General features: G+C 63.7%; 216 protein-coding genes and 2 tRNA genes (2 of these 218 running past the window's edge). 117 read left to right on the top strand and 101 right to left on the bottom strand.

Going from position 1 to position 225973, the window contains the following annotated elements:
• Window positions 1–315, bottom strand: the 5' portion of a protein-coding gene (locus IM701_RS13510) for an EAL domain-containing protein (RefSeq protein ID WP_193827226.1). Its footprint begins 2013 nt before the window's first position; only the first 315 of its 2328 coding nucleotides appear in the window; its start codon is at window positions 313–315; the stop codon falls past the left edge of the window.
• A 160-nt stretch (window positions 316–475) separates the two neighbouring features.
• Entirely contained in the window at window positions 476–967 is a 492-nt protein-coding gene (locus tag IM701_RS13505; RefSeq protein WP_193827225.1) for a hypothetical protein, read from the bottom strand.
• A 123-nt stretch (window positions 968–1090) separates the two neighbouring features.
• On the opposite strand from IM701_RS13505, the gene IM701_RS13500 reads away from it, so the two are divergent.
• Window positions 1091–1963: a DUF3034 family protein gene (locus tag IM701_RS13500; protein ID WP_230487707.1), complete on the top strand. Its 873-nt coding sequence runs from the start codon at window positions 1091–1093 to the stop codon at window positions 1961–1963.
• Between the two features lie 11 nt (window positions 1964–1974).
• A complete protein-coding gene (locus IM701_RS13495; RefSeq protein WP_193827224.1) occupies window positions 1975–2541 on the top strand; it encodes a group 1 truncated hemoglobin in 567 nt (188 codons plus the stop codon).
• A 46-nt stretch (window positions 2542–2587) separates the two neighbouring features.
• Here the strand turns inward: IM701_RS13495 and dut are convergent, their stop codons facing one another.
• Both dut and coaBC read right to left on the bottom strand, forming a co-directional pair.
• Entirely contained in the window at window positions 2588–3055 is a 468-nt protein-coding gene (gene dut / locus IM701_RS13490) for a dUTP diphosphatase (protein ID WP_193827223.1), read from the bottom strand.
• Complete coding sequence (coaBC, locus tag IM701_RS13485; RefSeq protein WP_193827222.1) at window positions 3042–4232, bottom strand: bifunctional phosphopantothenoylcysteine decarboxylase/phosphopantothenate--cysteine ligase CoaBC; 1191 nt, start codon at window positions 4230–4232, stop codon at window positions 3042–3044. The genes dut and coaBC overlap by 14 nt, the downstream gene beginning before the upstream one ends.
• Before the next feature lie 100 nt (window positions 4233–4332).
• On the opposite strand from coaBC, the gene IM701_RS13480 reads away from it, so the two are divergent.
• Both IM701_RS13480 and IM701_RS13475 read left to right on the top strand, forming a co-directional pair.
• On the top strand, window positions 4333–4731 hold the full coding sequence (locus IM701_RS13480; RefSeq protein WP_039338661.1) for a hypothetical protein: 399 nt from the start codon (window positions 4333–4335) through the stop codon (window positions 4729–4731).
• Window positions 4732–4790: 59 nt separating this feature from the next.
• Window positions 4791–5111 carry a cupin domain-containing protein gene (locus IM701_RS13475; protein ID WP_052242789.1) on the top strand — a complete coding sequence of 107 codons (321 nt, stop codon included), beginning with the start codon at window positions 4791–4793 and terminating at the stop codon, window positions 5109–5111.
• A 5-nt stretch (window positions 5112–5116) separates the two neighbouring features.
• On the opposite strand, the gene IM701_RS13470 is transcribed toward IM701_RS13475, so the two are convergent.
• From IM701_RS13470 to IM701_RS13455, 4 genes are read right to left on the bottom strand one after another with little or no spacing between them, the layout of a single operon-like run.
• Complete coding sequence (locus tag IM701_RS13470; RefSeq protein ID WP_193827221.1) at window positions 5117–5680, bottom strand: DUF1993 family protein; 564 nt, start codon at window positions 5678–5680, stop codon at window positions 5117–5119.
• Window positions 5677–6798, bottom strand: coding sequence for an acyltransferase (locus tag IM701_RS13465; RefSeq protein WP_230487706.1), 1122 nt, complete (start codon window positions 6796–6798; stop codon window positions 5677–5679). The genes IM701_RS13470 and IM701_RS13465 overlap by 4 nt, the downstream gene beginning before the upstream one ends.
• Window positions 6799–6811: 13 nt before the next feature.
• The gene (gene ubiB / locus IM701_RS13460; protein ID WP_193827220.1) at window positions 6812–8371 is read right to left on the bottom strand and encodes a 2-polyprenylphenol 6-hydroxylase; all 1560 of its coding nucleotides are present in this window, start codon (window positions 8369–8371) and stop codon (window positions 6812–6814) included.
• 4 nt (window positions 8372–8375) lie between these two features.
• Window positions 8376–9125: a class I SAM-dependent methyltransferase gene (locus tag IM701_RS13455; protein ID WP_193827219.1), complete on the bottom strand. Its 750-nt coding sequence runs from the start codon at window positions 9123–9125 to the stop codon at window positions 8376–8378.
• 60 nt (window positions 9126–9185) lie between these two features.
• Here IM701_RS13455 and mutM point away from each other — a divergent pair, with 60 nt between their 5' ends.
• Both mutM and IM701_RS13445 read left to right on the top strand, forming a co-directional pair.
• The gene (mutM, locus tag IM701_RS13450; protein ID WP_193827218.1) at window positions 9186–9998 is read left to right on the top strand and encodes a bifunctional DNA-formamidopyrimidine glycosylase/DNA-(apurinic or apyrimidinic site) lyase; all 813 of its coding nucleotides are present in this window, start codon (window positions 9186–9188) and stop codon (window positions 9996–9998) included.
• A gap of 894 nt (window positions 9999–10892) precedes the next feature.
• Window positions 10893–11600 (top strand): hypothetical protein, encoded by a 708-nt coding sequence (locus tag IM701_RS13445; RefSeq protein ID WP_193827217.1) that lies wholly within the window; start codon window positions 10893–10895, stop codon window positions 11598–11600.
• Between the two features lie 99 nt (window positions 11601–11699).
• On the opposite strand, the gene IM701_RS13440 is transcribed toward IM701_RS13445, so the two are convergent.
• The 3 genes from IM701_RS13440 to IM701_RS13430 are packed head-to-tail and all read right to left on the bottom strand — an operon-like array spanning window position 11700 to window position 14172.
• A complete protein-coding gene (locus IM701_RS13440) occupies window positions 11700–12272 on the bottom strand; it encodes a Smr/MutS family protein (protein WP_193827216.1) in 573 nt (190 codons plus the stop codon).
• The gene (locus tag IM701_RS13435) at window positions 12269–13486 is read right to left on the bottom strand and encodes a murein transglycosylase A (RefSeq protein WP_230487705.1); all 1218 of its coding nucleotides are present in this window, start codon (window positions 13484–13486) and stop codon (window positions 12269–12271) included. The genes IM701_RS13440 and IM701_RS13435 overlap by 4 nt, the downstream gene beginning before the upstream one ends.
• Before the next feature lie 8 nt (window positions 13487–13494).
• Window positions 13495–14172: a Tim44/TimA family putative adaptor protein gene (locus IM701_RS13430; protein WP_193827215.1), complete on the bottom strand. Its 678-nt coding sequence runs from the start codon at window positions 14170–14172 to the stop codon at window positions 13495–13497.
• Between the two features lie 247 nt (window positions 14173–14419).
• Here IM701_RS13430 and secB point away from each other — a divergent pair, with 247 nt between their 5' ends.
• The 4 genes from secB to IM701_RS13410 all read left to right on the top strand — a co-directional run bounded on the left by secB (window position 14420) and on the right by IM701_RS13410 (window position 18507).
• On the top strand, window positions 14420–14938 hold the full coding sequence (gene secB / locus IM701_RS13425) for a protein-export chaperone SecB (RefSeq protein WP_039331522.1): 519 nt from the start codon (window positions 14420–14422) through the stop codon (window positions 14936–14938).
• Between the two features lie 80 nt (window positions 14939–15018).
• Complete coding sequence (gene murJ, locus IM701_RS13420) at window positions 15019–16590, top strand: murein biosynthesis integral membrane protein MurJ (RefSeq protein WP_193827214.1); 1572 nt, start codon at window positions 15019–15021, stop codon at window positions 16588–16590.
• 10 nt (window positions 16591–16600) lie between these two features.
• The gene (gene trpS / locus IM701_RS13415) at window positions 16601–17620 is read left to right on the top strand and encodes a tryptophan--tRNA ligase (RefSeq protein ID WP_193827213.1); all 1020 of its coding nucleotides are present in this window, start codon (window positions 16601–16603) and stop codon (window positions 17618–17620) included.
• Between the two features lie 155 nt (window positions 17621–17775).
• Window positions 17776–18507 carry a DUF4136 domain-containing protein gene (locus IM701_RS13410; RefSeq protein WP_052241932.1) on the top strand — a complete coding sequence of 244 codons (732 nt, stop codon included), beginning with the start codon at window positions 17776–17778 and terminating at the stop codon, window positions 18505–18507.
• A 264-nt stretch (window positions 18508–18771) separates the two neighbouring features.
• Here the strand turns inward: IM701_RS13410 and IM701_RS13405 are convergent, their stop codons facing one another.
• The 6 genes from IM701_RS13405 to IM701_RS13380 all read right to left on the bottom strand — a co-directional run bounded on the left by IM701_RS13405 (window position 18772) and on the right by IM701_RS13380 (window position 23422).
• Window positions 18772–19245, bottom strand: coding sequence for a DUF2721 domain-containing protein (locus IM701_RS13405; RefSeq protein WP_174544562.1), 474 nt, complete (start codon window positions 19243–19245; stop codon window positions 18772–18774).
• An 81-nt stretch (window positions 19246–19326) separates the two neighbouring features.
• A complete protein-coding gene (locus IM701_RS13400; RefSeq protein WP_230487704.1) occupies window positions 19327–20349 on the bottom strand; it encodes a copper resistance protein B in 1023 nt (340 codons plus the stop codon).
• Window positions 20346–22115, bottom strand: coding sequence for a copper resistance system multicopper oxidase (locus IM701_RS13395; RefSeq protein WP_193827212.1), 1770 nt, complete (start codon window positions 22113–22115; stop codon window positions 20346–20348). Before IM701_RS13395 ends, IM701_RS13400 begins: the two co-directional genes overlap by 4 nt.
• 26 nt (window positions 22116–22141) lie before the next feature.
• A complete protein-coding gene (locus tag IM701_RS13390) occupies window positions 22142–22708 on the bottom strand; it encodes an RNA polymerase sigma factor (RefSeq protein WP_193827211.1) in 567 nt (188 codons plus the stop codon).
• Between the two features lie 4 nt (window positions 22709–22712).
• Complete coding sequence (locus IM701_RS13385) at window positions 22713–23165, bottom strand: Spy/CpxP family protein refolding chaperone (protein ID WP_193827210.1); 453 nt, start codon at window positions 23163–23165, stop codon at window positions 22713–22715.
• Window positions 23165–23422 (bottom strand): hypothetical protein, encoded by a 258-nt coding sequence (locus tag IM701_RS13380; protein ID WP_039331533.1) that lies wholly within the window; start codon window positions 23420–23422, stop codon window positions 23165–23167. The genes IM701_RS13385 and IM701_RS13380 overlap by 1 nt, the downstream gene beginning before the upstream one ends.
• Before the next feature lie 143 nt (window positions 23423–23565).
• On the opposite strand from IM701_RS13380, the gene copC reads away from it, so the two are divergent.
• The 4 genes from copC to fghA all read left to right on the top strand — a co-directional run bounded on the left by copC (window position 23566) and on the right by fghA (window position 26118).
• On the top strand, window positions 23566–23943 hold the full coding sequence (gene copC, locus IM701_RS13375; RefSeq protein WP_062343729.1) for a copper homeostasis periplasmic binding protein CopC: 378 nt from the start codon (window positions 23566–23568) through the stop codon (window positions 23941–23943).
• 14 nt (window positions 23944–23957) lie between these two features.
• On the top strand, window positions 23958–24803 hold the full coding sequence (copD, locus tag IM701_RS13370; RefSeq protein WP_193827209.1) for a copper homeostasis membrane protein CopD: 846 nt from the start codon (window positions 23958–23960) through the stop codon (window positions 24801–24803).
• A 98-nt stretch (window positions 24804–24901) separates the two neighbouring features.
• Window positions 24902–25273, top strand: coding sequence for a VOC family protein (locus IM701_RS13365; RefSeq protein WP_039331537.1), 372 nt, complete (start codon window positions 24902–24904; stop codon window positions 25271–25273).
• Window positions 25273–26118: an S-formylglutathione hydrolase gene (gene fghA / locus IM701_RS13360; protein WP_039331539.1), complete on the top strand. Its 846-nt coding sequence runs from the start codon at window positions 25273–25275 to the stop codon at window positions 26116–26118. Before IM701_RS13365 ends, fghA begins: the two co-directional genes overlap by 1 nt.
• Window positions 26119–26171: 53 nt before the next feature.
• On the opposite strand, the gene nusB is transcribed toward fghA, so the two are convergent.
• The 3 genes from nusB to hisG are packed head-to-tail and all read right to left on the bottom strand — an operon-like array spanning window position 26172 to window position 28575.
• A complete protein-coding gene (gene nusB, locus IM701_RS13355; RefSeq protein ID WP_039331541.1) occupies window positions 26172–26618 on the bottom strand; it encodes a transcription antitermination factor NusB in 447 nt (148 codons plus the stop codon).
• Window positions 26615–27904, bottom strand: coding sequence for a histidinol dehydrogenase (hisD, locus tag IM701_RS13350; protein WP_193827208.1), 1290 nt, complete (start codon window positions 27902–27904; stop codon window positions 26615–26617). Before hisD ends, nusB begins: the two co-directional genes overlap by 4 nt.
• Window positions 27904–28575 carry an ATP phosphoribosyltransferase gene (gene hisG, locus IM701_RS13345; RefSeq protein ID WP_039331545.1) on the bottom strand — a complete coding sequence of 224 codons (672 nt, stop codon included), beginning with the start codon at window positions 28573–28575 and terminating at the stop codon, window positions 27904–27906. The genes hisD and hisG overlap by 1 nt, the downstream gene beginning before the upstream one ends.
• A 42-nt stretch (window positions 28576–28617) precedes the next feature.
• Here hisG and IM701_RS13340 point away from each other — a divergent pair, with 42 nt between their 5' ends.
• The gene (locus IM701_RS13340; RefSeq protein WP_193827207.1) at window positions 28618–29673 is read left to right on the top strand and encodes a DUF2332 domain-containing protein; all 1056 of its coding nucleotides are present in this window, start codon (window positions 28618–28620) and stop codon (window positions 29671–29673) included.
• 45 nt (window positions 29674–29718) lie between these two features.
• Entirely contained in the window at window positions 29719–30438 is a 720-nt protein-coding gene (locus IM701_RS13335) for an extensin family protein (RefSeq protein WP_193827206.1), read from the top strand.
• Window positions 30439–30441: 3 nt separating this feature from the next.
• On the opposite strand, the gene IM701_RS13330 is transcribed toward IM701_RS13335, so the two are convergent.
• The 4 genes from IM701_RS13330 to IM701_RS13315 form a co-directional block, all read right to left on the bottom strand.
• Window positions 30442–31347 carry an alpha/beta fold hydrolase gene (locus tag IM701_RS13330; protein ID WP_230487703.1) on the bottom strand — a complete coding sequence of 302 codons (906 nt, stop codon included), beginning with the start codon at window positions 31345–31347 and terminating at the stop codon, window positions 30442–30444.
• A complete protein-coding gene (locus tag IM701_RS13325) occupies window positions 31344–32162 on the bottom strand; it encodes an SDR family NAD(P)-dependent oxidoreductase (protein WP_193827205.1) in 819 nt (272 codons plus the stop codon). The genes IM701_RS13330 and IM701_RS13325 overlap by 4 nt, the downstream gene beginning before the upstream one ends.
• Window positions 32163–32267: 105 nt before the next feature.
• The gene (locus IM701_RS13320) at window positions 32268–33806 is read right to left on the bottom strand and encodes a methyl-accepting chemotaxis protein (RefSeq protein WP_193827204.1); all 1539 of its coding nucleotides are present in this window, start codon (window positions 33804–33806) and stop codon (window positions 32268–32270) included.
• 6 nt (window positions 33807–33812) lie between these two features.
• Window positions 33813–34133, bottom strand: a complete 321-nt coding sequence (locus IM701_RS13315) for a hypothetical protein (protein ID WP_193827203.1) — start codon at window positions 34131–34133, stop codon at window positions 33813–33815.
• A gap of 240 nt (window positions 34134–34373) precedes the next feature.
• Between IM701_RS13315 and IM701_RS13310 the strand changes: the two genes are divergently transcribed.
• Window positions 34374–35201 (top strand): 23S rRNA (adenine(2030)-N(6))-methyltransferase RlmJ, encoded by an 828-nt coding sequence (locus tag IM701_RS13310; RefSeq protein WP_193827202.1) that lies wholly within the window; start codon window positions 34374–34376, stop codon window positions 35199–35201.
• 3 nt (window positions 35202–35204) lie between these two features.
• Here IM701_RS13310 and IM701_RS13305 read toward each other — a convergent pair whose 3' ends face one another.
• Genes IM701_RS13305 through IM701_RS13295 form a run of 3 tightly spaced genes read right to left on the bottom strand, consistent with a single transcriptional unit; the run spans window position 35205 to window position 36809 of the window.
• A complete protein-coding gene (locus IM701_RS13305; protein WP_193827201.1) occupies window positions 35205–36095 on the bottom strand; it encodes a pirin family protein in 891 nt (296 codons plus the stop codon).
• Window positions 36092–36544, bottom strand: a complete 453-nt coding sequence (locus IM701_RS13300) for an NUDIX hydrolase (protein WP_039331567.1) — start codon at window positions 36542–36544, stop codon at window positions 36092–36094. The genes IM701_RS13305 and IM701_RS13300 overlap by 4 nt, the downstream gene beginning before the upstream one ends.
• A complete protein-coding gene (locus IM701_RS13295) occupies window positions 36537–36809 on the bottom strand; it encodes a BolA family transcriptional regulator (protein ID WP_193827200.1) in 273 nt (90 codons plus the stop codon). The genes IM701_RS13300 and IM701_RS13295 overlap by 8 nt, the downstream gene beginning before the upstream one ends.
• Window positions 36810–36849: 40 nt before the next feature.
• On the opposite strand from IM701_RS13295, the gene IM701_RS13290 reads away from it, so the two are divergent.
• Window positions 36850–37440 (top strand): J domain-containing protein, encoded by a 591-nt coding sequence (locus tag IM701_RS13290; RefSeq protein WP_062343718.1) that lies wholly within the window; start codon window positions 36850–36852, stop codon window positions 37438–37440.
• Window positions 37441–37550: 110 nt separating this feature from the next.
• Window positions 37551–38393 (top strand): N-acetylmuramoyl-L-alanine amidase, encoded by an 843-nt coding sequence (locus IM701_RS13285; protein ID WP_039331572.1) that lies wholly within the window; start codon window positions 37551–37553, stop codon window positions 38391–38393.
• Between the two features lie 81 nt (window positions 38394–38474).
• On the opposite strand, the gene IM701_RS13280 is transcribed toward IM701_RS13285, so the two are convergent.
• Window positions 38475–40079, bottom strand: a complete 1605-nt coding sequence (locus IM701_RS13280) for a phosphoenolpyruvate carboxykinase (protein ID WP_193827199.1) — start codon at window positions 40077–40079, stop codon at window positions 38475–38477.
• A gap of 242 nt (window positions 40080–40321) precedes the next feature.
• Between IM701_RS13280 and IM701_RS13275 the strand changes: the two genes are divergently transcribed.
• From IM701_RS13275 to IM701_RS13240, 8 genes are all read left to right on the top strand, one after another.
• The gene (locus tag IM701_RS13275) at window positions 40322–41077 is read left to right on the top strand and encodes a response regulator transcription factor (protein WP_193827198.1); all 756 of its coding nucleotides are present in this window, start codon (window positions 40322–40324) and stop codon (window positions 41075–41077) included.
• A complete protein-coding gene (locus IM701_RS13270) occupies window positions 41064–42653 on the top strand; it encodes a stimulus-sensing domain-containing protein (protein WP_193827197.1) in 1590 nt (529 codons plus the stop codon). The genes IM701_RS13275 and IM701_RS13270 overlap by 14 nt, the downstream gene beginning before the upstream one ends.
• Entirely contained in the window at window positions 42650–43075 is a 426-nt protein-coding gene (locus IM701_RS13265; RefSeq protein ID WP_193827196.1) for an HPr kinase/phosphorylase, read from the top strand. The genes IM701_RS13270 and IM701_RS13265 overlap by 4 nt, the downstream gene beginning before the upstream one ends.
• 63 nt (window positions 43076–43138) lie before the next feature.
• Complete coding sequence (rapZ, locus tag IM701_RS13260) at window positions 43139–44071, top strand: RNase adapter RapZ (protein WP_193827195.1); 933 nt, start codon at window positions 43139–43141, stop codon at window positions 44069–44071.
• A 151-nt stretch (window positions 44072–44222) separates the two neighbouring features.
• Window positions 44223–44627 carry a PTS sugar transporter subunit IIA gene (locus IM701_RS13255; protein WP_039331580.1) on the top strand — a complete coding sequence of 135 codons (405 nt, stop codon included), beginning with the start codon at window positions 44223–44225 and terminating at the stop codon, window positions 44625–44627.
• Between the two features lies 1 nt (window position 44628).
• Window positions 44629–44925 carry an HPr family phosphocarrier protein gene (locus IM701_RS13250; protein ID WP_039331581.1) on the top strand — a complete coding sequence of 99 codons (297 nt, stop codon included), beginning with the start codon at window positions 44629–44631 and terminating at the stop codon, window positions 44923–44925.
• A gap of 38 nt (window positions 44926–44963) precedes the next feature.
• On the top strand, window positions 44964–45767 hold the full coding sequence (locus IM701_RS13245) for an RNA methyltransferase (protein ID WP_193827194.1): 804 nt from the start codon (window positions 44964–44966) through the stop codon (window positions 45765–45767).
• Window positions 45768–45822: 55 nt separating this feature from the next.
• A complete protein-coding gene (locus IM701_RS13240; protein ID WP_193827193.1) occupies window positions 45823–46227 on the top strand; it encodes an META domain-containing protein in 405 nt (134 codons plus the stop codon).
• On the opposite strand, the gene IM701_RS13235 is transcribed toward IM701_RS13240, so the two are convergent.
• Window positions 46228–46851 carry a hypothetical protein gene (locus IM701_RS13235; protein WP_193827192.1) on the bottom strand — a complete coding sequence of 208 codons (624 nt, stop codon included), beginning with the start codon at window positions 46849–46851 and terminating at the stop codon, window positions 46228–46230.
• Between the two features lie 146 nt (window positions 46852–46997).
• On the bottom strand, window positions 46998–48512 hold the full coding sequence (gene rmuC / locus IM701_RS13230; protein ID WP_193827191.1) for a DNA recombination protein RmuC: 1515 nt from the start codon (window positions 48510–48512) through the stop codon (window positions 46998–47000).
• 148 nt (window positions 48513–48660) lie between these two features.
• Here rmuC and IM701_RS13225 point away from each other — a divergent pair, with 148 nt between their 5' ends.
• Window positions 48661–49071: a four-helix bundle copper-binding protein gene (locus tag IM701_RS13225; protein WP_193827190.1), complete on the top strand. Its 411-nt coding sequence runs from the start codon at window positions 48661–48663 to the stop codon at window positions 49069–49071.
• A gap of 15 nt (window positions 49072–49086) precedes the next feature.
• On the opposite strand, the gene def is transcribed toward IM701_RS13225, so the two are convergent.
• Window positions 49087–49653: a peptide deformylase gene (gene def / locus IM701_RS13220; protein ID WP_062346579.1), complete on the bottom strand. Its 567-nt coding sequence runs from the start codon at window positions 49651–49653 to the stop codon at window positions 49087–49089.
• Between the two features lie 65 nt (window positions 49654–49718).
• Window positions 49719–50315, bottom strand: a complete 597-nt coding sequence (gene recR / locus IM701_RS13215; RefSeq protein ID WP_193827189.1) for a recombination mediator RecR — start codon at window positions 50313–50315, stop codon at window positions 49719–49721.
• Window positions 50316–50367: 52 nt separating this feature from the next.
• Here recR and fmt point away from each other — a divergent pair, with 52 nt between their 5' ends.
• The 4 genes from fmt (at window position 50368) to IM701_RS13195 (ending at window position 55624) form a co-directional block, all read left to right on the top strand.
• A complete protein-coding gene (fmt, locus tag IM701_RS13210; protein WP_193827188.1) occupies window positions 50368–51273 on the top strand; it encodes a methionyl-tRNA formyltransferase in 906 nt (301 codons plus the stop codon).
• The gene (gene truA, locus IM701_RS13205; protein ID WP_062346585.1) at window positions 51270–52022 is read left to right on the top strand and encodes a tRNA pseudouridine(38-40) synthase TruA; all 753 of its coding nucleotides are present in this window, start codon (window positions 51270–51272) and stop codon (window positions 52020–52022) included. Before fmt ends, truA begins: the two co-directional genes overlap by 4 nt.
• 3 nt (window positions 52023–52025) lie before the next feature.
• Entirely contained in the window at window positions 52026–53135 is a 1110-nt protein-coding gene (locus tag IM701_RS13200; RefSeq protein WP_193827187.1) for a zinc-binding dehydrogenase, read from the top strand.
• A 116-nt stretch (window positions 53136–53251) separates the two neighbouring features.
• Window positions 53252–55624: a bifunctional diguanylate cyclase/phosphodiesterase gene (locus tag IM701_RS13195; RefSeq protein ID WP_193827186.1), complete on the top strand. Its 2373-nt coding sequence runs from the start codon at window positions 53252–53254 to the stop codon at window positions 55622–55624.
• A gap of 23 nt (window positions 55625–55647) precedes the next feature.
• Here the strand turns inward: IM701_RS13195 and IM701_RS13190 are convergent, their stop codons facing one another.
• The gene (locus tag IM701_RS13190; protein WP_039331597.1) at window positions 55648–56628 is read right to left on the bottom strand and encodes an AAA family ATPase; all 981 of its coding nucleotides are present in this window, start codon (window positions 56626–56628) and stop codon (window positions 55648–55650) included.
• A 79-nt stretch (window positions 56629–56707) separates the two neighbouring features.
• Here IM701_RS13190 and IM701_RS13185 point away from each other — a divergent pair, with 79 nt between their 5' ends.
• From IM701_RS13185 to IM701_RS13130, 13 genes are all read left to right on the top strand, one after another.
• On the top strand, window positions 56708–57355 hold the full coding sequence (locus tag IM701_RS13185) for a glutathione S-transferase family protein (RefSeq protein WP_193827185.1): 648 nt from the start codon (window positions 56708–56710) through the stop codon (window positions 57353–57355).
• Window positions 57356–57481: 126 nt separating this feature from the next.
• A complete protein-coding gene (locus tag IM701_RS13180; RefSeq protein ID WP_230487702.1) occupies window positions 57482–58087 on the top strand; it encodes a TetR/AcrR family transcriptional regulator in 606 nt (201 codons plus the stop codon).
• Window positions 58088–58093: 6 nt separating this feature from the next.
• Complete coding sequence (locus tag IM701_RS13175) at window positions 58094–58459, top strand: DUF1428 domain-containing protein (RefSeq protein ID WP_193827183.1); 366 nt, start codon at window positions 58094–58096, stop codon at window positions 58457–58459.
• Window positions 58456–58752, top strand: a complete 297-nt coding sequence (locus IM701_RS21920) for a hypothetical protein (RefSeq protein WP_230487701.1) — start codon at window positions 58456–58458, stop codon at window positions 58750–58752. The genes IM701_RS13175 and IM701_RS21920 overlap by 4 nt, the downstream gene beginning before the upstream one ends.
• Window positions 58671–59249, top strand: coding sequence for a VOC family protein (locus IM701_RS13170; protein WP_230487700.1), 579 nt, complete (start codon window positions 58671–58673; stop codon window positions 59247–59249). Before IM701_RS21920 ends, IM701_RS13170 begins: the two co-directional genes overlap by 82 nt.
• A gap of 2 nt (window positions 59250–59251) precedes the next feature.
• Window positions 59252–59881, top strand: a complete 630-nt coding sequence (locus tag IM701_RS13165) for a glutathione S-transferase family protein (RefSeq protein ID WP_193827182.1) — start codon at window positions 59252–59254, stop codon at window positions 59879–59881.
• Window positions 59878–60366 carry a VOC family protein gene (locus tag IM701_RS13160; RefSeq protein WP_193827181.1) on the top strand — a complete coding sequence of 163 codons (489 nt, stop codon included), beginning with the start codon at window positions 59878–59880 and terminating at the stop codon, window positions 60364–60366. The genes IM701_RS13165 and IM701_RS13160 overlap by 4 nt, the downstream gene beginning before the upstream one ends.
• On the top strand, window positions 60366–61022 hold the full coding sequence (locus IM701_RS13155; protein ID WP_370584322.1) for a glutathione S-transferase family protein: 657 nt from the start codon (window positions 60366–60368) through the stop codon (window positions 61020–61022). Before IM701_RS13160 ends, IM701_RS13155 begins: the two co-directional genes overlap by 1 nt.
• 17 nt (window positions 61023–61039) lie before the next feature.
• Entirely contained in the window at window positions 61040–61480 is a 441-nt protein-coding gene (locus IM701_RS13150) for an SRPBCC family protein (RefSeq protein ID WP_062346603.1), read from the top strand.
• Window positions 61481–61511: 31 nt separating this feature from the next.
• Window positions 61512–62474 carry a cyclic nucleotide-binding domain-containing protein gene (locus tag IM701_RS13145; protein ID WP_193827180.1) on the top strand — a complete coding sequence of 321 codons (963 nt, stop codon included), beginning with the start codon at window positions 61512–61514 and terminating at the stop codon, window positions 62472–62474.
• A complete protein-coding gene (locus IM701_RS13140) occupies window positions 62474–63388 on the top strand; it encodes a class II glutamine amidotransferase (RefSeq protein WP_193827179.1) in 915 nt (304 codons plus the stop codon). Before IM701_RS13145 ends, IM701_RS13140 begins: the two co-directional genes overlap by 1 nt.
• 44 nt (window positions 63389–63432) lie before the next feature.
• Complete coding sequence (locus tag IM701_RS13135; protein WP_039331613.1) at window positions 63433–63792, top strand: hypothetical protein; 360 nt, start codon at window positions 63433–63435, stop codon at window positions 63790–63792.
• Window positions 63793–63904: 112 nt separating this feature from the next.
• On the top strand, window positions 63905–64114 hold the full coding sequence (locus IM701_RS13130) for a hypothetical protein (RefSeq protein ID WP_039331616.1): 210 nt from the start codon (window positions 63905–63907) through the stop codon (window positions 64112–64114).
• A 12-nt stretch (window positions 64115–64126) separates the two neighbouring features.
• On the opposite strand, the gene IM701_RS13125 is transcribed toward IM701_RS13130, so the two are convergent.
• From IM701_RS13125 to IM701_RS13115, 3 genes are read right to left on the bottom strand one after another with little or no spacing between them, the layout of a single operon-like run.
• A complete protein-coding gene (locus tag IM701_RS13125; protein WP_193827178.1) occupies window positions 64127–64870 on the bottom strand; it encodes an SDR family oxidoreductase in 744 nt (247 codons plus the stop codon).
• A 1-nt stretch (window position 64871) separates the two neighbouring features.
• Window positions 64872–65324 (bottom strand): nuclear transport factor 2 family protein, encoded by a 453-nt coding sequence (locus tag IM701_RS13120; protein ID WP_039331618.1) that lies wholly within the window; start codon window positions 65322–65324, stop codon window positions 64872–64874.
• A gap of 13 nt (window positions 65325–65337) precedes the next feature.
• A complete protein-coding gene (locus IM701_RS13115; protein ID WP_193827177.1) occupies window positions 65338–65727 on the bottom strand; it encodes a nuclear transport factor 2 family protein in 390 nt (129 codons plus the stop codon).
• An 89-nt stretch (window positions 65728–65816) separates the two neighbouring features.
• Between IM701_RS13115 and IM701_RS13110 the strand changes: the two genes are divergently transcribed.
• The 16 genes from IM701_RS13110 to IM701_RS13035 all read left to right on the top strand — a co-directional run bounded on the left by IM701_RS13110 (window position 65817) and on the right by IM701_RS13035 (window position 82480).
• On the top strand, window positions 65817–66674 hold the full coding sequence (locus tag IM701_RS13110; RefSeq protein ID WP_193827176.1) for a hypothetical protein: 858 nt from the start codon (window positions 65817–65819) through the stop codon (window positions 66672–66674).
• The gene (locus tag IM701_RS13105) at window positions 66674–68854 is read left to right on the top strand and encodes a PQQ-dependent dehydrogenase, methanol/ethanol family (RefSeq protein ID WP_193827175.1); all 2181 of its coding nucleotides are present in this window, start codon (window positions 66674–66676) and stop codon (window positions 68852–68854) included. Before IM701_RS13110 ends, IM701_RS13105 begins: the two co-directional genes overlap by 1 nt.
• Before the next feature lie 8 nt (window positions 68855–68862).
• Entirely contained in the window at window positions 68863–69360 is a 498-nt protein-coding gene (locus IM701_RS13100; protein WP_193827174.1) for a DUF3237 domain-containing protein, read from the top strand.
• Between the two features lie 73 nt (window positions 69361–69433).
• Window positions 69434–71026: an FAD-binding oxidoreductase gene (locus IM701_RS13095; protein WP_193827173.1), complete on the top strand. Its 1593-nt coding sequence runs from the start codon at window positions 69434–69436 to the stop codon at window positions 71024–71026.
• Between the two features lie 100 nt (window positions 71027–71126).
• On the top strand, window positions 71127–71432 hold the full coding sequence (locus IM701_RS13090; RefSeq protein ID WP_193827172.1) for a cytochrome c: 306 nt from the start codon (window positions 71127–71129) through the stop codon (window positions 71430–71432).
• Window positions 71432–71800 carry a twin-arginine translocation signal domain-containing protein gene (locus IM701_RS13085; RefSeq protein ID WP_039331624.1) on the top strand — a complete coding sequence of 123 codons (369 nt, stop codon included), beginning with the start codon at window positions 71432–71434 and terminating at the stop codon, window positions 71798–71800. Before IM701_RS13090 ends, IM701_RS13085 begins: the two co-directional genes overlap by 1 nt.
• A gap of 255 nt (window positions 71801–72055) precedes the next feature.
• Complete coding sequence (locus IM701_RS13080) at window positions 72056–72826, top strand: glutathione S-transferase family protein (protein ID WP_039331625.1); 771 nt, start codon at window positions 72056–72058, stop codon at window positions 72824–72826.
• A complete protein-coding gene (locus IM701_RS13075) occupies window positions 72823–73608 on the top strand; it encodes a glutathione S-transferase family protein (RefSeq protein ID WP_193827171.1) in 786 nt (261 codons plus the stop codon). The genes IM701_RS13080 and IM701_RS13075 overlap by 4 nt, the downstream gene beginning before the upstream one ends.
• 3 nt (window positions 73609–73611) lie before the next feature.
• The gene (locus IM701_RS13070) at window positions 73612–75177 is read left to right on the top strand and encodes an AMP-binding protein (RefSeq protein ID WP_039331627.1); all 1566 of its coding nucleotides are present in this window, start codon (window positions 73612–73614) and stop codon (window positions 75175–75177) included.
• A gap of 35 nt (window positions 75178–75212) precedes the next feature.
• Entirely contained in the window at window positions 75213–77321 is a 2109-nt protein-coding gene (locus tag IM701_RS13065; protein WP_039331629.1) for a PQQ-dependent dehydrogenase, methanol/ethanol family, read from the top strand.
• 45 nt (window positions 77322–77366) lie between these two features.
• Window positions 77367–78791 carry an aldehyde dehydrogenase family protein gene (locus IM701_RS13060; RefSeq protein ID WP_052241953.1) on the top strand — a complete coding sequence of 475 codons (1425 nt, stop codon included), beginning with the start codon at window positions 77367–77369 and terminating at the stop codon, window positions 78789–78791.
• 81 nt (window positions 78792–78872) lie between these two features.
• Window positions 78873–79745: an amidohydrolase family protein gene (locus IM701_RS13055; protein WP_082734701.1), complete on the top strand. Its 873-nt coding sequence runs from the start codon at window positions 78873–78875 to the stop codon at window positions 79743–79745.
• 9 nt (window positions 79746–79754) lie between these two features.
• Entirely contained in the window at window positions 79755–80216 is a 462-nt protein-coding gene (locus IM701_RS13050; RefSeq protein WP_193827170.1) for a beta-lactamase hydrolase domain-containing protein, read from the top strand.
• A complete protein-coding gene (locus IM701_RS13045) occupies window positions 80213–80962 on the top strand; it encodes an SDR family NAD(P)-dependent oxidoreductase (protein WP_193827169.1) in 750 nt (249 codons plus the stop codon). The genes IM701_RS13050 and IM701_RS13045 overlap by 4 nt, the downstream gene beginning before the upstream one ends.
• A 4-nt stretch (window positions 80963–80966) precedes the next feature.
• Window positions 80967–81743 carry a glutathione S-transferase family protein gene (locus tag IM701_RS13040; RefSeq protein ID WP_052241956.1) on the top strand — a complete coding sequence of 259 codons (777 nt, stop codon included), beginning with the start codon at window positions 80967–80969 and terminating at the stop codon, window positions 81741–81743.
• Entirely contained in the window at window positions 81743–82480 is a 738-nt protein-coding gene (locus tag IM701_RS13035) for an alpha/beta fold hydrolase (protein WP_193827168.1), read from the top strand. The genes IM701_RS13040 and IM701_RS13035 overlap by 1 nt, the downstream gene beginning before the upstream one ends.
• On the opposite strand, the gene IM701_RS13030 is transcribed toward IM701_RS13035, so the two are convergent.
• Together IM701_RS13030 and purU are read right to left on the bottom strand one after the other, a co-directional pair.
• Window positions 82477–82878, bottom strand: coding sequence for a glyoxalase/bleomycin resistance/extradiol dioxygenase family protein (locus IM701_RS13030; protein WP_039331632.1), 402 nt, complete (start codon window positions 82876–82878; stop codon window positions 82477–82479). The genes IM701_RS13035 and IM701_RS13030 overlap by 4 nt on opposite strands.
• 76 nt (window positions 82879–82954) lie before the next feature.
• Window positions 82955–83809: a formyltetrahydrofolate deformylase gene (purU, locus tag IM701_RS13025; protein ID WP_062346631.1), complete on the bottom strand. Its 855-nt coding sequence runs from the start codon at window positions 83807–83809 to the stop codon at window positions 82955–82957.
• A 138-nt stretch (window positions 83810–83947) separates the two neighbouring features.
• On the opposite strand from purU, the gene IM701_RS13020 reads away from it, so the two are divergent.
• The 3 genes from IM701_RS13020 to IM701_RS13010 all read left to right on the top strand — a co-directional run bounded on the left by IM701_RS13020 (window position 83948) and on the right by IM701_RS13010 (window position 86983).
• Window positions 83948–85345 carry an aminomethyltransferase family protein gene (locus tag IM701_RS13020; RefSeq protein WP_062346633.1) on the top strand — a complete coding sequence of 466 codons (1398 nt, stop codon included), beginning with the start codon at window positions 83948–83950 and terminating at the stop codon, window positions 85343–85345.
• Window positions 85346–85419: 74 nt separating this feature from the next.
• On the top strand, window positions 85420–86310 hold the full coding sequence (locus tag IM701_RS13015) for a methylenetetrahydrofolate reductase (RefSeq protein WP_062346635.1): 891 nt from the start codon (window positions 85420–85422) through the stop codon (window positions 86308–86310).
• Window positions 86311–86314: 4 nt separating this feature from the next.
• Window positions 86315–86983, top strand: a complete 669-nt coding sequence (locus tag IM701_RS13010) for an alpha/beta fold hydrolase (protein ID WP_193827167.1) — start codon at window positions 86315–86317, stop codon at window positions 86981–86983.
• Between the two features lie 7 nt (window positions 86984–86990).
• On the opposite strand, the gene IM701_RS13005 is transcribed toward IM701_RS13010, so the two are convergent.
• Genes IM701_RS13005 through IM701_RS12980 form a run of 6 tightly spaced genes read right to left on the bottom strand, consistent with a single transcriptional unit; the run spans window position 86991 to window position 90978 of the window.
• Window positions 86991–87614, bottom strand: a complete 624-nt coding sequence (locus IM701_RS13005) for a riboflavin synthase (RefSeq protein ID WP_039331642.1) — start codon at window positions 87612–87614, stop codon at window positions 86991–86993.
• A gap of 12 nt (window positions 87615–87626) precedes the next feature.
• Window positions 87627–88598, bottom strand: coding sequence for a bifunctional diaminohydroxyphosphoribosylaminopyrimidine deaminase/5-amino-6-(5-phosphoribosylamino)uracil reductase RibD (ribD, locus tag IM701_RS13000; RefSeq protein WP_193827166.1), 972 nt, complete (start codon window positions 88596–88598; stop codon window positions 87627–87629).
• Entirely contained in the window at window positions 88595–89086 is a 492-nt protein-coding gene (locus IM701_RS12995; protein WP_052241959.1) for a hypothetical protein, read from the bottom strand. Before IM701_RS12995 ends, ribD begins: the two co-directional genes overlap by 4 nt.
• A 51-nt stretch (window positions 89087–89137) precedes the next feature.
• A complete protein-coding gene (locus tag IM701_RS12990) occupies window positions 89138–89923 on the bottom strand; it encodes a M48 family metallopeptidase (protein WP_193827165.1) in 786 nt (261 codons plus the stop codon).
• Complete coding sequence (locus tag IM701_RS12985; protein ID WP_193827164.1) at window positions 89916–90359, bottom strand: YcgN family cysteine cluster protein; 444 nt, start codon at window positions 90357–90359, stop codon at window positions 89916–89918. Before IM701_RS12985 ends, IM701_RS12990 begins: the two co-directional genes overlap by 8 nt.
• A gap of 7 nt (window positions 90360–90366) precedes the next feature.
• Window positions 90367–90978, bottom strand: a complete 612-nt coding sequence (locus IM701_RS12980; protein ID WP_193827163.1) for an SCO family protein — start codon at window positions 90976–90978, stop codon at window positions 90367–90369.
• A gap of 79 nt (window positions 90979–91057) precedes the next feature.
• On the opposite strand from IM701_RS12980, the gene IM701_RS12975 reads away from it, so the two are divergent.
• The 5 genes from IM701_RS12975 to ssb all read left to right on the top strand — a co-directional run bounded on the left by IM701_RS12975 (window position 91058) and on the right by ssb (window position 95167).
• Window positions 91058–91672, top strand: a complete 615-nt coding sequence (locus IM701_RS12975; RefSeq protein WP_082013254.1) for an ankyrin repeat domain-containing protein — start codon at window positions 91058–91060, stop codon at window positions 91670–91672.
• 11 nt (window positions 91673–91683) lie between these two features.
• The gene (locus IM701_RS12970) at window positions 91684–92334 is read left to right on the top strand and encodes a COQ9 family protein (protein WP_193827162.1); all 651 of its coding nucleotides are present in this window, start codon (window positions 91684–91686) and stop codon (window positions 92332–92334) included.
• Between the two features lie 70 nt (window positions 92335–92404).
• Window positions 92405–92659: a FeoA family protein gene (locus IM701_RS12965; protein ID WP_039331659.1), complete on the top strand. Its 255-nt coding sequence runs from the start codon at window positions 92405–92407 to the stop codon at window positions 92657–92659.
• Window positions 92656–94515 (top strand): ferrous iron transporter B, encoded by a 1860-nt coding sequence (locus IM701_RS12960; protein ID WP_193827161.1) that lies wholly within the window; start codon window positions 92656–92658, stop codon window positions 94513–94515. Before IM701_RS12965 ends, IM701_RS12960 begins: the two co-directional genes overlap by 4 nt.
• A 97-nt stretch (window positions 94516–94612) precedes the next feature.
• Window positions 94613–95167, top strand: coding sequence for a single-stranded DNA-binding protein (gene ssb, locus IM701_RS12955; RefSeq protein ID WP_062346652.1), 555 nt, complete (start codon window positions 94613–94615; stop codon window positions 95165–95167).
• A 119-nt stretch (window positions 95168–95286) separates the two neighbouring features.
• Here the strand turns inward: ssb and IM701_RS12950 are convergent, their stop codons facing one another.
• On the bottom strand, window positions 95287–96030 hold the full coding sequence (locus tag IM701_RS12950; RefSeq protein ID WP_193828446.1) for a 7-carboxy-7-deazaguanine synthase QueE: 744 nt from the start codon (window positions 96028–96030) through the stop codon (window positions 95287–95289).
• A gap of 2 nt (window positions 96031–96032) precedes the next feature.
• Entirely contained in the window at window positions 96033–98735 is a 2703-nt protein-coding gene (locus IM701_RS12945) for a valine--tRNA ligase (protein WP_193827160.1), read from the bottom strand.
• Window positions 98736–98863: 128 nt separating this feature from the next.
• Here IM701_RS12945 and IM701_RS12940 point away from each other — a divergent pair, with 128 nt between their 5' ends.
• From IM701_RS12940 to IM701_RS12925, 4 genes are read left to right on the top strand one after another with little or no spacing between them, the layout of a single operon-like run.
• Entirely contained in the window at window positions 98864–99982 is a 1119-nt protein-coding gene (locus tag IM701_RS12940) for an ABC transporter permease (RefSeq protein WP_039331666.1), read from the top strand.
• The gene (locus IM701_RS12935; RefSeq protein ID WP_062346658.1) at window positions 99982–100887 is read left to right on the top strand and encodes an ABC transporter ATP-binding protein; all 906 of its coding nucleotides are present in this window, start codon (window positions 99982–99984) and stop codon (window positions 100885–100887) included. Before IM701_RS12940 ends, IM701_RS12935 begins: the two co-directional genes overlap by 1 nt.
• Before the next feature lie 10 nt (window positions 100888–100897).
• Window positions 100898–101857, top strand: a complete 960-nt coding sequence (locus IM701_RS12930; RefSeq protein WP_039331668.1) for an MlaD family protein — start codon at window positions 100898–100900, stop codon at window positions 101855–101857.
• 13 nt (window positions 101858–101870) lie between these two features.
• Window positions 101871–102443, top strand: coding sequence for an ABC-type transport auxiliary lipoprotein family protein (locus tag IM701_RS12925; RefSeq protein ID WP_062346692.1), 573 nt, complete (start codon window positions 101871–101873; stop codon window positions 102441–102443).
• A gap of 102 nt (window positions 102444–102545) precedes the next feature.
• Here the strand turns inward: IM701_RS12925 and IM701_RS12920 are convergent, their stop codons facing one another.
• The 6 genes from IM701_RS12920 to crcB are packed head-to-tail and all read right to left on the bottom strand — an operon-like array spanning window position 102546 to window position 106435.
• Window positions 102546–103241 carry an ATP12 family chaperone protein gene (locus tag IM701_RS12920; protein ID WP_193827159.1) on the bottom strand — a complete coding sequence of 232 codons (696 nt, stop codon included), beginning with the start codon at window positions 103239–103241 and terminating at the stop codon, window positions 102546–102548.
• Between the two features lie 3 nt (window positions 103242–103244).
• Complete coding sequence (locus IM701_RS12915; RefSeq protein WP_039331674.1) at window positions 103245–103490, bottom strand: hypothetical protein; 246 nt, start codon at window positions 103488–103490, stop codon at window positions 103245–103247.
• Complete coding sequence (locus IM701_RS12910; RefSeq protein ID WP_193827158.1) at window positions 103487–104143, bottom strand: HAD-IA family hydrolase; 657 nt, start codon at window positions 104141–104143, stop codon at window positions 103487–103489. The genes IM701_RS12915 and IM701_RS12910 overlap by 4 nt, the downstream gene beginning before the upstream one ends.
• Window positions 104140–104742 carry an FMN-binding negative transcriptional regulator gene (locus IM701_RS12905; RefSeq protein ID WP_193827157.1) on the bottom strand — a complete coding sequence of 201 codons (603 nt, stop codon included), beginning with the start codon at window positions 104740–104742 and terminating at the stop codon, window positions 104140–104142. Before IM701_RS12905 ends, IM701_RS12910 begins: the two co-directional genes overlap by 4 nt.
• Window positions 104742–106040, bottom strand: coding sequence for an RluA family pseudouridine synthase (locus IM701_RS12900; RefSeq protein ID WP_039331683.1), 1299 nt, complete (start codon window positions 106038–106040; stop codon window positions 104742–104744). Before IM701_RS12900 ends, IM701_RS12905 begins: the two co-directional genes overlap by 1 nt.
• The gene (crcB, locus tag IM701_RS12895) at window positions 106037–106435 is read right to left on the bottom strand and encodes a fluoride efflux transporter CrcB (protein WP_174544564.1); all 399 of its coding nucleotides are present in this window, start codon (window positions 106433–106435) and stop codon (window positions 106037–106039) included. Before crcB ends, IM701_RS12900 begins: the two co-directional genes overlap by 4 nt.
• A 185-nt stretch (window positions 106436–106620) precedes the next feature.
• Here crcB and rpsU point away from each other — a divergent pair, with 185 nt between their 5' ends.
• The 6 genes from rpsU (at window position 106621) to gatB (ending at window position 112240) form a co-directional block, all read left to right on the top strand.
• Complete coding sequence (gene rpsU, locus IM701_RS12890) at window positions 106621–106827, top strand: 30S ribosomal protein S21 (protein ID WP_039331685.1); 207 nt, start codon at window positions 106621–106623, stop codon at window positions 106825–106827.
• Between the two features lie 157 nt (window positions 106828–106984).
• On the top strand, window positions 106985–107554 hold the full coding sequence (locus IM701_RS12885; RefSeq protein ID WP_039331687.1) for an FKBP-type peptidyl-prolyl cis-trans isomerase: 570 nt from the start codon (window positions 106985–106987) through the stop codon (window positions 107552–107554).
• 101 nt (window positions 107555–107655) lie between these two features.
• Window positions 107656–107958 (top strand): Asp-tRNA(Asn)/Glu-tRNA(Gln) amidotransferase subunit GatC, encoded by a 303-nt coding sequence (gene gatC / locus IM701_RS12880; RefSeq protein WP_039331689.1) that lies wholly within the window; start codon window positions 107656–107658, stop codon window positions 107956–107958.
• A gap of 118 nt (window positions 107959–108076) precedes the next feature.
• Window positions 108077–109561, top strand: a complete 1485-nt coding sequence (gene gatA / locus IM701_RS12875) for an Asp-tRNA(Asn)/Glu-tRNA(Gln) amidotransferase subunit GatA (protein ID WP_193827156.1) — start codon at window positions 108077–108079, stop codon at window positions 109559–109561.
• On the top strand, window positions 109555–110706 hold the full coding sequence (locus IM701_RS12870; protein WP_193827155.1) for an acyltransferase: 1152 nt from the start codon (window positions 109555–109557) through the stop codon (window positions 110704–110706). Before gatA ends, IM701_RS12870 begins: the two co-directional genes overlap by 7 nt.
• Before the next feature lie 40 nt (window positions 110707–110746).
• The gene (gene gatB, locus IM701_RS12865; protein ID WP_193827154.1) at window positions 110747–112240 is read left to right on the top strand and encodes an Asp-tRNA(Asn)/Glu-tRNA(Gln) amidotransferase subunit GatB; all 1494 of its coding nucleotides are present in this window, start codon (window positions 110747–110749) and stop codon (window positions 112238–112240) included.
• A 51-nt stretch (window positions 112241–112291) separates the two neighbouring features.
• Here gatB and IM701_RS12860 read toward each other — a convergent pair whose 3' ends face one another.
• From IM701_RS12860 to IM701_RS12840, 5 genes are all read right to left on the bottom strand, one after another.
• Window positions 112292–113041, bottom strand: coding sequence for a hypothetical protein (locus IM701_RS12860; RefSeq protein WP_193827153.1), 750 nt, complete (start codon window positions 113039–113041; stop codon window positions 112292–112294).
• Window positions 113042–113077: 36 nt separating this feature from the next.
• On the bottom strand, window positions 113078–113779 hold the full coding sequence (locus IM701_RS12855) for a hypothetical protein (RefSeq protein WP_193827152.1): 702 nt from the start codon (window positions 113777–113779) through the stop codon (window positions 113078–113080).
• The gene (locus IM701_RS12850) at window positions 113776–114501 is read right to left on the bottom strand and encodes a hypothetical protein (RefSeq protein WP_193827151.1); all 726 of its coding nucleotides are present in this window, start codon (window positions 114499–114501) and stop codon (window positions 113776–113778) included. Before IM701_RS12850 ends, IM701_RS12855 begins: the two co-directional genes overlap by 4 nt.
• A gap of 163 nt (window positions 114502–114664) precedes the next feature.
• Window positions 114665–114961: a hypothetical protein gene (locus IM701_RS12845; RefSeq protein WP_039331704.1), complete on the bottom strand. Its 297-nt coding sequence runs from the start codon at window positions 114959–114961 to the stop codon at window positions 114665–114667.
• A gap of 154 nt (window positions 114962–115115) precedes the next feature.
• On the bottom strand, window positions 115116–117974 hold the full coding sequence (locus IM701_RS12840) for a pitrilysin family protein (protein WP_193827150.1): 2859 nt from the start codon (window positions 117972–117974) through the stop codon (window positions 115116–115118).
• A gap of 209 nt (window positions 117975–118183) precedes the next feature.
• Here IM701_RS12840 and IM701_RS12835 point away from each other — a divergent pair, with 209 nt between their 5' ends.
• Together IM701_RS12835 and clpB are read left to right on the top strand one after the other, a co-directional pair.
• Entirely contained in the window at window positions 118184–119803 is a 1620-nt protein-coding gene (locus tag IM701_RS12835; RefSeq protein WP_193827149.1) for a M28 family metallopeptidase, read from the top strand.
• 223 nt (window positions 119804–120026) lie between these two features.
• Window positions 120027–122606 carry an ATP-dependent chaperone ClpB gene (gene clpB, locus IM701_RS12830; protein ID WP_193827148.1) on the top strand — a complete coding sequence of 860 codons (2580 nt, stop codon included), beginning with the start codon at window positions 120027–120029 and terminating at the stop codon, window positions 122604–122606.
• Window positions 122607–123428: 822 nt separating this feature from the next.
• Here clpB and IM701_RS12825 read toward each other — a convergent pair.
• Window positions 123429–124037: a hypothetical protein gene (locus tag IM701_RS12825; RefSeq protein WP_193827147.1), complete on the bottom strand. Its 609-nt coding sequence runs from the start codon at window positions 124035–124037 to the stop codon at window positions 123429–123431.
• A gap of 137 nt (window positions 124038–124174) precedes the next feature.
• Window positions 124175–124693 carry a hypothetical protein gene (locus tag IM701_RS12820; RefSeq protein ID WP_156452182.1) on the bottom strand — a complete coding sequence of 173 codons (519 nt, stop codon included), beginning with the start codon at window positions 124691–124693 and terminating at the stop codon, window positions 124175–124177.
• Between the two features lie 186 nt (window positions 124694–124879).
• Between IM701_RS12820 and IM701_RS12815 the strand changes: the two genes are divergently transcribed.
• Both IM701_RS12815 and rpoH read left to right on the top strand, forming a co-directional pair.
• Window positions 124880–125872 (top strand): RluA family pseudouridine synthase, encoded by a 993-nt coding sequence (locus IM701_RS12815; RefSeq protein WP_193827146.1) that lies wholly within the window; start codon window positions 124880–124882, stop codon window positions 125870–125872.
• Window positions 125873–125983: 111 nt separating this feature from the next.
• Window positions 125984–126883: an RNA polymerase sigma factor RpoH gene (gene rpoH, locus IM701_RS12810; RefSeq protein ID WP_039331710.1), complete on the top strand. Its 900-nt coding sequence runs from the start codon at window positions 125984–125986 to the stop codon at window positions 126881–126883.
• 164 nt (window positions 126884–127047) lie between these two features.
• Here the strand turns inward: rpoH and IM701_RS12805 are convergent, their stop codons facing one another.
• The 4 genes from IM701_RS12805 to IM701_RS12790 form a co-directional block, all read right to left on the bottom strand.
• On the bottom strand, window positions 127048–130167 hold the full coding sequence (locus IM701_RS12805; RefSeq protein WP_193827145.1) for a hypothetical protein: 3120 nt from the start codon (window positions 130165–130167) through the stop codon (window positions 127048–127050).
• Between the two features lie 18 nt (window positions 130168–130185).
• Window positions 130186–131547, bottom strand: coding sequence for a cytochrome P450 (locus tag IM701_RS12800; protein ID WP_039331714.1), 1362 nt, complete (start codon window positions 131545–131547; stop codon window positions 130186–130188).
• The gene (locus tag IM701_RS12795; RefSeq protein WP_193827144.1) at window positions 131544–134567 is read right to left on the bottom strand and encodes an adenylate/guanylate cyclase domain-containing protein; all 3024 of its coding nucleotides are present in this window, start codon (window positions 134565–134567) and stop codon (window positions 131544–131546) included. Before IM701_RS12795 ends, IM701_RS12800 begins: the two co-directional genes overlap by 4 nt.
• 115 nt (window positions 134568–134682) lie before the next feature.
• Window positions 134683–135120 (bottom strand): hypothetical protein, encoded by a 438-nt coding sequence (locus tag IM701_RS12790; RefSeq protein ID WP_039331718.1) that lies wholly within the window; start codon window positions 135118–135120, stop codon window positions 134683–134685.
• Window positions 135121–135292: 172 nt separating this feature from the next.
• On the opposite strand from IM701_RS12790, the gene IM701_RS12785 reads away from it, so the two are divergent.
• The 3 genes from IM701_RS12785 (at window position 135293) to IM701_RS12775 (ending at window position 137177) form a co-directional block, all read left to right on the top strand.
• The gene (locus tag IM701_RS12785) at window positions 135293–135961 is read left to right on the top strand and encodes a Crp/Fnr family transcriptional regulator (protein WP_052241965.1); all 669 of its coding nucleotides are present in this window, start codon (window positions 135293–135295) and stop codon (window positions 135959–135961) included.
• A 56-nt stretch (window positions 135962–136017) separates the two neighbouring features.
• Complete coding sequence (gene mtgA, locus IM701_RS12780; protein ID WP_052241967.1) at window positions 136018–136740, top strand: monofunctional biosynthetic peptidoglycan transglycosylase; 723 nt, start codon at window positions 136018–136020, stop codon at window positions 136738–136740.
• 146 nt (window positions 136741–136886) lie between these two features.
• The gene (locus tag IM701_RS12775; RefSeq protein WP_039331719.1) at window positions 136887–137177 is read left to right on the top strand and encodes a hypothetical protein; all 291 of its coding nucleotides are present in this window, start codon (window positions 136887–136889) and stop codon (window positions 137175–137177) included.
• 424 nt (window positions 137178–137601) lie between these two features.
• On the opposite strand, the gene IM701_RS12770 is transcribed toward IM701_RS12775, so the two are convergent.
• The 3 genes from IM701_RS12770 to IM701_RS12760 form a co-directional block, all read right to left on the bottom strand.
• Entirely contained in the window at window positions 137602–140064 is a 2463-nt protein-coding gene (locus IM701_RS12770; protein ID WP_193828445.1) for a TonB-dependent receptor, read from the bottom strand.
• Between the two features lie 354 nt (window positions 140065–140418).
• Window positions 140419–141216, bottom strand: a complete 798-nt coding sequence (locus tag IM701_RS12765; RefSeq protein ID WP_039331720.1) for a metallophosphoesterase family protein — start codon at window positions 141214–141216, stop codon at window positions 140419–140421.
• A gap of 105 nt (window positions 141217–141321) precedes the next feature.
• Window positions 141322–142008 (bottom strand): SIMPL domain-containing protein, encoded by a 687-nt coding sequence (locus IM701_RS12760; RefSeq protein ID WP_039331935.1) that lies wholly within the window; start codon window positions 142006–142008, stop codon window positions 141322–141324.
• A 151-nt stretch (window positions 142009–142159) separates the two neighbouring features.
• Here IM701_RS12760 and IM701_RS12755 point away from each other — a divergent pair, with 151 nt between their 5' ends.
• The gene (locus IM701_RS12755; protein WP_039331721.1) at window positions 142160–142597 is read left to right on the top strand and encodes a VOC family protein; all 438 of its coding nucleotides are present in this window, start codon (window positions 142160–142162) and stop codon (window positions 142595–142597) included.
• Window positions 142598–143028: 431 nt separating this feature from the next.
• Window positions 143029–145704, top strand: coding sequence for a TonB-dependent receptor (locus IM701_RS12750; RefSeq protein WP_230487699.1), 2676 nt, complete (start codon window positions 143029–143031; stop codon window positions 145702–145704).
• A gap of 233 nt (window positions 145705–145937) precedes the next feature.
• Here IM701_RS12750 and IM701_RS12745 read toward each other — a convergent pair whose 3' ends face one another.
• Genes IM701_RS12745 through peaA form a run of 8 tightly spaced genes read right to left on the bottom strand, consistent with a single transcriptional unit; the run spans window position 145938 to window position 156064 of the window.
• A complete protein-coding gene (locus IM701_RS12745; protein ID WP_193827142.1) occupies window positions 145938–147965 on the bottom strand; it encodes a tetratricopeptide repeat-containing sulfotransferase family protein in 2028 nt (675 codons plus the stop codon).
• Window positions 147966–147974: 9 nt separating this feature from the next.
• Window positions 147975–148658 (bottom strand): S8 family serine peptidase, encoded by a 684-nt coding sequence (locus tag IM701_RS12740; protein ID WP_193827141.1) that lies wholly within the window; start codon window positions 148656–148658, stop codon window positions 147975–147977.
• Window positions 148651–150348: an ABC transporter ATP-binding protein gene (locus IM701_RS12735; RefSeq protein ID WP_193827140.1), complete on the bottom strand. Its 1698-nt coding sequence runs from the start codon at window positions 150346–150348 to the stop codon at window positions 148651–148653. The genes IM701_RS12740 and IM701_RS12735 overlap by 8 nt, the downstream gene beginning before the upstream one ends.
• A complete protein-coding gene (locus tag IM701_RS12730) occupies window positions 150345–151349 on the bottom strand; it encodes a hypothetical protein (protein WP_193827139.1) in 1005 nt (334 codons plus the stop codon). Before IM701_RS12730 ends, IM701_RS12735 begins: the two co-directional genes overlap by 4 nt.
• A complete protein-coding gene (locus IM701_RS12725; protein ID WP_039331740.1) occupies window positions 151346–152434 on the bottom strand; it encodes a YncE family protein in 1089 nt (362 codons plus the stop codon). Before IM701_RS12725 ends, IM701_RS12730 begins: the two co-directional genes overlap by 4 nt.
• A 47-nt stretch (window positions 152435–152481) precedes the next feature.
• Entirely contained in the window at window positions 152482–152808 is a 327-nt protein-coding gene (qhpC, locus tag IM701_RS12720) for a quinohemoprotein amine dehydrogenase subunit gamma (protein ID WP_039331741.1), read from the bottom strand.
• Window positions 152805–154259: a quinohemoprotein amine dehydrogenase maturation protein gene (gene peaB, locus IM701_RS12715; RefSeq protein WP_193827138.1), complete on the bottom strand. Its 1455-nt coding sequence runs from the start codon at window positions 154257–154259 to the stop codon at window positions 152805–152807. The genes qhpC and peaB overlap by 4 nt, the downstream gene beginning before the upstream one ends.
• A complete protein-coding gene (gene peaA / locus IM701_RS12710; RefSeq protein WP_193827137.1) occupies window positions 154256–156064 on the bottom strand; it encodes a quinohemoprotein amine dehydrogenase subunit alpha in 1809 nt (602 codons plus the stop codon). The genes peaB and peaA overlap by 4 nt, the downstream gene beginning before the upstream one ends.
• Window positions 156065–156381: 317 nt before the next feature.
• Here peaA and IM701_RS12705 point away from each other — a divergent pair.
• Window positions 156382–156455: transfer RNA gene (locus IM701_RS12705), tRNA-Gly, on the top strand.
• A gap of 308 nt (window positions 156456–156763) precedes the next feature.
• Complete coding sequence (locus tag IM701_RS12700) at window positions 156764–161806, top strand: HAMP domain-containing protein (RefSeq protein WP_230487698.1); 5043 nt, start codon at window positions 156764–156766, stop codon at window positions 161804–161806.
• A 255-nt stretch (window positions 161807–162061) separates the two neighbouring features.
• Here the strand turns inward: IM701_RS12700 and IM701_RS12695 are convergent, their stop codons facing one another.
• The 5 genes from IM701_RS12695 to IM701_RS12675 all read right to left on the bottom strand — a co-directional run bounded on the left by IM701_RS12695 (window position 162062) and on the right by IM701_RS12675 (window position 167229).
• Complete coding sequence (locus tag IM701_RS12695; RefSeq protein ID WP_193827136.1) at window positions 162062–164017, bottom strand: DUF2332 family protein; 1956 nt, start codon at window positions 164015–164017, stop codon at window positions 162062–162064.
• Between the two features lie 18 nt (window positions 164018–164035).
• Window positions 164036–165013, bottom strand: coding sequence for an NAD(P)-dependent oxidoreductase (locus IM701_RS12690; RefSeq protein ID WP_193827135.1), 978 nt, complete (start codon window positions 165011–165013; stop codon window positions 164036–164038).
• Window positions 165006–165305 (bottom strand): HAD family hydrolase, encoded by a 300-nt coding sequence (locus IM701_RS21915; RefSeq protein ID WP_230487861.1) that lies wholly within the window; start codon window positions 165303–165305, stop codon window positions 165006–165008. Before IM701_RS21915 ends, IM701_RS12690 begins: the two co-directional genes overlap by 8 nt.
• On the bottom strand, window positions 165217–166287 hold the full coding sequence (locus IM701_RS12680) for a glycosyltransferase family 39 protein (RefSeq protein WP_193827134.1): 1071 nt from the start codon (window positions 166285–166287) through the stop codon (window positions 165217–165219). The genes IM701_RS21915 and IM701_RS12680 overlap by 89 nt, the downstream gene beginning before the upstream one ends.
• Before the next feature lie 231 nt (window positions 166288–166518).
• Complete coding sequence (locus IM701_RS12675) at window positions 166519–167229, bottom strand: SDR family NAD(P)-dependent oxidoreductase (RefSeq protein WP_370584364.1); 711 nt, start codon at window positions 167227–167229, stop codon at window positions 166519–166521.
• Window positions 167230–167391: 162 nt separating this feature from the next.
• Between IM701_RS12675 and IM701_RS12670 the strand changes: the two genes are divergently transcribed.
• Genes IM701_RS12670 through IM701_RS12660 form a run of 3 tightly spaced genes read left to right on the top strand, consistent with a single transcriptional unit; the run spans window position 167392 to window position 169659 of the window.
• The gene (locus tag IM701_RS12670; RefSeq protein WP_039331967.1) at window positions 167392–168603 is read left to right on the top strand and encodes a toxic anion resistance protein; all 1212 of its coding nucleotides are present in this window, start codon (window positions 167392–167394) and stop codon (window positions 168601–168603) included.
• A 7-nt stretch (window positions 168604–168610) separates the two neighbouring features.
• Window positions 168611–169366 carry a hypothetical protein gene (locus IM701_RS12665; protein WP_039331770.1) on the top strand — a complete coding sequence of 252 codons (756 nt, stop codon included), beginning with the start codon at window positions 168611–168613 and terminating at the stop codon, window positions 169364–169366.
• Complete coding sequence (locus IM701_RS12660) at window positions 169366–169659, top strand: polyhydroxyalkanoic acid system family protein (RefSeq protein ID WP_039331771.1); 294 nt, start codon at window positions 169366–169368, stop codon at window positions 169657–169659. Before IM701_RS12665 ends, IM701_RS12660 begins: the two co-directional genes overlap by 1 nt.
• Window positions 169660–169698: 39 nt before the next feature.
• Here IM701_RS12660 and acs read toward each other — a convergent pair whose 3' ends face one another.
• Complete coding sequence (acs, locus tag IM701_RS12655; protein WP_193827132.1) at window positions 169699–171648, bottom strand: acetate--CoA ligase; 1950 nt, start codon at window positions 171646–171648, stop codon at window positions 169699–169701.
• A 160-nt stretch (window positions 171649–171808) separates the two neighbouring features.
• On the opposite strand from acs, the gene IM701_RS12650 reads away from it, so the two are divergent.
• From IM701_RS12650 to IM701_RS12615, 8 genes are all read left to right on the top strand, one after another.
• Window positions 171809–172174, top strand: coding sequence for a DOPA 4,5-dioxygenase family protein (locus IM701_RS12650; RefSeq protein ID WP_230487697.1), 366 nt, complete (start codon window positions 171809–171811; stop codon window positions 172172–172174).
• A gap of 223 nt (window positions 172175–172397) precedes the next feature.
• Window positions 172398–173120, top strand: a complete 723-nt coding sequence (locus tag IM701_RS12645; protein ID WP_039331775.1) for a response regulator transcription factor — start codon at window positions 172398–172400, stop codon at window positions 173118–173120.
• The gene (locus IM701_RS12640) at window positions 173120–174427 is read left to right on the top strand and encodes an ATP-binding protein (protein ID WP_193827131.1); all 1308 of its coding nucleotides are present in this window, start codon (window positions 173120–173122) and stop codon (window positions 174425–174427) included. Before IM701_RS12645 ends, IM701_RS12640 begins: the two co-directional genes overlap by 1 nt.
• Before the next feature lie 117 nt (window positions 174428–174544).
• The gene (locus IM701_RS12635; RefSeq protein ID WP_193827130.1) at window positions 174545–175240 is read left to right on the top strand and encodes a carbonic anhydrase; all 696 of its coding nucleotides are present in this window, start codon (window positions 174545–174547) and stop codon (window positions 175238–175240) included.
• The gene (locus tag IM701_RS12630) at window positions 175237–176766 is read left to right on the top strand and encodes a SulP family inorganic anion transporter (RefSeq protein WP_193827129.1); all 1530 of its coding nucleotides are present in this window, start codon (window positions 175237–175239) and stop codon (window positions 176764–176766) included. Before IM701_RS12635 ends, IM701_RS12630 begins: the two co-directional genes overlap by 4 nt.
• A 248-nt stretch (window positions 176767–177014) precedes the next feature.
• Window positions 177015–177857, top strand: a complete 843-nt coding sequence (locus tag IM701_RS12625; protein ID WP_193827128.1) for a TorF family putative porin — start codon at window positions 177015–177017, stop codon at window positions 177855–177857.
• A gap of 220 nt (window positions 177858–178077) precedes the next feature.
• The gene (locus IM701_RS12620; protein ID WP_193827127.1) at window positions 178078–179313 is read left to right on the top strand and encodes a serine hydrolase; all 1236 of its coding nucleotides are present in this window, start codon (window positions 178078–178080) and stop codon (window positions 179311–179313) included.
• A gap of 23 nt (window positions 179314–179336) precedes the next feature.
• The gene (locus IM701_RS12615) at window positions 179337–181538 is read left to right on the top strand and encodes a TonB-dependent receptor (protein ID WP_193827126.1); all 2202 of its coding nucleotides are present in this window, start codon (window positions 179337–179339) and stop codon (window positions 181536–181538) included.
• 36 nt (window positions 181539–181574) lie between these two features.
• Here the strand turns inward: IM701_RS12615 and IM701_RS12610 are convergent, their stop codons facing one another.
• From IM701_RS12610 to IM701_RS21910, 10 genes are all read right to left on the bottom strand, one after another.
• Window positions 181575–182669 carry a helix-turn-helix transcriptional regulator gene (locus tag IM701_RS12610; protein ID WP_039331785.1) on the bottom strand — a complete coding sequence of 365 codons (1095 nt, stop codon included), beginning with the start codon at window positions 182667–182669 and terminating at the stop codon, window positions 181575–181577.
• Window positions 182670–182795: 126 nt separating this feature from the next.
• On the bottom strand, window positions 182796–183437 hold the full coding sequence (gene maiA, locus IM701_RS12605) for a maleylacetoacetate isomerase (RefSeq protein WP_230487696.1): 642 nt from the start codon (window positions 183435–183437) through the stop codon (window positions 182796–182798).
• Between the two features lie 290 nt (window positions 183438–183727).
• The gene (locus IM701_RS12600) at window positions 183728–189937 is read right to left on the bottom strand and encodes a DUF4011 domain-containing protein (protein WP_193827125.1); all 6210 of its coding nucleotides are present in this window, start codon (window positions 189935–189937) and stop codon (window positions 183728–183730) included.
• The gene (locus IM701_RS12595) at window positions 189934–192870 is read right to left on the bottom strand and encodes a class I SAM-dependent DNA methyltransferase (RefSeq protein ID WP_193827124.1); all 2937 of its coding nucleotides are present in this window, start codon (window positions 192868–192870) and stop codon (window positions 189934–189936) included. Before IM701_RS12595 ends, IM701_RS12600 begins: the two co-directional genes overlap by 4 nt.
• Window positions 192871–192915: 45 nt before the next feature.
• On the bottom strand, window positions 192916–194757 hold the full coding sequence (locus tag IM701_RS12590) for a DUF262 domain-containing protein (protein WP_230487695.1): 1842 nt from the start codon (window positions 194755–194757) through the stop codon (window positions 192916–192918).
• 138 nt (window positions 194758–194895) lie between these two features.
• Window positions 194896–195471 (bottom strand): recombinase family protein, encoded by a 576-nt coding sequence (locus tag IM701_RS12585; protein ID WP_193827123.1) that lies wholly within the window; start codon window positions 195469–195471, stop codon window positions 194896–194898.
• A 79-nt stretch (window positions 195472–195550) separates the two neighbouring features.
• Window positions 195551–195979: a hypothetical protein gene (locus tag IM701_RS12580; RefSeq protein WP_193827122.1), complete on the bottom strand. Its 429-nt coding sequence runs from the start codon at window positions 195977–195979 to the stop codon at window positions 195551–195553.
• Window positions 195980–196153: 174 nt separating this feature from the next.
• Entirely contained in the window at window positions 196154–197782 is a 1629-nt protein-coding gene (locus IM701_RS12575) for a DUF927 domain-containing protein (RefSeq protein WP_193827121.1), read from the bottom strand.
• A 197-nt stretch (window positions 197783–197979) separates the two neighbouring features.
• A complete protein-coding gene (locus tag IM701_RS12570) occupies window positions 197980–198849 on the bottom strand; it encodes a hypothetical protein (protein ID WP_193827120.1) in 870 nt (289 codons plus the stop codon).
• A complete protein-coding gene (locus IM701_RS21910; RefSeq protein ID WP_230487694.1) occupies window positions 198849–198980 on the bottom strand; it encodes a helix-turn-helix domain-containing protein in 132 nt (43 codons plus the stop codon). The genes IM701_RS12570 and IM701_RS21910 overlap by 1 nt, the downstream gene beginning before the upstream one ends.
• Before the next feature lie 287 nt (window positions 198981–199267).
• Between IM701_RS21910 and IM701_RS12565 the strand changes: the two genes are divergently transcribed.
• On the top strand, window positions 199268–199897 hold the full coding sequence (locus IM701_RS12565; protein WP_193827119.1) for a hypothetical protein: 630 nt from the start codon (window positions 199268–199270) through the stop codon (window positions 199895–199897).
• 206 nt (window positions 199898–200103) lie between these two features.
• Here the strand turns inward: IM701_RS12565 and IM701_RS12560 are convergent, their stop codons facing one another.
• The 3 genes from IM701_RS12560 to IM701_RS12550 form a co-directional block, all read right to left on the bottom strand.
• Window positions 200104–201315, bottom strand: coding sequence for a hypothetical protein (locus tag IM701_RS12560; RefSeq protein ID WP_193827118.1), 1212 nt, complete (start codon window positions 201313–201315; stop codon window positions 200104–200106).
• 236 nt (window positions 201316–201551) lie between these two features.
• Window positions 201552–201905, bottom strand: a complete 354-nt coding sequence (locus IM701_RS12555) for a DUF3768 domain-containing protein (RefSeq protein WP_193827117.1) — start codon at window positions 201903–201905, stop codon at window positions 201552–201554.
• A gap of 122 nt (window positions 201906–202027) precedes the next feature.
• Window positions 202028–202666 (bottom strand): hypothetical protein, encoded by a 639-nt coding sequence (locus IM701_RS12550; protein WP_193827116.1) that lies wholly within the window; start codon window positions 202664–202666, stop codon window positions 202028–202030.
• A gap of 658 nt (window positions 202667–203324) precedes the next feature.
• Here IM701_RS12550 and IM701_RS12545 point away from each other — a divergent pair.
• The 3 genes from IM701_RS12545 to IM701_RS12535 are packed head-to-tail and all read left to right on the top strand — an operon-like array spanning window position 203325 to window position 206553.
• On the top strand, window positions 203325–204485 hold the full coding sequence (locus tag IM701_RS12545) for a DUF262 domain-containing protein (RefSeq protein ID WP_193827115.1): 1161 nt from the start codon (window positions 203325–203327) through the stop codon (window positions 204483–204485).
• Window positions 204478–205593: a DUF3696 domain-containing protein gene (locus IM701_RS12540; protein ID WP_193827114.1), complete on the top strand. Its 1116-nt coding sequence runs from the start codon at window positions 204478–204480 to the stop codon at window positions 205591–205593. Before IM701_RS12545 ends, IM701_RS12540 begins: the two co-directional genes overlap by 8 nt.
• Before the next feature lie 6 nt (window positions 205594–205599).
• Window positions 205600–206553: a hypothetical protein gene (locus tag IM701_RS12535; protein ID WP_193827113.1), complete on the top strand. Its 954-nt coding sequence runs from the start codon at window positions 205600–205602 to the stop codon at window positions 206551–206553.
• Window positions 206554–206637: 84 nt separating this feature from the next.
• Here the strand turns inward: IM701_RS12535 and IM701_RS12530 are convergent, their stop codons facing one another.
• The gene (locus tag IM701_RS12530; RefSeq protein WP_193827112.1) at window positions 206638–207813 is read right to left on the bottom strand and encodes a site-specific integrase; all 1176 of its coding nucleotides are present in this window, start codon (window positions 207811–207813) and stop codon (window positions 206638–206640) included.
• Between the two features lie 183 nt (window positions 207814–207996).
• A tRNA-Ser gene (locus IM701_RS12525) sits at window positions 207997–208089 on the bottom strand.
• 225 nt (window positions 208090–208314) lie between these two features.
• Between IM701_RS12525 and IM701_RS12520 the strand changes: the two genes are divergently transcribed.
• Both IM701_RS12520 and IM701_RS12515 read left to right on the top strand, forming a co-directional pair.
• Window positions 208315–209100: an EipA family protein gene (locus tag IM701_RS12520; RefSeq protein WP_370584318.1), complete on the top strand. Its 786-nt coding sequence runs from the start codon at window positions 208315–208317 to the stop codon at window positions 209098–209100.
• A gap of 124 nt (window positions 209101–209224) precedes the next feature.
• Window positions 209225–210394, top strand: a complete 1170-nt coding sequence (locus IM701_RS12515) for an amino acid aminotransferase (RefSeq protein ID WP_193827110.1) — start codon at window positions 209225–209227, stop codon at window positions 210392–210394.
• A gap of 63 nt (window positions 210395–210457) precedes the next feature.
• Here IM701_RS12515 and IM701_RS12510 read toward each other — a convergent pair whose 3' ends face one another.
• Together IM701_RS12510 and IM701_RS12505 are read right to left on the bottom strand one after the other, a co-directional pair.
• Window positions 210458–211378 (bottom strand): SDR family NAD(P)-dependent oxidoreductase, encoded by a 921-nt coding sequence (locus tag IM701_RS12510; RefSeq protein ID WP_193827109.1) that lies wholly within the window; start codon window positions 211376–211378, stop codon window positions 210458–210460.
• Complete coding sequence (locus IM701_RS12505; protein WP_039331793.1) at window positions 211375–212295, bottom strand: SDR family NAD(P)-dependent oxidoreductase; 921 nt, start codon at window positions 212293–212295, stop codon at window positions 211375–211377. The genes IM701_RS12510 and IM701_RS12505 overlap by 4 nt, the downstream gene beginning before the upstream one ends.
• Window positions 212296–212467: 172 nt before the next feature.
• Between IM701_RS12505 and IM701_RS12500 the strand changes: the two genes are divergently transcribed.
• The 6 genes from IM701_RS12500 to IM701_RS12475 all read left to right on the top strand — a co-directional run bounded on the left by IM701_RS12500 (window position 212468) and on the right by IM701_RS12475 (window position 219610).
• Window positions 212468–213859: an MFS transporter gene (locus IM701_RS12500; protein WP_193827108.1), complete on the top strand. Its 1392-nt coding sequence runs from the start codon at window positions 212468–212470 to the stop codon at window positions 213857–213859.
• 60 nt (window positions 213860–213919) lie between these two features.
• The gene (locus tag IM701_RS12495) at window positions 213920–214660 is read left to right on the top strand and encodes a nuclear transport factor 2 family protein (protein ID WP_193827107.1); all 741 of its coding nucleotides are present in this window, start codon (window positions 213920–213922) and stop codon (window positions 214658–214660) included.
• Window positions 214661–214717: 57 nt separating this feature from the next.
• Window positions 214718–216148, top strand: a complete 1431-nt coding sequence (locus tag IM701_RS12490; RefSeq protein ID WP_193827106.1) for an NAD-dependent succinate-semialdehyde dehydrogenase — start codon at window positions 214718–214720, stop codon at window positions 216146–216148.
• An 88-nt stretch (window positions 216149–216236) separates the two neighbouring features.
• On the top strand, window positions 216237–216911 hold the full coding sequence (locus IM701_RS12485; RefSeq protein WP_193827105.1) for a DUF2490 domain-containing protein: 675 nt from the start codon (window positions 216237–216239) through the stop codon (window positions 216909–216911).
• Window positions 216912–216948: 37 nt separating this feature from the next.
• Entirely contained in the window at window positions 216949–218004 is a 1056-nt protein-coding gene (locus IM701_RS12480) for an amidohydrolase family protein (RefSeq protein ID WP_193827104.1), read from the top strand.
• Between the two features lie 22 nt (window positions 218005–218026).
• The gene (locus IM701_RS12475) at window positions 218027–219610 is read left to right on the top strand and encodes an MFS transporter (RefSeq protein WP_193827103.1); all 1584 of its coding nucleotides are present in this window, start codon (window positions 218027–218029) and stop codon (window positions 219608–219610) included.
• Here the strand turns inward: IM701_RS12475 and IM701_RS12470 are convergent.
• The 3 genes from IM701_RS12470 to IM701_RS12460 form a co-directional block, all read right to left on the bottom strand.
• Window positions 219607–219945, bottom strand: a complete 339-nt coding sequence (locus tag IM701_RS12470; protein ID WP_193827102.1) for a hypothetical protein — start codon at window positions 219943–219945, stop codon at window positions 219607–219609. The two genes, IM701_RS12475 and IM701_RS12470, sit on opposite strands and share 4 nt — an antisense overlap.
• A gap of 215 nt (window positions 219946–220160) precedes the next feature.
• Entirely contained in the window at window positions 220161–220622 is a 462-nt protein-coding gene (locus IM701_RS12465) for a DUF3237 domain-containing protein (RefSeq protein ID WP_039331805.1), read from the bottom strand.
• Window positions 220619–222103, bottom strand: a complete 1485-nt coding sequence (locus tag IM701_RS12460; protein WP_193827101.1) for a carotenoid oxygenase family protein — start codon at window positions 222101–222103, stop codon at window positions 220619–220621. The genes IM701_RS12465 and IM701_RS12460 overlap by 4 nt, the downstream gene beginning before the upstream one ends.
• A gap of 68 nt (window positions 222104–222171) precedes the next feature.
• On the opposite strand from IM701_RS12460, the gene IM701_RS12455 reads away from it, so the two are divergent.
• The 4 genes from IM701_RS12455 (at window position 222172) to IM701_RS12440 (ending at window position 225791) form a co-directional block, all read left to right on the top strand.
• Entirely contained in the window at window positions 222172–222645 is a 474-nt protein-coding gene (locus IM701_RS12455; RefSeq protein ID WP_039331808.1) for a MarR family winged helix-turn-helix transcriptional regulator, read from the top strand.
• 47 nt (window positions 222646–222692) lie between these two features.
• The gene (locus tag IM701_RS12450) at window positions 222693–224030 is read left to right on the top strand and encodes an MFS transporter (RefSeq protein ID WP_193827100.1); all 1338 of its coding nucleotides are present in this window, start codon (window positions 222693–222695) and stop codon (window positions 224028–224030) included.
• Window positions 224031–224171: 141 nt separating this feature from the next.
• Window positions 224172–225320 carry a dipeptidase gene (locus tag IM701_RS12445; protein ID WP_230487693.1) on the top strand — a complete coding sequence of 383 codons (1149 nt, stop codon included), beginning with the start codon at window positions 224172–224174 and terminating at the stop codon, window positions 225318–225320.
• A 93-nt stretch (window positions 225321–225413) separates the two neighbouring features.
• On the top strand, window positions 225414–225791 hold the full coding sequence (locus tag IM701_RS12440; protein ID WP_039331812.1) for a VOC family protein: 378 nt from the start codon (window positions 225414–225416) through the stop codon (window positions 225789–225791).
• Between the two features lie 35 nt (window positions 225792–225826).
• On the opposite strand, the gene IM701_RS12435 is transcribed toward IM701_RS12440, so the two are convergent.
• Window positions 225827–225973, bottom strand: the 3' portion of a protein-coding gene (locus IM701_RS12435) for a short-chain fatty acyl-CoA regulator family protein (protein WP_039331814.1). 1263 nt of this gene lie beyond the right edge of the window; 147 of the gene's 1410 nt are visible here — the last part of the coding sequence; its start codon lies off the right edge, out of view — the gene reads right to left on this strand; its stop codon occupies window positions 225827–225829.

Below are 225973 nucleotides of genomic sequence, written 5' to 3'. Positions count from 1 at the left end.
GAGCGTTGGCGCATCGCCGGTGGCCAAGGCTTCACGGAAACCAAAATCGCGGGCTACCACTTCGCCCGCGTCCGCCATCTGCCTTTGCCTACTGGCAATGATCTGGTCGAACACGCGGGAGTTGGCGGCAAGCTCGCGCTCTGCTGTTTCATAGGCGAAGGTGTTGATGCCCGAACCGGCCGCAAGCAGCGTTGCGGCTACGATCACTGTCAGCAACACGACGTACAATAATGCAATCCGGCTGCCGAGTGAGCGAACGCGCACGCCTACCGCATTGCGCAGGCGGTCAAGCGCCTGCACTACCGACCGTTTCATTTGCCGCTGCCTGGCCGCAGCGCCACCATGATCCGACTGCGGTTGCTGGGTTCCAGCACCAATTTGCCGCGCCATTCGCCACCTGCGCCGCGGATGCGGGGATGCCAGACGACGACGTCATAGGTCCCGCGACCCAAGCCCTCGATGTCAGCCAGCCCGTTCAGGTCGCTGCGTGCTGCAAAGGGCGGTCTGTCACGCGGATATAGCCTTGCATCCTGTCGTGGATGTTGCAGCCCAGCGCGATCGTGCCGGCCACCTTGAATTGCTGGGTCCGCGTCTGATCCTGTCCATAGAGGTCGATCTTGAAGGGGCCGGGCTTGGAAAAGCTGTAGATCGAATGGCGTACGTTATCGAGGTTCGGGAAGGCCACTACCGCGCCCAGGGGCACGATCAGCGTACCAGGCACGAACGCCTGGTTCTTCTGCGCCATCGCATTGCGCCATGCGAAAGTCGGACGACGGGTGTTGCCAGCCGGTGGCCGGATTTCGATCACGGCATCGCGTAATGGGACGCCCGCCTGGTCCACCACCAGCATAGGTAGCGTGCTCGCCGGCGTGGCCGAGATCAGCAGGGGTAGCGTCAGCGCCACGCAGATCGGGCCCGAACGGAGCGATCCGCATCGCGAGACTCGCAAGGAGAGCAGATTTCTCATGCAGCCAGGCTAAGCGGCAATACCTTCGAAATTCAGAATCCTGCCTAGAGGGCACTTTAGGATTTCCCAACAGGTCTTGATTAACCCTCTCGCCTACTCTCTCTCGACAAGGGTGGCAAAAGCGTGATCAAGATTGCCAAGTTGGGCGCGGCCCTGGCAGGCCTTATGCTTGCTTCGCCCGCGCAGGCTGACCCGCTGCTGGATGGCGGAAAGCTGGTGCTGACCAATGGCATATCCTCGATCGAGGGAGCCAGCGGCGGTGGTCTTGCTAGCTGGGCCACGATTGCCGGCATGGAAACGGACCGCGGCCTTGGGCTTTCGGCCCATGTCACCGGCATCGAGCTGGCCGACTATGGCTGGCAGAGCCACGGAATTGCCGTGGGCATCAAGGACCGGGTCGAGCTGTCCTATGCCCGCCAGAACTTCGATACGCGAAAGGTTGGCGAAGCACTTGGTCTCGGCAAGGGTTTCCGCTTCAATCAGGACGTGTTCGGCGCGAAGGTGCGGCTGATTGGCGATGTGGTCTATGGTTCGCCCTTGCTTCCGCAGATCAGCCTGGGGCTGCAGCACAAGCGCAGTCTTGATGGCGCCATCGTCAGGGCGGTGGGGGCAGCGTCGTCGTCCGGCACCGATTTCACGGCCAGCGCCACCAAGCTGTTCCTGTCGAAAAGCATTCTGGTCAACGCCACCGCGAGGTTGACCAATGCCAACCAGTTCGGCCTGCTCGGGTTCGGTGGCCCCAATCAGCCTGCCCGCACGCTGCAGTTCGAAGGCTCGCTCGCCTGGATGCTTACACCGCGCCTTGTCGTCGGTGGGGAATACCGGACGCGGCCCAGCAATCTTGCCATCGCGCGCGAGGACGACGCCCACGACCTGTTCGTGGCCTGGGCCGTCACCCGCAACGCCACGTTGACCGCAGCCTATGCCGATGTCGGCTCGGTGGCCACTTTCGATGGCCAGCGCGGCGGGCTCGTCTCGCTCCAGCTCGCATTCTGAGGAGGCCGTTGATGCCGTTTGCGCTCGCATTTGCCCTGCTCGCCGCCCAGCCTGTCACCCCCGATCCGCAGGAGGTCCCTGCTGCGCAGGGCGATTTCTCCGGCGTCGATTGGGAAAAGGAATTCGGGGTCGAGAAGAAGGTGGCCGATCCCGTAACCGGCGAATTCCCGGTCGAGCCCTACAAGCAAAGCCCCACAAATGCAGGGGCCGACCCATTCACCGGTGAGAGCATGGCCCGGGCCTTCGGCGGTCAGGACGGCATCCACAGGATCGTGGACAGGCTGGTCGTCCTCAGCGAGAGCGACCCGCGCATTTCTGCAATCTTCAAGAGCCGCGATCTGGTTCGCTTGCGCCGCACCCTGTTCGAACAGTTCTGCTTCATACTGAACGCCGGCTGCATCTATAGCGGGCGCGAGATGAATGCGGCGCACAAGGATCTCGGCATCACCCGCGCTGATCTCAATGCCCTGGTGGAAAACCTCCAGCAGGCCATGCGCGAGGGGCAAGTGCCCTTCGCCGCGCAAAACCGCTTCCTGGCAAAGCTAGCCCCGATGGACCGGCAGGTTGTCGAACGGTGAAGGCGCGACGCGCCCTGAGGCGCAGGCGCGATTTCTGGCGACGGCCTCAGCCTTGCAGCGCAGCCAATCCGCCGGTGGACCCGAAACCGCCCTCGCCGCGCGTGGTGTGGTCGAGCGTATCCGCCTCTACCCAGATCCCGCGCGTGACGGGTGCGACGACGAGCTGGGCGACGCGGTCGCCTCGGCGGATCGAGAAGCTGTCGCTGCCGTGGTTGATGAGGATCACCTTCAACTCGCCACGGTAGTCTGAGTCTATCGTGCCGGGGGTGTTGGGCACGGTGACGCCATGCTTGAGCGCGAGGCCGGAGCGGGGACGGACCTGGATTTCGTAGCCCGCCGGAATTGCGACCGAGAGGCCCGTGGCGACGGCGTGACGCGCGCCGGGGGCAAGATCGATGTCCTCTGCCGAGACCACATCCATCCCTGCCGCGCCATCTGTGGCATAGGCCGGCAGCGGCAGATCCAACCCGTGGGGCAGGCGCTTTACGAGCACGGGGATTTCAGGCGAGTGCATCGGCGATTCTTTCGATCAGGAGCGCCGCGGCGGCGTCCTTGGGGAGTTCGGGCAGGCTTTCGACGCCGCTCGCGCTGACGATGTGCAAGGCGTTGATCTCGCCGCCCATCTGGTGCGTGGCGACATCGTTGGCGACGATCCAGTCCGCGCCCTTGCGGGCAAGCTTGGCCTTGGCGTGGTCGAGCACGTCGTTGGTTTCGGCGGCGAAGCCGACAACCAGCGGCGGGCGACGTTCGGACTTGCAAAGCGTGGCGAGGATGTCGGGGTTCTCGACCAGCTGCAGCGGCGGAACCTGGCCCGAACCATCCTTCTTGATCTTTTGCGCCGCCTCGCCGGCGCTGCGCCAGTCGGCCACGGCGGCGACCATGATGGCGACGTCTGCAGGCAGGGCGGCGTCGACGGCAGCGGCCATCTGGCGCGCGGTTTCGACGTCGATGCGGATGACGCCAGGCGGGGTCGGCAGGTTGACCGGGCCGGAGACGAGCGTGACTTTCGCGCCCGCCTTCGCGGCGGCGGCGGCGATGGCATAGCCCTGCTTGCCGCTCGAACGGTTGGCGATGTAGCGCACCGGGTCGATCGGTTCGTGGGTCGGGCCTGCGGTGATCAGGATGTGCCTGCCGGTGAGCGGTTTGCTTTTGCTGCCAAGCTGGCGCGCGATTTCGGCGCAGATCGCCGGTGGTTCGGGCAAGCGGCCGGGGCCGAACTCGCCACAGGCCATCGCGCCTTTGTCGGGTTCCATCACGCTCACGCCATCGCCGCGCAGGGTGGCGACGTTGCGCTGCGTGGCGGGGTGCTGCCACATGCGCACGTTCATGGCGGGGACGGCGAGCACCGGCTTGTCGGTTGCGAGCAAGAGCGTTGTGGCAAGGTCGTTGGCAATGCCGCCAGCCATGCGCGCGAGAAGGTCTGCCGTGGCCGGGCAGACGACAACCAGATCGGCCTGGCGCGAGAGCTGGATGTGGCCCATCTCGACCTCGTTCTTGAGGTCCCACAGCGTGGTGTGGACGGGGTTCTCCGAAAGCGCCGCAAGCGTCATCGCGGTAACGAAATGCGATCCGCCCTCGGTCAACACGCACGTGACGTCGGCGCCTTCCTTGCGCAGCAGGCGGACGAGCTCGCACGACTTGTAGGCGGCGATACCGCCGCCAATGATGAGCAGGATGCGTGTATCCTTCATGGATGGGGCTTGTGCAATGGGCAAGCCTCGCACGCAATCCTTTTGCGCAGGGAGCGCCGTTCAGGCACAGTCTGCCACAAACCATGACGGGGACCGGATGATGAGACTGATACTGACGGCACTGGTGTTTCTGGCGGGACTGTTCGACCTGTTCCTGGCGATCGGCTTCCTGACCGGGCCGGAGCAGGCAGCGATGGGCTTCGGTATCGCAGCCACCGGGGTCGGCGGCGTTTCGACGATCCGGGCAGACTTCACCTCGTTCTTCGGCGTGGCTGCATTCTGCATGATGTGGGGCGCGTGGCGCAGGAACGCCGACCTGATGCTGGTTCCGGCGCTGCTGTTCGGCACATCGTTCGTGGGGCGCGCGATCAATCTGGCGGTGACGGGGGCTTATCCCGGTTGGCCGGTGCCGATGGCGGTCGAGGCGGCGCACGTCGTGCTGATGCTGGCGGCATGGCGCCTGCTGCCGCATCACAAGCTGGGCGAGATTGCGGGGTGACGCCACAAGCCTATCCTCTGGGGCCTTGGTTTGCGCACCTGGCTGGGCCGGAGCGGTGCGTGGCCGTAGAGGTGGACGCGGCGTTCTGGGAAAGCGGTGTGCAAGCTCTGCCGCCGGGCCGGCTGGTCAGCATGTTCGAAAGCGCCGCGGACTGGCAGGTGTGGGAGTGCCATCCCGATGGCGAGGAGATGGTCATCCAGATCGAGGGCGAACTGGTGCTGATTCTCGAGCAGGGCGGCGCGGAAGTTCGCGTGCCGCTTCGCCCAGGGGAATTTGTCGTGGTGCCGAAGGGCGTCTGGCATACCGCTGACGCGCCGGTGCCGGGCAGGGCGATCTATATTACTCCGGGTGATGGAACGCAGAGCCGCGACCGGAAATGATCCCCTTAGGCCGTGGGCAACGTCCCGGGCCTGAGATAGCCGAACATGTGCGCGACGTAGTCCGCCTTGCCCAGACCGACGCCCTTGTGACGCAGGATGGCGTAGGCAATCATGATGTGGAAGTAGAACTGTCCCAGCGCCCAGTCGCGGCCGTACTGGTCCGCGGTCAGGTCGAACACCATGCCATTGGGAAGTTCGTGCGCGATCATCGCGGCGCCGTCGGATCCTTCGCTTTCGGGACGTGCCGAGACAAGCGCAATGGTCTCGGCAATCCTTTTGCGTGCCTCGCTGAGCGAACCCGCCTTATCCCCGGCCTCGCGGCCTTCCTCCAGCAGGATCGCGTGCAGCGGCGGCAGGGCAACTCCCTGCAACCGGTGGACGCCCTCCAGCGCCTGCGCGCAGGCAAAGCGGACCTGAGTAGACAGCGGGAACATGTCGGGCGCAAGCCGCGCTGAAGGCAGCGCAGCCACTTGCGCCTCGGGCAATTCACCTTCGGCCTTGTCCAGCCAATTCGACAAGGCGCCGAGCATCTGCAGATATGTCGGGGCAAGGAGTGAGAACGGTGTCATGGTGCTTCTTTTTCAACCGGATTGCGCCGCGCCTTCCACCGAGCCCAGAGCGCGAAGACGGCGCGTTGGGCGGGGCGTTCGAACTTCGCGTGGCTGATGAATCCCGCGGCGATGGCAAGCGTGACGAAGAGGATCAGGAACCACGGCTGGCGGGCAATGTCGCGCGAAAGGCCCGTGGCATCGATGATCAGCACGAGCGTGAGCTGGATCGGGATGTGCCAGAGGTAGATGCCGTAGGAGGCATCGCCGAGCTTCTGGCCGAACTGCAGGCGGCCCTTCTCATCGTTGAGGTCGATCGCGAGGGTGAGGAACAGGACTGCGAAGGTGCCGGCGATGGTGGCGGCGTCACCGCTGCGGTAGTTGGCCTTGAGCAGGAACGCGCTGGCCAGCAGGGCAAGGCCCAGCGGCAGGAGCGTGGCCGGGCGGAGCCAGCCCTTCAGCGTCGCTCCATAGGCAGCGCAACCGAGCATGAAGTAACCGACGCAGGACAGCACGTCCTTGTTCGGCAGGCCCTTGAGCATGCCGTAGAGCAGCAGCGCGCCCAGTGGCAGGGCCAGCGCCAGCGGCGCGCGGCGCAGCGCCGGGATGGCGAGGAAGAACACGAGGTAGGCGAGGATCTCGGTCGACAGGGACCACGAGGGGCCGTTGAACGACTGGTTATCCTGCCAGCCCCAATACTGCATCAGTGGGATCGACAGCAGGAAGTGCTTGAGGTCGTTGGTGTGATAGATGAACTCGGTGCCGGCGCGGGCGACATAGATGCCTTGCAGGATCGCCATCAGGCCAAGCGTCAGCAGGTGCAGCGGCCAGAGGCGCGCAATGCGGGCGAGCCAGAACCGCGCCCTGTAATTGGCATCGGCGAGATAGACATGCGCAAAGACGAAGCCCGAGACCGCCCAGAAATACTGCACGGCGGTGTGGCCATGGTTGTACAACCACGAGAGCGTTTCGTACCACGGCTGGATCGCGCGATTGACGTGCACATGATAGGGCACCGGCGGCACGAACACGTGCTGGTAATGCCAGAACAACACCATGATCGCCGCGAGCAGGCGCGACAGATCGAGCGCGTGGAAGTGGCGCTTGGGCAGGCGCAGGTGCGATAGGTTATGGCTCAAGGGAGCGGTCTTCTCAGCCCCACCAGCCAAGGGCGTGGGTGCCGATGACCAGCGCGCCGCCCGCCAGGAAGGTGAGGATCTGGCCGAGCACACCGGGCCCCCGCTTGCGGCGCTTGCGCTGCCACATCAGTTCGACCTTTGGCAGCGGCGGCGCCTCGGGTGCGCCGCCCTTGGGCGGGAAGCGGTCTTCGATGCGGCGGATGAGGTCGGGGATGCGCAGCAGAGTCTGCGTATCCTCGCGCACGCGGTCGGCTATCGCGGCTTCGGGGCCGAGCTCGTCGCGCACCCAGGCGCGCACGAACGGCGCCGAGGTTTCCCACATGTTGATCTCGGGATCGAGCTGGGTGGCGATGCCTTCGACCATGACCATGGTTTTCTGCAGCAGCAGCAGGTGCGGCTGCGTTTGCATGTCGAAATCGCGGGTGATGGCAAAGAGGCCATCGAGCATCTGGCCGACCGAGAGTTCGGACACCGGCTTGCCGCGCATCGGTTCACCCACGGCGCGCAGGGCCGTGGCGAATTCGTCGACCGAGTGATAGCTCGGCACGTATTGCGCCTCGAAGTGGATTTCGGCGACGCGGCGATAGTTGCCGGTCGTCAGGCCATAGAGGATTTCGGCGAGCCACTGGCGGGCGCGGCGGTCGATCCGGCCCATGATGCCGAAGTCGATGGCGACGATGGTGCCATCGGGTTCGACGAACAGGTTGCCCTGATGCATGTCGGCGTGGAAGTACCCGCCGTTGATCGCCTGGGTGAGGAAGGCGAGGACGAGGCGCTGGGCCAGCGCCTTGCGATCGTGGCCTGCCGCATCGAGTGCGGCGGTGTCGCTGATCTTGACGCCGTCGATCCAGTCGAGCGTCATGACCCTGCCGTTGGTGCGATCCCAGTCGATGTCGGGCACGCGATACCCGGCGTGCGCGCGCATCGTGTCGGCGAGTTCCGAGGCGGAGGCGGCTTCGCGACGCAGATCAAGCTCGCGCACCGTCCAGCGCTTGAAATTGGCGATGACCATGCGCGGGCGCAGGCGCGATGCTTCGCCGCCCAAGCCTTCGAGATGGGCGGCGGCCCATTCGTAGGTGTCGATATCGCGCGCGAACTTCTCGCGCACGCCGGGGCGCAGGATCTTGACCGCGACCTTGCGGCCTTCGGTCGTCACCGCGCGGTGGACCTGGGCCACCGAGGCCGCGCCCACCGGCACCGGATCGAACGAGGAAAACAGGCTCTCGAGCGGCTTTTCGAACGAGCGTTCGATTTCGGCGCGGATCAGCGCGAAATCGACCGGGGGGAGCTGGTCCTGCAGGGCGAGCAGGTTGTGCGCCGCTTCCTCGCCCACCAGATCGGGGCGGGTGGCGAGCGTTTGGCCGAGCTTGATCGCAGCCGGGCCGATCGCGCGGAAGGCACCGGCGTAGTCGGGCGTCCTGGGCTGGATCGTGCCGAAACGCGCAACCTTGCACAGGGTGCGGACGGGCGAGGGCGTGTTCGGATCACTTTCGATCCCGCGCAGCGCGCCGTGCCGGGCAAGTGTGCGGCCCCAGCCGAGCAGGCGGCGGATATGCGTGGCGGGAAGGGTCAAGCGATCAGACCTTCCAGCCCGAATGGATCGCGACGAGGCCACCGAGGATGGGTTCCACCTTGGTCCGCTTGAATCCGGCGGCGCGGATCATCTTCTCGAATTCCGGCATCGGCGGGAATCGGCGGATCGATTCGATCAGGTAGCGATAGGAATCCTCGTCGCCCGCGATCATCTGCCCGAGCTTGGGCACCAGCTTGTGCGAATAGGCGTCGTAGATTTCCGAGAAGCCGGGCCATTCTGTCGTCGAGAATTCGAGGCAGAAGAAGCGGCCCCCGAACTTCAGCACGCGGTGGGCTTCGGCAAGGGCGCGGTCGATGTGCGTCACGTTGCGGATGCCGAAGGCGATGGTGTAGGCGTCGAACACGCGGGTCGGGAAGGTGAGTTCCTCGGCGTTCTGGCGCGACCATTCCAGGCCTTCCAGCCCGCGCTTGGCGGCGCGTTCGATGCCGACATCGAGCATGTCCTGGTTGATGTCGGACACGGTGATGTTTGCGCCGTGCTTGGCCATGCGGAAGGCAATGTCACCGGTGCCGCCAGCCATGTCGAGAATTGCCTCGCCCGGCTGGGGGCGCACGCGGCGCACGAACTTGTCCTTCCACAGCCGGTGCATGCCGACCGACATGGCATCGTTCATCACGTCATACTTGCGCGCGACGTTCGAGAAGATCGCGCCGACGCGGCCTTCCTTCTCTTCTGCCGGGATGTCTTCGTAGCCGAACGAAGCTGTCTCTTGGGCTGTTTCAGATGCGGTCATGCCTTGGCCCTTTAGTGGGGAATTGCCCGGACGGCAAAGACTGTTAGGGGTGGAGGGGATATGCCAGAGCTACCCGAAGTAGAGACGACCGTTCGCGGCCTTGCAACCGTGCTGGAGGGACAGGTCATCCGCAGCGTGCGGGTTAACCGGGCCGACCTGCGGCGGCCCTTTCCGGTCGATCTGGCGCAGGCGCTGACCGGTGCGCGGGTGACCGGGCTTTCGCGGCGCGCGAAGTATGGCCTGATCCACACCGATCGCGAACGGACGATGGTGTTCCATCTCGGCATGTCGGGGCGCTGGCGAATCGATCCCGACGACATCGGCAAGCACGATCATCTGGTGCTGGAGACGGGCGAGGGGCGGGTGCTTTCGCTCAACGATGCGCGGCGCTTCGGCTCGGTCGATCTGGTTGACAGCGACAGGCTGGAAAGCTGGCCGCCATTTGCCGCTCTGGGGCCGGAGCCGCTGGGACCGGGCCTGACGCCGAAGCTGCTGGCGGCAGCGTTCAAGGGCCGGATCGCGGCGGTGAAGCTGCTGCTGCTCGACCAGCGCATCGTGGCGGGCCTGGGCAATATCTACGTGTGCGAGGCGCTTTATCGCGCGCGGGTGCATCCGGCGCGCGAGGGGGGGCGGGTCAAGCCGGGCGAGCTGAAGCTGCTGGTGCCGGCGATCAAGGCGGTGCTCGAGGAATCGATCCTCGCGGGCGGATCGACCTTGCGCGACTATGCCCGGCCCGATGGCGAACTGGGTTATTTCGCCAAGGACTTTGCCGTCTATGGCCGCGAGGGCGAGCCTTGCGCCTGCGGCGGCACGGTGGAGCGGATCGTGCAGGGCGGGCGGTCGAGCTTCTTCTGCGCGAAGTGCCAGAAGTAGCAGCGATGGCGCGCGGGGTCTGCCCACCCCGCTGCGACTAACTTCACTGCGTTCAGCAAGTCTCGCGGCCCTCCCGCCTGCGGGAGGGGCCGGGGGTGGGCATCGCGGATACGCGATACGAGAGATCATCCGCTGGCGAATGCGGACCATAACGCCGGGGGGAAATCACAGATCGCGCGACCGGTGCGGTGCCGTTGCGGCACGCAAGGGATGGGGCGCGGGACCGGTTGCGAGTGGCCGGGGGGCGGTTCCGAACCCCTGGTCGGCTCAGCCTGAGGGCGGACACTTGTGAAAGGACGAAACCTTGGCAGCGGCTCGCGTACTGCCTGGGCTTCTGGCAAGCGGCTGCGTGAAAAGAACCTGTCGTTTGTGCTGACACAGTCGCACAATCATGGCGGGTTCCGCATCCGCAGCGTCGCTCAGGGTTCGGCGCCGTGCTATCAGCCCTGGGTTGTCCTGTCTGTCCTTGGGTAACGGCAGGGATTGCCCGGTGGGTCTGGGCTTTACGCCCCGCATTGAACCCGCTGCGCACCTGCCGCACCGATCGCGCCGGAAGCATCGGCCACAGCGTCAGCTTCCGAAGGGAGAGGAGCGGGTTGGCCTTGTGCCCTCTCCTGACCTGTGGTGGGGCTTATAACCTATATGGTTCGTTTGTCAAGATGGAACGCAACATTCTCGTCTTTCCCGCGCAGGCGGGAATCCAGATGGCGCAAGGTTTGACGTCGCGCTGCGACGGTGTTGGCTTGTCGCTGGATTCCCGCCTGCGCGGGAAAGACGATGGGAGTGTGCGACTTCAAATTGGCTGTCGTTATAATGCTGCCGATATTTTTTGGGCGCTAAACGGGACCTAAAGCCTGTGGGGTTACGCCGCTGGGGCGAACGGAGAAAAGCAATATGAATGAGGCGTACAATCCTTCGGACTTCAATGTTGGTCACTCAATCTTCCCTGACTTTAACGGTCAAGGTGGCCTTGTCATTTGTGGCTATGAGTGGGGCTATTCAGCAAAAGACGAAGCGCTTGAAAACGACGTGGAGCGATATGCTGCGGTGAAGGAGCATCTGGCTTCCATTCAGACATTCCATTCCAAAGGGTGGGACTCACCCTACGATCGCCGCATTCATAAGTGGTTTGCCATGTTCGGCCACCCTCTCGGAGAAGCGGGTGGTTTCTCTGATTTCGACAAATCCGTCCTACAGACCAACTGGTGCGACGATATGGGCAACCAAGTCTCAGATTATGAGAAGTTCCTGTCTGACGGAAACCGATCAAACTTTCTTGGCCTGATGCATGAGTATCGCCCTGCATTGCTTATCTTCATGGGCATCAAGCAAATCGAATACTTGCAAGATTCGAGGGTCAAGCCGATCATGGAGGAAATATTCGGCCCGGAAGTGGCACCGCTTCGATTTGAGCGGAAAGACGAATTCGACGGGAAGAAGTTCCGGCTTGGCTTTCAGGACTTCACGGACTTGGCGATTGTCGCCTTGCCGCATCCCAGTGGAAGTATGGGCCTGACGGACGCCTACATCGAACTTTTTGCGTCGGAGATCGGTGAAAAGATCGGCACGTTTAAGCGCGCCAAGGGCATCTCTGTGGCCTGATAGGTTGATCCGGGGGAAGATCCCGCTCCGTCATTCGCTGGCGCGAATGACTCCTCCCTGTTTGTGCTTTGCAAAAACAGGGAGGATCTGGGGATAGGATCAACGCCCCTTCCGCAGCACAATGTAAACCGCGCCCGCACCCCCATGCCTCGGCTGCGCGGGCCTTACCGCCGCGATTTGCCCCGCATGCGGGCTATGCGCCAGCCAGTCGAGCAGCTTGGCGCGGATGGCGCCGCGGCGGTTGCCGCGTTGGTCCTGTTCGTCGTGGGGGCGGGGTTTGCCGGCGATGAGGAGCATGACGCGGGCGCCCATGGCGATGGCCTGGGCGATGCTGGCGGTGAGGCGGGCGTGGGCGGCGTCGAGGGTGAGGCCGTGGAGGTCTATGGTCACGTCAGGGGTGATGCTTCCGCGCGCCAGCTTGCGGTCCCAGCTGGAATCGAGGCCGTGGCTTTGTAGTGGTCGGGCAACGGGCGTGGGCGCTGGCGTGGGCAGCGGGGGCGGCACGCGGCCTTTCAACCGCTTTACGGGCACAGGTGTCGGGAGCGAGCTGGCGGGCGTGGCCTCAACCGCTTTCGCCCTGGGGCGCGGCGGGTGGAGCGGGGTGATCGTGGCGGCGACCTTGTTCCACAGGTCGGCCTCCTCGGGCGAGAGGCCTCGGGGAGCCTTCCTCACTGCTGGCCGAGACGCGCCAGCGTCCCCTTGGGCAGGAGGATGAGGGCGCGGCCCCGTGCGCTCATGCCGCCGGCGATCTGGCGGGCTTCGGGGCCTGCGCCCCAGAAGCTGTCAAAGCGGTTGGCGCCCTGGATCGCGCCGCCAGTGTCCTGCGCCACCCACAGCCCGCTGGCTTCCTTGCGGTCCACCTGTAGCCAGACGGGCGCGCCCAAGGGCACGAAGGCGGGATCGGCGGCGACGGTGCTGCGCCCGGCGATGGGGACGTTGAGCGCTCCGACCGGGCCGGGGCCGGTCAATTCGCGGAAGAAGACGTAGCTGCGGTTCTGGCGCATCAGCTGCCGTCCGGCGTCGGGGAAATCGCGCAGGTACTGCTGGATGCCCTGCATCGAGCCGGAATACTGCCCCGGCGAGGAACCGATCAAGCCGCGCTCGCGCATCAGCGAGCCGATGCCGGTGTAGGCATGGCCATTCTGCCCGGCAAAGCCCAAGCGGATCACGCTGCCATCAGGCGCGCGCAGACGGCCCGAGCCCTGAATCTGAAGGAAGAAGAATTCGACCGGATCGGCCGCCCACGCCAGTTCGAGGCCCTTGCCCTGAAGGGCGCCGTCCTCGATCTGGCCGCGATCGTGATAGGCGGTGAAGACGCCGGCATCGTCATAGCGGCCCAATGGCATCTTGCCGTCGGGCAGGGGCTGCGCGTCGCCGGGTTTGGCGCGGACCAAGTCCTTCGGCAGGGCATAGACCGGCACGTCGAAGCCCGGTTGGCGGGTGCGGGATCCGGCTATCTCGGGTTCGAAATAGCCGGTGACGAAGGCCGCGCCATCGCCGACTTCGGCCGTTTCGAAATAGGTGGCGAAGAAGCGCGCGGCTTCGCCCGCGGGCCAGGTGGCGGCGGCGGCGCAGGCGGGAGCCCAGTCCTCTGGGCGGGTGAGGCCGGAATTGTCGGTGCGCTTTGTCAGCCGGGGGCAGGATGTGGCAAAGGCCTGCAGCGCGGCGGCGGTGTTGTCGCGCTTGAAGCCGAGGCCTGCGACGACGGGGCCGCGCACGACGCCGGTGAGCGCGGCGGTGGCGGGTTTTACCGCAGGCGGGGTTGGCGGCGTGACCGGGCGCGGAGCACTGCCTTCGGGCACAAGGCGCACGCAGCCGCCAAGCAGAAAGAGCGCCGCGATGATCGCAGCGCTCTTCGTTTTGCAGAACCCTTGAATGCCCCTCACTTGAAGCCTCAGGCCTCGTCGGTTTCGTCGAGCAGCCAGTCGGGATCGCGCGAGGTGAGGTCGCGGCGGAAGGTCCACAGATCGCGCGCTTCAATCGCATCGTCGAGCGAGCCGGCAATGACGGTGCCTTCTGCGTTCCGGGTGACCGAGGCAATGTCTGCAAGGAAGCGGACGGTGATGCGCGCGGTCTGTCCTTCGATCGAGGCCGCGACGATGCGCGCTTCCTCGATGCGAATCACGCGGGCGTCGATCGTTTCGCCGGCAGCGGCGCGGGCATCGATGGCCGAGCTGAAGCCTTCGTAGACGTCGGCGTCGCAAAGCTGGCGCAGATCGTTCTTGTCCCCGCGCCAGAAGGCTTCGAGGATCATGGTATAGGCGCCCTTCGACCCTGCCAGGAACTGCGCGACATCGAAGCGGCGATCGGCCGAGATGATCGCGCGGACGCCGGCTTCGGCGCTGTTGTCAAACGTGCTGGGGGCAGGTGCGGCAAGTTCGCGCGGGCGAGGAGCGGCGGAACCGCCCTGCTGCTGGACCGGCTGCTGCTGCGATTTAGCCGAGGGATCGGGCTGTTCGATCCGGCGGCGCATCGGCTCCTCGTCATGCTCGGGCCGGCGGCCGAGGACGGAGTAGAGGCGCAGGCCGAGAAAGGCCGCAATCATCGCCAGGATCACAATTTGAACAATCACGCGCAAGATTCCCGAACTGTCCATGGCCCCGGATCGGAAGACCTGAGCTCACGGCGTCATTCCAACGTGCCTCAAATAGGTACGGATTACAAATGAACAACGCGTGCATGACCCTTTGGGCTCATCCCTTGGCAAAGATTCTCGTCAGGTTGTGGCCTCGTTGCGCCAGACAAAGGCGGATTGCGGCCTTTGGGGCATGATGCTAGGCGCGCGGCCAAGGGAAACCCACACAGAAAGCACGTCTGACATGGCCGACGAAGGCAACATCATTTCGAATCTCAATGTCGATGGCCCCGTTCCGAACGGGGAAGACACTTCGCCCGCGATCGGCCTGATCTCGCAGTACGTGAAGGACCTTTCGGTCGAAAACCCCAACGCGCCCGAATCCTACCAGTGGAGCGAAGCGCCCGACATCGCCGTGGACTTCAACATCTCGGCCCGCGTGATCCAGCCGGAAATCCACGAGATCGAGCTGAAGATCAACGTGACGTCGAAGGGCGCGCAGGGCACCGCGTTTATCGTGGAACTGGCTTATTGCGGCCTCATCGGCATGCGCAACGTGCCCGACGACCAGGCCCACCCGTTCCTGTTCGCCGAAGGTCCGCGCATCCTGTTCCCGTTTGCCCGCCGCATCGTCGCCGATGCCGTGCGCGATGCCGGTTACCCGCCGCTGATGCTCGAGCCGATCGACTTCAACGGCCTGTACATGCAGCAGCTCGCGCAGGCACAGGCGACCGCGGAAGCGACTCCGGCTGGCCAGGCCTGATCTGACACCTGATCCGCTCATGCTGAACGTCCTTCGACAGGCTCAGGATGAGCGGAACTTTGGTTTGAGGGAGGATTAGCTTGAACCTCCTGAAGGCCACCGGATCGATTGGCGGACTGACCCTGCTCAGCCGCATTCTGGGGCTGGTGCGCGACAGCCTGTTCGCGCGCTTCGTCGGCGCGGCGTTTGCCTCGGACGCGTTCCTTGTCGCGTTCCGGCTGCCCAACATGTTCCGCGCATTGTTCGCCGAAGGCGCGTTTGCCAGCGCCTTCATCCCGATGTTCAACAAGAAGGTCGCCGATCCGGAAGGCGCAGGCCTGCGCGATGGGCTGGACTTTGCGGAAGCCGCGCTTGCCGTGCTGCTGCCGGTGCTGCTGTTCATGACGGTGGTGCTCGAGGTCTTTGCCTGGCCGGTGACGCTGCTGCTTTCGGGCAAGTTCAACGGGGTGAGTGCGGACCAGTTCGCCTATGCGGTCGAGCTGTCGCGCTGGACGATCCCCTACCTGATGCTGATCAGCATCGTGTCACTGTTTGGCGGCATCCTCAATTCGCTGGGCAAGTTCTGGGTCAACGCAGCGGCGCCGATCCTGCTGAACCTGACGCTGATCGTGGCGCTGCTCGGCTTCCATTCCGACGATCCGCTGGTGACGGCGCGCAACCAGGCGATTGCCGTCTCGGTCTCGGGCGCATTGCAGCTGCTGTGGCTGGCCTGGGCATGCCGCCGGAATGGTGTGCGGCTGCGGCTGCGCCGCCCGCGGCTTTCACCTGAAGTGAAGCAGCTGCTCAAGCTGATCCTGCCGGCGGCGGCAGGGGCAGGCGCGGTGCAGATCAACCTGGTAATCTCGACCGCGCTGGCCGCATCGCTGCTCGATCACGGTTCGGTCACTTACATCTACATGGCCGACCGGCTGAACCAGCTGCCGCTGGGGCTGATCGGCATCGGCCTTGGCACGGTGCTGCTGCCGACGATCTCGCGCCAGTTGGGCGGGGGCGAGGAAGTGGCAGCGATGGAAACGCAGAACCGGGGCATGGAACTGGCGCTGCTGCTGACGCTGCCCGCAACGGTGGCGCTGGTATTGTGCGGCGAGCCGATTGCCGCAGCGCTGTTCGGCTATGGCAAGTTCGATGCGATGGACACGCATTTCACCGCGCAGGCTTTGGCCGCGTTCTCTATCGGGCTGCCGAGCTACATCCTGGTGAAGGTCCTGACGCCGGGATACTACGCGCGGCAGGATACCAAGACTCCGGTGCGCTATGCCACGATCTCGATGGTGGTGAACCTTGTCGGCAACCTGGCGCTGATCGTGCCGCTGAGGCACATGGGGCCGCCGCTGGCGACGGCGATTGCCTCGACTGTCAACGTCTGGCTGCTCTATCACACGCTGGTCAAGCGCGGGCACTTTGCGGCTGATGCACGGCTCAAGCGGCGCACCGTGCGGCTGGCGCTGGCGGCGCTGGCGATGGGTGCGGTGCTGTGGGCAGGGCAGGGGCTGGTGATGCCCCATGTCCATGGCACGTGGACCATTCGCGTGGCGGCCATGGCTGCACTGGTCACGTCCGGGGTCGTCGTCTATGGCCTTGCCGCCGTCCTGACCGGGGCTTTCCGGGTGGACGACCTCAAGCTTCTCCTGCGGCGTCGCCGCTCCAACTGAAGGCACTGAAATGCGTATCGTTTCCGGCATCCAGCCAACCGGCAATCTCCACCTCGGCAATTACCTGGGTGCGATCCGGAACTGGGTGCGCATGCAGGACGAGTGGTCGGCCAAGGGTGGGCAATGCCTCTATTTCCTTGCCGATCTTCACGCGATCTCGATGCCGCATAGCCCCGCGGAACTGGCGGCAAACACGCGCGAAATGGTGGCGGCGCTGGTTTCGTGCGGGATCGATCCCGACAAGTCGATCCTGTTCAACCAGGCGCAGGTGCCCGCCCATGCCGAGCTGCAATGGCTGCTGAACGGCACGGCGCGGATGGGCTGGCTGAACCGCATGACGCAATGGAAGGACAAGGCGGGCAAGAACCGCGAGGGCGCGAGCGTGGCGCTGTTCACCTATCCGGTGCTGCAGGCGGCCGACGTGCTGCTCTATCAGGCAACGCACGTGCCGGTGGGCGAGGACCAGAAGCAGCATCTCGAGCTGGCGCGCGACATCGCGCAGAAGTTCAACAACGACTTCTGTGGTGAAGATGCGCCGCTGTTCACGCTGCCCGATCCGATCATCCCGCCCGAGGCTGCGCGCATCATGTCGTTGCGGGATGGCAGCGCGAAGATGAGCAAGTCCGATCCTTCGGACATGAGCCGGATCAACCTGACCGACGATGCCGATGCGATCATGCAGAAGGTAAAGAAGGCCAAGACTGATCCCGAACCGCTGCCGGGCACGGTCGAAGGGCTGGCCGGGCGTCTGGAAGCGAACAACCTTGTCGGCATTTATGCGGCCATGGCTGGCACTTCGCCTGCCGAGGTTCTGACGCAGTTCGAAGGCAAGGGCTTCGGTCAGTTCAAGCCTGCACTGGGCGAACTGCTGGTCGAGACGCTGTCGCCGATGGCGGCACGTTACCGCCAGCTGCGCGAGGATGGCGAGGCGCTGGACGCGATCCTTGCCAAGGGCGCGCTGAAGGCTCGTGACCTTGCTGCGCCGACCCTCGCCCGGACCTATCAGGCATTGGGCCTTGTAAGAGGCTGATTTTCCGTCAGTTCGTTGCAAAACATTACGTGCCTGCAACATATGTTGCAGGCACCATTCAACGTGCATTCAGCACTTCCCGTCCAAAAAGGCGGCATGCTATGCAGTGCGTGTGTCTGGCAAGGGGCGGCGGACGCATAACAGGAGTCGCAAGGATGAATTCCGTTTCGCAAGTGAAGCCCTCTTCTTCCGGCAAGCGCCGGCTTCTGGGGCTTTCGGCAGTTTCGCTGATGCTCGTCTCGCTCGCCGGGTGCGCCACGCCGTTCAAGGCCGACGTCAAGCGCTTCCAGGCGCAGTTGCCGGCACCCGCTGGCCAGACCTTCGCGGTCGTCGCCGACGATCCCAGGGATGCAGGCGGGCTCGAGTTCGCGCAGTATGCATCGCTGGTGGGCAAGCAGATGGAGAAGCTGGGCTATCAGCCCGCCGCTCCTGAAAATGCCGACCTGCTGGTCAAGTTCGACTACGGCATCGATGGCGGGCGTGACCGCGTCCGTTCCACCGGCTTTGCCGACCCGTTCTGGGGCGGTTGGGGTGGCTGGGGCGGCTGGGGCCCGGGTTATGGTCGAGGCTGGGGCCGCGCAGGCTTCTACGGCCGTGGCTGGGGCTGGGGGTGGAACGATCCGTTCTTCTTCGGCGGTCCCGGCTGGGGTAACAGCGTCGATGTCGTGACCGTCTACACTTCGGGCATGGACCTCAAGATCGATCGCCGCGCTGATGGCCAGCGCCTGTTCGAAGGCAAGGCTGAAGCAGCTTCGTCCTCGAATCGCCTGTCCTATGTCGTGCCGAACCTCGTCGAGGCGATGTTTACCGACTTCCCCGGCAACAACGGGGAAACGGTGAGGATCTCGATCGCGCCGGAAAAGAAGACGGTGAAGAAGGTCAACTGACCTTTCCCGACGGACCGAATGCAAAAAGGCCTCGCAGCGATGCGGGGCCTTTCTGCTTGTGCGGCAGGCAGGGTGTTGTGCGTTTGCATCAGGTTTGCGCCATGCTGCGCGCGATCGCGGATTGTTTGTGACAGCCTTTTCGGGATGCGCTATTCAGCCCGGGTAAACGTTGCCCGACGCGGCCTTGGGAGAGGATGCGACAACGTTCGCGCCGCGTCGGGCTTTACCATTTCGATCATTTTGCAGCGCCAATCGCCCGGCAATTTACTGCTGGTGCGGGATGTCGCGTTCGAGCTCGAGCAGCCCCTGCGGCAGGCGCAGAGAACGTGCCGCAATGCGCGTTTCCAGCAGAAGGTAGACCAGCGCGATCATCAGCAGGGCAATGGCGCCGAAGAAGGTGATCCCGGTGAGGTTGCGCAGTTCGAGGCCGGCCATTTCGCCGATGAACAGCGATCCCACGGTAACGCCGATGGCGAGGCCCGACACCACCAGCAGCAACAGCGCCCTGCCGATGAGGTGGATGCGGCGATCGACGTAACGGATCTCGATCACGACAAGATCGTGCTCCCGGCCCGTGGTCTGGGCGTGCTGGCTTTGCAGCGCGCGTGAGCGGTCGACGATGCGGCCCAGCCGCGTCGTCAGGATGTTCATGATGTTCCCGATCGCCACGAGGACGAACACCGGGGCCAGTGCCAGCTGAATGGTCTGGGCGATCACGCCGCTATGACCCGGATTCATGAAAAGTCTCGCTGCATCACCGCCTTGTCGCACGTTGCGCCGCGGGCGGGCAAGCCGGATACGAATTCGGCCGGGTTTGCGCTAGAACCACATCCTCACGCCGACGACGGCGCTGACCTGCGATGGACTTTCGCCTTCGAGCCGTGCCAGCCGGGCCGTTTCGCCCAGTTTGCGCTCCCAATGGACGCCGACATAGGGGGCGAATTCGCGGGCGAACTCGTAGCGCAGACGGGTGCCCAGTTCGATCTTCTCGATCCCCGCGCCGATGCCGAGTTCGGGCACGTCCTGCGCGGAGGCGTCGATCTCGATCGAAGGTTGCAGAATGAGGCGCTGGGTCAGGCGCATGTCGTGTTCCGCTTCAAGCCGGAAATGCACGTCGCCCTTGTTCGAGACGAAGGCGTGGGCGCCGACCTCGAACCAGTAGGGGGCAAGGCCTTCGAAGCCGATGACGCCGTAGGTGCGGTCCGGTCCGGCACCGAAATCCTGCCGCACGCCGAGTTCGAAGTTCCACCACGGATCAAGGGCGTGGCGCCATGCCGCGCGCACTTCACCGGTTTCGAGCGGTTCGCCGAACGCTCCTTCGCCTTCGGTTTCCACGGCCAGCCGGTCGATATCACCGCCAATCCAGCCCATGGCCTGCCAGGCGTAGCCGTCCGTGCCATTGCGGGGGCGGTATTCGAAGCGGTCGAGGATAAGCGCGTTGCCGAAGAAGCGGCCTTCCTTCGAGAGATCGGCGCGGGCCTGGGCCATGCGCTGCTTGTCCCAGAAGGCATCGGCGGGATGGTCGGTCGGGACGGGCGGCGGGGGCGCGTTGCCGACTTCGCTGTCGGATACCGTTGGCATGGTGTGGCCCATGTGGGCCGAATGATCCATCGGCGTGCCCGCTTGAGGCGCATCGGGCGCGGTTTGCTGGTGCATGGAGTGATCCATGCCCTGCATTGCCGCCCCGTCAGCAGGCTGGTCGTTCATGGCGCCCATGTCGTGTCCGGAATGGTCCATGCCCTGCATCTGGCTCATGTCGTGGCCGGCGTGAGGGTCCTGCGCTTCCTGCGCGAGCGATGGCGTGGCGATCAGGGCTGCACCGGCGAGCAGAAGGCGCTTCATGCTGCGTCTCCCGCAGCGCGTACCGTGACGACGCGCATCATCCCGGCATGCATGTGCAGCAGCATGTGGCAATGGAAGGCCCAGTCGCCCTCGGCATCGGCCGTCAGGTCGAAGCTGGCCTTGCCGCCGGGCAGGACGTTGACGGTGTGCTTGCGCGGACGGTTGCCCGGTTCGCCCGTGACCAGTTCGAAGAAGTGGCCGTGCAGGTGGATCGGGTGCGGCATCATCGTGTGGTTGATGAGATTGACGCGAACCCGCTCGCCCGTGCGGAACGGGATCGGCTTGGCGCCATCGGAGATGGTCTCGCCGTCGATGGACCACATGTAGCGTTCCATGTTGGCCGTCAGGTTCACGTCGATCTGGCGCGAGGGCGTGCGCCGGTCAGGATTGGCATCGCGCGAGCGCAGATCGGCATAGGTCAGCACGCGATGGTCGACATCTTCGAGGCCGGTCGGCTTGTCGGCCAGGCGGTCTGCGGGCATCGGCGAGATCGTGGCGACGCCCGGCCCCGGCTTGACGCCCGGCGCGAGCGATAGATCGCGCATCTTCATCGAATGGCCGGCCATGCTTTCGTTGGCGGGCTGTGACAGGTCGATCTCGCCACCCGTCCCCATGTCCATTCCGCTCATGTCCATGCCCATGTCGCGCATGGTGAGCACCGGGCGGGCGCGGCGGGCAGGGATGGGACCGGCCATGCCGATCTGCGGCGCAAGCGTGGCGCGCACCAGCCCGGAGCGGTCGATCGCCTCGGCAATGATGCCGAAGGGGGCGGAGTCGGTCGGCTGGACGATGACGTCGTAGGTTTCGGCAATCGCGATCTGGAACTCATCCGTCTCGACCGGCTGGACGTTGCAGCCGTCGGCCGCGACGACAGTCATCGGCAGGCCGGGGATGCGGAAGTTGAAGTTGGTCATCGACGAGGCGTTGATGATGCGCAGCTTGACCCGTTCGCCGGGGCGGAACAGCGCGGTCCAGTTGGCGGCGGTATCGTGCCCGTTGATGACGAAGGCGTAGGTCGCGCCGGTGACGTCCGAGATGTCGGTCGCATCCATGCGCATCTTTGCCCATTCGAGCCGCTCCTTCAGGCTCTGGTCCTTGCCTTTCAGCAAGCCGCCGACGGTCTGCCGCTGCCAGTTGAAATAGCCGCCCATGGCCTTCAATTTGCGGAGCTGCTCGTGCGGGTTCATCGGGCTCCAGTCCGCCAGCATCAGCACGTATTCGCGGTCGAACGGGGCGGCGGTGTCAGGCTCGGCCGGGTCGATCACGATCGGGCCATAGAGCCCTTCGGCCTCCTGCATTCCCGAGTGCGAATGATACCAGAAGGTGCCCGAATGCACGATCGGGAACTCGTAGGTGAAAGTCTCGCCCGGATCGATTCCGGGGAACGACAGGCCGGGCACGCCATCCATCTGGAACGGCACGAGCAGCCCGTGCCAGTGGATCGAGCTCTGTTCGGCCAGCGCGTTGCTGACGGCGATGCGCACCTTCTGCCCCTCGCGCAGGCGGATGAGCGGGGCGGGGATCGAGCCGTTGACCGCGATGGCCGGGGCGGAACGGTCCCCCACCGCGAATCTGGCCGCGCCGATCGACAGGGCGATGCTCTCGCCCGAGAGGACGCCGCCGGTGTTGCGCCCGGCCATGGCGCCGGCCTTACGAGAATGACCACCGTGGCCCGATTGCGCCCAGGCAGGGACAAGCGGCGTTGCGGCGAGGGCACCGGCTCCGAGAAGCAGGTTGCGGCGGTTGAGATGGAGCATGTCGGTCATTACCTGCGATTACGCAGGAAGACGGGTTATCCCTCAAGCAGTTCCGACAATTTCTGCCGCGCCCGGTAGATCCGCGTCTCGACGGCCTTCTCGGTCAGGCCGAGCACGTCGGCTGCTTCGGCCATGCTCATCCCTTCGATGCGGCACAGGATCAGCGGGTCCTTGAGATTGGCTGGAAGTGCAGCGATGGCAGCCGAGACGCGGGCCAGTTCGGCCTGCGAGATCGCTTGCGCCTCGGGATCGAGGTTCTGATCGGCAACATCGAAGGCATCTTCCAGGGGCCGCGCCATGCGGAAAAGCCGTCGCACCGCACGACGCCGCGCCCAGTCGCGGCACTTGTTGACGGCAATGCGCATCAGCCAGGCCCGAAACGGGCGTGCGGCGTCGAACTTCGCCAACGAGGCAAAGGCGGCGATGAAGGCTTCCTGCGTTATGTCGAGTGCCTCGCCCTCGTCGCCGGCGTGGTGACGGGCGAGCCGGAACACGGCTTCGCGATGGCGTGCGAGCAGCGTTGCATAGGCGCTCTGCCGGCCCGCAAGCGCGCTTGCGACCAGTTGTGGGTCGCTTTCCCCTGGAGCGTCGCCCCCCGCCATTGGATCAGCGGCGGTCGGGGGAAGGGCGGTCGGGCGAAGTCAGGGCGCGGGCGATCTCGCGGTCGAAGATCGCCTGCTGATCGGGCTTGAGCACTGCACGCATCGCAAAGACATGGGCCAGTGTCGCCTTCTGTAGCTCGCCCATTGCCATGTGCGAGGCATCGACTGCGCCGGTCACCTTCGGGCCGATCTGGTGTTCGCTCTCGATCGCGCGGGCAAGGTCCGCGTTCGAGGCGCGCAGGCGATCGTCCAGCGTGCGACGCGTGTTCGCGAATTCCGCCTCGAGCCGGTCGATCTCCTGGTTCTGCTGCGCGGAGAGATCGAGTCGCTCGTGCATCAGCTGGTGGAGTTCGCTGCCGTGCTGCATCGGCATGAAGCCACGCGCAAAGTGGCTGGCGGCAAGGGCGACGGCGGCCGAGACCACCGCCACCACGACATAGCGCAAGGCCGCGCCCATCAGTCCGCCAGCAGGTGCGAGGGCGCGCCCGAGGGTACGCCGAACAGGGGTTCTGCCTGTGCCGGAGCCGCGGGCGCGACGGAGCCGACGATCCCGACGACAGCGGCTATCGCCACGGCCATCACCATGCCGCGCCGTGCCGTGGCGCTCTCGCGCCTCCGGGTGAGCCCGCGCATCACTTCGTCATCGATGATGGAGAGCGAAGGCGGTGTCGCTTTGGCGGCAAGAGCGCCCAAGAGTTCGTCAATATCGGCCATTGCTGGCTGGTTTCCTTTTTCCACGCGATTCCCATTACGCGCGCCCGGGCCAAATCCCTCAAGACAAAATTTGCGCTATGGCTTGAGGGATGGTCCCACGCTCTGCGTATCACACTGCAGATCCCAACCCGAAAGGACTTTCCATGCGCCGTCTTGCGCTCCTTGCTGCTCCCGCCCTTGCCATGCTGGCCCTGCCCGGCGCAGCCTTTGCCCATCCCAAGCTCCTTTCGTCGAACCCGGCGCCGAACACCGCCGTGGCCAAGCCGACCAAGCTGACCCTGACGTTCTCCGAAGAGCTGGTCGGCCCGCTCTCGGGCATCGAACTGGTGATGACCGGCATGCCCGGCATGGCCAACCACGCGCCGATGCCGATCAAGGGCTTCAAGAGCGTTGCATCGGGCAAGGTCCTGACCGTTACCCTGCCGCGTGCGCTGCCTGCCGGCACCTACAACCTCAAGTGGCATGCCGTTGCCGGTGACCAGCACCGCATCGAGGGCCAGTACGCCTTCACGGTTCGCTGACGGGGCCCGGGGGCGTGGAAACGACTGGCCTTCTGGCCGCACGCGCAGCGGCGTATCTTGCGTTGCTGCTCGTGGCGGGCGTGCCCCTGCATGCGCTGGCAGCGGGGCAGGTGCTGGCTTTCCGCGCCCGCCTCGTGCTGGCCCTGCTGGCCATCGTCGCGGCCTTTGCCTCTGCATGGTGGGCGCTTGAAAGCGTTGCCGCCATGGCCGGCATCACTCTGGCCGAACTCGATCAGGCGACGGCAGAGGTCGTGCTGGCGCAGACGCCGCTGGGCAAGGTCATGGAGTGGCGGCTGACCGCGCTCGCCGCAGTGTTCCTCGCCTGCTTCGTGCCGTTGCGCGTGTTGCGCCTGCCGATCCTGGCGCTGGCGGGGAGCGTTGCGCTCGGCTCGGTGGCGTGGACCGGCCACGCTGGCGCCAGCGAAATGGCGCTTCACCGGGTATCGGACGTGGCGCACGTCATTGCCGCAGCGACATGGATCGGCGCTCTGGCCGTCTTCGTCACTTCGGCTTTCTCGCGCGAGGGGGCAGATACTGGCGCACTCGCACGATTTGCCCGCACCGGGAGCGTGGTGGTGGCGGTCCTCATCCTGACCGGCCTGCTCAACACGCTGGCGATTGCCGGATGGCCGATGATGTTCGAGGCGCGCTGGTTCAGCATACTTGCGGTGAAGCTGGCGCTGTTCGCCGTCATGCTGGCGCTGGCTGCAGGCAACCGCTGGCGGATCGTCCCGGCGCTCGAACGAGGCGAGCCTGGCGCCACTGCGCGCCTGCGCCGTTCCCTTGTGCTGGAATTTGCGGCGGGTCTTGGCGTTGTCGGCGCAGTCGCCTTGCTTGGCGTGCTTGACCCTCTGGCTTGAGGCCAAATGGCAACAAAGAATTCCCGCAGGGACGCTTGACCGTACAAGCCAGTGGCTTAGCTCTCTTGCCGCTGCAACCTGTCAACGGGAGAGAGCCTATGTTCAGCCATGTCATGGTCGGCGCCGACGATATCGACGCTGCCAAGAAGTTCTACGATGCCACCTTCGCCGCGTTCGGTGGGCCAGAGGCGATCACGGACCCCAAGGGACGCCTGATCTACCAGCACAACGGCGGCCTTTTCATCGTGACCAAGCCGATCAATGGCGAGCCGGCTTGCGGCGCCAACGGTGGTACCATCGGCTTCCGCATGAATCCCGAACAGGCCAACGCCTGGCACGCCGCTGGCGTCGCCAATGGCGGAACGGCTTGCGAAGACCCGCCGGGACCGCGTGAAGGCTCGCCCTATTACCTTGCCTATCTGCGTGATCCCGCCGGCAACAAGTTGTGCGCGCTGGACATCATCGCCTGATGACACTCGAAACGGTCTCGACATCGAAGGCGCACGGCGGAACGCTGGGCGTCTACAAGCATGAGTCCGCCTCGACGGGGACGGGGATGACCTTTTCGGTCTTCCTGCCCCCACAGGCGGTGGACGGGGCGAAGCTGCCGGTACTGGTCTACCTTTCCGGGCTGACTTGCACCCACGCCAACGTCACCGACAAGGGCGAATACCGCAAGGCGTGCGCCGAACTCGGCATCGTGTTTGTCGCGCCCGATACCTCGCCGCGTGGCGAAGGCGTGGCCGACGATGCGGATGGGGCCTACGATTTCGGCCTTGGCGCGGGGTTCTATGTGAATGCCACGCAGGAGCCGTTCGCACAGCACTACCGCATGTGGGACTACATCGCCGAGGAACTGCCCGCCCTGCTGGGCGCGAACTTCCCGGTCGATCTGGATCGGATGGGCATCACCGGCCATTCCATGGGTGGGCACGGCGCGTTGACGCTGGGGCTGACCTACCCTGAAAAGTTCAAGTCGCTTTCGGCCTTCGCGCCCATCGTCGCGCCGGGGCAGGTGCCGTGGGGCCACAAGGCACTGGGCGGTTATCTGGGCGATGACCGTGCGGCATGGCGCAGCCATGATGCCGTGGCGCTGATCGAGGATGGCAAGCGGCCCGCAGGCGCGGTGCTGGTCGATCAGGGCGATGCCGACGGGTTTCTTGTGGAGCAGCTACGGCCCGAACTGCTGGACGCGGCGTGCAAGGCGGCCGGCGTTGACCTGACGCTGCGGCTGCAGCCGGGGTACGACCACAGCTACAACTTCATTTCCACGTTCATGGAAGACCACATCCGCTGGCATGCCGAGCGGTTGTAGCGTTTGGAAATCCTCCCCCTTTGTCCTTCGGGAAAACGGGGAGGAGCTTTCTCTTACCGCACGTCCTTGGCCACGGCATCGAGCACGCCGTTGACGAATTTCGCCTCGCGCTCTTCAAAGAAGGCGTGGGCGACATCGACGTATTCGGTGATGACCGTTGCCACCGGCACGTCCTTGCGGGCGAGCAGTTCATAGGAGCCGGCGCGCAGGATCTGCAGCATCGTCTTGTCGAGCCGGGCGAGCGACCAGCCCTTCGCCAGCTTGGACGAGAGCAGCAGGTCGATCTCGTTGCGGCGGGCGTCGACGCCTTTCACCACATCATCGAAGAAGGCGACGTCGGCCTTGAGGTATTCGACGTCCTCGATCTCCGCGCCCAGCCGGTGCTGGTGGAACTCGTCCAGCAGCAGGTGCAGCGCGGTCTTCTCCATGTCGACCTGGTAGAGCGCCTGCACCGCGGCAAGACGCGAGGCGGCGCGGGCCTTGCCCGAGATCGCGTTCACAGGCCCAGCCTCACTTCGATCGAACGGGCGTGGGCGGCAAGGCCCTCGGCTTCGGCAAGGGCGATGGCGGCGGGGCCAACGGCGGCAAGCGCGGCGTCAGTCGCCTCGATAAAGCTGGTGCGTTTCATGAAATCCAGAACGGAAAGGCCCGAGGAAAAGCGCGCGCGGCGCCCGGTGGGCAGGACGTGGTTCGGCCCGGCGACGTAATCGCCGACGGCTTCGGGGGTCATGCGGCCAAGGAAGACCGAGCCGGCATGACGGATCTTGTCGAACAGGGCTTGTGGATCGTGGGTCGCGATCTCGACGTGTTCGGCGGCAAGGGCGTTGGCGAGCGCGGGAGCTTCGTCGAGCGAGTCCACGACGATGATGACGCCGTAATCGTCCCAGCTGGCCTTGGCGACCTTGGCCGTTGGCAGCATGGCGATCTCGACGCCGACCATGTCCGCCACCTGATCGGCAAAGGCGGCATCGTCGGTAATGAGGATCGACTGAGCCACCGGGTCGTGCTCCGCCTGGCTGAGCAGGTCGGCGGCGATCCACTGCGGATCGTTCTTCGCGTCCGCTATCACGAGGATTTCCGAAGGCCCTGCGACCATGTCGATACCGACCACGCCGAACAGCTGGCGCTTGGCTTCGGCTACCCAGGCGTTGCCGGGTCCGGTGATGACATCGACAGGTTTGATCCGGCCGGTGCCATAGGCGAGCGCGGCCACGGCCTGGGCCCCGCCCACGCGCCAGACCTCGTCGGCACCGGCAAGGTGGGCTGCGGCCAGAACCAGCGGGTTGGCCTCCCCCTTGGGCGTCGGCGTGACGACGACGAGCCGCTCGACGCCAGCGACCTTGGCCGGAATGGCGTTCATCAGCAGCGACGAGGGATAGGCTGCGCGGCCGCCGGGGACATAAAGCCCGGCGCCATCTACAGCGCTCCACCGTGCGCCGAGGCGCATGCCGCTGGCGTCGGTATAATCGCGATTCTCCGGCAACTGGGCGCGGTGATAGTCGCGGATGCGCTGTGCGGCGAGTTCGAGCGCGGCGCGAAGATCGGGCTTCAGCGCGTCGAAGGCTTCGCGGCAGGCTTCGGGCGAAATGCGCCAGTCGTCATCTGCCGGAGCGTGGCCATCGAACTTGGCGGTGTATTCGGCGAGCGCTTCGTCGCCGCGAATGCGCACGTCATCGATGATTGTCTGGACATCGCGCGCGACGTTCTCGTCGCTCTCGCGGCGGTCCTTGACGAGGCGGGCGAAGGCCTTGGCGAAGCCGGAATCGCTGGACTTGAGGCGCAGCATCAGGCGGCCTTCCTTGTGGCGACCATCTCGCGGAAAGCATCGACCAGTGCGCCGAGGCGGGCGCTGTCAGTCTTGAGCGCGGCCCGGTTGACGATCAGGCGGGCCGAGACGGGCAGGATCTGGCTGGTTTCGACCAAGCCATTCTCCTTGAGCGTCCGACCGGTCGACACCAGGTCGACAATGCGGCTGGCGAGGCCCAGCGAGGGGGCCAGCTCCATGGCGCCGTTGAGCTTGACGACTTCGGCCTGAACGCCAAGCTTTTCGAAATGCCGCCGCGTCAGGTTGGGGTACTTGGTCGCCACGCGGGCGTGGCTTTCGCGCGCGTTCGCGCCCGATTCCACCATGCTGACCGGCTCGGCCACCGAAAGGCGGCAGTGCCCGATGTCGAGATCAACCGGCGCATAGAGATCGGCATAGTCGAACTCGTCGATCACATCGGATCCCACCACGCCGGCATGCGCCGCGCCATGCGCGACGAAGGTCGCCACGTCGAAAGCGCGGACGCGAATGATCTTCACGTCGTCGCGGTTCGTGGCGAAGGAGAGTGCGCGCGAGGCCTTGTTAAAGAAATCGGCCTCGGGCACGATCCCGGCCTTCTCGAGCAGAGGCAGGGCCTCGTCGAGGATGCGACCCTTGGGCAGGGCGAAAACGAGCGGTGCGGCGGTGGACATAACCCGCCGCCCTTATGGCAGCACGGCGCAAAGGGCAACCGAATGAACCCGATCATGGAGATCGAACAGGTCGCAAAGGCCATAGAATGGCAGGCAGACCACGCCACGAACAATGGTGCACCCTGCACTGGCCGCGTGGTGCGGGCGCAATTGCGGCTGCTGGATCGCGAAACCGAGGTGGGCAGGCGAATCGCTGCGTGGCCGGGAAAGCCGCTGGAAGATGCGCTGCCATTGCGGCTGGCTGGCGGACATCACAATCTGGTGCTGACCGGCAAGGACATGTGGCTGGCGCCGGTCTATCGCGGCGAGGTGACCGATCAGGGGCAAGTCGATGCGCTGGTGCTGGCGGTGACCCAGGAGCATGATGCGGAGCTTTTGCCGTGGCTGGACGGCCCCCCGCAGACCAATGAGGCTGGGCGGTCGGCCTCGATCATGGCGGCGCTGCTGTGGCTTTCGGTCCGCATTGGCCCGCGCTTCGAGCTGAACGAGCTGGGCGCAAGCGCTGGCGTCAACACGATGATGGAGCGCTTCTTCTTCGACCTTGGCGGGATGACCACTGGCCCCGCGGATTCGCCGATGCGGATCGTGCCGGAATGGCGGGGGGCCCCGCCGCCGCGGGCCGGGGTCGAGATCGTCGGCATCAGGGGATGCGATCGCGCGCCGATGAACCTGGCCGATCCGGAACAGGCGCTGCGGCTGAAGTCCTATGTCTGGGCTGAGGTGACCGAGCGGATAGGGCGGATCGATGCGGCGATTGCGCTTGCGGCCCAGCGGGCGCCGGACGTGGTGCAGATGGATGCGGGCGACTTCGTGGCCGAGCGGCTGGCGGCACCGCAGGAGGAAGACACCACGCGCGTGATCTTCCATTCCATCGTCTGGCAATATCTGCCGGCCGAAACCCGGGCGCGGATCGAGGCGCTGATGGCGCAGGCGGGCGCGAAGGCCGATGCCTCGCGGCGGCTGGCATGGGTCATGCTGGAAACCAACCGCCAGACCTTCCGGCATGAATTGACCGTGCGCCATTGGCCCGGCGGAGAGGAGCCTGCCTTGCTCGGCACCGCCCATGCCCATGGCGCCTGGGTGGAGTTTACAGCCTAAGGTCTGTGTCGCGAAACGATCGCTGCGCGCAAGGGTTGAGCGAGGATGCGCCGCTCTTTTCTCCGCACTGTCGTCGTCCTGTTGATCATCGGTTCGGCAGGGCTGGCGGGGCGTGAATGGCTGCAACGGCATCCCGAGCATAACCCATGGGCGCCGCTGGCATTGGCCGATCCACCGGGCTGGGCGACAGCGATGAAGCTGCAGACGTTGCGGGGTGACCGAGCGGTGTGCAGCAGGTTTCTGGAAAGCAGCGGAATCATGGCCGAGGCCCTGCCGCCTGCTGGCGAAGGGCAATGCTTGCGGCATGACCGGCAGGTTCTGCAAGGTCTGGCACAGGCGAAAGTGAAGCTGGCACCGGGCGGAGCGCAGGCGACTTGCGCGATCGATGCGGGGCTGGCCCTTTGGCTGCAGCATGGCATCCAGCCCGCGGCGCAGCGGCTGCTTGGCAGCGCTGTTGCATCGGTCGAGCATTTCGGCACCAGCAACTGCCGCAGGATTGGTGGCGGGCAGCAAGGGACGTGGAGCGAGCACGCGACCGGCAACGCCATCGATGTGAGCGCGTTCGTGCTGGAGGACGGACGCCGCGTTTCAGTGCTCAAGGACTGGGGAGCGGGCGACGAGAAAGCGGCGTTCCTCCGGGCCGTGCGCGATGCGGCGTGCCTCAGCTTCTCGACCGTGCTGTCCCCCGATTACAACGCCGCCCATGCCGACCACCTGCACCTCGACCAGGCGCAGCGCGCTGGCGGCTGGGCGGCTTGCCGTTAGGCTTCAGCCAAGAAACCTGTCGAGCGCGGCGTTCACCGTGTCCGGTGCTTCCCATGGCACGAAATGCCCGCAATCGTGCACCGGCTCTACGGTGAGATTGGTGACGAGCTTGTCCATGCCATCCAGGTTGCACGGCGGCAGGGCCATGTCGTCCATCGCCCAGATCACCAGCGTTGGTATCTGCAGCGGCGGAACGGGAGTGTCCTGATAACCTTCAGGCAGTCCGAACGGAGCGTCCATCGGGGGTACGGCCATTTGGCTGGCGCGATACCAGTTGAGCATGGCGATTGCGGCATCAGGGTTCGACCAGTCCTTGAACAGGGCGGCGCGCTCTTCCTCTTCCATTACCGGTGAGCGGTTCCAGTTGAGCGCCTTCATCAACAGCGCCCCAAGGCCGTGTTCGCGCACCATGGCATCGTTTGCAGTATCACGGAAGGCGCGCATGTACTGGCTGGCCTCGCGCTGCTGGCGGTCGGTCCAGAGCAGGCGCGGGAAGATCACCGGATGCGGGGCATTGGCGATGACCGCGCGGGTGACCCGCGTTCCTTGGCCGAGCAGCGCAACGCCCCAGGCGATCGCACCGCCCCAATCATGGCCGAGGATCGTGAACTGCTGCACGCCCAATGCATCGGCAAGCTGGAAAACGTCTCCGATCAGCTTGTCCGGGGTGTAGTTCTCCACGCCCTCGGGCTTGGACGAGCCGCGATAGCCCCGCTGGTCGGGCGCGATGCAGCGGAAGCGGGAGGAGAGGTGGGCGATCTGGTGGCGCCAGGTGCGGTGGCTTTCGGGGAAGCCGTGAAGAAAGATCAGGGCCGGTGCATCGCGGGGACCCACATCCAGCACATCGAGTTCAATCCCGCTGGCAAGTTTCACGCGCATAAGTGGCGTTGCAGGGGCAAGTGCAGTCATTCCGGCGCTCCTTCGTCCATCTTTTGCGCATAGCCTGCTGCGACAACTGCGGCCATGCGGTCGTGCAGCGCATCAGGTGTGCGGCGCAGTTCGCCGATTTCCTTCTCCATGCCTTCGCCCATGATGATCTCACGCTCGTCCGCAGCAATGGCATCGAGCATCATTCCTGCAGCTACATCCGGGTCGAGCCCGCGCTCAATGACCGCATCGCTGACCCCGCGTCGCGATCCGTCGGCAGTAATTGCGTTGCGCGAAACGTCGGTGCGGATCGAGCCGGGCGCGATCACATGGACCTTGATGCCAAGTCCGGCGACCTCGGCGCGCAGCGCATCGGAATAGCCGAACAGGCCGAACTTGGCGGCGCTGTAACCGGTGCGCAGCGGCGAGCCGACCTTGCCGGCAATGCTCGAGACCATGACGATCCGCCCGGACTTGCGCTCCGCCATGCGCGGCAGGAGGGCCTGCGTCAACGCGATGGGCGCAAGCAGATCAACCGCGATAATGCGTTCATAGACGGGGAAGGCAGTGTCTACAGCCAGTGAGCGCTGCGAGATGCCGGCATTGTTGACCAGCATGTCGACGCGGCCCTTCCAGCCCCATGCCTGATCGGCCGCGCGGGCAGCAGCGGCATAGTCAGTCGCTTCGAATGGCAGGACGAGGGCGCTGCCGCACTGTTCTGCGACTTCGCCAAGCGCGGCTTCATTCCGGCCGGACAGGATCAGATGCGCGCCTTGCGCAGCAAGGGCCCGTGACAATGCTGCGCCAATGCCGGACGACGCCCCGGTAATCCACGTGACCTGCCCTGCGAATGCCATCGGCCTGCTCTCCTTCGTCGGGCCTTAATCGACCCGTTAAAGGCATCGTGTCAGGCTTTTGCAAAGGAGGGAAGGGGGTGAATTCCTTCCGGCCGTGCGTCGTTTTCAAGCCACCCGCAGCATCGGGGCCATGCGATCTGCGGTGGTATCGAATTGGCTGGTTCGGAACCTGCTGACCAGCTGGCGCAGTTCCTCTGCCGCTCTTGCCAGCTGGTGGGCCGCTGCGTTGCTTTCCTCGACCATTGCAGCGTTCTGCTGCGTAAGGGTGTCGAGGTTCGCAAAGGAACCGGTGACGCGCGCGAGCTCTGCCGATTGGCGTACCGCAGAATCGGCAATTTCCGAAACCGAGCCGCTGACCTGCGAGACGCGGCTGACGATATCGTCGAGCACCGTTCCGGTCCGGCCGACAAGGCTGACGCCTTGGGCGACCTGTTCGCTCGACGTCTGGATCAGATTGCGGATGCTGCTCGCCGCTTCGGCGGAGCGCTGCGCCAGCGCGCGGACTTCTGTCGCGACTACTGCGAAACCCTTGCCGGCATCGCCAGCGCGCGCTGCTTCGACACCGGCGTTGAGGGCGAGCAGGTTCGTCTGGAAGGCGATGCCATCGATCAGGGAGATGATCTGTCCGATTTCATTGGAGGACCGTTCGATCTCGTTCATCGCGGCAACCGCACTCGATACGACCGCGCCGCCCGTTTCGGCAAACTGCTGGGCTTCGCCAATGGCTTCCCGGGTGTTGCCTGCGTTTCTGGCGGTCTGATCGATCTCGGCTACGAGTTCGCGCGTGACCGAGGTGTTCTGTTCGAGGGCACTCGCCTGTTGCTCGGTCCGGCGCGCGAGGTCGTCCGACGCCCCGCGGATCTCGGAAGAGCCACGGGCAATGTGGTTGGTGGTGGACGATACGGCGCCGACCAGCCGGTCCAGATCGCTCGTCGCGGCGTTGAAGCTGTTCTTGAGCTTGATGTAGGCTGGCGGAAAATCGACTTCGATCTTGGTGCTGAGATCGCCGCCGGCCAGCTCTTCGAGCCGCTGCTCGACGGCTGCGATTACCAGTCTCTGTTCGTCGGCGATACGCTGCCGCTCGGCGGCGGCAGCCGCCTCCATGGCAAGCTTGTGCGCCTCGGCTTCTGCCTGGGCAATGATCAGGCGCTGCAATTGAACGCTCAGGAACACCAGCGCGGCAGTTTCGGCAACGACGACGACCGCGTGCAGGATTACCCGCAGAATGTCGCCGCCATTGTTGTAGACCAGTTCAGGCGCGACAAGATTGCCAAGCAGGTGGTGGACTGCCGTTAATGCCGCACCGGTGACGATGGGACGCCAGTCTGCGAGAACGACGATGATCGCAAGGCAGGCGAAGAAGACCATGTGCAGGTCGACCATCCAGGCCGATCCGGCCCACTGGTAGAGCAGGATCATCGGGAAAGTCATTATGCCCGCGGCGACAGCACAGCGCTGTGTGGCATCGCCGTCCGGGCTTCTGGCGACGAAAGTGGTGAGGCCTGCCGCGACGGCCGCGACAATCGGGGGGATTATGCCCGATCCAGCCCAGATCGCTCCAACGCATATGATCAGGGCGCCGATCATCGATGTGAAGGCGAGTGCCCGCAGACCGTTTGCGCGAAGTGCCTGCAATTGTTCCATGGCCGTTCAACTTCCTGGTGTGGGACTGCACAGCCCCAGTGGGACCGCAATGGCGATCGTGCCGTGTCGCAATGCTGCGTAGAACGCTCCGTCGGGAGCATGATCGATGATCAACCCGCCAAGCGGTGTCGTGCCGACGATCCGGCCTCCCCGCTCCGTCGCCCATTTAACGTAGGACGCCGACCCGGATGGCAGGAGTGAAAGCACGGCAAGCGCCGAACCCTGCCTTGGTGCAAGTGCGGTGGCGAGGAGAAGGACGCCTGCAAATCCCAGCAGCGCAAGGCTGCCGGACTGGCTGGTTTCTCGCGGATGCGCCTCTGTCCTCATAAGCTTGCGATAACGAAAGATTATTTCTGGTTGCCTAGGACGTGCTCCGGGAAAATGCGTGGGTCGGACGCAGGATTTATGAACGGATTGATGGAACGGAGGGCTTCGCGCGCCTGGGCCATGCCCTCGCGGTAATCGGATCTCTGCCCGGTTGATGTGGCGGCGGCTGGAGCTTACGAGGCTGATCACCTTGGGGCGCTCTGGCGTGTTCAGGGCCGGTCGTCGGGATATCCTAGCACAGTGAACTATCGCCATTCCTTTCATGCGGGCAACAGCGCCGACGTGGTGAAGCACAGCCTGCTGATTGCCTTGGTCCGTGCCCTCCAGCAAAAGCCGGGCGCGTTGACGCTGATCGATACCCATGCCGGTTGCGGGTTGTATGACCTTCGTGGGGATCAAGCGCAGCGCACCGGGGAGGCCGCGCAGGGCGTGGAGCGTGTCTTTGCCGGCGCGAACCCTCTGCTAGACGACTACCGCGCCGCGGTGCGGGCGGTGAATGCCGGGCCTGAGCCGCTGCTCTATCCCGGCTCGCCTCGGATTCTTGCACAGCTTCTCCGTCTGCAAGACCTGTTGATCATCAACGAAAAGCATCCCGAGGACGCCTATGCCCTGCGCGGTGCAATGCGCGGCACGCATGCTGCCGTGCATGAACGCGATGCCTACGAGTTCTGGCTGGCGATGCTGCCGACCCGGACCCCGCGAGGGCTGGTGGTGGTCGACCCGCCCTACGAGCAGACCGACGAACGCGCACGGATCACCAAGACCCTTGCTGCCGCGCATCGCAAATGGGCGCATGGCGTGACGGTGATCTGGTATCCGCTGAAGGACCGGTCTGCGCATGTGCACTGGAAGGACAAGCTGCGCAGGCTGGGCATCCCGAAGCTGCTGAACGTGGAGCACTGGCTTTACGATGCCGACCAGCCCGGCATCTATAACGGCGCAGGGCTGTTCATCGTGAACCCGCCCTATGCCTTTACGCAAGGCCTGGCGCCGATGCTGGAAGCCCTTCGCGCCGCGCTGGCGCCGGAGGGGCATCGGGGCACGCTGGGCGCGGAGTGGTTGAGCTGACGACTACGGATAGCTCACCGTCGTCGCCACCTTGGGCAGGGGTATGAATTCTTCCTCGTCGCCCGGCACCTTGGGGAAGCGGCCATCCTGCCAGTCGGCCTTGGCCTGGTTGATGCGCTCGCGGCTGGAGCTGACGAAGTTCCACCAGACGTGGCGTTTGGTGGCAAAGGCTTCGCCGCCCATCAGCATGACGCGGCCGCCGATTTCGGACTGCAGTCTGAGCACGGCGCCGGGTGCGAGGACGACGAGGTCGTAGAGGGCCAGCGGCAAGCCGTCGACCTGCGCTTCGCCGCCAACGAGCATGACGGCGCGTTCGTCGGCCTCGGCGTCGATCGGCAGGGCGCCGCCCGGCGCCAGCAGGATTTCGGCGTAGATCGTGGCGGCGTGCTGGGTGGTCGGCGCGGTCTGGCCCCAGAGCGTGCCCATGATCACGCGGGCGCTGACGCAGACGTCCTCGACGAGCGGCAGGGCGGTGACCTGTTCGAAGGCGGGGGCGATCTCTTCCTTGCCATCGGGCAGGGCGAGCCAGGTCTGCATGCCATAAAGGTGCGGGCCGCCGGGGCGCTCTGTCTCCGGCGAACGCTCGGAATGAACGATGCCGGTGCCGGCGGTCATCAGGTTGACTTGCCCCGGGCGGATCGTGGCGAAGGAGCCGAGGCTGTCACGATGGTCGATTGCGCCTTCAAACAGCCAGGTGACGGTGGCGAGGTTGATGTGCGGGTGGGGGCGCACGTCCATCGCGGTGCCGGCAGGCAGGTGGGCGGGGCCGAACTGGTCGACGAAGATGAACGGACCCACCATGGTCCGTTGGCGCGAAGGAATGGCGCGGCGGACTTCGAACGCGCCGAGATCATGGGCGACGGGGGTGATGGTCTGGATGATCGGATCAGTCATGCGTCCGCCTCGAGGTCAAGCAGTTCGAGCAGATTCACCGGGAACACCGGTTCATGCCAGTTTGCCAGTTCTTCGCGGGTAAACCAGCGAAATTCCTTGATTAGTTCGCGCTCAATGGCGGTGTGGCCCGAGGTGTCCGGGGTGAAGCCTTGCGTGCGGACGCGGAAGAAGCGTTCGTCCGAAGTGATCGGTTCGCCTTCGAGTGTGAGGTAATCGTCGGCGCGGGCGGCGACTTCGGGGCCGCAGTGGTCAACGACGAGGCCGGTTTCCTCGTAAAGCTCGCGCACCGCCGCAATGGCGAAGTCCTCGCCCGGATCGCATTCGCCCCCGACGCCACACCAGAACGGGCGGCGGTCTGCCGGGGCGAAGCGGATGAGGAGCAGGCGGTCTTGCTCGTCGAGCAGGAGGATGCGGGCAGCGCGGCGGATGCGGCGCGGAGTTTCACTCACCGGGAGCCTTGGCCTTGATGGCGAGAGCATGGACGCGCTGGCCGGGCAAGTCGCCCAGTGCCTTGTTGACCATGCGCTGGCGGTTGAGGCGCGACTGGCCGGTAAAGGCGGCGCTCTCGATCTCTACGGTAAAGTGCGATTCGCCGGTGCCATCGTCGCCCATGTGGCCCGAGTGGCTGGCACTGTCGTTGATGACAGCGAGATGGGTGGGGGAGAGGGCTTCGGTCAGAAGCCGTTCGATTTCCTGTGCGATTGGTCCGGTCATGGCTTTTCTTCTAGCGTCTTCATCGCCATGTGGACAGCACATGCGAAATGACAAGTTCCACGGTCGCGTCCAGGGTACGGGGCGTATCTGCAATGCCCCCGGCTGCGACGAGCCGGGCGAGTTCCGCGCGCCGGGCGTGCGCTCATCCGGGTTCGACGGACCGGGCGATTATCGCTGGTTCTGCCTCGAACACGTGCGGCAGTTCAATTCGGGATATGATTTCTTTGCCGGGATGACCCCGGAGGAGATTCTCAAGGCGCAGTCGCCGCTGGCCGGGTGGGAGCGCGAGACCCGGGCGTTCCGGCCCGACGCTGGTATCGACCAGGCGCCGCGCTGGGCGGACTTTGCCGATCCGCTCGAGGCGATCGCCCAGCGCGCCAAGGCGCGGCGGGCCGATCACCAGAAGGCGGCCGATGCGGCGCGGCGCGGGATCAGTCCGGACGAGCGCAAGGCCTATGACGCGCTGCATCTGGCCTATGACGCCGATCGGCGGCAGTTGCGGCAGAGCTATTCCGAGCTGGTGCGCAAGTATCACCCGGACCGCAACGGCGGCGACCGGACCTTCGAAGGGCGGCTGCAGGAAGTGGTCGAGGCCTACAACCTGCTCAAAGGCAGTGCGCTGTTCGCCTGATTTCCGGGCGCTGAATGACATTTCTCGCGCCAGTCTGGTGACGTCTCGCACAGACTTTTCATAGGAAATTTCCTATGCACTCCATGCCAACAGCGCATGGAGGCACGGACATGGCTTACGTCATCAAGAACGGAATCCTCAACGACAACTCCAATCCCGTAAGACAGATCAGATCGCGCAACACCGGCGGCGCCTTTCCGGCACCGCCCGGAATCGTGGTAATTCACTTTACCGCAGGCGGATCTGCCGCCTCGTCGGCCAACTGGTTCGCTTCGCGGGAAAACACCAATTCATCGGCACACGTGGTCGTCGACCGGGATGGCTCGATCATCCAATGCGTCAACTTCAACGAGGTGGCGTGGCATGCGGGCAAGTCGAGCTGGCGCGGTCTCGCCGGGCTGAACAAGCATTCCATCGGCATAGAGATCGCCAACTGGGGGGCGCTGCGGGGCGGCGCCAATGGCTGGTACAACGCGGCCGGGCAGAAGGTCGACAATGTGGTGATGGCGGTCCACCGCAACGGCAATCCCGATGGATCGCGCACGCCGATCGGCTGGGAGGCCTATCCGGCAGCGCAGTTCGAGGCCGTGGTCGCCCTCGTGCGGGCGCTGCGCGAAGTCTATCCGATTGCGGAGATCGTCGGGCATGACGATATCGCCCCGGTGCGCAAGTCCGATCCCGGCCCGGCGTTCGACATGGTCCGCTTCCGCCAGCGGGCATTGGGCGGGCGCGACCAGAACGGCGCGAACGTGGGCGTGGTCCGCTCGCCCGGCGGGCTCAACCTGCGCAGCGGTCCGGGCACGAACTTCGCCGTGGTCCAGTTGCTGGCTGACGGCAGCAAGGTCATGCCGATGGGCGTGAACGGATCGTGGATCGAGGTCACCACTCTCGATGCGGCGGGCAAGCCCAGCAAGACCGGTTGGGTGCACAGCCACTATCTTGATCTGGACTGAGGCCAGAAAGGAAGCGGGCGCCTGAAACGAAACGGGGCTCCCGAAGGAGCCCCGCAGCGTTTTCAGCAGTGGTACCTGCGATCAGGCGGTTACCGGCGCCGCATCGCGGACCGACTGGTCAACGTGTTCGGCGAACTGCTGGAAGTTGTCGACGAACTTGCGCACGAGTTCCTGTGCGGTCTTGTCGTATTCCTCGGCATCGGCCCATGCCCCGCGCGGATCGAGCAGCTTCGTGTCGACGCCCGGAACCTCGACCGGCACTTCGAAGCCGAAGTTCGGGTCCTTCTTGAAGTTGGCGTTGTTCAGGCTGCCATCGAGCGCGGCGTTGAGCAGGGCGCGGGTGGCCTTGATCGGCATGCGCTTGATGCCTTCCTGCGTGGCCTTGCCGCCCGACCAGCCGGTGTTGACCAGCCAGCACTTCACGCCGCCCTTGGCAATGCGTTCCTTGAGCAGGTTGCCATAGACCGACGGGTGGCGCGGCATGAACGGCGCGCCGAAGCAGGTGCTGAAGGTGGCTTCCGGCTCGGTCACGCCGATCTCGGTGCCGGCGACGCGGGCGGTGTAGCCCGAGAGGAAGTGATACATCGCCTGATCGGGCGTGAGGCGCGCGATCGGAGGCAGGACGCCATAGGCATCGGCGGTGAGGAAGATCAGGTTGGCCGGAACCGGGCCGAGGTTCTTCTCCGAGCAGTTCGGGATGAAGTCGATCGGGTAGGAACCGCGGCTGTTTTCGGCGAGGCGATTGTCGTCGAGGTCGATCGTGCGGGTGACGGGATCGATCACGACGTTTTCGAGCACGGTGCCGAAGCGCTTGGTGGTGGCGAAGATTTCCGGTTCGGCTTCGGCCGAGAGGCGGATCATCTTGGCGTAGCAGCCGCCTTCGAAGTTGAACACGGCGGTGTCGGACCAGCCATGCTCGTCATCGCCGATGAGCGTGCGCGAAGCATCGGCCGACAGCGTGGTCTTGCCGGTGCCGGACAGGCCGAAGAACACGGCAGTCTTGCCATCAGGACCGACGTTGGCCGAGCAGTGCATCGGCATGACGCCCTTGGTCGGCAGCAGGTAATTGAGGATGCCGAACACCGACTTCTTCATTTCACCCGCATAGGCGGTGCCGCCGATCAGGATCAGCTTCTCGGTGAAGTTGACCGCGATCACGGTTTCGCTGCGGCTGCCATGGCGTTCCGGATCAGCACGGAAGCTCGGCAGGTCGATGATGGTGTATTCCGGCACGAACGAGGCCAGCTCGTCAGTGGTCGGGCGGACCTGCAGGGTGCGGATGAAAAGGTTGTGCCAGGCGAATTCGTTGATGACGCGGACGTTGACGCGGTGTTCGGGCTGCGAGCCGCCGAACAGATCGGCCACGTAGAGGCGGTCCTTTTCACCTAGGGCCTTGATGAAATCGGCCTTGAGCGCGGCGAAGTGCTCCGGCGTCATGGGCACGTTGGTCTTGCCCCACCACACGGTGTTCTCGGTCTCGGCGTCGCGGACGATGAACTTGTCCTTGGCGGATCGGCCGGTGTGCTTGCCGGTCTCGACCACGAGCGGACCATCGACGCAGAGCAGGCCTTCACCGTTGCGGACGGCGTGTTCGACCAGAGGCGCGGTGCCGAGGTTGGCGAACAGCTCTGCCGGTTCGGGATAGCCCTGGCTGGCGAGGGACACGTTCAGGCTGGTATCGGACACTTGGGGCCTCCCGTTGGTGGCGCTTTGGACAGAGATTTGCCCGCTTGCGCACGGATTGCGAATACGAATGCGCTGATTCTCGACCTGCGCATAGTCACCTGCGTTTGCTGCGTCAAATGACACGCGGCAACGAAGTTTTTTTGCGCATCAGGTTGCGTTCCATGCAACTGGGAATGCTGCAGTGCAGCGGCATTTGCGCTTGAAGTTGCAAGCTTTGCTTACGCCCGGTATCGCTCGAAACCATGCCCACGCCGCAACCGCCTCGCGCCGAAAGTGCAGACCTGCCGCGCACGATCGCGCTTGTGGACGACGACCGCAATATCCTGACAACTGTTTCGATCGCACTGCAGACCGAGGGCTTCGCAACGCGGCTCTACAATGATGGTGACGCGGCCTTGAAGGCGCTGCTCGACAATCCGCCGGATCTGGCGGTGTGCGACATCAAGATGCCACGCATGGACGGGCTGGAGTTGCTGCGCCGCCTTCGCGAGAAGAGCGATCTGCCTGTCATCTTCCTGACGAGCAAGGACGACGAGGCCGACGAAGCGCTCGGCCTGTCGATGGGGGCCGACGATTATATCGCCAAACCGTTCAGCCAGCGATTGCTCGTAGCCCGGATTAAAGCGATTTTGCGGCGCAGCGAAATCGTGCGGCGCGAGGCGGCCGAACAGGAGGCGGACAGCGAACCCTTGCCCGAGCCGATCCGTCGCGGGCGACTGGTCATGGATCCGGCGCGCCATGCGGTGACCTGGGAGGGTGAGCCCGTTTCGCTTACGGTGACCGAGTTCCTGATCCTTGAAGCGCTGGCAATCAGGCCGGGCGTGGTGAAGACGCGCAACCAGCTCATGGATGCGGCCTATCACGACGATGTGTTCGTCGACGACCGCACGATCGACAGCCATATCAAGCGCCTGAGGCGCAAGTTCCGCGCGGTGGACGGCGAGTTCGGGGCGATCGAGACGCTCTACGGCGCCGGTTACAGTTTTGCCGAAGACTGACGGCAATTTTCAGCCGGGTTTGCGTCGGCGGCGCCTGCGGACGCTGTGGCGCATCCGCGGCGTCTCGCTGACCACCCGTATCCTGTTCGTCAACGTCATTGCCCTGGCGCTGCTTGCGGGCGGGTTCTTCTATCTCGACAGCTATCGGACCCAGCTGATCGAGGAGCGGTTCAAGCTGGCCCGGGCCGAGGCGGAGATCGCCGCCGATGCTCTGGACGGGGCGAAGATGGCGCAGCGCAAGGAATTGCTGGCGCGGATCGGCACGGATCAGGTGTTGCGCTTGCGGCTCTACGATCCTGAAAGCCAGTTGCTGGCCGACAGCTTCGCTCTGGCGCCCCCATCCTTCGCGCTGATCAATCCCGAGACCGAGCCCTGGTACCAGAAGGCGGCGCGACTGCTGGACCGGGGCGTGGACTTCATCGTCAACGCGCCGACGGTGGAGCGTTACAGCGATACCTCCGAGCGGCCGGCCGGGAGCTGGCCCGAGATCCAGGCGGCGCGGCAGTCGGGGCGGACGGAAGTGTACCTGCGCTATGCCCCCGACCGCACCCCCGTGATCACGGCGGCGACCCCGGTGGGTGACAAGGGCGAGGTGCTGCTGACCTTGCGCAATGCGCTCGACGTGACGCAATCGGTGCGTGATGCCCGCCAGACGCTGGTGATCATCATCGGCATCGCGCTGCTGCTGTCGGTCCAGCTCTCGCTGTTTCTCGCACGCACCATCGTCCAGCCATTGCGGGCGCTGGTGCGAGCGGCCGTGCGCGTGCGGCTCGGGCGCGAGCGCGAGGTGGTGGTGCCGCGCCTGCCCGATCGTGGCGACGAGATCGGCCTTCTGGCGCGCGCGGTTTCGGACATGACCACGGCCTTGCGCCAGCGGATCGACGCCGTGGAAAGCTTTGCCGCCGACGTTGCACACGAGCTCAAGAACCCGCTCGCCTCGCTTTCCAGCGCGCTCGAGACGATGGAACGGGTTGAGGAACCGGCACTGCGCCGCCAGCTTTCGGACATTGCCGCGCATGATGTGCAGCGGATCGACCGCCTGATTACCGAGATTGCGGACGCGAGCCGGATCGATGCGGAGCTGAGCCGCGCGACCTTTGTCGCGGTGGACCTCGCCTTGCTGGCCTCTCAGGTGGTGGGCGCGCGCGATGTGCGGGCCAGCGCCACCGTGCCGATCAGGATGGTGCGGCTGGACGGCGAGACGACCGTGCCGGGCGACGCCGCGCGGCTGGAGCGCGTGCTGGAGAACCTGCTCGACAACGCGGTCTCGTTCTCGCCGACGGGTGGCTGCGTCGACGTCAAGGTCTGGGGGGACGGGGACTGGGCGCATATTGCGGTAAGCGATCAGGGCCCGGGCGTGCCCATGGCGGAACGGGACAAGGTGTTCGAACGGTTCCATTCGGTGCGGCCGGCCGAAGAGGCGTTCGGCGCGCACAGCGGCCTTGGCCTTGCCATCGCGCGAACGATTGCCGAGGCGCATGACGGGACGCTGACGATCCATGATCGGCCCGATGGCAAGGCCGGGGCCTACTTCCTGCTGAGCATTCCCCTCGCGGTCGAGGAGGAAGCGGAGTGAGCCGGGCAGTGCAACTGACCTGCGTGGCGATTGGCGGGAGGGGCCTGCTGATCGCTGGAGCGCCGGGGACGGGCAAGTCGAGTCTCGCACTGGCGCTGATCGATCGCGGGGCAGTGCTGGTCGGCGACGATGGGGTGATGGTGGAAGCTAAGGAGGGGCACCTGATCGTTGCCGCACATCCCAATACGGTCGGCAAGCTGGAAGTGCGCAACCTTGGTATTCTTGATTTTCCCGTCTCGGCGCCGGTCCCCGCTGCATTGCTCGTGCAACTGGACAGCACCGCACCGCGGTTCATCGAGCAGGCGCAAGCGTATGAAATGGAAGGGATAAGAATTCCTTGCGTGGCACTCTGGCCGGAGTCGCCGGTGCTGCCGCTGCGCGCGGAGCTGGCGCTTGCCCGCTATGGGTTGACGTTTTCCTGATTGGGGACAGGTCCATTTTGCGGACTTTCCAAGCGTGCGGCAAAGGCGCAAAGCGGGCTTCCGATGGCGCAAGACTCAAGCTCTCCAGGCTCCGGCCCTCAGCGCATTCTCCTCGTCACCGGCTTGCTCGGCGCGGGGAAGACGACCGCGCTGCGCACGCTGGAGGATCTGGGCTGGGAGGCGATCGACAACTTCCCGATCCGCCTGCTCGATCGCCTGCTCGAAACCGAACCGGGATCGGCGCGGATGGAATCGGGCGCGCCCATGGCGATCGGCTTCGATACCCGCACGCGGGGGTTCGATCCGGCCAGGACGATCCAACTGGTCAAGAAGCTCTCGCAGCGGAAGGACATCGAAGTCACCACCCTGTTCCTCGATTGTGGCGGGGCTGAACTCGAGCGGCGCTACAACGAAACCCGCCGCCGCCACCCGATGAGCGAGGACAAGCCGGCCTCGACCGGGATCATGGCCGAGCGCGAACTGCTCGAGCCGCTGCGACGCTGGGCCGATGTGGTGATCTCGACCACCAGCTTCACCTCGAACGACCTGCAGCAGGCGATTCGCGACCAGTTCGGCGATGTGACCGCCTCTGCACCGACGCTGACGATCAGCAGCTTCGGCTTTTCGCGGGGCACGCCGCCGCTCGCTGATCTGGTGTTCGACATGCGGTTTCTTGCCAACCCGCACTGGGTGGACGAACTGCGGCCGCAGACCGGGCAGGACCCGGCGGTGGGGGACTTTATCCGGCAGGACCCTGCTTTTGCCGAGGCTTTCCAACGGATTCGCGATCTGCTGCTGCTGCTGCTTCCGCGCTATCGCCAACAGGGCAAGGCATATGTCCACGTGGCATTTGGCTGTACCGGCGGCAAGCATCGCTCGGTGTTCATGGCCGAGCAGATCGCTTCAGCCTTGCGCGCGGAAGGATTTTCACCCACATTGCTGCATCGCAACCTCGCGTCGCGCGCGGCCGATCTGCTTGAAGGTCGGAAAGCTTGAGACAGCGGGGGATAACAAGGATGGGCGGGGCAGCACTGGAAGCCATGCGTTTTGATTCCCAGTCGTCTTGCGCGCCCTGCAATCCTGCCAAGCTCGCGTTCATCGCCAGCAGTGCAGATTGCCCGGCCGCACTTCGGAGCCTGCCCCTTTCATGATCGGTCTTATTCTGGTTACCCACGGCGCTCTCGCCGACGAGTTCATCCATGCGATGGAGCATGTCGTCGGCCGGCAAAGCGACGTGATCGGCGTGTGCATCGGTCCCAACGATGACATGGAGAAGCGCCGCAAGGAGATCGCCGACGCGATTCGGCGCGTCGATAGCGGCGAAGGCGTGATCATCCTGACCGACCTGTTCGGTGGAACGCCCTCGAATCTTGCGATCTCGCTGATGCAGGCGGGGCGCGTCGAAGTGATTGCCGGGATCAACCTGCCCATGCTGATCCGCCTCGCAAAGGCGCGCAATTGCATGGGTGTAAAGGAAGCGACAGCCGCCGCGCGCGATGCGGGGCGGAATTACATAACGATCGCTTCGGAATTCTTAGGGCAGGATGCATGAGATGGCTGAACAGGGTTACGTCACCCGGGAGACAGTAACGATCGTCAACCAGCGCGGTCTCCATGCACGGGCCAGCGCCAAGTTCGTCAACGCGGTGGCCAAGCTGCCTGCCGGGTTCGAGGTGACCGTGGCCAAGGACGGCACCGATGCCGCCGGGGCTTCCATCCTGGGGTTGATGATGCTGGGCGCGGCGAAGGGCGATACGGTGGATGTGAGCGTAGCTGGCCCTGAAGGCGAGGCAGACGCGATCCTGATGAAGCTGACCGGCCTGATCAAGGACGGCTTCGGCGAAGACTAACGGTTGCTGCGACCCGCTCAGTCGCGCATGGGGATGCCATGACGCGCAAGATCATCACCGGCTATTCCAACCCGACGGTAAAGTTCGTCCGCTCCCTGCGCGAGAAGAAGCACCGGCGGCGCGAGCGCAAGTTCCTGGCCGAGGGGCTGCGCCTGCTGACCGATGCGCGTGAGGGGGGGCGACTGCCGGAAATCCTGCTCATGGCGCAAGGGCGCGAAGGGCACCCTCTGCTTGACGAGCTTGAGGCGGATGTCGCCCGCGCCGGCGGCGATGTGATCGAGCTGCCGCTGGACATCCTGGCCAAGGTGACCGGCAAGGAAAATCCGCAGGCAGTTGCGGGGGTGTTTGCCGAGTGGGACACTTCGATCGATCTGATCGATCGCAATGCCGCGCCGATCTGGCTGGTTGCGCACGCCATGCGAGATCCCGGCAATCTTGGCACGATGCTGCGCACGGCGGACGCGGTGGGGGCAGGCGGGCTGATCCTGATCGACGATTGCGTGGATCCGTTCTCGGTCGAAGCCGTGCGGGCGAGCATGGGCGCGATCTTTACCGAGCGGCTGGCGCAGGCCCGGTGGGACGAGTTCATCGCCTGGTTGCGGCAGGGCAAGGGGCAACTCGTGGCGGCATCCTTGCGCGAGGCGGTGCCCTATCGTGGTGCGGCCTATGCCAGCCCATGCTTCGTGATGGTCGGCAACGAATCGCGTGGGCTGCCTGAAGATTACGAGATGGCCTGCGACTTGCGCGTGACCATGCCGATGAAGGGGCGCGCGGACAGCCTGAACGCGGCGGTGGCAGGGGCTGTGCTGGCCTACGAAGTACTTGCCAGCCTGCCTGAATAACCACGTACCAACCGGTTAATCGCACGCTCAGTCGCGCGGGAGCATGGGTAGCCTCATGCGCTCGATTCTCGCCTTTCTCGCGGTTTCGGCCTCGCTCCTGGCGGGTTGCGCCACTGCGCCTTCGGGTAGTGCGGGGCTGGCCGGTACGGCTTGGACGATCCTGCGCGTGGATGGGGCCGCGCCGGTTGCGCCCGAGAAGGCCACCTTGAAGTTCGAGGACGGGCGGCTGAGCGCAAGCGTCGGCTGCAACGGCATCGGCGGCGACTATCGCGTCGATGGGCAGAGGTTGGTCGCTGGCCCGCTCATGGCGACGCGGATGTTCTGCGAGGGTCCGGTGTGGCAACAGGAGGAGGCGGTCAACGCATTGCTATCTGCCGCACCCGAGATCGAGCGCCGCGGACGGACGATGCGGTTGGTGTCCGGCGGACATGCGCTCGACCTGGAGCTGACGACCGGCTGATCAATCCCCGGCGATGAAGGCGGTGATCTGCCACTGACCCTGCTTGGGTTCGGCACTCAGGCGATAGTCGAGCAGGCTGCGCAGCTTGGCCGTTTCGATGTAGCCTTTGGTTCCGTCATGCGTGGTGACGCGGATCGCTCTGGCTTCACTGTCGAAGTCCATCGGATCTATGCCGACAATGCTCCAGCCTGCTGGCGCCAAGGGTTTGCCGCCCGGTTTATCCCGCATGGGCGTGTCGTCGCCGAGCACCAGCATCGCGCTGTAACTGTCGATGTCTTCCGGCACGTTCCAGAAGACCCATGGCATGGCGGCCAGCCCGCCCTGCACGGCGCAGCCCAGCGGCAACATCGCTTCGAGTTCATGCCACAGTTTCGTCTCGGGATCGTTGAGACGCTTGACCAGTTCGGCAGGCCCGTTGCCGCCCCCATAGTCCAGCGCGATATCGGGTGCCGCGAGCTTGGACATCGCTTGCGCGTCCCGTTTCAGGATCGCGGCCACCAAGGCCTTGTGAAACGCGGGCCAGCCTGGCTGCTTCAGGCATTCGTCCCGCGGCGCGTAGCGGGCTTCCTGCACCGTAGCAGGCGCAGGGGTGGCAGACTGGCTTGCTTCAGGTTCGGGCTCCACCACGGGCTCGGAGGCCGGCGGGGGCGCTGGCGGGGCCGGATAGGGTTCACTAGCGCTTGGCGACGCTTGAGGCTCGCTCCCGCTCCCGCACCCGGCCAGAGCCGCCAGTGCGGCAGTGGCGAAAAGGAGCCGGGCGAGCCTCTGTGTCATTCCGCAGCGACGTCTCCATCGTCGTTGGCAATCGCTGCGAGCGGCACCGGTTCTGCCTCGGCATAGCGCGGGGCGGCTTCGACAAGAGGCACTTCCTCAAGCTCGCGCTTGCCGATCTCGATGTGCTTGTCCTTCAGGCGGCGACCAGCCGACAGCACGTTGCGTTCGAAGCTGCCGACGAACTTGTTGTAGTTGCTCACTGCACTGTCCAGCCCGTTGCCGACGCGCTTGAGGTGTTCGGCGGCGACGGCAAGGCGATCGTAAAGCTCGCCGCCCATCTTGCCGATCTCGCGCGCTTCGCGGGCCAGGCCGTCCTGCCGCCAGACTTGGGCCACGGTGCGGGCAATGGCGACGAGGTTGGTCGGGCTGGCCAGCAGAACGCGCCGTTCGAAGGCGAAATCCCATAGCGAGGGGTCACGCTCCAGCGCGGCGGCAATGAAGTGTTCGCCGGGGACGAACATCAGCACGTAGTCCGGCGCCTCTTCGAACTGCGACTGATAGGACTTGGCGCCCAGTGTCTGGATGTGGTTGCGCATCGACTGGACGTGGGCGTTCAACGCGATCTTCCGCGTATCGTCGTCCTCCGCCTCGAAGGCATCCTGATAGGCATTGAGCGAAACCTTGGCGTCGATCACCAGCAGCTTGTTTCCGGGAACGCGGACGATGGCATCCGGGCGCAGGCGGCCTTCGTCGGTATCGACCGAATGTTCCGTGATGAAATCGGTGTGTTCGGACAGGCCGCATTGTTCCAGCACGTTGCGCAACTGCAGTTCGCCCCAGCGCCCGCGAGTTTTCGGGCCATTGCGCAGCGAGTTGCCGAGTTGGGCGGCTGCGGCACGCACTGCTTCCTGCCCATCGCGCATCGACTGGATCAGACCGGTCAGCTGGCCAAACGAGTCCACGCGCTGCTTTTCGAGGCTCTGCACCTGTTCCTCATAACTGCGCAGCCGCTGGTCTACAGGGGCGAGCAGGGACTTGAGGCGTTCGGCGCTGGTCTTCTCGCTTTCCTCGAAACGGGCATGAGCACGGTTGAGAAAGGCTTCCTGCGCCTTTTCCAGCACCTTGTTGCCAGCATTCTCGAACTCCTTGCGCAGGGCCTCCTGCGCCTCGATCAGCAGGCGCTTCTGTTCGGCGAAGTTCTCGGCATCGGCCTTCATGCGCTCAAGCTCGGCGCGCAATGATTCGCGCTCGGCCCGGACCTGAGCAAGTTCGGCGCGGACCTGATCTGCATCGGCAGCGCGCTGGCGGGCGGCGGCGAGAGCAGGGGCCAGTTCATCGCGCTGGCGGCGAACATCCTGCAGTTCGGCAAGGCCGGATTCCAGTGCCTTGGCGCGCTCCACCGTGGCAGCGAGGTCGACCGTCATCGCCTTGACCGTGCCTTCGTGGGCCTTGGCCTCGGCATCGCGGCTGTCATGGCGGGCGCGCCACTCGGCAGCAGGGCGGGAGCCGAGGAACCAGCCGATACCAAGCCCGATCACAAGCGCTACGATGACGAAAAGGGCAGATTCCACGGAATTCTCCAACAGGAACGAAATGGGAACCTACCGTGACGCGCCAATTGGCGCAACCGATTCAGCCGGCGTGTTCCACAGGCAGGACGGGGCGCGGAACGGAAAGGAGCGCGACCCGCTAAGCCCTTGCGAACGAAGGAGAGCGCCCATGTCGATCGAGAAGATGATTTCGGAACACCCGCAGGTGGGTGACAACTACAACGCCACGCTGGGGTTGGCAGTGAAGCATGCGATGTATTGCTCCGCGATCTGCAATTCGTGCGCAGATGCCTGTCTCGCCGAAGCGATGGACATGGATCAGTGCATCCGCACCTGCCTGGATTGCTCTGATGTCTGCGCCGCCACGAGCAGCCTTGCCATGCGCCGCACGGGATCCAACCGCGAGCTGATCCGGGCGCAGCTTGCCGTGTGCATCAAGGCCTGCGAGATTTGCGAGGCGGAGTGCGCGAAGCATGACCACGCCCATTGCCGCCGCTGCGCGCAGATGTGCCGTGAATGCGCCGACGATTGCCGCCGGGCACTCGAAGATCTGGATCGTGAGGTGCATGAGGCCGCGTAACGCGGCCTCATCAGGTCACGCCGCCTTGCGCAGCTTTTCCAGCTTTTTCAGCGCCATGTTGCGCTTGAGGCGCGAAAGGTGGTCTATGAACAGCACGCCTTCGAGATGATCCATCTCGTGCTGGAGGCAGGTGGCCATCAGGCCGTCCATTTCCTCCTCGTGCGTGTTTCCGTCGAGGTCCTGCCAGCGCGCGCGGATGCGGGCAGGGCGCTCGACCTCGGCGTAGATCTCGGGCACGGAGAGGCAGCCTTCCTGATAGAGGCTGTGCTCTTCAGATGGGTCGAGGATCTCGGGGTTGATGAAGACCCGCGGTTCCTTCTTGGTCGGCTGGTGGTGATGGTGGTGGCCATCGTGGTCGCAGGCGACGGGTTCGGCATCGGGATCATCGGGCTGAAGGTCGATGACCAGCACGCGCAGTGGCACGCCCACCTGGATCGCGGCGAGGCCGATGCCGGGGGCATCGTACATCGTCTCGAACATGTCTTCGACCAGCGTCTTGAGCTCGTCGTCGAACTTTTCGACGGGGACGGAGACCTGCTTGAGGCGCGGGTCGGGGACTTCGATGATTTCACGGATGGCCATGGGGGGCAGATAAGGAATGTGGGCGGGAGTCGCAAGAACAGCGTTTCGATCAGTGTGATCGACTGTCAGCCGACCGGCCTTCTTGCCCGCAACGCTTGCGCCAAGGTACCTTCGTCGAGGTAGTCAAGCTCGCCGCCGACCGGCAGGCCGTGCGCCAGTTGCGTGACGCGCACGGGGGCGTCTTCGAACCGCTCGGCGATGTAATGGGCGGTGGTCTGGCCTTCGAGCGTGGCGTTCATGGCGAGGACGACTTCGTCGATGCCGCCGTGGCCCACGCGGTCGAGCAGCTGGCCGATGGTCAGGTCTTCGGGGCGCACGCCTTCCAAGGCCGATAGCCTGCCGCCGAGCACGTGGTACTTGCCGGTGAACAGGCGGGCGCGGTCCAGCGCCCAGAGGTCGGCGACTTCCTCGACCACGCAAATGGAGCGCTGGTCACGGCGGGGATCGGTGCAGATGCCGCAGGGGTTGGCGGTATCGACATTGCCGCAGACCTCGCATTCGACCAGCAGTTCCTGCACCTGGGTCAGCGCGTTGAGCAACTGGGGCAGCGCGGTTTCGCGCCGTTTGATCAGCCACAGCACGGCGCGGCGGGCCGAGCGGGGGCCGAGCCCGGGGAGGCGCGCCAATGCGCCGGAAAGTGCCTCGATCTCTTGCGATGCCATGGCAGCACAGATAGGGCCGGAGCCGACAAACGGAAGGCCTTGCAGACAGCTTATGCGCATCATCTTCATGGGCACGCCCGATTTCGCGGTGCCGACGCTGGAAGCGCTGGTCGCTGCTGGGCACGAGGTGGTTGCCGTCTACAGCCAGCCGCCGCGGCCGGCGGGGCGGGGCAAGAAGCTCCAGCCGTCGCCGGTGCATCTGGCGGCGGAGGCGCATGGGATCGAGGTGCGCACGCCGGCTTCATTGAAAGGGGCCGATGAGCAAGCGGCACTGGCCGCGCTGGGGGCCGATGTCGCGGTCGTGGCGGCCTATGGCCTGATCCTGCCGCAGGCGGTGCTGGACGCGCCGCGCCTGGGCTGCCTCAACGTCCACGGCTCGATCCTGCCGCGCTGGCGGGGGGCGGCGCCTGTGCAGCGGGCGATCCTTGCAGGTGACGAAATGACCGGCGTGACCATCATGCAGATGGAGCGCGGACTGGATACCGGGCCGATGCTGGCCGAGGTTGAGACGCCGGTCGATGGCAAGACTGCGGGCGAACTGACTGCGGAGCTGGCCGCGAAGGGCGCCGCGCTGATGGTGCAGGTGCTCACTGATCTGGCTGCCTATCCGGCCGTGGTGCAGCCCGAGGCGGGCGTGACTTACGCCCACAAGATCGACAAGGCGGAGAGCCGGCTGGATTTCACGCGCGATGCGGTGGCGGTGGAACGGCAGGTACGGGCGTTTGCGCCGGTGCCCGGAGCGTTCTTCGAGCTTGAGGGCGAGCGGTATCGCATACTGGCGGCTGAAGTCGCTGATGCGCAGGGTGAGGCTGGCGTGACGCTTGATGACAGGCTCACCATCGCCTGCGGTTGGGGCGCGATCCGGCCTGTGTTGATCCAGAGGGCGGGGCGTCCGGCCATGGATGCGGCATCGCTTCTGCGCGGGCGGGCGATTGCGGCGGGGACCCCGCTCGGCTGATGCGGTTTGCGCTGACTCTCGAATGGAACGGCGGGCCCTATATGGGCTTCCAGCGCCAGTCGCACGGGCCGAGCGTGCAGCAGGCGGTGGAAGAGGCGGTCGAATCCGTTACGGGCGAGGCCGTGGTGCTCAACGCCGCAGGGCGGACAGATACCGGGGTTCATGCGCTGGGGATGCGAGCGCATTTCGATCTTTCGCGCGCGTTCGATCCGTTTCGCATGATGGAAGCACTCAATGCGCGGCTGCGCCTGGCGGAGCATCCGATCGCGGTGCTCGATTGCAGCCACGTGGCCGACGACTGGCATGCGCGCTTCTCTTGCATCGGCAGGTCGTACGAATATCGCATCATCAATCGCCGCGCGCCGCTTACGCTGGAACTGGGGCGGGCCTGGCGTATCGCCAAGCCGCTTGACGCTGCGGCGATGCACGCCGCGGCGCAGGCGCTGGTGGGCCATCACGATTTCACCACGTTCCGTTCGGTGCACTGCCAGTCGGCCAGCCCGTTGAAGACGCTCGACCGGCTGGACGTGCGGCGCGAGGGCGACCGGGTGATCATCGAGGCAGCGGCGCGCAGCTTCCTGCACCATCAGGTGCGCTCGATGGTGGGGTGCCTTGCGCTGGTGGGGCAGGGGCAGTGGCCGGTCGGCCAGGTGGCCGAAGCGCTGGCAGCAAAAGACCGTAGCAAATTAGGACTTAACGCGCCTGCCGAAGGTCTATACTTCGTCTCCGCAACATATCCCGGAGAGTGAAAAATGACCGATCTTCAAGGCCAGCGCATTGTCTCGCAGCTCGATCCCGACGGCACCCTGACCGTCAGCCTTGAAGACTTTACCCTGCCTGCGCCCGAGGGGCGGCAGGTGGTTATCCGCGTGGAAGCGACGCCGATCAATCCCTCGGACCTCGGCCTGCTGTTCGGTCCGGCAGATATCGAAAAGGCGGAGTTCTCGCCCGGCAGGATTGTGGCGAAGATGCCCGATCCTGCCGTCCGCGCGATGGCCGCGCGCCACGGCGCAGCCATGCCTGTGGGCAACGAAGGTGCGGGGACGGTCGTCGCAGCCGGCGATGCTCCGGAAGCGCAATCACTGCTCGGCAAGCGCGTGACCTGCTTCCCCGGCGGCATGTATGCGACGCTGGCCGTGGCCGATGCGGCGATGTGCCTTGAACTTCCTGAGGGCGTGACGGCGGAGCAGGGCGCTTCGGCCTTCGTCAATCCGCTGACCGCCTTGAGCTTCACCGAAACGATGCGCCACCTTGGGCACAACGCTTTGGTGCATACGGCCGCAGCTTCGAACCTGGGGCAGATGCTGGTGAAGATCTGCCAGGCTGACGGCATTCCACTGGTCAACATCGTGCGCAACGATGCGCAGGTGGCGATCCTGAAAGGGATCGGTGCCGAGCATGTCGTCGACAGTTCGAAGGCAACGTTCCTTGACGACCTCGCTGCCGCGATCGGCGCGACCAAGGCGACGATGGCATTCGATGCAATCGGCGGTGGCAAGCTGGTCAGCCAGATTCTGACGGTGATGGAGCAGGTGGCCAATTCGGGTGCGGCTTACAGCCGTTATGGCTCGAACAGCCCCAAGCACGCTTTCATCTACGGCGCGCTCGATCTTTCGCCGACGGTGCTGACCCGCAACTTCGGATTTTCGTGGGATGTCTCCGGCTGGCTGCTGACGCCATGGATGGGCAAGCTGGGTGCCGAAGTCGTCGAAAAGATGCGCCGCCGCGTGATGGCAGAACTTACCACGACATTTGCGAGCAGCTACAAGGCGCGCGTCACGTTGGATCAGGCGCTTACGAAGGAGGCCGCGCTGGAATACAATGCGCGGCGCACTGGCGAGAAATACCTGATCACGCCGTGACGCGGTAAACGTCCGACTGCGTAAGCCTACATAACTGGTGCACCAGCAATCCTGAACACGTGTTGTCCTATCCGGCAGGGATGGACGGGACCGCGAGCAGTGGAAGGCTGGAAAGGTTGAAGCTCTGGCTGCTCGAGCGGCCAGGCTCGCTGCTGCATCTGTTGCACTATGATATTGAACCTGGTGAGGTCGAATGGTTCGCCCGGCGCAAGCTCGAATACATCAATTCCCTGAGCGGCAACCTGTTCGAGGCGCTGCGCATGGCGCTGATGCTGGCGATATGCGCGCCCGGCCTGACCTGGCATTTCTATGTCGGTGCCGTGCTGCTGCTGGCCCAGATGCGCGTCGGCCTGACCGAACTGCGCCGAAAGGAAAGCAGCGGGCAGTACAAGCCATCGGAGATGGTCGAGATATGGGCCAAGGGCATCTGGCTGAGGGCCATATTCCTTGCCGCGTTTACCGCCTGCTGCATCATCGCCGTGCCGAGCGAGCGGATCGGGGCGCTGATCATCTACGTTCTGGTGCTGGCCCAACTTGAACTTCTTTTGCAGTTCACGATCCCGGTGGCGGGGATCATTTCCCAGACGATCTCGCTGGGGCTGATGACCTTGGCGCTGCTGTTCCGGTCCGACTTGCGCGGGGAACTGATCGTGCCTGTCATGGGCCTGCAGCTGATCGCCCTGCACGTGATGCTGTTCAACCTGCACTACATGTTCGCTACGCGTATCCTGCGGACGCGCCGGCTGAAGGCAGCGGGCGAGACGATACAGGGCCTGCTCACTGCGTACGAGACCCATGCCAGCGACTGGATGCTTGAGACCGACGCCAGCGGGAATGTCGCGCTGCCGTCCGAACGATTGTGCACGGCCCTGGGGCGCGATCCGGCCGATCTGGAAGGCGTGAAGCTGGTCAACCTGCTTGTTGCAGGACCGGAGACCGAGGCATTGCGTGAGGCGGCACGTAAGCTGAAGCCGTTCCATGACATGGTAGTCCCGATCGTTATCGAGGGGGACCTGCATTGGTGGTCGGTTACGGGCAATCCGCTTTACGAGGAGCTTCGTCATAGCGGCTTCCGTTTGTTCGTTCGGGATGTGACTGATCGCTACACTGCCGAAAGCCAGGTGAGGTTCCTGGCGGACCATGACAGCCTGACCGCCCTGCCCAACCGGCATAACTTCCAGGCGAGGCTGGAGGCGGCGCTTGACGGCGCCGTTGCAAACAATCCTTTCGCCGTATTTTACGTCGATCTCGATCACTTCAAGGCGGTCAACGATACGCTCGGCCATCAGTTTGGCGACAGCGTGCTGGTCGAGGCGGCATGGCGGATCAAGTCGGCGCTGGGAGGACAAGGCTTCGTTGCCCGCTTGGGCGGGGACGAGTTCGCCTGCATCGTCGACGATTTCGATACCGTGGACGATCTGCGCGAGGTTGGCCGCGCGATAGTCGAGGCGATCAGCCAGCCAATGGAGATCGAACGCCGGACGGTGCGGATCGGAGCGAGCATCGGCATCGCGATTGCGCCCGAACACGGGGCTACATCCGAGACTCTGCTGCGCAGCGCGGACCTTGCGCTTTACGAGGCCAAGTCACGTGGCCGAGGGTCAGCTATCGTTTACGACCCGGCGATGGAGGAGCTGAAGCAGGAGCGCGGCCGGCTTGAGCTGGATTTGCGCAGCGCATTGGCCAATGGCGAGTTCGAGCTTCACTACCAGCCTTTGCATGAGCTCGCGAGCGACCGCATTGCCGGGTTCGAAGCACTGCTGCGCTGGCGGCACCCTGAACGGGGCTTGATCCCGCCAGACGTGTTCATACCCATTGCCGAGCACACCGGCCTCATCGTGGCCCTTGGCGAATGGGTTCTGCGCGAGGCGCTGGCAGAGGCGGCCACCTGGCCTTCGGACATGACCGTGGCGGTCAACGTTTCACCCGCACAGATGGCGGACTTCACTCTGCTCAAACAGGTGATCGCTGCACTTTCGGCGAGCGGCTTTGATCCGCACCGACTGGAGCTCGAGATTACCGAAACGATGCTGATGCAGGAGTGTGACGATCATCTGCAGCAACTGGAACGTCTGCACGCACTCGGCGTGCGCATCGCGCTCGATGACTTCGGGACGGGCTATTCATCGCTGAACTATTTGCGCAGTTTCCCGTTCGACAAGATCAAGATTGACCGCTGCTTCATCAGTGAACTCAACGCAGGCAGTGAAAGCAGTGCGATCATCGAGGCAGTGCTGGATCTGGCCAGCAAGCTGAACATGCAGACCATTGCCGAGGGCGTGGAATCCGAGGAGCAGCTTGCGAGCCTGCGGGCGCTGGGGTGCGAGCAGGTGCAAGGCTATCTGATCAGCAAGGCGATACCCGCGGAAGACCTGCCGATCAGCCGCCAGTTTGCTCGGCAAAAGCTTGAGGCCGCTGACGCGATGCCGAGGCTGCCGGAGCTGAAGCTTGAGGATTGCCGGGTGGATCAGGAGGCCCGGCGGGCCTGAGCCCGCCGCAGCCGTCACCCGCTTCAGCCGCGGTGGGCAACGCTTTCGGGGAGGTCCTTGCCGAAGACGCGCTGGTAATATTCGGCCACCAGCACGCGCTCGGTCTCGTCGCACTTGTTGAGGAACGAGAGGCGGAACGAAAAGCCGACATCGTTGAAGATCTGGCTGTTCTGCGCCCAGCTGATCACCGTGCGCGGGCTCATCACGGTCGAGATATCGCCGTTGATGAAGCCCTGACGGGTCAGGTTCGCAACGCGCACCATGTCGGCCACGACCTGCGGATTGAGATCGGGCACCTTCTTGCTGACGATCTCCACCTCGGTCGCATCGGGCAGATAGTTCAGCGCGACGACGAGGTTCCAGCGGTCCATCTGCCCCTGGTTGATCGCCTGAGTGCCGTGATAGAGGCCCGAAGTGTCGCCAAGGCCCACCGTGTTGGCCGTGGCAAACAGGCGGAAATGCTTGTTCGGGCGGATCACGCGGTTCTGGTCGAGCAGCGTGAGCTTGCCTTCGGTTTCGAGTACGCGCTGGATCACGAACATCACGTCCGGCCGGCCGGCGTCATACTCGTCGAAGACAAGCGCGGTGGGCGTCTGCAGCGCCCAAGGCAGCAGGCCTTCTCGAAATTCGGTGACCTGAAGGCCATCGCGCAGCACGATGGCATCGCGGCCGACGAGGTCGATGCGGCTGATGTGCGCATCGAGGTTGATGCGGATGCACGGCCAGTTGAGGCGGGCTGCAACCTGTTCGATGTGAGTCGACTTGCCGGTGCCGTGATAGCCCTGCACCATCACGCGGCGGTTGTAGGCAAAGCCCGCAAGGATCGCCAGCGTGGTGTCCGGATCGAACACGTAGGTTTCATCGCGATCGGGCACGCGCTCATCGGCGCGGCTGAACGCGGGGACCTTCATGTCGATGTCGATGCCGAAGGTCTCGCGGACATCGATTTCGGTGTCGGGCGCGGCGAGCAGCGTCGTCGCGTGGCTGTTCGGAAGTTCGCTCATCGCTGCCTCGCCTATACGGGCGGGGGCGGCGCTGCAATAAGGTTTCACGGAACCTGTCCGTTAGAATGGGAGAATTTCGATGAAGCTCTACGGCGCGATGCTTTCGCCGTTCGTGCGAAAGGTGGCGGTTGTCCTTACGGAAAAGGGCATTTCCTTCGAACTCGCTCGGGGCGGGCCGGGCAGCAGCGATCCTGAGTTCCTTGCCTGCAGCCCCTTGGGCAAGATCCCGGCGATCGACGACGACGGCTTTCAACTCGCCGATTCGACCGCGATCGCGGTGTATCTTGATGCACAATATCCCGAGCCGCGGCTGATCCCGGATGAAGCCAGGCTGCGGGGCAAGGCAGTGTTCTGGGACGAGTTCGCCGACACCGTGCTGGGCGCGTCCGGCCTGAAGATCCTGTTCAACCGTCTCGTCGGCCCGAAGCTGATCAAGACCGGTGGCGACGAGGCGATTGCCCTGCAAGGCGAGGCGGAACTGCCGCGCTGGCTGGATTGGCTGGAAACGGCTGTGCCTGATGAGGGCTGGCTGCTGGGCGAGAGCTTCAGCCTAGGCGACATTGCCGTCGCCTCGATGTTCCGCACGCTGGCCTATGTCGGCCACGGTGTCGACGCAGCCGCGCGGCCCAAGACGGCGGCGTGGTATGCCCGTGTCGCTGCGCGTCCGGCGTGGGCCGCCGTGGCGGCGCAGGAAGAGCCGATAGCGCAGCGCATCATGGCCATGTGACATCAAGGGGCCGGGAGGGCGTGCTGCGTCCTCCCGGAAACGCTTCATCGCTTTGCGCTTGCGACATACCAACTGGTTGGTATGTCTTCTTGGGTGATCCCGAATCGATCCTTTCGACCTCCGGCAGTGACCGCGAAGGACAAGCTGCTCGAAGCGGCGGTGAAGCTGATCCGATCGAACGGCTTTGCTGGCACCTCGGTCGATCAGCTTTGCGCCGAGGCCGGGGTGACGAAGGGTGCGTTCTTTCACCATTTCGCGTCCAAGGAAGCGCTTGGGGTGGCGGCAGCGGAGTACTGGTCGGCGAGCACTGGCGGGTTCTTCGCCGAGGCGCCCTTTCACGCTCTGCCCGACCCGGTCGATCGGGTGCTGGGCTACATCGATCTGCGGATCGCGTTGATTGGCGGGCCGCCCGAGGCCTTCTCGTGCGTGGCCGGGACCTTGGTGCAGGAGGCGTTTCGGTCGAGCGCGGCAATTCGCGTCGCGGCCGAAGCCAGCATCATGGCAAATGCAAGGGCGCTCGAGGCGGATCTTGACGCAGCGGTGGCACAGTGCGGCGTAACAGGCACGACAGGGGCCAGCCTTGCGCGGCATGTCCAGGCAGTGATCCAGGGCGCGTTCGTCCTGGCCAAGACGCAGCCGGAAGACGCTGCCGCGGAATTGGCGCGAGAGCAACTGGCGCACCTGAGACGCTACTTCGCGATGTTGTTCGGGAGGGATATCGGAGAGGAGTAAAGGCCCATGTCCTATGTAGACGGGTTCGTGCTGGCGGTACCGACCGCCAATCGGGAAAGATACGAGGCAGTCGCCCGCAAGTTCGACTCCATGCTGGTCGAGCACGGAGCCTTGCGGGTGGTCGAGGCGTGGGGAGATGACGTGCCCCACGGCAAGCGCACGGATTTCCACCGCGCCACCGAAGCCACGAACGACGAGACAATCGTGTTCAGCTGGGCGGAATGGCCTGACCGGCAAACCCGTGATGCGGCCCACGCCGCGATGGAGAAGCTCATGTCCGAAAGCGGCGAGCCGATGGACATGCCGTTCGACGGGGCGCGGATGATTACCGGTGGCTTCGCCACGCTGCTCGATTTGGGGCAGGGGGCATGAGCCGCCCCGTTCCGTTTTGCTGGTACGAGCTGATGACCGGCGATGCCGATGGCGCTGCGGAGTTCTATGGCGCTGTGGTGGGCTGGAGCTTCAGCACGCCCGATCCGCAATCGCCGATCGACTATCGCATGATCCTGCGCAGCGATGGCGGCGGCAATGGCGGGGTGCTGCAATTGAGCGAGGCCATGCGACAGGGCGGAGCGCATCCGGCGTGGCGTGGGTGCCCTATCTTGCCGTCGCCGATATCGACACAGCGCTATCGGCGATCGAGGCCGATGGCGGCCGTGCGCTGATGCCCCGGACCGATATTGACGAGGGCAGCTTTGCCATGGTCACCGACCCGCAAGGCGTGCCGTTCTACCTGATGCAGCCGCGCCCGCCCGCAAACCAACCGGGCGCCCAAAGCGACGCGTTCAAGGCCGATGGCGTGCAGCATGTGCGCTGGCACGATCTGGCCACGCCCGATCCCGCTGGCGCCAAGGCTTTCTACGGCCGGCATTTCGGCTTTGAGTTCAACAACGTGATGCCGATGGGTGAACTGGGCGAATACGCCTTCATCGACTTTGGCGCCCAGGCGCTGGGTGGCATCATGCCGCTTGTTGGCGGGCGCACGCCGGGCTGGCAGGTCTACTTCGGCGTTCCGTCTGCCCTGCAGGCCCGCGACGCCATTGTCCGGGCCGGCGGCACGATCCTGACCGAGCCGCATCAAGTGCCTGGCGGCGATTGGGTCGTCATCGCGCAGGACCCGCAGGGTGCGCAGTTTGGCGTGGTCGGTCCCAGGGGAGAATGAAGATGAGCAAGTTCACGTTCTACACGAACCCGATGTCGCGCGGCCAGATCGCACGCTGGGCGCTGCACGAAGTTGGCGCGACTTATGACACCGTGCTGGTCGACTGGCAGGCCAAGCCGGAGGGCTTCCTTGCTGCCAACCCGATGGGCAAGGTGCCGACGATCGTGCACCACGCCGACGAAGGCGATCACGTGGTCACCGAATGCGCCGCGATCTGCCTGTACCTGGCGGAGGTCTTCCCGGAGGCCGGTCTGGGGCCGCAGGATCACGAACGCGCGGCCTATCTGCGCTGGACATTCTTTGCGGCTGGGCCAGTGGAGCAGGCGGTCACGGCGCGCAGCCTCGGCTTCGATCCAAAGGACCCACGGCAGCAAGGCATGGCCGGCTTTGGCAGCTATGATCGCACGGTCGATTCGCTTGCGCGGCACCTGGCTCAGAACGCCTACGTCTGTGGCGACCGGTTCACGATGGCGGACGTCTATGTCGGCAGCCACGTGGATTGGGGCGTCGGCTTCAAGTCTCTGCCCGAGCGGCCGGAGTTCCTGGCCTATCTCGATCGGGTGCGAGCGCGGCCGGCCTATGGCGAGGCGAAGGCGATTGATAGCGCACTGATCGCCGAGATGCAGTCATGACCGTCCCTCCGCTCACCCTGTGCCTGTGGTACGATGGCGATGCCGAAGAGGCAGCAAACTTCTATGCCGCAACTTTCCCCGACAGCGAGATCAGGTCGATCAATCGCGCGCCGACCGACTTCCCCGGCGGCTCTGCCGGCACCGTGCTCATGGTCGAGTTCACTGTTCTCGGCACGCCCTGCATGGGCCTGAATGGCGGGCCGCAGTTCCCGCATAGCGAGGCGTTCTCGTTTCAGGTCGCCACCGATTCGCAGGAGGAGACCGACCGCTATTGGAAAGCCATCGTCGGCAATGGTGGTGCGGAAAGTGCCTGCGGCTGGTGCAAGGACAAGTGGGGCCTGAGCTGGCAGATTACCCCGCGGGTCCTGACCGAGGGAATGGCTCATCCCGACCCGGATGTTCGGGCGCGGGTCTTCTCCGCAATGATGACCATGCACAAGATCGATCATGCCGCGATCGAGGCCGCGGCGCGAGGAGATGCCTGATGCTCGCGCTCTACGGCCATCCCTTCTCGTCCTACACATGGAAGACGCTGATTGCGCTTTATGCCAATGGCACGCCGTTCACGTTCCACAGTCTCGATGGCGAGAATCCCGATCAGGCCGCCGCCCATGACCGGGTCCAGCAGGCCAGCCCGATGGGCAAGTTTCCGCTGCTGGTGGATGGATCGCGCGAGGTGTTCGAAGCGACTTCGATCATCGAGTATCTTGCGCTCCACCATCCCGGCCCCGCGCCGCTTCTGCCTTCCGACGCAGACGAGGCGGTCTGGACGCGCATGATCGACCGGGTGTTCGACAATTACGTGATGAACGCGATGCAGGACAGCGTCGACGATGCGATCCGGCACGGAACCGTCTCGGCCGAAGTGCAGGGGCGCGTCGAGGAGCGAGTGACGCGCGCCTATCGCTGGATCGATGCGTGGCTGGCGGGCTATGCGATGCCTGCGACCATCAGCCTGATCGAATGCGCCGCTGGGCCCTCGCTGTTTTATGCCGATTGGGTGGTACCCATCCCCGATGACTGCGCACGGCTCCGGGCCTGGCGCGCGCACCTTCTGGCATTGCCGCCGGTGGCGCGCTGCGTCGAGGACGCGCGTCGATTCCGGCATTACTTCCCCCTCGGCGCGCCCGATCGCGATTGAGCGACAAGGAGACAGACATGCACGAGCTTTCGATCAACCGCTATATCGCGGCCAGCCCGGTCAAAGTCTGGGACGTCCTGGCCAACCGGCAGGAGGAATGGTGGTGTCCCAAACCTTGGCGCATCACCATGGTCGCGCAGGAACGTCGGCCCGGTGGTCGGTCTGCGATGGTCATGCATGGCCCGGATGGTGAGGAGATGCCGCAGGAGGGGATTTTCCTTGCCTGGGAAGAAGGCCGGCGATTCATCACGACCGATGCGGTTACGTCTGACTTCGAACCCTCCGGACCTTTCATGATCGGAATCTGGGAAGTGGCGCCGGAAGGTGATGGCACGCGCTACACTGCCAGCGCCCGGCACTGGACCGAGGAGGCGATGCAGAGCCACGCCGAGATGGGGTTCGAAGCGGGTTGGAATGCCTGTGCCGACCAATTGCAGGCGCTTGCCGAGGCCGATTGACGTAAAGGCGGGGCAGGCGCAATCTCTGTGGATGGGAGAGAGAGCGCAGGCACCGGCGCAGCTTGCCGGGTTCGATCGCGAGGCTTGGGAAGCACTGCTGGGCAATGCCTTGCCGTTCGCCGTTGGCGCAGGTGAAGTGCTGTTTCGGCAAGGTGATCATGCCGATGCACTCTACCTTGTCGAAGCGGGCCTGCTGGAGATCGCCGCGCGCATTCCGGGTGACGACAATGCGGTGATCTCGGCAATACGGCCCGGCGAGGTCGTGGGTGAGTTTGCCCTGCTTGACGATGGCCCCCGCTCGGCCCGGGTCAGGGCAGTGGAGGACACCCGCGGGCTGGTGGTATCCGGTCGCCGCTTCCGGGCGCTGCTGGCCGATGGCTCGGGCTGGGCCATGCAGCTCGGACACGCCTTGCGCCGCCTCGTGGCCGCGCGCACCCGGAAGACGCTCGAACGGATCGTGGCCGAAGGCCATTTCGATCCGCACGCGCTGCGGCAGTTGCATTCCGGGCCGGGGCCCAGCCCGTCGCGCTCCGATGCGGCTGTGCTGGCGCATGGCCTTGCGCGTCTTAAAGGCATCGGGGATATCGTGCAGGCGGGGGCATTCCTGGAAGCGCGGCGGGGCGCTACGGTGGCTGCTCCAGGGGACAGACAGGACGGTCTCTTTCTCGTCCTGCGCGGGGCAGTGCGCGCAGCGGTGCCGCGGGGCGCGATGGCAGAGCAGGTCTTCGTGTTCGGGCCCGGCTGCTTCGTCGGCCTGACCGGTCACAGCGATGGCGGGCCGCAGCCTCTGCTGGTGACGGCGGCGGAACCGGCACAGCTTGTCCATCTTCCTGCCGTGACGCTTGCCGCGCTGGAAGCCGATGCGCCGCCGTGGCTGCCCGTGCTCCACGCAGCGTTCGGGCGACAACTGGTGCAGGACCAGCGCAAGGCCAACCGCCACCTCGGCCGCTCGTTGTCCCTGGCGCGTTTCAACCATGCCGGAGAACTGGGCTGATGTGCCGCATCCTGAGCTATCTCGGCACGCCGGTCCTGCTCGATGACCTGCTCTATGCGCCCGATTCCTCGCTGCTCAACCAGACAATCGGCGCGCAGATGCTGCAGATGCTTAACCTGGCGGGTTTCGGGATGGCCGCGTGGGACGAAGCAAGCCACGCGCCGAACGTGCCGTTTCGTTATCGTACGACGCAGGTTGCGCTGTTCGATCGCAATCTCAAGGCGCTTGCCGGCAAGCTGCGTTCATCCGCGCTGCTCGCGCACATTCGCGGCGTGCCCTATAACTCCACGGTCCAGATCAACGAGCAGAACTGCCATCCCTTCCGCTTCGATGGCGTGCCGCTGTCCATGGCGCACAACGGCGATCTGGCAGGTTTCCGGGACATGCGCTTCGATCTTGCTCCGCACATCCGGCCGGAGTTTGCCAAGCAGATCCAGGGCTCCACCGACAGCGAATGGATCTATGCGCTGGTCGTCTCGGCCCTGCCTGATCCGGGCGGGATCAACGAGCCTGACGCCATCCTCGCCGCGATCCGCCATGCCTTGAGCGTGCTGCGTGAGGCCAGGGCGCGGCATGGGATCACGCGGTCAAGTTCGACCAACCTGATGTTCTGCGATGGCACCAATCTTGCCGCCGTCCGCTTTACTTTCGACTTCGGACACTTCGACGCGGGCGCGCTGCAGGGCAGTTCGGAGTATCTCTCGATGTGGTACACGTGCGGACGGGACTATGGCCTTCACGAAGGCGAGTGGAAGCTGACCGGCGGAGCCATCGATGCCGACAGCGTGATCGTGGCTTCAGAGCCGCTCACCCGCGACTTCGCGACATGGATCGAAGTGCCGGAGTATTCGGCGCTGCTGGTGCGGCGCGATGGGGCAAGGCGGCGGGCGGAGATTCACGCTCTGGAAGTCTGATCGGCACCTGATAGGCTTGTGCTCAGCAGTGAAGGGGAAACGTCATGAGCCTGTTCGATTCGATCCTTGGCCAGGTGGCCGGCAATGTCGATGTGAAGAACCTTGCGGCAAAGGTCGGCATCGATCCCGACACAGCCGAGAACGCGATTGCGGCGCTGGCTGCGGGGCACCAGTCGAAGGGCGACACGATCGAGACGGCGGCGGCCAACTCCGGCCTCGACGCCTCGAAACTGCAGGAGATCGTAGGCCACATCGGCGGCGAGGGCGCACTGGCCAGTTTTGCTTCGGCGCTTGGCCAGAATCCCGATGCGTTGAGCAAGGTTTCCGCCTTCCTCGACAGGGACGGCGACGGCAATCCGCTCGACGATCTTGCCGGTATGGCCAAGGGCCTGTTCAGTCGCTAACGCATTCTGATTGGCGGCACCGGCCCGCTCCCCCGGCCCGACCACCCGACAGTGTATCCTATGGGTGGTCGGGCCGGAGGAGCGGGCCGGTGCCGTATTCAAGGAATCCTGCATGCTTGATGCTGCGCTGTCCCTGATGATGCTGGCCGCGATCGCCCTTGTCGGCGGGGCTGTGTTCCTGTTCCGCCGGGGCGAACGCAAGCGGCCTGCGCTGATGCTGACGCTCGCCGGGATCATGGTGGTGAACCTGATCATCTGGACCCTGCCCGACCGCAGCGGCGCCACGCTGAAGGGCGCGGCCGAGGCGGGGCCCACGCAATAATCAGCCCAAGTGTCAGCCCAGCTCGATGCACCCGCCATCGACGCTGAGGTCTACACCGTTGATGAAGCTGGCCTCGGTACTGGCTAGGAACAGCACTGCGCGCGCCACTTCTTCCGAGGTCCCCATGCGCCCCAGCGGCACGACCGACGAGAGCAATTCGCGCATGCCTTGAATCTCCTCAGGGCTTGCGTCGCGCTTGAAGATTTCGGTGTCGGTCGGGCCGGGGCTGACCATGTTTACGCGGATGCGCCGCGGCAGCAGTTCCTTGCCGACGATGCGCGCCATGGCCCGCAGGCCTGCCTTGGCTGCGGCATAGGCGACGTTGCCCGGCACAGCCGCGGTCGATCCGATGGAGCCGGTAATGACGATGGCCCCGCCGTTGCGCATCAGCGGCAGCGCCTTCTGGATCGCGAAGAACGCCCCGCGCAGGTTGACGGTGTGGATCTGATCCCAGAACTCCGGGGTGACATCAGGCACCATGGCGAAGCCGCCGACCCCTGCGTTGACGAACAGCACGTCGATCCCGCCCAGCGAGTCCCCGATCTCGCCCAACGCCGCCTGGGTCTGGGCAAGGTCACCGATGTCCGAGCGGATGCACAGCGCGCTGAGTTCCTCGGCCACAGCCCGCAAGGTCTCGGCATTGCGCCCGGTGATGGCAAGCCTGGCGCCCTCGGCAGCGAACATCCGCGCGGCGGCAAGGCCGATGCCGGCATTGCCGCCGAGGATCGCCACGCACTTGTTGTCGAAGCGCTTCATCTCAGAACATCGTGTTGGTGTTGGCCGACGCTTCCGGCACGGGCGAGAGCACGTCCCAGTGTTCCATCACCTTGCAGCCTTCGACACGGAAGATATCGACCACCGCGAAGCCGCGCTTGGCTGCGGCATCACCGTTCTCCATCCAGCCGTGACTGTGGACCGCCACCAGGTTGCCGTCGGCGATGATGCGATGGATCGTGGTGCGCTGGCCGGGGTTTTCGGCGACGAATTTTTCGAGGAAGCCGATCGCGGCTTCCCGGCCGGTGGCGGCATAGGGGTTGTGCTGGATGTAACCGGGATCGACCCAGCGCTCGAACGAGGAGCGGACCTTCTTCTGGATGTAGAACTCGTCCATGAAGTTGCTGACCACCTGCTTCGGGGTCAGCTTGCATTCCGCCGCCTGCGCGGCATTGGCGGTGAGGGCAAGGGCAATTGCTGCGGTTACGAGGCGCATCGTTCTTCTCCCTTCAAAACATGCTGTTGGGGTTGACCGGCTGGGCCGGCACGTCCTGAATCACGTCCCAGTGCTCGACGATCATGCCGTTCGCCACCCGGAAGATATCGACCACGGCAAGCCCCGAATCGCCCGGCCAGCGCACGACGTGGGTGTGCGTGATGACATGATCGCCATCGACGAAGCTGCGGTGGATGGTCTGCACGGCATCGGGCGATTCGGCCCGCACCCGGTCGAGAAAGCCCTTCAGCGCCTCAACCGTCGGTGCGGCCAACGAGGAATGCTGGACGTATTCCGCTGCGATGTAGCGGTCGACTGCGCTGCTATCCATCGCGATCAGGACCTTGTGGTACATCTCCAGCACGAGGTCGTGGTTGGCCTGTTCGGCCGCTGTCCGCGCCATGCGCCTCTCCCCTTTATTTATAACAATTGGTAGAGTATGCCTTGGCCAGAGAAGGCCGTCAAAGCCTCAATGCAATCTTGGGAGAATCGATGACCCGCGCCGAGCTCTATGCCGTTCTTGACCGGTTCCTTGCCGCGTTGAACACGCGCGATCCCCATGCGCTGGATTGGGCACGGGGTGCGCATCATAGCGAGAACAACGTCATGCTGGAGATCGGCGATGGCGTGTGGGGCACGATCGACCGGCTGGGCGACTACCAGTTGCGCTTTGCCGACGTGAGGACGGGCCAGGTCGGTTACTTCGGCACGGTGATCGAGCCTATCGAGGAATCGGCCTTCACCCTGCGCCTCGGCGTGAACGAAGCGGGCCAGATCGCCGAGTGCGAGATGCTGATCGTCCGCCAGTCCGACAGTGGCATCAAGTTCGAGAACTGCCGCTACTGGGACAAGCCGATCCTGCACCGCGAACCTGAAGAACCGGTGTCCCGAGAGGAGATGGTGCGCCTTTCGAACGGCTACTTCGATACCCTTCAGCGCAACGACGGAACGATCCACACGAAGTTCCACCCCGATTGCAATCGCGTGGAAAACGGGGTCCAGACCACGCGCAATCCCGACTTCGCAAAGATCGTGCCGGTCTCGGCGCTGGGCTGCGAAGAGCAGTTCCGCATGGGCAATTATCGCTACGACGATGACTTGCGCGCCCGTCGCTTCCCGCTGGTGGATGAAGAGCGCGGGCTGGTGCTGGCCTTCGGTTTCATCGATCATTCCGGCCGCCTGCGCGAGTTCCAGTTGACCGATGGGCGCACGGTGAAAAGTCCGGTGTTGCGCCCGCACAGCTTTTACATCTCCGAACTGTTCAAGATCGACCATGGCATGATCGAACAGATCGAAGCGAACTTCATAACCGTGCCCTACCGCATGCCCAGTCCGTGGGACGCGCTGTGATGCGCCAGGTCCTCGCCAGTCTCTTTCTTGGTCTCGCCGCCTGCTCGCTGGGCGGCGCGACGACGCTGACCGAGGGGGCAGGACGGGAGTGGACCAGTCCCGGCGGGGACTCCGGCAAGACTCGCCATTCGCGGCTCACTGCGATCAATGCGCAGAACGTTGGCCAGTTGGGCCTCGCGTGGTCTGCCGAACTGGACACCTTCAGGGGGCAGGAAGCCACCCCGGTAGTGGTCGATGGCGTACTCTATACGTCAGGCACTGCAGGCCGCGCCTATGCTTTCGATGCGGCCACCGGCAAGCCGCTCTGGCGGTTCGAGCCAGAAGTCGACATGCAGGTCAACCGCACGGTCTGCTGTGACATGGTCAACCGTGGTGTCGCCGTGGCGCGGGGCAAGGTGTTTGTCGCTTCGCTTGATGGCTGGATGTACGCGCTCGATGCCCGGACCGGCGCAGTTGCGTGGAAGAGCGACTTCATCGAGAATCGCGCCAAAGGCGACAATTCAACCGGCGCTCCGGAAGTGGCTGGCGATGTCGTGGTCATCGGCATGGGTGGCGCCGAATATGACGTGCGCGGCTATGTCACCGCGCTGGATCTCGATACCGGCAAGCTGCGTTGGCGCTGGCACGTGGTGCCGCGCGATCCCAAGCTCGGCCCGCAGGAAACACCGGAACTCGAAGCCGCATTGAAGACATGGGACCCGAACAGCCGCTGGGACATCGGCGGCGGCGGTTCGCCGTGGGATGCGATCAACTACGATCCCGAGACCGGGCTGGTCCTCGTCGGCACCGGCAACGGCGGGCCTTACGCCACGTCGAAGCGCTCGCCCTCGGGCGGGGACAACCTCTACCTCGCCAGTCTCGTCGCGCTCGATCCGAAGACGGGGCGAATGAAGTGGCACTATCAGGAAACGCCCGGAGACAACTGGGACTTCACCGCGACCCAGCCGATGATCTTCACGCGCATGGACATCGATGGCGAGAACCGCCCGGTCGTGCTCCACGCGCCAAAGAACGGCTATCTCTACATCCTCGACCGACGTGACGGAAAGCTGCTGCGCGCCAATCCGATCGTGCGCACCAACTGGGCCAAGGGGATCGACCCCAAATCCGGGCGGCCGATCCTGGATCCCGAAGCGGCGGACTACACCACCGGCCCCAAGATCGTCTTTCCCGCCACCACCGGCGCGCGCAACTGGCATCCGGCCAGCTACGATCCCGCTACCGGTCTATACATCGGCGCGGTGCTCGACATGGGCAACCTCATCTTCATGACGCCGGGGGCCAAGCCGCTGAAGGCGCGCGGGCTCAACAACGATGCCGCGCTGATCTTCACGCCCGATGTGAAAGAGGCGCTGGCGGGCTTTCCGCCCGAGTTCGGCGATGCCGTGCGCAAGCTTCCGGCCTTTCAGGAAGCGCTCAGGCAGCCTGCCACCGCGCAGATCCGCGCGATCGATCCGCTGACGGGCAAGACCGTCTGGTCTGCCGACACCGCAGGCTGGCAGGATCGCGGCGGCGTGCTGACCACAGCTACCGGCCTCACAATCTACGGTGGGGTCACCGGCAAGCTCTTCGTGCGGGAGACAAGGACGGGCAAGCTGCTCAAGGAAATTGACACCGGCACCCCGATCATGGCCGCGCCGATGACCTACGAGGTCGGCGGCGTGCAGTATGTCGCAGTCATGGCCGGGTGGGGTGGGGGCGGCTATCCCTTTGTTCCGCGCTATTCGGCCGCCTACACGCGCGGCAACATGAACCGGCTGCTGGTGTTCAGGCTGGGTGGCGGCAAGGTGCCGATGCCCGATCTGTTGCCACCGCTGGAAGTTGCGCCAGAAGCTCCGGCGCAGGCACCGGGCGTCACTGCGGCGACGATTGCCCGGGGGCAGGGGCTGTTCTTCGGCAACTGCGCCATCTGCCATGCCAACCAGCCGCGCTCGATCACGCCGGACCTGCGCCGGATGCAGCCGGGCACGCACGAGGCTTTCCGGCAGATCGTGCTGGAAGGACTGCTTACGCCGAACGGGATGCCGCGCTGGGACGACATCCTCTCGCCCGGTGATGCCGATGCGATCCACGCGTACCTGATCGATCTGCAAGCCAAGACCCGCGCCGACGAGCAAGCCAAGCAGAAGGCCGGCAAGCCGCTCGACGGGCCGAGCCTGACGATCCTTTCGAACTACTGAGGCACCTCATGGACTTCTCCACGCTCGACAACCCCCGCCTCGAATTTGCCTTCGCCTGCCGCCTGCGCTTCACCCGTGTGCAGATGGTGCCCGACCTGCCTTCTGGCGGCATGCGCAGCGCCGTTTATGTCGACGAGGGCGAGTTCGAGGGGCCGCTGCTCAAGGGCAGGGCAGTGCCGAACTCCGGCGGCGATTATGCCTTCTTCCGCCCGGACGACACCGCCGTGTTCGATGCGCGCTATGTGCTCGAAGTCGATGACGGCACGTTGATCTACATGCAGAACAAGGGCTTCCTGTGGGGCCGTGAGCCGGGGACGATGGACCGCCTCCGCGCCTGGGCCTTCGCCGGGGGCGAGCCCGTCCCGCATGCCGAATACTACCTGCGCGCGCAGCCCACCTTCGAGACAAGCAAGGGCAAGCACGATTGGCTGACGCGGCATGTGTTCATCGGCGTGGGCGAGCGCAAGCCGGACGGCAACTACGTCAAGTATTACGCGCTGACGTGAGGCTTGACGGCAAATCACAAGTGCTGCAAACAATAACAATTGTTAGAAAATAAGTGACGGGAGAGTCCACGCCTTGAAGCTGCACCTGCCCCCGCGCGTCAGTCCCAAGCAGTTCCAGGCGGCGATGACCGCCTTTGCCGGCGTGGTCGGCAAGGAATGGGTCATGGACTCCGACGCCGACCGCGACGCCTATGCCGATACCTATGCTCCCGGCAGCACCGAGGAGTGGCCCGCCTCGGCTGCCGTCGCGCCCGCCTCTGTCGATGAAGTGCGCGCCATCGTGCGGCTTGCCAACCAACACAAGACGCCGCTCTGGCCCGTCGCGCGCGGCAAGAACCTGGGTTATGGCACCGCCGCGCCGCGCCTGCCAGGCACGGTCGTGCTCGACCTTGGCCGCATGAACAAGGTGCTCGAACTCGACACCAAGCTGGCCTATTGTGTGGTCGAACCGGGCGTCGGCTTTTTCGATCTCTACGAGCATATCCAGCGCGAAAAGGCGCCGCTGTGGATGTCGGTGCCGGGCAATGCCTGGGGCTCGGTTTTGGGCAACGCGCTCGAACATGGCATCGGCTACACGCCCTATGGCCTGCATGCCCGCAACCTTTGCGGGATCGAGGCAGTGCTGCCCGATGGCGACCTTGTCCGCACCGGGATGGGCGCGATGAGCAACAACCCGGCCTGGCACCTCTTCCCGATGAGCTACGGGCCGACCTTCGACCTCGCCTTCACGCAGTCTAACCTCGGCGTGGTGACCAAGGCCGGCATCTGGCTGCAGCCCGCGCCCGAAAGCTCGCTCGAGATCGTGTGGGACATCCCCAAGGTCGAGGACATCGGCTGGGTGGTCGATACCATTGCGCCGCTCAAGATCTCGGGCCTGATCGACCAGAATGTGTTCATTCCTTCGTGGCTGGGCAAGATGGTTCTCAAGGGCCAGCGTCAGGACTTCTGGGACAAGCCCTCGGCCATCCCCGAATGGCGTGTGGAGGAACTGCTGAAGGAGCACAAGCTGGGCTACTGGCAAGTCGCGCTGCGCCTGTATGGCGAGGAAAGCGTGGTCAAGGCCAAGGCCGAAGTGGTCAAGGCGGCGATGAAGCGCAACCTGGCCGTCGCTCCGGAAGAGCACTGGTGGCATCCTGGCGACTATATCCACGGCGTCGACACCACGATGGGCATTCCGTCGGCCGTGCCGTTGCAGATGTCCGACTGGATCGGCGGACGCGGGGCGCACATGGGCTTCTCGCCCGTTGTCCCGGCAACCGGCAAGCATGTGCTCGATCAGATGGCGCGCAGCCGCAAGATCATCGCTGATTTCGACGTCGACTTCTACGCCAGCTTCACCATCGGTGGGCGCTTTGCCAACAACGTCAACATGCTGATGTACGACCGCGACAACGCGGCTGAAGTCGTCAAGATGCGCAAGCTGTTCGATGCGCTGATCACCGAGACGGCAAAGGCGGGCTACGCCGAATACCGCACCCACCTCGGCTGGATGGACCCGGTCATGGAAACCTTCGATTTCAACAACCACGCGCTGCGCCGCTTCGGCGAGAAGGTGAAGAACGCGCTCGACCCCAACGGCATCATCGCGCCGGGCAAGCAGGGCATCTGGCCTGCCGCCTATTCCGATGCCCGTGGCAGGAGCAACGCGGGAGGTCACGGGGCATGAACCGCGCATCGCTCGTTTTCGTCGGCGCACTGGGCCTTGCCGCGACCGCCGTCTTTGCCGCACCTCCGGGGCCGCCGCCCGGCCCCCGCCGCCGTATCAGATGCGACCGGTTGCGCCGACCGGCGACAGGCTCAAGCCCGGTAGGGATGGCAAGGTGCTGTTCGAAGTGCACTGCGGTTATTGCCACCTGACCGGCGGCATGGGCACCAACCTGCTCACCAAGCAGCAGGTCATGGCTGGGAACTCGCCCGACAAGGGCCTGCTCGCCAATCGCACCGATCTGACTGCCGATTACGTCAAGACCGTGGTCCGCATGGGCAAGGGTGCCATGCCGCAGCAGACCAAGGTCGACCTTACCGATGCCGAGCTTGATGCCGTGGCGAAATACCTCGGGAAGGCAGGCTGATGCGCGTCTCACGCCGCTCGATGCTAAAGGGCAGTGCGCTGGCCGGAGCGGTCGCCGCAACGCCTGCGGTGGCAGCCATGGCGAGCCCCGTGCCGCTGGTGGTGTTCGACAGCCGCATTCCCGAATCCGCAGCCTTTGCTGCAGCGAAGGACACGCAGCGGGCGATCGACCTTGCTCTGGGTGCGGCTGATGCTGCGCGTGCGATCAAATTCCCACAAGTCGTGACAGGGCTCACACGCTGGAGCGACTGGACTGCGCTAAGAGGGGTCATGGAGGCGCAGGGTCTGCGACTCTCGGATGAGATTCGTGCTGCCGCTCCCCTCTCCGGTCGCACGCATCTTTTCCTCTGGACGATGACTGCGCGCTAGACAGTCCCGGCGCAAAGCCAGAAGTCTGCAAAAGGGGTGCGTTCCTGTCGGGACGTGCCCCTTTTATCGTGCGGTCAGCTTTCACTTGGTGAAACATTCGAAATGGGCGTCTGCCCCACCCGCGTCTTAATCCCCAAAGCGTATTTCGACACCATGCGGGCTTGACCCGCGCTCCTGCGCAATTAGTATGTGTTACTAACAAATTCCGACACGCATCGGAATCGGGAGAGAGATAATGGAACCAGTGGGCAACGAATGGACGCGGTAACCCTTTATCACTGGGAACCCAACGCCAACTCGGGGAAGCCGATGCTGGCGCTGATGGAAAAAGGCGTGCCCTTTTCCAGCCATTACATCGACATGCTGCAGTTCGATCAGCACAAGCCGGAATACCTTGCGATCAATCCGCAGGGCACCATCCCGGCGATGACCCATAATGGTCTCGTGCTCACCGAGAGCACCGCGATCATGGAATACGTGAACGATCGGTTCGACGGGCCGGACCTCATGCCGTCGGATGCGCGTGATCGCTGGCGCGTGCGCTGGTGGATGAAGTTCATGGACCAGTGGCTTGGCCCCAGCTTCTCGATGATCGGGTGGAGCGTATTCGTAGGGCCCATGGTGCGCCAGCGTGATCCTGCCGAACTCGCAGCGGCGATCGAGCGCATTCCCCTGCCGGAACGCCGCGTCGCATGGCGCAAGGCAATCAATGGCGACTTTTCGGAAAGCGAGATGGCCGAGAGCCGTCGCCGCGTCGGTCTGGGCATCGCGAAGCTCGAAGAAGAACTGGGCAAGCGGCCCTATGTCGGCTCGCATGAGTACAGCCTGGCCGACATCAACATCTTCAACAGCACTTATTCGCTGCCGCTGTCGCAGCCAGATCTGGCGGGCAAGGACAAGACGCCGAATATCATGCGCTGGCTCAAGCGGGTCTATACGCGTGATGCGGTCAAGAGGACCTGGGCGATGGGCAAGACCGACCTTGCCAATCGCTATGGTCTGATCATGGCGGAGATCGAGGCATGAACGCGGTGCTCTACCACGGCGAGCCGAATGGCGCTTCACTGACCGTGCTTGCCGCTCTGGCGCAATCGGGACTCGACATCGAATGCCGCCCCATCGACCTGCTTGCCGGGGAGCGCCATGCGCTGCCTGGCATTGCCGATCCTGTTGCGCTCGACCTGTGCATTGAAGGCGAAGGGCCGGTGCTGGTCATCGATGGTGAGGCGATGACCGAATCCGTGTTCCTGGCACAGTATCTTGACGAGGCCGCGGGCGGGGCCGGGCTGCAGCCGACGGACGCCTATGCGCGCTGGGAAATGATGATGTGGTGCCGCCAGATCACCGAGCGCCTGTCCCCTGCAGCAGCGTTGCTCGGCAATCTTGCTTCCTCGCAGCATGCCGTTGCAGCCATTCCGGCCGACGATTTCGCAACGCTGACAGCGCGCATCGTGTCGGACGATCTGCGCAACCGTTGGCAAGTGCTGAACGATGATGTCGTCGATGCCGCGCAAGTGGCCGACAGCGAGACCAAGATCGTCGCCGCCGTCGAGCGCTGCGAGAAGCAGCTGGCCGATGGCCGTGCATGGCTGATGGGCGGCTTTTCGATCGCCGATCTCGTCACCTATTCCTGGCTGGCCGGGATGCAGCTTCTGCGGCCGGATGCCTTCGCCGCTGCTCCCCTCACCACCGCTTGGCTCGCCCGCATGGCCGAGCAGAGCTGCGTAAAGGCGGCATTTGCCAGGTCGACCGTTTCCGAACCGCTCCGCGCCTGGGCGCCGGGGCCAGAAATCAATCGTTGGGGATAACCAATGCGCGCCATCGACTACTTTGACCGCGGCCACGATCGCGATCCACAGCGTCTCGCCATCGTCGATACCGAGACGGGTCTTAAGCTGACCTTCGCCGAAACCAAGGCCCTGTCCGAACGCATCGCTGCGGCTCTGCAGAAGGGCGGTTTCGAGAACCAGGACTGCCTCGGTCTCTATGGTCCGAACGATGGCATGCTGCTCGTCGTCCTGCTGGCGATGTGGCGCGCCAACGGCAAGTGGATCCCGGTCAACACGCGCAACGCCATCGACGCCAACGCGGCCTATATCAACTACGTGCGCCTGAAGTGGCTGGTCTATCATTCGTCCAAGGCCGACGAAGTCCAGCAGCTCAAGAACCTCTGTCCGACGCTCCAGCACTTCGTCTGCCTCGACAAGCGCATGGGCGATGACCCGAGCCTCGAGGAATTCATGGCCGGTGTCAGCGAGGCCGATTTTGTCGAGCCCGAGATCGATGCCTTCGGCAACCTGATGGACATGGTCGGCATCTTTCCCACCGGCGGCACCACCGGCCCTTCGAAGGGCGCCAACGTCACCAACCTCGGCTGGGGCACGATGATCGAGACCGCTGCCGATGGCATGGGCGGCCGCACCGACTCCCCGGTCGCGCTTGTTTCAGCGCCGATCACGCACGCTGCTGGCCCGATCGCGCTTTCGACGCTGAGCCTCGGCGCAACGCAGGTGATCCTGCCCGGTTTCGACGCCGAGCGCGTGCTGCGCACGATTGCGGAGTACAAGGTTACCCACATGTACCTGCCGCCGACGGCGCTGTACCAGCTGCTCGCCTCGCCGGAACTGGGCGATCATGACTACTCCAGCTTGCGCATCTTCATCCTCGTCGGCTCGCCCTGCAGCCCGGAAAAGCTGCGCCAGGCGGTGGAGGTGTTCGGACCGGCGATGTGCCAGTCCTACGGTCAGGTCGAATGCCCCATGATCGTGGCGTGGTTCCCGCCCGAGGACGTCGCGAAGTTCGCCACTTCCGCACCGGAAAAGCTCGCCGCCTGCGGCAAGCCCACCCGCTCGATCAAGGTCGCGCTGCTCGACGATGATGGCAAGGAGGTGCCGCTGGGCGAGGCGGGCGAAATCTGCGTGCGCGGCGCGCTGGTCACGCATTCCTACTTCGAAAAGCCTGAGGAAACCGCCGAAATCCGCAAGTTCGGCTGGCATCACACCGGTGACGTCGGCAAGTTCGACAAGGACGGCTACCTCTACATCGTCGACCGCAAGAAGGACATGGTGGTTTCCGGCGGCTTCAACGTGTTCACCGCCGAAGTCGAAGCTGCCGTGACAGAACTGGCAGCAGTGCGCGAGGCCTGCGTATTCGGCATTCCGCACGAGAAGTGGGGCGAGCAGGTCCATGCGGTGGTCGTGGCCGAGGGCATTACCGAGGCCGAAATCATCGCCTATGCCAAGGATCGCCTCGGCGGGGTCAAGGCGCCGAAATCTGTCACGTTTATCGACTCGATTCCGCGCACTGCTGCGGGCAAGATGGACAAGAAAGCGCTGCGGGTTCCCTATTGGGGTAACGCCGATCGTATGGTCAACTGATCCGGAAAACGGACAGTCGGGAGAGAGAGCTGCATATGCGTTTGAAGGTCTTAAGCCTGATGGCCGCACTGCTGCCGCTGGCAGCGTGCAACATCAAGAGTGATGGCGACACGGTCGCTGTCGCTTCCGCAGGCGTCACCGATGCGATGATCGCGCAAGTGCCTGAAGGCGAATGGCTGAGCTATGGGCGCGATTATGGTGAACAGCGCTTCTCCCCGCTAACCCAGGTCAACGACAGCAACGTCGGACAGCTTGGCCTTGCATGGTTCCATGATCTTGAAACGGCGCGCGGGCAGGAGGCCACGCCGCTGATGCACGACGGCACGCTCTACATCTCGACCGCATGGTCGATGGTGAAGGCGTTCGATGCCAGGACCGGGGCGCTCAAATGGTCCTACGATCCGGAAGTGCCGCGCGAAACGCTCGTCCGGGCCTGCTGCGATGCGGTCAATCGCGGTGTTGCGCTTTACGGAGACAAGGTGTTCGTCGGCACGCTGGACGGACGCCTCGTTGCGCTGGATCAGAAGACCGGCAAGGTTGCCTGGTCGAAGGTCGTCGTGCCCAACCAGCAGGACTATACCATCACTGGCGCGCCGCGCGTGGTGAAGGGCAAGGTCCTGATCGGCAGCGGCGGTTCGGAGTACAAGGCGCGCGGCTACATCGCTGCCTATGACGTGAACACCGGCAACGAGGTGTGGAAGTTCCACACCGTTCCCGGCAACCCCGCCGATGGCTTCGAGAACAAGGCCATGGAAAACGCCGCCAAGACCTGGGCCGGCGAATGGTGGAAGCTGGGCGGCGGCGGAACCGTGTGGGATGCGATCACCTATGATCCCACGACCAACCTCGTCCTGTTTGGCACCGGCAACGCCGAGCCGTGGAACCCCGCTGCGTCCGGTCGTGAGGGCGACAGCCTCTACACCTCGTCGATCGTCGCGGTGAATGCCGACACCGGTGAATATGCCTGGCACTTCCAGGAAACCCCGGAAGACCGCTGGGATTTCGACTCCGCCCAGCAGATCACTCTGGCGGACCTGAACATCGGGGGCCAGCAGCGCCATGTCGTGCTGCATGCCCCGAAGAACGGCCATGTCTACGTGCTTGATGCCAAGACCGGCCAGTTCATCTCGGCAACGCCGTTCGTACCGGTCAACTGGGCGACGGGCATCGATCCCAACACAGGCAAGGCGACAGTCAATCCGGCCGCCCGGTACGAAAAGGGCGCACCATTCGTCAGCCTGCCCGGCGCGGTGGGTGCCCACTCGTGGCAGCCGCAGAGCTTCAGCCCGAAGACCGGCCTGCTCTACCTGCCGGTCAACAACGCCGCATTCCCCTACGCCGCGGCGAAGGACTGGAAGGCCACCGACATCGGCTTCCAGACTGGCCTCGATGGTTATGTCACCGCAATGCCGGCCGATGCCAAGGCCCGCTCCGCCGCGATGAGCGCAACCACCGGCACGCTCGTCGCCTGGGACCCGGTCGCCAAGAAGGCTGCGTGGAAGGTCGAACTGCCCAGCCCGTCAAACGGTGGCATTCTCTCGACCGCCGGCAATCTCGTCTTCCAGGGCACCGCAGGCGGCGATTTCGTCGCCTATAGCGCCGACAAGGGCAAGCAGCTCTGGTCGTTCCCGGCGCAGAGCGGCATCATTGCTGCGCCCATGACTTATGCGATCGACGGCGAACAGTATGTCGCCGTGATGGTCGGCTGGGGCGGCGTATGGGACGTTGCCACTGGCGTCCTTGCCCACAAGGCCAAGAAGCAGCGCAACATCAGCCGCCTCGTCGTGTTCAAGCTCGGCGGGAAGGCCACGCTGCCTGCCGCTCCGCCGATGGCCAAGATGGTCCTCGACCCGCCGCCGTTCACCGGCACGCCGGAGCAGGTCAAGGCTGGTGGCGAACTCTACGGTCGTTACTGCAACGTCTGCCATGGCGATGCGGCGGTTGCCGGCGGTGTGAACCCGGACCTGCGCCACTCTGCCGCGCTCAACGCTCCCGAAGCCATCCGATCGGTTGTCATAGACGGCGCGCTGCAGCACAACGGCATGGTGTCGTTCAAATCGGCGCTCAGGCCAGAGGATGCAGACAACATCCGCCAGTACCTCATCAAGCGCGCCAACGAGGACAAGGCTCTGGAAGCGCGCTGACAAGAATGCTATAGCTTATAGCAATCATAACGAGTGGAGAGATTCATGACGCATCTTTATCCCAACCTGATCAATGGCGAGCTGGTCACGACCGCAGAGTCGCTTGATGTCGTGAACCCCGCGAACGAGCAGGTCATCGGGCGGGTCCCAGCCTGTGGCGTCGAAGAACTGGACCGCGCTGTGGCTGCTGCCCGCGCTGCCTTCAAGACCTGGTCGAAGACCCCGGTTGACGATCGGCGTGCCGTGATCCGCAACATGGCGGCGGCGATCGAGGCCAATTTCGATGAGCTGTACCGCCTGCTCACCAGCGAACAGGGCAAGCCGCATCATCAGGCGCAGGGCGAGATCCACGCTTGCGCCGGCATCATCAGCGCCCAGTCCACGCTGACGCTGGAAGAGACGATCAACGAAGATAGCGACACCCGCCTGAGCCGCACGCGCCGCGTGCCGGTCGGCGTCGTCGCCGGCATCGTGCCGTGGAACTTCCCGCTGCTGATGGCCGTCCAGAAGATTGCGCCCGCGATCCTCACCGGCTGTACCATCGTGCTCAAGCCTTCGCCGTTCACTCCGCTGACCACGCTGAAGTTCGCCGAACTGATCAAGGACATCGTGCCGGCTGGCGTCGTCAACATCATTACCGGCGAAGACGCACTCGGCCCGATGATGACCTCGCACCCGGACATCGACAAGATCACCTTCACCGGCTCGACCGCAACCGGCAAGCGCATCATGGAAGGCGCCTCGAAGGACCTCAAGCGCATCACGCTGGAACTGGGCGGCAACGACGCTTCGATCGTCCTGCCCGATGCCGACGTCGAAAAGGTTGCCGAGCAGCTCTTCTGGTCGAGCTTCACCAACGCAGGGCAAATCTGCGTGGCCGCCAAGCGCGTCTACATCCACGAGGACATCTACGACGACCTGTCGAAGGCCATCGCCGAATACGCCAAGACCGTGAAGGTCGGCGACGGCTCGGAGCAGGGCACCGGCGTCGGCCCCATCCAGAACAAGAAGCAGTTCGAGCGTGTCTGCGAACTGATCCAGGACGCCAAGGACAACGGCTACAAGTTCCTCGTCGGCGGCGATGTCGATCCTTCCGGCTCTGGCTACTACGTGCCGATCACGATCCTCGACAACCCGCCCGAGGATGCGCGCATCGTGGCTGAGGAGCAGTTCGGCCCGGTCATGCCGCTGATGAAGTTCTCCAGCGACGACGAAGTCATCGCCCGCGCCAACAATTCGGAATATGGCCTTGCCGGCGCTGTCTGGACCAAGGACACCGAACGCGGCGTGAGGATCGCCGAGCAGCTTGAAACCGGCACGGTTTGGATCAACGAGTTCCTTCACCTTTCGCCCTTTGCGCCGTTCGGCGGACACAAGCAGTCCGGCTTTGGCGCGGAATACGGCATCGAGGGTCTGAAGGAATTTACCTACAGCCAAGTGATCACGGTCAAGAAGGACGCGCTGGTCTGATCCGCGCCTGAATATCGAGCGTAGCCCTGTCGTTTCGCGGCAGGGCTGCCTTGATGCTTGCAAAACTGAAGGAAAAGAGCGGTGCCCATCGACATTTCGAAGATCAAGGCGATCGACGTCCACGTCCATGCCGAGGTCTCGTGCCACGATCCGGAAGATCCGGTCATGGGCCAGTTCTTCGACGCCGCTTCGGCTTACTTCAAGGCCCCGCGCGAGCGGCCGAAGATGCCCGAGATCGTCGAGATCTATCGCGAGCAGCAGATCGCCTTCTGCATGTTCACGGTCGATGCCGAATGCGGCATGGGTGCCAAGCGCGTGTCGAACTACGAAGTTGCCGAAATGGCGGCCAAGAACGACGACATCTGCATCGCCTTCGCCTCGATCGATCCGCACAAGGGCAAGTACGGCGCGCGCGAAGCCCGCGATCTGATCGAGAACTTTGGCGTGAAGGGCTTCAAGTTCCACGGCATTGCCCAGAACTGCCACCCGGCCGACCGCGTTGGCTATCCGATATACGAAGTCATTGCCGAGTATGGCCTGCCCGCGATTTTCCACACCGGCCATTCCGGCATGGGCACGGGGATGCGCGGCGGTGGCGGCATGCGTCTCAAGTACGGCCAGCCGATGCTGGTCGATGATGTCGCGGTCGACTTTCCCGACATGAAGATCATCCTCGCCCACCCGTCGTGGCCATGGGTGGATGAAAGCCTGTCCATGGCGTTGCACAAGGACAACGTGTTCATCGACCTGTCGGGCTGGAGCCCTAAGTATTTTGCGCCGCAGATCATCCAGTACGCCAATACGCAGCTCAGGAAGAAGATGCTGTTCGGTTCGGACTTCCCGCTGATCCACCCTCAGAAGTGGATCGATGCGGCGCTGAAGGTCGGCTTCAAGGAAGAGGTTATGCCCGGCATCATGAAGGACAACGCCGCGCGCCTGCTGGGGCTGGCCTGAGCCTGCCTGATGGCCGATCCTGATGGCATCCGCGGCTGGCAGAGGCTTGATGCGGAAATTACCACGTCGGGCCGGATCGAGGACAAGGACGTCATGCGCCTCGCCGACCTGGGCGTAGCGCATGTCGTCAATCTCGCGCTGGAGACTCATCCCGAAGCGCTGGCCGGGGAAGGGGACAAGCTTGCCGCGCAAGGCATTGCCTATACCCACATCCCCGTTCCGTTCGACGCACCGGGCGAGGACCACTTCGCCGCTTTCGTGAAGGCGGTGGAGGAAGGACCCAGGCCGGTCCACGTCCATTGCATCATGAACTGGCGCGTCTCGGCGTTCTTCTACCGCTACAACCGCGACCGTCGCGGCCTTGCGGAGCCCGTCGCGCGCGCGCTGATGGAACGGCAGTGGTCTCCTGAAGGCCATGACAGCAAGGAAGCCCGCGTCTGGGCGGAATTCATCGCAAGGACCCCTGAGTGACCGATCTTTCGGGCAAGCACATCGTCATCACTGGCGCCTCTACCGGCATCGGGCGCGCGACTGCGACCAACTGCACCCAGGCCGGCGCGCGCGTTACACTGATCGCCCGCCGCGCCGATCTGCTCGAACAGGCTGCGCGCGACCTTGGCGGCAGCACCGCCTTCGCTGCGGCCGACGTTGCAGACAAGGCCGCGCTTCATCACGCGCTCGATCATGCCATCGCTGCCAATGGCCCGATCGATGGCATGTTTCTGAACGCCGGCATCGGCGGCATGTTTGCTCCCGTCGAACAATATACCGACGAGATGTTCGACACCGTGATGGCGGTGAACCTCAAGGGCGTGCTCTGGGCGATCCAGCACGTGCTGCCCGCGATGAAGGAACGCCGGCAAGGCGCGATCCTCGTCACCGGTAGCCTCGCCAGCGAGCGCGGGTTGCCGATGAATGCGGGCTACGTCGCCAGCAAGCACGCCGTGCTCGGCCTATCGCGCGCGGTCGCCAACGAAGTGGCCGAGTTCGGCGTGCGCTGCAATTGCATCGTGCCCGGGCTGATCGAGACGCCGATGCTCGATGGCCTGCCCCCCGAAGCCGCCTCGCAGATGGCCAAGGCAGTGCCGCAGGGCCGCACCGGCCAGCCCGAGGAGCTGGCCAAGGTCGCCGCATTCCTTCTGTCCGATGCCGCCAGCCACGTCACCGCCCAAAGCTGGGCGGTAGACGGTGGCATGCTCGGCACCATGCGATTCTGATCCGATGGCCCTGAAATACTACCACGCCGAACCGCTGGCGAACTCGCTCAAGTCGATGGTCCCGCTCAAGGAGAAGGGGCTCGCCTACGAGAGCATCTACGTTGATCTGCACAAGTTCGAACAGCACCAGCCGTGGTTCACCGCGATCAATCCCGAGGGGCAGGTGCCCGTTCTCGATCATGACGGCACGATCATCACCCACACCACGGTAATCAACGAATACCTCGAGGATGCCTTCCCTCACGCGCAGCCCGCCGACGCTCCATTGCGTCCGCACGATCCGGTTGGCGCGGCGCGGATGCGCTATTGGAACAAGTTCGTCGACGAGCACGTAATGAACTTCGTCTCGATGCACGGCTGGCACCGCATGGTCGGGGTCATCGCGCGCAACATCGAGAACGGCGATTTCGAGAAGCTGCTCGAAAACATACCGCTGCCCGATCAGCGCAAGAAGTGGGCTACGGCTCGCTCAGGTTTCTCCGAGGCGGACCTCGCCAACGCCACTGCCAAGATCGAATATGCCCTTGCCAAAGTCGAGGCACAGCTTGGGCAGACAAAGTGGTTGGCAGGGAGCACGTACACCCTTGCAGACATCAACTTTTATTCGCACTGCGGCATGATGGTCGAGCGTATGTTCCCCGAGATGGAAGTGGCGAGCCGCTTCCCACGCCTGTGCGAATGGCGCGACCGCGTCACCGCACGTCCCGCAGTCGCCGAAGCCCTGAAGAGCGAGGACCGCACCGCGCCGGGCCTGCGGACATGGTCGGGGCACGTTCGCTGATGGCCGGTTTTGTGCTTATTCACGGTTCCTGGCACGGCGGCTGGTGCTTCGATCCAGTTGCCGAGATCCTGCGCGCGCGTGGGCATACGGTCGTGGCGCCGACGCTGCCTGGCATGGGCGGCACGGCCGAGGAAATGGCGGCGGTCATGCTCGATGGCTGGGGCGAATTTGCTGCGCAGCATTGCCGGGACCTGAAGGCGCAGGGCGTCGGCCCGGTAGTGCTTGCCGGACACTCGCGCGGTGGCCTTGTCGTGTCGACCGCGGCAGAGCGTGATCCAGCTGCAATGGATGCCATCGTCTATATCTGTGCGATGATGCTGCCTGCGGGCATGAGCCGCGCCGAATTTAAGGAACTCGAAGGCCCCAACCCTGCCTTCGATGCGATCATCTCCAAGGTCCACGATGGCGTCGCCACGGTTATCGATGCTGCGAATGCTGCACCGGTCTTTGCGCAAGTCTCCCCCCCTGACCTTGTCGATGCGGCGATGGGAAGGCTCATGGCCGAACCACACGCTCCTCGTTCCGAGAAGATTGCTGTCACCCCCGAGCGCTGGGGCAGTCTGCCGCGCACCTATATCGAATGCACGCTCGACCGCACCATCCCGATCGAAAGCCAGCGCCGCATGATCGCGATGTCGCCTGGCGCGAACGTGGTCACGCTTGAGGCTGATCACAGTCCCTACCTGTCGAAACCGCAGGAACTGGCTGACGCGCTGGAAGCAGCGTTACCGGCCTAATCGGCGAAGAAGTTCAGCTCCAGCAGCACGTTGTTCGGGTCTGCGGTAAAGATCTGGCGCAGCCCGATGGCTTCGACCACGTTCGTCTGGCAGTCGAGCCCCAGGGCGGCCACGCGCGCCAGCACATCGTCGTAGCCTGAGCAATTAAGCGCAACGTGGTGGATCGCGCCGGTGAGCGAACCGGGCTGCACTTCGCGATCATAGGCGCGCGGGCAATCGACGGCATTGATGTGCACGATGGCCTTGCCGCCTGCATCGTACATCCACTGCGCGTTTTGCGGGGTGAGGGGGGGCGGACCATCGCGCCGTTCCAACCCGAGCAGCGCCTTGTAGAACTCGGCCGTCTCGTCGAGTCGGTCGGTAATGATGTTGACGTGATCGAGCGCGTTGACGTGCATTGATTCTCTCCCGCAGCAAAACGGCGGCCGGAGCATGGTGCCGCCGCCGCCGTCCAATCTCAACCTTTGAAACCGCTCAGCTCTTGAACACGACAGTCTTGTTGCCGTTGACGAGAGCCCGATCCTCGAGGTGCAAGCGCACAGCTTCCGCCAGCACGCGGCGTTCCACATCGCGGCCCTTGCGCACGAGGTCTTCGGGGCTGTCGGCGTGAGTCACGGTCTCGACGTCCTGGTGGATGATCGGACCTTCGTCGAGATCTGCGGTAACGTAGTGACCGGTCGCACCGATCATCTTCACGCCGCGGGCGTGCGCCTGGTGGTAAGGCTTGGCGCCCTTGAAGCTCGGCAGGAACGAGTGGTGGATATTGATGCAGCGGCCCGAAAGGAATGAGGCGAGATCGTCCGACAGGATCTGCATGTAGCGCGCCAGCACCACCAGTTCTGCGCCGGTCTCGGTGACGATGCGCTTGACCTCGGCCTCCTGCTGCGGCTTGGTCTCTTTGGTGATCGGCAGGTGATGGTATGGCACATTGCCGATCAGCGAGATGTTCAGCGCTTCCTTGGGATGGTTGCCAAGGATCGCGACGACTTCCATCGGCAATTCACCGATGCGCGTGCGATAGAGCAGGTCGCCAAGGCAGTGGTCGAACTTGCTGACCATCAGGACGACCTTCCGCTTCACGGCCGTGTCGCGCATGTTCCATTCCATGCCGTAGTCTTCGGCAACCGGCGCAAAGGCCGTGCGGAAGGCTTCGATCCCGGTTTCGCCTGGATCGAACACGACTCGCATGAAGAACTTGCCGCTCAGCGAATCATCGAATTGCTGCGCCTCCCGGATGTTTCCGCCCGCTTCATAGAGGTTGCCCGTGACGCGGGCGACGATGCCCGGCTTGTCCTCGCATGACAGCGTCAAAATCAGCGATGCGCTCATCAAAATCTCTCCCGTCCTAGTCGCGTTAGGGGTGGCGCTCATTGGGCGCAACATTTCCCATTGCGAATCTCGAGGGAGATTGTATGTGTTGCATACAAGTTTTTCAACCCTGCCATTTTCAAGTCGGGAGAGTTTCACATGGCAAAGAACCTCGAAGAGGTAATCCAGCAAGGCGGCAATATCGTCGAAATGCTGCGCAACTCGCAGCTCGGTGCCTACGTCTATCCGGTCGTCGCTCCGGAATTCTCGAACTGGCGTTCGGAGCAGTGGGCATGGCAGCACAGCGCCGTGCTGTTCGACCAGTCGCACCACATGGTGAACCTGTACATTCGCGGCAAGGACGCGCTGAAGCTGCTGTCCGACACCATGATCAACAGCCCCAAGGGCTGGTCGGTCAACAAGGCCAAGCAGTACGTCCCCACCACGCCTTACGGCCATGTCATCGGTGACGGCATCATCTTCTGGGAAGAAGAAGAATCGTTCACCTACGTCGGCCGCGCCCCGGCTTCGAACTGGCTGCGCTACCACGCTGCCACCGGCGGCTACGATTGCGAGATCGAGCTGGACGACCGTTCGCCGATGCGTCCGATGGGCAAGCCCGTCACCCGCAAGGAATGGCGTTTCCAGATCCAGGGGCCGAACGCCTGGGCCGTGATCGAGAAGCTGCACGGCGGCCCGCTCGAACAGCTCAAGTTCTTCAACATGAGCACGATGAACATCGCCGGCAAGACCGTGCGCACGCTGCGCCACGGCATGTCGGGCGCGCCGGGCCTCGAAATCTGGGGTCCCTATGCCGAGCAGGAAGAGATCCGCGCCGCGATCCTCGAAGCCGGCAAGGAATTCGGCCTGATCGCTTGCGGCAGCCGCGCCTATCCTTCGAACACCCTTGAATCGGGCTGGATCCCGTCGCCGCTGCCCGCCATCTACACCGGCGAAAAGCTCAAGGGCTTCCGCGAGTGGCTGGCAGCTGACAGCTACGAAGCGACCGGCTCGATCGGCGGTTCGTTCGTCTCCGACAACATCGAGGACTACTACCTCAACCCGTGGGAGCTGGGTTACGGCAACTTCGTCAAGTTCGACCATGATTTCCATGGCCGTGAGGCGCTGGAAGCCCTGAACCCGGCCGAGCAGCGCAAGAAGGTGACGCTCGCCTGGAACCCCGAGGACATGGCCAAGATCATGGCCTCGCTGTTCAACCCCGATGGCGAACAGTACAAGTTCTTCGATACCCCGCTCGCGAACTACGCCTCGTCGAACTACGACCGCGTCGTTGATGCTGGCGGCAAGACCGTCGGCTTCTCGATGTTCACCGGCTACTCGTACAACGAGAAGCAGGCGCTCAGCCTCGCCACGATCGATCCGGAAATCCCGGTCGGCACCGAACTGCGCGTGGTGTGGGGTGAAGAGAACGGCGGTACCCGCAAGACCACCGTCGAGCCGCACAAGCAGATCGAGGTCCGTGCGATCGTCTCGCCGGTCCCCTACAGCCGCGTCGCTCGCGAAAACTACGCCGAAGGCTGGCGTACTGCTCGCTGAGCCAACCAACCGTATTGCCCGGACCGCCACAATGGCGGCCGGGCATTCGGCCTGAACAAGAGAGGATCCCGAACATGGCAAAGGCATCGATCATCCATCCCAACTGGGACAAGACGCCCGACGGGATCACCGATGGTTTCAGCCTCGAGATGACCGCGAAGGACGAAGCCTCGCTGCGCGATGCCGCCCCGCTCATCCCGGCAGAAACCCCCATCGCCGTTACCTTCCTGCCCGGGGAAGACGTCGGCGCCCGCGTTGCCGCGACGATTGCGGTGCGCGAACTCGGCTTCGAGCCGATGCCCCATTTTTCCGCCCGCCGGATCACGTCCGAGGACGACTTCGAAGGCTACCTGCGCGCCGTGGTGGAAAAGGCCGGTGTGACGCGCTGCTTCATCGTCGCCGGCGATCCGCCCGAGCCCGTCGGCCCATATTTCGACACGTCCGCCCTGATCGCGACCGGCGCCTTCGAGCGTTCGGGCATCAAGGCCATCGGTATTGGCGGCCACCCGGAAGGGCACCCCAACATGACCGAGGCCGAATGCTGGGCGGTCCTCGAAAAGAAGGTGGCGGAAATCACCGCGCGCGGCATGGCCCCGCTGATCGTCACCCAGTTCGGCTTCGATCCCGATGCCTTCCTCGCCTGGCTGAAGGAACTGCGCGCACGCGGCATCGACGCTCCGGTGCGCATCGGCGTGCCTGGGCCTGCCGGGATCAAGCGCCTGCTGGCGTTTGCCGCGCGCTGCGGCGTCGGCGCGTCGACCTCGGTGCTCAAGAAGTACGGGATCTCGGTCACGAACCTGCTCGGCACGGCCGGGCCGGACAAGCTGGTAGATGCCTTCGCCCGTGGCCTCGGGTCCGAGCACGGCAAGGTGCGCCTGCACTTCTACCCATTCGGTGGCCTGACCAAGACCCTCGAATGGATTCACGGTTACAACAAGAAGCACGGCATCGGCCAGGGGGCCTGAGCCGGTGACCGACTTTGTGCTGGTGCACGGCGCTTGGGGCGGCAGCTTCGCGTGGGACCGCCTCAAGGCCGATCTCGAAGCTGCCGGACACCGTGTCCTCGCCGCTGATCTTACCGGTCTCGGTCGCCGCAAGGCCGAGTTCCACCCCGGCATCACGCTGACCACGCACATCGACGACGTGTGCGACCAGATCGCCAAGGCCGGTCTCGACCGCTTCCTGCTGGTCGGCCATTCCTGGGGCGGTATGGTCATCACCGGCGTCGCCACGCGCCTCGGCGCGCGCATCGACGCCCTCGTCTATGTCGATGCCTTCCTGCCGCAGGACGGGCAATCGCTGTGGGACCTGACCGGGCCGTGGGAGCACGATCACTACATCGGCAGCCAGAAGCACAAGCCCGGCGCCGTTTCCCCGCTACCCGGCCTTGAAAGCCCGGTCCTGTCCGATCATCCTCTGCTTACGCTGGTCGAAGCCGTGCGCTTCACCGGCGAGGAAGCGAAGATCCCCCGCCACGTCTATATTTTCGCCAATGGCTGGAGCCCGTCACCCTTCGGCAAGTTTGCCGAGGCGGTGCAGGATGATCCGGCCTGGGAGTACCACGAGGCCGAAGCCAGCCACAACGTCATGGGTGACCAGCCCGACCAACTGCTCCAGATCGTGCTCGGCTGCGCCTGAATCGGGCTCAGCCCTGCTGCGCCAGGCTCTGCATCCGCTTGAGATAGCGCGCCAGCACGTCGATCTCGAGGTTGACCTTCGATCCCGGCTTCAGCGCGCCCATCGTCGTGACTTGCGCGGTGTGGGGGATGATGTTCAGCGCGAACTGGCAAGATCCGTCGGGCTGGTCCGCCACTTCGTTGACGGTCAAGGACACGCCATTGACCGTGATGGACCCCTTCGCCGCGATGTATGGCGCCAGTTCCTGCGGCGCCGAAATCCAGAACTTGAGCGAGGCGCCATCGGGGCGGATGCTGACGACCTCGCCCACGGCGTCGACATGCCCGGTCACGATGTGCCCGCCAAGTTCATCGCCCAGCTTCAGCGCCGGTTCGAGGTTGAGCGGCGCGCCCACAGTCCACTGCTCCGCTGCAGTGCGGCTCACCGTTTCGCCCGAAACGTCCACCGCGAACCAGCCTTCGCCAGCCACGCCTCCCTTGTCCACCACGGTCAGGCAAACGCCCGAGCAGGCGATCGAGGCGCCGATGGCGATCTTCACTGGGTCCATCGCGCACGAGATCGTGATATGGCGGTCCCCCTTGTCTTCGACGGCAAGGATGTTGCCGATTTCCGTGACGATCCCGGTGAACATAAGAAATCTCCTTCAGCGGACCCGCTCGTAGACGTCGAGCGCATCGCTGCCAAGCGTCCGCCGGTCCACATTGCGCCAGCGCCCGTGCGCGTCCGCGAGCGAGCCGAGGCCGATGTCGCCGATGCAGGGCAAACCTGCGCCAATGATGATCGGGGCGCGATAGATCAGCAGCCGGTCTACCATGTCGGCGGCGATGAATGCGGCTGCCGCCTGCGCTCCGCCTTCGACGAACAGGTACTGCACATCCCCGAAAGCTTGCGGCGCGGTGATATCTGCAACCGCCGTCCAGCCTTCAGGCGCCGTGCCGCGCGTCAGCACCATGCGCTGCGGGCTGCGGTGCTCGAGCCCCGGCAGGCGCACGTCGAGCCTCGGCGTGTCGGCGCGCAAGGTGCCGCCGCCGACAAGGATCGCGTCGGCCCGTGCCCTCTCGACATGGCAATGCGCGCGCGCTTCGGGGCCGGTGATCCATTGGCTCGATCCGTCGACGAGGGCTATTTTGCCGTCCAGCGAAGTTGCGAGCTTCAGAGTGACATGTGGTCGTCCTTGCGCCGACCGTGTCAGGTATCCGGCCAGAGAATCCCGTGCCGCCGGGGCGGGCAGAGCGTCTGTTGCAATACCTGCTTCACGTAGCGCGGCGATCCCGCTGCCTGCCGTGCGCGGGTCTGGATCTTCAACGCCGATCACCACGCGCGCAAGGCCGCTGCCCAGCACCAGCGATGTGCACGAAGGGCCGCGCGCACTGGCATGGGCGCAAGGTTCCAGGGTGACATAAAGCGTCGCACCGTTCGCGGCCTCACCGGCCATGGCCAGCGCCTCGGCTTCGGCATGAGGCCGGCCACCTGCCTGCGTCCAGCCACGGCCTACCATCAGGCCGTGTTTGACGATCACCGCTCCGACTGCCGGGTTGGGCCTGCTCAATGGACGCCCACGCGCCGCGAGCGCCGCGGCGGCATCGAGCCAGCGCAGGTCCTCAGCCCTGCTCATGGTTTCTCGGTCTGTGCGTTCTTCATTTCGGCATCATAGACAGGATTGTCGACCAGATGCTTGTCCAGCACTTCCCTGCGCGCGGCCTCGACCTTCTTGCGGTAGGCCTCGCGTTCGGCCTTGCCTTCCTCGTAGGCACGCTTGGTTTCAACTCCGGTGGCGTCGCCCACCGCCTTGTACATCTGGCGGATGCGCTCCTGCCGCGCCTCCTCCTCGGCTTCCTCTGCCTTGGCCTTGGCGGTCGCTGCCTTGTTTTCGGCGAGGATCTCGGCGTCGCTGCGGTTCTCGAGAAAGCTCGGGAAATAGATGATCTCGGGCGGACGGGGCAGCGCCGTGCCGCCTTCCATCGCCATCGCGGTGAACAACGTCCCCGTCACCGCCGCTGCCATCACCAGTCCGACACGGCGATAATCGCTGGGCGCAGTAAAGACCTGCCAGAAATCGACGATGGCCCGGCGCGGGGATACGTTGCGGAAGAAGGCTCTCATGCCCGCCTAGATAGGCGCTGGCGCACGCTTTCGCTACCCATCGGCAGGCATTCAGCCAAACGGCACATACAGCGACCGGCCGTGCCGCTTGAGCCAGCGGTTAGCCGCCTGGATATCCCCTTCAAAAAGCTGTTCGAGATGAGCGTGGAAGGCGGGGCTATGATCGAAATGCTTCATGTGCGCCACTTCGTGGGCCACGACCGAACGCCGCACGAAATCCGGCGCCATGATCAGCCGCCAGTTCATCCGGATCGACCCGTCTGCCGCGCAGCTGCCCCAGCGCCGCTGCGCGCGCGATAGCGACAGGCGTGGGACGGCTTCTCCGGCGCGGGCGCAGTAATGGGCGAGGTCATCAGCGCAGAAAGCGAGCGCCTCGGCCTCGAGCCAACGCTGCAGCCGCGCAGCCAGCCCCTCGACCGGCCCCCCGACGATCAGGCGTCCATCCGCGATCACCGGCTTGCGTCTGGCCCGCTCCGACCATTCGATCTGCAAGGTCTCGCCCCGCCATTGCAGCGTGGCATCGGGCGCGATAGCGCGTGGCTCTGGCATCCGCGCCAGTTGCCCCGCCAGCCAGTCGGCCCGGTCGCGAGCAAAAGCCTCGGCATCGCCGACGCGACCCCATGCCGGGATCGAAACACGCGCCTCGCTGCCGTCGGGCGCGAGCCGTAGCGTCATCCGCCGGGCATGGCCGAGCTTGCGGATCACCAGCGGCAGTTCGCGTCCTTCGACCATCAGCGTCCGGCGCGCCACGGCACGCGGGGCCAAAGTTCCGCGAGAGGGGGTCTGCTTGGCCTTGGCGTCGGCCCGCCGCAACCAGTCGAGCACGCCCCTAGCCATCGAAATGGTCCGATGGCACGATATGGTCCTCAATTGGCCCGGCCAGCGTTTCGCTCACCGCCTTGCCAACGACCGACTGTCCAGCGCGATGCACGGCCTCGCGATCACCAGAAATCAGATAATGCCACTCAGGCAGCGGCTGGTTCTCGGCCCGCAAGCGATAGGCACAGGTATCGGGCAACCACGGCAATTCTCGCGCCAGCTTCGGCGTCAGGCGCAGGCAATCGGGGACATAGGCGCGGCGATGCTTGTAGTCGCTGCACCGCGCGGTCCTGAGGTCCAGCAGCTTGCAGGCAACATTGGTATGGACCACCTCGCCGGTGTCTTCGTCCTCCAGCTTGTGCAGGCAGCACTTGCCGCAGCCGTCGCACAGCGCTTCCCACTGCTCGCGGCTGAGTGTTGCCACTGGCCGTTCCCAGAAGCGGTCGTCGTTCATTCCGGCGTCAACTCACCCACTTGGCGAGTTCGGCGGCCACGGCCTTTCCGTCCTGTTCGGCAGGCAACAACGCGATGGCAGAACCGTCCGGGCCCATCAGATAGGCCGCGCGGCTGTGGTCCATCAGGTAGGCGTCGGGCTTGGCCTCGTCGCGCCTTTGATAGAACACCGCCCACTTCCTTGCGGCGTCGGCGATCTGCGCCGGCGTGCCCGTGAGCCCGACCACGTTCTTGCCAAAGTTCGCGGCATACTTGCCCACGACCTGCGCGGTATCGCGCTCGGGATCGATGGTGATGAAGATCGGCACGATCGGCTTGGCGTCGGGGTGTTCCTTGGCGAACAGGCGAAGGCCCTGTGCGATGTTCTGCATGTCGAGCGGGCAGACATCCGGACAGAAGGTGTAACCGAAATAGACGATGCGATACTTGCCCGCAAAGTCGCTCCACTTCACGGCCTGCCCGTCCTTGCCCGTCAACGTGAAGTCGCCGCCAATCGCGGCGCCTTCGAGAGGCGGTTGTTCGGCAGGGGTCATGTTGCATCCGCCAAGCGCGAAAGTGCAGGTTGCGGCAAGCGCGGCGAGTGTCGATCTGAAAGCGAGGGCCATGGCGCGCCGGTTCATGCTCTGCTAACCGTGTCCTTGCAAGAGGCGAGTCCGCAAGGCCGTAAATGGCTGATGGGGCACGCAACGGGAGGTTCGAATGCTGTCGAAGATGCGCAGGCCGCTTACCGCGCTGGCCATGCTGCTGGCCGCCGCCACGGCAATTCCGGCACAGGCCCAGTTTTCCGACAGCTACAAGTTCCTGGAAGCCGTCCGCAAGAAGGAAGGCGACAAGGTGACCGAGGCTCTGAACGAGCCCGGCACGCAGATCATCAACACCAAGGACTATACCACCGGACAGACCGCGCTTCACATCGTCGTGGCCCGGCGTGATCTTGTCTGGGTGCAATTCCTGATCGGCAAGGGCGCCAACGTGAACGCGCGCGACAATCGCGGCGTGACCCCGCTGGTAGCCGCGTCAGAAATGGGCTTCCTCGAAGGCGTGGATGAACTGATCAAGTCGGGCGCGCGCGTCGATGAGGCGAACAACACGGGCGAGACCCCGCTCATCAGCGCCGTCCACCGCAAGGACCTTGCGCTGGTGCGAATGCTGATCAAGGCTGGCGCCAACCCCGATCGCCCGGACAATTCGGGCCGTTCTGCGCGCGATTATGCTGCGCTCGACAAGGGCAGTCCGGTGCTGGGCGAACTGGAAAAGGCTTCGAAAGAAGCAAAGTCCGCCGCGCCCAAGAAGACCTACGGCCCCTCGTTCTGACGGGTACTGACATGACCGACGAAACCCTGGATGCCCTGCGCCTGCGCCTGGCGCCCGCCATCGCCGAAGCTGCTGCGTTTGATGGCTGGAAACCGGCTGCCGTTGCGGCTGCCGCTGCAATGGAAGGCGTCGATCCTGCTTTGGCCGCCTTTGCGTTCCAGGACGGGCCCATGCAGATGATCTCCGCCTGGATCGCGCGCATCGATGCCGACATGGCCGCTGCGCTTCCCTCCACCCAGCTCGGCAATCTGCCGATCCGCGAACGCATCCGCCGCCTTGTCCAGTTCCGGCTCGATGCACTGATCGGCAAGGAAGAGGCCTTGCGCCGCGCACTGGCCATCATGGCCATGCCGCAGAACGTGGCAAAGGCGACCCGGCTGGGCTGGTCGAGCGCCGACGCGATGTGGCGGCTCGCGGGAGACACCGCCACCGATTACAACCACTATACCAAGCGCATCACCCTTGGCTCGATCTACGCCGCGACTCTTGCCTATTTCGCGCAGGATACCAGCGATGGCCACGAGGACACCCGCACCTTCCTCGACCGCCGGATCGAGAACGTGATGCAGTTCGAGAAGACCAAGGCCAAGCTGCTCAGACCGCGCGAGGAAACCTTCTCGCTGACGCGGATGCTGGGCCGCCTGCGCTATCCCGCCACCTGAGAATTTTGATCCAGCGCAATTCTATTGCGAATGACTTGCAAATGCTTGCCCGCTATGGCAGCGGGAACCGGTGACGCTCGATCAGCTCCCTGTTGGTACGCCCGCCCGAATCGCATCGGTCGATTGGTCTGCGCTTGTCGCTGAAGAGGCTCAGCGCTTGCGCGCGCTCGGCCTTGACGAAGGCGCAAGGGTGACGCTCGCCTATCGTGGTGTCTTCGCGGGCCGCGATCCACTGGCCGTGGAGATTGGCCGAATGACTGTCGCCATTCGCCGGGTTCATGCGCTGGCGATGACGGTCGAACCGATCGCAGAAGCTGTCGCATGAGCAAGATGCCCACTGTCGCCGCGCTCGTCGGCAATCCCAATGCCGGGAAAAGCGCGCTGTTCAATGCCTTGACCGGCGCGCGCCAGAAGATCGCCAACTATCCCGGCGTCACGGTCGAACGCAAGGCGGGTCGCCTGATCCTGCCCTCGGGTGAGCCGGTCGAACTGGTCGACCTGCCCGGTTCCTACGGATTGGAAGCCACCAGCCCTGACGAGGAAGTGACCCGCAAGGTCATTATGGGTGAACAAGCCGGGCAGGCCAGGCCCGACGTCATCGTACTGGTGCTCGACAGTTCCAACCTCGAACAGCACCTCGTCTTTGCGCAGGAAGTGCTCGAGCTTGGCCGTCCCACCGTGGTCGCGCTCAACATGGTCGATCTTGCCGAACGCGATGGCTTGACCCTCGATCCTGCTGCGCTCGAAGCTGCGCTCGGGGTGCCGGTGATCCCGACCGTGGCCGTGCGCCGGCGCGGTCTCACCGAGCTGGCTGCCGCCATCGGCGATGCGCGTGACAAGCCCGAGCGCGCGCTCGATGCCGCGCGGCCGCATGTCACCTTGCCAGAGCGGCGCATGCTCGCCCACCAGATGGCGACGGCCGCCATCCTGTCGGAAACGTCCAGGCATCGCATTCACGCGCGCATGGACAAGCTGCTGCTCCATCCGTGGGCAGGGCCGCCGATCCTGTTCGCGCTCCTGTTCATCGTCTTCCAGGCGGTGTTCAGCTGGGCAACGCCCTTTGCCGATGCGATCGACGGCGGCGTTTCGGCGCTGGGCGATCTGGCCAAGGCGACCCTGCCGACAAGCCTGCTGCGCGATCTGCTGACCGATGGCGTGATCGCGGGGGTCGGCTCGGTGCTGGTGTTCCTGCCGCAGATCATCATCCTGTTCTTCTTCATCCTGACGATGGAGGCGACCGGCTACATGGCCCGCGCCGCCTTCCTGATGGACCGCATGATGGCGGGCGTCGGTCTTTCCGGCCGCAGCTTCATCCCGCTGCTGTCGAGCTTTGCCTGCGCCATTCCCGGCATCATGGCGACGCGCAGCATCACCGATCCCAAGGACCGGCTGACCACGATCCTGATCGCCCCGATGATGACCTGCTCGGCGCGCTTGCCCGTCTATGCGGTGATCATCGCCGCGTTTATCCCGAATACCAAGGTCGGTCCCGGCGTCGGCCTGCAGGGCCTCGTCCTGTTCTGCCTCTATGTGGCCGGGATCATCGGCGCGATGGTGGTGGCGCTGGTGCTGCGTCGCTCGGTGACCAAGGGCGCCGCTTCGGGCTTCATCATGGAACTGCCCAAGTATCAGCTGCCCACGGTCAAGGACCTCGCGCTCGGCCTGTGGCAGCGCGCGTGGATCTTCCTGCGCCGTGCGGGCACGATGATCTTCACTGTCACAATTGCTCTGTGGATCCTGCTCAACTTCCCCCGCGCCGAGCCGGGGCAGGATCAGGTCAACGCCTCGGTCGCCGGAACGCTTGCCAATGGCCTTTCGGTCGTGCTCGAGCCGATCGGCTTCAACCGCGACATGAGCCTTGCGATCATTCCGGCCATGGCTGCACGTGAAGTTGCGGTCAGTTCGCTCGCCACGACGTATGCCGTCAGCGCCAGCGACGACGAGGATCAGGCGGCCATGGCCCTGGGCGATCAGCTGAAATCACGCTGGACCCTGCCGATGGCGCTCGCCTTCCTCGCATGGTTCGTGTTTGCGCCGCAGTGCCTCTCGACCATCGCCGTCGCCCGGCGCGAGACCAACGGCTGGAAATGGCCCGCCTTCATGCTCGCCTACCTGTTTGCACTGGCCTATGCGGCGGCGGGCGTGACCTACTGGACGGCGATTGCGGCCGGTTTGGGTTGAACTTCCGCGCTCGGCTGTGGAAACGGTGGCGCGGTGACTCGCGCGCCCAAGCCCCCATGCGCTAGGCAATTGCCCAGATCAGAAGGAACGTGATTCGATGGCAGGCAGCGTCAACAAGGTGATCCTTGTCGGGAACCTCGGGGCAGACCCCGAAATCAAGAGCTTCCAGAACGGAGGCCGCATCGCCAACCTGCGCATCGCGACGTCCGAAAGCTGGAAGGACCGCGCCACCGGCGAGAAGAAGGAGCGCACCGAGTGGCACTCCGTGGTCATCAACTCGGATGGTCTCGTCGGCGTGGTCGAGCGCTTCCTGCGCAAGGGTTCAAAGGTCTACATTGAAGGGCAGCTGCGCACCCGCAAGTGGCAGGACCAGTCCGGCAATGATCGCTATACCACCGAAATCTCGGTGGGCGGCATGGGCGGCGTGCTGACCATGCTCGATGGCTCGGGCGGCGCTGGTGGCGGTGGCATGGGCGGTGGCGGCGGTGGCCGCTCGTCCGGTGGCGGCTGGAATGAGGGCGGCTCGTCGGGCGGTTCGGGCGGCTTTGGCGGCGGTTCCTCGCGTGGTGGCAGCGCCGCTTCGGGCGGTGGCTGGAACCAGGGCGGCGGCGGCGGCTTCGGCGACGATCTGGACGACGATATTCCCTTCTGAGCAAGCGCCACTTCTTGTGTCCCCGCGAAGGCGGGGACCTTGGTGTTGCTACGGAACAGAAGCGTAAGCCGATTAAGGCCCCTGCCTGCGCGGGGGTTCATTCGTTTTCAGGGCAGGGCTCAGGTCCCGCGCGTATCCCCGTAAAGGTGTATGTGCAGCCGGTCTGTAAACCGCCAGCCGCGCTCCAGCGCTTCCTCCGCCAGCCACCGCGAGCGTTCGCGCAACACTGAACTCGCGGTACCTTCAGGCATTACGAACAGGTGATCGCTGGCGATGCGGTAGCAGTCCTGTAAAGCGGCAATCTCGGCAAGGTCGGACGCGCTCGCGACCACGAACTTGAACCAGGCGCGGCCATCGCGGGCCCACGCATCCAGTCGCTCCGGCACAAGGGCAAGTTCAGCCGGATTGCCCGAATGCGCCAGCTTGGGGCTGACGTTGAACTGGTCGATCAGCGGATCGAGTTCCGGATGCACTGCCACGGTGCCATTGGTCTCGATCTCGACATGCAGGGCAGGGCGCTCCGCCTTGAGCAGCGCCACCAGTCGCGCCAGCGCGGCACCCTGTAGTAGCGGCTCGCCCCCGGTAATAACCAGTCGGTCCTCGGGGTGGGACAGGATCAGCGCGGCCGCGTCGGCCTCGCTCATCTTCAGCTGATTTTCCCCGCGCTCGAACGCCACTTCGTCGCGATGGGGGCGGTTGTCGCCCGTGAACCGCCAGGTGTAGGCGGTGTCGCACCAGCGGCAGGCGAGGTTGCAGCGCGATAGCCGCACGAACACCGATGGCCGCCCCAGCCCGAGGCCTTCCCCCTGCAAAGAGGAGAACACCTCCGGCTCGCCGGGGTTGACCGTGGCGAGGGTAAGCAAGTTCACCCCAGCCGCTGCAGCGCCGCTGCCAGCCGCTCGGCCTCGGCGGCATGCATGGCGTGGTCGGCCCGGGCCTTCTCGACCGCCTCAGGCTTGGCCTTCTCGACAAACGAGGGGTTGCCCAAACGTCCCTCGAGCGACTTTGCCTCCTTCTGCGAGGCGGCCAGCGCCTTTTCGAGACGCGCCTTTTCTGCCGCAATGTCGATCACGCCTTCCAGCGGCACGAGGATGTTGGCATCGCCCGCGCCAACCTGCATCGCTGCGCCGACCGGAGCGCTTTCGAAGCGGATGCCGTTGAGGCGCGCGAGACGCTCGATTGCCGCCGGGTTGGCCTCGATGATCGAGCGCGTCAGCGCCGAAGGTTCGGGCAGATAGGCGTCAAGCTTGGCCCCCGGCGCAATGCCAAGTTCGTTCTTGGCCGTGCGCAGGTTCGAGACCAGCGCGATCAGCCATTCGACCTCGCGCTTGGCTGCTGCGTCCACTTCAGCTTCGGGCTTCGGCCATGCGGCCACGATCAGTTCGCCGTCTCGCTTTCCAAGCGCATGCCACAGCTCTTCGGTCACGAACGGCATGAACGGGTGGAGCATCACCAGGATCTGGTCGAGCACCCAGCCCGCCACAGCCTTGGTCTCGGGGTCGAAGTTGCCCTTGATCAGTTCGATATACCAGTCGCAGAACTGGTCCCAGGCGAAGTGGTAGACGGTGTTTGCCGCCGCATCGAAGCGCAGGTCGGCCATCGCCTGGTCAAGCGCGGCGACAGTTTCCACAACCTCGCCGATGATCCACTTGTTGACCGCCGAGGTCGCCGCAGGAGCCCCCACTGAAGTGCTGCCGGTGATCCCATTGCTCTGGCAGAAGCGCGCGGCGTTCCACAGCTTCGTGGCGAAGTTGCGGTAACCCTCGACGCGCTTCTCATCCATCTTCACGTCGCGGCCCTGGCTCTCCATTGCGCACATGAAGAAGCGCAGCGCATCGGCCCCGTACTTGTCGATCAGGCCCAGCGGATCGACCACGTTGCCCTTCGACTTGCTCATCTTCGCGCCATCGGCGGCACGGACGAGGCCGTGCAGGTAGAGCTTCTTCCACGGCACTTCCTTCATGAAGTGCAGCCCCTGCATCGCCATGCGCGCATCCCAGAAGAACAGGATGTCGAAGCCCGAGACGAGCAGGTCGTTGGGATAGTGCTTCTTCAGCAGCGGCGCGTCTTCATCCGGCCAGCCGAGCGTGGCGAAAGGCCAGAGCGCGGAGGAGAACCACGTGTCGAGGACGTCGCTATCGCGTTCCAGAGTGACGCCTGCGCCCGCCTTCGCCTGCGCCTCTTCCTCGGTCTCGGCAACGTAGCATTGGCCGTCGGAGCCGTACCACGCCGGAATCCGGTGCCCCCACCACAGCTGGCGGGAAACGCACCAGGGCTGGATGTTCTCCATCCAGTTGAAGAAGGTCTTTTCCCAGGTCTTCGGCACGATCTCGATCGCGCCCGAACGCACCGCTTCCATCGGCGCCTTGGCCAGTGTCTCGGCATCGACGTACCACTGGTCGGTCAGCCACGGCTCGATCACCACGCCGCCACGATCCCCGAATGGGGTCTGGATGGTGCGCGGCTCGGCATCGTGCAGAACCTCGTTGCCTTCCTTGTCCTTCGTCACGTGCGGGATGAGGAAGCCCGCTTCCTTCATCTGCTCGACCACCAGCTTGCGCGCATCGAAGCGGTCCAGCCCGATAAACTCGGCGGGCACGAGCCCATCGGCGGTCTGCACCACCTTGGCCTCGGCATCGAACATGTTGAGCATGTCGGCGGGCTTGATCCCGGCGCGCTTGCCCACTTCGAAGTCGTTGAAGTCGTGCCCCGGCGTGATCTTCACCGCGCCTGAACCCAGTTCGGGATCGGCGTGCTCGTCTGCCACCACCTTGAACCGGCGCCCGGTCAGCGGCTGCAGGATCTCCTTGCCGATGACCGACTTGTAGCGCTCGTCCTCAGGGTGGACCGCCACGGCCATGTCGGCCAGCATCGTTTCGGGGCGCGTGGTCGCAACCTCGATGTAGTCCAGGCCATCGTCGCGCTTCACACCGTCTGCCAGCGGGTACTTGAAGTGCCAGAACCCGCCCTGCGTCTCGCGCGTTTCCACCTCGAGGTCGGAAATCGCCGTCTTCAGCTTGGGGTCCCAGTTCACCAGCCGCTTGTCGCGGTAGATCAGCCCCTGGTTGTAGAGGTCGACGAAGACCTTCACCACGGCGCGGGTGAAGTGCGGGTCCATCGTGAACTGCTCACGGCTCCAGTCCATCGAGCAGCCGAGGCGCCGGAGCTGACCAGTGATGGTGCCACCGCTCTCGTGCTTCCACTCCCACACCTTGTCCACGAACTGCTCGCGCGTGTAGTTGGTGCGCTTGTCCTGGCGGGCTTCCATCTGGCGCTCGACCACCATCTGCGTGGCGATGCCCGCATGGTCGGTGCCGACCACCCACAGAGCATCCTTGCCCTTCAGGCGTTCGTAGCGGATCACCACGTCCTGCAGCGTATTGTCGAGGGCGTGGCCGATGTGGAGCGACCCCGTCACGTTCGGCGGCGGATTGACGATGGTATAGGGCGCGGCGTCGGGGCGTTCGGGCCGGAACAGCCCGTTGCTTTCCCAATGGGCATACCACTTGGCCTCGATCCCTGCGGGTTCGAAAGTCTTGGCCAGTTCTGCAGAAGTCTTGTCGTTCATGGGGCAGCGCCTTGCCATCGCGGGCCCGCGCCTGCAAGCGTTGCGGGGAACTCGAAGGGTTGTTCCACCGTTACGGCGCTTGTGTTGCACTTGTCGCCTTGGCCTAAATACCCCATGAAGCGGGCAAGATGCGGGAACTGACCGATTTCCAGATTGAGGCCTCGGCGCAAGGGGAAGGCGCGAAGCTCGCCTTCCGCGGGCCGATGACGGTGTCCTCGCTGGGCCTGGCCGATGCGCGGCTGCGTTCGCTGGACGAATCCATCGCCGCGATCGACCTCTCCGGCGTCACCCGCATGGACACCGTCGGCGCGTGGACAGTCTGGCGCCTCTCGCGAGATAACGACGCAAAGATCATTGGCTGCAGCGAGGAAGCGCAGAAGCTGGTCGATGCAATCCGCAAGGCCGATTCGAACGATCATTCAGTCACTGCGCACCGCCTGCCGCTGCTGGAACGCGTGCCCGCCCATGTCGGCATGGTCATGGCCGGGCTGGGCCAGGGTGCGCTGCAGGTGCTGGGCTTCCTTGGCCAGGTGATCCTCTCGGCGGGCACCCTGCTGCGCCATCCCTCGCGCTTCCGTGGCAAGGCTCTGGTCCACCAGATGGAACTGGTCGGCGTCAACGCGCTCGCCATCATCGGATTGATGAGCTTCCTCGTCGGCATCGTCATCGCCCAGCAAGGTGCGGTGCAGTTGCGTCAGTTCGGGGCGGAGATCTACACCGTCAACCTCGTCGGCCGCCTGACCTTGCGGGAGCTTGGCGTGCTGATGACCGCGATCATGGTCGCCGGCCGCTCCGGTTCTGCCTTTGCCGCGCAGCTTGGCACGATGAAGCTGACCGAAGAGGTCGACGCCATGCGCACCATCGGCGTATCTCCGATGGAGGCGCTGGTCGTTCCGCGCATTGCCGCAACGATGATCATGATGCCGCTACTCGGCTTCTATTCGGCCTTCCTTGGCATCATTGGCGGGGCTTTCCTGTCGAGCCTGACGCTGGGCATCCCGTTCTTCACCTTCCTCGCCCGTGTCCAGGAAGTCGTGCCGCTGCACGATGTCTGGGTTGGCCTCACCAAGGCGCCGGTGTTCGGACTGATCGTCGCGCTGGCGGGCTGCTACCAGGGCATGCAGGTCAAGAACAATGCCGAGGAAGTCGGCACCCGCACCACGGCGGCGGTGGTCATGGCGATTTTCACCGTCATCGTGCTCGATGCCTTCTTTGCGGTGTTCTTCACGAATATCGGGTGGGGCTGATGGACCAGGACGCCGCCACCGCCGAACAGCTGATCGACCTGCCCGATCCGTTCGAGGGCAAGTATCCGATCCGCGTGCGCGGTGTGCGCAATGTCTTTGGCGATCACGTGATCCACGAAGGCCTCGATCTCGATGTGCGTCGGGGTGAGATCCTTGGCGTTGTCGGTGGTTCGGGCACCGGCAAGTCGGTCCTCATGCGCACGATCATCGGCCTGCAGATTCCGGAATCGGGCGAAGTCGAAGTGCTCGGCAGTTCGATCACCGATGCCCGCGATGATGAAGACATCGACATTCGCAGCCGCTGGGGTGTGCTGTTCCAGGGCGGCGCGCTGTTTTCGACCCTGACCGTGGCAGAGAACGTCGAAGTTCCCCTGCGTGAATTCTTCCCGGAGATCAGCGACGAGCTGCGCCACGAGATCGCGCGCTACAAGGTCCTGCTCTCAGGGCTGCCCGCCGAAGCGACAAGCAAGTATCCGTCCGAACTTTCGGGCGGCATGAAGAAGCGTGCAGGCCTTGCCCGCGCGCTCGCGCTCGATCCCGAACTGCTGTTTCTTGACGAGCCGACCGCCGGACTCGACCCGATCGGCGCGGCCGCTTTCGACCAGTTGATCCTCAAACTGCAGCAGACGCTTGATCTCACCGTATTCCTGATCACCCACGATCTCGATACGCTTTACGAAATCTGCGATCGGGTGGCGGTGATTGCAGACAAGAAGGTGATCGCCGTCGGCACGATCCCGGAACTGCTCGCGCTCGATCATCCGTGGATACAGGAATACTTCAACGGACCGCGCGGACGTGCGGCGCAGGATGCCCAGGAACGGCACGATACTGCGCGGCATGAAGCCACGCTGGCGACTAATTCGGACGTTGGGCGTTCTTCGCCTGATCCTGAAGGGGCATAAGGACTAGGCGATGGAAACGCGCGCAAACCATATCTGGGTCGGGCTGGTCACGCTGGCATTGCTGGCGGCGACGGCCGTGCTGACCATCTGGATCGCGCGTCTCAACCAGGGCGACCTCAACGAATACGACATCTTCTTCAAGCAGTCGGTCGATGGCCTTGCCAAGGGCTCGGAAGTCTCGTTCTCGGGCGTGCCTTCAGGCCAGGTCAAGGACATCAAGCTGTGGGAGCGCGACCCGGAATTTGTCCGCGTACGCATTGCGGTCGATCGCAAGGTGCCGATCCTGCAGGGCACAACCGCCAGCCTGCTCGGCAGCTTCACCGGCGTATCGACGATCCAGCTTTCCGGCGCAGTCAAGGGCGCCCCGCCGATCGCTTGCCCCAAGGAAAACAAGCGCGCCACTTGCCCCGAAGGCGTGCCGGTCATCCCGACCAAGCGCTCCGGCCTTGGCGAAATCCTTTCGAACGCCCCGCTCCTGCTCGAACGCCTCGCCACGCTGACCGAGCGCCTGACCATGGTGCTGTCTGACAAGAACCAGAAGTCGATCGAGAACATCCTCGCCAATACCGATCGCATGACCGGGAATCTTGCCGATGCCTCGCCCGATGTGAAGCGCACGCTGGCCGAACTGCAGGCAACGCTGCGGCAGGCCAACTATACCCTGGCCAGCTTCGAGAAGCTGACCAACTCGGCCGACAACATGCTCAACAACGATGCCAATGGCCTGGCCAAGCAGCTTCGCCAGACGCTGAAATCGGCTCAGGGCGCGGCTGACGAACTGCAGGGCACGCTCAGCGAGGCCCGCCCGGCCGCACGGCAGCTCAACGAACGCACGCTGCCTGCTGCCGAAGCCGCGATCCGCGATCTTCAGGCGACGACCAGATCCCTGCGCGAAGTGACTGACCGCCTGAACGATCAGGGCGTCGGCGGTTTTGTCGGCGGCCCGAAGCTGCCCGACTACAAGAACTGAGGAGGCGATGAAGATGATCCGTAAAGCCCTAGTCGTCCCCGCACTCCTTGCCGCACTTTCGGGCTGCGTCAGCCTGGGCCCGAAGGTGCCCGATACGCTGCTCGCCCTGACCCCCACCGCTGCGCCTGCTGCGGGCAGCACCACCAGCGGCACGTTTGCCAATGCGCTGGTGGTGATGGAGCCCTCGGCCGAAGCGCGCCTCGCGGTCACCCGCGTGCCGGTGCAGATCGACGATGCCAACGTCGCCTATCTCAAGAAGACAATGTGGGTTGAACGTCCCTCGCGCCTGTTCCAGCGCCTGCTGGCCGAAACCATCCGTGCACGCGGCAGCCGCCTCGTGATCGAGAACGATCCGGGCGCTGCGGGTCTCCACCTCTCGGGCCGCCTGCTCGACATGGGCTATGATGCGCGCACCATGTCCGCCGTGGTCCGCTACGATGCGGTCAAGGAAAGTGGCGGGCGTGTCGAAACGAAGCGCTTTGAAAGCACAGTGCCGGTGACCGAGGCCGAGGCGAAGTATGTCGGCCCCGCGCTTAACGAAGCCGCCAATGCCGTGGCCAAGCAGGTGGCGGACTGGGTCGGCTAAGGATACAACTGTTGCGCCCCCTCGCAGGCGGGGGCCTCAGTCGGTTTACTGAAGGGTTTTGTAACAGCACCGAGGTCCCCGCCTGCGCGGGGACGCAGCGGTTTACTTGATTGCCAGCCCCGCAAACCGCGCCGCCGCAGCAAAAGCGCCAGCGCGCTTTTCGCGCCGTTCCATGGCCTCGGCGTCCTTGCCCCAGAGTTCTGCCTGCCAGTCCTCCTCGAGGTTGGCGGCGTCCCACAGCGCGTCGAGGTCGGCGTCGGGTCGCAACGCGGCAAGGCCGATCACCAGCGATGCGGTAAGGCTCGTCGTGTTGCGCAGCGCGGCAAGCTGGAATGCATCGAGCGCTTCGAGTTCATCGCGCAAGGCAGCCAGCGTCTCTACCGGCTGCGGCTTGTGGATGATGCCGGTCACGCGCACGAACTGCACGCCCAGCCGCGCTTCGGCGCTCGCCAGCAGCGGCTCCCACATCATCCGCTGGCGCGCGGCGAAGGCCTCATCCGGCTCGGCGCGATAGCACAGCGTGTCGGTCTCGGCATAAGGCAGGATTTCCCCGATCACCGAGACCCGGTCACCCGCGACGACGTCGATCGCATAATCCGCCATGTCGCGGAACAGGAACAGCGCCGGATCGATCTCCTCGCTCTGGCGCGCCCACTCCGCCGCCATCGCTTCGGCAAGCGCCTGTGTCGGCACGACTTGCGGTCTGCCCCCCACGGTCTTGATCGCTCGCCCGTCGAGCCTCACCCCGAAGCCGCCGTCTGCCGCCTCGACCGTCACTGCCTTGTAGAAACGCTTCATTGTCTATTCCGGAGTACGCCATCGCCGCGCCACGATGCGCGGCAGGAAGAAGAAGTCCCACAGGCCGACGAGAGCCAGGACGATGCCTGCAATCGGCGGGAGCGCAGCCAGCGGCCCCGGTCCCTTGCCAGCCTGCACCAGTACGCCCAACAGCACCAGCAGCGCGCCGGACAGCCGCACCACCTGCAGCGCGAAATAGCGCCCCATTGCCGGGTCTTGGGCCGGGTCTCTGGGCGCAGGATCGCTCATGCAATTCTCCCCAGCAGTGCACGCAAGTCCTCGATGCTCGTCGCGACCGCCTCGGCCCCGGCCTCGATCAGTTCCTCGGTCTCGTGATAGCCCCAGTCCACGCCGAACGATCGCACGCCCGCGTTCACGCCCATGTGGATGTCATAAACGGTATCGCCGATCATTGCCGTGCGCGCACGATCCGCGCCGGCATCGGCGATGCACTGTTCGATCATCGAAGGGTCGGGCTTGGAAGGGTGCCGGTCCGCAGTCTGCAACGAGACGAAGTGGCTGGTCAGCCCATGGGTGGCGAGGCAATGGGCCAGGCCCCGGTCCGACTTGCCGGTGGCGACGGCAAGCTGCCAGCCTTGCCCGGCCAGCTCCTCGATCAGCCCGGCAATGCCCTCGTAAAGCGGCTCTGCGACGGCGCCTGCTGCCCGCCGCGCGCGGAAGGCGTCCTTGTAAAGCTCGGTCAGGCTCGCATGCTCGTGGTGCTCGCCCTCAGGGTGCAACTGACGCATCGCCTCGTGCAGCGAAAGGCCGACGACGCGGCGCGTCAGCTGGCGTTCGGGCGGTATCAGGCCCGCCGCCTTGAACGCCGCGTCCATTGCCGCGCAGATGTCGGCCTGGCTATCGACCAGCGTGCCGTCGCAATCGAATATGGCCAGCTTCAAGAAACAAGCCTCCGCATCAGTTCGGCAATGGCCGGCGAGCCCTCTGCCTCAAGCCCGGCCGCCACGCGTGCGCGCTCGTCGGCGCTCTTGTTCTGCGATAGCTTGAAGGTCGGTCGCCATGCCAGCACTTCCATCTCGAAGCCGACGATGCCGCCCATCATCGCACGCAGCTTGTCCTCCGGCATCTTGTCCATCGTCCAGGGCGTGCCCTCGGACAGCCGTGCCTCGTGCGCATCGGAGACCGTCTCGAGAAGCCCTCGCAACCCGTCCTGATCCATTCTCCGCACCCTACCTTCCATCTCGAGCGCAACGTAGTTCCACGTCGGCACTTGCGCCGGGTCGGCATACCAGCGGGGGCTGACGTAGCCATCCGGCCCGTTGACCACCGCCAGCGCCATCATCCCGTCGAGATGTTTTGTGAGAGCATTGCCGCGTCCGAGGTGGAACTGTACTGCGCCGTCCCCCGTGGAATGCAGTGGCACATGGGCGACGCGCGGCCCGTCCGGCACCGTGGCAAAGACCATCCCGAACCCGATCTCGGCAATCAGCGCCTCGAACAGGTCGCGGTCGTCGTGCCGGAAGGACGGGTTGGGGTGCATCAGTCCTTCCGTGCTCTGGATGCGGGCTTGCCCGCCGGCGCTCTACGCGCCGCAGCTGGCTTGCCGGCGGCCTTTCCTGCAGGCTTGGCAGGTCCCTTCTTCACCGCACTGCTCTTGGGAGCTGCGCCCTTCGCAGAAGCGGCCCGCTTGCCGGTGGGCTTGCGTCCGGCACTGCCCGCGCCCTTTTCGCCGTCCGCGCGCTTGCGGCGTTCGCCCCGGCGTTCCTTGCGGTATTCCTTGGCATGCTGCTTGGCCGCGCGCTTCTGGAAGGTCTTCTCGTCCAGCAGCTTTGGCGCTTCCAGCGGCAGGTCACCGTCTTCCTCGTAGAAGCCGAGGCTAGCCATGCTCGCGGCGAAGTGCGCGGGCAGGGGGGCGGTCACGTCGATCAGGTCACCCTCGGGATGCTCGATCCGCAGGCGGCGGGCGTGGAGGTGCATCTTGCGGCTGATCGTGCCGGTCAGGAACGCGGCCTGCCCGCCGTACTTGCCATCGCCGACGATCGGGTGCCCGATCGCCGCCATGTGCACGCGCAGCTGGTGGGTACGGCCCGTCAGCGGTTGCAGTTCGACCCACGAGGCCGAATTGCCGGCGCGGCTGATCACGCGGTAGCGGCTGCGCGCCGATTGGCCCTGGCCGCTTTCATCGACCATCATCTTCTCACCGCCCGTGCCCGGCTGCTTGGCCAGGGGCAGTTCGATCAGCCCGTCCTTCACTTCGGGCACGCCGACGACCAGCGCCCAGTAGATCTTGCGTGCCGAACGACCGGAGAAGTGCTTGGAGAAGAACGCCGCGCTGCCGGGCGTACGCGCGATCAGCAAGACGCCCGACGTGTCCTTGTCGAGCCGGTGGACCAGACGCGGGCGCGGTTCGCCATCGGCGGCATAGGCATCGAGCAGCCCGTCGACATGCTCGTGCGTGCCGCTGCCGCCTTGCGTCGCCAGGCCCGGCGGCTTGTTGAGCACGATCGCGGCGCGGTCCTTTTCCAGCACCATCGATTCGGCGAGGCTGATCTGTTCTTCGGTCAGCGGCTTGCGCACGCGCTGGCCCTTGATCCCGGCGCCGACCGGCGTGGCATTGCCGGGAGGGACACGCAAGGTCTGGCCCGCTTCGAGCCGGGTATCGACATCGGCGCGCTTGCCATCGACGCGGATCTGCCCGGTGCGGGCCCAGCGCGAAACCGTGGCAAAGCCCACCTGTGGCAGGTGACGCTTGAACCAGCGGTCCAGACGCGCGCCCGCATCGTCGCGGCCCACGGTGAACTGGCGGACGTTGTCGTCCGGAATCTTGCCGCGGCTCATGCTGCACCTCGCATCATCGAAAGGCCAAGGAACAGCCCGGCCACGCCGCCAAGCAGCGAGCCCAGGGCATAGAAGCCGGCCATGCCATAAAGTCCGCGCTGCATCAGCATCGCCGTTTCAAGGCTGAAGGCAGAGAAGGTGGTGAAGCCCCCGAGCACGCCGACGCCCAGCAGCAGGCGCAGCGATTCGCTGCCGTCCTGCCGCGCCAGCCATCCGGCCAGCAGCCCCATCAGCAGGCTGCCGCTGACGTTGATCAGGAAAGTGCCCCATGGGAACACGGTGTTGGGACCGGAAAACGCAGTTACGGCGCGCCCCGCATGATAGCGCAGCATGGCGCCGATGCCGCCACCAAGGGCGACGAGGGCAGTTGCCGTCAATGTATTGGGAGAGTTCATCCGCCGCCCTTAACCCCGTGGCCCGCAAAATGCACGACTTTGCTTGCCTTTGTGGGGCGTTTTGACTAATGGCGCTCCCGTTCGGGCCGGTCCTGTACGGATTCGGCTTGCTTTGTGTTTCCAGATTCAAGGTGACTCCCGCCGGTTTCGCGGGCTCTCGCCGTCAGATTGAGGTGTAGCGGTTTATGCAGATTCTCGTTCGCGATAACAACGTCGACCAGGCTCTTCGTGCACTCAAGAAGAAGCTGCAGCGTGAAGGCGTGTATCGCGAAATGAAGCTGCGTCGTCACTTCGAGAAGCCCTCGGAAAAGCGCGCTCGCGAGAAGGCTGCCGCCGTTCGCCGTGCCCGCAAGCTCGAGCGCAAGCGCCAGGAGCGTGACGGCGTCAAGTAAGACGGATCGGGGCGGAAACGCTCCATCTGGCTACTTGCCGTAAGCGCCCTGATGGGCCAAGAGGGCGCCGCACTCCGGCGCCCTTTTTCGTGGGCTTCGGTCAGGTCATTCGAATCATCCGGCGCGATTCGGGCGAATCGCGCTCCAGGGGGAAAGCATGTCGGAAATCACCCGCGTTCCGCTCCAGCCCGTTGCCAAGGGCTCCGTCGGCAAGATCTGGCTCGGCGTCATTGCCGCAGTCCTGCTCGGTTCGGGCGTGGCCTATGCCACCCGCTATCAGGGCATCGAGATCGAGACGGTCAAGGCCGGCACCGGCGCTTCGCCGACCAAGGCTGATGTCGCGCTGATCAATTATGTCGGGCGTCTCGCCAGCGGCAAGGAATTCGACCGGGGCCAGAACGCGGTCCTCCCGCTCGAGACCGTGATCCCTGGCTTCTCCGAGGGCCTTTCGAAGATGCAGAAGGGCGGCAAGTACGTCCTCGAGATCCCGTCCGAGAAGGCCTATGGCGCTGAGGAAAAGCGCAATCCGCAGACCGGCGAAGTGGTGATCCCCGCCAATTCCGACCTCGTCTTCGAGATCGAACTGCTCGATTTCCGCAGCGCTGCCGAAATCCAGCAGCAGCGCATGATGCTCGAACAGATGCAGCGCATGCAGGGCGGGGCCGGTGGTGCAGAAGGCGGCGCTCCCGGTGGCGTGCCGATGCCCGAAGGCGCTCCGCAACCCTGATCCTGGCCGGGCGCCCTTATGGGGCGGCCTCGGCTTGAAGCACGCCGTGCGCTCTGGTAGCGCGCGGCGTTCCTTTTTTCTTTCCGATAAGAGTATCCGCCATGTCCGTAGATACCGCCACGGTGGCGAAGATCGCCTCGCTGGCCCGCATCAAGGTTACCGAGGCCGAGCTTGACGCGATGGTCCCCGAACTCAACGGCATCCTCGCCTGGGTCGAACAGCTCGGCGAAGTCGACGTGACCGGGATCGAGCCGATGACCGCCGTCATCCCCAACCACCAGCGCCTGCGCGATGACGTGGTCAACGCCGATCCGCTGACCGGCGGCGATATCCGCGATGCGGTGCTGGCCAATGCGCCCGCGCCAGAACATGGCTTCTTCGGCGTGCCCAAGGTGATCGAGTGAAGCGTTCTGCTCCCATCCTTCGACAGGCTCAGGATGAGCGGTCTTGGGATGAACTCTTGTTCCCGCTCGTGCTGAGCCTGTCGAAGCACGCTTGCGCAAGCCCCGGATTGACGAACTGATGACCAACCTTACTGATCTCGGCATTGCCGCCATCCGCGATGGCGTGGCCAAGGGCGAGTTTACCGCCACCGAAGTCGCCACCGCGTTCAACGCGGCGGTAGAGGCAGCACAGCCTGCCCTGAACGCCTTCATCGTCACCACGCCCGAAAAGGCGCTGGAAGCCGCTGCAAAGGTCGATGCAGACCGTTCGGCGGGCAAGGTACTGGGCAAGATGGCTGGCGTGCCGATCGGCATGAAGGACCTGTTTGCCACCCGTGGCACGCAGACCACCGCCGCCTCGAAGATCCTCGAAGGCTTCAAGCCCGAGTATGAGTCGACCGTTTCGCAGAAGCTGTGGGACGCGGGCGCGGGCATGCTCGGCAAGCTCAACCTCGATCAGTTCGCGATGGGCTCCTCGAACGAGACCAGCGCTTTCGGCAACGTGATCTCGCCCTGGCGCCGTCCGGGTGACACGGCGCCGCTGGCCCCCGGCGGCTCGTCGGGTGGTTCGTCATCTGCCGTCGCCGCGCGCATCGCCCCTGCCGCCACCGGCACCGACACCGGCGGCTCGATCCGCCAGCCTGCCGCCTTTACCGGCATTTCCGGCATCAAGCCGACCTATGGCCGCTGCTCGCGCTGGGGCGTTGTCGCCTTCGCCTCATCGCTCGATCAGGCAGGCGCGATGGCCCACGACGTGAACGACTGCGCGATCATGCTCGAAGCCATGGCCGGGTTCGACCCCAAGGATTCGACCAGCCTCAACCTGCCGGTGCCCGAATGGACCGCATGCCTCAACGCCGACATGCGGGGCAAGAGGGTCGGCATCCCGCGCGAATACCGCCTTGATGGCATGGACCCGGACGTGGCCAGGTCGTGGGACGACGGCATCGCCTGGCTGAAGGACGCGGGCGCCGAGATCGTCGAAATCTCGCTGCCGCACACCAAGTACGCGCTGCCGACCTATTACATCATCGCTCCTGCCGAAGCTTCGTCGAACCTCGCCCGCTATGATGGCGTGCGCTACGGCCTGCGCGATCTGCCCGACGGTGCCGGCCTGCAGGACATGTACGCTGCCACCCGCGCTGCCGGCTTCGGCCCGGAAGTGAAGCGCCGCATCATGATCGGCACCTATGTGCTTTCGGCCGGCTTCTACGACGCCTACTACACGCAGGCGCAGAAGGTCCGCACCCTGATCTCGCGGGACTTCACCAACGCGTTCATGGACGTCGACGTGATCCTCGTCCCGACCGCGCCGTCCTCGGCCTTTGCGCTGGGAGAAAAGAGCGCCGATCCGCTGGAGATGTACCTGAACGACGTGTTCTCGGTGCCCGCCAGCCTTGCCGGCCTTCCGGCGATGTCGGTGCCCGCCGGGCTTGACCGCAACGGCTTGCCGCTCGGTCTTCAGGTCATCGGCAAGGCGTTCGACGAGCAGGGCGTGCTCAACGCCAGCCTTGCCATCGAACAGCGCGCGCAGTTCACCGCACGACCGGAGAAGTGGTGGTAAGCCAGTCGACCGACGGGAACAGCGCAGCCAAGCCCTTGCGCCATCCCGTCCTCGATGCCTTGCGCGGTCTTGCGGCGCTGGGGGTGGTGTTTCATCATATCCCTGCCATGGCCGGCATTTCCGCTGCGGGGTTCGATGCGAACTTCGGCCGCATGGTCGATCTGTTCTTCGTGCTGTCGGGCTTCGTCATCGCCGCGTCCTATGGTGCGAAGCTCTCGGCAGGCTTTTCGTTCTCCCGCTTCATCTGGCTGCGCTGGGGCCGCGTGTGGCCGCTGCATGCGGCGATGCTCACCGTTTTCGCGCTGTCGATGCTGGCGCTGGGGCTGATGCGCCCGGAGTTGCGCACCCATGGCCTGATGGCGGGGGCGGGCGATCCGGCCGACCTGCCGATTGCCTACCTGCTGCTGCAGGGCGTGGTGCCTTCGCTGGGTGTCATCTGGAACCACCCAAGCTGGTCGGTATCGGTGGAGATGTTGCTTTACCTGCTTGCGGCCGCAGGCTGGCGCGCGGGCGGACAGCGCATCTGGATGGTGTGGCTGGCGCTGGCCGTGGCTGTGCTGACCTACGTTGCGTTCGGCGGACCGTTCTACGGGCTGGCGTCCAACATCGGGCGCGGCATTGCCGGGTTCGGCCTGGGCCTGGCTCTCCATCGCGCTTACCAACGCTCAACGCCGCCGACGCTGCCGGTCTCCCTGGCGACCGCGCTGGAAGGGGCTGCGCTCCTCGCTCTTGGCGCGGTGCGGTGGGGCAGCGGTAGTCTCATCGCCTTCGATCTTGCCGCCACTGCGCTTGTGGCCTTGGCCGCACTCCAGCGCGGGCTCATTTCGCGCCTGCTGTGCGCAGCGCCATTCCAGTGGCTCGGCACGATGTCCTATGCGCTCTACATGGTCCACGTCTTCGTGATCGGCCGCGTGTTCGATCTGCTGGCCGTGCTCCAGCCGCGCCTGGGGCTGATGATTGCCGATTCCACCATTGGCGGGGCAGACGCCCTGACCGGCCCGGCTTGGCAGGCTGACGGCATGAAACTTCTCATCATGGCGCTGTGCCTGATCGTCGCCGTGCCTTTTGCCAGGCTGATCGAGCAACCGGCGCGCAGCTGGTCGCGCCGCGTGGCCGGGCGACCGGTGCCCAGGCCGGCGATTTGACCCCTTTCCAACCCATCCCTCACACCTTATCGGGCGGATCATGAGCGAATATCGTATCCAAGGCGCAACCGGCGAATGGGAGGTCGTGATCGGCCTCGAAGTCCACGCGCAGGTCACTTCGAATGCCAAGCTGTTCTCGGGCGCGGCCACCGCTTTCGGGGCCGAGCCGAACACGCAGGTCAGCCTCGTCGATGCGGCAATGCCAGGCATGCTTCCCGTGCCGAACATGGAGTGCATCCGCCAGGCTGTGCGCACCGGCATGGCGATCAATGCGCAGATCAACAAGTGGTCGCGGTTCGATCGCAAGAACTACTTCTATGCCGATCTTCCCCAGGGCTACCAGATCAGCCAGCTCTACCATCCGATCGTGGGTGAGGGCTCGATCGAGATCCAGCTTGACGACAAGAACCCGGAATCGACCAAGACCATCGGGATCGAGCGGATTCACGTGGAGCAGGACGCGGGCAAGCTGATGCACGATCAGCACCCGACGATGTCCTATGTCGATCTCAACCGCTCCGGCGTCGCGCTGATGGAGATCGTCAGCCGCCCGGACATGCGCTCCCCGGCCGAGGCCGGAGCGTACCTTTCGAAGCTGCGCACGATCCTGCGCTATGTCGGCTCGTGCGATGGCAACATGGACCAGGGTTCGATGCGCGCCGACGTCAACGTCTCGGTCCGCCGCCCCGGAGAACCCTTCGGCACCCGCACCGAAACCAAGAACGTCAACTCGGTCCGCTTCGTCATGGCCGTGGTCGAACAGGAGGCCAAGCGCCAGGTTGCCCTGATCGAGGATGGCGGCGCGGTGGTGCAGGAAACGCGCCTTTACGATCCTGACCGCAACGAGACCCGCTCGATGCGCTCCAAGGAAGACGCGCACGACTATCGCTACTTCCCCGATCCCGATTTGCTGCCGCTCGAACTCGATGATGCCTTCCTCGAGGATTGCCGCGCGAGCCTGCCGGAACTGCCCGACGCCAAGCGCCACCGCTACGAGACCGCGCTGGGCCTCTCGGCCTACAATGCCGGTGTCCTGACGGCCGATGTCGAAACCGCGCGCTGGTTCGAAGTGCTGCTGTCCGAAACCGCGGCAAAGGCGAAGAAGAGCGAAGCCGATGTCGCCAAGCAGGCGGCCAACTGGCTGATCTCCGAACTGTTCGGCGCATTGAACAAGCTCGGCAAGGGCCTCGACAATTCGCCGATCAGCCCGGCAGCAGGGGCCGAACTGCTCGCCCTGATCGCCGACGGCACGATTTCGGGCTCCATCGCCAAGCAGGTGCTGGAAAAGATGCTGGAAAGCGGCGACGGCGCTGCCGCCATCGTCGAGCGCGAAGGCCTCAAGCAGACCTCGGACACCGGCGCCATCGAAGCCGCGATCGACGGCATCCTTGCAGCCAACGCCGACAAGGTCGAACAGTACAAGGCGGGCAAGGAAGCCCTGTTCGGCTTCTTCGTCGGCCAGACGATGAAGGCCATGCAGGGCAAGGCCAACCCCGGCGTCGTCAACGAACTGCTGAAGAAGAAGCTGGCCTGATCGGGTTTTGACGGCAGGGACCGGCGCCTTACCGGTCCCTGCCCGATCGCATCAGGACTTCACGGGTTTGCGCGGGGCCTTGGCCTCGTTGTTGGCGTATTCCTCGAAGTTCTTCTTGAACACGCCGACCAGCTCATCGAGCGCCGCCAGCGCATCATCGCCTTCCTTCGGCGGGAAGAGCTTGAGGCCATTGCCGCCCCACGCCTTGTATTCAAAGTCGATCTTCTGGTCCTTGCCGAACTCGCGCACCATGAACAGCGTGCGCAGCGAGCGGCCGTAGATCGCCGCCTTCTGATAGAAGACGTCGGCCACGATCAGCTCGGAATAGCAGGTGGCCTGCGAATCCGACCGCCGTGTCTTGACCGAATTCATGGTCTTGCGCTCAAGCGGCTTGGCATGCGTGACGATCGTTGTGCCCGGCGTCATCTTGATCATGGTGCGCAAGTCGAGTGACAGGAGCGCGTCGAGCTGGCTGGGGCTGTCGAGCGCGCTGGCCAGCAGGGTGCGGTTCGTCGCGTCGCGGTTCGAATGGAGCGCTGCGTCGAGCAACCCGCCGCCAAGCAGCCCGGTGGTCATCGAGGTCATGCGTTCGGCCGGCCAGATGTGCAGCTCGCAGCCGTCAGCTGCGGCGTCCTTCGGCGCATAGGTCATGGTTTCAGGGCCAGCGGGGGCTGCCGGTGCTTCGGCTGACGGGGCTGCCGCCGCTGCTTCAGTCGTGGCGGTTGGCGCCTGCTCTTGCGCGAATGCCGCGCCAGCGCTTGCTAGCAAGAATGCGCTGGCAGAGATCAGATACGTCTTCATGCTTGGATTTTCCCCGTCCATAAGGTTTGTCGTAAATCACTTCTTCTTTTTCGGTGGCGCATTGAGCGCCGAGCCGAAATCTTCGACGCTGCGTGCGAGTGCGGCGCCCAATTCCTTCATGGCTGGTGCCGGATCGGTGCCCTGCGCTGGCGGGAACGCGAGCAGCTTGATCGCCATGATCTGCCCGAAGCTTCGCGATGGCGTTTGCGCGCCATCGAAGCGCTTGAAGCGGTAGATGACCTTCAGGTATTTTCCGCTGAATACGTCTTCCTGGAAGAACACGTCGTCTATCGCCAGTTCGGCCTGGCAGGCGGCAGGTGTCGCGCCGCCGCTGGCGGCAAGCCACGATCCCGGCGTGCCGCGCAAGGTGCGGCTGTCGAGTGCTTCGGGGTGTATCGTGAGCGAATAGCCGTTCAGGCCGAGCGCCTTGGCGATGTCGATGCCGGAAAGGATGTCTTTCTGCCGCTCGGTGTCCATTGGACCGGCGGGCAGCTTCTTGTAACCATCGCGACCGTTCACCGCCCCATCGACGATCCCGCCATGAAGCCAGCCGTAATAGGTCGAGCGCAGGTTGCTCCCCGGCCAGACGTGCAGCGCGCAGGCGGTTTCCGGCTGGGGCAAGGCAGCGGTTTCCGGGGCGGTCTCTGTCGCCAGAGCAGGGATATCCTGCGCCTGAGCCGAAAACGGTGCCGCCAGCAGGCAGGCAAGAACGGTCGTCACGCGGGAGTGTTTGGTCATCTGGCCTTTCCGCCTTTGTCTTGCGCCTTGTCGCGCGCACGGGCGAATAGCCCGATTGTATCCAGAAAGGCTCGCTCGAGATCCTCGGCAAAGGCTTCGGGCGTGCGCTGTTCTTCCTTTGCCGAGGTCATGAGCGCAGCCTCGACCGGGATTGCCGCGCGCTGTTTCAGGTCGTGTGTCGGCCCGAATTCTCGCAGGATCACCAATGATTTGAGGCTGTGGCCGTGGGCATAAACGCGGGTATAGGTAAGATTGGCCAGCAACAACTCGGCATGGCAGGGGCTTGCCGCGCTGACCAGCGGAGCCGGGTTGCGAGCCATGGCCATTGTCGCAGTCTCGTCATGAAGGACGATGCGGTAGCCACCGAGATGCAGGGTTTCCGCCAACGGGGCCTGCAGCAGCAAAGCGCGTTGCCGCGACGGCTGCAGCATATCGACCTGTTCAGCCTCTTTTTCCTCGTAAGAGAAATTGTCGACTACACCCTGCACGCGGCTGGCTCGTTCCGGCGCAAGCATGCCGCCGATGCCGCCACCGAGCGCGGGTCCGTGGCCATAGGCGAAATTGTCATGCGCCCGGGCCCGGATCATAGCGAGTCCGGGACTCGGCCAGACGTGAAGTTCGCAGCCCTGTGCCGGCTGCGCGGCTGAAGGGCTATCAACCAAGGCGGTGCTTGCAGCAAAGGCGAGGCAAGCTGAAATCAGCGCAACTGCGCGCTTATCCATGACCTTACCCGCCCCCAGATCCCCAACGGCGGGAAGGTTACTGTCATGAAGATTACGGAACAAGGTCCAAAATGGCCCGTTCCGACTGCCATTTCAGATATTCTTCAGGTCGTGTCAGGGAACCGGGCGCCTGTGCAGCTGTCCTAACCGGCGCCCGGCAAGTTCACCCCCGCGTCCCTTCCATCGGGAATGTGCCGAACATGCCTGCCGTAACCTTGCCGGTCAGGGTGTCGCCCTCGATCGTTGCGGTGCAATCCAGCGTCATCGGCATGGGCACGGTCATCTTCATCTGCCAGGTCAGCGTGTTGCCATCGACCTTGCCGTTCTCGACTTCCATCGAGCCCATCTGGCCGGCGTTGGTGCCGGTGAAGCTGTCGCCATCGACGTTGACGGTGAAGGTGCTGGTCTGGTCGCCCATCGGGGTGTGGGTCACGCAATTGTAGGTGCCGGCAACGGACATTGATGCTCTCCCATTATGGTGTGCTGAGCGAAGTCTATCTACAAACGTGTCAATAGCAAGGCGGGCCGCGTGACGAAGCGTTGCGCGCGGTTGGTGGCACGAAAAAGGGGGCGCGCTTGCCGCACGCCCCCCAATTCGCTTGCCGTTGTGAAGCTTACTTCGGCGCGGCCATTTCCTCCACCGGCAGGCCGAACTTGTCGAGCTGCGGCTTCACCTTGGCTGCATCGCCGACTACCACCCAGACCATGCCGTCCGAGTTGATCTTCGAGCGGAACGCCTTGTCCACCTCGGCGGCGGTCATCTTGCCGTAGCGCGCGGAAAGCGTCTCGTAGAAGTCATCCGGGCGCTGGTAGTTGACGATCTTGGCAAGGCCATCGAGCACCGCGGCGCTGGTCTCGAACATGCCGGGCAGTTCGCGGGCGCTGCCCTTGGTCGACCAGTCCAGCTCCTCTGCGGTCACGCCCTTGGTGCTGCCGTACTCGTCGATCTCGCGCTTGATCTCGACCAGGGAATCGCCGGTGCGATCTGTCTGGACCGGGGCGATGACCTGGAAACGGACCTTGTCGAGCGGTTCGCTGACGCCGTTGTAGGCGCCATAGGTCCAGCCCTTGGCTTCGCGCAGGTTCATGTTGATGCGGCCGAGGAAGTTGCCGCCCAGGATGTCGTTGGCGGTGTTCAGCGCGACGGTGTCATCGGTGCCCTTGGCGTCGATCACCTTGCCGGCCATGATGAACGACTGCGGCGAGCCGGGGCGGTCGACGAGGATCACGCGCGACTTCTGGGCCGGGATTGCGGCGGAGAAGTCCTTCACCGGGCGGGCCATGCGGTTCGAAGGCCAGTTGCCGAAGCTGTCATCGAGCATCTTGACCACGGCATCGAGCGTGGTGTCTCCCACCACGAAGATGCGCGCGGTATCCGGGCGGAACCAGCGGGCGTGGAAGGCCAGCAGGTCTTCGCGCGTCAGCTTCTTGACCACTTCGGCATCGCCCAGGCCGCTCGACGGGAAGGCATAGGGGTGGCTGCCGTAGAGCGTTGGCACGAGCACTCGGGCGGCGAGCGCCTGCGGGCTCTTCATCTCGGCCGAGATCGCCGTGAGCTGCTGGGTGCGCACGCGCTCGAGGTCCGCCGGAGCCAGCGCCGGACGGCGCACCACGTCTGCAAGCAGGCCGAGCGATGCACCGAGGTTGGGCGAGAGCGCATCGACCTGGAACGAGGTCAGGTCGCTGGTTGCCGAGAGCGAGATGTTGGCGCCGAGGCGTTCACGCTCACGCGCGAATTCCGAGCCCGAGAGCTTCTGCGTGCCTTCATCCATCAGGCTGAGCAGAAGCGATTCGGTGCCGAGCGCCGACTTCGGATCGGCGGCATAGCCGGCATCGAAGCTGACGCGGACCGAGACGGTCGGCACTTCGGAACGCTTGGCGAAGTAGACCGGAATGCCGTTCTTGAGCGTCGCGCGCTGGATCGCCGGGAAGTCGAGCGGCGCAAGCTGGCCGACGGCGGGCAGCTTCGAACGGTCCGCGCCCGCGACTGCCGGGGCAGGCACGCCCTTGGCCGGCATGTCGGGATCGCGGAAGTAGGCGGGCCGCATGCCGGTTGCGCCGTTGGTGTAGAAGCCGCCACGCGCTTCGCCGCCTTCGGTGCGCTCGCCCGGCTCCACCGTCAGCGCGAAGGCGGGGCGGGTCAGCCACTTGCCCAGCGCGGCCTTGACCTCGGCGGGCGTCATCTTGGCGGTGCGATCAAGCTCCTGCCGGTAATGCTCGGGGGTGCCGTTGTAGAGCAGGCCCTCGGCCAGTGTCGGCGCCTTGCCGTTGAAGCCGCCGGTGCGCTCCAGCCCGCGGATCTCGTTGGCGGTGGCAGAGGTTGCGGCGCGCAGCAGTTCGTCCTGCGTCGGGCCATCCTTGATGAACTTCGCGATTTCGGCATCGAGCGCGGCGGCGACCTTGGCCGGGTCCTGCCCCGGCGTGACATCGGCCTTGATCACGAACTGCGCGGCCTGCGCGAACACTTCGGCATCGGCCGAAACCGCAACGGCGACCTTCTGTTCACGCACCAGCGCGTCGTCGAGGCGCGAAGAGGCGAGGCCGCCCAGCACCGAGGCGGCAAGATCGAGCGGCAGATAGTCGGGGTTGTCGAGACCGGGCACGGCCCACATGCGGTAGATGCGCGTGGTGGCAACCTGATCCTTGATCGTCTTGGCGACGGTGGCGGGAAGCGTCGGCACCGGGGCGCTGACCGGCTTGACCTGCGGGCCCGGCTTGATGTTCCCGAACCACTTGGTGACCTTGGCCTTTGCGGTAGCCGCGTCGATGTCGCCCGAAAGGACGAGGATCGCATTGTTGGGCCCGTAATGGTCGGTGAACCAGCCCTTCACGTCCTCGAGGCTTGCCGAATCGAGGTCGGCCATCGAGCCGATCGTCGAGTGATGGTAGGGGTGGCCCGAGGGGTAGAGATTTTCGAGCTGTTCGTACTCGACGATGCCGTAGGGATTGTTGTCACCCTGACGCTTTTCGTTCTGGACGACGGCGCGCTGGTTATCGAGCACCTTCTGCGTCACCGCGCCGAGCAGGTGGCCCATGCGGTCCGATTCCATCATCAGCACCATGTCGAGCGCGGCGGTGGGCACGGTCTCGAAGTAGTTGGTGCGATCGAACCAGGTGGTTCCATTGACGTCGGTGGCGCCGACCTGCTGCAGCGGCGTGAAGAAATCACCCGGCACGTTCTCGGTGCCATTGAACATCAGGTGTTCGAACAGGTGGGCAAAGCCGGTCTTGCCCTTGGGCTCGTTCTTCGAGCCGACGCCGTACCACACCGAGACCGCGACCACCGGAGCCTTGCGGTCGGTGTTGACCAGCACGGTCAGGCCGTTGTCGAGCTTGAAGCTTTCGTAGGGAATCTGGACCTTGGCAACGAGGTCGGAGAGCGGGGCAGGCTTTGCTTCCTGCGCAAGGGCAGGTGATGCAAGCGCGGTCGATGCGGCAAGGGCAAGCAGGCTGGCGGAAAGTTTGTGCTGCATGAGTGTCCCGTGAAGTGGCAGCGGACAGGCGCGCTGCGGGGGTTGTGCGAGGTCGAAGAGCAGGTCCAGCCTGAATGTCGGCTTAGCCACAGCTCCCAGATTTGGTTTGATTGGAAACTTTCTAGTGCCCATGCTCGCGCGCGCAAGTGGAGCGTGCCCAATGGGCAGGTGCCACGCGATCCGTTTCGACAAACGACAAAGAGAGACCGATGAACGTCAAGCTGCTTGTTTCTGCGCTGTTGCTGTCTGGCGCAGCAGTTCCTGCCCTGGCCGAGGAGCCGGTGTTCGATGCGCAGGCCGTGCGTGCGCACGTGACCTTCCTGGCCGACGATCTGCTGGAAGGGCGCGATACCGGCAGCCGCGGTTACGACATCGCCGCCAGTTACGTTGCCTCGCAGTTCATTGCGCTGGGGCTCAAGCCTGCCGCCGCCGATGGCTCATTCTTCCAGAAGCTGACGGTGCGCGAGGCAAGGCTGGATGGCGCGCCGAAGCTCGCGCTGACTTATGGCGGCAAGGAGACTGTGCTGTCCGATACGGCGCAACTGCTGGTGCGGCCCAGCCTGACCGACGCCAAGGTGTCGTTCGAAGCGCCGCTTGTGTTTGCAGGCTTCGGTTTCGACCGCCCGGACCTTGGATTCAACGACTACAAGGGCCTCGACGTAAAGGGCAAGATCGTCGTCGTGCTGACCGGCTTTCCCAAGGGCACGCCGAGCGAGCTTGGCGCGCACCTCAATTCCGACAAGGCGATGATGGCGATGAAGCGCGGCGCGATCGGCGTGATCAGCGTGCCGACGATCGAGGATACCGCCCGCCGCCCGTGGGACAAGCGCGTGGCGATCTCTGATGATCCGGCCAAGGGCTGGGTCGGCGCTGATGGCAGGGCCTTCAGCCGCACGCCGGGTATCAAGGGCGGGGCGACGCTCAACCCCGATGCTGCCGCGCCGTTGTTCGCCGCATCTGGCAAGCCGCTGGCGAAGATTCTTGCAGAGGCCAACAGGACCGGCGGCAAGCCCAAGGGCTTTGCCATGAAAGCTCGCGCCAGCCTGTCCTATGCGCAGACGTGGAAGGACGTGGTCAGCGAGAACGTGGTTGCCATGTTGCCGGGAAGCGACCCGCGGGTTGCGGACGAGTTCATCGCCATGACCGCGCATCTCGATCACATCGGCGTGCATGGGAAAGGCGAGGACACGCTGCACAACGGCGCCATGGACAATGCCTCGGGCGTGGCGACGATGATCGAGGTGGCGCGTGCCGTGGCGAAGGAGAAGCCCCGCCGTTCGGTGATGTTCGCGGCGCTGACCGGGGAGGAAGGCGGTCTGATCGGCTCCGACTATCTGGCGCGCAACCCGGTCGTGAAGGGTGAGGTTACAGGCCTCGTCAACTTCGACATGCCGGTGCTGACCTACATGTTCAGTGATGTCGTGGCCTTCGGTGCCGAAAATTCGACGATGGGCAAGGTCGTGGCCGAAGCGGCGACAAAGGCGGGGATCAAGCTCTCGCCCGATCCGATGCCCGAGGAGGGGCTGTTCACCCGCTCGGACCATTACCGCTTCGTGCAGCAGGGCGTGCCCGCGGTGTTCATGATGACCGGCTTCGAAGGGCCGGGCGAAAAGGCCTTCCGCAGCTTCCTGAAGGATCACTACCACCAGCCGAGCGACGACCTGAAGCTGCCGTTCAACTGGGATGCCGGTGCGCTGTTCGCCAAGGTCAACTACTACACCGTGATGGGGCTCGCCAACGGGGCCGAGCGGCCGAAGTGGTACGCAGGCAGCTTCTTCGGCAAGGAATTCGCGCCCAAGGCTGCGAAGGCGGCCGATCCGGTGAAGTAGGCCGGAACCTTTGGCGTCCCCGCGCAGGCGGGAACCTCGGCGGTGTTAACGAAGGTTCGCGTAAACCGACCGAGGCCCCGGCCTGCGTGGGGGAGCAGGTTCCTGTCCTTGCTCCCGATCAAGGAACTACCCCTGTCGAACGGTGTAGCTTTTTCGTCGGCGCGACCCTTGTGTTGCGTAAAAGCCACACCATGTTCTGCGCAACAGGAGGATGTTCAACACCATGAACCTCGAGAAATTCACTGACCGCGCCAAGGGCTTCCTGCAAGCCGCGCAGACCGTTGCGATCCGCATGAACCATCAGCGGATCACGCCGGACCATATCCTCAAGGCCCTGCTGGAAGACAGCGAGGGCATGGCCAGCGGGCTGATCCAGCGCGCGGGCGGCAATGCCGCATTGGCGCAGACCGAAGTCGACAAGGCGCTGGTGAAGATTCCGGCGGTGTCGGGTTCCGGTGCGCAGCAGACGCCGGGGCTCGACAACGATGCCGTGCGCGTGCTCGATGCCGCCGAGCAGATTGCCGCGAAATCCAACGACAGCTTCGTCACCGTCGAGCGCATGCTCGTCGCGCTGACGCTCGCCACCACGACCTCGGCGGGGCAGGCGCTCAAGGCTGCCAATGTCACGCCGCAGGCGCTCGAAGCGGCGATCACGCAGCTTCGTGGCGGGCGCACGGCGGACAGCGCCAGCGCCGAAAACGCCTATGACGCGATGAAGAAGTATGCCCGCGACCTGACCGAGGCCGCGCGCGAGGGCAAGCTCGACCCGGTGATCGGCCGCGACGAGGAGATTCGCCGCACCGTGCAGATCCTCGCCCGCCGCACCAAGAACAATCCGGCGCTGATCGGCGAACCGGGCGTGGGCAAGACCGCGATCGCCGAAGGCCTCGCGCTGCGCATCGCCAATGGCGACGTGCCGGATTCGCTGCGTGACCGCACGCTGATGGCGCTCGACATGGGCAGCCTGATCGCGGGGGCGAAGTATCGCGGCGAGTTCGAGGAGCGCTTGAAGGCCGTGCTGGACGAGGTCAAGGGCGCCGAAGGGCAGATCATCCTGTTCATCGACGAGATGCATACCCTGATCGGGGCGGGCAAGAGCGAAGGCGCAATGGATGCGGGCAACCTGCTCAAGCCTGCGCTCGCCCGCGGCGAACTGCACTGCATCGGCGCGACGACTCTCGACGAGTACCAGAAGTACGTCGAGAAGGACCCCGCGTTGCAGCGGCGGTTCCAGCCGGTGTTCGTGGGCGAGCCGACCGTGGAGGACACGATCTCGATCCTGCGCGGCATCAAGGACAAGTACGAGCTGCACCACGGCGTGCGCATTGCCGACAATGCGATCGTGGCGGCGGCGACGCTGTCCAACCGCTATATCTCGGACCGCTTCCTGCCCGACAAGGCTATCGACCTGATGGACGAGGCGGCGAGCCGCATCCGCATGGAAGTGGAAAGCAAGCCCGAGGAGATCGAGAAGCTCGACCGCCGCATCATCCAGATGAAGATCGAGGAGATGGCGCTGGCCAAGGAAACCGACGCCGCGTCGAAGGACCGGCTGGCGACCTTGCGCGAGGAACTGGCGAACCTTGAGCAGCAATCGGCCGAGCTGACCACGCGCTGGCAGAACGAGCGCGACAAGATCGCCGCCGAGGGCAAGGTCAAGGAAGCGCTCGATGCCGCGCGCAGCGAGCTGGAAGTGGCGCAGCGCAATGGGGACCTGGCGAAGGCCGGGGAGCTTGCCTATGGCCGCATTCCCGAGCTTGAGCGGCAGCTGGCCGAAGCACAGGGCGTGAGCGCCAATGCCATGCTGCGCGAGGAGGTGACCGCCGAGGACATCGCCGCCGTCGTCAGCAAGTGGACCGGCGTGCCCGTCGACCGCATGATGGAAGGCGAGCGCGAGAAGCTGCTCAAGATGGAAGAGGTGCTGGGCAAGCGCGTGATCGGGCAGAAGGACGCGGTGCTGGCCGTGTCCAAGGCCGTGCGCCGCGCGCGGGCCGGGTTGCAGGACCCGAACCGTCCGCTCGGCAGCTTCCTGTTCCTCGGCCCCACGGGCGTGGGCAAGACCGAGCTGACCAAGGCGCTGGCCGGCTTCCTTTTCGACGACGACAGCGCGATGGTGCGCATCGACATGAGCGAGTTCATGGAGAAGCACTCCGTCAGCCGCCTGATCGGCGCGCCTCCGGGCTATGTCGGCTATGACGAAGGCGGCGTTCTGACCGAAGCTGTGCGCAGGCGGCCCTATCAGGTCGTGCTGTTCGACGAGGTCGAGAAGGCGCACGGCGACGTGTTCAACGTGCTGCTGCAGGTGCTTGATGATGGCCGCCTGACCGACGGGCAGGGCCGCGTGGTGGATTTCACCAACACGCTGATCATCCTGACCAGCAACCTCGGCAGCCAGTACCTCGCCAATCTGGAAGAGGGGCAGGACGTCGCCTCGGTCGAACCGCAGGTCATGGATATCGTGCGCGGGCACTTCCGGCCCGAGTTTCTCAACCGGCTGGACGAGATCATCCTGTTCCACCGGCTGGGCCAGGAACACATGGCGCCGATCGTCGACATCCAGGTCGGCCGGGTGGCGAGCCTGCTCAAGGACCGCAAGATCGTGCTCGACCTGACCGATGCGGCCAAGCGCTGGTTGGGCCGCGTCGGCTACGATCCGGTCTATGGCGCGCGTCCGCTGAAGCGGGCGGTGCAGCGCTATCTGCAGGACCCGCTGGCCGAGAAGCTCTTGGGCGGCGAGGTGCCGGACGGCTCGACCGTGCGGATCGACGAGGGCGACGGGGCGCTGACGTTCATCGTGGAGTGATCGGGGAAGGGGCTGCTGCGGTGGCCCCTTTTTCCTTGGCGCGGCACTGATTTGCCCACCCCGCTGCGACTAGCTTCACTGCGTTCAGGAAGTCTCGCGGCCCTCCCGCCTGCGGGATGGCAGGAGTCAGGCGCTGCCCTTTCATCCCCCCTCCCGTAAACTGGAGGGGATCGGGGTGGGCATCCTTCGACAAGCTCAGGATGAGCGGTGACGCGCGACAGGGCAGATCATCCGCTGGCGAATGCGGACGGTTACGCCGGTTGGAAGCTTGCAGATCGCGCGACCGGTGCGGTGCCGTTTGGCACGCAAGGGATGGGGCGCGGGACCGGTTGCGAGTGGCCGGGGGGCGGTTCCGAACCCCTTGTCGGCTCAGCCTGAGGGCGGACACATGCGAAAGGACGAAGCCTTGGCAGCGGCTCGCGTACTGCCTTGGCTTCTGGCAAGCGGCTGCGTGAAAAGAACCTGTCGTTTGTGCTGACACAGTCGCACAATCATGGCGGGTTCCGCATCCGCAGCGTCGCTCAGGGTTCGGCGCCGTGCTATCAGCCCTGGGTTGTCCTGTCTGTCCTTGGGTAACGGCAGGGTTTGCCCGGTGGGCCTTGGGCTTTACGCCCCTCGTTGAACCCGCTGCGCGCCTGCCGCACCGATCGCGCCGGAGGTCCTTCACGATGTGCCGGACTCCGAAGGGAGAGGAGCGGGTTGGCCTTTTGCCCTCTCCTGACCTGTGGGTGGGGTGTATAACCTATATGGTTCGTTTTGTCAAGGTGCAATGTCAACTGCGAAGAGAGAACGTAACTGCGATCGCAGTAAACATTGATGGCATTATCGGTCACTATCTCCCTTCACTCTCGAAACGGGATCTGCGTGCGGCATTGGTCCCAAATCTGCAGCTCGATTTATGACACCACCCAGATAGTTGTTGAAGCGCACATTTTTTTCGATCTCTGCGGCAATCAGGCGGTCACTTGCTGATGCTGGTAGGGCATCGTGAGGTACATCGGAGAGCTTTGGATACGAGAACACAATAGTGGTGAACATAAGCGCGGACCGCTTTATCAGCGAGGTTTCTGGCGACTCTGCTCTGGCCCTGATCTCAGGTACTTGGCTCGACCCATCCTCATTGCCTACGATCACCTTTCCGAGATAAGTCACCGCACCCACTGGCACATTGAAAGCATAGCTGCCGAGGGTGAGTGCTGTACCGTTTGCGCCTCCAACGACCCAGCGGCCGGGCTTAACCGGTATCAGGAATAGCCCGGAGTCATCGCGAGTGACCGAAGGTTTGGACTCGTCGTAGACGGCGGCTGCATCCTTGATCGCTCTCGCATTGATGGTCCGCAATTCACCGTTGTCGGTCCTTGTTGTAAGACCAGTCTCTGTAGAAATCTGCATGAAATCGAGCCAGCCCGGGAACGTCTTGCGCCCCTTCATTGGGCCGACCCATACAAGGATATAGCCTTGGTCGGCCGAGTACCTGAATTGTTCAAGAGTTACAGGTCGTTCGGCTCGCGTCGGGAAGGCTGGGACCAACGCCAAAGCGCTGGTGCAAAGCGTAAAAACTAGACGCCTCATGATTGGAAGGCTGCGTTGTCGGGAAGTGGCGTCGACGCAAAAGCCGCAAGAGCGTCTACGATGACCGACTGATTCTTGCCCGGCTTCAACCTCAAGGGATCGGAAATCTTCAACGTTGCTTGCCATGTGGGTTCATCGACGAGGAAGAGCTTATACCCCCGAAGCACCATGCACTTTTGCAGCGACGCGTTGCGCAAGCGGTTGGTCTTTGCCCCGCCGAGCAGCCCTCCAATCAGAGATCCGATCAAGCCATACTCGCCACTCGCGGCTGATCGACTATACTGAGATAGTGCGCCAGAAGCAGCTGCCATGCAGTCAATCAGATCACCGCGCGCAACGTCCTCGGAAACACCATCAAGATGAAAGAGAGCTGATCGCGCAAGCTCAGGCGTGCCTCTTTGTTCATTGCTTCCAATTCGCTCGGAAGGACTGGCCCAGGCTGTTGATGCAATAGATATTATTCCAATATAAGGTATAATTTTCTGTAGTATCATTCCAATTTTGTGACGATCCATCGTCTTTACTCTGATGTGATTAATGCTGAAATCGTAAGGGCGAAAGCTGTCATCGTCGAGGGGAATTCTGGGAGCATTTTACGAAAATTCCAACGTTCGAGACTGAGCATAACCGATTGCACTGATCAGAATCGATACGCAGCTAACGCCTTGTGGCCTGCCCCTGTCCTCCCCATATCCCTGCGAATGGGGGCTGCTGATACGATCATTTCCGGAACCGTCGCGGCGGGCGGGCAGCGGCTGGACAAGGCTCTGGCCGATGCTTCGGGGCTTTCGCGCGAGCGGGTGAAGGCTTTGCTGGGCGAGGGGCGAGTCAGTCTTTCGGGCAGGGTGGTGTCGCAGGCTTCGGTGAAGGTTGCCGAGGGTGCTTCGTTCGAGATCCGCGTGCCTGAAGCCGCGCCTGCTGAAGCCATTGCGCAGGATATTCCGCTCAGCATCGTCTATGAGGACGAGGCGCTGATCGTGGTGGACAAGCCGGCGGGGCTGGTCGTCCATCCGGCGGCGGGGAATCTCGATGGCACGCTGGTCAATGCGCTGCTGCACCATTGCCGGGGGCAGCTTTCGGGCATCGGCGGGGTGGCGCGGCCGGGGATCGTGCATCGGATCGACAAGGATACCTCGGGGCTGCTGGTCGTCGCCAAGACCGACGTGGCGCACGAGGGACTGGCCAAGCAGTTTGCCGACCATTCGATCGTGCGTGCCTATAAATGCGTGACCGCGGGGCTGCCAGTGCCGCCAGCGGGGACGGTGCGCGGAGCGATTGCGCGGTCGAGCCACGATCGCAAGAAGATGGCGCTGGTGGAGGACGGTCGCGGGAAGCACGCGGTGACGCATTACCGGACGTTGGCCGCGCTCGATGGGGCGGCGCTCGATGGGGCGGCGCTGGTGGAGTGCCGGCTCGAGACCGGGAGAACCCACCAAGTGCGCGTTCACCTTGCGTCAATCGGCCATGCGCTATTGGGTGATCCTGTCTATGGACGCACACCTTCAAAGCTTCGGCCGCTGCTCCAGCGGCTCGGGTTTCATCGCCAGGCGCTGCATGCGGCGGAACTGGGGTTCATTCACCCCGTTACCGGTGCGACCCATCATTTCGCCAGCCCGACGCCCGTCGATATGCGGGAACTCATCGTCGAACTCTGCGCTGAAGGGCATGATGCAAAGGTACTGGCGATGTTGTAATGAAGGACTTTGGAGTCGTCCGCGAGGAGGCTCCGTTTGAGTGGTCCCGCCGCCGGTCGCCCATCAGGGGGCCGTCAATTGGGAACCGACGCGAAGAAAGGACGTGTTCAGGTGAGTGAGGAAAGAAACGCTGTGACAGTACCTGCCCTTGGCGGGGAAGCCAGCCTCAACCGCTATCTCTCGGAAATCCGCAAGTTCCCCGTGCTTACGGCTGAGCAGGAATACATGCTCGCCAAGCGTTTCCAGGAACACCAGGATCCCGAAGCTGCCGCCCAGCTGGTGACCAGCCATCTGCGTCTCGTGGCGAAGATCGCCATGGGCTATCGCGGCTATGGCCTGCCGGTCAGCGAGCTGATCTCCGAAGGCAACATCGGCCTGATGCAGGGCGTTAAGAAGTTCGAGCCCGACCGGGGCTTCCGTCTGGCCACCTACGCGATGTGGTGGATCAAGGCTTCGATGCAGGAGTTCATCCTGCGCTCGTGGAGCCTGGTCAAGATGGGCACCACGGCGGCGCAGAAGAAGCTGTTCTTCAACCTTCGCCGGATGAAGAAGAACCTCGAGGCGTTCGAGGATTCTGACCTGCATCCTGACGACGTGCGCAAGATCGCGACCGACCTCGGCGTGCCCGAGCAGGAAGTGGTCAACATGAACCGGCGCATGATGATGGGTGGCGATGCTTCGCTCAACGTCTCGATGCGCGAGGACGGCGAGGGTTCGTGGCAGGACTGGCTGACCGACGACCGCCCGCTGCAGGACGAGACCGTGGCCGACGCCGAGGAGGCTAGCTATCGCCACCAGCTGCTGGTCGAGGCGATGGACAGCCTGAACGAGCGTGAGCGGCACATCCTGACGGATCGCCGTCTGGTCGACGAGCCGAAAACGCTGGAAGAGCTTAGCCAAGTCTACAACGTCAGCCGCGAACGCGTCCGCCAGATCGAGGTGCGCGCGTTCGAGAAGCTGCAGAAGGCGATCCAGCGGATCGCGGTGGAGCGCAAGCTGCTGCCGGCCTGACGCGGGTTGCATGAGTCATACGAAGCGGCCGGGTGGTAAGCCCGGCCGTTTTTGTTTGTGCTTCTGGTTCCCCTGTCTGCTCGTGCTGAGCTTTTTCGAAGCATGCTGCTTGGCCCAGCGTCTTTCGACAGGCTCAGGACGAGCGGAGGGTGGGGCCGGGGGGCTCACGACATATGCAGCCGGTCCGTATCCAGCGCCGCGCCTGCCAGGAACCACAGGGCGTGGCGGCCGGGGAGGAAGAAGTAGCCGCCGCCGCGCAGGGTGACGTAGCGCTGGACGGGGCATAGCTCGAGCGGGGCATTGCGGCCGAGGATGGTGAAGCGCTGGTCGGCGGTTTCGGTCGGGCCCTTGTGCATGGCGAAGGGATCGGGTTCGCATTCGAGGCCGTGGAAGGTGGGCGAGGCGAGCCAAGTTTGCTGGACGAATTCGAACTGGCGTTCGAGATCGGCGTTGAAGGCCATGAACAGCGTGCCGCGGGCGGTGTCGCCGTCCTGATCGAGATAGGGGCGGCCTCGGCGGAGCAGGCGGTGGCGGTTGCTGACTGACAGCTCCACCGGCTCGGTCGGGGCGAGGCTGTCGCGCGGGAAGGTGCGCCGGACGTGGCTGCCGAAGGGGCAGCGCAGCCCTTGCGGATCGGCGTCCTTGTAGAGGAAATCGTTCTTCCGCATCGCGTCCACCCCGCTCTTCATTGCCGGGTGGAAGGGATTGTCGATCAGCGCCGAGCCATCACGCCAACGGCCGAGCATCTTGGCAGCAATCCATTCGCGTGTGCGGTGGATGTTGCCGTTATGCGGGTTGATGACATCGGGCTGCCGGCAGATCTCGTGCGCCTTTTCATCGAGCTGCTTGCGAAAACCCTCGACATCCTGCGCCAGCTGGCGGATCACCAGATAGCTACCGTTGCGGCCGAAATCGCGCGCGCGGGCGCCCTGATCGGCGAAATCGGGGTACTGTGTCGGCTGGTCGGGCGGGGGCGAGGGCAGGAGGACTTCGGGCAACATGCCCAGGCTGTCCATGCGGCGCTCGACCAGCGGGGAAGGCGGGTAGTAGCCGCGGTTGTCGGTGTAGCCGAGGATGAACTCGCCGGGTTCGACGCCATGGACCGGATCGGGCGCGCCGTGGCGACCGGGGAAGCCGCGCACCAGTGGTTGCGAGACGCCATCGACGAAGCCGAAGGGTTCTTCGGAGAGATCGTCGTTGCTAGACTGGGCATGGACGAATTCCGCGCCCTCGGCCGGCTTGGAAACGCTGTCGTCGCTGGTTCTCCATGCCTCCTTGAAGCGTTCGAGATCAAAGGCTTTCAGGCCCGTGCGGATCGAGGCTTTCTCGGTAATGCCGATGGCAGCAGCATCGCTGACGATCTGCGCGAACTTCTGCGCAGCGAGTTCGTCCTTGGCGTAGAGCAGCAGGACGACGTGGGTATCGTCGTCGCACCATTCGAGCTGCTCGGGATCGCCCAGCGCGCGCTTGCGGCTGGCGTGGGCCATGCCGAGCGAGAAGGCCGGCGGGAATCCCTGCTGCGTGCCGGGACCTTCGAGCGCCAGTTCCTTGTCCAGCCCGAGCAGGCGCAGGCCGGCGGCTGAGAAGGCGATGTTGCAGACGAAGTCCTGCGGCGGCTTGTCACCGAACGAGACGAGATCCTCGGCAATCAGGCCTGCGAGCCACTTCTGCACGTGGGCATAGGGATGGGCGCTGCCTTCACGGCGCGGCTCGCCGAAGTTCAGGGCGGCGACGCGGCTGTGCGGGTGGCGCTTCAACCCGCCGAACATCAGCGTCTGGATTTCCTCGTACTGCAACCCGTAATCGGGCCGGGGAATCGAGCCGAACAGGTCGAGCCAGGCTTCGGCGTCGGAGGGGTTGGCTTCGAGGCGGTCCTTGCAGAGCAACCCGCTGACGATCAGCGCATGCTTGCGCATGGCGGTGGTCGAAAGATCGGGGTGTGCGGCGAACCAGAACGGGGTGGGGCGCATCGAGCAGCGCGCATAGCGCTTCATGCGGTCGCCATCCTCGGCGCCCTTGAAGAAGAGCAGGCGCGTGGAGGGAAAGCCCTCCGCGTTGCTCCACACGGCGGTGACGCCTTCGGAGGCCTTGGTGATGAAGTCTTCGAGGTAGCTTTCCCAGCTGCCATCGTAGTTCGAGAAGAACACCAGCTGGCGGGTGCCGGGCAGGACGACCCAGCGCGCGGCGTGGATCGTGCCGATGGTGGCGAGGAAGCCTTTTCGCATCACCCCGATCCTGGCCATGATGGCGACGGCAGTGAAGGCAAGCGGCAGGGTCCAGCGGCGCACCCACGCGCGGCGCAGCGTGGTGACGCTGACCATGTGGTTGGGGATGACGCCGGGCGCGTTCTCGCGCGCCATCATGTCGCCGAGCGCGGCGGCAGAGGGTGTGCGATCCACTGGCGTGTTGGCGAGTTCGTCGCGGCGCAGCAGCCACGCCACCGCCGCTACAATCATCAGTGCGATGACCAGGGCGGGGAAAATGGCGCCCTTGAACAGGGCGATGCCGGTCGCGCCTCCTGCCAAACCGAGCAGGAGCGCAAGGGCATAGCCGATCGCCAGCAGGGGCCAGATCAGCCCTTGCGCATTGGCAAGCCCCTTGCCGATCCAGCCCAGCGTCCAGCGTGAGCGGGCGAAATCGAGCCACGGCGCGTCGGCGCGCTCGCAGAAGGCGAGCTTGGGTGGCTTGCGGTCGTCCAGCCTGGCGAGATCGTCTTTCAGCTCTGTCGCGACGACGCGGAACAGGCTTTGCGGGCCGTGGAGCGAGGAGCGGGCACGCTCGCGCGCGATGATTGATCGTGCCTTGGCGACGATCGCGCGATTCTCGTCGATGGTGCGCACGCCATGGCCCGGCAGACCGACGAAGGGCAGGCCGGTCAGGCGGCGGTCAATCCAGGGCACGCGGAAGACGGCGGGGTTGATACCGTAGGCATGGCGACGCAGCAGCGGCAGGACTTCGCCGACCGCGCCGATGCCGCTGGTCAGCTTGAGCACCGGGAGCAGCAAGGGGCCGGCATGCTCGGCGATCAGGTCAAGCGCGCGTCCGGCGTCGCCGTCGACGGTAGCCTCGAGCACAAGATGTGCCTGCTTTCCCGGTGCTTCGGGCGGGATGGCATGGATGCTGGCGAAGTGGACCACGCCGGTCTGGCGCAGGGCGCTGGCCATGGCTTCGTTCGCCGGATTGCCGAGTTCGCCGATCTCGCGCTCGATGTCGTCCACGTCGCACCATTCGGACTTGTCTCCGAAGGGGATGGCAACGGTGACGAAGTCTTGGATTGCGCTCAAAGGTTGGTTCCTTTGTGTTTACTGGCGGATGGCGGTGAAGCGCAGATCGTCCGGCAGGCCGAGGAAGGTGCCAAGGCTGGCGTTTGGGGCGGGTTCGATCCGCCCTGCGGTGGCGGCGATGGCCTCGGCAATGATCGTCCAGGCGATGCCGCGGCCATAGCAGACGTGCGGACCCTGCAGCGGGCCGGAGGTGATGTAGGGACGGGCGGGATCGGGCGCGAAACGGTCCGCTTGCGGGAAGGCGGCATCGTCATGCGCCGCAGCGCCGACCAGAGCGACGATGCGGTCACCAGCCTTCAGTTGCTCGCCGCGCCAGGTGCAATCGCGGCGGACGCGGCGAACGAGCTGGCTGGTATCAGCCAGACGAAGCATTTCGGCGATCGTCGCGTCGCGCGCTTTTGGCTCAAGCGCGGGATCGCACAGCCGCTGCACCAGCGCAGGCCAGGGAATGCCTGCTTCGCGCCCGCGCTCCGAAGCGCTGAAAGCGGCCACTTCCGAAAGGACCTTGCCGACGATCAGCACAAGCGCGCCGGTCAGTTCGAACAGGACGCTGCGTGCCTGCAGGCGGTAGTCTGCAACATCGGGGAATTGCGGCTGCACCGCGACAAGTGCGCTGAGCAGGCTGGTTTCGGGCGCGACTTCGGGCATGTCGAGCGCATCGTTGATGGCGGCGAGCCCGACGCTGGCGGTCTTTCCGGCGAGCCATGGAACTGCGCCGGTGCTGGCGATGATGGTCCCGAAGACATGGCCGAACAGCGGCACTTGCAGGAACAGGGCGCTCAGCGCGTCGCCTAGTTCGTCCTTGCGGCGCAGAGCGGGGCCGGGTCTCGTCAGGTTCCGCGCAAACAGCAGGAGCGGCACCGGCCACGGCACCTTTTCCGGCGCAGGCACGCCCAGAACCCGCCGCGCCATGCGGTAGGAGAGCAGGAAGGCATATTCCCGGACGAAATTGATGGTCTCGCCGGTCTGCGCACGTCGCTGCAGGACGTCGAGAATGTCCGACGCCTCCTTGCGTGCCATGGCAGCGATCCAGCCGCGGAAGCCCGGGTCCAGATTGGGCGGAACGCTTGGGTCCACGCCGGGAATGCGGGCATTGAGCCAGCTTTGCGCGGCATGGAGCTGGCGAAGGCGCACCTGCCGGTTGCCGTCGTTCTCACCCACCAGATAGCGCGTGCCGGGCACGACCTGTTCGAGCAGGTCATCGTACTGCTGCAGCGAGAAGGTGTCTTCCTCGAGTAGTACTGCGCTGACCACCTCGTGCCTTGCGGCGGCAAAGACCCGAACGCCACCCTTGTCCAGTTCGGCGCAGCGGAGCAGCGCTGGCGCGCCCGGCTGGAACAGGCGGGCTGACGCTGCAGCAAGCACGGCCTGCTGGTTCATGCGATGCGATCCTCGATGGCGACGAGCCGGCGTTGCAGGCAAGCGAGGCCTAGTTCGTCGATCCTGCCGACTAGGTCAGCCGTCGGCACATCCTGCGCGCCCCACACTGCCATCCCGGTCTGCGCCTCAACCTCGCGGCACAGCACCAGTGCGTGCAATTCGTGCATCGCTTCTCCGCACGAACGGCAGTGTTCGAGCGCTTCGGCGGCAAGGTCGGCGGCCTGCACCACCTTGCCCTGCGCCAGGGCAAGGCGGGCGCGGGCCTCGTGCAGGTAGTAGGTCGCAGAGGTGCGGACATGCCGGAAGTGGCCCCGGGCGACCGACTCTGACAGAACGGCTTCGGCTTCGCGCAGCTGGCCCAGTTCGATCAGCGTCAGGGCAAGCCAGCTTGCACTGGCCGGCTCGAAGCCTAGAAAATGATGGTGCAGGCCATCCGCGTAGGCGCCGCGCAATATGCCAAGTGCCCGTTCGAACCTGCCCTCGCGGTAGTGCAGGTAGCCGTGGGCGAGATCGGCGAGCAATTGCGAATAGGCGTGCGCATAGCGGCGCGAAAGATTGAGCGCTTCGGCCACCCACGAACGTGCCTTTGCGATATCCCCCAGATCGGTGAGATACCACGCGCCGAAAGCGCGGGCGAGCACGTGGGGAATGACCACGACTGCACCGAAGGTCGATCCGCGCTGTCCATCGTCCAGCCTGTTTCCCAGACGTTCGATGCGCGCGATTGCAGCACGCGGACGGGCTTGCGAGAAGGCGAGATAGGCCGCGACGAGATCGGCATAAGTCCGGCGTGGCAAGCTGTCGTGCGCATCGAGATCGGCCTCGGCGCGGGCGAGCCAGGCTTCGCCCTGAAGCGGAGCGCCATCGATCCAGTCAAGCAGCGCCATGTTGATCCGTGCGACGGTGCGGATGCCCGGGCCCATCTCGACGGTGCCTTCAGCCAGGAGCGCCATGTCCTCGCGCGTGATCTGCTCTTGCGACAGCTGCTGCAGCGTATCGAAGGCGAGCAGCGAGAAGCGCGCCCGTTCCGATGCGGCAGCGGCGGGTTCGAGGCGTGCCGCCATATCGCGCGCGCGCAGGTAAAGCTGGCGCACCGAATCGATCGCCGCGAGGCTCAATGCCTGCTGGCAGGCATCCCAGAGATGCCCGAGTGCGCGCTGCGGCAGGCCGGCCTTTTCGGCGTGGGTCGCAAGTTCGGCATGGCTGGCGACCTCGGCCTCCTGCGATGACGAGGCCTGCGTGGCGAGAAGTTCGAGCGCCTTGGCATGCATCGCGGTCCGCCGCCGCCGGGGCATGGTGCGATAGGCCGCTTCCTGGACCAGCTGGTGAGTGAACCGCGCCTGGTTGGCCACGGCGAATTCCACCACCCGCGCTTCTACCAGCCGCGCGATGGCGCTGGAAGGATTGCGGCAGACGAGTGCGGCGCCTTGCTGCAGGCGGCTCACCGGGAAGATGGGGCCAAGCGCTGCGCAGAACTGGCACAGGCGTGTCGAATCGTCGTCAAGCGCCGCGAGCCGGGCGCCGAGCAGGGCATCGAGCCGTGCCGGAATGCGTGCCGACAGTTCGGCTGGCTCGGTGCCGTCCTCTCCCTGCGCACTGACCGCGAATTCCTGCAGTGCGAGAGGCAGGCCTTGCGCACGGTCGAGAATCCGCTCGATCGTGGCTTCGTCAAGCGGAGCGAAGCGATTGATCATCGCGACAAGGCTGCGCGCGGCGCGGGGGCCGAGCGGATCGAGGTCGATCACCTGATCGCAGCATTGGGCGAGGCTGGTGCGCGCTTCCGGCCGCGCGGCCAGAAGCATCGTCATGATGCGGCCCTCCCTGATGCCGGTGAGCACCGAGAGGGTTTCGCGATCGAGATATTGGCCATCGTCTACCAGCAGCAGCAGCGGGACGTGGACTACGGCCAGCTGAAACAGGCGGAGAATGGTCTGGGTAGCGATACGGTTGCGGTCGCCCGGAGCGAGATGGGCAAGCCACGTCTGGCCGTTGTCGATGAGGCCCTGCAGGCATTCGGCCTGGTCTGCGGTCAGCGCTGCTGCGGATGCCACGTCAGCCAGCAGGGGCTGCAACAGTTCCACCAGATGGCGGACAGGGCCGGAAAGGCAGCCGAACGGGACCGGCGCAAGCAGGGCGTTGCCCCGGACCACCAGCGTTGTCACGCCAAAGCCGGCCGAAAGGCGCGCGCCTTCCAGAAGCAGGCGGCTCTTGCCCATTCCGGCTTCGCCAACGATGCACAAGGCGGCGCCAGGCTCGCCCGAAACCAGCGCCTTGACCGCGTCGAGCTGGACATCGCGGCCGATCAGGGGGCTTGTGGCGTTGCCCTTCACGGGAATGCGATCGGCACCTTCAAGGTCGATGGCGGTGAGTTCGAAGACCGCTTCGCCGCGCTGGTCGATCTCGCTGGTGATCGTGCCGAGCGGCTGCAACTGGCACGATTCGGCAATAAGCGAAACGGTGGTGGCCGAGATTGCCACGCTTGCCGGTGGCGAGAGCTTTTCGATCTGCCCGGCAACGTGCGTGGCATGGCCCACGACATCGAGGATGCTGCCGAAATCGTTGTCCTGGCGGCGCAGCAGGATCGGCCCGGAATGGAGGCCGACGCGCGCGCGCGGTGCCGGGAGAATGCCCGATGGCCCGGTGCGCATGCGCTCGACAATGGCCCGTGCGGCAAGCGCGGCGCGCAAGGGGTGGTCCTCCACTGCCGGATGCACGCCGAACACGGCCATCACGCCATCGCCCTGCACGCGCACGACCATGCCGTCGAAATCGTGGATGGCGTTGCGGATGAGCGTGATCGTGCTGTCGAGAACATCGCGGGCGTCTTCCGGATCGAGCACGGAGATAAGCCGGGTGGAGCCGACGATATCGGCGAAGAGCACGGTCGCAAAGCGCACGGCCTCGACATCACCGGACAGCGAGGGCGCCCGCCCGTTCGCTTCCCCGGCAATCGGCTGCACCGGTTGTCCGGTGGCAGTATCGAGTCCCTCGGCCCGCACCTTGTTGTCTTTCGCCCCCATGACAGTCCGGTCGAATCCCGCGCCGAACCGACTGACAATGGCAGATATTCAGTTTGTTGCCTGAATCGCAACGAGAATCGGCAGAGGCGTTCGGCATGTGCTTTCGCACTGCCGGTCATGACAGGCCGATGATCTGATGGCTGCGCGCCATTCCCGAGCGTTCGGGGATGCGTTGCAACTGCGCCCGGGTAAAGCCATCGCGGCGCAGCGGCAGCGGCGTGCCGTCAAGGTCGTAGCATGGCAGGGCCTCGCCCTCGCGCGAGACGCGGATCGACCAGCCCCAGCGCCGCTGGTCGCACGCCAGCCCCAGGAAGGCATCGCATTGCAGCATCAGGCAGGGCGGGCGCAGTCCACCCCGCGCCGCAAGCACGCGCTCGACATCCCCGTCCGAAAGCGAGAAGCGTGCGACATCGCAATCGTCCTGCCGAGGCAGGGGGGCTGAACCGGTTGGCGTCACGATCTGCAGCGACGGGCGCAGGATTGCCTCGCCCACGCGCCGGAATTCGACCTGCAGGGGGCCGGGGCCGGATTTCCAGATGAGATAGCGCTGCATTGGCCTCGATGGTTCGCGACCGGCAATCAGGCCGGAAACGGTCGGAGTGTCGGGCCGCTCTCTATGCCGCCCGCCCGCGTGAGGCGTCCGTTGGCCAGCGCACCGGCCCCTTGTGATTTGGCGCACATTCACTAAGCCTCGGCCGTGAGATGCCGCGGGAACGGTGATATCAATGTCCAGTTCGATCCTAAAGGTGCCGGATGATGTCCAGGCAGTTCTTGCTCTCCACGGGCGGCAGATGCGCGTGCGCAAGGGGCAGGTGCTGCTCGCGGTGGGCCTGCCTGCGAACGACGTCTACGTCGTTCTGGAAGGCAGCGTCAGTGTCTCGCTCGTCTCGGCGCAGGGCCGCGAAACCGTGCTCCGCGCCATCGGTCCGCGGGAAATGTTCGGGGAATTGGCCGCGATCGACGGGGAGCCGCGCTCGGCCGACGTGGTCGCGGTAGAGAACAGCACGCTGCTGGTCATTCCCGGGCCGACCTTTGCCGGCCTGCTGGGCGTGGAGCCGGTCCTGTCGCTGTGGCTGGCACGGTACCTCTCGCACCAGGTCCGCTACCTGACCAACCGCATCTACGAGCTTTCGACGATGGGCGTCGGGCCGCGCCTGCAGGCAGAATTGCTGCGGCTGGCAGGCGAGCCGGATCAGGCCGGTGCCGCCACGATCAATCGTATTCCGACCCAAGCCGAACTTGCGGCCCGCATCGGCACGAACCGCGAAACCGTGACGCGCGAATTCTCGCTGCTGATCAAGGAAGGCCTCGTCATGCGCGAGGGGCGGCGCATCGTCGTGCCATCGGTGGCGCGGCTTGCCGACCGGCTGCATCGTTATTCGCAGAGCAGTTGACGATCCCATCAGCGAAGACGTTGCCAGATCGGGTGCGGCGCGGATAGGCTGGGGCCATGCTCGAGGACCTGAAGAACCCCCGCACCACGACTGGCCGACGCTCCGGAATCATCGGGCGCATTGGCTGGGTTCTTGCCCGGCTGATTGCCGCCTTCCTGTTCATCTCGGTGGTTCAGGTGGTGATCTACAAGTTCGTGCCGGTGCCGATCACGCTGACCATGCTGATGGACGATCATTCCATCACCAAGGACTGGACTCCGCTTGGCGACATCGACCGCGACATGGTGGCGGCGGTGATTTCGGGCGAGGACGGCAAGTTCTGCCAGCACAACGGCTTCGATCAGGAAGCGATGATGGAGGCCTTCCGCCGCAACCAGAAGGGCGGGCGCATCCGGGGCGGCTCGACGATCAGCCAGCAGACCGCCAAGAACGTGTTCCTGTGGCAGGGCGGCGGCTATTTCCGCAAGGGGCTGGAGGCCTGGTACACCGTGCTGATCGAGACGATCTGGGGCAAGCGCCGGATCATGGAAGTCTACCTCAACGTCGCCGAGACCGGGATCGGCACTTATGGCGTCGAGGCAGGTGCCCAGCGGTATTATGGGAAGAGCGCGCGCAAGCTGAGCCCGGTGGAAGCCGCGCGCATCGCCGCCGTGCTGCCTTTGCCCAAGGAGCGCGAAGTCAACGGCGCGGGCGGCTTCACCCGCCGCCATGGCAATTCGATCGCCCGCCAGGTCCGGGTGGTGAAGAACGGGGCGCTGGACGCGTGTGTCTATAATTGAGGTTTGTTAGCGGTGCAGTCGGTTGCGGGGATGGACGTACGTCGGGTCTGGGTGAACAGGCCGGATGCGCTGAATGGCGTGTTTGGGGTAAATCGTTGCGATCACAAATTTTGGACTTCTACGTTAGCGCTGACCGGAGGAAGATAATGCAGCGTGATCGACGACTGCTCGCTGCGCTGTTGCTTTTCCTTGTCTCGCTTCTGACGGGAGCGGTTCAAGCGTGGATCGTAAATGCGTATGTGAGATCGGCAATTTCCGGCGGGTGGGAGTCTTTTGCCGATTTCTTTGGCCTCGATGCTCCAGCCAAAGGTCCGGCGGCGTATTGCATCGACTTCTGCGGACCTGAACTGCCTTTTATGGCGGGCTGGATAGCGATCGGCGCGTTTGTCAGCGGCCTGATGATTTTGGCTTTCGCTTGGTGGAAGCCGAAGGCGTGAGGTCGCAGAGGTAAGTGACTGGAATTCCTGCGGGCGCACCCCTAGCTTTTCTGTATGACTTCTGGTGGCCCCCCCGCGCAACGCCCTTATCGGCTCAGGACTTGGGTGCGGCAGAGATTGCCGTTTTGCCTTATTGGCCTCGTCCCGAAGGGTGCGGATTGTAAGCTGGCCGGGGGGACGCACGACTCGTACAGCAAGGACGGTCGAAATTCCGCGTGTTATCATTGCCAAATTGTTCGCGAGGGCAGGTTCTGGCGAAAGTGAAGCGGTGGGGACATTTGGCCGGCGTCCGAGAAGGCCTCGTGCGCTGAACGGCAGCTTTTGGAGCAATGACCCCTTGATCGCCAAACATCCCCCCAGCACAACAAAAAGCGCGGGGTGAGTTTCCCCACCCCGCGCCGTTTTGTTCAACCGTTTAGGCTTATCAGAAGCCGACGCTGATCGAGCCGATCACCGTGCGCGGTGCGCCGATCTGGGCGAAGGGCACGCTGCTGGTCGAGGTTGCGGTGCCGCTGAAGCCGCCGACGTAGACTTCGTCGAACACGTTGAGGACGTTCAGCTGGAAGAACGTCTTGTCATTCAGGCCGAGGAACTCGAGGCTGACCTTGGCGTCGAGATCGACCAGCGTGTAGGCCGGGGTCTTGTTCGGATAGACCACCGAACCGCCCGAGGTGATCGGCAGGTTCTGGTCGTTGACGTAGCGCGGACCGGTGCGCTTGGCCTGGACGCCGAGCGAGACCGGGCCGATTTCACCCTGGGCGCGGGCGCCGAAGGTGTAGACCGGAGCGCCGCCTTCACGCTTTCCAGCAGTCTGGGCGAAGACCGGAACGGTCTGGCCGTTCGAGATCGTCTCGCCCGTGACCACGTTGTTCTTGATCTTCGACTTCAGGTAAGAGCCAAACAGGTAGAGGCTGAACTGGTCGATCGGCATGAACGAGATCGAGCCATCGATGCCGTACTTGTCCACGCGGCCGAGGTTGCGATAGATCGTCGCGTCGAGATCGACGTCGTAGGCCGAGGCCAGACGGTTGTTGTAGATCGTCCACCAGCCCGAAGCCTGCGCCTGCACCCGGCCCGAACGGACGCGGAAGCCGAGGTCGAAGTTGTGCGAGGTTTCGGGTGCGGGCTTCGCTTCGGCACGATCCGGCGCGTAGAAGAACGACTGGTAGAGGTTGTCCGTACCCGGCACCTGCAGACCCTTCGAGTAGTTGCCAAACACGCTGGCGCTCGCACCGATGCGGTACGTGAAGCCGGCGGTCGGCAGCGGCTTCGAATAGTTGAAGATGCGCTGCTGCGGACCCTGGAAGGTGGTTGCCGCGTCATAGGTGGCATTGGCTGCATCGGTGCCGAAGCAGGCGACGTTGCCGCCCGCCGAAGTGGCGAAGCAGTAGTTGGTCAAGTTGCGGCGGAAGAACGGCATGCGGACGCCGGCGGTGACCGTCAGATCCTTGAAGTCGCCGCGGTATTCGCCCGAAACCTGATGCAGGATGGCATAGGACAGGCGGTTGCGCTTCTGCAGGCTCGAACCGTCCTTGGCGAGGATCGGGTTGTCGATCGGGAAGTAATCGGCGCCGAAGCCGTTCTGGGCGAGCAGACCCGCTTCACCCGTCTGCCGGTGACGGCCGCGATCGTACGAATAGGCAAGGCGGACGGTGTTGTTGTCGTCGATATCGTAACGCAGCGACGAGATGACGCCGAGGCGCCAGGTCTGGGTCTGGCTGGGGCTGTGGACGCGAACGCGATCGAGGATGTCACCGTCGCCGTTGATGTCGACCCCGGCGAAGTAGTTCGGGTTCGAACTGGAGCCCTGGATGAAGCCTGAAAGGCCTTGCGGGGTGAGGCCTTCGCTGGCGATCAGCGTGCCGCCGCCGTTGGCCTTGGTGTACTGGATGCTGGGATCGACGGTCAGCACGAGGCCGTCGGCCAGCGTGAAGCGCGAATTGATGCGGATGTTGCCGGTGTTCGAGGGGTTGTAGCGGTAGTCGAAGGCCGAACCGCAGCTCGTGGCAGCATCGGCAACGCCAGCGACGCCAGCGGGCACGGTGCAGCGCGCAGTCTTGATGTCACGCTCGGCCTTGGTGTCGGGGAAGGTGTCGCTGCGCAGGTTGACCGAACCGAAAAAGTTGTTGCGGTTGCGGTTGTAGTGACCGGCGATCGAGATGAAGTCGCCGTTGTCGCCCAGCGGCTGGAAGATGCGGGCGTTGATCTGCTTCTTGTTGATCTCGCCGATGCCGCCGAAGATCGTGTCGTTGGTGGCAGAGCTGGCGGCGATGAACGCGCGCAGGCCCGAGGCGTTGAGGTTGCCGGTGTCGATCGAGCCGAACACGCGCATGAAATCGAAGCGGCCGGCCGAACCGACCATGCGCACGCCGAAGTCTTCGGTCGGCTTGCGGGTGCGGTAGTTCACGGTTGAACCCGAAGCGGCAGCAGTCGGGCTATCGACATCGGTCGAGCCGAGGTTGACGTTCACCTGCTCGATCAGCTCGGGATCAAGCTGCTGGTTGGAATAGAGCGCGTAGTTGCCGGTGTCGTTCAGCGGCAGGCCGTCGAAGGTCTGCGAGATGCGGGTGCTGTCGAAGCCACGGATGGTGAGCGTGCCGCCGGCCGAACCGAACGGGTCGTTGTTCTGGAAGCTGACGCCCGGCACGAGGTTGATGATGTCGTTGATCGACTGGCCGGGAGCCTGGCGGCTGATGATGGCCTGGTCGAGCACCTGCTTGGCGCGGGTCGTGTTCGGCGTTTCGACGCCTGCGACCGACTTGGCTACGGTGCCCGTGACGATGATCGGCTGTTCGAAGTCGACCGAGCCGGTCGACTGGGCGTGGGCTGCGCCGGCCATTGCGACGCTACCGAGAGCAATGGTCGACGCTGCGACCAGGAACTTCATCTGCATTATCTGACCCCGTTACATGGCGCCGTGTGGCGCGGTTTGTGGCGTGGTTGATTCCCCGCCGTATGCTTAGGCCGGAGCGGGAATCACCCGGTGCGCCGAACCTTCGCGAGCGGCCTTAGCGGCCCTTGCGATGGCTCCAAACCGGTCTCAGGTGACACTATAATGACGAGGTTACGACAGTGCGGCGGCTTTGTTTGCGACTGCGTAAAAAACTGTCGCGAAGGTTGCCTGCGCATATCCAAAGATTGCGCAGATCGCCGGTTTCAAGCTACTTTTCCGAAGACGTGGCTATGTTGCAACACATAACAAAAATTGTTGCATCGCAGCGAAGTGCGCCGCCTCAACGGCTCAGGCGGCTTCGCGTTCCTGCGGTGCGATGAAAGCGGTCAACAGCCAGCGGTGATCGCCTTCGCAGCCCAATGCGGTAAGCTTGCCAGAGGCGAAAGCGCCGGTGTCTATGCCGATGCGGTTATGCCTCAGGACCGGTTCGTCGGTGATGGTGTGGCCATGCACGACGAGGTGCCCGTGCGGTTCGGCATGATCGAGGAATTCGCGGCGAATCCAGCGCAGATCCGACGGCATCTGCCGGTCAAGCGGTACGCCAGGGCGAATACCGGCGTGGACGAACAGGTAATCGCCGACGACGATCTGGTCTTCCATCGCCTGCATGAAGGCAACGTGTTCGGGTGGAACCAGCGCGTTGGCCCGATCGATGATCTCCTCGAGATTGCCCCGGCTGTATTCTTCGCCACGCAGCCCATAGCTGAACAGCGTTTCCCGGCCACCGTGGCGCAGGAAATGGCGCATGGTTTCCTCGTCGCGCAGGCTTCCGAGCATCATCTCTTCGTGGTTGCCGGCAAGGATACGCACCTTGCCCGTGGCCATGAGCTGCATGGCCCGTTCAATCACGCCGCGGCTGTCCGGGCCACGATCGACCAGATCGCCCAGGAGGATAAGCGTCGTATCGGCAGGCCCACGTGCGGCGTCGTCGGCGTCGATCCGCGCGAGCAGCTGCTCGAACAGGTCAAGCCGTCCGTGGATGTCGCCAATTGCATAGACGCGCTGCCCGGCAGGCATGGACGCCTGCGGCGGCAGGGGCTCTTCGACGACAGGAGATGAAAACAGCGAGCGAAGCTTGTTGAACATGGATCCTCGTTAGCGCGCGATATGGCCCCGGCCTGTGCATCATGCAACACCTTTGCCATCCGATACGTTGCAGAGGCCCTCCAGGCTTGCCGCAGCCTCGCCCGGTCAGCGCAAGTAGAAGTCGATGGTCGTGACCACCCGGACCTTCTTGTAGGGCGTGTCCGAGACGCCCCAACCCCCGCCATCGCCATCGCGCGCGGTGATCTCGAAATAGCCTTGGCTCGCGGTCTTGATGCCGTCGACCGAAGCGCCACTGTCACGCGCGAACTGTTCGGCGGCGGCGCGTGCGTCCTTGGTGGCGGCAGCGACCATCTCCGGCTTGATCGCGTTGAGGCGCGTGAAGGTATAGGCCATCCCTGAGCCTTCCTCGAGCATCACGCCGCGCCGGACCAGATCGAACTGGCGCTTCACAGCCCGTTGCGCCCGGGCGATGTCGGTGGTGCGCAAGGTCATGCGCTGGCGGACCGAGAAGCTGACGACACCGTCGCTGGTCATGGTCTGGACGTTGACCCCGGTCGGCTGCAGCGCTTCTGCGGGAAAGCCGAGCTCGCCGAAGAAGGCCCGGATCGACTGGCTGTCGCGGTCGACGCTAGCCTGTGCGCTGGCAAGGTCGGGCGCGGTGGCGGAATAGGCCAGGGTCCAGGTGGCAAGGTCGGCCGTCACCTCGCGCTCGGCGAGCCCGCGCACGGTGACAGAGCGATCAGCGACCTTGGCGCGGCGGAATCCATCGCCGATGAACCAGCCGCCGGCGACCAGTCCAGCTGCGAGGATCGCCACCGGCAGGAGCGCCATTCCGCCTTGCGGCAGGATGCGCGCGCGCGACCCTTGGGTTTCGATCCTGTCGTCGCTATCTTCACCCTGCATCGCCACCTCCCGGGCTTGTGTGCCTGCGACAAGTTGTGCGATTCTATCGATGAACTGTTTTTGAACGGAATGCCTAGCCGTGACCAAGTTTCTCCATACCATGATCCGCGTGACCGACCCGGACGCGACAATCGCCTTTTTCGAACTGATCGGTCTCAAGGAGACGCGCCGCTTCTCGAGCGAGCAGGGCCGCTTCACACTGATCTTTCTGGCTGCACCGGGCCAGGAGGGCGTGGCCGAAGTGGAATTGACCTACAACTGGCCGCCCGAGGATGGGTCTCCAGCCGAAGTCTATGACGGCGGGCGCAATTTCGGCCACCTCGCCTATCGCGTCGACAATATCTACGAGACCTGCCAGCGCATCATGGACGCAGGCCACATCGTACATCGCCCCCCGCGCGACGGGCACATGGCTTTCGTGAAGTCGCCCGACGGCATTTCGATCGAACTGCTTCAGGAGGGTCATCTCCCGCCCCAGGAGCCCTGGGCCAGCATGCCGAACACCGGCACCTGGTAAGCCCCCCTATCCTGCACCAGCCAAAGCGGCGTCCGGTTCGGTCCGGGCGCCGTTTTCTTTTATCGGTCGGTGGTTCCGGCGGGGGTGGATGAAAAGGGTGAGGCACCTGCCCAAAAGGGCGTTGACTCCATGTTGCTGTGCAGCATTATCAATCCCGGACAGGCGTCATGGAATGGCCAAAAGGCCGCGCCGGTCGAAGGGGTATTGCTGACAAACTGACGTCTGTCGCGCTGACGCGACGGGGCCGGAGACACTGCTGTCTTCGGCTGGCGGGAAAGCTTTGCCTTTTCATCTGGGCCGTTCGCGCGGCGGCCTGGCCATGTTGCGGTGCAAGGTGGCGAGGATGCGCAACGAGATTGGGGATGGATGCACGGGGAGAAGCGAGGGCCGGGCCAGACTTGCCTGGCCGAGCCATACAGGGGGTTGACGAGATGAAAAAGCAGATCGGGTTCAAATCGAAAGCCATGCGGGCGCTGGGCGTCTCAACCATCCTTTCCACGATGGTCCTGCCCGCAATCGCCCATGCCGCCGACGAGCCGCAGGAAGCCGCCGCTCCCGCTGCCGAACCGCAGGCCGCCGAAGAGCAGGGTCTGGGCGAGATCGTGGTGACGGCGACGCGCACGGCCACTTCGATCCAGAAGGTTCCGATCTCGATGCAGGCCTTGAGCGCCGACACGCTTGGCCAGCGTCAGGTCAAGGGCCTGACCGATTTTGCCTCGCTGCTCCCCTCGGTCACCTTCGCCGGCATTGGCCCGGGCCGCAACACCCCCTATTTCCGCGGCATCGTGCCGGCAGGTGGCGGGCGCGAATCGGTCGGCTACTACATCGACGACATTCCGATCACCGGCACCGGCCTGCCCGACATCATGGCCTATGATCTGGAGCGCATCGAGGCGCTTTCGGGTCCGCAGGGCACGCTCTATGGCGCAGGTTCGCTGGCCGGTACGATCCGCTTCATCACCAAGAAGCCGACGACCGACAAGTTCGAGTTCGGCTATGATGCCGAGGTCAACAAGTACGGCAAGGGCGATTTCGGCGGCCAGTACCAGAGCTACATCAACGTGCCCGTTACCGACACGCTGGCGATCCGCGCGATGGGCTTCTACCGGCGTGACGGCGGCTACATCGACAACACGCCCAACAACGGCAAGTTCAACGATGGCAGCCCCTCGGTCCTGACGCTGGGCGACGACAACCCGAACACCAGCTACACGCTCGACAACTCGTCGATCGCGCAGGACGATTACAACACCATTGAAGGATACGGCGGGCGCCTGCAGGTGCTGTGGCAACCGTTCGATGGCTGGGACATCATGCCCCAGATCACCGCGCAGCAGCAGATCGCCAACGGGTACTTCGGTTTCGATCCGCGCGTGGGCGACCTTGAGGTCCACGACTACGACAAGACCAGCCAGAACGACAGGTTCTACCAGGCCGCGCTGAGCATCCACGGCCACATTGGTGATTTCGATCTGGTTTCTGCGACCGGTTACTATCAGCGCCAGATCAAGCTGCTGAACGACTACACCTACTACACCGTAACCTATGACGGCTTCGGCCCGGGCTACGAGAACTACCTCCAGTTCTTCAGCAAGGACGGCTGCACCGGATCGGGCGCAACGCTGAAATGCACCAACCTCATCAACCCGACGCAGTATTACAGCGGTCTGCGCAACGAGCGGAAATTCACGCAGGAAATCCGGCTGGCCACGCCCAAGTCCTGGCCTTTCGACGTGACGATCGGTGGCTTCCTCCACCACCAGACCAACGAGATCAACAATGACTACGGCATCCATGGTCTTGCCGACATCGTCGGCTATACCATGTCCGGTGGCGGCGACAGCAACCCCGCCGGCTTCGGCATTCCGGTCAGCCAAGGCGGTACGATGGTGCTCGGTTCACCTGCGGTGAAGCGCGATGCCTTCTACCTGAGCGAGCAGACCAACCACTGGAAGGACTACGCGGTCTTCGCCGAAGGGCATTACAACATCACCCCCGAACTGAAGCTGACCGGCGGCATCCGCTATTTCTGGACGCGATTTGACGTGACCGGGTTTGGCGGTGTTGCGGCATCGGCGCAGAACGCACCGTCGATCTTCCTGCCGACCAACTCGGTCGGCTGTCCGCTGCCTCTGCCGGCCGAACGCCTGCAGTGCCGCAACTTCAATCGTCTCGATCCGCTCAGCGTCGGACGCTATCGCGAGCAGGGCGAGACGCACAAGGTTGCGCTGAACTGGCAGTTCCAGCCGGACAAGATGATCTATGCAAACTACTCGACCGGGTTCCGGCCGGGGGGCTTCAACCGACCCTTGCGCATTCGCGCCTCGGGCGGGTTGCCGCAGGTCATCGTGGCTGCACCGCCTTTCAAGTCGGAAGAGCTGACCAATTTCGAGCTGGGCTTCAAGGGAACCTGGAACAACATGTTCCGCCTGAACGCAGCGGTCTATCTCGAGAAGTGGAACAACATCCAGTATTCGGTGGTCGTTGCCGGCGCACAAGGCGCGGGCTACACCGGCAACGCCGGCAAGGCTGAGGTCAAGGGCATCGAGTATGACGCCGATCTCAAGCTTGGCGCGGTCACGATCTCGACATCTGGCGCGTTCAACGACGGCAAGCTGAAGGGCAACTTCTGCAACTTCATTGCAGACCGGACGGCGCTTACCATCACGCAGCTGGCGACCTGTGCCGTGGGCACGCCGGTTCCTGGCACCAACGGACAGACTCCTTCGGTTGCCGCAATCGATGGGACCCGCCTGCCACGTCAGCCGAAGTTCAAGGGCACTACTTCTGTGCGCTATGACGGCGATTGGGGCGACAAGGACTTCTACGTTCAGGGTGCGGCGCTTTACCAGACCGGGGCGACGCAGGACCTCAACGTCGACCAGAACGCGCTGTACGGAAACACGCCGGGCTTTGTCAGCTTCGACTTCTCGGCCGGGATCAAGACTGAAAGCTGGACGCTCGACGTGTTCCTCCAGAATGCTTTCGACAAGCGCGGGCAGCTGACCAAGAACACCTTCTGCTCGATCGACTTCTGCTCGGGATCGTCGCGCACCTTCATCATCAAGCCGCAGTTCTTCGGCATCCGCTGGGGCCAGAAGTACTGAAGTTTCAAACACTTTATCCTGCGTAAGGAACCTGAGGCCCCCGCGGGAAACCGTGGGGGCTTTTTTGGGGTGGTGGGATATGGCGTGGGAGCGATGGATGCGGTGTGCGTCGCTGGCGTCATGGACCCCGGCCTGCGCCGGGGTGACGATCCCTTTGACTCGTTGAGACAATTGCCGTCACACCGGCGAAGGCCGGGGTCCATTGCCTCGCTGCATTCGCAACGGTTGGACTATCAGCCCGCAGGCGCGTCGGGATAGCTTTCCAGCACCGGTCCCAGCGCTGCCTTGAGTGGGGCAAGCCACGGCTCGTAGGGCTTCCACGCCTCGAGCCCATCCTTGAAGATCGGCTGGCGGACCTGCTCGGAACTCGCCGTGCGCACGGCGCGCTCGGTCTTGTAGAATTCGAGACAGGCGGGATCGAACGGAATGCCGATGTAACTCAGCAGGCGCCGCACTTCGGCTTCGGTATCGGCGACCATGCGCTCGTAGATCACGCGATGGACGTGGCCGGGCGCTTGCGCATCCCACTTTGCCATCAGGTTGACGTAGTCGGCGTAGTAGCGACCGATGTCGGTCAGGTCATAGGTGAAGGTCTGGCCGCGCGCGAAATGCTGCTTCCAGCCGGAAAAGCAGCAAGACAGCGGGTGGCGCCGCGCATCGACCACCTTGGCGTTGGGCAGGATCAGGCGGATCAGGCCGACATGCTGCCAGTTGTTCGGCATCTTGTCGATGAACAGTGGCCGATCGGTCTGGCGGTGAACGCGGGTGCGCTCGATGTACTCCTCGCCCAGCCGCAGCCGGTCTGCCGGGGTGAGCGAGGCTATCATCGTGGCGAAATCGGCGAACTCGCCCTCGTCGACGCGCGATTGCAGGCGCGCGCCGATCATCATCATCTCGGGCAGTTCCATCGTGCCTTCGACCATCGGATGGCTCGACAGGATCTGCTCGACCAGCGTCGAGCCTGAGCGCGGCAGGCCGACGACGAAGATCGGATCGGGCGCAGGGCAGCCACCTTCGCCCAGGGTGGCAATGAAGGCGGCGGTGAAAGTCTGCTTCGCGGCCTGCACTTCGGCGCTGAACGCATCGGCATCGTGGAGGATCATCGTGCGACGCAGGGCATTGCCCTTGTCGTAGTGCGCGAACGAGGGTGCGGCGTCCTTCGCGTCCTCGAAGGCCTTGCCGAGCGAGAAGTGCAGGTGGAAGACGTCCTCCTTGCGCTCATCCTGCGCCTCGCCGAGCGTGGCGAGGGCGGCCTCCATTGTGGCTATGTCGTCTGGCCCGAGCTTCACCGTCTTGAGATTGGCAAGGCTCCACCACGCTTCGCCCATGGTCGGCTGGCGGGAGACGGCGGCGCGATAGGCCTCGACCGCCTCGGCCTGCTGCCCCAGCGTCTTGAGCACGTGGCCGAGATTCTGCCAGACCTGCGGCTGGTCCGGGTCTGCGGCGAGCAGCTCGCGATAGAGACCCGCAGCGCGTTCCTGATGTCCGAGCCGCACCAGCACCGAGGCAAGGATCAGCTTGTGCCCCGGCGAAGGGATCGGCGAGGCCTGCAGCACTTCGGCATGATCGAGCGCTTCTGGCAAGCGGTTGGTCTGGAGCAGCAGGCGGATCAGGAAATCGCGCGCCAGGTCGAAGCCGGGGGCGCTGGTCACGGCTTGTTCGACGCGCGCGATGGCGGGCGTCATCTCGCCCTTGCGCCAGGCGATTTCACCATGGAGGCGCAGCGCGGGTGGGTCGTCGCCTTCGCGGGCGAGGCGTTCGGCGAGCATCCGGTCCGCACTCTCGAGATCGCCGTCCTGGACGGCGAGCGCCGCCTTGAGCAGGCCCGTATCGCGCGAGGATGCGTAGACGCCGGACAGATCTGCGCGCCATGCTTCGTCGGCGCGGCCAGCCTTGCGCAACTGCCGCGCGAGGAGGAACCAGCCGCCGGCGATGCCCGGCTGCAATTGGGTGAGCGCCTGCAGTGCTGCGATGGCGCGCGGCGTGTCCTTCGCTTCGGCAGCGGCTTGGCCCAGTTCCCACAGCACGGCGGGGACCCGACCATTGCCGCGGGCGAGGGCATCGAGCTTTGCCACTGCCTGCTTGCCCTTGCCCATGCGGCGCAAGGCGCGGGCGGCGAGGAATTCTGCGGGCGGAAAGCCGGGTGCCTGCCGCAGCACGGCTTCGGCAGCTGACAGCGCCTTGTGCGGCGCGATTACGAGCAGCGCTTCGCCCTCGGCGAGGGCTTGCTGGGGCGAGGGCGCGCGCAACTGCTGGATCATGGGGCAAGCCTAGTCGGCACCGATCCTTTGCGGTGTACGCAAATCGGCGCAAGCTGCGATGACCTCGGCCCGGCTCCGCAGCCCATGTGCCGCGATCCAGCCGGTTACCTGCGCCACGGCGAAGCTGACGCCATAGAGGTTGCGGCGAGGTTCGACGCCGGGGATCGGGCGCGGGTAGCCTGAGGCGATGACCATGAGGCGGTCGGGAGAAAGGCGCGGCTGGCCGCGCGGCAGGTCCCAGTCGAGGCCGACGCCGAGGACCTGAGGCAGGCATCCCGGCCAGCAGGGCTGTCCCTCGGCCTCGCAAGCAGCGACGATCAGCGCGCCACGGTCTGCTGCTTCCTCGGCAAGCAGGGCGAAGACCTCGGCATGGGTGGGGTTGGCGGTGCCGAGGCTGAGGTTGATCAGGTCGCATTCGGCTTCGAGCGCCTGCCGGATGCCCGTCGCCAGTGCGCGGGCCGAGGCGCGAAGGCCATCGCGGAAGACGCGGATGGTCAGGATCTCGGCGTCGGGCGCAAGCTCCTGGATTGCGGCGGTGACGGCGGTGCCGTGCCCAAGCTTGTCGACCGTCTCGAGCGGGTCGGTCAACACCGTGCCATCGGCGAGGACCGAGCACCCCGGCAACAGCCGTGCCGCGTCGATGTGCGGGTGGGTGGGGTGGACCCCGCTGTCGATGACAGCAACCTTAGCCATGGGCGGTGACCTGCGGTTCCCGGCGCGCCTTGCCGTTCTCGAGCCGGATCACGTGGTCTGCCATCTCGGCCAGCGCTGGCTTGTGCGTGATCACGATCAGCGTGGCATGGGGCAGGGCGCGTCGCAGGCCGAGCGCGACGAGGCGTTCGGTTTCCTCATCCAGCGCGGCGGTGGGCTCGTCGAGGATCAGCACGTCGGGCTGGCGCAGCAGGGCGCGGGCAATGGCGATGCGGTGGCGCTCGCCCGCTGAAAGCGCGAGGCCGCGCTCGCCGGTGCGGGTGGCCAGGCCTTCGGGCAGGCGGGCGATCAGCGGGTCCAGTCCGGCGGCAGAGGCGGCGGCGGCAATGTCATCGGACGTCGCGTCGGGCCGGGCAAAGGCGATGTTCTGCGCGATCGAGGCGTTGAACAGGAACGGGGCCTGATCGACCAGCAGGACGCGCGCGCGCAGGTCGGTAAGCGAAAGGTCCCGCAAGTCGGTGCCGTCGATGGTGACGCTGCCCTCGACGGGATCGAGAAAGCGCACCAGCAGGTCTGCCAGCGTGGACTTGCCCGCGCCGGATGCCCCGATGATAGCGGTGAGCGAGCCTGCCGGGATTGCGAGGGTGGCATCGCGCAGCACCCGCTCGCGTCCGTGATGCATGGTCACGCCTTCGAGGCGGATTTCGCGGGCGACCAGCGGCAGCGGCCATGGCTTTTCGACCTCGGTCACTTCGGGCGCGGTGTCGAACAGTTCGAAGATGCGGGCCAGCGCCACGCGCGCAGTGGCGAGACTGGCGGTGAGGCCCATCAGTGCCTGCACCGGGGCGAGCAGGCGGCCATGGTAGGTGATGAAGGCGACGAGCGCACCCACGGTCATGGTGCCGTCGATGATCTGCTTGCCGCCATAGAGGATCACCGCCGCGCTCGATGCCGTCACGATCGTGCCGGGCAGTGCGCCGGTGAGGTACGAGGTGGTCTGCATGCGTAGCATCGTGCCGACAAAGCCGCTGTTGGCGCGGGCGAAGCGGCTGGCTTCGTGATCCTCGGCGCCGAGCGCGTTGACCGTGCGCATGCCGAGGATCGTGTCGGCCAGCAGGCTGCCGATATCCGCGCCACGTTCGCGCATCTGCTGGGTGAGGTCGGTCATGCGGCGCTGGAAGTGGAGGAAGCTCACTACCGCAAACGGCACTAGCACCGTGCCGACGAGGAACAGCTTCCAGTCGAGCCATAGCATCATGCCGACCGAGCCGGCGAAGAACAGCATGTTGCTCAATACTGAGAGCAGGGTGTCGCCCGCGACGCGCTGGACATCCGAAACGTCCGAATTGAGCCGCGACATGAGGTCGCCCAGGCGGAAGCTGCCGTAGAAGCGCGGGGAGAGGCGCTGGAGGTGGCGCAGCAGCGCGACGCGCATGTCGAACAGCATCTGCGCCGAGAGCGAGACATAGCGGTAGGATACCAGAGCATTGACGGCAAAGCCGCCGACCGTTGCGCCCATCATCAGGGCGGCGATCCTGACCAGCATGTCCCAGTCGCGCTTCAGCAGCGCCTCGTCGATCATCAGCTTGGAGATCCACGGTTGGGCGAGCGTGAGGCCAGTGGCGATGAGGCTGCCGAGGAGGACCAGCACCAGCCTGGGAGCGTAGGGCTTCAGCCATGGCCAGAGGCGCTTGTAAGTGCTCCAAGGTGCGATATTCGGCGCTTCGCTCATGCAGCCTGCTCGCGGCGGACGAGATCGAAGCCGTGAAGTGCAAAGCGAGGTTCGGGGAGCCTTGCGAGCAGCACGGTGGTCTGATCGTAACCGGCCCGGGCGGCGGCGTACTGGTCATGCCACCATGGCCCTGCACCGCCATTGGCGTAGAACGGCAGTGACAGTTGCAGGTGGCGCCGCAGCGAGGCGAGCAGCAGGGAGTGGTAGTGGGTGGCGAGCATGGTCGGGTCCTCGCCCCGCGCGAGAGCGCCGATGACGGCGGCGGCAAGGATGCCCTCGCGCGCGGCTTGCGCGGTGCCGTCGCCGCAGATGGGGTCGAAGGCGATGGCGGACGTGCCGCAGGACAGCCAGTCGTTTCCGGCGAGTTGGGCCAGCATGCGTGGGCTGGTGTCGAACCGGCCGCCCGAAAGTTCGAGTGCGTCGATCAGCGGGCCGATCAGCGGCGCATCCTGCGTCAACGCTTGTGGATCGCCGCCGACGGCCAGCAGCCACGCTTGGCCGAAGCCATCGGGGATCAGGAACAGCCAGCCTGCGTCGACCGCCTCGATCCAGCAGGTGCGGACGGGGGCATCTGCTTTCAGAGTGACCCGCGCCGTCGCTGAAATTCGCTCACCGAAGCGCAGCATCTCGCCGCAGGAAAACGGTGCCATCGCCTCAATCGTGAACGCTGTGTGCACCCGCCCCGGATCGCACAGGCCAGCCGGATCGAGCGCCGCGGCAAGGTCGTCCTCCGAAACCACAACCGCCCCGTGCGGCATGGCAATCGCTTCAGCGCTGCCCCACTTGACCACCCGCTGATTGATCCGGGGCCTGTCGGCAAAGAGCGACGCATCACCGAACACGTCACGGAGCAGGGCGAGGGCCGGATCGCTGAGCATGATCACCGGCACCGGACGCCGCAGGCCGGGCTCGCGCAGACACGCGAACCCGGCCCGGTCCAGCAGGTGCGCGGCCGTAGCCACCGCGACGCCCTGCCCCCTCAAGAGTACCGTGATCGTCACTGCGTGATGATCATCCCCGCGCCAGTGGTGTCATTGCCGAGGTCGATGGTCTTGACGTGGCTCAGCGTCTGCGCATCATACATCTCGATGTCGTAGCTGGCGCCATAGATGTAGAGCAGCTTGCCATCGCCCGACATGCCGAACTGGAAGCGCGTGCGGCAGGGGAACTCGGCCTTGTTCTTGACCAGGTTGGTGGTGAGGTCGAGGTGCCAGAATTCGCAGCGCTTGTTGCCGACCTTCTCCTGCGTGACGACGGTCCAGCCTTCCTTCATGTCCTTCGACACCTGCAGACCGGCCATGCCACCGCCGACCGGGGCGGGGCCGATGGGGCGGAAGTCGAACGTCTTGGTGACGAGATCGAAGCGACCCACGCCATAGACCTTGTTGCGGATGTAGGGGTCCTGCGCGGTGAACATCGAAACGTACTGGTCAGGATTGCGCAACGTTTCCACGCCGCCGCCGAAGCTGACGCCTTCGATGCCGGTCGCCTCGGGCTTCGAGAACTCCAGGCGATCCTTTACCTTGAGCGATGCGGTATCGACGACCAGCACCTTGTCGCGGATCAGGAACAGCGTCGTGCCGTCCTTTGACAGCATGTAGTTGCCGCGGCCAGCGCCGTTGCGGACGTCCTCGTCGGGCACGTCTGCGGTGCGCACGACGGCCTTCTTCGTCAGGTCGATCACGCCGAACATCTGTGGGCTGACGGTCCAGCGATCCTGCAACTTCTCGAACTTCTGGATCATCGTGTAGAAGAAGCGGCCCGTGGGATCGGGCACGCCGCCGCCGAAGCGGTAGCGCACGGTCGGCGTATTCAGGCTGAAGGAATTGACCACCTTCCTGGTCGCCGTATCGATCACCTCGATGCCGCTGGTGGTAATCGTGGAGACGTAGATCTTCTTGCTGTCGTTCGAGATGCGCATCGCGGTGGGCAGGCCAGAGGCCAGCGTGATGCGATCCTTGATCTCGCCGGTCGCCTCGTCGACGATCAGCATCTTGTCGGGGTAGGACCCCATGAACACGGTCGATGCGTGCGCCGGCGCGGCGGTCGCAAGAAGGGGCAGGAGCGCGAGACCAAGTTTCTTCATGGGTCGGGTCTTCCGATGCTGAAATGTCAGGAGTGGAGGCGGGCCGCTCAGGGGAAGATGATGTCGAGGCTGCGCCAGTCCTTGGCCGCGGTCGCGCAATTGCTGGCCCAGTCGGGCGAGTAGTTGACGTGATCTGGGACCTGCACCGGCCAGAAGCAGGTGACGTAGCAGTCGTAGATGTCGCGCTCGGCCGGCTGGCACAGGCCTGCCGTGCCGCCGCCCGCATCGACCTCCCAGCCGGGCGAGAACGAGATCGAGCAGCCCATTGGCGTGTGCATCGGCTTCTGCTGGAGCGCGACGACGTCCTCTTCGGTCGAGGCGATCGTTTCCTCGATCCGCAGTGCCTTCTTGTTGAGGGGTTTCAGGTGCTTCATGACAAGCCCTTTCGTGCAGCAAAGCGTTCAAGAAATTCAGGGTTACGCTGGGCGACGGTGCCGTAGATCTTGAGGCAGGCCTCGGTCCATTCGCGGATCCAGTCGCAGTAGTGCAGGTTGGCGTGGCCGGTATCGCCGTAGCGGACGAAGGCCTCGTGATGGCAGCCGCCGGCGCAGAGCGGGCGGGCCCAGCACGACGAACATTCATACTTCGCGCCAACGTGCCCGCGCGTCAGGAAGTCGGTGCGCTTTTCCTTGTCGAGGCCGGTGGTCACGTGGCCGAGTACGTGGGTATCGGCATCGGTGAAGCGATGGCAGGGTGAAAGGTCGCCCGAAGGGCCCACTCCCACCAGCCCGAGACCAGCGCCGCAGGGGTGCGACTTGTTGGTGCCCTGGATCAGCTCGCTGATCGTTTCCGACACATTCGAGAAGCCGTGCATTTCCCCGCGCAGAGCATAGGCGAGCCACTCGGCGGCGAGTTCGTGGAACGCGGCGACGACCGTGTCCATGCCCTCGTCATCAAGCGTGTAGGCCTGTGCGCCGGAGTCCGTCACCGGCGCGAAGCCGACTTCGTGGAAGCCCAGGTCATCCTTGAGGTGACGGTAGATGCGGATCACGTCGGTCACGCCTTCGGTCAGCGTGACGCGGGCGGTGATGGCGCGGGTCTTGTGCCCGGCGATGAGCTTCCTGAGGCGCGGTTCCATCACCGCATAGGAGCCCTTGCCGTTCTTGTAGACGCGGTGGCGGTCCTGCAGGTCAGGCGGGCCGTCCATCGAGACGGTGACGCCGATCGCCTGGTCCGAGAGGAACTGGATGATCTCGTCGGTCAGGAGCGTGGCGTTGGTCGTCAGGCTGTAGGTCATGCGCTTGGCCATCGCCGCTGCCGCTTCGTTGGCATAGAGCACCACGTCGCGCAGCAGCTTGAAGTTCATCAAAGTCTCGCCGCCGAAGAAGGTGATGTGCGGCACTTCCCGCTCGCCCGAACTCTTAAGCAGGAAGTCGACCGAGGTCTTCGCCGTCTCCAGCGTCATGTACTTGGGCTTGCCTGCGGGCGTGGCGATCTTGTCCGCGCCGAACTCGTAGCAATAGGTGCAGGCAAGGTTGCACTGGTTGGTGACGTTGAGCACCAGCGCCTGGAGCGGGTAGTCCTCAGGGGGTGCCGCGGGGGCGAGCGGGGCTTCGCGGATCTCGTCCGAGACTATGCCCCGCACCGCGCGCAGTTCGCGGATCAGGTCTTCGGCATCGGCGCGCGAATAGCCCTTTTCGACCAGCCCGGCGACCATCTCGCCATAGGCCATCTGGCGTTCGCCAAGGATCGCCATGACGCTGGCAGCGCCTTCATCAAGCGCGAAGATTGCGCCAGCAGAGGCAAGGTAGACGAAACCTGCGCCATCGGCCTCGAACAGGTGGATATCGCCGCGGCGATACTTTGGAGCGAGGATCGTGGTCACTTGGCCACCTCCGGCTGATCCCAGCGCTTGTAGGCGGGCACTGACACGACCATGAACGCCTTGCCCTTGAGCGGCTTGCCCAATGCGTCCTTTTCGGTCTTGGCCGTGGCGACGACCCAGACCTCGCCATAGTTGTTGCGGCCCCACTTGCGTTCAGGGTTCGGCCCGTCGATGGCAGGCGTGAACAGTGCGGTCGGGCTGAGCTTGCCGACGTAGTTGACGTCGTCGTCGTAATAGACGGTCGGCAGCTCCTCCATTGACCAGGTCACGTCGATCGGGCCCAGCGAGACGTCATCCGCGGTATAGGGCTTGCCGTCGAGGCCCGCGTCATAGCCAAGCGCGTCGAACTGCTGGTAACCGGGCGCGTGCTTCTCGCTGCAGCCGAGGCGGGCAATGGCGGTTTCGGGCGTGACCTTGATGTAGTCCACCCGCTTGTAGACCGGCAGGCCCGCCGCAAGAATCGAGCCGCCAATGCCGACGTCATGCGCGCCGATGGTGGCATCGGGGGCGACATCGACCGTGAGCACCGCCTCGGTCGGGCTGTTGGAGACAACCTTGGTCACCGTCACGCCCTTGCCGAGGTCGAGGTCCGAAGGCTTTAGGCCTGCAGGGAAGGCATCGCCAATCAGCTTGAGCGTTGCGCCCCTGGCTCCGGCCTTGAGGGCATAGGGCCAGGTCGCAACGACAGTCGGTTCGGCGGCGGCGCGGCTCAGCTTCACGTTGAAGCCGAACTCGGTGTAGTCGCCCCAGAACCAGCGGCCTTCCGCGCTCTTGCGGTCGGGCGAGAACTGCATCGCCTCACGCGTTTCGTGGTCCTGCGGTGCATCCGGACGCGCGCCGGCCGGGCCGCTTGATGACGTGCCCCGCCACGAATAGCCGGTGTAGACGAGGCCCTTGCCGCTGCGAGTAAGGGTGGAGCCATCGGCCAGTGACTTCAGGGTGATGGCGGTGGTGTAATCGTCGTCGGTGCCGGCCGGCGTCAGCATCATCTCGCCGACGTAGAGGCCCTTGCCGGGCAGGAAGGCGTTTACCAGCCACTTGCCGCCGAGCTTCGCGGACGATTGCCGCGCCTGCCACTTCGTCCATTCGGGCGTCATCAGCGGCGCGGTCTTGTTCATGTAATCGAGCGCGACCTCGACCGGGAGCGGCTTGGGCGCGCCGTTGGCGGGGACGGGCTGTGTCGGGTCCTCGACCGGCTTGCGGAACTGCGCATCAGCTTGCGAATACATCGCGACGTGAAGATTGCGCAGCAGGCCCCATTCCGCCTTCGAACGCCGCCACAACAGTGGCTGGGCGAAGGCGTGGCAGGCCGCGCAGGACTGGCGGATCGTCTCGTTGGGAATGTTGCTCTCGACCACGATGCGGTGTTCGGGCAGGTAGGAAACCGGCCTGGCTTCCTCGGGCGAGAGACCGTTGCTGGCGGAAAGCGAGCGGATCACCGCCTTGGCCTCGGCCGGGGTGATCGACAGGCCGTTGAGCGAGGCCATGCGGCGGATCACCTGCGCCCAGCCCTCCGGGGTGGTGCGCACCCAGGAGATGCGCGAGAGGTTCCCTTTCGCATCTGCGGTATGGCAGGTGCCGCACTTTTCGACGACCAGCGGGTCCTTGATCGCGATGCCGGCCTCGGTCTCCACCGGGTTCGAAGGATCGCGCGGCAGCTCCTTGGCCGACTGTGCCAGGACGATCGATGCGGGGAGCGCGGTCAGGGCTAGGAATTGGAGAAGATGCCGACGGTGCGGGCGTTTCGCCCCGGTCTGGCTAACATCCGTGGCAAGATCACGGGCAGCAGTTTCGGCCAAAGTCATGGTCGCGATTTCCCCCTTGGCAGGCCGTGTCCGGGAACGAGTCGGACGCGGTGTCAGGGCAAAGACTGGACAGACGTCAAAAGTTCGTCAACGCCTTTGTTTTTGCGGGTGCGAAAAGGTTTTGGCGCTCTATCGGATGATCTTCGCGCATGGCCCGGCCAGGATCCATACGCTGATCGCGCACATTGTTCAGCGGCATGTCGGCAGCCGCGTCGTGCAAATGCGGCCAAGTGCAGGCGCAAGGTTGACGACGAGCCCTCGATCATGCCAGAGGCAGCGCATCCGGCAGCCCCGGATCAAGCAGCCTTTGCGGCCGCGCGGGTGTAGCTCAATGGTAGAGCAGCAGCTTCCCAAGCTGAATACGAGGGTTCGATTCCCTTCACCCGCTCCAACTTCCCATCCGCCGAATGCCGTGAGCGTCTGGACACGATCGCCGGAAACGCAAAAGGCGCCGTTCGAGATGTGGGTGCCGGCATTGTTTCACCGAAGTGCTTCGGCAAGGTTCACGTTCGACTGATGTGGCAATTCGATTAGGCTGCAAGCTTCAAACCGGGAAGAGTGCCCCATGTGCGAGCCGTCTCGGCTCATCCCCAAGCCAGCTCGAAGAATCCTGGCTTCTCGGAACCCACTGGAACTTGAGTGATTCTTGTGCGTTTGCGACCGGAAGGGGCGCGCTGAACGCCTCTGTTCGGAGGGCACATGAACAGACCGGCGGCCAAGGGTGAGTTTGAAATCGGTAGACGCGAGCTGCTCACCGCCTTGCGCAAGCTGCGAAACGGCGATTTCAGTGCCTCGCTGCCCGAAGACAGCGCCGATACCGAGATTGCCGCGCTGTTCAACGAGGTCGTCGGCATAAACCGGCGCATGACGGAAGAGTTCCAGCGCCTTTCCCGCGTCGTCGGCAAGGAAGGCAAGATCGGCCATCGCGCCGCCGTGCCGGGCGCGGTGGGCGACTGGGACATTACCCTGAGCGCGATCAACGAACTCATCGATGACATGGTGCAGCCGACGACCGAGGTGGCCCGCGTGATCGGCGCCGTTGCCAAGGGTGACCTGTCCCAGTCGATGGCCGTGGAGATCGAAGGCCGCGCCCTGCGGGGCGAGTTCCTGCGCATCGGCAAAGTGGTCAACACCATGGTGGAGCAGTTGGCCAGCTTCGCCTCGGAAGTGACGCGCGTGGCGCGCGAGGTCGGTACCGAAGGCAAGCTCGGCGGACAGGCCAACGTCAAGGGCGTCGCCGGTACGTGGAAGGACCTCACCGACAACGTGAACCTGATGGCCGCAAACCTGACCGGGCAGGTCCGCAACATCGCCGAAGTGACGACCGCCGTGGCGCTGGGCAATCTGTCCAAGAAGATCACCGTCGACGTGAAGGGCGAGATCCTCGAACTGAAGAACACCATCAATACGATGGTTGATCAGCTCAACGGTTTTGCCTCGGAAGTGACCCGCGTGGCGCGCGAGGTCGGCACCGAAGGCAAGCTGGGCGGACAGGCGCAGGTGCCCGGTGTCGCGGGAACGTGGAAGGACCTGACCGACAACGTCAACCTGATGGCCGCAAACCTGACCGGACAGGTCCGCAACATCGCCGAAGTGACGACGGCTGTGGCGTCGGGGGATCTTTCCAAGAAGATTACGGTCGATGTGAAGGGTGAAATCCTCGAGCTCAAGAACACCATCAACGTGATGGTCGATCAGCTCAACGGATTCGCGTCGGAAGTGACCCGCGTGGCGCGCGAAGTCGGCACCGAAGGCAAGCTGGGCGGACAGGCGCAGGTGCCCGGTGTCGCGGGGACGTGGAAGGACCTGACCGACAACGTCAACCTCATGGCGGACAACCTAACGGGCCAGGTTCGCAACATCGCCGAGGTCACCACTGCGGTGGCTTCCGGAGACCTTTCCAAGAAGATCACGGTCGATGTGAAGGGCGAGATCCTCGAGCTCAAGAACACCATCAACGTGATGGTGGACCAGCTTAACGGATTTGCCTCGGAAGTGACGCGCGTGGCGCGCGAGGTCGGCACCGACGGCAAGCTGGGCGGACAGGCGCAGGTGCCGGGTGTCGCGGGGACGTGGAAGGACCTGACCGACAACGTCAACCTCATGGCGGACAATCTGACGGGCCAGGTCCGCAACATTGCCGAGGTGACGACGGCCGTCGCCAAGGGAGACCTTTCGAAGAAAATCACCGTCGAGGTGCGTGGCGAGATCCTCGAGCTGAAGAACACGATCAACGTGATGGTCGACCAGCTTAACGGATTTGCGTCTGAAGTGACCCGCGTGGCGCGTGAGGTGGGCACCGAAGGCCGGCTGGGCGGACAGGCGCGGGTGCCCGGCGTCGGCGGAACGTGGAAGGACCTGACCGACAACGTCAATGCCATGGCCGGCAATCTTACCGGCCAGGTGCGCAACATTGCCGAGGTGACGACGGCTGTCGCCAGGGGAGACTTGTCCAAGAAGATCACGGTGGACGTGAAGGGCGAGATCCTCGAGCTGAAGAACACCATCAATACGATGGTCGACCAGCTCAACTCCTTCGCCTCCGAAGTGACGCGCGTGGCGCGCGAAGTGGGCACCGAAGGTCGGCTTGGCGGCCAGGCCCAGGTCGAGGGTGTGGGCGGAACGTGGAAGGACCTGACCGACAACGTCAACGCCATGGCCGCCAACCTGACCGGGCAGGTGCGCAATATCGCTGAAGTGACTACGGCCGTGGCCCTTGGCGACTTGTCCAAGAAGATCACGGTCGACGTGAAGGGCGAGATTCTCGAGCTGAAGAACACCATCAACACGATGGTCGACCAGCTCAACTCCTTCGCCTCGGAAGTGACCCGCGTGGCGCGCGAGGTGGGCACCGAGGGCAAGCTTGGCGGACAGGCCCATGTGCGCGGCGTGGCAGGGACATGGAAGGACCTGACCGACAACGTGAACCTGATGGCCGACAACCTGACCGGCCAGGTTCGCAACATCGCCGACGTGACCACTGCTGTCGCCAAGGGCGACCTGTCCAAGAAGATTACGGTGGACGTGAAGGGTGAGATCCTCGCGCTCAAGAACACCATCAACACGATGGTCGATCAGCTCAACGGCTTTGCTTCGGAAGTGACCCGCGTGGCGCGCGAAGTGGGGACCGAGGGGAAGCTTGGCGGCCAGGCGCAAGTGCCGGGCGTGGGCGGCACCTGGAAAGACCTGACCGACAACGTGAACCTGATGGCCACCAACCTGACCAACCAGGTTCGCGGCATTGCCGACGTCGTTACCGCGGTTGCGCAAGGCAACCTCAAGCGCAAGCTGACCTTCGACGCGAAGGGTGAGATCGCCGCTCTGGCCGAGACGATCAACGGGATGATCGAGACGCTTTCGACGTTCGGCGATCAGGTTACCAACATGGCCCGCGAAGTCGGGGTCGAAGGGCGGCTTGGTGGACAGGCGCGTGTGCCGGGTGCAGCTGGCCTGTGGCGCGACCTGACCGACAACGTGAATGCGATGGCCACGAACCTGACCAATCAGGTGCGCTCGATCGCCGAGGTGGCAACCGCGGTGACCAAGGGCGACCTTACCCGTTCGATCGCGGTCGAGGCTTCGGGCGAGATGGCCGCGCTGAAGGACAACATCAACGAAATGATCCTCAACCTCAAGGATCAGACGCTCAAGAATGCCGAGCAGGACTGGCTGAAGACCAACCTGGCCCGCTTTTCGCGCATGCTGCAGGGTGAAAGGGATCTTGCGACGATTTCGAACCTGATCATGTCCGAACTGGCCCCGCTGGTGAACGCGCAGTACGGCGTTTTTTACGTCACGAGCCGCGAGGACGAGGACATCCGGCTCGACCTCGTCGCCAGCTATGGCGCCGAGAACCACGGCGAGCTGCGCCACCGCTTCGGGCTGCGCGAAGGCCTGATCGGCCAGGCGGCGGCGGACAAGCGGCCAATCCGGCTGTCCAAGGTCCCCGGTGACTTCATCCGCATCGGCTCCGGCCTCGGCACGGCAGCACCGGCCAATATCAATATCCTGCCCGCCCTGTTCGAGGATGAGGTGAAGGCGGTTATCGAGCTCGCCTCGTTCGAGGAGTTCAACGAAACCCACCACAGCTTCCTTGCGCAGCTGATGGAAACCGTCGGTATCGTTCTTAACACGATCGCCGCGACCATGCGGACCGAAGGATTGCTCGAGCAGTCGCAGTTGCTGACCCAGGAACTGCAGGCGCGGCAGACCGAACTGACGCGCAAGCAGGAAGAACTCCACGCCACCAACGAGGAACTGCAGGAGAAGGCCCAGCTCCTCGAGAACGAGAAGCGGCAGGTCGAGGCCAAGAACTTCGAGATCGAGATGGCGCGTCGCGCCGTGGAAGAGAAGGCAGAGCAGCTTGCGCTGACTTCGAAGTACAAGTCCGAGTTCCTTGCCAACATGAGCCACGAGCTGCGCACGCCGCTCAACTCGCTGCTGATCCTGTCCAAGCTTCTCGCCGACAACCAGCAGGGCAACCTCAACGAAAAGCAGACCGAGTTTGCCCGGACGATCCACGGTGCGGGGACCGACCTTCTGAACCTGATCAACGACATCCTCGACCTCTCGAAGATCGAATCCGGCACGGTCTCGATCGAGATGAGCGACATGCCGATGGTCGCGCTCAAGCAGCACATGGAGCGCACATTCCGCCAGCTCGCGTCCGAGAAGGGCCTGTCGTTCGATGTCAGGTTTGACGAAACCCTCCCGGAATCGATCCAGACCGACGAACAGCGTCTCCAGCAGATTGTCCTGAACCTGCTGTCGAACGCCTTCAAGTTCACCGCCGCCGGAGGCGTGACACTTTCCGTCCGCAAGGCGCGGGAGGGGTGGAGCCCCAGCCACCCGGTGCTCGGCGAACTCGATGCGGCGCTGGAGATCGCGGTCAGCGACACCGGGATCGGCATTCCCGAGGACAAGCAGAAGCTGATTTTCGAGGCGTTCCAGCAGGCAGACGGAACGACGAGCCGCAAGTATGGCGGGACGGGCCTCGGCCTGTCGATCAGCCGTGAAATCGCACGGCTCCTTGGCGGCGAGCTTCAGGTGCGCTCGGTTCCCGGGCAGGGCTCGACATTCACCCTTTACGTACCGCTAAACGCCGTGGCGACTTCGCAGGCCCTGCTGGCAGCGGCATCGCCAGAGCGCGATCCGGTCGTGAACTATGCTCCGCCGGACGATCGCGAGCAGCTCAACGGCAATCCGTTCGTCCTCATCGTCGAGGATGATCCGACGTTTGCCACGGTCCTGCTGGAACTGGCGCACCATGCCGGCCTGAAGGGCGTCATTTCCTCGGCTGGTTCCGGGACGATCGGAATGGTGCGCAAGCTCCGTCCGAGTGCGATCACGCTGGACCTTGGATTGTCCGACATCGACGGTTTCGTCCTGCTCGACCTGCTGCGACACGAGCCGGACACTTCCGGCATTCCCGTGTTCGTGATTTCCGGAGCGCAGCAGGCGGCGCATGCTCTCAACCTCGGGGCGGCAGGGGTCATAGAGAAACCTGCCAGCCACGACGAACTGGAGGCGCTGTTTTATCGGATTGCGAACTTGTCCGGGGACGAGCCCAAGCCGGCCGCTGCGCCGGGGCGGGCCAGGAAGCCCAAGCTTTCCGAAATGCAGGCGCTGGGAGGAAGCAAAGTCCTTATCGTCGATGACGATATCCGGAACATCTACTCGCTCACCAGTGTTCTTGAGGCCCATGACGTGCAGGTGGCTGACGCGAGACATTGGAGAAACTAAGTCATGTACTTATGGACTTTGGGACTCCCTTCACCGCTCCAGCGTGACCGCTTTGACCAGGTTCGTCGGTCAAGCCAACTTTCCGGCCTTGTCAGATAAAGATATGCGCCAGGGAGACGGGGTGGTCCGGCTATATGGCGTTCTCCCGTGGGACCTTGGGGGGCAGAGCCAACGGTGGCCTGATGGACCCTGCGCTTTCACCGAACGCGGACGTGCTCGCGCAGTGCCACCATATTCGTTACCGCCCAAGGTGCGCTACGCAGCGACACCGTTTTGGAGTTGGGCTGCGACCTCCCTCCCTTCCGGGCCGATCCACGAGAACCATTCGGCGTAAGGATGGCATTCGGCGAAGACGACCGGGTGTCCTGATTCCGGGAGCCCGCTCCACTGCGTTACCGTGACTTCAACGGCGGTTCGACCCGGATTCCATTCGAGGCCAACCCGCACGAGTGGTGCCGCCGGACTTGCTGCTCGACCTGCCTCGGCCATTGCCCAGTCGATCATTCTGCGGTCGCTTTCAGGAAGGAACTGGGTGACCATCGAATGGAATATGACGCGCCGCTCACCCTGCGGCTGCTGCGCGGCAAGTTCGCGGACAAGCCATTCGCCGGCACGGCCCCTGTCGACCTGTGGGGGATGGACCCGGGCGATCGCGATAGCTGCCCGCAGGCGCTCCGATCGCACTTGCTCGCCAGGCCAGATATAGGCGTGAAGCCGCTCACTGTCGGCGTCACGGCGCACGTCGAGGGGGTTCAGGTCCACGCCCTTTGCGCTGGCCAGATCGATCCGTTCGCCTTTGGGCGACGGGCCGATCCAGCGTGGCGCAATGGATACAGCACTGGCAGGGTCAAGGGCTTCGCGGTCGTCGCGTCGGAAGTGCGCGCGCTTGAACACCGTTCCGTAGACGAATGCCCGGCTCGTGAAGCCCCCGGCAAGACGAACGACTTCGCCGACCGATGTGCCGGGGGCGACGAAGTAGTTGCCGGGGCGCTGGACTTCGCCTTCAAGCCGCACAAGCACGGACTGCTTCTCGATCGGGCGGGCAAGGCTGCCCTTGGCGAGTATCTGCAGCACGTCGCCGCCTTCGGCCGGGGAGAGGGCAAGCTGGGCGCGGGGCAACTCGCGGCTGCCGATACTATCGCGGTCTGCCAAACGGTAGAGGATGACGCGATCGGGATCGGCAAGCTGGTTGGGGCCGCCGGCGTAGGCGAGAAGATCCTCAAGCGTTTCCTGCCCGCGCAGTTCGTAAATCGCTTCCTCGTTGGCGCTGCCGATCACGGCGACTTGCTTGCCCACCGGGGGAACGAACAGCACGTCTTCGTTGCGTAGGATCGGATCGCGCGAGCGATCGCCCTTGCGCAGGATGTCGTAGAGATCGAAATCCTGCACTTCCTGCCCATTGCGGTAGAGCTTGACGCTGCGCAGGCTGCCACCCGCGTTGGGGCCACCGGCAGCGATCAGGGCGCCGAGCAGGGTAGACAGCGAGTTCACCGTGTAAACGCCGGGCTGCTGCGCGAAACCGGTCACGAACACCCGGATGCCGTGGAGCTTCTTGATGCTGACGGACACGTCATAGCCGCGATATTGGGCGCCAATGGCCTGTGAGACGTGCCGCTTGAGATCGCGATAACGGACCCCGATGAGGCTGACCTCGCCAATATTCGGGAGAAAGATGCGTCCATTGGCGTCCACCGAGAATTCGGCGCTGCCGACGACGGACCCGGTCAGGTTGATCGCGATGACATCGCCCACGCCGATGGGATAATCGGGCGGAATGACGAGAGCCGAGGGCACGGAGTAGTCGGTGGCGCTGGGCACCAAAAGGTCTGCGCCGAAGCGGGAGACCTTCCGACCGGCCATGCTCGCGAGGAACTGTTCGAATTCGCTCAGCTTCGGTTCGGGCCGCTTGGCGTCGTTGCTGGAAGTGGCACGGTTTATCTTGTCGGTGCCGGACCCGGACGAGCCTTCGGCAGTGACGTCGCGCTCGCTGCTGCTTCTCGTGGTTTGTGTGATGTCGAGCGGCGTGAACTGGGTCGATGTCGTGGCGGTTTCGCTCTCGTCATCATCGCGCTGCCCGCTCTGCTGGGAATTCTGTTGCGATTCCTGTTGTGCGTACACGGGCGCAGCAATGGCCAGCAGGCTCCCCGCGATTGCGGGAATAATGCCCCGCGCGAAAAGCATGGGGCGACCGGGAGGGGGGCTGATGGGCATGACGCTTTCTTTTCTTGATCAGGCTGGAGCCGGAACGCCGGGAGCAAGGGTTTTGGTGTGCGACTGTCCGAGCCAGTCCATCGTTTCTCGGATGCCCTCGATCAGCGGCACGCGGGCAATCCCGTGCGACCTGAGGAGGGCGTCGTAGCTGGCGTCATCGCCGTGATAGATGTCGGCATCGGGTGCAATGATCGCCGCGCGGTCAACTCCGCACCCCGGAACCAAGCTGGCGACGAGCCGGGCGATGTCCCCCAGCTCCATCGGCTCTCCACCGCTGTCGAAACATGAGACGCCTTCATCGCGCAGCATCATCGCCAGGACGAGGCTCAGCAATTCGCGCAAGCTGGCATAGGCTCGGACCACCTGACGGGGGCTGCGCACTGCAACGGGCCTGCCGGCCAGCGCATCGAGAATGAAGCTGGCAATGGCATAGGCTTCGGGCTTGTTGATGCGGGGGCCAAGCAAAGCATAGATGCGCACGATGGCGGCCGTGGCCTGGCGTTCGTGTGCCCACGCGGCAAAGCGCTCCTCCTCTTCGAGCTTGAGCTGCCCATATAGTTTGAGCGCACCTTGGGCGCTGCCGGCTACGACTTTTGCGGCGGCACCGGACGAGGCGACGAACAGGCCCGTGGTGCCAATTGCGTCCAGTGCGGCAAGCACCTGTCCGGTGATGGCGCGATTGGATGCGGCGTAGTCACGTTCGTCCATTGCCACAGCACGATCCTTGGTCAGGAAGGCGGTGTGAAATACCCACGTCGGCGCATGGGGAAGGTCGGTGATGGAAGAAAGCGCGGCTTGCGGCAGAGTGCTGCCATCGGCCAGCACCAAATCTCTGGCGCTCGATCCGAAAGCGCGGACGCGTTCCCGGACAACCTCTGGGCCAAGCGCGACGCTCAACAGGTCGAGCAGGGCAAGGCCGATCCATCCGCCCGCACCGGTGATGACGATGCGATGCCCATCCTTGCGCAGAGCCTCTGCAACGACTGGATCAAGCATGGGCGCCTGCCAGAATGGTGCCGGCAAGATCTCTGAATCCGTCAAAGCTGCGGTCGGGGTTGGGGATGTAGTCTGCCTTGGCGTAGCCGTGGGTGAGGAACATGAACGGCATGCCGAGGCGGTCGGCGACAGCGTGATCGATCTCGCTGTCGCCAATGAACAGGCAATCGCGCGGCCCCACCTGCAGCGCTTCAAGGACTGCTTCAAGCAGATCGGGTGCAGGTTTCGCCGGAACACCCTGGCGCCCGCCTACAACCGAAGAGAACAGGTGCGCGAGGTCGGTGTCCGCCAGAACCTTGTCGACAAGCTGTTGCGGCTTGTTCGAGCAGATTGCCAACGTGAAACCCATGCCGCGCGATCGACCACAATCCCCAGATTGCGAGCAGGCTTCCCGACAGGCCGAGGCCGTTCAAGACCGGACCCTGCCCGTACCACACCAGATTCTGCCAAGGAGAGCCACCGGTTGCGCCGAGATGATGGGCCTGTGCCTCGCCCTGCAGGTTCCGCCACAGCGTTTCGTGATCCAGCACAAGGTAGGGGGAGATCAGCAGCAGCAGTGCGAGAGTCAGCGCGCCGAACGCCGCGACCCTTGCGAGGCTCTCGCGAAAGGAAGCCTCACCTTTGCTCCATCGATTCAGCAGGACCGCGATCATCGGCAAGGCACCCAGTGCAAACGGCCACTTGGTGGCGACGGCCAGGGCCAGCCAGACCGCCGCCCATACGAAGCGGCTGTTCGAGGGCTCGCGCGCATGGCGTGCCGTGGCGATCAGGCAGGCAAGCAGAAAGCTTGTCGCCATTATGTCTGATCTGATGACTTGCGCCCAGGTCACTGCCAAGGGGCTGACCGCAAGGACCAATCCCGCGCCCAGTGCTACCTTTCGATCGAGAAGTTCGTCGGCGAGGCGCATGGTCAGCCAGACGCTGAGCACTCCGAACGCGGCCATGACTATGCGTCCCGGCAGGATCACCAATGTCGGATCGGCAAAGACCGCGTCGGCAAAGGCTGTGGGCGATGCGAAGTGGCCGCTGACGTAGCCCGCTGCGAACACGATCAGGTCTACCAGCGCGAGAACGTACATGGTCGTTGTGGCGGGATGGCCGAACCATCCGGGATTGAGCGTGCCGGTGCGCAGTATGCGGATGGCACCCATCTCGAACATCAGTTCGTCAGGATCATTGAGTGCAGGCAGGCCGAAATCGATGTGCTGCAGGCGCAAGGCTGCTGCCACAAACAGAACGGCCACCACAATGATCTTCAACCTGATACTGGTCATTCGCAGGTCTGATCAGCCGTATGCGGTGCCGCAAGCGTGGAGTCCGGGTGCGGCATGTTATCAGTTGGTCCCTGTCCGTGCCCGCGTTACTGCCGACCACTCTTCGCAAAGAGAACACGGCGGGGAATGACAGCGAGCTTCAAGGCACCCTAGAGCCTGTCGTCGCAATAGTCCGCGTCGGGCCGCTCCATTTTGGATTCACTTTCGATAAGCCGAGCGGCGACCCGACCGTCAGAACGGGATCTCCGCGCCATCCCAGGCCATCAACCTGCCGGATTGGGCTATCGTCAGGCCGTCGATCACGTCGAGCAGATGCCGCGCCGACCGCTCAGGTGTGAACAGCTTCCCTGCAGGAACACCGCGCTGGAACGGGCGGGACAGGGGCGTGTCAACCGTGCCGGGATGCAGCGTGACGGCCACGGCGTGAGGGTGCGTGCGGGCGAGCTCGATCGCCAGGTTCCTGACGAGCATGTTCAGCGCTGCTTTGGAAGAACGGTACGAATGCCAGCCGCCGAGGCGATTGTCGCTGATCGAGCCGACCCGGGCGGAGATCGCGGCAAACACGGCAGGCCGGTCCCTGGGCAGCAGGGGCAGGGTGTGACGTGCGATTAGGGCAGGACCGATGGTATTGATGGCGTAGAGCTCGGCCATCGTGCCGGCATCGAGTGCGCGCCATGACTTTTCGGGGCCTTCGCCGGTTTCGCGAACCAGACGGCCGGTCGCCACGATCACAAGGTCGAGCGGCGTGCCGATCGCTTCACAGGCCACAGAGATCGAGCTTTCGTCGAGCAGGTCGAAGCGGTGGGCCACGACCTTGCCATGGCCCGCGCCGCCGCTGCGCGACAGGGCGTGGACTGCTTGCACGTCTTCACGCGCGGCGAGGAGGGCGGTCAGGGCGGAGCCGATGCCGCCGCTCGCGCCGAATACGGCGCAACGTTTCATCATGGTCATCACGCCGTTGATGGACCTGTGGCAACGCTCCGTCGATATGACCCAAGGCATGGTGCTGTGTTGCGAGTATAAGACAGCTTGCGCGCAGCCGCGCGACATACCATGTTGCCAAAGATACCGTTGAACGCGTTCAATTCCGAAAGTCCCAGCACGATGGCTTCCACACCGACCGAAACCGCGACGATGACCCCGATCAGCCTGACTCCGCCCGATCCGGTGCCGGTGGTCGCGCCCGCGCAGGCGGCAGGACTGGTGCCGGTGTCGGACGAGAACCGGTCCAAGCTGGAGGCCAAGGTCGATGCCTTCGTGGCTGACCTCATCTCGGTCGACGCGCAGAGCCCGGAATTCGGCAAGAAGGTCGACCAGCTTACCAACATGGGCCGCAAGGAGATTTCGCAGGCAGCGGGCATGTCGAACCGGTTTCTCGACCGGCCGATCCGTGCGATGGACAAGGATACAGGCGTCGGCGCCGACCTTGCCGCGCTGCGCCGGACGATCGAGGACCTCGATCCCGGCCGGCAGGGCAACCTGTCTTCAGGCCGCAAGTTCCTGGGGATCATCCCCTTCGGCAACAGCCTGAAGAAGTATTTCGACGGCTACACCTCGGCGCAGGGGCACATCAAGGCCATCCTCGAACGCCTGGCCTCGGGCAAGGATGAGCTGCTGATGGACAACGCCGGTATCGACGTCGAGCGCCAGAAGCTGTGGGAAGCGATGGGCAATCTTGAGCAGATGATCCACATCTCCAGGACGCTCGACGCCAAGCTTGAGGAGGCTGCCGCCGACCTCGACCATACCGATCCGGCCAAGGCCAAGGCAATCCGCGAAAGCGCGCTGTTCTATACCCGCCAGCGCACGCAGGACCTGCTGACGCAGATGGCGGTGACGGTGCAGGGCTATCTCGCGCTCGATCTGGTCAAGAAGAACAATGTCGAACTGGTCAAGGGCGTGGACCGCGCGAGTACCACGACGGTGGCGGCGCTGCGCACGGCAGTGACCGTGGCGCAGGCGATGACCAACCAGCGGCTGGTGCTGCAGCAGATCACCGCGCTCAACACCACGACGGCGAACATGATCGATTCCACCGGCAAGTTGCTGCGCGAGCAGACCGGCAAGATCCACGAGATGGCCGCGTCGAGCACGATCCCGCTGGAGACGCTGCAGCGCGCCTTCCAGAACATCTACGACACGATGGACACCATCGATACCTTCAAGCTCAAGGCGCTGGACGCGATGAAGCAGACCGTCGACACGCTTTCGGGCGAGGTCGAGAAGTCGAAGGGCTACATCGCGCGGGCGGAAGGTGCGGCGCAGGCCAAGCTGGCCGGCCCGGAAACCTCGCCGCTGCTGACGCTGGAGGGCTGAGCAGCGCATGGCCAATTCCTCGGCACATGACAGCGACCGTATCCTTGCCGAAGCGCGCTCCTCGCTGGTGCGCCAGCAGGCAGGGGGGCGACGCAGCATCGGCAAGCGTTCGGCCGAACTGAAGCGCCAGCACTTCGGCAAGAAGGCCGCGCGCATGGCGATGTCGGTCGGCGTGCTGCTGGTGGGTGCGATGGTGGCGGGGATGATCCTCGATGGCATCGGCGTTACCGGGGTGATGGTGCTGGGCCTGGCGATCATTGCTGCGCTGGCATTCTTCGCGAAATATCCGAAGATGAAGGTCCCTGATCTTTCAGCGCTGAACACCGGCGATGTTCGCACGATGGTCGGGCGGACCGAACTGTGGCTTGAGGCCCAGCGTCCGGCGCTGCCTGCGCCTGCGGTGCAGTTGGTGGACCAGATCGGCGTGCAGCTCGATGGGCTGGGGCTGCAGCTGGAAGGCATCGATCCGGCCGAACCTGCCGCAGTCGAAGTGCGCAAGCTGGTGGGCGAGCATCTGCCGGGCATGGTCGAAAGCTACCGCAAGATTCCGCAGCACCTGCGGCGCGAGGAGCGCGGCGGGCGCAATGCCGATCAGCAGCTGGCCGATGGTCTTGCCAAGATCAGCAAGGAAATCGACGAGATCACGCGGCAGCTGGCGGCGGGCGATCTCGATGCGCTGGCCGTGCGCGGACGCTATCTGGACTATCGCTATGGGGAAGGTCTAGAGGCCGCGCCACAGCTTGAAGCTCCGAAGGTCTACTGATGCGTATCGCCATTCCCCACTCGCTCGACCGTGACGAAGCGCGCCGCCGCCTGCGCGAGAAGGCTGCGCAGGCGGCGGCCAAGGCCGATGGCATGGCGACCGTTAGCACCGCCTTCACCGATGACGACCACATGGTGATGACCGTCAGCGCGATGGGCTACACGCTCGATTGCGGAGTGGAACTGGCCGAGAAGGAGCTTGTGGTCGAGGTGGATATTCCCGCCAGCCTAGGCTTTGCCAAGCGCATGATCGAAGGCGTGATCCGCGAGAAGAGCGGCAAGCTGCTGACGTGAAGCCAGGGGCGCAGCCCTGAAGGCCGCGCCCTCTCCAGATCAGGCCTTTTCCAGTTGCGGGCGGTTGGCGACGAGGTTGTCGACCACGCTGGGATCGGCCAGCGTCGAGGTATCGCCAAGGTTCGACATGTCGTTCTCGCCGATCTTGCGCAGAATGCGGCGCATGATCTTGCCCGAGCGGGTCTTGGGCAGGCCGGGGGCGAACTGGATCACGTCGGGCGTGGCGATCGGGCCGATTTCGTGGCGCACCCACTGGATCAGTTCCTTGCGCAGCGCCTCGTCCGGCTCGACCTCGGCATTGCAGGTGACGAAGGCGTAGATGCCCTGGCCCTTGATGCCGTGCGGCATGCCGACGACCGCCGCTTCGGCAACCTTGGCGTGGGCAACCAGCGCGCTTTCGATCTCGGCGGTGCCCATGCGATGGCCCGAGACGTTGATCACGTCGTCGATACGGCCGGTGATCCAGTAGTATCCGTCCTCGTCGCGCCGACAGCCGTCACCGGTGAAATAGAGGCCCTTGAAGGTGCTGAAATAGGTCTGGAAGAAGCGCTCGTGATCACCCCACACGGTGCGCATCTGGCCGGGCCATGAGTCGGTGATGACCAGGCAGCCGTCGGTCGCACCTTCGAGGAAGTTGCCCTCATTGTCGACAAGGGCGGGCTTCACGCCGAAGAACGGGCGGCTGGCCGAGCCGGGCTTGAGCGGCGTGGCGCCCGGCAGCGGGGTGATCATCGCCGCGCCGGTTTCGGTCTGCCACCACGTGTCGACGATCGGGCAGCGGCTGTCGCCCACGACCTTGTGATACCATTCCCAGGCCTCGGGATTGATCGGCTCACCCACCGAGCCCAGCAGGCGCAGCGAGGCGCGGCTGGTCTGCTTCACCCAGTCATCGCCTTCGCGCATCAGGGCGCGCAGGGCAGTGGGAGCCCCATAGAAGATCTCGACCTTGAACTTGTCGACCACCTGCCAGAAGCGGCTGGGATCGGGGAAGTTCGGCACGCCTTCGAACATCACGGTGGTCGCGCCGTTGGCGAGCGGTCCGTAGACGACATAGGAGTGGCCGGTGACCCAGCCGATGTCGGCCGCGCACCAGTAGATCTGGCCGGGACGGTAATCGAACACGTACTGGTGGGTCATCGAGGCCCAGACCGAGTAGCCGCCGGTGGTATGCAGCACGCCCTTGGGCTTGCCGGTGGAGCCTGAAGTGTAGAGGATGAACAGCGGGTCTTCCGCATTCATTTCCTCGGGCGCGCAGTCCGCGCTTTGCGCCGAAACGCCGGTGGCCCAATCAACGTCGCGGCCTTCAACCATCGGCACGTCGGCACCGGTGTGTCGCAGCACGATGACACTGTCGACGCCCGGACACTGCTTGAGCGCTTCGTCGACGTTGGCCTTGAGCGGGACCTTCTTGCCGCCGCGCAGGCCTTCGTCAGACGTCAGGACGATGCGGCTGTCGCAGTCGATGATGCGACCGGCAAGGGCATCCGGGCTGAAACCTGCAAAGACGATCGAGTGGATCGCGCCGATGCGGGCGCAGGCAAGCATGGCGACGGCGGCTTCGGGCACCATCGGCAGGTAGATCGTGACTCGCTCCCCGCGCTTCACCCCTTGCGCCTTGAGCAGGTTGGCAAAGCGGCAGACCTGTTCGTGCAGCTCGCGGTAAGTGATCTCGCGGTGGGGCGTGGCAGGGCTGTCCGGCTCCCACAGGACGGCGATCTGTTCGCCGCGCTCTGCCAGGTGGCGGTCAAGGCAGTTGGCCGAGAGGTTGAGGGTGCCGTCCTCGAACCAGCGGATGCCGAAATCGGCTTCGTGATAGGAAGTGTTCTTCACCTTGGTAAAGGGCTTGATCCAGTCGAGCCGCTTGCCGTGTTCGGCCCAGAAGGTTTCGGGATCTTCCACCGACTGGCGGTACATCTCGAAGTAGCCCGTTTCATCGACAAGGGCGTTCTCGGCCCATTGCGCGGGAACCGGATAGACTGCCTTGCCCATGATCAACTCTCTCCTCTGGCTTCTTCGATCTTGCCTGGCGGTTTACCGCCTGAGGCCCCGCCGGGCTTTTAGACAATAGTCGTAGATATGGTCGATCCCGCCGAGCGGGCAAGGCCCGGCAGGCCCCGTCACGCGGCAGGATGTTGCGATTGCGCCCGGTGTGGCGCAAGGCTTGGCCATGGCTTGTTTTTCCGATTATCACGCGCATGTCTATTTCGACCCTTCGGAGACGGAGGAAGCTGGCGCGCTGTGCATGAGAATGCGCGACGAACTTGGCGTCGCAATGGGGCGCGTGCATGCTCGTCCGGTTGGCCCGCATCCGCGAGGCTCTTGCCAGATGACGATCCCGGCGGACCGAATCGGCGCGGCCATCGCCTGGATGATGGAAAATCGTGGGCACTTCACGATCTTCTGCCACGGCAACAGCGGCAACGATCTGGACGATCACACACGCCATGTCATGTGGTTGGGCGATAGCGAGGCCCTGAACCTTGCTCAATTCGGATCAAATCAGTCAAAAATGTAAATCAGCAATATTTTGTCGCATTTCCGCCCGTTATGCGCAAAACGGTGCCTTCAGCTAGAGGACTTGTCGGTCTGCGGGGGCGAACGGATCGGGCAGGCGCAAACAGGGCGCCAAACCGCCGGTTTTCCCCAGCAAACGTCACCATAGTGCCTGTTCTTCAACCTTGGCACCACGGGCGTCACTGCTATCGTGCACCGTGTTGCTGCAACCGCGCCGGAGCTTTATGCAATCTCCATCAATCGTACTTGTGGAAGACGACGGGCCGCTGCGGACGCTGACCGCGCGTGCCCTGCGGGAAAACGGCTACAATGTCCGCACTGCTGCCACTGGCGCAGAAATGTGGGTCGCGCTGGAAAGCGAGCCGGCCGACCTGGTCGTGCTTGACATCATGTTGCCGGGAACGAGCGGGATCGAGCTGTTCCGCCGCCTGCGCAAGCAAAGCGACGTGCCCATCATCTTCGTCTCCGCTCGCGGCAGCGAGGAGGATCGCGTCCTCGGGCTTGAACTCGGCGCAGACGATTATCTGCCCAAGCCCTTCAGCACGCGCGAACTGGTGGCCCGGATCGGCGCGGTGCTGCGTCGCGGGGCCAACGCCGTCACCGATACCGCTGGCGATACGGGCAGCCGGAGCGGCGACATCCATTTTGACGGCTGGTCCGTATCGATGGCCCGGCGCGAACTGCATTCGCCCAGCGGCGCGATGGTTGACCTGACGGGGGCCGAATTCGATCTGCTGGCCACGTTCATCGGGCAGCCACAGCGCGTGCTGGGGCGCGAACGCCTGATCGAACTCTCGCGAACCCGTCTGGGTGACAGTTCGGATCGCAGCGTCGACGTGCTGGTCAGTCGCCTGCGGCGCAAGCTCTCCGCGGCCGGAGGCAATGCCCCGATCGTGACGGTTCGCGGTGTCGGCTACATGTTCAAGGCCGAAGTGCAGCGCGCCTGATGCTGTCGCGCCGCTTTGGCCTGCCCGAGCGGCTGCTGGCAATCCTGCTGCTTGTCGCGTTGGTCGATTTTGCGGCCAATACCCTGTTGTTCGATCGTGCCAGCCAATTCGCGCTGCGCGAGGATGATGCTGCGCGCGTTGCCGAAAACCTCATCATCGCCACGCGTGCGATCGAGCGAGCGCCGGTCACCGAACGCCAGCAGGTTGCCAGGGATCTCAGTTCGGCCCGGTTCGCGCTCGACTGGCAGCCGTCAGGCAAGCGTCCGAGCGGTTCCATCCAGCTTTCACGCCTGCGCGAACAGATCATAGAAGACGCACCCGAACTCGGCCGTGCCGATTTGCAGTTGCATCTCAAGCCGGTCGCCGTCGCTGGCAATGTCTCAGGTTCACTGGTCTTGCCTGACCGCAGCGTCGTTCAGTTTCAGACCTATGCCAGCGATGCCTGGACACTCAATGCCGGGCGCATCCTCACGTTGATGATGCCGACCCTGGCGCTCGTGCTGCTGGCCTGGGTCCTGTTTCGGGCCACGCTGGCGCCGTTGCGGACGCTGGTCCGGGCGTCGAAAACGGTTGGTTCGGGGCCGCCGCAACTTCTTTCCGAACAGGGCACGGCGGAAGTCCGCGACCTGATCCATGCCTTCAATGAGATGCAGCAGCGCGTCTATGAATCCATGACCAATCGCACGCAGTCCATGCTGGCGATAGGACATGATCTGCGCACGCCGCTCTCGCGCATGCAACTGCGCGTCGAAAGCCTCGATCTTGATGAGGAAACGCGCGAGGGCATGAGCGCTGACCTTGGCGAGATGCGACACATGCTCGAATCGCTGCAGGCCTTCGTCGAATCCGGTGGGAGTCGCTTGCCGGCAGAGCGTATTGACGTTGCCGTCATGGCGCAGACTCTGGTGGACACGGCGGCCGACAATGGCGCGGATGCCACCTTTCACGGGCTTGAAAGCCTCGAGATCATGGCGCGTCCCGTCTCGGTGCGACGTGCTCTTTCCAATCTGATCGAGAATGCAATCCATTACGCTGGCAACGTGCGGGTTACCGTACGGCGCGTTGACGGGGCGGCCGAGCTACAGTTCGATGACGATGGCCCCGGCATTCCGGCCGAGCGGATCGAGGATGTTCTGCAACCGTTCGTCCGTCTGGACACGGCGCGTGCCCGCGACACACCGGGAATGGGCCTTGGCCTCGCCATCGTGCGCCGAGCAATCCAGCTGGACAATGGCACCTTGCAATTGCGCAACCGGCCCACGGGAGGGCTCTGCGTCACGGTCTGTTTCCCGTTGGCGACGAATTGAAGCGTTCCGAAACAGTTCGTTACACGCCCGCGCCGTTACGGAAAGATGCGACACATACTTTGACTAGCTTCCGGGCGACCTCAGTCGGTTGTCGATTCTAGTGAAAGGTCCAGCACCGTGAACGAACTTATCGGCCGCGTCTTCAGCTTCGAAAAGACCATCTTTCCCGACAGCCGCGAGCTGTTCGGCAAGCTCGTGAGCGAGGGGCAGTCTCCCAAGGCGCTGATGATCTCCTGCGCGGACTCGCGCATCGTTCCCGAACAGATCATGCAGGCCCAGCCCGGCGAGCTGTTCGTGTGCCGTAATGCCGGAAACATGGTTCCGCCCTACGCGACCATGAACGGCGGTGTGACCTCGACCGTCGAATATGCGGTCATGGCGCTCGGCGTGCGTGACATCATCGTTTGCGGCCATTCCGACTGTGGCGCGATGAAGGCTCTCTCCGCGCCGACGCTGCCGGAAGGCATGCCGAACGTGGTTGCGTGGTTGCGTCATGGTGCCGCAGCCGAAAGCGTCGTTTCAAGCTGCTCGCCCCACCTCGACACCGACGAGCGTGTCCGCGCGGTCAGCCTGCAGAACGTCATCGTCCAGCTTGATCACCTGCGCACTCATCCTTCGGTGGCGACGGCAATTGCCAAGGGTGAAATGTCGCTGCACGGCTGGTTCGTCGACATCAGTGCCGGCATGGTGCTTGGTCTCGATGGCGATACGGGCGAGTTCGTGCCGCTGCGCGAAGACAAGCCCCTGCCGGTGGCGCTTCCCGCCCGGTCGCGCCGCATTCTCGATACCTGGACCGCCGAGGCCGCAGAATGACAGCCGCGACCAGCGATAGTGCCGGTGGCGGGATTTCCCGCTACTTCGTGCGCGATTTCACCGCGTCGATCGTGGTGTTCCTTGTCGCCATGCCCTTGTGCATGGGGATCGCCATTGCTTCCGGCGTGCCGCCGGAGAAAGGGCTGGTCACCGGGATCATCGGCGGGATCGTCGTTGGCCTCCTCGCCGGTTCGCCGCTGCAGGTAAGCGGGCCGGCCGCGGGCCTTGCCGTGATCGTCTTCGAATTCGTTCGCGACAATGGCCTGTCCGCTCTCGGGCCGGTACTGGTGCTGGCTGGCGCCCTGCAATTCGTCGCGGGTGTGGCCAGGCTGGGGGGCGTATTCCGCGCGATCTCGCCTGCAGTGGTCCATGGCATGCTGGCCGGGATCGGCGCGCTGATCGTGATCGGGCAGTTCCATATCCTGTTCGACGCCAAGCCTCTTTCCAACGGCATTGACAATCTTGCCATGATGCCAGCGCGCGTGCTTGGCCTGACCCCGTTCGATCTGCGTTCGACGGAACTCGCCCTCATGCTCGGCCTGCTCACCATCGGTACGATGCTGGCGTGGGAAAAGCTCAAGCCGGCAAGGCTTGGCCTGGTCCCGGGCGCGCTGCTTGGCGTGCTGGCGGCGACAGGCGTGGCGTGGGGCCTCGGGCTCGACGTGGCGCGGATTGCCGTTCCGGATTCGATCGGTGCTGCCTTCGCTCTGCCCGGTGGTGACTTCCTTGCTCCGCTGACCAACGGCTCGCTGATCGTCTCGGCGATTGCCATCGCCTTCATCGCCAGCGCTGAAACCCTGCTTTCGGCCGCAGCGGTTGACCGGATGCACGATGGCGTGCGGACGGACTACAACAAGGAATTGCGGGCGCAGGGCGTGGGCAACCTGCTTTGTGGCGTGGTCAACGCTCTGCCGATGACGGGCGTGATTGTGCGCAGTTCGGCCAACGTTCAGGCGGGTGCGATGACCCGCATGTCTGCGGTCATGCACGGAGTGTGGATACTCGGCTTTGTGGCCCTGCTGCCCTTTATCCTGCGCGAAGTGCCGATGGCGGCGCTGGGCGGCGTTCTCGTGGTCACCGGATGGAAGCTGGTCAGCATCAAGCAGGTTCGCCGCCTCTTTGACGTGCACGGCTTCATGCCAGCTCTGATCTGGGTCGCGACCTTCACACTCGTCGTGACGACCGACCTCCTGACAGGTGTGCTCGTCGGTCTTGCGCTGTCTGCGCTCGAACTTGTTCCGCACCTGCGTAACCTGCGCTTCCGCGTGGGCGAGCAGACCGTGGGCGAAACCGTGCGGCTTGAACTGGAAGGCGCGGCCACTTTCCTCGGTCTTACGCGCCTCACCAATGCTCTCGAGCAGGTTCCGGTTGCCAAGCCTGTCCACGTCGATCTCGATCGTGTCCACGCGATGGACCACACCACTGCCGAGATGCTGACGGAGTGGCTGGCGCGTCGCAAGCAGCGCGGGAATGCGGTGACCGTTTCGGGCCCCGCGCCGTTGCTGAAGACACTGGCGCACGTCTGACCACTGGCTTGATTCAGGGCCAAAGCTGGCAAATCGCGCGCGACATCCCACCCCCTCTTGTTGCGCGCATGGTGGCAAGAGTCCGCAGAAATTGCGGGCTCTTGCCACTTTGCACAAGAATCTATCTTGCAGTGCAGCAAAACCGGGTGTAATACTTTGGGCTCTGCAGTGACGTCGCTCCGTTCTTGAGAAGCGCTCGCACGGCAGACGCAGGTGGAACGTGATAACCTATCCAGGGAGCGTTCCGTATGAAGACCCGTCTCGCCGCAGCCGTGGCACCTGTCGCCCTCGCACTCTTTGCGACTCCGGCTTTCGCGCAGGAAGAAACCCCCGCCATCACCGTTTCGGGCAGCGCTGCTCTCGTTTCGGACTACCGCTTCCGCGGCGTTTCCATGACCGACAAGGAAATGGCGGTTCAGGCCGGCGTCACCGTGGCGCATGAAAGCGGCTTCTATGTCGGCACCTGGGGTTCAAACCTCGCAGGCTGGGGCACCTTCGCGGGTTCCAACATGGAACTCGACGTCATCGGTGGCTACAAGACCGAAATCAGCGGCGTGACGGTCGATGTCGGCCTGACCTGGTACATGTATCCGGGCGGTCTCGACAACACGGACTTCGCCGAGCCCTACGTCAAGGTGTCCGGGTCGGTCGGTCCTGCAAATCTTCTTGTCGGCGCAGCCTATGCTCCCAAGCAGGAAGCTCTCGGCCAGTGGTACAATTCGGGTGCTTCGGCTGCCACCGGCGTTTACGACAATCCGGGTGCCAAGGCTGACAATCTCTATGTCTGGACCGATGCATCGGCAGGTATCCCTGACACCGGCCTGACCGTGAAGGGCCACATCGGCTACACCACCGGCGGCAACAAGGGCCTTGGCCCTCAAGGCACCTCGGTTTCGCCGACCGGTGATTATGTCGACTGGCTGGTTGGCGCCGATTACACCCTCGGCAACGTCACGCTCGGCGTGGCCTATGTCGATACCGACCTCACCCCGACCGACTTCAATTACCTGACGCCGAACTTCTCGTCGACCAAGGATGGTTCGTCGATCGCCGGTTCGCGCGTGGTTGTTTCGGCTACTGTCGCCTTCTGATCAGGCCGGCCCTTGGCCGCTACCTGACGATCAATGGCGAAAGCCCTTCTCTCCGATGCGGAGGGGAGGGCTTTCTCTTTGTGCGTTCCGCCCGTCACCAGCGGGCGGAATAAAATTGTTATGGCATATACCAAATGGTTCATGCGCCGCGTTCGGGCGCAGCCTAGCCTTTCTCCCGAGGTCGACCGATGCGAGTCGTCCGCCAGGGAGACAGTTCACGATGACTCTTGCATTTCGCCTGACCGCAGCCGCGCTGTCTGGACTGCTTGCCTTGCCACTGCCCGTTCAGGCGCAGCAACAATTGCCGGCGCAACTGCAATCCGGTCCCGCTTCGGAAGTGCCGGTGGCAACGCAGGTAATGCGCTGGCGCATGAACGACGCCGACGTGAACAGCTTTGCCTTTCGCAACATGGATCAGCTGTTCACCACGCGCACGGTCGCGCATTCCGGCGCACCGTGGGCCTTGCCCAAGGTCGAACGCCCGATGGATTTCACCTACGCATTCGGCGGAAAGACCTGGACCGCCGAACAGGCGCTCGAGCGCACTTATACCAACGCTCTCCTGATCATGAAGGACGGGCGGATCGTCACCGAAATCTATCGCAATGGCTCGAACGAGCGCACGCGCTTCATGGGCTGGTCGATGACCAAGTCGCTGACCTCGACGCTTGTTGGCGCAGCCCTTGCCGATGGGCTGATCAGCTCGCTCGATGATCAGATCGTGCGCTATCTGCCCGAACTGAAAGGGAGCGGCTACGATGGCGTGACCATCCGCCAGATCCTGCAGATGCGTTCGGGCGTCGATTACGAGGAGCGCTACGACTTCGCCAATCCCGGCATCGCGGCAAGCAACCACATCAACGCTCTCGTCAAGAACGTCGCGCGCTTTGCCGATGTCGCCCGCACCATCAAGCGCAAGTCAAAGCCCGGCGAAGTCTTCGCCTACAAGACCATCGACACCGCCGTGCTTGGCTGGCTGATCGAACGGGTCAGCGGTGGCTCGGTGGCGGCTTATACCGCGCGCAAGCTGTGGGAACCGCTCGGCACCGAGGCTGATGGCTTCTACATCATGGATGGCCAGCCCGGCACCGGGCGCGAGTTCAGCGGCGCCGGCTTCAACGCCACGCTGCGCGATTGGGCGCGCTTCGGCCAGATGATGCTCGATGGCGGCATGGCCAACGGCAAGCGCATCATCAGCGAGGAATGGGTCAAGGCCGCGCAGGCGCCGGCCGGCCCCGAGGACGGACCGGAAGGTGGCTATGGCTATCAGTGGTGGACGATGGCCAATTCGCCTGCCTATTCGGCCATCGGACTGCAGGGGCAGTACGTTTACGTCGATCCCGCCAGCCGGACCGTGGTGGTCAAGCTGAGCTACTTCCCTCCTGCGGAAGGCAGTGTCGGACAGGAAACCATGGCGTTCCTTGCCGCCGCCTCTGCGTGGAAGCCGGCACCGTAAGCAATAACAACAGGGAGGATACCATGAAGACTCAGTTCGCGCTGGGCTGCGCGATGACGCTCGCCCTTTTAACCCAGTCTGGCACCGCGTTTGCGCAAGCGGCACAAGATACGGCCAGCGCGCCGGAAGAGGCCAGCGAAGGCGTTGGCGAAATCATCGTTACCGCGCAGCGCCGCAAGGAAAAGCTCCAGGACGTCGCCGTTTCCGCCACCGCCTTCGATGCCAGCGCTCTGGCCGACAAGGCCGTGACCAATCTAGCGGACCTGCAGAATGCCAGCCCCGCGCTGTCCATCTCCGATGGCGGCATCACGCAGTCGATCAATATTCGCGGCATCGGCCTTGCCAGCAATTCGCCAAGCGTGACGGCAGGTGTCGCGACGTATGTCGACGGCCTGTTCCAGCCACCGATCGTGCAGGCCAACAGCTTCTATGACCTTGCCAGCGTCGAGGTGCTGCGCGGGCCGCAGGGCACGCTCGTCGGCTCGAACTCCACGGGTGGCGCAATCTTCATCAACACGCAGAACCCGCTGCTGGATGAGGGGCTGGGCGGATATGCCATGTTCGGCGGCGGCAACTACAACTCGGTTCAATCCGAAGCCGCAGTGAACCTGCCCTTTTCCGACACCTTCGGCTTGCGCGCAGCAGGCTTCTATCGCAACCGCGACAGCTTCTACACCAGCGTCGGCCCGGTCGGGAATGATGCGGGCAAGCTGCGCGAAGGTGGCGGCCGCCTTACCGCCATGTGGAAGCCCGGCTCGTTCCAGGCGGTGGCCAAGGTCTCGTTCAACGATCGCGACACGGGCGGCTATGCCTATCGCCCGATCCTGGGCACGCCTTACGACGTCTTCCGCGTGGGCGATATCCGCACGATCAGCTTCGATACCCCCGTCGCCAACCGCGAACGCTCATTCCAGGCCAGCCTCGAGCTGCGGCAGGAGCTGGCAAGCGGCATCACCCTGCGCTCGGTCACTGGCTACCAGAACAAGCGTATCAATGCCCTGAACGACGTCGATGCCTCGGCGGGGCCAGGCGGCATTGCCGAAGACTACTTTGCGGGGGAAAAAGTCTACACGCAGGAAATCAACATCATCTCGCCCACCGAAGGCCGGTTCGACTGGATCCTTGGCGGATATTTCCAGCGCAACGATATCGCGATCCGCATCCTGCAGGACCAGCAGGGTTTCCCGACCGATATCATCGGCGGCAACCAGCGCACCACCACGGGCTTGTTCGCGCAGGGCAATTACGAGATCGTCCCGGGCCTGGAAGCCCAGCTCGGCGCGCGCTATTCCACCTACAAGGCCACCGGCTATGGCGACGTGACCATCGGCGCGGGCATTCCGGGCTTTCCTCCCGGCGGCCTGGCCGTTGCCTCACTGGCCGGCAGCCACAAGGACTCGCTCGCCACCGGCAAGTTCGCGCTCAACTGGAAGGTCGATGCCGACAACCTGCTCTATGCGCTGGTTGCACGTGGCTACAAGCCCGGCGGCTTCAATTCGCCCACATCGAACTTCGATCCGGAGCGCGTGATCAGCTACGAAGCGGGGTGGAAATCCGCCTTCCTGCGCAACCGCATCCGCACCCAGATCAGCGCGTTCTACAACAAGTACGCCAACTTCCAGTTCAACGTCGTGGAACCGAGCACGGGCTTTGCGGGCGTGGAGAACATCTCGACTGTCGAGATCAAGGGCGTGGAAGCGCAGGTGCAAGGGCGCTTCGGCGGCTTCGGCTTCGATGCCAACGTGGCTTTCGTGGATTCGGATCTGGCGAGCGTCACTTTCGTCAACACCCGCCAGCTCGGCGGAGCCAACCTCGGCCCGCAGTGCCCGGCGGGCACGCCGTCCGCGCCGCCGTTCTGCTTTGACTACGCACCCTTCATCCAGACTACCGGCGGCGGGCCTAACCTCTATGCGCCGCGCTGGACATGGGGCGGCGGCGTTGAATACGAGATCCCGCTTGGCGGGGAAATGTCGCTGACGCCGCGGGTGAACTATGCCTATGTCGGGGAGCAGTTCACCTACATCGGCTATTCACCGCTGTCGGATCGCCTCAACCCGCGCGGCCTGCTCTCGGCGATCGTCACTCTCAGGATCAACGACAGGCTGAAGCTCGAGGCCTGGGGCACGAACCTGACGAACAAGGATTATATCACCGGCCAACTGAACTCGAACGAGTTCTACGGTGCGCCGCGCGAGTACGGGGTCAAGCTCAACGTCACCTTCTAACGCCCGGGTGCCGGAGCGGATGGCCCGCTCCGGCCTCTACAGCCTGGCGAGGGACTGGCAGACCTGCCGCACCAGGTCGGCCTGCCTTCCGACGCCCGCCTTGGCCAGGGCGCTCTTGAGCTGCATGCGCGCCGTACCCTCGGCAATGCCGCGATGCGCCGCGTAGTCCTTGACCGTCATCCCCCCGACGAGGTGCGCGGTCAACGTGGCCTCGGCCATTGTCAGTCCGAACAGGCTGGCCACCTCGGATGCATCGATCCGGGGAGCCGTGCCGGGCGAGCACAGCGCCAGCAAGGCCAGTTTTCGCCCCCACTTGCGCTTGTCTGCCGCATCGCGGCGCAGCACGCGCAAATGAAGGACTTCGGCCGGCTGCTCACCGGGCACGCGGCAGGTATCACCCAGCGTTCCTGCGATCGCGGCGCGGACAACGCCGGTGGCTTCGCTCGCGCCAAACTGCAATCGGCCGCCTATTTGCCTGACCTGCGGCAAGGCATCGATAAGCGCCTCGGCAGCAGCGTTCATCCAGTGGATTCCCAGATCGGCGTCACAGGCGAGCAGCGCCAGGCTGGTCGAATCCATGAAGGCCTCGGCGACCGAAAGACGCGCCTCGTATCCTGCCATGCTGGTCACCAATCGCGAGACCTGCCGAAAATGCGGCAGCAGCAGGTTGAGGAAGCGCAGGTCCTCCTCGGTCATGTCTCGCCCGTCGCCGGCGTGGCGATGAAAGATCAGCGTCGTGTGTTCGCCCGGCACGGTCTTGCAGCCGAGCCAGAAACCGGCGCCGAGGCCGCAGCCTGCAAGACCGCGCCTCAGCGCCTCCCGGTCGCTTGCCGTCAGCGCAATGCAGCGCAAGTCGCTTTCGATCTCGTCCTGTCCGCGCGGTTCGGTATCGCGGCGAAACCGCGGGTTGAGCGGTGAATTCGCCCATGCGTCATGGGTTTCGGCTTCCTGGGTGGACCAGGTGTCACGCAGGCTTGTGACCGGCACCAGATCGTCCCCGTCCGTCACCAGCCGCTGAAACACCGCGCTTGCTACGCCAAGGCGCACTTTGATCGCGTCGAGGACTTCAGTCCAGCGAGCATCCTCGCCGACCGCGCCGTACATGGCCGCAACGAGATCGTTGTCGCTCACCCTTGGCCCGCACTCCTCTTCGCTCTGCCCGCCGTTTTCGATTTCAGGGCTTGCCGCGGCTGTAACCGACTTTGCGATGCGGCGATACGGTTTCCGCTACGCCGTCGACCGCGCCATGCCGCTGCGTCACGACGGCGCATCTGGCTGCCGTTCCGGCGCTGCAGACGCGAATGCGGCAAGCTTCATGCATTCCCCTTCGATCGCTGCGATCCTTCCGAAGTCGAACCTTGCGCCAAAGCGGCGTGCATTGCCCAATTGCGGAACCAGCACCACGTCGGCCAGCGTAAGCTGATCGCCAAAGCAGTAGGGGCCTGTGAAGTCCGCGATGAGAGTGGCAAAGGCACTGAGGCCGCTTTCGATGACCTCGGCTGCCCAGGCATTGGTCTCGCTTTCCGTCATGCCACGCCGACGCAACATCTTAAGCACCTTCAGGTTCTGGACCGGGTGGATGTCGCAGGCGATGACTTGCGCAGCGGCGCGAACGCGGGCGCGCTCCAGAGGCGTTGGCGGCAGGAGCGGGGGATGGGGATGCAACTCGTCCAGATATTCGCAGATGGCAAGGCTCTGGGTCAGGACCGCGCCATCGCTCACCAGCGCGGGCACGAACCCTTGCGGGTTGAGCGCGAGGTAGGCTGGCGCCTGCTGATCGCCCGCCCGCAAATCATGCGCAACGCCCTGCCATTCCAGCCCCTTCAGCCCAAGCGCGATGCGTACGCGCCACGTCGCCGTAGAGCGCCAGAAACCATGCAGGATCAGAGTATCAGTCATGAGTCGGTCCACCAGTCATGCTGGTGGTATCGCCCAGGACCGTGCCGGATGCCATCCCGCGTTGATCACCAAGCCGCTCAGCAAGGCCGCCCGGTCCGGGTGTTCATCATGGTCTGGAGGGGCTTGCGGCATTTACGCATAGTGGCGGAGACGGAGGGATGCAAGATTAATTGATATATAAAGGAAAAAATACACATTTATCAGATTGCCATAGTTTTAGCCATAATATTCAGCGCTGGCCGGAGGCGAACGCTAGCGAACTGCCGCTAGGCGGCGATTCTCTGGTTCCACTATTTGGGGCTCCGTGGCTCGCTGTTTGCACGTAGCGCCACCTCACGCATAGCTGCATAAAGATCGAAAGAGCGGAAGCAATCATCTGTAGCTTCCACACGACCTTCGTACTCCGATTGTGCTGTAAGGGCCCTATCACCGTATAGCTTTGGCGCAGCAGTTGCCCGGCGGACCACCTCCACTTCGCCTAAGAACTCTCCATTCTTCCAGATCTCATACAGTTTGCCCCGGACCGCTTCAAATGTCTGGAAGTCGCCAATTGACCGCAACTCCCGACCTTTCGGTTCGCGCGGTAAGGCTGGCTCGCTTTGCGGAGCCCGGTCTTCCACAGTATGAAGGATGTCAGATTCGGGTTCAAGCGAGGTCGTATGCGCTTCTGTAGCGGTCGCTGGCGCAGACCGCAGCTTTGGCCTTTGAACCTCAACAGCGTGCGCTTGTGCATCGAGATCGAGCGCAAGGCGTTCCCGAAGCTGATCGAGCCATGCTAAAAGCTTCGCGGTTTCGCGAGCTGGGTCGGCAAACCAGTCGGTGGACCAGACGCGGTAGATGTTCCACCCTAAATTCTCGAGGATAGTTTGCCGGATATGGTCACGGTCGCGAACGCTCAAACCTGAGTGATAAGTTGCCCCGTCGCATTCGACGCCAGCAATAAAGCCAACAGGACAGCTTGGATGGCGAACTCCGAGATCGATCCTAAATTTCTCTACGCCAACTTGATAGACAACCTCGTAACCCGCTCCGCGAAGCGCATCCGCTACGAAAATCTCAAAGTCGCTATCCGTCTCGCCGCCTGACGCGTCTTCGTAGTAAGCACCACCATGAGCGTATGTGAGGTAGCTTTTGAATGCGATCACGCCCCGTGATGATTTTTCGGTGACCTTTACGTCGTCAGGTCGGAGAGATGTGATAAGCCGGCAGGACATCTTGGCCCGGGTTACGAGCACGTTCAGTCGCCGCCAGCCAACCTCTCGATTCATGAGGCCGAAGTTTTGTCTCACAGCGCCATTCTTATCGGGGCCGTAAACGGTAGAGATTAGAATAATATCGCGCTCGTCACCTTGCACATTCTCTAGGTTCTTTATGAAGAACTCGTCGATCGTCCCGGAAAAGGCCTCGACATACTTCCGGACGCGTTCCTCCTCCACAATCAGCCGATCGAATTCGTTCTGAAGAAGTTCGGTTTGCTTGGCATTCATGGCCACGATCCCGATCGATCGCTCGGGATGAGTCTGCATCAAGCCGAAAGCCTGCTCGATCACCAACTCCGCCTCACGCTGGTTGATAGAAGCTTCATAGGCGGTGTCTGGGTAAACTGAGGGCACGTAGAAGCACTTCACGCCCAGCAGTGCGTCGTCATTCGCCATCGGGCTTGGAAACACAACAAGTTCGCGATTGTAGAACTCGCGGTTCGAAAACTGGATCAGACTCTCGTGTTGCGAGCGGTAGTGCCATTTCAGGCGGGGCTTCGTCCGGAAACGCTGGTTTGCGAGGTCCAATATGGACTCCGTCCCTTCGTTGATCCCAACGCCGTCGCCATCGTCATCGCCATCATCGGTCGTTGCAAGTTGGAAATGGTCACTGGGCGGTAGCTGGTTTGCGTCGCCTACCACCACGAATTGGTCGGCTCGGAGAATGCAGCTCACCGAAAACTCCGGCCTCATCTGTGAGGCCTCGTCGATGATCAGAAGATCGAATTGGAGCGAGCCTGGACGGATGAACTGAGCGATTGATGTGGGCGACATCATCCAAACCGGTTTCAAGACCTGCAGGGCTTGACCGGCGCGGTGTAGAACATCCCGGAGCGGAGTTCTCGGACGGGTAAGCCCGACTTCGTTTTCTAACAAGCGCAGCTCGGTGAAGTCTGCTTTCCGTCCATATCCGACGCCCGTTGGCGGCTTATCGGATAGACGCTTCGCTACGATTGCCGTTGCTTCCAGTTTGTGAAGCTCCTTGTCCACTCGCTTGAATGACTGCCGAGCTGCATCGAGCGTAAGGCTGCCTAAACGCCCCAATTCCTGGCCGTCGTTGCCCAAATAGGTGCGAAGCAGCGTGGAGATTGCGATCAGTTCATAGAGGTCGTCCAACTGATCAGCGGGTGCAATGCCGGACGTCGCGGCCTCAGCAAAAGGTGTGAGGTGGCGCGCCGAAAGGGCCGACCGATATTTGAGGAGATCTGCAGCTAAGCTTATCCCCTGCCTGTCCTTGCTCAGACCTGCCAGCAAAGCCGAGGCCTGCTCCCAATCCAACTCGTCGCACAGGTCAGCCGTGTTGATCTCAGCTTCGTCCCAGAGCCTATCAGACTCTGCTTCCCACCTTTCTGCGACTTTGCGCAGATCAACCGCCATGGCAGTGATTGACGACATTAAGGCAACAGGGGTGGAAGCGCCTTTCATGAGGGTGGATACATCAATCGGGCTGTCGATAGCTGAGAGGGCGCCGACCTCCGCAAGGGACTGCTTCAGGCTATCCAGCGGTTCCGTGACTTCGCTGACCCAACTAAATATTGGCTGATGCCGAAGCGAGTTGAATGCATGCTCCGCAGCGTGAAGATCGATGACGGCTTCCGCGATGGTTCGGCCTCCCATTCGCACAAAGGGGGCGTCATGCCTGAGTCCGATGGTGTCGCTTGCCTCGGCGATAGCACGCAAAGCAGATGCTCTGGCCGCACAGGTACGTTGGAGTTCGCCAATCGGTATGTCCGCTAAACCGGTTTGGGCCACTTCAGGCAGTAGCGCCGCAAGGCGCTCGCAGCAGGCAGAGAAGGTATGGCGATCCGTTTCGTCCGAGGCGAGCCAGGCTCGAAGAGCACCTACCTCGTCCAGGACGGCGAGGGCTGCAGCCGTCTCAGCAGCGACTGTACGTGCGAGACCCAGCGATGCAAAATCACTATCAATGCCGTCCCAGAGCATGGCTGGGAACAGCGCCCGTGCCTTATTTTCGTCGTGGAACACACGACGGGCGCGAATGAAGCTCGCCGCTTTGCGAATATCCATTGCAGCTTGATCGGGATCGGAGCTGTCGACACAGAGCCTGCACGCTCGCCTCCATGCAGCTTTGTAGCGCCCACTGAACCACCGCGCGATCGAACCCGTCGACTCGATTATATCTGCAATTTCGTCCAGTTCTGCTGGATCGGTAGCCAGTGCTTCCGTCTGCATCGCGGCCGCAATCGAGTTGCGTTCCTCCAACAGTGCAGCAGCATCCCGTGTGGCAGTGGCGATTGCATTCTCTGAGGCGCTCTCAAGAAGAGTGTTTGACACAAATGCGCTGACCGAGGCCTGCAGCTGCCCGAGCGCCACAAAGGTAACAGCAACCTGATGGGCCTTGCTGCTGCTCAGGCGGTCACCTTCTGCCATTCTTGAGGCGAACCGCTCAATGTCCCGCGTTGCCTTGGACAGCGATTCGGCAAGCATCTCGTTAAGTGACTGCTGCTTCCGCGCTTCTGTAGGTGATACTGGGCATTGGGCAATGCGGAGCGCCTCCGCGAGAGATTTTGCCGCGTCGAGGGATACCAGTTCAGGGTTCTCAATGTCGCCCGCGATGTCGTCACGCTGGTGCTTCCAGGCGTCTTGAGCTGCTAAAAGTTCAGCACAAGCAGACCGCTGGTGCAGCGCTGCACCGACAACCACCTCCTTAGAACAGGTGAATGGATTAAGAGCGGCAAGCTGGTCGCTGACGTCCGAGATTGCATCTTCGCCAGGCCCCGGGAGTTCGATCCCTAGATCAGCAAAGCGCCGCGCAACGTTGGCGATCTCGCTCGCGGTTTGACTGACGGCTGCAGCGGCTTCCAAGGCATCGCTCTGGTTGAAAGGATTGAGTTTCGCTGCCAACGCCCAACGCGTGGGGGGGCCGCCCGGTTCAGGCTGAATGGCAGTGACTGCCTTGCCGAACTGCGCCAAAACCTCGCGGTGTTCCTTGAGGGTCGATGGTGTGAGTTCGCCAATTTCCTTTGGCTCCCACTTGGCTTCCAGTGCCTTGATCTGGTTCCGGTCGAATTTCTGGCGGAGGCGGATCTCCCGCCATGCCAAAGCGTGCGCGGTCAGTCCGGTTTGGCCTAGTGGGGTGCGAACTAGCGACAGATACCGTCGGAGTAGGTTGCGATGACGCTGAAGCTCGGCACGCTTCTCTTCGAGTGCGTGGACATCGAGCCGAGGAAGCGCACTAAGACGCTCCCGGACGCCGTCATACACTTCGGAACGGCTCGCCTTGTCGCCGTGGAGTTCGAGGATCAGCGGCCCGAAGCCTGTTGCCCTCAGCCTATCAGACACCACCCGGAGTGCTGCTTGCTTTTCGGCAACGAACAGCACGCGTTTGCCCTGAGATAGGGCGGTTGCGATCATATTGGTGATTGTCTGGGACTTGCCGGTTCCTGGTGGACCTTCAATCGCCATGTCCCGGCCAGCAGCCATGTCCATGATGGCCTTATGCTGAGAAGCGTCAGCATCCGTAATGAGCGCCGGAACGCGTGCCTGATTGACCGGGTCGTCGATATCGATAACGGTATCGTCGCCGTCCACGCCGGCAATCTCTGACGCGCCCACAAGCCCGGGCAACAAACGGTGGTCGGCAAATGCGCCGTCGGGCCACTTCTCTGGATCGAGGTCTCGCCACATGATCATTGGCGGCAACACCGAAAGCGTGACGAACGTCCGAAGCGTTAGGCGGCTGCCTTGTGCCAGTACAGCTCTCACGCGGACGAAATAAGATTCCGGGGTCTCGTCGTTTCGCAGCGCAGGAAGCTGCAGCCCCCAGTGCTCCCGCGCTTTTTCAACCAGCGCGACGTTGACCTCGAGCCCGCCTTCCCAAACGCTGAGCCGATACTCCTTTTTTGCTCTACCTTCGTCCTTCGCCAGCTTCACCGGCAGGAGAAGGAGCGGTGCGTGCGATGCGAGATCGGATTCTTCATCCTCAAACCACTGCACAAACCCAAAGGCGAGATGGAGTGTATGGTGCCCTGTCTCGCGCAGGTGACTGGTCGCGCGGTCGTCGATCGTCTTCAACCGCCGCTCCAGCTCCTTTCTTGTGAGCAGGACGCGGATATCGTCATCTTCGTGATGCGGGGCGACATCGCCGTCATCGCTCGCCTTCAGATCATAACTGGGGTCGAAACCATGGGCTCGCGCCAGAGCCGCAACGTCGATGCTTCTGCCATAGTCCAGCTTCGGCAATCCGAGCTGCTGCCTTACGCGGGCGCGCAGCCCCCGTTCTGCGTTCTGCCACGCGCGCACATCCAATTCGGAATCGCCGAGCTTTTCCGTTGCCGCCAAGAACTCCGGGTCAGTCAGTCTTGCACGTTCATATGCGATGCCGAACTGGGGTGTCCGCTCATCCGCGGGGGTCTGCTCTTCCCCCGGCAGCGGCTCGAAGCCCATGCTGCCTTCGTTTAGTCGCTCGAAGAGCAGGTCGGGGCGTTCATCAACGAATCTCAGTTGGCTGGCGCTGCGCGAGGTATGTTTGAAGGCGATGAGCGGTGACCTGCGCGACAAGTCGATGAGCTTTGCTCTGAGTTTGGCAACCGCCTCGTCAGTCCATTGTCGCATTTGCGGGTGCCGCGGTGCTGCGGTGGCAGCCTTGCGTGTATCGCTGCTAAAGAGGTCGGCCTTGTTCGGCGGGCTTGAGGCGCCTTGCTCGCAATCCTTGATCCAGGTCTCGACACGGTCCCTGAGCTTCCTCGCCGCATTGGTCGAACGGTGCAGAAGCTCAGATCGGATCAACTCAAGCTCTGCGCGGTTGTCCCAATTTCTTTCGGCCATGAACTCGAGGTCGAGAACCGTTTTGTCTTGGAGCGCGCGTGTCACGGATTCAGCCCTCTTAGATCGGTATATGCCTGCACTTCGATCGCGGAATGGGTCATCCCAGTCTTCCACAATCTTTACTGCGCGATCACGAATCTCCGGCGCAGGCGGAGTGGAAATACCCTCCAACGCGTCAATCAAATCGATGAGACGCGGGCGGTGATTCCGATATTTCTTGAGATAGTCCTCCAGTTCAGCCGGAGTCATTTGGGAAATCAGCTTTGTACCGCGCTCTTCGTCACGCTGGGCAGCAGCGCCCAAGTAATCTTGGATGAGGGCACGGAGATCGTCTGCCCCTTCCGCTGCGACGCCGCGAAGTCGCTGCTGGAATTGTTCCAGCGCCGTCGTGTTGAAGCGATTGAGCACAACCCGCTCCCGGAGATCATAGATATCCGGATCGATCGGCTTGCTCATCGAGAGGCACGCTCCTGATTGAGGCGGAACAGGCGGGCCAGCACTTCGTCGTCGGTTAGCAGGCCAGCGCGGAAGTCGTCGCCCCAGCCATAGGCATCGGCCACCGCTTCATCGAGCGCGCGGTGCGCATGATCGAGCCACGCGGGCCGCGCGTTGTAGAGGTTGGTGAGTGTCCGCTTCGCCAGTTCCTTCGCAGCCACTTCGTCCTTGGGCAGAATGCGATCGGGATAGCCTGGCACCACTTCCGGCTCACGCACCACAAGATCGGGCGGATTCAGCCAGTTCTCGCGCAGCTCGTTGAGCCGCGCGGCAGCCTTGGCAATGGCGATGCTGCGCGGATCATCGGCATAGGCAGCGGCGGGGATATTCGGCGTCAGGCCTTCGGGGAAGGGGAAGGTCTGGTAAACCGACTTCGTGGCGTAGGTTGGGTCATTTCCCGCACCGATCCAAGAGCAGTATTCGAGTGTCCATGTTTCGTGGAAAATAGACGACAGCAGGCCGAGAAAGGTGTCGTCCTCTCTTGGAAACACAACCAGTTTTTGGTTGGGCAGATATGCTGGCTCTAGAAACGCGAACACTCGCGTGCTTGAAACCATGGGGGTGACGATGAAGCGAGATAGACCCTCTAGCGCGCGCCGCATTCCAGGGCGCGCTTCGGCGTGTATCCACCACCGTTCGCGGTGATTTTGCCGTCGCACCTCGAAGTTCCCATTCTCATCTCGGCGCTGGCGGTAGGACTGAATATGTTGCCGAGCATATTCAAAGGGCGCTTCATATAGTGCCGCATCGCGCTCACTGAGATTGGTCCCGAAATCTAGAAGCCATTTTCTCTCTCCGCGTTGAAGCAAATCTTGCCCATTTGCCGTTAGCCGTATGACCTCCCGGTTGTAGTGTCCCGCGACATTTCTAGGAGCTTGCAGCCAGCCCAATGCTGTCTCGGCTGAAACTTCAAAGGGACCATTCAAAAAGGTGCCAGTAAATGAAGTCCCTGAATTTTCGTCGAGAGGCGACGGCAGTGGCTGCTGGAACTGACTAAGCGATGCGGTAATCGTTGCCACTTCAGCACCGTCGAGGCGCTTCGGCAAAGGCTCGGTCGAGACGCATATCATCGACACTCGAACCGAAGCGCCATCAACAACCCAAGGTTCATCCGACCACGCCTCGAACAGCTCGGCGGTTTTGCAGAGCATTTCTAGCACTCTGCGGTCAGCACCTGTTCGGATTGCATTTGTAGTCACCAAGCCCGCTCGCAACAGACCGCTGGAGCGAACGGAATCGTTTGCTTGGCTTAGCCAGTAGCAAACCATATTGGCCCCACCCGGCACTTTGCCGGAATACGCCCGCCGAAGTGCGGTGGCATATTCTCCCCCCAGCTCTCGGATCATTTTCTTGTCGCCCAGAAATGGCGGATTTCCCACCACCACATTAGCATCCGGCCATGAGGCACGCCGGGGCTTGCCCTCAGCATCAAGCACCGGGTTCCCATGACCGTCCGTCACAAGCACCGCATCCCGACACTCGATCGTATCCAGATTGCGCAGGATCGGGTTTTTCGCCGCGTCAAACCCGTTGCGCCGCATCCACTGGATTTCGCCGATCCACACGCTCACCCGCGCCAGTTCCGCTGCATAGGGATTGAGCTCGATCCCCAGCACGCATTCGGGGCCAACGCGCGGGAAGCCGCGTGACAGGCCCAGCGCTTCGGCATCCAGATTGGCGCGATGCTCGATATCCTTCAATGCACGCAGCGCGACATAGAGGAAGTTGCCCGATCCGCAGGCCGGGTCCAGCACGCGGAAGTTCACCAGCCGTTCGATGAACGCGCTATGGATTGCGGCGGCCTCGTCCTTGAGCTTCTCCGCGCGGCGCTTCTCAGCAGGGGTCAGCAGCCGCTCCGCCGTGCGCTTGGGCGCGCTTTCGATCAGCGCGGTCATCTTCGCTAGCGCCTCGGCCCATTCGGCCTCTAGCGGATCGATGATCACCGGCTTCACGATCATCATGATCTTGTCGCGGTCGGTATAGTGCGCGCCAAGCTGGCTGCGCTTGGCCGGGTCCAGTCCGCGTTCGAACAGCGTGCCGAGGATCGAGGGATCGATCTGCGACCAGTCGCGCAGCGCGGCCTGATACAGTTCTTCCACATCATCGCGGCTGACGGGCAGCACGGCATCGTTAGCAAACAGCCCGCCGTTGAACCAGTCGATCCGGGTGAAGCCTACCTTGCCATTCGGCTGCGCCATTGCGCCGAACAAGGTGCTGGCGTTCTCGGCAAAGCTTGCCGGGTCGCTGCGGCACAAGTCCAGCATCTTCGTGAAGAGGTTGTCGGGCAGCAGCCCCACGTCCTCGGCGAACATGCAGAACACCAGCTGGTTGACGAAGTGCGCCACCCTGTGCGCCTCGTGGCCTCGATCCCGTAGCCGCTGCGCGATGCCGGCGAACTCGCGCGCGGTCTCTTCCGTCAGCGCCTGCCGCGTCTTGCTCGGCTTGAAGTCTTCGGGATCAGTGAAAGCCCGCTTGAGCCGCTCGCGCACCTGCCCGTCGAGCAGGTCATCAAGGGTAAACTCGTGCACCTCCTGCACCGTGTTGGTCCAGTTGGTGTGGATGCGGATGCGGTCCATGTCGGACACGATCAGTAGCGGCGGGTTCTCCAGCGCCACGGCATACTGCAGAAGCTGCGAAAAGGCCTTGTCGAGGTCCTTGCGCGGGCCTTTGTACTCCCACGCGAAGCAGCCCTTGCGCCAAACGTCTGCCCAGCCTTCGCCACCGCTCGTCTTGGTCGCGCCCTTTTCGAAGGCGAACCATTCTCCCTTGGGATCAGCCGCAATAGGATCGAGAACGCCCAACAATGCGCAGAGGTCATTGAAGTGGCTTTGCGAAGCCGAGCGTTCCTTAAGCTCAACGTGACGCCACTTGCTGAGGAATTCGTGCGGGGTCATTGAATGCCTTGCTGATAGCCAAGAGATGCGAGGTGAGCTTCGGGCTCACGCCGCGTCTTCGAGTTCCTCGTCGCCGTAGTAGTCATCGTCCTGCCCCATCGGCACAACATTCTCGCGGACGGCATCCTTGCCCATGGCTCGCTCGATCAAGGACAGTAGCCGGGCACGGCGCTCGTCCATGAAGCCGTGAAAGTCGTCCGCCGCGAGAAGCCCCTCATCGATCTCGTGACTCTTCAGGATGGTGGAAAGGCGATCGGGGGCAATTGAAGGGGTGGTCTCGTTACCCTTGGTCAACCGGCCAAGATAGGCGGAAGGGGCGACACCGCCGAGCATTCGGTTGGTCGCGGAAGCCAGCGGCGTCTTGTTGACGATGCTGTTGTAGATCGAGGGTTCGATCTTTTGGTTCTTGCACCACGCTTCCGGAAAAATGTGGTGAATATCCACGTTCTCGTCGAAAAACACGGTCTGGTCGTAAGGCTGGCCTGATTTGAAGTCTTCGGCTCCGGACTTCATCAGGAGGGCATGGACACCCTTGTACGCGGCAGACAAGCGCGACCGAAGGGTGCGAAGCCGCTTCTCTTCGAAGCTGGACCGCTGCACCGTTTGCGGCTCTGGTCCGCCATTTACCCATGGCGAGAAGTCGCGAATGTCGAGCGCAAAACGGCTCTCGACCGCCGATCCGTAAAGCTCGCCGAAGACGCCGCACCAATACCACTTCGCCAGCTTTTGGCGGACCGCATCGTTCTCCCATGCCGACCCTAGCTCGGCCAAGATGGCGGCGAGGGGGACCAGCTGTGTCTGATAGGGCAGATCGCGCGAGTTGAAGATCCTCAGCGAGTGGAGGAACTTTGCTGCAGCGATATAGCCACTTTCGACCTTGTCAGCCCACTTCCTGTAGGCAGACAAGGGAACTTGCAGAAGGCTGTTGCGCGTAGCGCTGATCGCAGGTGGTTCTACCCCGTTGGCAATCGCTTCGTCTCGGCGTTCCTTGGTGTGGAGTAGGGAGACAGCCTGCAAGAACTCCACCGGCTCGATCTTCGCCAGTACCTTCTGCGCGATCAGCTTTTCGCGGCGTGTTTTCCAATCATCCCGTAGGTGGAATTCCTCCGATGCGTACATCGCCGTCACCAGTTCGAACGCGTCCAGAGGCTTGCCGCCTGTGTTGACCTTCTCGAAGACAAGGCAGACAGCCGCGCGAGAGGTGTCTTTTCCCAGCTTAATGACGGGCACATGGTAGGAAGTGAAGTTGCTGATGACCTCCTCGGCAAACCGATTGATGAGCGCCCACTTCTCCTGACGGCCAGCCGCGTCCTTTGCCATCCACTGCGCTGCGGAAATCTGCCAGCGGTTCTCGTCGAAGATGCGATCGATGGGGAAGTGTAGCGCTTCGAACTCGAACTCTTCGCATGAGAGATCTAGCTTTACGTCACGGCCAAAGTTCTCCCGGATGATTCGATCCTCCGGCACAGCGATAACCGCGTCAGACCGTGCAACGTCGGGGTCGAGCGCTGCCCGAATGTCAAAATAGAAATGGACCTTGATCGGGCGTTTCTTTGCCGTCTGCGTCGAAACAGGCACCGGCGAAAAGGTGGACTGATAGAGTGAGGTCATCCGCTGCTGCCCGTCCAACAGGTACGCCTCTAGCGGCTTGGTTGGGCTGGGGGCGCCTTCGACTGGCCGCACGGCAAAAGCCACGTCGCCGGACGCATCCAGCGTCATAAGCGCTCCAACGGGAAAACCTTCGGAGATCGAGGCCAACAGATCGATAATCCGGTCCTGGTCCCATACCCAACCGCGCTGAAAATCAGGAAGCTGGAGCTTGCCCTCATGGCATTCACGCATGAGGTCTTTCAGTGAAACAGGATTGGTCTGAAACGACGTTGTCAATGGAGGCCCCCTCGACCGCAAGCAATCTCGAAGGACAGTCCAACCATCTCGCGAGATTGACTTTAGCTAGCGTGCGTGACGACTGACGTCGAGAGCCTAGCGACCGTCTAGGGCTGTGAGAATAATGCAAAAATGGGGCTACGCAGTCCTATCTGCTCGCTGAATTGCCGATCTGCTGACACCGAACTCCTTCGCCAGATCACCGAGGGAAGCGCCCTTTGCGCGCTTGTCGCGCACGACCTGCAACTGGGCAGCGGTGAGGCTTGAAGGCCGACCGAGCTTCTTGCCTTGGGAAACAGCGCGCAAAAGGCCAGCCTGCGTTCGCTCGACGAGCAAATCTCGCTCGAATTCAGCAACGGCTGCGATCACGGCCATGGTCATCTTGCCCGCCGGGCTAGTGAGGTCCACTCCGCCAAGCGCCAAGCAATGAACACGGACGTTCATCTCGGCTAGCCGCTCAATCGTTGCGCGGACATCCATGGCATTGCGTCCGAGTCGGTCGAGCTTGGTGACGATCAACACGTCGTCCCATTCGAGCCGATCAATCAGTTTGCTAAAGCCCTTCCGCTCCATCGCTGGCGTGGAGCCTGATACGGTCTCGGTTATGACTCGTCGTGGTTCGAGCTTGAAACCAGCTGCTTGGATTTCCAAAAGTTGGTTGTCAGGGGTTTGGTCGGCTGTGCTGACTCGGCAATAGGCAAATACTCGCGACATGACACACCTGTATCGAAAACGTGTGTCAAAATTTACGCTGTATCGAAAAATGGATCAAGCTATATTTCGATACAGCAGATTAGCCTGTATCGAAAGCGCTCGATTTCGATGCGGCCAGTTCTCCGATTAGCTCCCTCTTCGGGTCTGATGCTGTTTTTTCCACGAAGACTTTGCTGACCCTGAACTCCGTTGCCAGTGAGCCGTCGGTGTGGGTCATTGTGTAAATGGCATCTAACTCGAAGGGCTTATCGTAGATTTGCATGTGGCTGCATCGATCAGCTGGCCCTTCATAATCCAGCCCTCCGTGATCGACCCTGCCGGTCGTTGAAAAGACTACAGGCCAACACCAAGATGTCTCTTTTGGGCGGCCGCGCCATCCAGCGTAGGCATAGTTTTTGTTGGGAGTGCCATCGCGCTTAAGCAGGACGTGGATGGTTAAGGTTTCTCCTTCTTGCGGGTTGGTGCCTACCATTTCAATTCTCGCAAACGGCATCAGGGTCTCCGACATCTTCAGCTTGCTATCGATACGCCCAATCGGCATCTCGATAGCAAGCTAATCTAGCAGAGCCTTGACTTGCAATGACACTTCCTTCGACGCGTGCTGGCCTCTTTAACGCCGCTCCCCGCGCCGGGTGTCTGACTTCAATGCACGGGGAAGCGAAGGCCGGCAAGCGCGGTCGCTCTAACTGGGATCAGCAGGCAGCTTGAAAGCGTAGAACCAATCGGTCGAAGAGTTTGCGCGAACCCGGCAATGATAGCCGCGCCCGCGTGCATCCTTGTCAGCCTTGTTCAGGGCCCGGAAGTCGGGGGTGTTCTTGAGGCTGAGCCAGTCCGGGAACATCCGATTACCGAAGCTAGGCGTCATCAGAAGCAGCGTTTCGCCTTTTACAAGCCGAATGAATGCCCCGATCGACTCCATCTCATCAGCACTCAGGGTGGGCAATGCAGTGCGATCGACGGTCAGGGTTGCGGGGCGAGCTGCGATTGCAAGAATTCGCTCCGGGAGCGACTGTCGAACTGGGACAGTGGTACGGAAATTGGTATAGCAGTACAATGCTGCGCCCAAGCAGTCGAAGTTTGCGGGCAAAATGCCCTTATGACGCGCATACACCCCGGCCGCGAAAACGAGGCCAAAAGCCTCCGCAACGCGTACATCGGACCCATTGTTTTCGTTGATACCTACCTGCTGCTTGAACGTGTCGATAAGACGACGGCACTTACCCAGTAGCTTAGCTTCGTCTTGAGCACGATCACGTACCAGACCCCACAAGAACTTGGGCATGGCGGTGCCGTACTGCGCGGCCATCGCGGTTTCTAATGCAAGGGTGAATTCGCGATAGCTCCCATACCCTTCAGGCAACGGGCCGAATGCCCCGGCATCACCCTCCGGAATGACCACTGACATCAGGCGGTCAGAGGCTGCGTTTGCAGTATCGCGGTGTGCCTGGCCGAGCAATTCATGGAACGGCTCGTTGGCCGAGGTCAGGAAGATGAAGCGATAGCCCTCCTGATTGGGGTTGTCGTACCGCCCCTTGGTAGTCCCGCTGCTCATCTGGAAGCTAAAGTCCCGCATCGCGCGGTGGTCGGCACGACCTCCCGTACCCGATCCGAAAAGATTGGCTTCGTCGATGATGAACGGCATGTCTGCGTGCCAGCGCATCGCCTTTTCCAAGGCAACATGGGTCATATTAAACGTGGTGATGTAGCCCCGGTCCTTTTCCATTGCAGGCCCCACGACAGAAGCCATCAGACGCTGCGTGGTACTCTTGCCCTTGCCGCCAGCACCAGACAGCTCAAACCCAAAGTTGTCTGCGCGCCCGACAAGGTCCAACATCGGAGCGGCGAAACAGGCCATGATAGCAAAGCAGGGAATGTGATGACCCACCAGGGGCGTTGCCACCTGCTGCAGCCAGCCCGAATGGGTTCCTTTCCTTGCGCACTTTACCGGGTTTGGCTCAAAACCCAGCAGGCCCTTGGCAACCTGGGCGGGGGCGAACACCTTGCCGGATGCAGTGGCGAACTGCCCGTGACCCCATCCGGGCCGGGAAAAGATCACACGTGGGGAGAATTCCTCCAGAGCCTCGACCTGCTCGATGAGGCTGTCTTTGGCCACCTTGGCAATGATGATCACGTTGTGCCTTCGGAGCGCGGACAGGATATGCTGACGGCCCGAGACAAATTCCCCATAAGGCAAAAGCGCCGATTTTTCCTTGTACTCGGTGAGAACCCACTGGGTACCGTTGGAATCAATCAGGCCGGTGACGACGGGAAGGTCCTGTTCCGTTTCAGGAGCGGCTTTGCTGTTCGACATGACTACCTCGACTTTCGTTTTTTACGTAATTTTGCACGGGACCCTGCGATAGGGAGCTAGCCGTGGAGAATGTGGGGGGTGTTGGTGCTGGAAAGCGGAGGTGCAGTGTTGCCACACCATTTTCGCCAATCAGGCCTCCAGATGCCTCTACAAGGCCCCGGAGCACCACTTTCCCGCACCTCAATCGATGAGTTCGTTTAGCTGACCGGCTTGGTCTGCTTCAGACCGTCCTTGGTCACCCTCAACCCGATCATCAGCGTGATGTCCTCGAGACGATGCTTGTCTAGCCACATGAGAACCTGTGAGTGACGAGGTTCCTTGATGCGACCCTTGCGCCGTACCCGAAAGCGCGAGCCATCTTTTGAGATGACTGCGCGGGCGGGCCAAAAGCTCTGGAGGAGATAGGTGACGGGGGCCGGAAGGTTCCGGAGCCCTTTACGAGCCCGGCGGACGCGGCGATAGACCGGATTGCGACTTCCATCGGGCAGATGAAGGCGGCTGCGGTAGTTTGGGAGGCTACGCAGACGATCAACAACTTCGATCATGCCGCCGTGGGCGAAACCATGAACATGGAAGCGATAGACGTCCGCTATCGGGTCATGCTCGGAATGCACAAAGGCGATGAGCCAGCCAGAAGCCTGCCCTGCGCCGCGTCCATAAAGAGCGGCGCGAAGTCCGTTGATCATTGCCGCCGGATCAGCTTCCATGAGTCGATCCGCCGGATACTCCCATGTGGCGGGGACAATGGTAAACGTCCGGACCTTGTTGGTCTTGACCTTCCTGATCAGCTGCCAGATGTGCCCACAGACTTTGATGCGATGGGACCGCATGGCCACGCTTGACGCGAGTGAGCCCGTAGGCTCTTCGCTCATGAGCGAGGTTGCTAAGCGCAAGCCTTCAGGGCGATCAATCTTGCCAGGATAATCGCGCACTGCACGACAAAGACCTTCACCGCGGGATAGGTCCTCCATCGTGCTGGCCTTGGCGGTTTCGAAACCGGGGCACCAAAGGTCCACGCGATACTGCATGGGCGGCATACCCAGCCCGCTAATACCACGGCCCGACATTATGCTGTCCTCGCGGCAGCAAAGTTCTTGATGCTGTCCATCGGCACGACCGTCTTGCGGCCGATCTTGCAGCGGCGGAGGGAACCCTCGGCGAGATACCGAAAGAGGAGGGTCCGCTTGATGCCCAGCATCTGGCACGCCGTGCGCGTGTCTACGCAAATAGGTTCAAAATTAAGCATTTTACGTACTCCGTCACACCCAAGCTTGATTGCTCGTCGTGATGAAGCTGTTTTACGGACCCCGGGCGGGACCCTCTCCAGATTGCCCGCCCCAACAACTTAAGGTCAGACGCTTGGCGGCAACAGGAGCAACCGCAGCGCCCGGAAAGCCGTTGATCAGAAATTTAAGTTGCTCAGGTGGACACCTTATGTAGTGCTGTCAAAGCCGTGCCCGGGGGGCAATCTGAAGGGGAGATGATATGGTGAAGCAGGCAGCAGCTGCCGGTTCCTCAGCGAAGCCCGCAAAGCGTCGTTCCCCTCATTCTGGAAGGCAGGCCGGGAAATCCGGCCCAAGCGCCAACGTTGTGAGGCGACGCGCAGGTCTCACGGGCTATGAGGAGGCATGGGATAAATTTGTCGCGAGTGTTGAAGCGGAGCTTGCCAACGCACGCCGGGCGACTGCGGAGTTTGGGAAATCCCCGTACTATGCCCCCGCCAATGTCGTGAAGCGCGCAGTCTATAAGTTTGTCATATCTGCTCGCGCCAAGGTCAAGCTTGGCCCGTTGGAACGGACCATTGATGCAATCCGTGTGGCCCATGCAGGCGGTAAAGTCCTACGCACTTTACGAAAGGATTTCCGCCGAGATGGGTTTTACTGGGTTCTCACCGGGCTCCATCTCGACTGTCCTGCTGCGAACCTCCGGAAATCCGATGTCACTCGCTTCACCCAGCACTTGAAGTACGCCCGCCGGCACCGTGTTCCGCCAGAGTATCTCATCGGCTTCCTGCTTCAAACGGGTAGCCTTGCCGAGGTCTACCGCCGCGCTCAGGATCCAGAACGGCGAGAGCAATGGTACCTTGATCGAGCGGCAACCTCATCTGCGCAGTAGCTTTACCGCGATTTACGCTGCGTCGGGTTTATACGTTCTCTTGGCGCGGCGGTAACCATTCGTGTCAATCGTACTGATGGCTGCTCTGCAGAGCAGCCATCAGTCATATGTATCGACGCGGCGTTGATCTGGCCGTTAATGGGTGACCATTATCCCCTAAGCGCCGATGTTACGTGAATTCCGTAAATCCTACCGACAGCCGACCCCTAGCGTTCACCAGTAGGGTGGTAGCAGCCAAGCGCCCCGGCATTCCCATACTTGTCGGTGGGCCGTCCCCATGTGCCACCGCTGCGGCGGCATTGCTCGGCATACTTCCGGGTCTTTTCCGCTTCAGCTTTCTTGATGCCGTCCACGTCGTAACCCTGCGCTCGAAGGTATTCCTCGGCTTGGGCATTGTACGCGTTTTGCTGCTGGGTCAGCGCGTCGATAGCATTCTTCGGTCCGCTTGATGCTTGCTCGCGCTGCTGCTTCTGAGCCCAAGCTTGTTGGAACGTCTGCCCGTTCACAACCCATGCGCGGTTAAAAGCGTTGTTGGAGTCCCGCTGCTGCTCTTCCGTGGGCCAGTTATGGACGTCGGCATAAACCTCTGACCCGTCGTCGTTGCCCCACACCTTGTAGGGCATGCCGATGATCTTCATCGGAATTCGCTTTCCGTCGAACGTATTGGCGACGTAGGTGACGTCCGCGGAGCAGATGACGCTTTGAAAGGGTATCGACGAGACGACCTTGAAGTTTCCGATGGTCCAACCAGTGGCTGGAAGCCAAGTTGGAGTCTCCTTTGCTGTGAGCCCTGTGTCCCGCACGGAATTAGTTGTTTCAGCCCAGCGGATGATGCTGACTGCCGCAGTCTGTGCACTAATCTTGCCGCAGAAAAGCCCAGGCTCCCAAGCGGCATTCTCTGTTCCTTTGGGGCGGCCCACAACTGCTGCCACCGCAGCGGCCATGGCTGGATCACTTTCCGCCTTTTCTTCGACCATGGACCGATAGGAGCGGTCATCGAGAAAGACTCGCTCCCATATCGCAGCGATCGATGTCCGTTCATCGAATCCAGCCATCGGAAGGGTGAGTGGCTCTAGGGTCCCAGTGGAGGGCGAGTAGCGGAATTCCACGTCTCTCAACTCCACGCGGTGGGCCGGAAGTGTAGAAGTAATGCTCGTAAACGTAACGCGGCAGATGATTTCCGAATTGGTCGCACGTACAACGGACCCTCGGCTTGCCGCACCAAACTTGGTCGCCTGTTCAACGAAGGTTTGGCGGTATCGCTCACCCCAATCGCGGGTCAGTTGTAATGCGGCGTCCGTGACGATGCCGCGATTGCAGAAACTGCTGTCAACACTGCCAGCCTGAGCGGCTACCGGATTGGGGTTGATCAACGCGAGAAGTCCTGCGCCGCTAATCAGCCAAGTGTTGCGCCCCATAAATGCCTCCCTTCGTGATGGAGGCACCGGGCAAAGCCGGGTGTTAGGAACCCTGCGCACGCACAAGGCGTCGCCGCCTTTAGGCGAGCCTTGGACATGCGCGACGACCACCCGGCCGAGTAAACTCGACCAGCGCGTGCAGTGAGAGGTTCCTACGCCTCCCCTGCGGGACTGACCGCAGGTGGTGTTGCTATGCGGCGCGCGCGCCGATTGTTCAAGATGTTGGCGGGCCATGATCACAGGTCCATCGCCGTCATGATGGTGATGACTCTGCAGGTTACTCCTTCGTCGGCGGCATCGGGCGAACCATACTCGAGGTTCAGGTCGTACGCGTCGATCTTCCAGAAGTAGCGCTCGCCATCGATGACGACCTCTCCGAAGTCATGCTCACCCCACGGATCATTGCTGCTGGTGAAAGTGTCGAACTCGCGGACCATTCGCAGCAGGTCGGTCAGCTCCGGAGCACCCATGGCGGCCACTGCACGGGTGAGGACGATCCTTCCGCCGATGCCGGTCTTGCGCAGCCGGTCGTTCAATTCCTGTATTTTTCGCGTGCGCTGCAGGCGCGACGCATCTTCGTGGCGATCCATGCCAACGGTCCTTGTCATGATGATGTTGCGGGGAGCCGGAATTCCAGCACTGGGGGCAGAGCCGCGCGACCGGATTGAGACTTGGTGGCTGATAGCGACCAGCCGCGCGACACGCCTGCTGGCTATTTGGTCTTGGCCGCTGCCCTGATCCCGTCGAGCAGCTTGTCGAGGACGGGCTTGGCAGCAAGTGCCGCCTGCATCGCCTTAGCAAAGGGCTGCACTGTCGGTGTTAGGTCGTTCTGGGCAAAGCCCTGCGCTAGCTTCTCGGCGGGTATATGGATGGGCACGAACAGCGCCAGATTGGCGTCGTCGCGCACGAAGCCCTTTTCAAGGACGGGGCCGATCACCTTTATGTCCTTGATTGCTGCTTGAGCGTGGTCGTGTAGGCCCCTGCGGAACATCAGTTGAATGCAGAGCTGCGATGGCACCGTCTTCGTGACAGCAGCGATCCAGGTGTGTTCGTATTCCTCCTCGTCAGCAGATATCTCGGCCACCTGCAGCCACATATCCCCGGTCCCAACTCCGCGCGTCATCTTCCACTCGGGGCACACAACCTGCGGTATCCAGTCGTTCTCGATGAACTCCCACGGGCTGGCCACGACCTTCTCGATCGCGACGAGCGCCTCGGACATCATGCGCTCACTGAGCGGGCCAGCGGCGTGAAAGAACTGTGTCTCGATCTCACCTATGGCACGGACGACCTTCGCCGCGAGTTCGGGGTCCTGACGGTTGGTGGCCTTGGTGCGCTGTTCGTGGTCCATGTTGCTTGCATCCTTGTGCAGAGGGAGGCCCAGGAAGGGCACTCCCCGGCGTCTCGCCGGTCTTGCAGCAAGGCCTGCATCATCAACGGATCACCCGATCGACACGCAGGCGAATACCTCGGCCAGGATCACCTGACCGTCCCTTCATGGCCCTCGATTTTCGAGAGTGCGCCGGAGTAAGAATTGAACTGCCAAGAGGCTCGGCTTTGGGCTCAACTGCCATTTCCAGTGCACTGCGAATGTACGGAATTCTGCCAAAAATGTCAAAAGTGGCCGGTTTTTCTGGCCGAGCGCGGCTGGGCATGAATTGCGACTTTTACGTAGTTCTTCACCCCCGGCCATGCCGATTCGCGGTCACTCTTGAGTGAGCCGAGTCGATGCAGGAACGACTGGGGCTGGGGAACGGCTGCGGTTCCAATCTATGCAGGTAAACGACAAAGTTAGCCAATGCGGACATCAGCGCCCGGCCGACCTGCGTAGCGGTCTGGCGCGCGAGCTTCGTGCAGGTCAGAGCGGCCCGTCGCGGAGGCCTCCGGCTCTGCCCTCCCTTCCTGCAGGATGAATTCTATCCAGCCATCACCATGCCGCTGAGGTTGCGCTTTTCCTTTGTTTGAGGGCGAGGCCCCGCTACGGTGTTCGGGGAGGCGCCCGACGACATATGGACGAAGCAACGAACAACGCACAGATTGATGCTGTCGGCAACGAGATTGGTGTCGAGCAGGAATTGCCAAGTCAAGAAGCGGAAAAGATCGCCGAGCCGTTCGATCCGGATGACATTGACGTCATAACCCGCCCGATGACCGTGGACCTTCTGTTGTCGCGTACTGAAAACAAAATGATCAACCTTCAGCCCGATTTCCAGCGGCGTTGGGGTGTATGGGATCAGCGCCGACAGAGCCGACTCATCGAATCTTTGTTGCTCCGTATTCCGCTTCCGGTTCTCTACGCGGCAGAGGATGATGACGAGCGGTGGGAGATCGTCGATGGTATTCAAAGGTTGTCAACCATCGCCCGATTCATCAAGCCGGAAGTCATCGGCGAGCGCCCGCTAATCCTTTCGGGCCTTGAATATCTTCACGATTATGAGGGGGCGGATTTCGAAGGTCTGAGCCCCCGGCTCAGGATGCGGCTGCGCGAAGCGGAGCTTATCATTCACCTCATACGAAAGGGGACGCCTCCTGAGGTAAAGTTCAACATTTTCGCGCGCATCAATACCGGTGGGATCGCGCTTTCAGCACAGGAACTCCGGCACGCCATCACTCCGGGTAAAGCGAGAGACGTTCTCGAAACTTGGGCCAGCCTGCCTTCGTTCATCAAGGCGACCGACGGTAGCGTGAAGCCAATACGAATGGATGATCGAGAGCTCGTGCTGCGATTTCTAGCTTTCTTCCTCTTGGGTCTCGAAGCCTACAAGCAGCCCGACATGGATGGCTTCCTGATCCGCGCGATGAAGGCGATCAACGTGGCAAGCGACGACGAACTGAGTACGGCGCAGTCCTACTTCATCAGTGCCCTCAACACGGCGTCGGTGATTTTTGGAAGCGATGCTTTCCGTAAGCGCTTCTTCAAAGAAGCCGGGCGGTTGCCGATCAACAAGGCTGTTTTCGAGGCCCTTTCGGTAAACCTCGCAAGCCTGTCTTCGGTACAAGCTGCAAAGCTTGTGCAAAATAGTGAAGCTGTGCGCGATGCATTTATCAGGCTTTGCAACGATCGGTCCTTCGAAAATGCTATCTCACAGGGCACGGGTGACATTCGCAAGGTCAATCGTCGGTTTTCCATGATACGTGAGATGCTCGATGGGATACTGACTAATGCTTGATTTCATCGGTCTCGAAAATTTCAAGGCGTTCGATGATCTCGAACTCAGCCTCGGTAGCCTGACCCTACTTTCCGGCCTTAATGGCAGCGGTAAGAGCACTGTTCTCCAGGCAATCGGTGTCTTGCGGCAGTCGTTCGACGGCCGGTTCCTCCTCGCAGGCGAACTCGCCCTCAATGGTGAGCTTGTCGAAATCGGCACGGGCCGCGATGCGCTATATCAGGGCTTTTCCAAGCCTGAAATCGCCTGGTCGCTTGGCGAGAGCCGGGATGGGCAAGAAAACGTTTATCGCTGGACAGCGACAGCGGAGAGTGATGCCGACGTCCTAACCTGCACTGCAATGCCGGAGCGCAGCAAATTACCACTGTTGGACTTGTTCGATCGCGGCTTTCAATTCCTCCGCGCCGACCGGATCACGCCGGCTGTGACTTTTCCAAAGTCGCAGGACGCCGTGCGACAGAAGCGCTTCCTCGGAGCGCGGGGCGAATACACGGCGCACTTTCTGCTCGAATTCGGCGAGCAGATCACGGCAGCCGAGATCGTCCGGTCTGCGCACGAAGAAAAGGCCTTCAGTCTCATCGCACAAGTTAATGCGTGGATGCAGGAGTTCAGTCCGGGTGTGCGCGTGGCGGCGCAACCGGTTCCCATGACCGATCTCGTCCGCCTCGTGTTCACGTATAAAGGTGAGGGCGTTGCCCATGGTGATCCCCTGCGTCCAACGAATGTGGGCTTCGGACTAACGCACGCCCTCCCCGTAATCACGGCTTGTATCGCCGCCGAGCCCGGAACGATGCTCGTAGTTGAGAATCCTGAGGCACAGTTGCACCCGCGCGGCCAGGTCTCGATCGGTCGACTGCTGGCACTCACCGCCGCAAATGGGGTGCAGGTGATCGTCGAGAGCCATAGCGATCACGTGCTCAACGGTATCCGGCTCGCAGTAAAAAATAGCCTGTTGGCGCCGCAGCAGATCAAGCTCCATTTCTTCTCGCGCAATTCCGGGCAGGCCAGCAGCTATCAGACGCCTACACTGACGGAGGATGGTCGCCTGTCATATTGGCCAGAAGGCTTCTTCGATCAGTGGGAGAAGAGCCTGGATAAACTGCTCGGCTGATAACGAATGCCGCTTCAACTCTTCTTGAACGGGCTATCCACCCCAAGTGGTGCAGTCCATCGCGAGCAGGCGATCAGATACCTACTGCTTCTGGTGCAAACTGCCCGTGCAGCCAAGGCGATCGACGATCAGGTGATCCTGAACTGTGACGAGCCGCTAAACGGTCTTTCTTTAGGCGGCGGCTTCACAGTGGCAGCACTGCGCAACGCCGGCGAGTTTGTTGAGGAGAGCCAATATCTGAAGGCCCTCAACAACCGTGCGCCTTTCGCAGTGGCGATCGATGCCGCCCCCGGAGTCGAGCCCCACGCCTTCGACTATCGGATGTCGGCAACAGCACCGATCCTGGCGAGCGAACCGGCGGTCGCTCTCGGCCTCGCCCATCGCCTTAAGGGCCTAGGCCTTAGCTTGCCGTCGCACGACCTCTGGAAATCGCGCATGATCCCGCTTGAACTGGCAGAACTCTCCGACGCCGGCGACATCACCGAGGAGGTGGTCGAGGCCCGTAATGCGGCTTCGGCGGACGATGTGGAGTTCCATGAGGACAGTCTACGTGCGGATTTGCGGCCGCCGGTGGCTAGTGGCGCGGACATCTGGCAACACCGGGCAGAGTTATTTCCCTCGCTCGATTTCATCCCTCGTACTCGCCAGCAGATCGAAGGCATATTGCCCGGCGATCCGATGCTGGAGCAGCTTTGGATCAAGTTGTCCGGGATAAACAAAGCGGTCGCCGACTGGGCGGCGAACCTCGTGGGCCACCCAATTTTCCCGTTCAATGTGAGGCCTGAGAGCACCTCCCGCAAGGGCTATGCCAAGTTCAGGGACGCCGATAATGTCGAACGCACGTTTAGCGACCATTGCGACTTGGCGCCGACGGAGGGGCGCATCCACTTTCTCCTCATGACCGAGCCAAAGAAGCACGCATTGGTGGGTCACGTCGGTCGCAAGCTCGGGATCGGGTGACGGATTGCATCCGAGCAATGAATCGGCTGCTCCTGACAGCAAGAAGTATTCGCGGAAGCTCAAATCGATCACCGGGGCTGGTCGTCACTTGCCGCAGAAAGCGGCCCAAGCCGCCATCAACTCTCGTCTCTTTTCCAGCGCGCGTCCGCGCCGGTAGGCGCGCTCGACAGAAGAAGCGACCGTATGGGCGAGCGCCATCTCCACCTCCTCCCGTCCGAACTGGGTCTTTTCACCTGCCCAGTCACGGAAGGTCGATCGGAATCCGTGCACGGTGATGTGCGAGTACTCCATGCGCTTGAGAAGCTGCGATAGTGCCATGTCGGATAGGGAACCGCCGCGCGGCGCTGGGAACACGAAATCCGTTGGCTTCAGGCCCTCTTCGTGCATGGCCTGAAGGATTGCCAAGGCCGCATCGCTGAGTGGAACCTCGTGCTGGACTTGTGCCTTCATCCGTTCTGCAGGAACTGTCCAAAGCTTATCTTCGAGGTTCACTTCGGCCCAAGTCATGCCGCGAGCTTCGCCGGATCGCGCTGCGGTAAGGATCGTGAATTCCAATGCCCGCGCGGCAACAGCCGGGCGCCCCTGCAGCGCCTGCATGAAGGCCGCAACCTGGCTGAAGGGCAAAGCTGGATGGTGCTTGACCGAAGCCTTGCTTCGCTTGGGCAGAAGTAGATCGAGATGCCCCCGACCGCGCGCGGGGTTCTCGCCATCGCGCAGCCCCTTGACCTTGGCCGCGTCCAGAACGCGCTCGATACGGCCACGGAGGCGGGAAGCCGTCTCGGCCTTGCTCAGCCAGATGGGTTGGAGGACGGCGAGTATCTTTTCGGTCGTCACTTGATCGATCGGCACCTCGAACAGAGGCTTGGCGTGCGCCTTCAGAGTGTTGCGCCACTGTTGCCGGTGCTTGGGGTTCTTGAAACCCTCTTCGATGTCGTCGACCAGACCCATGGCGAAGGTGCCGAAGGTGACGGCCGGCTTCTCCTCGACTTTGGTCTTGGTGCGTGTGGTGCGAGGGTCGATGCCGTCGATCAGCATGGCACGGATAGCAGCAGCGCGTTCCCGCGCTTTGGCCAGCGTGACATCCAGCGCCGAACCGAGGCCTAGTTCGATTCGCTTGCCATTCAGGGTGCCGATGTAGAACCACGACCGGCCCGATGTGCGGACCCGGAGATAGAGGCCACCACCGTCAGAGTAGACGTTGGGCTCCGTGAGCGTGGCTACTTGCCTAGCCGAAAGCTTGTTACGCGCGCGCGAGGGCATGATTTCGCTGACTAGCAGCTTATTTCAGGCCGAACCAGCCATAAGATTAGCCATAGTTTTGACTCTGGCTTGAGGCGATCTCCGGCGAACCATTGTGAACGCATAACCCACCGAAAAGCCAAGTAATTCCGAGCCTTCGAAGTGTTCGCAGTGGTTCGGGGAAGACCGCAGAAATGCGTGATCTGGCGGAGACGGAGGGATTCGAACCCTCGGTACCGGATTTACCAGTACGACGGTTTAGCAAACCGTTGGTTTCAGCCACTCACCCACGTCTCCGGATCGCAGCGGCGAGGGCGCGCTATAACGAGGGTTGTGGGGGGCGGCAAGGGGCTCTCGGGCAAAAATCCGGCCAAATCGAAAATCATTCCGCGCAGGCGGTTCGGCGCGTTTTGGACTCGGCTCATCGCCGGTTCATTGTCGTAGGCCCAGCCTTGGATTCTGCTTGAAGGGCAGGGGTGCGCAAATGCGTGCGAAGATCGGGACGGACGGGAATTCATGATTATGATGTCGAAAGCGCGCACCTTGGTAACCGGCCTTGCCGCTTGCCTTGCGCTCACCGCCAACGCCGCTTTGGCGCAGGTCCAGACAGTTGATCCCAATTCCGTGATCGACGGTGACCTTGCACCCCAGTCCAGTGCACCGGCCTCGACGCCAACGCCCGCAGCAGTGCCCGCCGGTGCGGAAGCGGGTTCGCTTCCGGCGCTCCCGGCCGATGCCCCGCCGCCGTCGACGCAGCCCTATCAGCCTCCTGCACCTGCCACGCCGCAGGGCACAGTCGCCGCATCACCTCAGGCAGCAACCGGATCGACCTACAAGGACGATGACCTGATCGGCGCTGCCGAAGGCGTGTTCGGCAAGGGCGCTGCTGGCCTCGCCGACGTGATCAAGGACCTGCTCAAGAAGCAGGGCGAACCCAACGCCTACATCGTCGGCCGCGAAGCCGGTGGTGCGCTGGTTGTCGGCTTGCGCTACGGCTCGGGCACGCTGCATCACAAGGTCGAGGGTGAGCGCCCGGTCTACTGGACCGGCCCGTCGATCGGCTTCGACGCGGGCGCCAATGCTGCCAGCACCTTCGTTCTGGTCTACAATCTGTTCGACAGCGAGGAGCTGTACAAGCGCTTCCCCGCGGGCGAGGGCCAAGCCTACCTCGTTGGCGGTTTCCACGTCAGCTATCTGCGCAAGGGCGACACCGTGCTGATTCCCGTCCGCTCGGGGGCAGGACTGCGCCTTGGCATCAACGGCGGCTACATGAAGTTCTCGCGCAAGCAGAACTGGTTCCCGTTCTGACGGTTTCGCGCAATATCGCTGCAAATTGTCTCCCGCATACCTTATAATTGAAATGTAGGGTTGCCCCGGAGGCCTTCCGGCGGCATGGAGCCGCCGCAATTTGCTCCCCGCAAAGGAAGGCCTCATGCTCGAAAATCTTGCCGCCCAGCCCGCCGACGCACTTCTGGCGCTGATCAAGCTCCACAATGCCGATCCGCGCGCTGACAAGATTGACCTCGGCGTGGGCGTCTACCGCACGGCCGAGGGCGACACGCCAGTGTTCAAGGCGATCAAGGCCGCCGAAGCCAGGTTGCTCGAAACGCAGGATTCCAAGGCCTACCTCGGCCCTGAAGGGGACATGGGCTTTGTCCACGCGCTTATCCCCTACGTCTTCGGCAAGGACTTCGACCGTTCGAAGGTTGAAGGGATGCAGGCTCCGGGCGGCACGGGTGCCGTGCGCCTTGCCATCGAGGTGGCCAAGCGTTCGGGCGTCAAGCGCGTATGGATGGGCACGCCCTCGTGGCCCAACCACGCCCAGATCATCGCGGCTGTGGGTGTCGAGCTGAAGACCTTCAGCCACATGACTGCCGATGGCTTTGCCGATCTCGACGCGCTCAAGGCTGCGCTCGCCCAGGCTGAGCCGGGCGATGCCGTCCTCCTTCACGGCTGCTGCCACAACCCGACCGGCGTCGACTACACCGACGCGCAGTGGGACGAGATCGCCCCGCTGCTGGTCGAGCGCAAGGTTCTGCCGATCCTTGACCTTGCCTACCAGGGCCTGGGCTATGGCATGGAGGCCGACGCCTATGGCCTGCGCAAGGTTCTCTCGGTCGTTCCCGAAGCGCTGGTCGCCTACTCATGCGACAAGAACTTCGGTCTCTACCGCGATCGCGTCGGCGCGTTCTATGCCGTCACGTCTGATGCTACCGCGCTCGCCAATGCCATGGCCAACGGTGCGACGATCGCCCGCGCTTCGTGGTCGATGCCGCCCGATCACGGTGGCGCTGCGGTTCGCCTGATCCTCGCCGACGAAAGCCTGACCGCGATGTGGCTGGCCGAGCTTGACGAGATGCGCGATCGCATGCGCTGGGTGCGTGATCGCCTCGCCGCCGCGCAGCAGGTCGGTCCGATCAGCATGGCGCCGCTGGGCGTGCAGAACGGCCTGTTCTCGATGCTGCCGCTCAACGGCGAACAGATCCTCGCCATCCGCGAGAAGCATGGCGTCTACATGGCAGGTTCGGGCCGCATCAACATTGCCGGCCTGACCACAGGCAATATCGACAAGTTCGTCGAGGCCCTGCGCGACGTCGCCTGAAGCGGCACGCCTGGTTCGACGAGAAAGGGCGGGGCCTCGCGGCTCCGCCCTATTCGTTTGCGCTCAGAAATCCGCAGCCCTTGACTGCCGCCGCGCTTCGGCAAAGCTGTCGGCGCGGAACTTCTCGAAGGCCACCCGCCGGTCATATCCGGGGTCCTTCGGGTAGTCCTGATACTCGGCGATGATCTCGTCGAATATCTCGCGCACTTCTTCCTTGTGGTCGGGGTGCGAGAAGATGTGCAGGCGGTTGGCCTTCATCGCCTCGATCACGCGGGCACCGATCACGTCGGGCTCCATGCCGAATTCGTGCAGGCCCTGCAGCCGCTCCACCGCACTAGGATCGACCGGCTTCATCGCGCCCTTCAGCGCCTCGGGCCGCACGTCGTCGCTGGCATAGATGTAGCTCTTCACCAGGCCCGGACACAGCACCGAGACGCCGATCTGATACTTCAGCAGCGAATAGTGCAGCGATTCCGAAAGCCCGCGCACCGCGAACTTGGTGGTGTTGTAGATGCCGGGGCTGCCCGCCGCGAGAAATGCCGCCATCGAGGCGGTGTTCACCACGTGACCGCCCTTCTGCTCGCCCGCCTTCACGCGCTCCACCATGCGCGGCACAAAGGTCATCACCCCGTTGATCACGCCGTGGAGGTTGACGCCCAGCAGCCAGTCCCAGTCGTCGTAGGAGGACTCCTCGATCGGCTGGAACAGGTTCACCCCGGCATTGTTGCACAGGATCGAAACCGGCCCGAACTTCGCCTCGACCTCGTCCGCCGCAGCCTTGAAGCCATCGCGGCTGGCGACGTCCAGCTGCACGCCCATGACCTCGCGATTGTCGAGTGACGCCAGCGCCTTGTCGATCGAATCCTGCCGGATATCGGCAATGGCGACCTTGCACCCCTCGTTCAGCAGCTGGCGGACGAGCCCGATGCCCACGCCGTTCGCGCCTCCGGTGACGAAGGCGGTGCGTCCTGCGAAGTCCTTCACTTGGCGCGCCCTTCCTTCAGCCTGTTCTGCCGCGCGATCTCCTCGGTGATCGCGGGGTTGCGGAACAGCATGGCGAAAGTCTGCTTGTATTCCGGGTTCTCGGGCAGGTGGGTCTGCACCGCTGCCGTCGTGGCAAGGCCGCGCTCTTCCACGCCGGTCAGGAACTCGGAGTGGGTGAGGATATAGAGCTCGTCATTGAGGATGCCCTCCAGAACGCGTTCGCCCACCTGCTCCTTGGTCTGGTACAGATGCATGAAGTTGCCGCCCGATGCGCGGCGCTTGTCGGCCTCGGCATAGCCGGTGTCGGCCAGATCGGCCGGCCGCGTCTTGGCAGCATCGGCGATGTTCGATTGCACCGCGCCCGGGCAGAAGGCGCTGCAGATCACGCCGCGCGGTTCCAGTTCCGGGCGCATGCACTCCATCATCGAGGTGACCGCCGCCTTGCCCGACGAGTAGATCGTGGTCATCCCCACCGGCACCAGCGCGCTCATCGATGCGGTGCAGACGATGTGCCCGCCTTCGCCATGGGCAAGGATGCGCGGCAGCATCGTGACGATGCCGTTGATCGTGCCGCCCACGTTCACGCCCATGACCCAGTCCCAGTCGGCAAAGGTCGCCAGTTCCGTCGGCCCGACCACGGCAACGCCGGCATTGTTCACTAGGATGTGGATCTTGCCGAATTTCGCCTCGACCGCATCGGCCACGGTCGCGAACTGCTCGCGGTTGGTCACGTCCAGCTTCACCGCCAGCACGCGCTCGCCTCCGGCCAGCTCCTCGACCGCCGAATCGAGGTGATCCTGCCGGATGTCGGCGATGGTCACGTTCATCCCGGCACCCAGCAGCGCCTTGGCGATGCCGAGGCCGATGCCGCTGGCGCCGCCCGTCACGAATGCTGTCTTGCCCGGCAGATTCTGCATCAGATCCTCTCCATTCCTCGTCGTCCGCCGCCAGGTCTCGGTGGCGGGGAATCATTTTTCACCTTGTGTATTCACCAGCGCGAATTTGTATGCAAGACTAACAATATCGCTGCTTCGAAAAGGTCTGGCAAAGGACCGTCCCGAGAGCGAGCACGGCGAGAGAGGAGAGCACATGGCAGGTGTCGCAGTCACGGCAGTTCCCGAAGGCGGCGTTCAGCATGAACGTGCCGAGCATCCGGCAAGCGCAGCCTACTGGGCCCTGTTCGTCATCGTCCTGGCGACGTTCCTGACGTTCTTCGACGCGATCACTTTCGGCATGCTGGCAGAGCGGATCAAGCACGATTTCGGCCTCACTGATTCGCAGCTCGGGTTCCTCGCCGGGCCCGCCAGCATCATCTGCTACCTGTTCGTCGGCATTCCGCTGGCGCGCCTGGCTGACATCTACCCGCGCAAGTACGTGCTTGGCGCAGGTGCCGCGCTTGTCGGAGTGATCATATCGGCAGGCGGTCTTGCTCAAAGCTTCGGCCAGTTCGTCGGCAGCCGGGTATTCCTTGCTGCCGGCGGTTCCGCCCATGCGCCCGCGTCCTACTCACTGCTTGCCGATGCCTTTCCGCCCAGGAAGCTCACCCGCGCCTTTGCGCTGCTGCAGTTCGGCTTCATCGGCGGCACTACCCTCGGTCCGCTCATCGGCGGCATGCTGGTGATGATGACCGCGCCGTGGGGGCCGACTCACCTCGGCCCGCTGACGATCCTCGGCTGGCAGTGGATCCTGATATTCATGGGTATCCCTTCGCTCCTCGTCGGCCTGCTGTTCCTGACGATCAAGGAGCCCCCGCGCATGGCCCCTGCGGCTGACGCGCCGATGGTCCCGGTCAATGCCACGTTCGGGCGCAAGGTGCTGACCTTCATGGGGCTGGATGCCTTTCGCGCGATCAATGCCAAGCCGCGCGTCTATTATCCGCTGTTCGGCGCGCTGGCCCTCAGCGCGGTCGAAACCTTCGGCCTGCAGTTCTGGCGCGTGCCCTTCATGATCCGCACCTTTGGCTGGAACGAAGGGCAGATCGGTGCAGCACTCGGCATCACGGTGCTGATCGCCTCGCTTTCGGGCCTGCTGCTTGGCGGCCTGTTCGTCGAATGGCTGGCCAAGCGCTACAAGGACGCAAACGTCCGCGCCGCCACTTGCTGCGCGGCGGGCGTCACCGTCTGCACCATCACTGCCATCCTGATGCCTACGGCCTGGGGTTCGCTGATCATGTTCGGGCTTTCGGGCATGTTCGGCATCGCCGGCGCCGTGCCGCAGAACGCCGCGGTCCAGCGCGTCGCACCCAACGACATGCGCGGACAAGTGACCGCCTTCTACCTGTTCATGTTCACCTTCTTCGGTGCGATGGGCAGCTACGTCGTGGGCAAGGTGCAGGACGTTCTGATCGGCGATCCCACCCAGTTGTGGAAGGCCCTGCTGATCACCGCCAGCGTGCTCATGCCACTCGCGACTTTCCTGATGTTCAAGGCAATTCGCCCCTATCGCGAGGAAGTGGAGCGCCTGGAGGCAATGGGGCGTTGACAGGCCTCGCACAGCTCGTCAGATTGTTAGTAAGACTTACAAAATATAAGGGAGTTGGACGTGTCCGATAACAGCCAGATTGCCGCGCTCGAAAGCCGCCTGAACGATCTCGAAAAGCGCCTGACGGTGCGCGAGGATGAGCTTGATATCCGCAAGCTGCAGCATCTCTACGGCTACCTGATCGACAAGTGCATGTATAACGAGACGGTCGACCTGTTCACCGACGTTGGCGAAGTGCGCTTCTTCGGCGGCGTGTGGAAAGGCAAGGAAGGCGTTCGCCGCCTCTATGTCGAACGCTTCCAGAAGCGCTTCACCTACGGCAACAACGGCCCGATCGATGGCTTCCTGCTCGATCACCCGCAGTTGCAGGACATCATCAACATCCAGCCCGATGGCGTCACCGCGCTGGGGCGCGCCCGCTCGATGATGCAGGCCGGCCGCCACAAGGACTACGAAGGCGATGCCCCGCACCTCAAGGCGCGCCAGTGGTGGGAAGGCGGCATCTACGAGAACACCTACAAGAAGGTGGACGGCGTGTGGCGGATGCACATCCTCAACTACATGCCGATCTGGCACGCCGATTTCGAAAGCGGCTGGGCCAACACCCCGCACGAATACGTGCCGTTCCCCAAGGTGACCTATCCGGAAGACCCGACCGGCCCGGACGAGCTGATCACCGATCACTGGCTGTGGCCCACGCACAAGCTCAACGCCTTCCACATGAAGCACCCGGTCACGGGTGAGGAAATGGTGGCGCAGCGCTGGCAGGGTGACATCGACCGCGAGAACGCGCGCGGCTAAACGAATGCTGGCGGGGGCCATCTCCTCCCGGCCCCCGTCGGCAACCATGGATTGGCAATGACCACTTATCCCACGCTTCACATGATCATCGATGGCGAGCGCATTTCCGGCGCAGGCCGCCGTACCCACGCCGTCGTAAATCCCGCCACCGGCGAGACCATCGGCGAGCTGCCGCTGGCCGAAGCCGCCGATCTCGATCGCGCGCTTGAAGTTGCCGCCAGGGGCTTCCACATCTGGCGCGAAAGCACGCCGCAACAGCGTGCTGCCGTGCTCCAGGGCGCGGCGCGTCTGATGATGGAGCGGCAGGAGGACCTCGCCCGCATCGCCACGATGGAAGAGGGCAAGACCCTGCCCGAGGCGCGCATCGAAGTTCTGATGAACGTCGGTCTGTTCAATTTCTACGCCGGCGAAGTCTTCCGCATCTATGGCCGCACGCTGGTCCGCCCCGCCGGACAGCGCAGCACGATCACCCACGAACCCGTTGGCCCTGTCGCTGCCTTCGCGCCATGGAACTTCCCGCTCGGCAATCCGGGTCGCAAGCTCGGCGCGCCCATCGCCGCTGGCTGCTCGGTCATCCTCAAGGCAGCGGAGGAAACTCCTGCGTCGGCATTGGGCGTTCTGCAATGCCTGCTCGATGCCGGGCTGCCCAAGGAAGTGGCGCAGGCCGTGTTCGGCGTGCCCGATGAAGTCAGCCGCCACCTGCTCGGCTCGCCCGTCATCCGCAAGCTGTCGTTCACCGGCTCGACCGTTGTCGGCAAGCACCTCATGCGCCTTGCCGCCGACAACATGCTGCGCACGACAATGGAATTGGGCGGCCATGGCCCGGTCCTGATCTTCGGCGATGCCGATGTGGACAAGGCCCTCGATACGATGGCCGCGTCAAAGTACCGCAATGCGGGGCAAGTCTGCGTCAGCCCCACACGCTTCATCGTCGAGGAGAACGTCTTCGAACGCTTCCGCGACGGCTTTGCCGAGCGCGTCGGCCGCATCAAGGTCGGCAACGGCCTTGAGGACGGCTCCCAGATGGGCCCGATGGCCAACGCCCGCCGACCCGAGGCGATGGACCGTCTGATCGGCGATGCTGTCACGCGCGGCGCCCGCCTCCACACCGGTGGTGAGCGCATCGGCAATGCGGGCTACTTCTACGCGCCCACAGTCCTCTCCGAAGTCCCGCTCGACGCGGCCATCATGAACGAAGAGCCGTTCGGCCCGGTCGCCTTGATCAACCCCTTCAGCGGCGAAGAGGCGATGATCACCGAGGCCAATCGCTTGCCCTATGGCCTCGCCGCCTATGCCTGGACCGAAAGCGCCTCGCGCCAGAAGCGTCTGGCTCGCGAGATCGAGACCGGCATGTTGGGTCTCAACACCACCATGATCGGCGGCGCGGACTCTCCGTTCGGGGGCGTAAGGTGGTCGGGCCACGGCGCGGAAGACGGCCCCGAAGGCGTGCTCGCCTGCATGGTCACCAAGGCCGTGCACGAAGGCTGACAGGCAGGCTTTGACGTGTTCTGGAAACCTATGGGCAACATGCTGATACTAGCGCGAAAGGGTCACCCCCTGTTGCCCGGAGCTTCCCATGCGTCCATCGCGCGCCCTGCTGGCTGCCACCAGCCTCCTGTCCGCGCCCTGCGCCATGGCCGCGCAAGAGGACGAACAGGTCTGGCTGGCCCAGTTCTCGACGATCGAGGTCGGGCAGAAAGTCCTGCTCTTTACCGATGTGCAACTGCGCTTCACCGATGGCGCGGACCGGCTTGGGCAGGTGCTGCTGCGCCCCGCCGTCGGATATCGCATCACGCCGAGCGACACCCTGTTCCTGGGCTACGCCTACGTCCGCACCGAACCGCTGAACGGCACGCCGACCGACGAACACCGCATGTTCCAGCAGGCGCTGGTTCGCGTGGTGGGCGGCCCCGGCAAGACTACGGTGACTTCGCGCACGCGTCTCGAACAGCGCTGGCTCGAAGGTCGCTCGGGCACGGGCTGGCGCCTGCGCCAGCAGGTCAGGCTCGATGCGCCGGTGGCCAAGGGCCTCAATGCCATCGCCTGGGCCGAACCCTTCGTCAACCTCGATACCACCGCATGGGGCCAGCGCGCCGGGTTCGACCAGTTGCGCGGCTTTGCCGGGGTGGGCGTGCCCATCGCCAGGGGCATCGCCATCGAGGCGGGATATTCGGGCCAGCACGTCAATCGTTTCAACGTGCCCGATCGCATGAACCATATCGGCAGCCTGTCGCTCACCATCCGCAGATGATGGATCGCAGGCTGCCTTTTCCGGGAAGGAAGCCTGCATGACCACAGAACTCAAGACCGGAGGCGAACAGGGTTACCTGCGCATCGCCACCGAAGAAGCCTTCGCCACGCGCGAGATCATCGACGTCTACCTGCGCATGATCCGCGATGGCACCGCCGACAAGGGCATGGTCTCGCTCTGGGGCTTCTATGCCACCTCCCCGTCCGAGCGCGCCACCCAGATTCTCGAGCGCCTGCTCGATCTGGGTGAGCGCCGCATCGCCGACATGGACGCCACCGGCATCGACAAGGCCATCCTCGCGCTGACCTCGCCCGGTGTCCAGCCGCTGCTCGATGTCGAAGAGGCAAAGACCCTCGCAGCCCGCGCCAACGACACGCTCGCGGCTGCCTGCGAGAAGTACCCGGACCGCTACATCGGCATGGGCACCGTTGCCCCGCAGGACCCGGAATGGTCGGCTCGCGAAATCCATCGGGGTGCGAAAGAGCTCGGCTTCAAGGGCATCCAGATCAACAGCCACACGCAAGGCCGCTATCTCGACGAGGAGTTCTTCGACCCGATCTTCCGCGCCCTCGTCGAGGTTGACCAGCCGCTCTACATCCACCCCGCCACGTCGCCGGATTCGATGATCGATCCGATGCTCGAAGCCGGGCTCGATGGCGCGATCTTCGGCTTCGGCGTTGAAACCGGCATGCACCTGCTGCGCCTCATCACCATCGGCATCTTCGACAAGTACCCGAGCCTGCAGATCATGGTCGGCCACATGGGCGAGGCGCTGCCGTACTGGCTCTACCGCCTTGATTACATGCATCAGGCCGGTGTCCGTTCGCAGCGTTATGAACGCATGAAGCCGCTCAAGAAGACTATCGCCGAATACCTCCAGTCCAACGTCCTCGTCACCAATTCGGGCGTGGCGTGGGAGCCGGCGATCAAGTTCTGCCAGCAGGTCATGGGCGAAGACCGCGTGATGTATGCGATGGACTACCCCTACCAGTACGTCGCCGACGAAGTCCGCGCGATGGATGCGATGGACATGAGCGCTGAAACCAAGAAGAAGTTCTTCCAGACGAATGCGGAGAAGTGGTTCAAGCTGTGATCCGCAGGCGCAGGGAGAGAATATGACCACCGAACCGCGCCGTACCCTGGCCCCCGGCGCATGGTACGCGCTGATCCTCGTCGCGTTGACCAACGCGATGAGCCTGCTCGACCGCCAGATCCTCGCCATCCTCGCGCCCGCGATCAAGAAGGACCTGGACATCGGCGATGCCGAGATGGGTCTGCTCTATGGCACTGTCTTCGCGTTGTTCTATGCGCTGTTCTCGCTTCCCGTCGGGCGCCTTGCCGATGGCTGGGTGCGCACGCGCCTGCTGGCCATCAGCCTGCTGTTCTGGTCTACCGCAACCGGCCTTGCCGGGTTCGCCTCGAGCTTCGCCATGCTCGCCCTGTCGCGCCTCGGCGTCGGCATTGGCGAGGCGGCGACGGCGCCGGCCGGCACCTCGCTGCTCTATGACTTCTGGCCCAAGCACCGCCGCGGCTTCGTCATGTCGGTCATCGCTTCGGCCATCGCTCTCGGCCTGGGCGGCTCGCTCATCCTGGGTGGCGTCGCCGCGGCATGGTGGGACGCCAGCCATGCGGCGGGCGGGCTCAAGGGCTGGCAATTCGCCTTCCTCGTCGCTGCCGCCCCCGGCTTCGTCCTTGCCGCTTTCGTGTGGATGCTGAAGGAGCCGCAGCGCGGGCAGATGGACGGCATCGAAACCGCACCCGAAGCCCATCCCTTCGCCCGGAGCCTCGCGCTGCTCGGCTCGGTCACCCCGGGCTTCCACTGGATTGGCATGAAGGGCAGGGGCGCCAGCCCCGCCATGGTGCGCGGCAACCTTGTGGCGCTCACCCTCATCGCCGTGGCTGCTTACGCGCTCACGCTGCTGAGCAACGCGATCAGCCCCAAGCCGCCGATGCAACTCGGCAGCATAACGCTCAATCCCCACGCCCTGCAGTGGAGCGTGATCGGCCTCGGCGTCTTCGTCATCGTCAACCTGATGCAGGGCATGAAGCTGGGCGACGCCCAAGCCTTCCGCGTCATCTCGCGCTCGCCCACGGTGATGATGTGCATTGCTGTGGGCACGCTGCAGTCGGTAATCAACTACGGCATGATGGCCTTCAACCCCAGCTTCCTGATCCGCACCTATGGCCTGACCATGCAGGAAACCGCGCTGCAGTTCGGCCTGCTCTCGGCTGCCATGGGCATCATCGGCCCGCTGGCATGGGGCCCGCTGTCCGATTGGTTGAACCAGCGCTTCCCCGGCGCCGGTCGCGCATGGGTTGCCCTGTTCGCGATGGCAGCTTCGCCGGTCATGTCGTTCTGGGTCTATTCCGCCGCCGATCCCGGCAGCTTCTATGCCCGCTTCCTGATCTACAGCTTCATCCTCACCGGCTGGATGCCGCCACTCTATGCGATCATGTACGATCAGGTCCTGCCGCGCATGAGAGGGCTCACCGCCAGCCTCTACCTGCTGGTGATGACGATACTTGGCATGGGCATCGGTCCCTATGTCGTGGGCCTCCTGTCCGACGCCACCGGCAGCTTGCGCACCGCGATGCTCTCCATCAACGCGGTGGCAATTCCCATTGCGGTCCTGATGCTCTTCATCGCTCGCCGCGCGCAGAAGGACGAGGCAACGCTGCTGGAGCGCGCCGCGGCCTAGCGAGGCTTCTTCGTGATTGCCGCGTTGAAGTCTGGGTCCTTGTTTGCGACCCAGCTCACGAACTTAGCGATTGCCGGGTTGGCCAGCAGAACCGAAGCGTCCATCCCGGCGCGCTGCAGTTCCGAGTTTGTGAATGTGGTGATCAGCGTATTCTGGCAGATCGCATGCATCGGTACGGTCTCGCGCCCACCCCGGCTCTTGGGCACGGGGTGATGCCAGACGATGGTCGAACCGGTAGGACGCCCGCAGAGCCAACATGGCGGCGGCGGCGGCGGCGCTTCGGCCTCGTCTTCGGTATCCTGCCAGGAATCGTGCTTGGAATGCTTGCGGGCCATCGGTGCGCCTTGGATCGAGGAGTCCTGCGCCCTTAGAGCGGTTTCCACCCATTCTGGTCAACCGTGACGGAGCCGATTTTCGCCCAGCGCGAGGAGCGAGGAGGGAGCCATGCCAACGCATAGTGACCGACGAGCGACGCTGTGATGCGCGAAAGGCGGCCCGCCCGACGCAATCACGGTGGACCAGAATGGGTGGAAACCGCTCTAACGACTTCTCAAGTCACCCGCCACACCCAGAGCTTGATCCCCAGCGGATAGCGTGCGCCCGAGCAGACGAATATCGACCGGTTCATCCAGTCATACTTCCCCTTGGGCGCGATGAACTCGGGCACCGTGCGGAAATAATACTCCGCCGGATCGACTTCCTGCCCCGATGCCAGCCGCTGCATGACCTCCGGAGGGCCGTGCCGCAGCCCGCGATTGCGGATCTGGATCACCACCCCGTCATCGGTCTCGAGCGCATAGATCGCATCGGCCACGGTCACCCCGTCAGGCCGCGTCACCTGCCAGTCCGCCGCATTTCCGATCAGCTTGCCCCTGATCAGCGGCCCTTCCACGCGACCGCCGCCGACGATCGGAATGATCCGCCGCGTCCCGTCAAAGGTCTCGCCGATCGCCACCGGCGGCTCCAGCTCGCCGGTAGCCTCATAGACGAACTCGAGGCCCGGTTGGATCACGCAGCCATCTCCTTCTCCACCAGCCCGATCTCATCCGCATTCGCCCAGTTGCCATGCAGGCCGAAGCGCAGGCGGATGGGGATGTGCACTGTGGCCACCGGGCCCTTCTCGATCTCCAGCGCGTCGAAGATCAGCAGGTCGCTGCGCTGCTCTTCCAGCCGGTTGCAAACCTGCACGATCCAGCCGTCGCCTTCGGGAGCATCCTTGGAGCGCGGCACGAAGCACGGTTCCTGCAGGCTCGATACCGGGCCGCACCACCAGTGCTGTTCGCGCCCCGTTTCGAAATCCTTGTGGAACAGGCAGTTCATCAGCAGTCCACCGGCACTGCCACCGCGCAGCTCGACCGGGCGTTTCATGTCCATCTCGAGGAACCAGCCGTGGCGGGTCTTGCGTCCCGCAAAGCGATCGTCGATGCGCGGGAACTCCGACGCCGTGTCCGAAAGCCTCACGATCTCGGCAAAGTCCTCGCCATTGCTTGCCATGTCGACCACCCAGTCCGTCGGGTAGCTCATCGCTTCCATGCCGTTGAACGGTGCACCGTGGACGTCGGGGAAGAACGGGAACATGTTGTTCTTCGCCTCGCACGTCACGAAGTGGACCTTCGTCCCTTCCTGCCAGGCGTTTAGCACGTGGCTTGCAAAGCAGTTGTCGCGTGTGAACCAGCGGATGTCTTCCTGACGCACGTCATCGCGGCGGGGAATGATGCCAAGGTGCACCGGCTTGGTCGTGTCGAAGCCGAAGTGCGGCATGCCCTTTTCCAGGCGGTCCCAGCTGCCGATCGAAGGCACGATGTGCAGCACCAGGTAATCCTCGGTGATGCCGAAGTCATGCATCATGCAGTAGTAGGGCACCTTGAACCACACCTCGCGGATCAGCTCGCCTGTCGGACTCACTTCCATGTAGGTCACATCGTCGGTGCACAGCCCGCTCGCGGCGTAGCCGATGGCGACCATGTTGCCGGTCCTGGGATCGACCTTGGGATGCGCGGTAAAGGTCTGCCCGGTCATCTTGCCGCCGAACTTCTCGAACCCGAACGTCTCCATCGTTGCCGGATCCATTACGAGGGCAGGGGAGTCCTCCTTCATCGCCCACAGCTTGCCGCCGAAGATGAAGGCGTTGGTGTTGGCGGTCGAACGGATCTCGCCCTTGACCGCTTCGTCATCGGTCAGCGGGTTGCGATAGGCGCCGAACAGGGCCTTTCCGGCTGCGTTCTCCAGCTTCCATTTGTCCGTCTTTGCCCAGCGTTGGCGGAAGTCCACCTGGCCGTCATGGATATGAAAGCGGGTGATCATGCCATCGCCATTGAACGCAATGTCGTCGGCAAGACGCGGAGGAAACTGCGGGTCGGGCTGGACGCGATAGAATGCGCCGTTTAACTCTTGCGGAATCGTGCCTTCGTGGGCCAGATCGGCGATATCCGCCTCGATCCGCGATGGCGTGTTGAATCCCGTGAAGCTGGGGGTGTTCGGAAATTGAGCCATGGCATCCTCCTCGCGATATTGTATGTAATGCTAACAATTAGACAAGCGCAATCGTTGGGGGCAGGGCATTGATCAAGGACAAATTCGCCGACGCCATCGCGCCCGTCGGCCACACCGACGAGGATGACGTCGGCGCGATCAACGATATTCTCGGCTTCCACATCCGTCTCGCCCACGGCGCGTGCCTCAGGCATTTCACCGAAACCTTCACCGATCTCGATCTCACGCAGAAGCAGGTGTCGGTGCTCTGGCTGGTCGACGATCACCCCGGCATCGCCCAGACCGATCTGGCGCAGCGCCTGCGTATGGACCGCGCCACGACCATGGCGATCATCAACCGCCTTCAGGCCAAGCATTTCCTGCGGCGTGATCGCTCGCCACGGGACGGGCGCAAGCAGGCGCTGTTCCTCGAGCCCGCTGGCGTCGAAATGCTGGCCCGGGCCAAGCAGGCCATCGGCGAGCACGAGGCCTGGGTGAAAAGCCGCTTTACCGACAAGGAAGTGCGGCAACTCATCGAACTGCTTTCCAGAATCCACGAATAAGTTATATCAGATAGCAATAAGCCATTCTTGGAGAGGATTCGGGCCGCATGTCACAAACCCCGCGCGAGGTGATCGAGCAGACGCCCATGGGTGTCCGCCAGTGGATCGTGGTGGTCCTGATGGTGCTGTTGAACGCGCTTGACGGGTTTGACGTGCTGTCGAGCGCCTTTGCCGCGCCGGGTATCACCGCCGATTGGGGCATTGCCCGCCCGGCGCTGGGCGTGGTGCTTTCGGCCGAGCTGCTCGGCATGGGCTTCGGTTCGGTGCTGCTCGGTGGGGCGGCAGACCGGTATGGCCGCAAGTTTACCATGCTTGCCTGCCTCGTGCTGATGGCGATTGGCATGTATCTGGCAAGCATCGCGACGGCGGTTCAGCCGATGGTTGCCTACCGGTTCCTTACCGGCATCGGCATCGGCGGGATGCTCACCACAACCAACGCGGTGGTTGCCGAAAGCACCAACAGCCGTTGGCGCTCTGTCGCCATCGCGGTCTATGTGGCGGGCTATCCGCTGGGCGCGATCGTCGGCGGAATTGCCGCATCGGAATGGCTGCTACCCACCTACAGCTGGCACGCGGTGTTTCTGTTCGGCGCCGCGGTGACCGCAGTCCTGATCCCGGTCATCCTGGTGCTGGTGCCCGAAACGGCGGCCTATCTGGCGACGAAGCGCAATCTGGCGGGCGTGAACCGCACGCTCGCCGCGTTTGGCAAGCCTGCCATCAGCGATCTGCCGGTGATCGTGGCGGGTACCGCCAAGCCTCGGGTAACCGATATCCTGTCCAACCCCAGACTGCGCCCGGTCACCTTGCTCCTGGCGTTCGGCTACACGTTTCATTGCATCACCTTCTATTACATCCTGAAGTTCGGGGTGCAGATCGTGTCCGATTATCCGCCGGGCTATCCTCCGGCGCAGGCGGCCACGGTGCTGACATACGCCAACATCGGCGGGTTCCTGGGCAGCGCGCTTTTCGGCTTCGTGATGGCGCGGCTGGGGGTCAGGTGGCCGACCGCGCTGATGCTGCTGATCGGCGCGATGCTGGTGGCCTGGTTCGGCACCGGGCGTGATACGCTCAATGCGTGGCAAATGGCGACGATGATCGCCGGTTTCTTCACCAATGCGGCGATCAGCGGCTACTATGCCGCCTTTGCGCGCGGCTTCCCGGCCTATGCGCGGGCCACCGGCACAGGTTTCGCGCTGGGCGTCGGGCGGCTGGGGGCTGCGGGAAGTCCGTTGCTGGCGGGCACTCTGTTCGGCTGGTTGGGGGATGACCAACTGTTGACGGTATCGATCATCATGGCAATGGGCTCGGTGGTCAGCCTCGTGCTGTTCCTGATGCTGCCCGAGCGCGATGGCGACGACGTGATGGCGGATCAGCCTGCGGGGTAGGATCACTTCAGCATCCTTGACCGGATCGAAGGGGGTGGAATGCGCGTGACCAGAAGCCTCGTTTCGCCCCTGCTTTGCATGGCCCTGTTATGGGGGAGTTGCGGGGGAGTTGCCGCAGAGTCACCCCAGAGTTCGCGAGAGTTGGAAAGTTCTTCTCCACTGGTCTGGGACGGCCATAACGACGTCCCCGAGCAGCTCCGCGAACGCCGCAAGGATGTTCTGGAAGGCTTTGATTTCAATGACACGCGCAGCGTCGGGATGATGACCGACTTGCCCAGAATGCGCGCCGGAAATGTGGGAGGGCAGTTCTGGTCGGTCTATGTCTCGGCCGATCTGCCAGAGCCGCAGGCGGTGCAGGCCACGCTTGAACAGATCGACGTGATGAAGCGCCTGATCGCGCGGCACCCGGCTGAAATGCAGTTCTGCATCGACACGGCCTGCGTCGAAAAAGCGTGGAAATCGAAGAGGATAGCCTCGCTCATCGGCATGGAGGGCGGCCATTCGATAGGCGGCTCGCTGGGCGTCCTGCGCCAGATGCACGCTCTAGGCGCGCGCTACATGACGCTGACGCATTTCAAGAACAATGCCTGGGCGGATAGCGCCACCGACGCCCCCGCGCACGATGGTCTGACGCCGTTCGGAAGACAAGTTGTCAAGGAAATGCAACGGCTTGGCATGCTGGTCGACCTCGCCCACGTCAGCGAGGCGACCATGCGTGACGTGCTGGCGCTGGGCGGTCCGCCGCCGATCGTAAGCCACTCCAACGCCCGTGCGATCAACCACCACGCTCGCAATGTCTCGGACGAGACGCTGAAGGCGATCGGCGTTGCTGGCGGCATCGTCATGGTCAACTTCTATCCGCCCTATGTCGTTGAAGCGGCACGACAATGGAGCGCTGCGCGGGACGCCGAAGCGGCGCGCGCCAAGGCGCTCAATCGTGGCGATCCCGCCGCCGAGAAGGCGGCGCTCGCGGCTTGGGACAAGGCTAACCCGATGCCGCGCGGCAGCGTCAAGGACGTCGCGGATCATATTGATCACATTGCAAAATTGATCGGCGTCGGCCACGTCGGCCTCGGCGGAGACCTCGATGGTGTCGAGGCCACGGTGCAGGGCATGGAAGACGTCTCGACCTACCCCGTGCTCTTCGCCGAACTGTCCCGGCGCGGCTGGTCGAAGGCGGATCTCGGGAAGCTTGCCAGCGGTAACATCCTGCGGGTGATGAAGGCTGCCGAGGCTTATGCCGCCGCGCACCGCAGCGATGCCCCGCTTGAAAGCGCGACGACGTTCTGACGTTTCATTTCGCCGCCATTTTCGCTCTCGACGCAAGGGCGGGAAGGCGGCAAGATAGTTTGGTTCAATAACAATCTGGACGGAGAGACCACCTTGTTTACCCACACTTTCCTTGGCACCAATGACATCGAAAAGTCGCGCAAGTTCTACAGCGCGGTAATGCAGACTCTCGGTCACAATGCGGTGGAACTGCCGCACGGCACGCTGTTCCCTTCGCCCAACGGCTCGCTGATCGTGGCGAAGCCAAGCAACGGCGAAGCGCACACCGTCTCCAACGGCTACACGCTCGGCTTCAAGGCGGCCGATTCCTCGGTGGTTGATGCCTGGCACGCCGCAGGCCTTGCTAACGGCGGCACCTGCGAAGGTCAGCCGGGCGTTCGCGAAAACTCGCCGGGCAAGCAGTATGGCGCCTACCTGCGCGATCCGGATGGCAACAAGATCTGCGCTTTCGCGCCCAATCCCAACGCCTGATCGCCAGCCGCCCCGGTATCGAGCCGGGGCGGCCTTCACATGTCCGTGATCCCGTAAGGCACCAGATCGCGGGCATGCGGGTCGACCACGATGGCGCGGTCGCTGGGCGGGAAGGCGCGCTGGTCGCACTTGTCGCGCGGGCAGATGCGGCAGGAAATGCCGATCCGCGTCACGGCCTCGGG

The organism is Novosphingobium sp. ES2-1 (assembly GCF_015169775.1).
GTDB lineage: Bacteria > Pseudomonadota > Alphaproteobacteria > Sphingomonadales > Sphingomonadaceae > Novosphingobium > Novosphingobium subterraneum.
Note: the sequence above shows the minus strand (reverse complement) of the source record. Positions and strands in the feature narration are given on the sequence as shown.

What these genes read in the sequence shown, in the direction of transcription:
- IM701_RS13505 (WP_193827225.1), bottom strand. Translation starts at nt 967, where the DNA reads ATGAGAAATCTGCTCTCCTTGCGAGTCTCGCGATGCGGATCGCTCCGT.
- IM701_RS13495 (WP_193827224.1), top strand. Translation starts at nt 1,975, where the DNA reads ATGCCGTTTGCGCTCGCATTTGCCCTGCTCGCCGCCCAGCCTGTCACC.
- dut (WP_193827223.1), bottom strand. Translation starts at nt 3,055, where the DNA reads ATGCACTCGCCTGAAATCCCCGTGCTCGTAAAGCGCCTGCCCCACGGG.
- coaBC (WP_193827222.1), bottom strand. Translation starts at nt 4,232, where the DNA reads ATGAAGGATACACGCATCCTGCTCATCATTGGCGGCGGTATCGCCGCC.
- IM701_RS13480 (WP_039338661.1), top strand. Translation starts at nt 4,333, where the DNA reads ATGAGACTGATACTGACGGCACTGGTGTTTCTGGCGGGACTGTTCGAC.
- IM701_RS13470 (WP_193827221.1), bottom strand. Translation starts at nt 5,680, where the DNA reads ATGACACCGTTCTCACTCCTTGCCCCGACATATCTGCAGATGCTCGGC.
- IM701_RS13455 (WP_193827219.1), bottom strand. Translation starts at nt 9,125, where the DNA reads ATGACCGCATCTGAAACAGCCCAAGAGACAGCTTCGTTCGGCTACGAA.
- mutM (WP_193827218.1), top strand. Translation starts at nt 9,186, where the DNA reads ATGCCAGAGCTACCCGAAGTAGAGACGACCGTTCGCGGCCTTGCAACC.
- IM701_RS13445 (WP_193827217.1), top strand. Translation starts at nt 10,893, where the DNA reads ATGAATGAGGCGTACAATCCTTCGGACTTCAATGTTGGTCACTCAATC.
- secB (WP_039331522.1), top strand. Translation starts at nt 14,420, where the DNA reads ATGGCCGACGAAGGCAACATCATTTCGAATCTCAATGTCGATGGCCCC.
- trpS (WP_193827213.1), top strand. Translation starts at nt 16,601, where the DNA reads ATGCGTATCGTTTCCGGCATCCAGCCAACCGGCAATCTCCACCTCGGC.
- IM701_RS13410 (WP_052241932.1), top strand. Translation starts at nt 17,776, where the DNA reads ATGAATTCCGTTTCGCAAGTGAAGCCCTCTTCTTCCGGCAAGCGCCGG.
- IM701_RS13405 (WP_174544562.1), bottom strand. Translation starts at nt 19,245, where the DNA reads ATGAATCCGGGTCATAGCGGCGTGATCGCCCAGACCATTCAGCTGGCA.
- IM701_RS13400 (WP_230487704.1), bottom strand. Translation starts at nt 20,349, where the DNA reads ATGAAGCGCCTTCTGCTCGCCGGTGCAGCCCTGATCGCCACGCCATCG.
- IM701_RS13395 (WP_193827212.1), bottom strand. Translation starts at nt 22,115, where the DNA reads ATGACCGACATGCTCCATCTCAACCGCCGCAACCTGCTTCTCGGAGCC.
- IM701_RS13390 (WP_193827211.1), bottom strand. Translation starts at nt 22,708, where the DNA reads ATGGCGGGGGGCGACGCTCCAGGGGAAAGCGACCCACAACTGGTCGCA.
- IM701_RS13385 (WP_193827210.1), bottom strand. Translation starts at nt 23,165, where the DNA reads ATGGGCGCGGCCTTGCGCTATGTCGTGGTGGCGGTGGTCTCGGCCGCC.
- IM701_RS13380 (WP_039331533.1), bottom strand. Translation starts at nt 23,422, where the DNA reads ATGGCCGATATTGACGAACTCTTGGGCGCTCTTGCCGCCAAAGCGACA.
- copC (WP_062343729.1), top strand. Translation starts at nt 23,566, where the DNA reads ATGCGCCGTCTTGCGCTCCTTGCTGCTCCCGCCCTTGCCATGCTGGCC.
- IM701_RS13365 (WP_039331537.1), top strand. Translation starts at nt 24,902, where the DNA reads ATGTTCAGCCATGTCATGGTCGGCGCCGACGATATCGACGCTGCCAAG.
- fghA (WP_039331539.1), top strand. Translation starts at nt 25,273, where the DNA reads ATGACACTCGAAACGGTCTCGACATCGAAGGCGCACGGCGGAACGCTG.
- hisD (WP_193827208.1), bottom strand. Translation starts at nt 27,904, where the DNA reads ATGCTGCGCCTCAAGTCCAGCGATTCCGGCTTCGCCAAGGCCTTCGCC.
- hisG (WP_039331545.1), bottom strand. Translation starts at nt 28,575, where the DNA reads ATGTCCACCGCCGCACCGCTCGTTTTCGCCCTGCCCAAGGGTCGCATC.
- IM701_RS13340 (WP_193827207.1), top strand. Translation starts at nt 28,618, where the DNA reads ATGAACCCGATCATGGAGATCGAACAGGTCGCAAAGGCCATAGAATGG.
- IM701_RS13335 (WP_193827206.1), top strand. Translation starts at nt 29,719, where the DNA reads ATGCGCCGCTCTTTTCTCCGCACTGTCGTCGTCCTGTTGATCATCGGT.
- IM701_RS13330 (WP_230487703.1), bottom strand. Translation starts at nt 31,347, where the DNA reads ATGACTGCACTTGCCCCTGCAACGCCACTTATGCGCGTGAAACTTGCC.
- IM701_RS13325 (WP_193827205.1), bottom strand. Translation starts at nt 32,162, where the DNA reads ATGGCATTCGCAGGGCAGGTCACGTGGATTACCGGGGCGTCGTCCGGC.
- IM701_RS13320 (WP_193827204.1), bottom strand. Translation starts at nt 33,806, where the DNA reads ATGGAACAATTGCAGGCACTTCGCGCAAACGGTCTGCGGGCACTCGCC.
- IM701_RS13315 (WP_193827203.1), bottom strand. Translation starts at nt 34,133, where the DNA reads ATGAGGACAGAGGCGCATCCGCGAGAAACCAGCCAGTCCGGCAGCCTT.
- IM701_RS13305 (WP_193827201.1), bottom strand. Translation starts at nt 36,095, where the DNA reads ATGACTGATCCGATCATCCAGACCATCACCCCCGTCGCCCATGATCTC.
- IM701_RS13295 (WP_193827200.1), bottom strand. Translation starts at nt 36,809, where the DNA reads ATGACCGGACCAATCGCACAGGAAATCGAACGGCTTCTGACCGAAGCC.
- IM701_RS13290 (WP_062343718.1), top strand. Translation starts at nt 36,850, where the DNA reads ATGCGAAATGACAAGTTCCACGGTCGCGTCCAGGGTACGGGGCGTATC.
- IM701_RS13285 (WP_039331572.1), top strand. Translation starts at nt 37,551, where the DNA reads ATGGCTTACGTCATCAAGAACGGAATCCTCAACGACAACTCCAATCCC.
- IM701_RS13275 (WP_193827198.1), top strand. Translation starts at nt 40,322, where the DNA reads ATGCCCACGCCGCAACCGCCTCGCGCCGAAAGTGCAGACCTGCCGCGC.
- rapZ (WP_193827195.1), top strand. Translation starts at nt 43,139, where the DNA reads ATGGCGCAAGACTCAAGCTCTCCAGGCTCCGGCCCTCAGCGCATTCTC.
- IM701_RS13255 (WP_039331580.1), top strand. Translation starts at nt 44,223, where the DNA reads ATGATCGGTCTTATTCTGGTTACCCACGGCGCTCTCGCCGACGAGTTC.
- IM701_RS13250 (WP_039331581.1), top strand. Translation starts at nt 44,629, where the DNA reads ATGGCTGAACAGGGTTACGTCACCCGGGAGACAGTAACGATCGTCAAC.
- IM701_RS13245 (WP_193827194.1), top strand. Translation starts at nt 44,964, where the DNA reads ATGACGCGCAAGATCATCACCGGCTATTCCAACCCGACGGTAAAGTTC.
- IM701_RS13240 (WP_193827193.1), top strand. Translation starts at nt 45,823, where the DNA reads ATGCGCTCGATTCTCGCCTTTCTCGCGGTTTCGGCCTCGCTCCTGGCG.
- IM701_RS13225 (WP_193827190.1), top strand. Translation starts at nt 48,661, where the DNA reads ATGTCGATCGAGAAGATGATTTCGGAACACCCGCAGGTGGGTGACAAC.
- def (WP_062346579.1), bottom strand. Translation starts at nt 49,653, where the DNA reads ATGGCCATCCGTGAAATCATCGAAGTCCCCGACCCGCGCCTCAAGCAG.
- recR (WP_193827189.1), bottom strand. Translation starts at nt 50,315, where the DNA reads ATGGCATCGCAAGAGATCGAGGCACTTTCCGGCGCATTGGCGCGCCTC.
- fmt (WP_193827188.1), top strand. Translation starts at nt 50,368, where the DNA reads ATGCGCATCATCTTCATGGGCACGCCCGATTTCGCGGTGCCGACGCTG.
- IM701_RS13200 (WP_193827187.1), top strand. Translation starts at nt 52,026, where the DNA reads ATGACCGATCTTCAAGGCCAGCGCATTGTCTCGCAGCTCGATCCCGAC.
- IM701_RS13190 (WP_039331597.1), bottom strand. Translation starts at nt 56,628, where the DNA reads ATGAGCGAACTTCCGAACAGCCACGCGACGACGCTGCTCGCCGCGCCC.
- IM701_RS13185 (WP_193827185.1), top strand. Translation starts at nt 56,708, where the DNA reads ATGAAGCTCTACGGCGCGATGCTTTCGCCGTTCGTGCGAAAGGTGGCG.
- IM701_RS13175 (WP_193827183.1), top strand. Translation starts at nt 58,094, where the DNA reads ATGTCCTATGTAGACGGGTTCGTGCTGGCGGTACCGACCGCCAATCGG.
- IM701_RS21920 (WP_230487701.1), top strand. Translation starts at nt 58,456, where the DNA reads ATGAGCCGCCCCGTTCCGTTTTGCTGGTACGAGCTGATGACCGGCGAT.
- IM701_RS13165 (WP_193827182.1), top strand. Translation starts at nt 59,252, where the DNA reads ATGAGCAAGTTCACGTTCTACACGAACCCGATGTCGCGCGGCCAGATC.
- IM701_RS13160 (WP_193827181.1), top strand. Translation starts at nt 59,878, where the DNA reads ATGACCGTCCCTCCGCTCACCCTGTGCCTGTGGTACGATGGCGATGCC.
- IM701_RS13155 (WP_370584322.1), top strand. Translation starts at nt 60,366, where the DNA reads ATGCTCGCGCTCTACGGCCATCCCTTCTCGTCCTACACATGGAAGACG.
- IM701_RS13150 (WP_062346603.1), top strand. Translation starts at nt 61,040, where the DNA reads ATGCACGAGCTTTCGATCAACCGCTATATCGCGGCCAGCCCGGTCAAA.
- IM701_RS13145 (WP_193827180.1), top strand. Translation starts at nt 61,512, where the DNA reads ATGGGAGAGAGAGCGCAGGCACCGGCGCAGCTTGCCGGGTTCGATCGC.
- IM701_RS13140 (WP_193827179.1), top strand. Translation starts at nt 62,474, where the DNA reads ATGTGCCGCATCCTGAGCTATCTCGGCACGCCGGTCCTGCTCGATGAC.
- IM701_RS13135 (WP_039331613.1), top strand. Translation starts at nt 63,433, where the DNA reads ATGAGCCTGTTCGATTCGATCCTTGGCCAGGTGGCCGGCAATGTCGAT.
- IM701_RS13130 (WP_039331616.1), top strand. Translation starts at nt 63,905, where the DNA reads ATGCTTGATGCTGCGCTGTCCCTGATGATGCTGGCCGCGATCGCCCTT.
- IM701_RS13125 (WP_193827178.1), bottom strand. Translation starts at nt 64,870, where the DNA reads ATGAAGCGCTTCGACAACAAGTGCGTGGCGATCCTCGGCGGCAATGCC.
- IM701_RS13120 (WP_039331618.1), bottom strand. Translation starts at nt 65,324, where the DNA reads ATGCGCCTCGTAACCGCAGCAATTGCCCTTGCCCTCACCGCCAATGCC.
- IM701_RS13115 (WP_193827177.1), bottom strand. Translation starts at nt 65,727, where the DNA reads ATGGCGCGGACAGCGGCCGAACAGGCCAACCACGACCTCGTGCTGGAG.
- IM701_RS13110 (WP_193827176.1), top strand. Translation starts at nt 65,817, where the DNA reads ATGACCCGCGCCGAGCTCTATGCCGTTCTTGACCGGTTCCTTGCCGCG.
- IM701_RS13105 (WP_193827175.1), top strand. Translation starts at nt 66,674, where the DNA reads ATGCGCCAGGTCCTCGCCAGTCTCTTTCTTGGTCTCGCCGCCTGCTCG.
- IM701_RS13100 (WP_193827174.1), top strand. Translation starts at nt 68,863, where the DNA reads ATGGACTTCTCCACGCTCGACAACCCCCGCCTCGAATTTGCCTTCGCC.
- IM701_RS13090 (WP_193827172.1), top strand. Translation starts at nt 71,127, where the DNA reads ATGCGACCGGTTGCGCCGACCGGCGACAGGCTCAAGCCCGGTAGGGAT.
- IM701_RS13085 (WP_039331624.1), top strand. Translation starts at nt 71,432, where the DNA reads ATGCGCGTCTCACGCCGCTCGATGCTAAAGGGCAGTGCGCTGGCCGGA.
- IM701_RS13080 (WP_039331625.1), top strand. Translation starts at nt 72,056, where the DNA reads ATGGACGCGGTAACCCTTTATCACTGGGAACCCAACGCCAACTCGGGG.
- IM701_RS13075 (WP_193827171.1), top strand. Translation starts at nt 72,823, where the DNA reads ATGAACGCGGTGCTCTACCACGGCGAGCCGAATGGCGCTTCACTGACC.
- IM701_RS13070 (WP_039331627.1), top strand. Translation starts at nt 73,612, where the DNA reads ATGCGCGCCATCGACTACTTTGACCGCGGCCACGATCGCGATCCACAG.
- IM701_RS13065 (WP_039331629.1), top strand. Translation starts at nt 75,213, where the DNA reads ATGCGTTTGAAGGTCTTAAGCCTGATGGCCGCACTGCTGCCGCTGGCA.
- IM701_RS13060 (WP_052241953.1), top strand. Translation starts at nt 77,367, where the DNA reads ATGACGCATCTTTATCCCAACCTGATCAATGGCGAGCTGGTCACGACC.
- IM701_RS13050 (WP_193827170.1), top strand. Translation starts at nt 79,755, where the DNA reads ATGGCCGATCCTGATGGCATCCGCGGCTGGCAGAGGCTTGATGCGGAA.
- IM701_RS13040 (WP_052241956.1), top strand. Translation starts at nt 80,967, where the DNA reads ATGGCCCTGAAATACTACCACGCCGAACCGCTGGCGAACTCGCTCAAG.
- IM701_RS13035 (WP_193827168.1), top strand. Translation starts at nt 81,743, where the DNA reads ATGGCCGGTTTTGTGCTTATTCACGGTTCCTGGCACGGCGGCTGGTGC.
- IM701_RS13030 (WP_039331632.1), bottom strand. Translation starts at nt 82,878, where the DNA reads ATGCACGTCAACGCGCTCGATCACGTCAACATCATTACCGACCGACTC.
- purU (WP_062346631.1), bottom strand. Translation starts at nt 83,809, where the DNA reads ATGAGCGCATCGCTGATTTTGACGCTGTCATGCGAGGACAAGCCGGGC.
- IM701_RS13020 (WP_062346633.1), top strand. Translation starts at nt 83,948, where the DNA reads ATGGCAAAGAACCTCGAAGAGGTAATCCAGCAAGGCGGCAATATCGTC.
- IM701_RS13015 (WP_062346635.1), top strand. Translation starts at nt 85,420, where the DNA reads ATGGCAAAGGCATCGATCATCCATCCCAACTGGGACAAGACGCCCGAC.
- IM701_RS13005 (WP_039331642.1), bottom strand. Translation starts at nt 87,614, where the DNA reads ATGTTCACCGGGATCGTCACGGAAATCGGCAACATCCTTGCCGTCGAA.
- ribD (WP_193827166.1), bottom strand. Translation starts at nt 88,598, where the DNA reads ATGAGCAGGGCTGAGGACCTGCGCTGGCTCGATGCCGCCGCGGCGCTC.
- IM701_RS12995 (WP_052241959.1), bottom strand. Translation starts at nt 89,086, where the DNA reads ATGAGAGCCTTCTTCCGCAACGTATCCCCGCGCCGGGCCATCGTCGAT.
- IM701_RS12990 (WP_193827165.1), bottom strand. Translation starts at nt 89,923, where the DNA reads ATGGCTAGGGGCGTGCTCGACTGGTTGCGGCGGGCCGACGCCAAGGCC.
- IM701_RS12985 (WP_193827164.1), bottom strand. Translation starts at nt 90,359, where the DNA reads ATGAACGACGACCGCTTCTGGGAACGGCCAGTGGCAACACTCAGCCGC.
- IM701_RS12980 (WP_193827163.1), bottom strand. Translation starts at nt 90,978, where the DNA reads ATGAACCGGCGCGCCATGGCCCTCGCTTTCAGATCGACACTCGCCGCG.
- IM701_RS12975 (WP_082013254.1), top strand. Translation starts at nt 91,058, where the DNA reads ATGCTGTCGAAGATGCGCAGGCCGCTTACCGCGCTGGCCATGCTGCTG.
- IM701_RS12970 (WP_193827162.1), top strand. Translation starts at nt 91,684, where the DNA reads ATGACCGACGAAACCCTGGATGCCCTGCGCCTGCGCCTGGCGCCCGCC.
- IM701_RS12960 (WP_193827161.1), top strand. Translation starts at nt 92,656, where the DNA reads ATGAGCAAGATGCCCACTGTCGCCGCGCTCGTCGGCAATCCCAATGCC.
- ssb (WP_062346652.1), top strand. Translation starts at nt 94,613, where the DNA reads ATGGCAGGCAGCGTCAACAAGGTGATCCTTGTCGGGAACCTCGGGGCA.
- IM701_RS12945 (WP_193827160.1), bottom strand. Translation starts at nt 98,735, where the DNA reads ATGAACGACAAGACTTCTGCAGAACTGGCCAAGACTTTCGAACCCGCA.
- IM701_RS12940 (WP_039331666.1), top strand. Translation starts at nt 98,864, where the DNA reads ATGCGGGAACTGACCGATTTCCAGATTGAGGCCTCGGCGCAAGGGGAA.
- IM701_RS12935 (WP_062346658.1), top strand. Translation starts at nt 99,982, where the DNA reads ATGGACCAGGACGCCGCCACCGCCGAACAGCTGATCGACCTGCCCGAT.
- IM701_RS12930 (WP_039331668.1), top strand. Translation starts at nt 100,898, where the DNA reads ATGGAAACGCGCGCAAACCATATCTGGGTCGGGCTGGTCACGCTGGCA.
- IM701_RS12925 (WP_062346692.1), top strand. Translation starts at nt 101,871, where the DNA reads ATGATCCGTAAAGCCCTAGTCGTCCCCGCACTCCTTGCCGCACTTTCG.
- IM701_RS12920 (WP_193827159.1), bottom strand. Translation starts at nt 103,241, where the DNA reads ATGAAGCGTTTCTACAAGGCAGTGACGGTCGAGGCGGCAGACGGCGGC.
- IM701_RS12915 (WP_039331674.1), bottom strand. Translation starts at nt 103,490, where the DNA reads ATGAGCGATCCTGCGCCCAGAGACCCGGCCCAAGACCCGGCAATGGGG.
- IM701_RS12905 (WP_193827157.1), bottom strand. Translation starts at nt 104,742, where the DNA reads ATGCACCCCAACCCGTCCTTCCGGCACGACGACCGCGACCTGTTCGAG.
- IM701_RS12900 (WP_039331683.1), bottom strand. Translation starts at nt 106,040, where the DNA reads ATGAGCCGCGGCAAGATTCCGGACGACAACGTCCGCCAGTTCACCGTG.
- crcB (WP_174544564.1), bottom strand. Translation starts at nt 106,435, where the DNA reads ATGAACTCTCCCAATACATTGACGGCAACTGCCCTCGTCGCCCTTGGT.
- rpsU (WP_039331685.1), top strand. Translation starts at nt 106,621, where the DNA reads ATGCAGATTCTCGTTCGCGATAACAACGTCGACCAGGCTCTTCGTGCA.
- IM701_RS12885 (WP_039331687.1), top strand. Translation starts at nt 106,985, where the DNA reads ATGTCGGAAATCACCCGCGTTCCGCTCCAGCCCGTTGCCAAGGGCTCC.
- gatC (WP_039331689.1), top strand. Translation starts at nt 107,656, where the DNA reads ATGTCCGTAGATACCGCCACGGTGGCGAAGATCGCCTCGCTGGCCCGC.
- gatA (WP_193827156.1), top strand. Translation starts at nt 108,077, where the DNA reads ATGACCAACCTTACTGATCTCGGCATTGCCGCCATCCGCGATGGCGTG.
- gatB (WP_193827154.1), top strand. Translation starts at nt 110,747, where the DNA reads ATGAGCGAATATCGTATCCAAGGCGCAACCGGCGAATGGGAGGTCGTG.
- IM701_RS12860 (WP_193827153.1), bottom strand. Translation starts at nt 113,041, where the DNA reads ATGAAGACGTATCTGATCTCTGCCAGCGCATTCTTGCTAGCAAGCGCT.
- IM701_RS12855 (WP_193827152.1), bottom strand. Translation starts at nt 113,779, where the DNA reads ATGACCAAACACTCCCGCGTGACGACCGTTCTTGCCTGCCTGCTGGCG.
- IM701_RS12850 (WP_193827151.1), bottom strand. Translation starts at nt 114,501, where the DNA reads ATGGATAAGCGCGCAGTTGCGCTGATTTCAGCTTGCCTCGCCTTTGCT.
- IM701_RS12845 (WP_039331704.1), bottom strand. Translation starts at nt 114,961, where the DNA reads ATGTCCGTTGCCGGCACCTACAATTGCGTGACCCACACCCCGATGGGC.
- IM701_RS12840 (WP_193827150.1), bottom strand. Translation starts at nt 117,974, where the DNA reads ATGCAGCACAAACTTTCCGCCAGCCTGCTTGCCCTTGCCGCATCGACC.
- IM701_RS12835 (WP_193827149.1), top strand. Translation starts at nt 118,184, where the DNA reads ATGAACGTCAAGCTGCTTGTTTCTGCGCTGTTGCTGTCTGGCGCAGCA.
- clpB (WP_193827148.1), top strand. Translation starts at nt 120,027, where the DNA reads ATGAACCTCGAGAAATTCACTGACCGCGCCAAGGGCTTCCTGCAAGCC.
- IM701_RS12825 (WP_193827147.1), bottom strand. Translation starts at nt 124,037, where the DNA reads ATGAAGGGGCGCAAGACGTTCCCGGGCTGGCTCGATTTCATGCAGATT.
- IM701_RS12820 (WP_156452182.1), bottom strand. Translation starts at nt 124,693, where the DNA reads ATGGATCGTCACAAAATTGGAATGATACTACAGAAAATTATACCTTAT.
- IM701_RS12815 (WP_193827146.1), top strand. Translation starts at nt 124,880, where the DNA reads ATGGGGGCTGCTGATACGATCATTTCCGGAACCGTCGCGGCGGGCGGG.
- IM701_RS12800 (WP_039331714.1), bottom strand. Translation starts at nt 131,547, where the DNA reads ATGAACCAGCAGGCCGTGCTTGCTGCAGCGTCAGCCCGCCTGTTCCAG.
- IM701_RS12795 (WP_193827144.1), bottom strand. Translation starts at nt 134,567, where the DNA reads ATGGGGGCGAAAGACAACAAGGTGCGGGCCGAGGGACTCGATACTGCC.
- IM701_RS12790 (WP_039331718.1), bottom strand. Translation starts at nt 135,120, where the DNA reads ATGCAGCGCTATCTCATCTGGAAATCCGGCCCCGGCCCCCTGCAGGTC.
- IM701_RS12785 (WP_052241965.1), top strand. Translation starts at nt 135,293, where the DNA reads ATGTCCAGTTCGATCCTAAAGGTGCCGGATGATGTCCAGGCAGTTCTT.
- mtgA (WP_052241967.1), top strand. Translation starts at nt 136,018, where the DNA reads ATGCTCGAGGACCTGAAGAACCCCCGCACCACGACTGGCCGACGCTCC.
- IM701_RS12775 (WP_039331719.1), top strand. Translation starts at nt 136,887, where the DNA reads ATGCAGCGTGATCGACGACTGCTCGCTGCGCTGTTGCTTTTCCTTGTC.
- IM701_RS12770 (WP_193828445.1), bottom strand. Translation starts at nt 140,064, where the DNA reads ATGAAGTTCCTGGTCGCAGCGTCGACCATTGCTCTCGGTAGCGTCGCA.
- IM701_RS12765 (WP_039331720.1), bottom strand. Translation starts at nt 141,216, where the DNA reads ATGTTCAACAAGCTTCGCTCGCTGTTTTCATCTCCTGTCGTCGAAGAG.
- IM701_RS12760 (WP_039331935.1), bottom strand. Translation starts at nt 142,008, where the DNA reads ATGGCGCTCCTGCCGGTGGCGATCCTCGCAGCTGGACTGGTCGCCGGC.
- IM701_RS12750 (WP_230487699.1), top strand. Translation starts at nt 143,029, where the DNA reads ATGAAAAAGCAGATCGGGTTCAAATCGAAAGCCATGCGGGCGCTGGGC.
- IM701_RS12745 (WP_193827142.1), bottom strand. Translation starts at nt 147,965, where the DNA reads ATGATCCAGCAGTTGCGCGCGCCCTCGCCCCAGCAAGCCCTCGCCGAG.
- IM701_RS12740 (WP_193827141.1), bottom strand. Translation starts at nt 148,658, where the DNA reads ATGGCTAAGGTTGCTGTCATCGACAGCGGGGTCCACCCCACCCACCCG.
- IM701_RS12735 (WP_193827140.1), bottom strand. Translation starts at nt 150,348, where the DNA reads ATGAGCGAAGCGCCGAATATCGCACCTTGGAGCACTTACAAGCGCCTC.
- IM701_RS12725 (WP_039331740.1), bottom strand. Translation starts at nt 152,434, where the DNA reads ATGAAGAAACTTGGTCTCGCGCTCCTGCCCCTTCTTGCGACCGCCGCG.
- qhpC (WP_039331741.1), bottom strand. Translation starts at nt 152,808, where the DNA reads ATGAAGCACCTGAAACCCCTCAACAAGAAGGCACTGCGGATCGAGGAA.
- peaA (WP_193827137.1), bottom strand. Translation starts at nt 156,064, where the DNA reads ATGACTTTGGCCGAAACTGCTGCCCGTGATCTTGCCACGGATGTTAGC.
- IM701_RS12700 (WP_230487698.1), top strand. Translation starts at nt 156,764, where the DNA reads ATGAACAGACCGGCGGCCAAGGGTGAGTTTGAAATCGGTAGACGCGAG.
- IM701_RS12695 (WP_193827136.1), bottom strand. Translation starts at nt 164,017, where the DNA reads ATGCCCATCAGCCCCCCTCCCGGTCGCCCCATGCTTTTCGCGCGGGGC.
- IM701_RS12690 (WP_193827135.1), bottom strand. Translation starts at nt 165,013, where the DNA reads ATGCTTGATCCAGTCGTTGCAGAGGCTCTGCGCAAGGATGGGCATCGC.
- IM701_RS12680 (WP_193827134.1), bottom strand. Translation starts at nt 166,287, where the DNA reads ATGACCAGTATCAGGTTGAAGATCATTGTGGTGGCCGTTCTGTTTGTG.
- IM701_RS12675 (WP_370584364.1), bottom strand. Translation starts at nt 167,229, where the DNA reads ATGAAACGTTGCGCCGTATTCGGCGCGAGCGGCGGCATCGGCTCCGCC.
- IM701_RS12670 (WP_039331967.1), top strand. Translation starts at nt 167,392, where the DNA reads ATGGCTTCCACACCGACCGAAACCGCGACGATGACCCCGATCAGCCTG.
- IM701_RS12665 (WP_039331770.1), top strand. Translation starts at nt 168,611, where the DNA reads ATGGCCAATTCCTCGGCACATGACAGCGACCGTATCCTTGCCGAAGCG.
- IM701_RS12660 (WP_039331771.1), top strand. Translation starts at nt 169,366, where the DNA reads ATGCGTATCGCCATTCCCCACTCGCTCGACCGTGACGAAGCGCGCCGC.
- acs (WP_193827132.1), bottom strand. Translation starts at nt 171,648, where the DNA reads ATGGGCAAGGCAGTCTATCCGGTTCCCGCGCAATGGGCCGAGAACGCC.
- IM701_RS12645 (WP_039331775.1), top strand. Translation starts at nt 172,398, where the DNA reads ATGCAATCTCCATCAATCGTACTTGTGGAAGACGACGGGCCGCTGCGG.
- IM701_RS12640 (WP_193827131.1), top strand. Translation starts at nt 173,120, where the DNA reads ATGCTGTCGCGCCGCTTTGGCCTGCCCGAGCGGCTGCTGGCAATCCTG.
- IM701_RS12630 (WP_193827129.1), top strand. Translation starts at nt 175,237, where the DNA reads ATGACAGCCGCGACCAGCGATAGTGCCGGTGGCGGGATTTCCCGCTAC.
- IM701_RS12625 (WP_193827128.1), top strand. Translation starts at nt 177,015, where the DNA reads ATGAAGACCCGTCTCGCCGCAGCCGTGGCACCTGTCGCCCTCGCACTC.
- IM701_RS12620 (WP_193827127.1), top strand. Translation starts at nt 178,078, where the DNA reads ATGACTCTTGCATTTCGCCTGACCGCAGCCGCGCTGTCTGGACTGCTT.
- IM701_RS12615 (WP_193827126.1), top strand. Translation starts at nt 179,337, where the DNA reads ATGAAGACTCAGTTCGCGCTGGGCTGCGCGATGACGCTCGCCCTTTTA.
- maiA (WP_230487696.1), bottom strand. Translation starts at nt 183,437, where the DNA reads ATGACTGATACTCTGATCCTGCATGGTTTCTGGCGCTCTACGGCGACG.
- IM701_RS12600 (WP_193827125.1), bottom strand. Translation starts at nt 189,937, where the DNA reads ATGAGCAAGCCGATCGATCCGGATATCTATGATCTCCGGGAGCGGGTT.
- IM701_RS12595 (WP_193827124.1), bottom strand. Translation starts at nt 192,870, where the DNA reads ATGACCCCGCACGAATTCCTCAGCAAGTGGCGTCACGTTGAGCTTAAG.
- IM701_RS12585 (WP_193827123.1), bottom strand. Translation starts at nt 195,471, where the DNA reads ATGTCGCGAGTATTTGCCTATTGCCGAGTCAGCACAGCCGACCAAACC.
- IM701_RS12580 (WP_193827122.1), bottom strand. Translation starts at nt 195,979, where the DNA reads ATGTCGGAGACCCTGATGCCGTTTGCGAGAATTGAAATGGTAGGCACC.
- IM701_RS12575 (WP_193827121.1), bottom strand. Translation starts at nt 197,782, where the DNA reads ATGTCGAACAGCAAAGCCGCTCCTGAAACGGAACAGGACCTTCCCGTC.
- IM701_RS12570 (WP_193827120.1), bottom strand. Translation starts at nt 198,849, where the DNA reads ATGTCGGGCCGTGGTATTAGCGGGCTGGGTATGCCGCCCATGCAGTAT.
- IM701_RS21910 (WP_230487694.1), bottom strand. Translation starts at nt 198,980, where the DNA reads ATGCTGGGCATCAAGCGGACCCTCCTCTTTCGGTATCTCGCCGAGGGT.
- IM701_RS12565 (WP_193827119.1), top strand. Translation starts at nt 199,268, where the DNA reads ATGGTGAAGCAGGCAGCAGCTGCCGGTTCCTCAGCGAAGCCCGCAAAG.
- IM701_RS12560 (WP_193827118.1), bottom strand. Translation starts at nt 201,315, where the DNA reads ATGGGGCGCAACACTTGGCTGATTAGCGGCGCAGGACTTCTCGCGTTG.
- IM701_RS12555 (WP_193827117.1), bottom strand. Translation starts at nt 201,905, where the DNA reads ATGGATCGCCACGAAGATGCGTCGCGCCTGCAGCGCACGCGAAAAATA.
- IM701_RS12550 (WP_193827116.1), bottom strand. Translation starts at nt 202,666, where the DNA reads ATGGACCACGAACAGCGCACCAAGGCCACCAACCGTCAGGACCCCGAA.
- IM701_RS12545 (WP_193827115.1), top strand. Translation starts at nt 203,325, where the DNA reads ATGGACGAAGCAACGAACAACGCACAGATTGATGCTGTCGGCAACGAG.
- IM701_RS12540 (WP_193827114.1), top strand. Translation starts at nt 204,478, where the DNA reads ATGCTTGATTTCATCGGTCTCGAAAATTTCAAGGCGTTCGATGATCTC.
- IM701_RS12535 (WP_193827113.1), top strand. Translation starts at nt 205,600, where the DNA reads ATGCCGCTTCAACTCTTCTTGAACGGGCTATCCACCCCAAGTGGTGCA.
- IM701_RS12530 (WP_193827112.1), bottom strand. Translation starts at nt 207,813, where the DNA reads ATGCCCTCGCGCGCGCGTAACAAGCTTTCGGCTAGGCAAGTAGCCACG.
- IM701_RS12520 (WP_370584318.1), top strand. Translation starts at nt 208,315, where the DNA reads ATGATGTCGAAAGCGCGCACCTTGGTAACCGGCCTTGCCGCTTGCCTT.
- IM701_RS12515 (WP_193827110.1), top strand. Translation starts at nt 209,225, where the DNA reads ATGCTCGAAAATCTTGCCGCCCAGCCCGCCGACGCACTTCTGGCGCTG.
- IM701_RS12505 (WP_039331793.1), bottom strand. Translation starts at nt 212,295, where the DNA reads ATGCAGAATCTGCCGGGCAAGACAGCATTCGTGACGGGCGGCGCCAGC.
- IM701_RS12500 (WP_193827108.1), top strand. Translation starts at nt 212,468, where the DNA reads ATGGCAGGTGTCGCAGTCACGGCAGTTCCCGAAGGCGGCGTTCAGCAT.
- IM701_RS12490 (WP_193827106.1), top strand. Translation starts at nt 214,718, where the DNA reads ATGACCACTTATCCCACGCTTCACATGATCATCGATGGCGAGCGCATT.
- IM701_RS12485 (WP_193827105.1), top strand. Translation starts at nt 216,237, where the DNA reads ATGCGTCCATCGCGCGCCCTGCTGGCTGCCACCAGCCTCCTGTCCGCG.
- IM701_RS12480 (WP_193827104.1), top strand. Translation starts at nt 216,949, where the DNA reads ATGACCACAGAACTCAAGACCGGAGGCGAACAGGGTTACCTGCGCATC.
- IM701_RS12475 (WP_193827103.1), top strand. Translation starts at nt 218,027, where the DNA reads ATGACCACCGAACCGCGCCGTACCCTGGCCCCCGGCGCATGGTACGCG.
- IM701_RS12470 (WP_193827102.1), bottom strand. Translation starts at nt 219,945, where the DNA reads ATGGCCCGCAAGCATTCCAAGCACGATTCCTGGCAGGATACCGAAGAC.
- IM701_RS12460 (WP_193827101.1), bottom strand. Translation starts at nt 222,103, where the DNA reads ATGGCTCAATTTCCGAACACCCCCAGCTTCACGGGATTCAACACGCCA.
- IM701_RS12450 (WP_193827100.1), top strand. Translation starts at nt 222,693, where the DNA reads ATGTCACAAACCCCGCGCGAGGTGATCGAGCAGACGCCCATGGGTGTC.